This window comes from Pseudomonas fluorescens (genome assembly GCF_003732425.1).
GTDB lineage: Bacteria > Pseudomonadota > Gammaproteobacteria > Pseudomonadales > Pseudomonadaceae > Aquipseudomonas > Aquipseudomonas fluorescens_BE.
Window position 1 is genome coordinate 1 of record NZ_MOBX01000004.1, and the last position, 170153, is coordinate 170153.

A 170153-nucleotide genomic window follows, 5' to 3' on the forward strand; every position below is an offset into this window, starting at 1 on the left:
TTTCGTCTCAACCGAGGCGCGCATTCTACAGCAGCCTCATTTGCTGTCAAGTGGTTATTTTCAGAAGTTTTCGAAGATTTCTTCAACAACTTCAACCACTTGCGCTTCCGATCTCTCGTCAGCGGGAGGCGAATAATACAGCATTAAAGTACCTGGTCAACCCCCCTCAAGAAATTCTTTTCCCTGACCGAAATGCCGGGCTGCGACTGCGGCCATCTGATCCCGTGTAAAGACGTAGAAGCCGATTGAAGTCCGCACCTCTAGGGTGAATTCGCGAACGACGGGTTAGACAGCAGAGCGGATTTTGCGTGGGAGCCTGTTTTTCGCAGCCACTTTCAGTGCCGCATCTATCTTAGAATGTTTTCCCGCTGCCTCGGGTCGATGGCTGCCTATAACGGCAGGGCGAACTCCGACAGACCTGATTGCCTTGCTGAACGATGACTCACCTTCGAAACCTCAAAAATAGCCCCTAGGACTTAAATCATGGAAACGTCACTGGAAACAGTCGCCCTTTTCTCCCTCAAACTCGCGTATGAGGAAGAAGGCCTGAGCCCGATCCTGCGGGACGACATGGTCATGGGCGATTACCAGAAAGACGTTTTCGAATTGCTGGTGCGGCGCGGGGATGTCGAGACCATTCAGTTAAAAATGAACGAATGCCTGGGCTTGGCGATGGGTGCCTTGGGCGGTGTCGAAAAACCGTTGGGGCGCGAGTTGCAAAAATTGTCCATCGATTTGAGCGAGGTGCGGTCGATGGAGCAGTTGAATCAACCGCTTCTCGCGCTCAAGGGTTATTTGAAAGACATCTTGTGATTGGACTGTGCCTTTATAGAAGATGCTTTGAGATGTACTTCGATATCTCCACCATCGAAGTCTTCCCCGTAAATTCGAACTTCACTTTCCCCAGCGACGAAAAGTAGATTTCCAGCTCTGAATCCAGATCGAACGTTCCCGACGTCTCCACCGAATACGCGACGATGTTCTTGTAGGGCAAGGACGTGAAGTCCTTCTTGCTGCCAGTGATGCCTTGAACGTTGACCGCGATAATGCGCTTGTTGGTAAACACCACACCATCACGCATGGCCTTGTAAGAGTCGATCACTTGTTCCCCGTCGAGCAACAAGGTGGTGACGCGCTCGGCGTACTCATCGTTCTGCTTGAGTTTGAAGAAGCCTTTGTTGTTGAAGTCGATCATCTGTCCATCCTCATCGTCCAGAAAACATCCCCGTATTTCTTTGCTTCAACGACGGGCTTTCAGCACCCGGATATCCGTTGGAAACCCATCCGCGCCGACAAGCTTTTTCCAGCCCAGATACTGAAACTCGCCCTTCTCATCAATGTAGTCCCCCTTCTCCACTGAGCGGCCGCCAAACACCGCCACGCGTTTAACTTCACCGCAACCGCCATCCGAAGGCCTGACGGTGTAGATCACATACGGCTTTATATACTGCGTGGCGCGGAAGTATTGGCCGCAGATTTCGTCGACGGTGATCAACATGGTTTTCAGGCGTGCTTCGCCGTCGGTGTCTTCGTGCAGTTTCAGGAAGGAGATGTCACCGACGTCGCTGTAGCCGAGGGCGCGAGCGCGTTGGTATTCGGGGGAGTTCTGGTGGGCGATGCGACCTTCCTCCGCAGCACCTTGCATTTTCGCGGCGAACTCGGCTTTGCCTTGGGCAATCATTGCTTCAGCCTGGCCCGCGACGTTTTCGCATTCGGTGAATTCTCGCGAGCCCAGGTGATTGGGCGTCAGGTTCGAGCGTTGTTCATTCATCGTCCGCAGGTTGCTTTCCAGCGCGAACATCACGTCATAAGCCGTGGTGCGACCGCTGTATACGTCGGCCATTTTTTCCAGCACCCGCTGGCAGTTGCCGACGTAATACTTCCAGCTGTTTTCCGGGTGTTCTTGCACGGCGGCGAATGCCGGGGTCATTGCAACGGCGAGTGTGATTACGCAGAACAGGCGTATAGCGTGGGTGCTGACAGGCATAGGTAGTCCGTTACTGAGATAGAGCGATGGCGCGAAGCTACTATTTTGCTATCTTGCCGTCCACTGCCAATAACGAGGACACCAACGCCTCGATGGAGATCAATTTTCAGGGGGAAAACACCATGATGGCTTTGCTGTACTTTTTCGTCTGGGCAGCCGTTTGGGCATGGGTGGTGCAAACCCGTGGAGCCTGGAATCTGATACTCGCCAACCTGGCGGGTGCCGCCAGCGGCTTCATCGTCGCAATGATTTTTTCGGTGATCTGTTCGGGCCTTTTCCCGGCGCACGTGCCTCCTTCACCCGAGAACCTGGCCAGTAGCGTGTTCCAGATGATCAGCACTTTCGGCGTGCTGGCGGGTGTCTGGATGTGGCTGGTCAGGCGTCCTCGGCCAGAGCATCCGTTGGCCCGCCAGCTTTTCGCCAGCGTCTGTGGGTTAGCGGCTGGTATGACAACACTGGCGTTTTTCGCGCTCAATTTTCACTGAGCGCCGCTATCGTCACTGGCAATACACGTCTGTTTTGTTATCTTGCCGCCCATCGTCAGCGTTCACCTTGGGCGTGCGTTGATTTCAGGTTTTGAAGGTTTAAGGAAAGGATCGAATGGAGTTTCTGCGTTTTCTGGCGATTGTTGCCGTCTGGGGTTTCATGTGGCGCTGGGTGGTCAAGAACCGTGGCAGCTGGAATATTTTCTACGGCAACATCGTTGGCGCAGCGGGTGGTTTCATTGTTGCGATGGTGGTGCTGTCGATCACGCTGTCGTTGTTTCCTTCGTCGCATGACTACGAAGCGCCGCAGGCTGAAAACACGCAGGTCGCCGAGTCGACCTCTCTATTGCCTGAAGCCGAGTCAATCACGCCCGCCGCCGAGCTGAAGGATGCGCCGGTTTTTGCTGCCATCGAACCGGACGACAAGCCTTCTCCTGCCGACTCTGCCTTGTTGCCGAACTACGCCAGCCGGGCGCCGAAATCAATCGGCTTACAGACCGTGCTGGATCAAAGCGACTATCAGGGTCGCATGGCCCTGGCAGCGTTGAACAAGAAGTTGCGCGGCGACGCACAGGCCGACAAGTCGATGATCGCGTATGTCATGTGCAGCCCGTTTGTGACCAGCACGCTGCGCTTTCCCGCCTCGGCGCGCTTTGCTGACAGCAAAGCGCTGGTCAGCCACCGCTTCAAGGACCAGGTCTACACCTTCAACAACACCGTCACCGCGCGCAACATGAACGGCGACGATGTCACCTACCGTTTCGATTGCTCCGTGCAAGAACAGCCGCGAACTGACGCACTACCTGCGCAATGGCGTTTGTTGGCGCTGAAAGTGCAAAAAGCCGACTCTTAAGGCTCATTTAAGGGTTCAAGGCGCCGCCTGCGCTATCATCGCCGGCCTGTGCGCCTTGAGCTTTGCCCTCGATGTCTTCGACACCCGCTGACCTGATCCCGCTGCCTCCTGTCCTGGCCGGCCCGCTGTTGCGACGGCTGGAGCCAACGCGCATGGTCATGTGGTTGGTCGGCACGCGGCCACTGGCGCTGACCTTGCGCCTGCAAGGTGTGGGAGACATTCCTCTCGACGCCGGGAAATGCACGGTCATTCCCGTAGGCCGCCAGGCGTTCGTTCATCTCATCGATGTTGCTCTGGACAGCGCCCTGCCCTGCGATACGCGGATCGACTATGACCTGTTGATCGACAGCACATCCGGCATCGCCGACTGGGCGGCGCATCTGCTATACGGCAATGCAGTCAGCCCGAACCTGGTCCTGCGCTCGCGGATCGATCAACTGCTGCACGGCTCTTGCCGTAAGCCGCATCACCCGGCGGCGGATGGTTTGCTTTGCGTCGATCAACTGCTGGCAACGGAAACCGATGCGCAACAACGGCCGGCGCTGCTGATGATGAGCGGTGATCAGGTCTACGCCGACGATGTAGCCGGCCCGATGTTGCGGGCGATTCATGCCTTGATCGAACGGCTCGGCCTGTTCGACGAACACCTCGAAGGCGCCGTGGTCAGCGACAGCGCCAAGCTCTACGAGCACCCGGCCAGTTACTACCACCGTGCGGATTTGTTACCGGCACTGGAGAGCAACGAGACGTTGCGCGAGCGATTTTTCGGCGGTGCGCGTAAGCCGATTTTCACCAGCAGCAGCGCTGACAATCACTTGGTGACGTTCGCCGAAGTCATGGCGATGTACTTACTGGTATGGTCGCCAACGGCCTGGTCGCTGATCGATCCGCGCGCGCCCGACCTGACGCCCGAACGCCTCAAGCGCTATACCCTCGAACAGACCCGCATCGATGCCTTCAAGGCTGGATTGGGCAAGGTCGCCCGCGCGCTGGCGCATCTGCCGAGCCTGATGATTTTCGACGATCACGACATCACAGATGACTGGAACCTGTCCGCGCAATGGGAGGAAACGGCCTACGGCCATCCGTTCTCCAAACGCATTATCGGCAATGCGCTGATCGCCTATATGTTGTGTCAGGGCTGGGGCAATAACCCCGATGCGTTCAAAGATGTGTTGGAGAAAACTGCGCGGTTGAGTGCCAGCGGTGATGATCAGTATCTCGACAGCCCGGTGCAGGACGATTTGATCGATGAGCTACTGCGCTTTCAGCAATGGCATTTCGTCCTGCCAACCAGCCCGGCGCTGGTGGTCATCGACACCCGCACCCGACGCTGGCGCAGTGAAATGACGCTCAAGCAACCCTCGGGCCTGCTCGATTGGGAGGCGCTGAGCGAACTGCAACAGGAGCTGCTCGATCATCCGTCAGCAATCATCGTGTCGCCGGCGCCGATTTTCGGTGTGAAGCTGATTGAAACGGTGCAGAAGGTCTTCAGTTGGTGCGGCTACCCGCTGCTGGTCGACGCGGAAAACTGGATGGCTCATCGCGGTGCGGCGCAGGTAATCCTGAACATTTTCCGCCACTCGCGCACACCCGGGAACTACGTGGTGCTGTCCGGCGACGTGCATTATTCCTTCGTCTACGAAGTGCTTATCCGCCACCGCAAGGCCGGTCCGCGGATCTGGCAGATCACCAGTAGCGGCATCAAGAATGAGTTTCCGAAAACCTTGCTGGAATGGTTCGACCGTCTCAACCGCTGGCTCTATTCGCCACGCTCACCGCTGAACTGGTTTACCAAACGCCGACGCATGCGCATCGTGCCGTACACGCCAGAACACGCTGAGGCGGGCGAACGCTTGTGGAATTCGGCGGGGATCGGTCAGGTGTTTTTCAATGAGCAGGGGCAGCCGCGCGAGATCATTCAGCACAACTCCAATGGCGCGGCGAAGACACGGATGCTGGCGCCGGATCTGGCGGATTATCCGGACTAAGGCCTACACCGAGAATGTGCGAGCGAGCCTGCTCGCGAAAGCGGTCGATCATCCAGCAGAGGTGTTGACTGATAGACCGCCTTCGCGAGCAGGCTCGCTACCACAGTACTGCCTGCAAGCCATCAATGCGCGATCAGTGCTCGCCCCACACCTCTGACAATCATCTCCACCTCCCGCTCATCAATCGTCAACGGTGGCAGCAGCCGAATCGTCTTGCCCCGCGTGACGTTGATCAACAGCCCGTGATCCCGCGCCGCGATCAGGGTCAGATCACGCACCGGTTGTTTCAGCTCGATGCCGATCATCAAACCCTGACCACGAATCGCCAGGACATTGGGATTGTCCGCCAACTCTGCACGCAGCCGCGTCAACAGACGATCACCCTGAGTCCGGGCGTTTTCCAACAGTGCCTGTTCTTCGATGATATCCAGCACCGTGCATCCGACCCGGCACGCCAGCGGGTTGCCACCGAAGGTGCTGCCATGGCTGCCGGGGGTGAACAGATCTGCTGCCCGGCCCCGCGCCAGGCAAGCACCGATCGGCACGCCATTGCCCAGTCCTTTGGCCAGAGTCATGACATCCGGGACGATGCCTTCATGTTGAAACGCAAACCAGCGCCCAGTACGGCCGATGCCGGTCTGGATCTCATCGAGCATCAGTAGCCACGCATGGCGATTGCACAGTTCGCGCAGGGCTTTCAGGTAACCGGGTGGTGCGAGTTGCACGCCGCTTTCGCCCTGAATCGGCTCGACCAGAATTGCCACGATGCGCTCGCCGTACTTGCGCTGAATTTTCTCCAGCGCTGCGAGTTCGCCGAACGGCACTTTGAGGAAATCCCCCGGCAATTCGTTGAAGCCCAGTCGCACCGCCGGGCCATCGCTGGCCGACAAGGTGCCGAGTGTGCGGCCATGGAACGCGTTGGCCATGACCACTACCAGCGGCTGTTCGATGCCTTTGCGCCAGCCGTACAAACGCGCCAGTTTCAGCGCCGTTTCATTGGCCTCGGCACCGGAATTATTGAAGAACGCGCGCTCCATGCCCGACAGCTCAGTCAGCCGCTTGGCCAGTTGTTGCTGCCAATCGATGCTGTACAGATTGGAGGTGTGCAGCAGCAATCCCGCCTGCTCGCTGATCGCTGAAACGATCCGCGGGTGTGAGTGGCCGACGTTGGTCACCGCCACACCGGCAACCGCATCCAGATATTCGCGACCGGCCTGATCCCACAGGCGGGTGCCGAGCCCCTTGGTGAAACTCAGGGCCAGCGGTTGATAGGTGTTCATCAGGGCGGCGGTCATGACTTCAAACTCCAGTGAAGGTCGGTGTGCTGGCAGTATGGTTAGCCACCGAAACTGGATAAACTCGGCAAAACTTCATTCATTTAAAAGCAGAGCTTGATAATGGACCTGTTCCAGTCGATGAGCGTGTACGTCAAAGTCGTCGAAGCCGGGAGCATGACGGCGGCCGCGTTGCAGTGCGACATGTCGACGACCATGGTTGGCAATCATCTGCGTGCGCTAGAACGACGGCTGGGCGTGCAACTGCTGCAACGCACCACTCGACGTCAGCGACTCACTGAATTCGGCAGTGTTTATTACCAGCGCTGTCTGGAAGTGTTGGGATTGGTCGCCGACTCCGAACGCCTCGCCGAGCAGACCCTCGATCAACCCCGGGGCATGCTGCGCCTCACCGCGCCGCTGACGTTCGGCGTCGAGCGGCTGGCGCCGGCGCTTAGCGAATTTTCCTTGCTGTACCCGCAGGTCAAACTCGATGTGGTGCTGACCAACAGCCGGCCCGATCTACTGGAAAGCGGCCTCGATGTGGCGTTTCGCCTGGGCAATTTCGACCAGTCCAACCTGATTGCCCGGCCCCTGATCGACTACACCCTGACCGTGTGCGCCTCACCGCAATACGTCGCCCGGCGCGGCATGCCGAAAACCCCGGAAGATCTGCAACAACACGATTGCCTGTCGTTCGCCTACCCCGCCGGCGACGATTGGCAATCGGTGGAAAAGCGCTGGCGCCTCAGCGGCCCCGACGGGGAAATCATGGTCGACGTCAGCGGACCTATGCTGATCAACAGCTCCGCCGGCTTGCATCAGGCGGCACGCACCGGCATGGGCATCGTCATGTTGCCGGATGCGCTGGTGGAACAAGACCTGCGCGACGGCCGACTGGTGAAGGTGATTGCCGATTTCCAGCCGCCCAGCAGACCGATGCATCTGCTCTACGCGCCGGATCGCTATCGCTTGCCGAAACTGCGCCGGTTCGTCGAGTTTGCAATGCAGACGTGGGGGAAATCCTGACGTTATCTGCGCGAACCTCCCATGAAGAATCGCAGACAAGGACCCGAACGGCAGATGAACAACACACTCAACGTACGTGATTTGCTGCCCGCCGAAACGGAATCGGTGCGGCAGTTTCTCGGGCAGCATGGCTGGGGCCATCGCACCGGCTCAGCTGAACACTTCGCCCGGTTGATCGCGCACTCTCAGCGCACCGCCGTCGCCGTCCAGGGTGAGCGCATCATCGGTTTCGCTCGCGGGATCACCGATGGCTTGTCCAACGGCTACCTGTCGATGGTGGTGGTCGACGATCAGCATCGGCGTGAAGGGATTGGCCGCGCACTGGTGGAGTACATCATGGGCGACAACCCGGATATCACCTGGGTGCTGCGTGCCGGGCGCGAAGGCGCTGAGGCTTTTTTCGCCAGCCTGGGTTTTGCGACCTCGGTGATTGCCATGGAACGGCCGCGCCTGAAATAGCGCACGCCGGGAAAAAACTCGACCGGCAGACCGTTGCTCCGTGACAACGCCGCCGCGCTCCCCTAAATTAGTCGGCCTGAAAAAGCCCTTGGGTTTTCTCATCTCCACTCAAGTTAAAAAGTAGTGAAATTTCAATGTCCGATTTCAACACCGCTGAATCCGTAGTCACCGAATCGTCCAAAGCGGAATACGAAAACTCCATCAATCTTTCACAACACCTGCCACAAGCCAAAATCATCAGCGAGATGGTCCTGGACGCGTTCCAGTCGACCCGCGAAAGCGACCAGATCCGCGAACTGCGCGCGGCGATCCGTCAGGCTCACGACAGCTTCGATGACGACAAGGCCTACGAACTGATGGGCCAGCTCAAAGCCCTGAAAGATGCCGAAGCCGCTGACCTCGCCGCCCTTGAAGACCTCAGCAGCAAGTTCTCGATCGGCCGTATCCTGTCCAGCTTCAAGGACGATCCGGCGTTCCAGGAAATTGTTTATGGCCTGGCCCTCAAAGTGTTGAACCAGACCCATCAGGCGATCAGCAACCCGAGCGGCGGCAAGGGCAAAGCTGCAAAGAAGAAAGAAGTCGAGATCTTCACCATCAGCAAGGACGGCATCAGCGTGACCCTGCCGCTGCGCACGCCTCGCTCGCGCCTGAATGTTGACCGCGCAGCGCTGGAGTTCCTCGGCTTCACCTTCGTTGGCGAAGGCGAAGAAGCAGAGCTGGAAAGCGAAACGTTCCTCGACAACGCCGGCACTGAACAAGCCGTCAACCGCAAGAACATCATCACCGCGCTGCAACAGCAGACCGCGTTCGATGGCTACAGTATCGCCGCGCAGTAATACCGCAGCCGCTGTACGAAAAAAGCCCCGCGCTGAGATTCAGGCGGGGCTTTTTGTTGTCCGGCTTTCGAGGGTTATGCGCCCGAATGCAGCGCGACGATCATATCGACCTCAATCGCCGCGTTCTTCGGCAACTGATACACACCGACCGTGCTGCGCGTGTGCCGGCCGGCATCGCCGAGCACATGACTGAACACGTCCGAGGCACCGTTGGCGACTTCGCTCAGGTCAACGAAGTCTGGCGTCGACTTCACGTACACGGTGACCCGCAACAGTGCCTTGATCTTGTCCAGCGAACCGACGGCATCGACGATCAGCGCCAGACAACGCATCGCGCTGATGCTCGCGGCGGCTTGCGCATCTTTGAGGGTCAGCTCCAGACCGACGCGACCCGGGTACTGAATCTTGCCGTTAGTGCGCGGCACCATGCCGCTGATGTACAACTCATCGTGATGACGGATCAGCGGCGCATAGTTGCCGCCGGCGGTGTTCTCGCCATAAATGTCATAGTTCAGCTCTTGGGCCAGGGCAATAAAACGCTCGTCGCAGGTCATCCTCTCAGTCATTTCGCCCAGCCTTTTGATCAGTGCATGAAGTACCGCAGGTTGAGACAGTTGAGCACCAGTAAATGGCATGGCGCTATCACTGTCATGGCTGGATCCAAATCTAGGAGGTTTACCGGAAGTCTGCAACCGGCAACCCAGCACATTCAGTGACGTTGCGATTCGCGAGCAGGCTCGCTCCCACATGTGATCTGCGTCGATCACATGTGGGAGCGAGCCTGCTCGCGAATGGCGGCACATCAAATCAGCATAATCCACCCAACAAAAAACCCCGCACATCTCTCAATGTGCGGGGTTTTTCTTTAGCCTTTGAGCCTTACGGCGCGTACGTCAGCAGCAACTCTGCAGGCACCTTGAAGTCCAGGGACATCATGACGCTCAACGCAGTGATGGTGAAGATCGAGAACACGAACAGCTTGCGTGCCCAGACCGTGTCATCCACTGCCTTGTAGCCGGTCCAGGCCATGTACAACCAGTACATGCCCATGGCCGCAGCCACCGCGAGATAGCTCATGCCAGCGTAACCGCTGAAGGTCAGCATCAAGGTCGCTACGAGGAACGCCAGGATGTAGAGCAGGATGTGCTTCTTGGCCACTTGAATCCCGCGCTTCACTGGCAACACCGGAATCGATGCGGCCAGGTAATCGTTGAAGCGGAAGATCGCGATGGCGTAGGAATGCGGCATCTGCCACAGGCTGAACATCACCAGCAGGGTCAGCGCGGCCATGTCGAAGCTGTTGGTTACGGCAACGTAACCGATCACTGGCGGCATGGCGCCCGACAGACTGCCCACCAGCGTGCCGTGAACCGACTTGCGCTTTAGGTACAGGCTGTAGAAGCCGACGTAGATGATGAAGCCGATGACCGCGAACAACGCGGCCAACGGGTTGGCCACCTTGTACAACAACGCAACGCCGAGAACACCAAGGATGGTCGCGTAGACCAGGGCCAGTTTCAGGGAGATCAAGCCCTGCACCAGCACCCGGTTTTTAGTGCGTTCCATCTTCAGGTCGATGTCGCGGTCGATGCAGTTGTTGAACACGCAACCGGAGGCTACAACCAGGGAGGTGCCGATCATGGCTGCCAGAAACACGGCCAAATCGACATGCCCTTTCGAGGCCAGGAAGAACCCGCCTGCCACAGAAAGCACGTTACCGAAAATGATCCCCGGTTTGGTGATTTGGATAAAGTGCTTGAGCGACATCGGGTCTTACCTCACTTCGCCATCATGAACGTGTGGATGCTGAACATGATCCACAACGACAGGCCAACCAGCAGCAGGATCACGATGGCCGTGAAGACGAACGCGATCACGTTGTTACGCTGAGCAATGGAACGGTCCAGGTGCAGGAAGTAATACAGGTGAACGATCACCTGGATCACGGCGAACAACAGAACGATTGCCAGCGTGGTGGCTTTCGGCAGGCTCGGGTACATCACCAGACCGAAAGGAATCACGGTCAGGATCACCGACAGGATGAAGCCGATGGCGTACGACTTTACGCTGCCGTGGCCAGCATCATGGCTGTCATGGGAGTGTGCATTAGCCATTACAGAGTCCCCATCAGGTAAACAACGGTGAATACGCAGATCCACACCACGTCCAGGAAGTGCCAGAACAGGCTCAGGCAGCTCAGACGGGTCTTGTTGGTCGCCGTCAGGCCGTGCTTGTTGACCTGGTACATCATGATGCCCATCCAGATCAGACCCGCCGACACGTGCAGACCGTGGGTACCGACCAGGGTGAAGAACGCGGACAGGAAGCCCGAACGGCTAGGACCGAAGCCCTCGGAGATCAGCAGGTGGAACTCGTTGATCTCCATGGCGATAAAGCCTGCGCCGAGCAGGAAGGTCATGAACAACCAACCCAGAACCTGCTGCTTCTTGCCTTTGTACAACGCCAGCATGGCGAAGCCGTAGGTGATCGAACTGAACAACAGCAGAGCGGTTTCGCCCAGCACGTATGGCAGTTCGAAGATGTCGTGGCCCGACGGGCCACCGGCAACGTTGTTTACCAGTACTGCGTACACCGCGAAGATCGACGCAAACAGAATGCAGTCGGTCATCAGGTAGAGCCAGAAACCGTATACGGTCATCTCGCCCGAGTCGTGGTGATGGTCATCGTGCCCATGGTCACCATGGGCGTGTCCAACATTGGTCACTAAGTTCGACATGGTTTAAGCCTGTTCCAACGAGGTTTCAACACGGGTGGCACCGGCCGGGATTTTCCCTGCCGCGACCAGACGCTTGTGCTGCTCGGCTTCGATGCGCTCGATCGTTTCAACCGGAACCATATAGCCCTGGTCGTCACGTGCAGCGTGGATCACGAAGTAGATGACGGTGCCGGCCAGGCTGGCGATCGCCAACCACCAGATGTGCCAGATCATCGCGAAACCGAAGACGGTCAACAGTGCGCCCATCACCACGCCAGTGGCAGTGTTGTTCGGCATGTGGATCGGCTCGTACTTGGCCGGACGCTGGTACGCAGTACCATTTTCCTTGGCTTCGGTGAACGGGTCGATGCAGTCAGCCTTAGGCAGCACGGCAAAGTTGTAGAACGGAGGTGGCGACGAGGTCGACCATTCCAGGGTGTGTGCATTCCACGGGTCACCGTGATCGCAAACGTTCTCTGGCTTGTTGCGGTCACGCACACTGACGTACAGCTGGATCAGTTGGCAGGCGATACCGACAGCGATCATCACCGCACCGAACATGGCAACGTACAGGTACGGTACCCACTCAGGGTTGGTGGTGGCGTTCAGACGACGGGTCATGCCCATGAAGCCCAGTGCATAGAGCGGCATGAACGCGACGAAGAAGCCCGAGATCCAGAACCAGAACGCTGCTTTACCCCAGCCTTCGTGCAGCTTGAAGCCGAACGCTTTCGGGAAGTAGAACGCGAAACCAGCGATGTAACCGAATACCGCACCGCCGATGATCACGTTGTGGAAGTGTGCGATCACGAACAGGCTGTTGTGCAGCACGAAGTCAGCACCCGGGATGGCCAGCAGTACGCCGGTCATGCCGCCGATGGCGAAGGTCACCATGAAGCCCAGGGTCCACAGAACCTGGCTGGTGAAGCGCAGACGGCCCTGGTAGATGGTGAACAACCAGTTGAACAGTTTCACACCCGTCGGGATGGAAATCAGCATCGTCGCCAGACCGAAGAAGGCGTTGACGCTGGCACCCGAACCCATGGTGAAGAAGTGGTGCAGCCAAACCATGAAGCCCAGTACCGAGATCGCGCCCGAGGCGTAGATCATCGAGTGGTGGCCGAACAGTTTCTTGCCGGTGAACGCCGAGATCACTTCCGAGAAGATGCCGAATGCCGGCAGGATCAGGATGTATACCTCAGGGTGGCCCCAGGCCCAGAACAGGTTGACGTACATCATTGGATTGCCACCAAGTTCATTGGTGAAAATGTGGAAATCCATGTAACGGTCAAGGGTCAGCAGTGCCAGGGTAGCGGTCAGGATCGGGAACGAAGCCACGATCAGAACGTTTGCCCAGGTGCAGGTCCAGGTGAAGATCGGCATGTCCATCAGTTTCATGCCAGGGGTACGCATTTTCAGTACGGTCGCGAGGAAGTTAACCCCCGTTAGCGTCGTACCTAACCCGGATAGCTGTAGCGCCCAGATGTAGTAGTCCATGCCCACGCCAGGGCTGTATTGCAGACCCGACAGCGGTGGATACGCAACCCAACCGGTCTTGGCGAATTCGCCGACGCCCAGGGACAGGTTGATCAGCACAACGCCGGATACCAGCAGCCAGAAGCTCAGGGAGTTCAGGAACGGGAACGCAACGTCACGCGCGCCGATCTGCAGCGGCACTGCAAGGTTCATCAGGCCGGTGAAGAATGGCATCGCCATGAAGATGATCATGATCACACCGTGAGCGGTGAAGATCTGGTCATAGTGTTCAGGTGGCAGGTAGCCAGGCGAACCCTCGGTGGCCATGGCCAACTGGGTACGCATCATGATGGCGTCGGCAAAACCGCGCAGCAGCATGACCATGGCAACGATGATGTACATCACGCCGATTTTCTTGTGGTCGACCGAAGTCAGCCACTCGGTCCACAAGTAGGTCCACTTCTTGAAGTAGGTGATTGCAGCGAACAGCGCCAGACCACCGAGGGCGATCATGGCGATGGTCACCATCACGATCGGCTCGTGGAATGGGACTGCTTCCCAACTTAATTTACCAAACATCGTTTACTCCTCTGCCCCGGCAGCTGAATGCGAACTCGAGTCAATTTCCGTGGCCGCCACTTCTTTCTCTTTCTTCTCGTGCTTCAGCGGCTTGCCCGGCTTCATACCTTCGTACTTGTCGACGATGATCTGGAACTGGTTCGGCGTGACCGAGGAGTAGAGCTCGACTGGGTTGTTCTGGCTCGGTTTGGCAAGGGCCGCGTATTCAGCTTGATCAAGCTGTTTAGGTGACTTCTTGACTTCACTTACCCAGGCGTCGAAATCTTCCTGAGTGGTGGAGATAGCTTTGAACTTCATGCCGGTGAAACCCGCGCCGCTGTAGTTGGCGGAGATACCGTCCATTTCAGCGTTACGGTCAGCGATCAGGTGCAGCTTGGTCTGCATGCCCGCCATCGCGTAGATCTGGCCGCCCAGACCCGGGATGAAGAACGAGTTCATCACAGCGTCAGAGGTGATCTTGAAGTTGATTGGCGTGTGCGCCGGGAACACGATCTTGTTGACCGTGGCGATGCCTTGTTCCGGGTAGATGAACAGCCACTTCCAGTCCAGCGCGACCACTTCGATGGTCACTGGCTTGACGTCGGACTGAATCGGACGATACGGGTCCAGTTCGTGGGTCGAAATGTAGGTGATGTAACCCAGGGCAATGATGATCAGGACCGGGATGGTCCAGACTGCCACTTCGATTTTGGTCGAGTGCGACCATTTCGGGGTGTAGACGGCGTTCTTGTTCGACGCGCGGTACTTCCAGGCGAACAGGAAGGTCATGACGATAACCGGCACGACGACCAACAGCATCAGCAGGGTCGCGGTGATGATCAGGTTTCGCTGTTCCAGGCCAACCTGGCCCGTTGGATTGAGCAAGGTCATGTTGCAGCCTCCCAGCAACAACGTGCCGAGCAGCGGCACTAAGCCTAGTAATCTGGGGTACCTGTTTTTACTCATCTCACGACCTCTAAAGCAGCTTGCGCAATGCAGTTGGGTTTTGATCGCCAACACTTCACCCTGCCAAGGGTTGGCATTTTCTTTGGATTGAATAAGGGCCGCCCGTCGCGCGTCAGTCGCTCGACAAAACCTGGGACAGCGGTCAGTTCTTATTCGAATTCGTGGTCAAAGGCCTTGTTACAGACCAATTCCATTTGGTGCGGAAAGTTGGAAGGCACCGACACCTGGGTGTCTTGAAAGCCTTTCGACTCACTCGACACCCGACTTCCTGCTCGCCTCCTTAATAAAGGCTGAACAGTGCCGGGAATTCAGTGCGGGCGATTGTAGATAGGTAGCGCCCTATACACCATGTCTTATCCCGAAATAATTTTTATCCGTTCGAGCAACAATCCATCGCCATTTTTGCAAAAGTTCCACATGTTATCGAAATAGATTCTCAACAAAAACACCAAAAAATGTAGGTGTACCCGCGTCAGTTCAGACAGCTCTGAAGGCTATTTCCGAACGCTGGAACAGCGCAAAGCCCGATAACCCAAGGCTTTTGGCCATATACCCGCGCTTGTTAAAAGTGCCTGCTCTGGCACTCGCGTGCTAAAGCCGAAAAACCGCGAAACTGACCAATCCTTTTTTGTAACAACGGCCGATTCCGGGTCATCGAAGCGGCCTGCGACACCACGTATGTGACAACATGTCGCACACCTGCCACACCCTCCCTTGCCGTCCGTCACGGTGTTTTCACCAACACTCTGAAATGCAAAACGCCCCGATTGGCTGATCCGCAAATCGAGGCGTTTTCTGTATCGGCCAGACAGCCGAATAGTTGACTCAGCGCAGTGCTTTTCGGTTACGCGAGGTCAGCAGCGGTACCAGAATCACCACCAGCACGAACGCCACCAGCGCCCATTGCGCCAACGACAAGCCAAGGATCGGCGGGTACGGCGTCGAGCAGAAACCGTCGACCTGGAAGCCCAGCGGGAAGATCTTCGCCAGCGGCAGATCATCGACAATCGGCTGCAGTACATCGATGCCACAGCTCACCGCCGGATAGAACTGGGTGTACACGTGATGCCCGGCCACACCGGCCCCGGCAATCGCACAAATCACCACCAGCACTTCGAACACGGTGATGCTGCGACGGCTGCGCATGAACGCGCCGATGAACGCGAACAGCGCGATCAGCAGCAACGCGTAGCGCTGCAAAATGCACAGTGGGCACGGCGCCTCGCCGAGCACGATCTGCATGTACAAAGCACCGCCGATCAGTGCCAGGCAGATGATGCCCAGCAGCACCAGAAAGCGCCGCTCACGTCCCAGTCGAATCGTTTCCTCGCTCATCGCGTTTCCCTTTTATGTCCATGGTTCAGCTGGCCGGCGGCTGCGCTTGCAGCTGCGCCATCAAGCTGATGTTGTCTTCGATATGCCAATTGGCCGCGATGCGACCGTTGTCGATCTGATAGATATCGGTTGCCCGGAAGTCTACACGCTGCCCCTGCCCTTTGAGAGCCTTGAACGTACCGCTGAAGTGCCCGCGAAAGTGCAGATGCACCACCACGCGATCACCGGCGATGATCATTTGCTCGATGTCGCAACTCAAGTCCGGGACGGCCGTGCGAAAGAACTTCGACGCCAGCAACGGCCCGGTCGGCCCCTGCACCCGGCCTTCGGGCGGCGCCTGGTCGACAAACTGCGGCGACAACGCCGCCGTAGCCAACGCCTCCTCACCGGAATTCCAGAAACTGCCATAACGCCGCGCGGCCAAGGCCATGGCTTTAACCTGCGCCTTGGGCAGGCTCTGATCGACGATCAGGGTCTGCGGTTCTATCAAGGCAGATTCGGCAGAAGCAAACGGACTGACCAGCAACGCGGCGGAAACACCGATGGCTGCAAAGCTGAAACGACGGGCGAAGGTGAAGTGCGACATGGGGGCGATCCTGATCATGTAAACGAACGAGCGCCTATCATCAGCATCGGGGAATAAACGATAAACCGGTTAAGAAACGATTAACCTTTAAACACTTTTTAATAATCAGCACCGCATAACGGCCTTCGCGAGCAGGCTCGCTCCCACATTGGACCTGCGTCGAACACAAATCCTGTGGGAGCGAGCCTGCTCGCGAATGAAGGCAACCCGGTTCTGGATTATTCCAAAGCCGCAGCCGGCCCGAAGAACTCATAACGGCTCTGCTTCTCCGGTACACCCAGCGCTTTCAAATGCCGTTTGATCGCCCCCATGAAACCCTTCGGCCCAAGGAAGTACGCATCGACATCACGCTTAGCCGGCAACCACTCGCCCAGCAGCGCCTGATCCAGCATCCCGACCTTGTCCGCCGCCGGGCTCACACCGTCATCTTCGGCGTAGCAGTAAAAACGCTTGAGTTGCGGATGACGCGTCGCCAGCTCATCAATCCAGTCGCGGAACGCATGCACGCTGCCATTGCGCGCGCAGTGGATAAAGTGCACCGGACGCTCGGTTTCCAGCGCTGCCTCAAGCATCGCCAGGGTCGGCGTGATGCCGACGCCACCACTGATTAGCACCAGCGGTTTGTCGCTGGCGGTCAAGGTGAACTCACCCGATGGCGGGAACAGTTGAATGCTCGCGCCGACCTGCAGTTGATCGTGTAAGTGGTTGGAGGCACGGCCACCCGGTTCGCGTTTGACGCTGATGCGGTATTGACCGTTGTTCGCCAAGGCTGACAGCGAGTAGTTGCGGCGGATCTCTTCGCCATCGAGGATCAGCTTCATGCCGATGTACTGACCCGGTTCGGCGGCGAGAATCGGGCCTTTGTCTGCCGGCTCGAAGTAGAACGAAACGATTTCCGCACTCTCCTCGACCCTGGCCGCGACGATGAACTCACGCGCCCCGCGCCAGCCGCCAACGGCGTGTTCTTTCTGGTCGTAGATCGCCGTTTCGGCGCCGATCAGAATGTCCGCCAGTTGGCCGTACGCCGCGCCCCAGGCGCTCATCACTTCTGGCGTGGCGATCTCTTCGCCAAGCACTTCGGAAATCGCCCGCAGCAGGCAGGCGCCGACAATCGGGTAGTGCTCCGGGAGAATCTGCAGGGCGACGTGCTTGTTGATGATCTTCACCACCAGATCGCCCAACTGGTCGAGCTGATCGATGTGCCGCGCATACATCAACACGCCGTTGGCCAAGGCGCGTGGCTGGTCACCGCTGGCCTGGTGGGCCTGGTTAAACAGCGGGCGGACTTCAGGGTATTCAGAGAGCATCATGCGGTAAAAATGAGTGATCAGCGCTTCACCGCCGCTTTCCAGCAGGGGCACGGTGGATTTGACGATGGCACGATCCTGAACGCTAAGCATAAGGTGACTCCTGAGCTTCTTGGAAAAGTTACCTAAGGGTTATCAGTATTCGTGCCAACTAATTTATTCATATAAATCAATAGCTTGAAATTTACGTAGTCATAAAGACTCAAAGCGCCTTATAGTCATCCCGACTACATCTTGTCTCTTTGACTACAAGACCATGACCGCCAAATCCCTGCTCACCGCCCTGCTGCCTTTAGTTTCCGATCTGTCTCGCGAATTGCCCGAGGGCGAGCGTTATCGACGTTTGCTCGAAGCCATGCGCGCCCTGCTGCCCTGCGATGCGGCGGCGTTGTTGCGTCTCGACGGTGAATCGCTGGTGCCGCTGGCGGTGGACGGTTTAAGCACCGACACCCTCGGTCGGCGCTTCAAAGTCAGCGAGCACCCGCGCTTCGAGATTCTGCTGAGTGGTGCCGGACCCACGCGCTTCGCCGCCGACAGCGACCTGCCCGACCCTTATGACGGCTTGGTCGACGGCCTCGACGAACACCTCGAGGTCCACGATTGCCTCGGCTGTCCTTTATTCGTCGATGAAAAACTCTGGGGCCTGATCACCCTCGACGCCCTCGATCCCGAGCGTTTCGAACCGATCGAACTCGACGCCCTGCAAGCCTTCGCCAGCCTCGCCTCAGCCACGGTCAACGCCGCCGAACGCATCCAGCGCTTGGCTAATCGTGCAGAAGACGAGCATCAGCGCGCCGAGGTTTATCGCCAAGCCAGCGGTCAGCAGCACCGCGAGATGATCGGCCAGAGCAAGGCGTTGAAAAAACTGGTGGAGGAAATCAATCTGGTCGGCGGCAGCGATCTGACCGTGTTGATTACCGGCGAAACCGGCGTCGGCAAAGAGTTGGTCGCCCAGGCGATCCACGCCGCTTCACCGCGCGCCGACCAACCGATCATCAGCCTCAACTGTGCCGCGCTTCCGGATACGCTTGTAGAAAGCGAACTGTTCGGCCACGTGCGCGGCGCCTTCACTGGCGCCACCAGCGACCGTCGCGGCAAGTTCGAACTGGCCAATGGCGGCACGCTGTTTCTCGATGAAGTCGGCGAACTGTCGCTGACCGTGCAGGCGAAACTGTTGCGCGTTTTGCAGAGCGGCCAGTTGCAGCGCTTGGGCTCGGACAAGGAGCATCAGGTCGATGTGCGCCTGATTGCCGCGACCAACCGTGACCTGGCCGAAGAAGTGCGCAGCGGTCGCTATCGCGCCGACTTTTACCATCGCCTGAGCGTGTACCCGCTACGCGTGCCAGCGCTGCGTGATCGCGGCCGCGATGTGTTGTTGCTCAGTGGCTTCTTTCTTGAGCAGAACCGTTCGCGCATGGGCCTGAACAGCCTGCGCCTGAGCAGCGACGCCCAGGAAGCGTTGCTCGCCTACACTTGGCCGGGCAATGTGCGTGAACTGGAACACTTGATCGGGCGCAGTGCGTTGAAGGCGCTGGGCAACTGCCAGGTGCGGCCGAAGATTCTCAGCCTCAGTGCGGCAGATCTGGATCTGCCGCGTGATGTTGTGGATAACTCGGTTGAGCCGGTTGCCGGTGTTGTGCCTGAGATGCCGCTGATCAGCGGGGATCTGCGCAGTGCGACCGAGCAGTATCAGCGGCGTTTGATCAGTGCAGCGCTGGAACGCAATCAGGATAACTGGGCGAGTGCGGCGCGGGAGTTGGGGCTGGATCGGGCGAATCTTGGGCGGATGGCCAAGCGGTTGGGGATGAAAGGCTAAAAGCACCCTCACCCTAGCCCTCTCCCAGAAGGAGAGGGGACTGATTGGGGGATATTGCAGAATTCTGCCGACGTGAAAGATCTTTACCGAATCCATAATCGACTCGGTCATTCAGGTCGATGTACAACGTCAGACGCCGCGGTCGGCCCCCTCTCCCTCTGGGAGAGGGCTGGGGTGAGGGGCTTTGGCTTTGCCTTTTGATCGAAACACAACCCGACAACTAACCTAAAGCCCACCCCTTTAACGCCGATAACCCGGCATCAATAGTTTCTGGCGATTTGCACCCTCGCCCACCACCTTTCCACAGAAGGTTCATATGTCCTCCACCAAAGCCCGCGCAGACTCACTTTCGCTTCTGCTGTTTACCTTGCGCAGCGGCAAGCTGATGGCGATCAACCTGCTGAAAGTCAGTGAAATCATCCCCTGCCCGCCGCTGACCAAACTGCCGGAGTCGCACCCGCACGTGAAAGGCATCGCCACCCTGCGCGGTGCTTCGCTGTCGGTGATCGACCTCAGCCGCGCCATCGGCGAACGCCCGCTGGAAGACCCGAACGGCGGCTGCCTGATCGTCACCGACGTCAGCCGCTCCAAGCAGGGTCTGCACGTGCAGGCGGTGAGCAAAATCGTCCACTGCCTGACCACCGACATCAAACCACCGCCGTTCGGCTCCGGCGGTTCGCGCGCCTATATCACCGGCGTGACCTCGGTGGACGGCACGCTGGTGCAGGTGCTGGACATCGAAAAGGTTATCCACAGCATCGCCCCGGCGCAGATCGATATGGCCCCGACCGACCTGACGATGGAAGACGCCGAAGTGCTCGGCAACGCGCGGATTCTGGTGGTCGATGACAGCCAGGTGGCGCTGCAGCAATCAGTACACACCCTGCGCAACCTTGGCCTGCAATGCCACACCGCACGCAGCGCCAAGGAAGCCATCGACTGCCTGCTCGACCTGCAAGGCACGGCCCAGCAGATCAACCTGATCGTCTCCGACATCGAAATGTCCGAAATGGACGGCTACGCTTTCACCCGCACTCTGCGCGAGACCCCGGACTTCGCCCATTTGTATGTGCTGCTGCACACCTCGCTCGACAGTGCGATGAACAGCGAAAAAGCGCGGCTGGCCGGGGCGAATGGCGTGCTGACCAAGTTCTCCTCGCCGGAACTGACCCACTGCCTGATCGAAGCGGCCAAACACGTCGCGGCCCACGGGCACTGAGTTTTGGCCGAGACGTATTGTTTTCTGATGCGGCGCGATCTGACCAAGGACGCGCCGCAGCCGCTCTTGCCCCAAGGCATTGAACTGTGCACGTACTCCGTCGAACTGGCGGCGGACGTGCATCATTTGATGCAACTCGGTTATCGCGAAGGTGGCGGTCGGGTGCCGGCACTGGAGGTCTGGCAGCGGCAGTTCGAAAGCGATCCTGAATACGATCCGAGCCTGTGTTTAATTGCCCACGATGCCGAAGGCGTGGTCGGTGTGGCGCAATGCTGGACCAGCGCCTATATCAAGAATCTGGTGGTGCATCCGCGCATGCAGGGGCGCGGACTGGGCCGGGCGTTGTTGCTCAATGCATTCAAGGTGTTTCAGCAACGGCGCGAAGGTTTTGTAGATCTGAAGGTGCTGGAAGACAACCGGCGGGCGCAGCGCTTGTATGAAAGTGCCGGGATGTATGTGGTCCGCCGCGAGCTGGTGCCGGACTGATTAAAGTCAAAAGATCACAGCCTTCGGCAGCTCCTACAGGGAATCGCATATCCGTGTAGGAGCTGCCGAAGGCTGCGATCTTTTAGCGGTGTCCCAGGCAACAAAACTCTTTAGGCAGACTCCAACCTTGGCCACCCACGACCAAGGACACCCACCATGAAAGCCCTCACCTTAAGCCTGCTCTGCCTCACCGCCCTCACCTCCCAGGCCCACGCCTCCAGCCCTGACGCCTGGGCCGCCTACGACAAAACCGTTCTCGCCAGTTGCACAAAGGCCAGCGGCCTGAAAAACGCCAAACCGGTCGGCACGCCCGCGCAATTCGACGACCGTGTCGGCTACACCGCTGTCCTGCTGCAAGGCCAATACCCGCAAAAACACATGAAAGGCCAGCAAGGCACCGAGCTGTGCCTTTACAACAAACAATCGAAAACCGCCTTCGTCACCGAGTGGGACTCGATCCGTCCGACCGCCAAAGCCCAGTGAGTGGCGCATAACTTGCTTCGATCCGCGCCTGTGCGGTGGTTTTCCGCCACCGTTTCACACCCTGATTGAAGACAGATCGCTCGATGAATACGACGTTTTCCTGCGTAGGCTGCGGCAAATGCTGCACCGACCACCATGTCCCGCTGACCCTGGCCGAAGCCCGCATGTGGGCGGCGGATGGCGGTCAAGTGATTGTGCTGGTGGAGGCTTTTCTCAGCAACGGCCTGGGTTTGCCGGCGCAGCAACGAGAACATGCCGAACGTCGCTCGGCGCTTGTTCGCAGCGGCGCGGCAGACGCCCATGTGGCAATCACCTTCGCCGCGTACAACATCGGCCCCTGTCGGAATCTTGACGAAGACAAGCTGTGCCGGATCTACGAGCGACGGCCGTTGGTGTGCCGCATTTATCCGGCGGAAATCAATCCGCATATCCCGCTCACCCCTGCTGCCAAGGATTGCCCGCCGGAGTCGTGGCAACAGGGACCGGTGCTGATGGCCGGGGGCGAGTTGGTCGATCAGGAGCTGGTTGAATTGATTCAACGTTCGCGCCAGGCCGATCGCGATGACATCGGCATCAAAGACGCGGTCTGCGCGATGCTGGGGATTCGTACCACAGCGCTAAAGGGCGACGGGTTTACTGCCTACTTGCCGAATATGGAGGCGTTTGCGGCGGTGATTGATCAGGTGACTGCCCAACCGTTGACGATGGCGCCGAGTGAGTGGGTGTTTCATCTGTCGGGCGATGATGTGGCCGGGCAGGTGTTGGCGGCCGGGGCACAGGTGGTGACGGAGCCGGCGCAGACGTATGCGTTTATCTCGCTGCGGGCGGCCTGATCGGGGTTTTGCAGCGATCGAACTGGCCTCATCGCTAGCAGGCTAGCTCCCACAGGTATCTCGGGCGTTCACATAATTTGTGTACGACACAGAACCCTGTGGGAGCTGGCTTGCCAGCGAAAGGTCCGGCACAGGCAGTATCAATCGCCGCGTTGAACGCAGGCGGGAATAAAACTCAGCGCTTGCCCATCGAACGACGGGTGCCCGGCGGCGCCATGCCCGGGGTCTTGGTGTGGCCGTTCTTGGCGCCGTTCTTGTACCACGGCTGGTTCGAGCCTTTGGCTGAGGCCAGCTCGCCCGGCTTAAACGGAAATTTGAACGCCGGGATATCGGCCTTGGTATCGCTGGTATCGGCCAGATCAGCCGAGACATCGCTCGCGGCGTCGTCAACCGGCGGCAGGGTCGGGGAAGTCATAAAAGCTCCGGAAAGCAAAAAGTCGGGCCCGAACAGTGAGCCGCGAAGGCGCGCAGTATACCTGCGCGCCACGGCTCGGCACCTGAAGATTTGCAGCGCACGCCGAACGGTTTACAGGTAGGTGATGGTGACGATGCCTTTGTCAGTCGAGGTCTTCAGCGCTTCGTAGCGCATGGAAATCGGCAGCGACTGATGACTGCAGGCGTTGCGCTCAGTGTCGACATCGACTTTCACGCCGGGCTTGATTTCGATCTGGCGAGACTCACGATCAACAAACGCCCCGACCGGCCCGACCTGACAGCCCGAATCAACGATTTGCCCGGTGAAGCGGATCTCACCGGATTGACTGGCCGGCGCGGCGAACGCGGTGAGTGGAAGCAAGAGGAGCACATACGGCACAGCGGTTTTCAGCTTCATTTCAAGACACTCCCGGAGTGAGACCCAGTGAAGGTCTGGGCTACACAATGTTTATCCGCGTGCAGAGACGGATCTTGAGAAGCGTAGTAGGCAAATAGTCCCTGATTGGGACTGATCGGTCCCTTTTGCGGACTGCTTAACAACAAATGGCCGTTAGAGATGTGGTGCCCAATCAGACGTCTTCGCGAGCAGGCTCGCTCCCACAGGTGGACTGCGTTTCAAACTGTGGGAGCGAGCCTGCTCGCGAAGAACGATGACGCGGTGTTCAGACGGATTATGTCTGCGGATCAACCCGATCCAGCGCCCGGTTTACCGCCAGCTCGGCGAGCATGACGATCTGCTGGATCGCCAGCGCCTTACTGCGCTGCGGGCGACTGAGCTGATCAGCCAGATCAGCGGCCATGACATTGGCTGAAGCCAGCGATTCGCAGGCGTGGGCGAGCAGGCTTTCGGTGTCGATGTTCGGGTGGATGAGGAACATCGTACTGGGCTGACGCGGTTTGACCGGTTCGGGGCAGAGGTAGAAATCGAGAGCGCGCTTGATGGCTTCGCGGGTTTTGATTTGATCGTCGGCGCGGAGGGCGTCTTCGAGTGGGGTTGTTTCGATGGGGGGATCGGGTACGGGCTTAGTCATGGAAATGTTCCTAGTCAAAAGCCAACACGTGCCGTTTCTCACGCGGCGGAGTGGTGGCAGCTATGTGCGGAGTGAGAAACCGGTAGGAACAAGCCCGGCCGAACCGAAGTTCGCCCGCACACAGCCGCCATAAAAATTGCAGGGCAGCAAATAGCCGGCGGCAATTATGGTGGTACTGGTGTTGGATTAACAGTTCCTACGGGCTCTCACACCCGATCGCCGAGTTTTCGGCGACAACCCAAGACTAGAGAGCGCACGTCCGACGGACAACCTGAAAACCTTGTGGGAAGGTTCTGGTTATTCGACACGTAATTAAACAATCTCAGTCGTCGGATGGATGGACTGGCCTCATCGCCAGCAGGCTAGCTCCCACAGTTGGATTGAGTGCTTTCAGTTAGAAAATGGTCACCTCTGAAGCCGCCATCGCGAGCAGGCTCACTCCTACAATGGGATTGCATGCTGCCTGCCAAACCTTGGTCGGCTGTCAGGCCGCCATCGCTGGCAAGCCAGCTCCCACAGAAAAGCCAAGCTATGACCCACCCGCTCTTCACCACTCAACAGGATGAGCGTTAGCTCGGCTGCCGCTCTTGATCTTGATCTTGATCTTGATCCACGGGCGACGTCGGAAGGCTGAGTGGAGGGATTGATCCGGGGGTGGGAGCGCAGCGACCGTTTGGCGCAGCCAAACACAGCGAGAGGAGGTGCAGCGAAGCAAACCGTAGGCGCTGCGCCCGGATCGATCCCGGAGCGAAGGAACCCCGAGCCCCAGCGAGCGGGCCGCACGTAGGAGCAAGCCTTTTTGGTTACTTTTTCGGCGTTTGGAAAAAGTGACCCGCCGTAAGGGCGGAACCCTAAGCCGCCGTTACCGCAGCAACGGATATGTACACAGCGAAACTGACAGCGCTGACAGCTAGCCGTCACCCTCCTGACCCCCAAACAAGTTTATAAAGACCCTAACCCTGCCCAAACTCCGTCCGGCGCCCACCCCGCATGCGAATCCAAAAGAACAAAGCCCTGCTAGCCCTAGTGATCGTCCTGGCCGCCGCAGGCACATGGTGGGCAATGAAACCCGCCCCGACCAAACTCGCCACCCCCACCGCTATCCCCGTGCGAGTCATCGCGGTCAGCGAACAAGACGTCCCCCGCTACACCAGCGGCATCGGCTCCGTCCTCTCCCTGCACAGCGTCGTAGTGCGCCCTCAGGTCGACGGCATCCTCACCAAAATCCTCGTCAAAGAAGGCCAACTCGTCAAAGCAGGCGACCTGCTGGCCACCATCGACGACCGCTCCATCCGCGCCAGCCTCGACCAGGCCCGCGCGCAATTGGGGGAAAGCCAGGCGCAACTGCAAGTCGCCTTGGTCAACCTCAAACGCTACAAACTGCTCAGCGTCGACGACGGCGTCTCCAAGCAGACCTACGACCAGCAACAAGCCCTGGTCAACCAATTGAAAGCCACCGCCCAAGGCAACCAGGCCTCGATCGACGCGGCGCAGGTACAACTTTCCTACACGCAGATTCGCTCCCCGGTCACCGGCCGCGTCGGTATTCGCACAGTCGACGAAGGCAACTTCCTGCGCATGACCGACACCGCCGGCCTGTTCACCGTCACCCAGATCGACCCGATCGCCGTCGAGTTCGCCCTGCCCCAGCAAATGCTGCCGACCCTGCAAGGCCTGATCAACGATCCGCAGCGTGCGCAGGTCAAGGCCTACATCGGCGCCGACACCGACGGCGAAACCGGCAACCTGCTCGGCGAAGGTCACCTGACCCTGATCGACAACCAGATCAACGCCAACACCGGCACCATCCGCGCCAAGGCCGAATTCGACAACGCCAGCCAGAAGCTCTGGCCTGGCCTGCTGGTCACGGTAAAAATTCAGACAGCCCTCGACAAAGATGCGCTGGTGGTCCCGCCCACCGTCGTACAACGTGGCCTCGATCAACACTTCGTTTACCGGGTCAACGGCGACAAAGTCGAAGCGGTGCAGGTGCAGATGGTTTATCAGGGCAGCGGCCAAGACATCATTAAAGGCGTGAAGGCCGGTGATGTGCTGGTCACCGATGGCCAGTCGCGGCTCAAACCCGGCTCGACCGTGCAAGTCATGACGGAGCCGGCGCAGGTGGTGCAAGCGGAGCCGAAACCATGAAGGCGCACAAAGGCGTCTCCACGTGGTGCATCGATCACCCGGTCGCGACGATTTTGTTGACCATCGCTTTGGTGCTGGTCGGTTTGATTGCCTTCCCGCGCTTGCCGATTGCCCCACTGCCGGAAGCGGAATTTCCGACGATTCAGGTTTCCGCGCAGTTGCCCGGCGCCAGCCCCGACACCATGGCGTCGTCCGTGGCCACGCCGCTGGAGGTGCAATTCAGCGCCATTCCCGGCATGACCCAGATGACCTCCAGCAGTGCCTTGGGCTCAAGCCTTTTGACCCTGCAATTCACCCTCGATAAAAGCATCGATACCGCCGCCCAGGAAGTACAAGCGGCGATCAACACCGCCGCCGGCAAACTGCCCAAGGACATGCCGACGCTGCCAACGTGGAAGAAGGTCAACCCGGCCGACAGCCCGGTGCTGATCCTCAGTGTCAGCTCGACGCAAATGCCCGGCACCGAACTCAGCGACCTGGTGGAAACCCTGCTCTCGCGTCAGATCAGTCAGATCGACGGCGTAGGCCAAATCAACATCACCGGTCAGCAACGTCCGGCGATCCGCGTACAAGCTTCGGCGGACAAACTCGCGGCGATCGGCCTGACCCTTGCCGATATTCGTCTGGCGATCCAGCAGACCAGTCTCAACCTGGCCAAAGGTGCGCTGTACGGCGAATCCAGTATTTCCACGCTGTCGACCAACGACCAGTTGTTCCACCCCGAGGACTACAGCCAACTCATCGTTTCCTACAAGGATGGCGCCCCGGTTCATTTGCGCGACGTCGCCAAAGTCGTCAACGGTTCGGAAGATGCCTACGTGCAAGCCTGGGCCGGTGATCAGCCGGGGGTGAATCTGGTGATCTCCCGTCAACCGGGCGCGAACATCGTGGAAACCGTGGACCGTATTCAAGCCGCCCTGCCCGGCCTCGAAGCCATGTTGCCGGCGTCGGTGCAGGTGAAAACCCTGATCGACCGCACCCAGACCATTCGCGCGTCCTTGCATGAAGTCGAGATCACGCTGTTGATCGCGATCCTGCTGGTGGTCGCGGTGATGGCGCTGTTCCTGCGCCAGTTGTCGGCGACGCTGATTGTCTCGGCAGTACTGGGTGTTTCGCTGATCGCCAGTTTCGCTTTGATGTACCTCCTCGGGTTCAGCCTGAACAACCTGACGCTGGTGGCGATCGTCGTCGCCGTCGGCTTCGTCGTCGACGATGCGATCGTGGTGGTGGAAAACATCCACCGGCATCTGGAGGCCGGCGACGACATGCGCGAGGCCGCGATCAAAGGCGCCGGCGAGATCGGCTTCACCGTGGTGTCGATCAGTTTCTCGCTGGTGGCGGCGTTTATTCCGCTGCTGTTCATGGGCGGCGTGGTCGGGCGACTGTTCAAGGAATTTGCCCTGACCGCGACCTCGACGATCATGATTTCCGTGGTGGTGTCGCTGACCCTGGCGCCGACGCTGGCCGCGTTGTTCATGCGCAAACCGGTGCATCACGCCCACGCCAAACCGGGCTTCAGCGAACGCCTGCTCGGCTGGTACGAAAAAGGTCTGCGCCGCGCCCTCGCCCATCAGAAATTGATGATCGGCGTGTTCGGCCTGTCGCTGGCGCTGGCCATCGGCGGATACATCTTTATCCCGAAAGGTTTCTTCCCGGTGCAGGACACCGGTTTCGTCCTCGGCACTACTGAAGCCGCTGCGGACATTTCCTACGGCGACATGGTGAAAAAACACTTGGCCATGGCCGAAATCGTCGCCGCCGACCCGGCGGTGCAGGCGTTTTCCCACTCGGTCGGCGTCTCCGGCAGCAACCAGACCATCGCCAACGGCCGCTTCTGGATCGCCCTGAAAAAACGCGGCGACCGTGACGTCAGCGCCAGCCAGTTCATCGACCGTATCCGTCCGCAATTGATGAAAGTTCCCGGCATCGTTCTCTATCTGCGCGCGGGTCAGGACATCAACCTCAGCTCCGGCCCAAGCCGCGCGCAGTACCAATACGTGCTGAAGAGCAACGACGGCGCGACTCTTGCGACGTGGACGCAACGTCTGACCGAAAAACTGCGCAGCAACCCGGCGTTCCGCGACATTTCCAACGACCTGCAACTGGGCGGCAGCATCACTCACATCAGCATTGATCGCAGCGCCGCCGCACGTTTCGGCCTGACCGCCAGCGATGTCGACGAGGCGCTGTACGATGCCTTTGGCCAGCGTCAGATCAATGAATTCCAGACTCAGGTCAATCAGTACAACGTGATTCTGGAGCTGGACACCAAACAGCGCGGCAAGGCCGAAAGTCTCAACTATTTCTACCTGCGCTCACCGCTGAGTGGCGAGATGGTGCCGCTGTCGGCGTTGGCCAGATTCGATGCGCCGACCATCGGCCCGTTGTCGATTGCCCATGACGGCATGTTCCCCGCCGCCAACCTGTCGTTCAACCTCGCGCCCGGCGTGGCGCTGGGTGATGCGGTGATTCTGCTCAATCAGGCCAAAGCCGAGATCGGCATGCCGACGGCGATCAGCGGCAATTTCCAGGGCGCGGCGCAGGCGTTCCAGAGTTCACTGGCCAGTCAGCCGTGGCTGATTCTGGCGGCGCTGGTGGCGGTGTACATCATTCTCGGTGTGCTTTATGAAAGCTTCGTGCACCCACTGACGATCATCTCGACGCTGCCAGCGGCAGGTTTGGGTGCGGTGATCATGCTGTGGATCTGCGGTCAGGACTTTTCGATCATGGCGTTGATCGGTCTGGTGTTGCTGATCGGTATCGTCAAGAAAAACGGCATCCTGATGATCGACTTTGCGTTGGAGGCTCAACGACAGCGAGGCCTGTCGCCGCAGGAGGCGATTTTCGAGGCGTGCATCACGCGGTTCCGGCCGATCATCATGACCACCCTCGCCGCGTTACTCGGCGCACTGCCGCTGATGCTCGGCTATGGCACCGGCGCCGAACTGCGGCAGCCACTGGGGATCGCGGTGGTGGGCGGCTTGCTGGTCAGCCAGATGCTGACGCTGTTTACCACGCCGGTCATATACTTGTGGCTTGAGCGGCTGTTTCACCGGCCCAAACCAGCGCCCGTGCCGGCACTGGCGACTACAGACTGAGGCGGTCATGCGCGTTCTGATTATCGAAGACGAGGAAAAAACCGCGGACTATCTGCACCGCGGTCTGACGGAACAGGGTTACACCGTGGATCTGGCCCGCGACGGCGTCGAGGGGCTGCATCTAGCGCTGGAAAGCGACTACGCGGTGATCGTCCTCGACGTCATGTTGCCGGGCCTCGATGGCTTTGGCGTACTGCGCGCGTTGCGTGCACGCAAGCAGACCCCGGTGATCATGCTCACCGCCCGCGAGCGCGTCGAAGACCGCATCAAAGGCCTGCGCGACGGCGCCGACGATTACCTCGGCAAACCGTTTTCCTTCCTCGAACTGGTCGCGCGCCTGCAAGCGTTGACCCGACGCAGCGGCGGCCATGAACCGGTGCAGGTGAGCATCGCCGACCTGTGGATCGATTTGATCAGCCGCAAGGCCACTCGCGCCGGCACCCGGCTGGATCTGACGGCGAAAGAGTTTTCCCTGCTCAGCGTGCTGGCCCGGCGTCAAGGCGAGATCCTTTCGAAAACTGCCATCGCTGAAATGGTCTGGGACATCAATTTCGACAGCGACGCGAATGTCGTCGAAGTCGCGATCAAACGCCTGCGCGCCAAGCTCGACGGACCATTCGACGAGAAACTGCTGCACACCATCCGTGGCATGGGTTATGTGCTGGAGAGCCGTGGTGTCCAGTAACTCGATTGCCCTGCGCCTGAGCGGGATGTTCACACTGGTGGCGCTGCTGGTGTTTCTGTTGATCGGCGGTGCACTGTATCAACAGGTGGACAAGGGCTTGGGCTTGTTGCCGGAAGCCGAACTGGATGCGCGTTATAGCGTGCTCGAATCGGCACTCAATCGCTTCGGCACACCCGAGCACTGGGTGAAAATCAACGCCAAGTTGAAGCTGCTCGGCGAAGAGGACAAACGCATACGTTTCTGGGTGGTGAGTGGTGATCCGGGTTACGAATATGGTCAGCCGGACGCTGCGATCCGTGCCTTCGCCAAAGGCCCGCTGGGCATGCATGACTTGCAGTTGCCCGACCAGCCTTATCCACTGAAAGTGCTGCTGACCGAGTTGCCGGCCAAGGACCAGCGACCGCCGCTGCGCTTTATGATCGGCATCGATACCGAGACCTTCCACGAGACTCAACACAATCTGCTGATCGCGCTGATCGGTCTGGCGATTGTCGGCGTGTTGATGGCCTCGGCGCTGGGCTATTGGGTCGCGCGGATCGGCCTCAAGCCGTTGATCAAGCTGTCCCACGAAGCCCAGCGTCTGGCGCCCCCCCTGCGGGCCGGGCGCTTGCGGTTATCGCCGCTGCCACCGGAGCTGGAGCAGTTTGTCGACTCGTTCAACTCGACGCTGGAGCGGGTTGAACAGGCTTACTCGCGACTGGAATCGTTCAACGCCGACGTCGCCCATGAACTGCGTTCGCCGCTGACCAATCTGATTGGCCAGACCCAGGTCGCGTTGACGCGCGGGCGCTCTGCCGAACATTACTTCGAAGTGCTGCAATCCAATCTCGAAGAGTTGGAGCGGCTGCGCTCGATCATCAACGACATGCTGTTTCTGGCCAGTGCCGACCAGGGCAACAAGGCGACCAAACTGACGTCGACGTCGTTGGCCGATGAAGTGGCGACCACCCTTGAGTATCTGGATTTCATTCTCGAAGACGCGCAGGTGCAAGTGCAGGTCAGCGGTGATGCGCTGGTGCAGATCGAGGTCGCGCATTTGCGCCGGGCGCTGATCAATCTGTTGAGCAACGCAGTGCAGCACACCGGGCCGGGACAGGTGATCGAGGTGCACATCGAGGTCGAGGAACATCAGGTGAGTATCGGCGTGGCCAACCCCGGTTCGCCGATTGCCAGCGAGCATTTGCCACGCTTGTTCGAGCGCTTTTATCGGGTGGATGCGTCACGCAGCAACAGCGGCAATAACCATGGTTTGGGGTTGGCGATCGTCAAGGCGATTGCGCTGATGCACGGCGGGGATGTGTTTGTACGCAGCGATCGAGGGATGAATACCTTCGGTATCCACCTGCCGGTCTAACTGGAAAGCACAACGCCTGTGGCGAGGGAGCTTGCTCCCGCCGGGCTGCGAAGCGGCCCCAAAATCAGCCAACTCAGTACATTCAGATCAACCGCGTCCACCCGTTTACGACTGCTGCGCAGCCGAGCGGGAGCAAGCTCCCTCGCCACAGGTTTGTGCTCAGGCAGGCAGTGCGCGATGAAATCCAGAGGGTTATCTTTGCTTGTGCTGTAACAGTCATTTATGAAAATCACGCTGTTTCCCAACGCCCGGCAACCTTATCTTTGCCCGCACCAAACAGCACTCGCCAAGCGAGAAGGTTTTCAAGATGTCCAACAGTATGGGTATTGCCAGCGCTTTCGTTTTGTCCTCATTGATCCTGTCGCCGATGGCGATGGCTGAAGAATCCCACGCTTTCGTTGCGCAAAACAGCGCACGAGCCCAGGCGTATGACCAGCACCAGGCAGAAATGATGGCGAAGGCCAAAGACGCGACGCAGGCGCCTCAGGCTGCCGCTGCCCAGGCTCAAGCGTCCGAAAAAGACAGCTGAGTCACCCCCGGGTCCTCTTTCCCTCGACGCGGTTGTTTGGCTCTTCCCGTTCAACCGTCGTCATTCCAGGCCGCTGATTTTCAGCGGCCTTTTTTCGTTGTGGTCTGAAAGCCGTTTGGTTCGTCTGTAACAACAAGAAACATCAAGCCCCTCAAGCCATTGACGGGCCAGTTGACCCGAGGAGCTCCATTGCACGTGCGTTACCCAGTTCGCTTCACCCCGCTGTTCATTGCAATTGCCGCAACGATTGCTCCCGCCGCCCACGCCGACGAACCCGCCAAAGAAGGCTTCGTCGAAGGCTCGAGCCTCAACCTCAACGCCCGCAACTACTACATGAATCGCAACCGCTTGCAGAAAGCGGACGACAACATCGAGTGGGGCCAGGGCTTTCTCGGGGTTTTCCAGTCGGGCTATACCGAAGGCACGGTCGGTTTCGGCCTCGATGCCCACGCCATGCTCGGGTTGAAGCTGGATGGCGGTGGCGGCACGGACGGCTCGAGCATCCTGCCGGTGCGAGAGAATGGCGGCAAAGCGCCGGGGTCGTTCTCCACGGCGGGCGGCACGTTGAAAATGCGCGCGTTCGATACCGAGTTGAAGGCCGGTGACCTGTTCCTTACCAACCCGGTCATCGCCGGCGGCGACACGCGCATGCTGCCGCAGACTTTCCGTGGTGTGAGCCTGACCAACCACAGCTTCGACGGCTGGTTGATCGAAGGCGGCCAGGCCAGTTTCACCAAGCCTTACAACCAGAGCGGTCACACGCGCATCGGCACGTCCTACGGCACCTTGGCCGACGGTGACGAAAGCCGACACCTGAACTGGGCCGGCGTGGCGTGGAGCGGCGTCGAAGGGCTGACCAGCAGCCTGTACGCCTCTGAGTTGAAAGACATCTGGAACCAGTACTACTACGAACTCGACTACACGTGGCAGTTGAACGATCTGATCAGCCTCAACCCGGGCCTGCACTTCTATCACACGCAAGACACCGGTGATGCGCTGCTCGGCGACATCGATAACAACACCTATAGCGTGCATTTCACTGTCGGTGTTGGCAGCCATAGCGTCACTGCCGCGTATCAGCGGGTCAACGGTAATACGCCGTTCGACTACATCAGCCAGGGCGACAGCGTTTATCTGGATAACTCGCAGCAGTATTCCGACTTCAACGGCCCGAACGAACGCTCGTGGAAGCTCAAGTACGCCTATGACTTCGCCGGTGTCGGCGTGCCGGGGCTGACCTCGGCCGTATCCTATTCGCGCGGCACGGTGGACCTGACCAAGGTCGATCCTGACAGCAAAGGCTATTCCAACTGGTACAGCGCCGACGGCCGCAACGCCAAGCATTGGGAACGTGATCTCGATTTGAAGTACGTGGTACAGAGCGGTCAGGCCAAGGATCTGGCGGTGCACCTGCAATGGGCGACCAACCGCGGCGGTAACGGTTACGGCGTGATCGATTCGGATACAGATGAATACCGCGTCATCATCGACTACCCGATCAACGTCTTCTAAGATCGGCGCCATAACACCGTCGTAAATTCAGTGATGCACCCTGTGGGAGCGAGCCTGCTCGCGAAAGCGGTCTACCATTCGACATCCAGGTTGAATGACACAGCGCTTTCGCGAGCAGGCTCGCTCCCACATTGGGAATGGTTTCTGGCTTCGGCAGCAGTGTTTGTGCAACTACGCTTATAAGACTCCCCCAACCGAAATCCCATCATGATCGCGAGCCGTACCCCACCCACTGCGGGCAAAACCGGACGCCCCGAGTTGCTGCTAATTTGCGGCAGTTCGCTGACCGTGATTGCGATTCTGTGCATCGTCACGTTCCTGCTGATCCGCGAGCATGCCAACGCTCAGGAAGCGGCGACCCGCAGTGCCACCACCATCGCGCAACTGATCGACGCCGATGTGCTGCGCACCGTCGAGTTGTATGACTTGACCCTGCAAGGCCTGATCGCCGCCGCCCAGCGCGATGACCTGCAGAATGTCTCACCGCAGATCCGTCATCTGGCGCTGTTCGACCGCTCGACCACCGCGCGTTTCAAGGGCGATATTCTGCTCCTCGACAAGCATGGGGATGTGACTGCCGACTCCTCGCGGATCGAGCCAAAACCGGGCAACTTTGCCGACCGCGATTATTTCCTCGCCCACGTATTGAATCGCGACATCGGCATGTTTATCAGCCGCCCGTTCAAGACCCGCTGCGACTGCGACGAGGCCAATCAGTGGCGGATCAGTTTCAGTCGAAGGATTTCCTCGGAAACCGGCGAGTTTGCCGGTGTAGCCGTGGCATCGATGAAACTCGATTACTTCGACCAATTGTTCAACAGCCTCGACATCGGCAAAGACAGCACGCTGAACATCATCAACAGTGACGGCGTCCTGCTCGCGCAGAAGCCTTATCTGCAAAGCGATTCCATCGGCAAGAGCTTCGGTAACCGACCGAATGTCGTGCGGATCCTCGGGGACAAGGATGGCAGTGGCAGTTTCACCAGCACCTCGAGCATGGATCAGCAACAGCGCCTCTATACCTATTCGCGGGTCGGCAATCTGCCGCTGACGGTGATGGTCGCGCTGTCCAGCGACGAAGTGTTCGGCACCTGGCGGCGCACCGCGATTCTGATCAGTGGTGCCACGGGCGTGCTGTGTATGGGTTTGTTATGGCTGACCTGGCTGCTGGCTCGCGAGTTGCGTTTGCGCCAACGGGCCGAGCAGGGGCTGGTGCAACTGGCCGCCACTGATGCGCTGACCGGTGTGGCCAATCGGCGGATGCTCGATCAATCATTACGCCACGAATGGTTCCGCGCACAGCGTTCGGGCAAGCCGATGTCGGTGATGATGATCGATGCCGATCACTTCAAGGCCTTTAATGACCGACACGGGCACCAGGCCGGGGATCAGGTGCTGAAGACGCTGGCCAGGGTCATCACGGAAAATGTGCGGCGACCGGCGGATCTGGTGGCGCGCTACGGTGGCGAAGAGTTTTCGGTGATTCTGGCTGAGACCCCGACTCATGGCGCGCAGCAGATTGCCGAGAAGATTCGTCAGGCGGTGGAGCAGTTGCCGTTGGTCGACGGGGCCGAGCGGCCAATGACAGTGAGCATTGGCATTGCGACGTGGACGGCGGCGAGTGAGATGCCCCTGGAGCAGTTGTTGTTTGCGGCGGACAAGGCGCTGTATCAGGCCAAGGACGGTGGGCGCAATCGGGTGGTGGTGGCTGCCTGAGCGTTCTGTGGCGATTGCACCGGCGCCTTCGCGAGCAGGCTCGCTCCCCCATTTGAAATGCATTCCCCTGTGGGAGCGAGCCTGCTCGCGAAGAGGCCAGATCAGGCACTAGAGAAATTGCAGGCATAAAAAAAGGCCATCCGAGGATGGCCTTCAAAAAACTAGAGAGGTTTTTTACTTACACTGCCGCAACCGGGCGCATGTAAGAGATTGGTGCGGTGCTGGCGTCTTCGAACGTCACCACTTCCCAAGCATCTGTTTGCTCAATCAACTTGCGCAACAGCTGGTTGTTCAGTGCATGACCGGACTTGAAGCCTTTGAACTCACCAATCAGGCTGTTGCCCAGCAGGTACAGGTCGCCAATCGCATCAAGGATCTTGTGCTTCACGAATTCGTCTTCATAGCGAAGGCCGTCTTCGTTCAACACGCCATCGGCATCGACCACGATTGCGTTTTCAACGCTGCCGCCGAGTGCGAGGTTGTGCTTGCGCAGGTACTCGATATCACTCATGAAACCAAAGGTACGGGCGCGGCTGACTTCTTTTACGAACGAAGTGCTGGAAAAATCCACGCTTGCACTTTGGGTGCGGTCCCGGAATACCGGGTGATCGAAATCGATCTCGAAGCTCACCTTGAACCCTTCGAAAGGGACGAAAGTGGCGCGCTTGTCGCCGTCTTCCACTGTCACTTCACGCAGGATGCGGATGAATTTCTTGGCGGCGTCCTGTTCTTCCAGGCCTGCCGATTGAATCAGGAATACGAAGGGTCCAGCGCTGCCATCCATGATCGGGACTTCGGACGCGGAGAGCTCGACGTAGGCGTTATCGATGCCCAGGCCAGCCATGGCCGAGAGCAAGTGCTCTACCGTGTCCACTTTGACGTCGCCGTTAATCAGCGTCGTCGACATAGTGGTTTCACCGACGTTTTCCGCGCGGGCAGGAATCTGCACCACAGGGTCGAGGTCAGCGCGACAAAACACAATGCCAGTGTCGACAGGCGCAGGCTTGAGGGTCAGATAGACCTTCTCACCGGAGTGCAGGCCTACACCTGTGGCACGGATAATATTTTTCAGTGTGCGTTGTTTAATCATGGCTTGGGCCGCTTCAGCGCAAATTGCGAACTGGTATCAACAAAGGCTGGCGATGATAGCAGACCATGCCTTTGCTGAACACCAATCACCTTCATAGCCCTGATACATTCCATCAATCAGCCTGACGACGCAGGAAAGCCGGGATGTCCAGGTAATCCAGATCGTCTTGCGGATTCATCTTCGCGGCAGCCGCAGCACCGGCCTGAGCCTGGTTGCGCATGACGGTCGGACGGTCCAGATCACGGTAGTTAACCGCTGGCGCTTCCTGACGGGCCGGAGCCGGTTGTTGCACCTGAGCGGAAGCCATGGAGGTGTGAACGGTGTTGTCGATAACCTTCACAGGCTTCTCGATTTTCGCGCCCAGACCGGTGGCAACCACGGTCACGTGCAGCTCGTCACGCATGTCCGGATCGATAACGGTACCGACCTTGACCATCGCGTGTTCGGAAGCGAAGGCTTCGATGATGCTACCCACGTCGGAGTACTCACCCAGGGACAGGTCAGGACCGGCGGTGATATTCACCAGGATGCCGCGTGCACCTTGCAGGTTCACGTCTTCCAGCAGCGGGTTGCGAATGGCCGCTTCGGTGGCTTCACGTGCACGGTTCGGACCGCTGGCGCAGCCAGTGCCCATCATCGCCATGCCCATTTCGCTCATCACGGTACGCACGTCGGCGAAGTCGACGTTGATCATGCCCGGACGCTTGATGATGTCGGAGATACCGCGAACGGCACCGGCCAGTACATCGTCAGCCTTGGCGAAAGCCGACAGCAGGCTTGCGTCTTTACCGAGGATGGTCAGCAGCTTCTCGTTGGGAATGGTGATCAACGAGTCGACGCTTTCGGAGAGCATGCGGATGCCTTCATCGGCGATCTGCATACGCTTGCGGCCTTCGAACGGGAACGGACGCGTCACGACAGCAACGGTCAGAATGCCCATTTCCTTGGCCACTTCGGCGATGATCGGCGCAGCACCGGTACCGGTACCGCCGCCCATGCCAGTGGTGATGAACACCATGTTGGTGCCCTGCAGGACTTCGGCAATGCGCTCACGGTCTTCGAGAGCGGCCTGACGACCTACTTCAGGGTTGGCGCCAGCGCCCAGACCTTTGGTCACGCCGGTGCCCAGTTGCAGAATGGTGCGCGCGCCGATGTTTTTCAGCGCTTGAGCATCAGTGTTGGCGCAGATGAATTCAACGCCTTCGATGTTGCTCTTGACCATGTGATTGACAGCGTTGCCGCCGCCACCGCCAACACCGATAACTTTGATTACCGGGCTTGCGGGGATGTTGTCTACGAGTTCGAACATTTTCCCTCTCCTTACATTCTCTAGTTTTTTCGCCTACTGCTGTTTGTTGCGGTGCATCTACTGCTTGCCGCTCGAAGCTTGACGCTTCGAGCTGCTTTTAAAAGTTGCCTTGAACCCACTTCTTCAATCGGTCCAGCAACGGCGCCTGTGGCTCCTCGTTGCTGTAGCTGTCGCGGCTGCCGATGCCGGAGAACGAAACCCCGTCGGACTGCTTTTGCAGGCCGTACATCAACAAGCCAACGCCAGTGGAATAAATCGGGTTACGCACCACGTCATCCAGGCCCTTCACGCCATGCGGCACGCCCAGACGAACTGGCATGTGGAAGATTTCTTCGGCCAGTTCAGTGGCGCCTTCCATCTTCGACGTACCACCGGTTAGCACGATGCCGGCCGGGATCAGGTCTTCGTAGCCGCTGCGACGCAGCTCGGCCTGGATCAGGGTGAACAGTTCGTCGTAACGTGGCTCGACCACTTCGGCCAGGGCCTGACGCGACAGTTCGCGCGGTGGACGGTCGCCGACGCTTGGCACCTTGATGGTTTCACCGGCACCGGCCAGTTTGGCCAGGGCGCAGGCGTAGCGGATCTTGATCTCTTCGGCGTACTGGGTCGGGGTGCGCAACGCCATGGCGATGTCGTTGGTCACCTGATCACCGGCAATCGGGATCACTGCGGTGTGACGGATCGCGCCTTCGGTGAAGATCGCGATGTCGGTGGTGCCGCCGCCGATGTCGACCAGGCACACGCCGAGTTCTTTCTCGTCGTCGGTCAGCACCGAGTAGGCCGAGGCCAGTTGCTCGAGAATGATGTCGTCGATTTCCAGACCGCAGCGACGCACGCATTTTTCAATGTTCTGTGCGGCGTTGACGGCGCAGGTGACCACGTGAACCTTGGCTTCCAGACGTACGCCGGACATGCCCAGTGGCTCGCGTACGCCTTCCTGGTTATCGATCACGTAATCCTGCGGCAGGGTGTGCAGCACGCGCTGGTCAGCCGGGATCGCCACGGCCTGAGCGGCGTCGAGCACGCGCTCAAGGTCGGCCGAGCTGACTTCACGATCGCGGATCGCGACGATGCCGTGGGAGTTCAGGCTGCGGATGTGATTGCCCGCCACACCGACGAACGCCGAGTGAATGCGGCAGCCCGCCATCAGTTGGGCTTCTTCGATCGCGCGCTGGATCGATTGCACGGTGGACTCGATGTTCACCACCACGCCCTTCTTCAGGCCACGGGACGGATGGGTACCGATCCCGACGATTTCCAGCGAGCCGTCGTCGGAAACCTCGCCGACCAGCGCCACCACCTTGGAGGTGCCGATATCGAGACCGACGATCATTTTGCCGCTTTGCACGTTTGCCATGGGTCCTGCCTCTTCTTAATTCTTCGCGACAGCGGGTTGGGCTGTCGTCGGCGCTACAGGTTCCCGCCAGCCAACAGCGAGGCCGTTGGCGTAGCGCAGATCGATGCGCGCAATGTTCGTAATCTGGTCTTTAAGCGTCTTGTCATAGATGGCGATAAAGCGGCGCATCTTTTCCACCAGGTTGCCGCGTCCCAGCAGCAACTCGATGCCGGGGCCGGAACTGCCGGCACCGGTGGTCAGGAACCAACTCCCGCGTTCACGCAGTTCCAGGCGTGCAATCGAGAAGCCCAACGGCCGCAGCATCTGGCTCAGCACCTGATACTGCTGCATGACTTGCTGCTGGGCCCGTTGAGGGCCGAACAGCTGTGGCAGGTGTTCGTAGTTCGCCAGTTCCTTGGGCGTAAACGCCTGGCCCTGGTTGTTGAGCAACGACTCATCGCCCCAACGCGCTACAGGCAGTTGCTCTTCGAGGCGGATCACCACTTGGTCCGGCCACACCCGACGGACTTCGGCGTGGGCGATCCAGGGCATCTGCTCAAGCTCGGTGCGCATACCGGCCAGGTCGATGGTGAAGAAGCTCGACGCCACGTACGGAGCAATTCGCTGCTGCACCGCTTGCTGGCTGATGTAGCTCAGGTCGCCCTGCACGGCGATCTTGGTGATCGGCCGGTCGGCGTACGGCAGCAAACGCGTCGCGCCTTCGTAAGTGCCAAAGCCCAGCACCACCAACAGCACCGGCCAGAACAGACTTTTCAGAAAGCTGAAATTGGCTTTCGGCAGGCGCGCGGACATCGGCTCTTTCGCCACCATTCGGCTGGCACCCCGCGGCACCGGCTTGCGGCCGGGTGCGGGAGGCTGATGTCTGAGCTGAGCGCCTTGCATCGTCTTAACCTCGAGCGTCTTCAACACTGGCGGCCAGAATGGCCAGAACCAGTTGCTGGAAATCCAGGCCGGCCGCACGGGCCGCCATCGGTACCAGACTGTGATCGGTCATGCCCGGAGCCGTGTTCACTTCCAGGAACCAGAACTGCCCGTCGGCGTCCTGCATCACGTCCGCCCTGCCCCAACCGGCAATACCCAGCGCCTCACAGGCCTTGGCCGTGAGATCCATGAGTTCCTGTTCCTTGGCGGCATCCAGCCCGCACGGAATGCGGTACTGGGTATCGTTGGCGATGTACTTGGCGTCGTAGTCGTAGAACGTGTGCGGTGTACCCAGGGCGATTGGAGGCAACACCTGGTCACGCAGGGTGGCGATGGTGAACTCCGGACCTTGAATCCATTGTTCAACCAAAACTTGCGAATCGTAGGTACTGGCCGCTTTCCATGCGTCGATCAACTCGGACGCAGAACTCACTTTGGCCATCCCGATACTTGAACCTTCATGCGCCGGTTTGACGATCAAAGGGAAGCCCAGTTCCGTCGCCGCCGAAATACAATCGGCTTCGCTGCACAGCACGGCGTGACGCGGCGTCGGAATCCCGAGGCTGTGCCAGACCTGCTTGGTGCGCAGTTTGTCCATCGCCAGCGCCGAGGCCAGAATGCCACTGCCGGTGTACGGAATGCCCGCCACTTCGAGCAGGCCCTGCATGGAGCCGTCTTCACCGCCACGGCCGTGAAGAATGATGAAGGCGCGGTCGATCTTTTCGCTGAGCAGACGTTGCAGAATGTCGTCGCCAACGTCGATGCCGAACGCGTCCACGCCAGCACTTTGCAGCGCGTCGAGCACGGCGTTACCGGATTTCAGCGACACCTCACGCTCGGCACTCAGGCCACCGAAGAGCACGGCGACGCGGCCGAAGTCTTTCGGCGCAATAGTGGAAAACAACTTGGCGTAGGCAGCAGTCATTTCAACTTCCCCTCGACCGACGCCGCCACGGCGCCAGCGAACAATTCACTTTTCAACAGCTTCGGCGCGAGACCGCCGATATCACCGGCGCCCTGGCACAGCAGGATGTCGCCGGCACGCAACAGCGGCTTGACCAGCGGCGCCAGGTCGACGCCACGCTCGATGTAGATCGGGTCGAGCTGACCGCGCTGGCGGATGCTGTTGCACAGTTTGCGGCTGTCGGCGCCCGGGATCGGCTCTTCGCCGGCCGGATAGACTTCCATCAGCAGCAGCACGTTGGCGTCGGCCAGTACATTGACGAAGTCGTCGTACAGGTCGCGGGTGCGGCTGTAACGGTGCGGCTGGTAAACCATCACCAGACGGCGCTCCGGCCAGCCACCGCGTACGGCTTTGATCACCGCGGCGACTTCGGTCGGGTGGTGACCGTAGTCGTCGACCAGCATCACGTTGCCGCCGTCCACCGGCAGTTCGCCGTAGACCTGGAAGCGCCGACCAACGCCCTGGAAACCCGACAGGCCCTGGACGATGGCTTCATCGCTGACGCCTTCGTCGGTGGCGATGCAAATGGTCGCCAGCGAGTTGAGCACGTTGTGGTTGCCGGGCATGTTCACGGACACGTCCAGTGGCTCACGATCCGGGCGCAGCACGGTGAAGAACGTCTGCATGCCTTGCTGGCGAATATTGATCGCGCGGACGTCAGCGTCTTCGCTGAAGCCGTAAGTCACGGTCGGACGTTTCACCAGCGGCAGAATTTCACGCACGACCGGGTCGTCCAGGCACATCACCGCCAAACCGTAGAACGGCAGGTTGTGCAGGAACTCGACGAAGGTTTTCTTCAGTTTGTTGAAGTCACCGTCGTAGGTCGCCATGTGGTCGGCGTCGATGTTGGTGACCACGGCCACCAACGGTTGCAGATGCAGGAAACTCGCATCGCTTTCGTCGGCTTCGGCGATCAGGTAGCGGCTGGTGCCGAGCTGGGCATTGGTGCCCGCGGCATTCAGACGGCCACCGATGACGAACGTCGGATCGAGCCCACCGGCCGCGAACACCGAAGCGATCAGGCTGGTCGTCGTGGTTTTGCCGTGGGTACCGGCGACAGCGATGCCGTGGCGGTAGCGCATCAGCTCAGCGAGCATTTCCGCGCGCGGCACCACCGGGATGCGACGCTCAAGCGCGTTCGCCACTTCCGGGTTCGAGGTATTTACCGCGCTCGACACCACCAGCACGTCGGCGGCAGCGGCGTTCTCGGCACGGTGGCCGATGAAGATGTGCGCGCCGAACGATTCCAGACGCTCGGTCACCGGCGACGCTTTCAGGTCGGAACCGGACACTTCATAGCCCAGGTTCAACAACACTTCGGCGATGCCGCACATGCCCACACCGCCGATGCCGACGAAGTGGATGCGACGGATGCGGCGCATCTCCGGTTGCGGCATGGCTTTCTGATTCTCAACCATGGGCCACCTCCAGACAGGTATCGACCACGCTACGGGTGGCATCGGGTTTCGCCAGACGGCGGGCCGCTTGGGCCATTTCTTCGAGTCGTTGCGGTTGCATCAAGACCTCTGTCAGGCGCGCGGCAAGGTCCGCGGCGCCAGTCGTTCTTTGCGGCATCAGGAAGGCAGCGCCTTCGCGGGCCAAATAATCGGCATTGCGGGTCTGGTGATCGTCGATCGCGTGGGGCAAAGGCACCAGCATCGAGGGCAGACCGGCGGCAGCCAGCTCACTGATGGTCAACGCGCCTGCGCGGCACACCACCAGGTCAGCCCAGCCATAGGCTTGAGCCATGTCTTTGATGAACGGCTGCACCTGCGCTTCCACGCCGGCGGCGCGGTAGCGCTCTGCAGTCACTTCATCGTGGTTTTTGCCAGCCTGATGAAACACTTCCGGGCGCAAATCGGCAGCGACTTGGGCCAGGGCTTCAGGCAGCAATTTGTTCAACGGTTCTGCGCCCAGGCTTCCGCCGAGGATCAGCAAACGCGCTTTGCGACCGGCCAGGGCAGGTCGCGATGTTTCGAGGAACAGCTCGCTGCGCACCGGGTTTCCGGTGGTACGGCGGGTGTCCGACAGGGTAAAGGTGTCGGGGAACGCTTCACACACCCGGGCGGCGAACGGCACCAGCAACCGATTGGCGGTGCCGGCCACAGCGTTCTGCTCGTGAACGATCACCGGCACACCGGCCAGTTTTGCAGCGAGGCCGCCGGGGCCAGTCACATAACCACCGAAGCCGACCACACACACCGGTTTCAAGCGACGAATGATTGCCCGCGCCTGCCACACCGATTTCAACAGCATGAACGGCGCCTTGAGCAGCGACAGCTTGCCCTTGCCGCGCAGGCCGGTGGCGTTGATCCGGTGCAGTTCCAGACCGGCCGCCGGCACCAGTTCGTTTTCGATCCCGCGTGGCGTACCGAGCCAGTGCACCGTGTAGCCGCGTGCCTGAAACTCGCGGGCACAGGCCAGCGCCGGGAATACGTGGCCGCCGGTTCCGCCGGCCATGATCAATACGTTAGCGCCCATGATTCGGCTCCTCGGCGAAGTCGCTCTCATGGAATTCCATCTCTTCACTGCCCAGGTGGGTTCGACTCTCCCACTCGATCCGCAGCAACAAGCCGAGACAGGCACAGCAGATCACCAACGAGCTGCCGCCGTAACTGAGGAACGGCAAGGTCAGACCTTTGGTGGGCAGCAGGCCGACGTTCACCCCGATGTTGATCAGGAACTGACCAATCCACAGGAACGACAGACCGTAGGCCACATAGGCGGCGAAGAACTGTTTGGCTTTTTCCGCCCACAGGCCGATGTACATGCCGCGAATACACACGAACACGAACAGTGCGACGGTGCACAGCGAACCCACGGCGCCCAGCTCTTCGGCCAATACCGAGAACACGAAGTCGGTGTGCGCTTCCGGCAGGTAGAACTGCTTCTGCACGCTGTTGCCCAGGCCCACGCCCAGCCACTCACCGCGACCGAACGCGATCAAGGCTTGCGACAATTGATAGCCGGCGCCGAACTGGTCAGCCCACGGGTCGGCGAAGTTGGTCAGACGCGCCATGCGATACGGCTGCATTTGAATCAGCAAGACCACGGCCCCGACCGCCAGCACCACCATCAGCGAGAAGCGGAACAGTCCGACCCCGCCGAGGAATAGCATGGCCGCCGCAGCGCCCATCATGACCACGGTGGCACCGAAGTCCGGTTCCATCAGCAACAGGCCGGCCATCGGCAGCAGCACGATGAAGGGCTTGAAGAAGCCCATCCAGCTCTCGCGCACTTCTTTCTGACGACGCACCAGATAACCGGCGAGGTAGATCACCACAAACACCTTGGCGATTTCCGACGGCTGCACGTTGAAGAAGCTGAAACCGATCCAGCGCATCGAACCGTTCACTTCGCGACCGATGCCCGGGATGATCACCATCACCAGCAAGCCGAACGCACCAATCAGCATCAACCAGCCGAGACGTTGCCAGGTGGCGATCGGAATCATCATGGTGACGATGCACGCACCCAGACCGAGCACCACATAAATAAGGTGACGGATCATGTAATAAAGCGGGCTGCCCGACTGCGCCGCCGCCACTTCGGTGGACGCCGAAGCGATCATGATCAAACCGAGACCGAGCAGCGCCAGGCAACCGGCAAGCATCGGGAAGTCGAGGTCGATGCCGCGCCCGGTGATGATCGGCGATGGATACGGTTTAATGATGTTGAGCAGGCTCATGCCAGTTCCTCCACGGCGCGGACGAACTGGTGACCACGGTCTTCGTAATTCTTGAACATGTCGAAACTGGCGCAGGCCGGCGACAGTAGCACCACGTCACCCGGTTGGGCGGCGGCGCGGCATTGCGCAACGGCGTCGACCAGCGAGGTCGCGCGAATCAGCGGCACGGCATCGCCGATGGCCGCCCCGATCTTGTCGGAGTCGCGGCCCATCAGGATCACGGCGCGGCAGTTGGCCGCCACCGGATCACGCAGATCGTTGAATTCAGCACCCTTGCCATCACCACCGGCGATCAGAATGACCTTGCCGTCGATGTCCGCGCCCAGGCCTTCGATGGCCGCCAGTGCGGCGCCAACGTTGGTCGCTTTGGAATCGTTGTAGTAAGCGACGCCGTCCAGATCACGCACCCACTGGCAGCGATGCTCGAGACCGGCGAACGTGCGCAGGGCCGACAGCATCGCATCAAACGGCAGGCCGACCGCATGGCCGAGCGCCAGTGCCGCGAGGGCATTGGACTGGTTGTGGGCGCCACGAATCTTCAATTCGCGCACCGGCATCAGGTTCTGGAATTCGAAGGCCAGATACTTCTCGCCCTCCTCTTCGCGGATACCGAACGCCTTGAAATCCGGTTTGGTCAGGCCGAAGGTCCAGCATGGCTGGCCCTCGCCCATCAGCGGACGGGTCAGCGCGTCCTGACGGTTGACCACGAACTGTTTCGCACCACGAAAGATCCGGTGCTTGGCCAGGTGGTAAGCCGGCAGACCGCTGTAGCGATCCATGTGGTCTTCGCTGATGTTCAGCACGGTGGCCACTTCAGCGTTGAGCTGGTCGGTGGTTTCCAGCTGGAAACTCGACAGTTCCATCACGTACAGCTCGACGTCATCACCGAGCAGGTCCAGCGCCGGGGTGCCGAGGTTACCGCCCACTGCAACACGCTTGCCGGCCGCAGCCGCCATCTCGCCGACCAGGGTGGTCACGGTGCTTTTCGCGTTGGAACCGCTGATGGCCACAATCGGCGCCTTCGCGTTACGCGCGAACAGCTCGATGTCGCCGGACAGTTTCACGCCACGGGCGGCGGCGGCTTGCAGGGCCGGGGTCGCCAGCGCCAGGCCGGGGCTCACGTAGAGCTCGTCGGCACGGCACAGGAATTCGACGTCCAGCTCGCCACAACGCACTTCCACGTGCGGATAGTCACGCTTGAGCGTGGCCAGTTCCGGTGGATTTTCCCGCGTGTCCGCCACGGCAAACGACGTGCCCCGGTTCGCCAGGAAGCGAACCAGGGACATGCCGCTCTTGCCGAGGCCGACAACGATGCGGAAGTGGTCAGAAGCGATCAGAGACACTCGTTCTACCTCAGCTTCAGGGTGGCAAGGCCGATCAGCACGAGAATCACGGTGATGATCCAGAAACGGACGATCACGCGCGGCTCGGGCCAGCCCTTGAGTTCAAAATGGTGGTGGATCGGCGCCATGCGGAACACACGGCGACCGGTCAGCTTAAAGGACGCAACCTGAATGACGACTGACAGGGTTTCCATCACGAACACGCCGCCCATGATGAACAGGACGATTTCCTGACGGACGATCACAGCGATGGTGCCCAGTGCCGCGCCGAGTGCCAGCGCACCGACGTCGCCCATGAACACTTGCGCCGGATAGGTGTTGAACCAGAGGAAGCCCAGACCGGCACCGATCAGCGCGCCGCAGAACACGATCAGCTCGCCCGCGCCCGGCACATAAGGAATCAGCAGGTATTCGGCGAATTTCACGTTACCCGACAGGTAGCAGAAAATCCCCAGACCGCCGCCGACCATCACGGTTGGCATGATCGCCAGACCGTCGAGGCCGTCAGTCAGGTTGACCGCGTTGCTCGAACCGACAATCACGAAGTAGGTCAGCACGATGAAACCTGCGCCCAGCGGAATGCTGTAATCCTTGAGCATTGGCAAAATCAGCGTGGTTTCCACCGGGGTGGAAGCCGTCATATAAAGGAAGATCGCCGCGCCGAGGCCGAACACCGATTGCCAGAAATACTTCCAGCGGCTTGGCAAGCCACGGGAGTTCTTCTCGATGACTTTACGGTAATCGTCGACCCAACCGATGGCGCCGAACAGCAGAGTCACCAGCAACACCACCCAGACGTACCGGTTACTCAGGTCAGCCCAGAGCAAAGTGCTGACGCCAATCGAAGACAGAATCAGTGCGCCACCCATGGTCGGTGTTCCCGACTTGGACAAGTGCGATTGCGGGCCGTCGTTACGAACGGACTGACCGATCTGACGGTTCTGCAGGGTGCGGATCATCCACGGGCCATAGCACAGCGACAAAACCAGCGCGGTCAGTACACCGAGAATCCCGCGCAGGGTCAGGTACTGAAAGACCGCGAAGCCTTTGTAGAACTGTTGCAGATACTCCGCTAGCAGCAGCAGCATTAATGTTTCTCCAGACTGGACCCGCACAGAGCCGCAACGATGTTTTCCATCGCTGCACTGCGCGAACCCTTGATCAAAATGGTGGTATTTGTGTCCTGCTCGGCGTCGAGGGCCTGAATCAGTTCGGCTTGGCTGCCGAAGTGATGCGCCTGTTCACCGAAAGCGTTTACGGCGTGAACCATGTTTGGCCCAACGGCATAAAGCGCGGAAACCTTGCCCCGGGCGTACTCGCCCACGTCGCGGTGCCCCTGCTCCGCCCAATCGCCCAACTCGCCGATATCTCCGAGCACCAGGACGGTGCGGCCGGAAAAGCCGGCGAGTATATCAACGGCCGCGCACATCGAGGTGGGGTTTGCGTTGTAAGTGTCATCGATCACGCGCATACCGTTTTTCGCCAGTTGCGCGACGGTGCGACCCTTGACCGGTTGTACCGCGCCAAGCCCGGTAGCGATGCCGAACAGCGATACGCCCAACGCATGTGCAGCCGCCGCGGCGGCCATGGCATTGGCAACGTTGTGGGTGCCGAGCAGGTTCAGTTGAACCCGTTCGACACCTTCAGGTGTGTGCAGATTGAAGGCCGGGCAACCACGGGCATCGGTGCTCAAGTCGCTGGCGTAGAAATCCGCCTGAGTGTTGCTCAGGGCGAAGGTCAGCACTTTGCGAGCACCCGCGCGGGTCTTCCAGATACCGAAGGCCTTGTCATCGAGATTGAGCACGGCAACGCCATCCACCGCCAGCCCGTCGATGATTTCACCCTTGGCTTCGACGATTTTTTCCGGCCCGCCGAACTCACCGACGTGCGCGGTGCCGGCGTTGTTCAGGATTGCCACGTGCGGCTTGGTCAGGCCAACGGTGTAAGCAATTTCGCCGAGGCGCGAGGCACCCAGTTCGATCACCGCCGAAGTGTGCTCCGGGGCCAGTTCGAGCAGGGTCAGCGGCGCACCGAGGTCGTTGTTCAGGTTTCCGCGGGTGGCGAGTACCGGACCGCGCGTGCGCAGAATGCTCGCGAGCATTTCCTTGACCGTGGTCTTGCCGCTGGAACCGGTGATCGCTGCGACTGGCTGAGTGAACGCGGCACGGTTCAGAGCGCCCAACTGACCGAGGGCCTGACGGGTGTCTTTGACCAGCAGTTGCGGCAAGGTGCTGTCGGCGACTTCACGCTCGACCAGCGCAGCCACCGCGCCTTTGGCGGCGACGTCGTTCAAGTAGTCATGACCGTCGAAACGCGGGCCGGTCAGGGCAATAAACAATTGGCCGGGCTGGATCGCGCGACTGTCGATGCTGACGCCGTCGAAACTGGCATCACCAGAGATCAAGCGTGCATCGAGCGCGTTGGTCAGTTCGCTGAGCTTCAGGGCCTTAAGCATGGGCCACCTCCCAAGCGGTCAGGGCGTGATCGGCCTCGACCAGATCAGAGAAGGCATGACGCTCGCCGTTGATTTCCTGATAGTCCTCGTGACCTTTACCGGCCAGGACAATCACGTCATCCGCCGAAGCGCCGGCAATCAGTTGTGCAATCGCCTGACCACGGCCGGCGACGAAGGTGACTTTATCCACAGCCGTGAAACCGGCGCGGATGTCGTCGAAAATCACTGCCGGGTCTTCGGTGCGCGGGTTGTCGTCGGTGACCAGCACCTGATCGGCCAGACGCTCGACCACTTCAGCCATCAACGGACGCTTGCCGCGATCACGGTCACCGCCGCAGCCGAACAGGCACAGCAATTGACCTTTGACGTGCGGGCGCAATGCGCTCAGCACTTTTTCCAGGGCATCCGGGGTGTGCGCGTAATCGACCACCACCAACGGCTGCGTGCCGCCCCCCAGACGCTGCATGCGACCGGCCGGGCCTTCGAGTTTCGGCAGCACTTTGAGAATTTCGTCGAGCGCGTAATCCAGACCGAGCAAGGCGCCCACTGCCGCCAATACGTTGCTCAGGTTGAAACGGCCAAGCAGCGTGCTGCGCAGATGATGTTCGCCCTGCGGCGTGACCAGCGTGGCGCGCACGCCGTGGTCGTCGAACTGCGCTTCGCGGCAGAACAGGTAAGCGCTGCTGTCGAGCAGGCTGTAGGTGATCAGGCGCGATTCACGTTTCTCAGCGGCCAGTTGCCGACCGAAATCGTCGTCGAGATTGACCACGCGGCACTTCAGGTCATTCCAGGCGAACAGCTTGGCCTTGGCCTCGGCGTACGCTTCCATGGTGCCGTGATAATCCAGGTGATCGCGAGACAGGTTGGTCATCACCGCGACGTCGAACGCCAGCGCCGTGACCCGGCCCTGATCCAGGCCGTGAGACGAGACTTCCATGGCCACGGCTTTGGCGCCGGCCTTTTTCAGGTCGCCCAACGTCGCTTGCACGGCGATCGGGTTTGGCGTGGTGTGCAGACCGCTTTGCAGTGCGCCATAGAAGCCCGAACCCAGGGTCCCGACGATGCCGCAATGCTGGCCGAGCAGATCCAGCGCCTGCGCAACCAATTGGGTCACGCTGGTCTTGCCGTTGGTGCCGGTCACGCCAATCAGGTTCAAGTGATGGCTTGGCTCACCGTAAAAACGCCCGGCGATGTCCGACAGCTGCGCTGCCAGGCCTTTGACCGGAATCAGCGGTACGTCAGTGATCGGCAGCACGGTCGCGCCTTCCACTTCATACGCCACCGCTGCCGCGCCACGTTGCAGAGCATCGGCAATGTGCGCACGGCCATCGAATTTGCCGCCCGGCACGGCGAGGAACAAATCGCCCGCGCGAACGTTGCGGCTGTCCAGCGCCAATTCACGGATCAACAGATCGTGGCCGGCGTGGGGGAATATCTTGTTCAGACTTAATGACATCAGCCGCGCCCTCCATTGGCTTTCAGCGGAATGACCGGGGTGGCGTTGGCTTGTTGCGTCGCCGGCAGGTTGTCCGGCGTCACGTTCATCAGGCGCAGGGTGCCGGACATCACGCGGCTGAACACCGGCGCGGAAACCAGACCACCGAAATAACCGGCCTTGGACGGCTCATCGATCACCACAACAATCGCGTAACGCGGATCGCTCATCGGGCCGAAACCGGCGAACAGCGAGCGATAAGAGTTTTCCGCATAGCCTTTGGTACCCACCGAGGTCTTACGCGCAGTACCCGATTTGCCCGCCACGTGATACGCCGGCACCTGTGCACGGAACACCCCGCGCGGCGCTTCGATCACTTGCTGCAGCATGCCTTGCATGGTTTTCGCGACGGCTTCCGGCAGCACTTGCGTGGTCTGCGGCATCTTGTCGGTTTTGATCAGGGTCAGCGGCGCCAGACGACCGTTGTTGGCCAGCGCCGAGAACGCGTGCACCAGCTGGATTGCGGTCACGGAAATACCGTAGCCGTAGGACAGCGTTGCGGTTTCAGCCTTGCGCCACTCGCGGTAGTTCGGCAGGTTGCCGACACGCTCGCCCGGGAAACCGAGGCCGGTGTCCTGGCCGAGGCCGACTTTCTGCGCGAGGCGGAAAATCGTTTCGCCGCCGATATCGAAGGCGACCTTACTCATGCCGACGTTACTGGAATTGATCAGAATGCCGGTCAGGTCGAGCACCGGACCTTCGGTCTTGGAAACGTCCTTGATCGTGTACTTGCCGATCTGCAGGGAACCCGGATACACCTCGACGGTGTCGCTCGGCTTCCAGCGGCCGGTTTCGATCGCAGCACTCATCGAAATGGCTTTCATGGTCGAACCCGGCTCGAACACGTCGATCATTGCGCGGTTACGCATCATCGCCGGTTGCAGGTTGCGGCGGTTATTCGGGTTGTAGGTCGGCTGGTTGACCATGGCGAGAATTTCACCGGTCTTGACGTCCATGATCACCAGGCTGCCAGCCTTGGCGCCGTTCTCGATGATCGCGTTACGCAGCTCGCGGTTGGCCAGATATTGCAGACGCAGGTCAATGGACAACGCCAAGGGCTTGCCGGCCTTGGCGTTTTTGGTGACCTGGACATCCTTGATCAGCCGTCCGCGCCGATCCTTGATGACCTGTCGTTTGCCCGGTACTCCGGCGAGCCACTCGTCATAAGCCAGCTCGACACCTTCACGACCGTGGTCATCGATGTCGGTAAAACCGACCATGTGCGCGGTGACTTCACCGGCCGGGTAGAACCGGCGGAATTCTTCAATGCCGTACACGCCCGGGACTTTCAGGTCGAGCACAGCCTGGCCTTGCTCGGGGGTCAACCCGCGCACCAGATAAATGAATTCTTTGTTGGCCTGGGCTTCGAGGCGTTCGGTCAGGGCTTTCGGATCCTGACCCAGAGCGGCGGCGAGTGCCGGCCACTTCTCTTTGGCCGTCTGCATTTCCTTGGCGTTGGCCCACAGCGTGGTCACCGGGGTACTCACGGCCAAAGGCTCGCCGTTACGGTCGGTGATAAGACCACGGTGAGCCGGAATCGGGATGTGACGCAGGCTACGCGCGTCGCCCTGACCTTTGAGGAAGTCACGGTCAACCACTTGCAGGTCGATGATGCGCCAGCAGATCGCCGCGACCATCACGCCGAGCAGCGCTACCATCAGACGGAAGCGCCATGGGAACAGTGCGCCTTCGAGTTTCATCATGGCGCCACCATCTTCACGTCAGCCGCGCCTGGAATGTGCATTTTCAGTTGTTCGGTGGCCAGCACTTCGATGCGGCTGTGCGCGGTCCAGGTGCTTTGTTCAAGAATCAGGCGCCCCCACTCGGCCTGCGCCTTGTCGCGCACGCTGAGTTCGTTATAAAGGGTGTTGAGCAACTGCCGGTTCCAGTGCGCGCTGTACGACACGGCAATGGCCGACACGAGCACGCCGATAAACAGCAGCAGCATCAGAAAGCTGCCGCCGGGCAGTGGCTTGGCGAAAAGCTTGCTCACCGCAACTTCTCCGCGACGCGCATGACGGCACTACGGGAACGTGGGTTGGCTTTGAGTTCGGCGTCGGAGGCCGTCTGCGCTTTGCCATGGACTTTGATTTTCGGTTCGAACGCCACGTGGCGCACCGGCAGGTTGCGCGGCAGGTTGTCGGCTTCGCCTTTCACCAGCTTGCGCATGAACAGTTTGACGATGCGGTCTTCCAGCGAGTGGAAGCTGATCACCACCAGACGGCCGCCAATTTCCAGTGCGTCCAGCGCGGCTTCAAGGCCGGCTTCCAGATCACCCAGTTCGTTGTTGACGTGAATGCGCAAACCCTGGAATGCACGGGTGGCCGGGTTTTTGCCCTTTTCCCATGCCGGGTTGGCGACTTTCAACACTTCGGCGAGATCGGCGGTGCGCTCGAACGGCTTGATATCGCGACGCTCGACGACCGCGCGGGCCATACGACCGGAGAAACGTTCTTCGCCGTATTCCTTGAACACCCGGGCGATTTCCTCAGCCGGCGCGGTGTTGACGAATTCGGCAGCGCTGATGCCACGGGACGGGTCCATGCGCATGTCGAGCGGGCCGTCGTTGAGGAAACTGAAACCGCGCTCAGCGTCGTCGAGCTGCGGCGAAGAGACGCCGAGGTCGAGCAGGATGCCGCTGACCTTGCCGGCCAGACCTTGCTCGGCAACCACCGAACCGAGCTCGGCAAAGCTGCGCTGCACAACGACAAAGCGGCCGTCTTCGGCCGCTAGCGTTTGCCCGGTGGCAATCGCTTGTGGATCTTTGTCGAACCCGATGAGCCGCCCGTCCGTGCCGAGCTGGCTGAGGATCAACCGACTGTGTCCGCCGCGCCCGAACGTGCCGTCCAGATAGCAGCCATCAGGACGTACGGCGAGAGCCTCGACGGCTTCGTCAAGCAGTACGGTGATGTGGTTAAAGCCGCTATCAATAGTCACAGGATCAAATCACGCAGTTCATCAGGCATCGCGCCCGGTTGTTGAATAGCAGCAAGGTCAGCGGCAGATACCGCGTTCCATGCATCCTCGTCCCACAATTGGAACTTGTTCAGTTGGCCTACCAGCATCGCGCGCTTATCCAATTTGGCGTACTCGCGCAGACGCGGTGGAACCAGAAAACGACCACTGCCATCGAGTTCAAGGTCGACGGCATTACCAATCAGCAAACGTTGCAAGCGACGGTTCTCTTCGCGAAGCGAAGGAAGCGCGCGCAACTTGGTTTCAATAATTTCCCACTCGTCGAGCGGATAGACACACAGACACGGATCAACGGCATCAATGGTCACGATCAATTGGCCGGAACTACGCGAATCGAGCTCGTCACGGTACCGGCTCGGCATGGCGAGACGGCCCTTTGCATCGAGACTGATAGCGTTAGCTCCGCGAAACACGGTTGCGTTTCTCCAATTTTTATCGTTTTGAGCTCAAAAAACCCACTTCATGCCACTTTCCGCCACTTGCGCACACTATAGGAATGCGCCCACCACACCGTCAAGGCGCGGATTAAAGGAAAACCCTTACAGAACGGAGATTTAGGAGCATAAAAGGAGGTGTAACGACAATCTGGCGCAGACTTTCGACCCATAACTTGATGCAGCACTGATAGCTGCGCTCGAAAGTTAAAGTGATTTGTTAAGAGTAAGATTTTTTCGGTATTACAAAAGCGCTTCTGCTGTTGATTGAAGCAAGGTGGGAAATGGCTATTACTGCGTTTGCCGCTGCCGAACTTTCAGAGCAGGCCTGCTGATATTACACAGCCCTGTTGCCAATGATTCAAGCAGGGAAAGAAAAAGGTGGAGAGTCGATCTGTAAGCCGGGTTCTGTCTTGAACAGTCATTCGTCTACGATGGCCATCACTGGACATCTTTAGCAACCTACCCGGTCCCAGCGCGGGCCACGCCTTGGGACCCTATTTGGTCTTGCTCCAAGTGGGGTTTACCTAGCCACGAACTGTTGCCAGACGTGCGGTGCGCTCTTACCGCACCTTTTCACCCTTACCGGCGCCGAAGCGCTTAGGCGGTTATTTTCTGTGGCACTTTCCGTAGGCTCACGCCTCCCAGGCATTACCTGGCACTTCGCCCTATGGAGCCCGGACTTTCCTCCCCCCCCTAATTTTCATAGAGGGCAGCGACTGTCCGATCGACTCTCCGCCGCGCAGGTTAACGGCAGAGCGCCTGAAGAACAAGCGCTAAAAGCCTCAAGACCGTTATGGGCGACGGCTTACACGCCTTTCTGTTTCTCCAGCGCGACCTGATACAGCACGTTTTTGCGCTCGCCGGTAATTTGCGCGGCCAACGCGGCGGCTCGCTTGAGCGGCATCTCCTCGAGCAGCAGATCAAGGATACGCATGGCTTCGCTGCTGACGGCGTCTTCGGAGTCCGGCGCGGTCCAGCCAGCCACCAGTACTACGCATTCGCCGCGCTGCTGATTACTGTCGGATTCGACGAACGCGCGCAACTCGGCCAGCGGCAGCCCCTTGAGCGTTTCAAAGGTTTTGGTGATTTCGCGGGCGAGCAATGCCTGACGCTCACCGCCAAACACAGCTTCCATATCCTGCAGACATTCAAGGATGCGGTGCGGGGCTTCATAGAAAATCAACGTACGCGGCTCTTCCTTAACCGCTTCCAGGCGCGCCTTGCGCCCGACCGATTTGGCCGGCAGAAAACCTTCGAAGATGAACCGGTCAGACGGCAGACCGGCCGCCGACAACGCGGCGATAAGCGCACAGGCACCCGGCACCGGCACCACATTGATTCCAGCCGCGCGAGCCTGGCGCACCAGGTGATAACCCGGATCGGAAATCAGCGGCGTACCGGCATCTGAAATCAGCGCGACGTTATCGCCGGCCAGCAAGCGGGTGATAAAGCGGCTACCTTCATCTCTTTCATTGTGTTCGTGACACGCGGCCAACGGCGTGCCAATGCCGAAGTGCTGCATCAGGCGCGCCGAATGACGGGTGTCTTCGGCAGCGATCAAGGCCACTTCGCGGAGGATCTTCAGGGCCCGGGCGCTGATGTCGTCCAGGTTGCCGATGGGCGTCGCCACCACATAAAGCGAGCCAGCAGCGGAATTCAGGGAACCTGGAGCAGTCAAAGCGCACACCTCGTGATCGGTAAAAGCCGCCATTGTAGCGCGACACGAGGCTTGCGACGCGCCTCGACCCACCATGGTTTTGCACGCAGTTGTGCGCCGCCGCAACATTTACTCCAGCTAAATTGTCCGTTTCACGCCACTAACATCGCGCCCCGGCCAGTGCTTGGGTACAATTCGACGCTAATTTGATCGAGTATCAGGAACACTTACATGATCGCTTGCCTGCGGCTGTTCACTGCCCTCTGCCTCGCTGCCCTGTTGGCGGCTTGCGCCAGCTCCCCTTCCTCCAGCCTTGGCGAACTTCCACGGACTCCGGATGCCAGCATCGAGCAACTGCTCGAACAGGCTAGCCAGGCGAAAACCCCGGAAAAAGCTGCCCTGTTGCGCCTGAGCGCTGCAGACCTGGCTTATCGCCAAGGCAATGCCGGACAGTCCGCGCAAATCCTGCAACAAGTGCCGATGGAGCAACTCAAGCCCGGCCAGCAGATTTTTGCCAGCACGCTGAATGCCGAACTGGCCATGACCCGCAATCAGCCGAAAGCTGCGCTGACGGCCCTGAGCCATCCAAGCCTGCAACACTTGGGCGAGATGCCTGAAGAGCAGCAAGTGCGCACCGGCACCGTCCACGCCCGCGCCCTTGAAGCCGATGGCCAGACACTGGCCGCCGCCCGCGAGCGCGTGTTCATTGCGCCGATGTTGCAAGGCGAAGCCGCGAGCAAGAACCACGAGGCGATCTGGACCCTGATCGGTTCGCTACCAACCGATCAACTGCAACCGAACAACACCGACGATCTCGGCGGCTGGATGGGCCTGGCCATGGCGGTGAAGTCCGCCGGCACCCTGGAACAGCAGCAAGCCGCGATCGACACCTGGCGCGCGCAGAATCCAAAACACCCGGCCGCAATCAACCTGCCGCTGCCGTTGACCAAACTCAAGGAACTGGCCAGCCAGCCCCTGAGCAAGATCGCCCTGCTGCTGCCACAGGACGGCCAACTGGCCGCCGTTGGCAAGGCACTGCGTGAAGGCTTCATGGCTGCGCACTACCAGGCTCAACAGGCCGGGCAGAAGCCACCAGCGATCGAGTTCTACGACAGTTCCAAGCTGACTTCGATGGACGAGTTCTACCGCAAGGCTCAGGCTGACGGCGTACAACTGGTCGTCGGCCCGCTGGAAAAACCGCTGGTCAAACAACTGAGCACCCGTCCGCAACTGCCGATCACCACTCTCGCGCTGAACTACAGCGAAGGCGATCAAGGTCCGGCGCAGCTGTTCCAGTTCGGTCTGGCTGCTGAAGACGAAGCCCGCGAAGTCTCGCGCCGTGCCCGCGCCGATGGCCTGCACCGCGCCGCGATCATGGTGCCGAAAGGCGAATGGGGCGACCGCGTACTGCGTGCGTTCAGCCAGGACTGGCAGGCGAACGGTGGCAGCATCGTCGCGACCGAACGCGTTGATCAGCCAGTGCAACTGGCCCAGCAGATCGCCGACATGTTCCAACTGCGTCAAAGCGAAGCCCGCGCCAAGAGCCTGCAGAATGCCGCCGGCACCAACGTCGCCGCGCAGCCTTCGCGTCGTCAGGACATCGAATTCATCTTCCTCGCCGCCACACCGCAACAGGCGCAGCAGATCAAGCCGACCCTGAACTTCCAGTACGCAGGCGACGTTCCGGTTTACGCGACCTCGCACGTTTACAGCGCCAGTGGCGACGTCAACCAGTACAACGACATGAACGGCATTCGCTTCTGCGAGACCCCGTGGTTGCTGGACACCAGCGACCCACTGCGTCAGCAAGTGGTTGCGCAGTGGCCGCAAGCTTCCGGCAGCCTCGGACGCCTGTACGCGATGGGCGTGGATGCCTATCGTCTGGCACCGCGCCTGGGTCAACTCAAGGCCTTGCCGGACAGCCGCATCGACGGTGAGTCGGGCAGCCTCGGCATGACCCAGACCCAACGCGTTGTGCGTCAGTTGCCTTGGGCGCAGTTCGTCAGCGGCCAGGTTCAACGCCTGCCGGACACCCCGCGCTAATGCCCGACAGGTCACGCTCGCAAAGCGGCAAGGATGCCGAGCGCCAGGCGCTCGAACATCTGCAACAACAAGGTCTGCGCCTGCTGGCGCAGAACTGGTTGTGTAAACGCGGTGAGCTTGATCTGGTCATGCTTGATGGCGATACAGTAGTATTCGTTGAAGTTCGCTACAGAAAAAACACTCAATGGGGTGGCGCGCTCGCTAGCATCGATGAGCGCAAGCAGCAGAAACTGATTTTCGCTGCGCAGTATTTTCTTCAGCGCGAGTCGCGCTGGGCCAATTCCCCCTGCCGCTTCGACGTGGTGGCCATCGACAGCCATCCGGATCAGCTGAACTGGTTGCAGAATGCTTTCGACAGTTGATCGTCGGGGTTGCGACCCGGACAATTCCACCGACAAATTTTGCTCTTTGCTTTGCGGGCTGCACATTCATGTGCCGGACAGCCGCGCTACTTAAGGTCACACAGATGGACATGCAATCCCGAATTCGCCAGCTTTTCCAGGCCAGTATCGACACCAAGCAACAGGCGATGGACGTACTTGCACCGCACATCGAGCAAGCCAGCCAGATCATGGTCAACGCCCTGCTCAACGAAGGCAAAATGCTTTCGTGCGGCAATGGCGGCTCGGCCGGCGATGCCCAGCACTTCTCCTCGGAGCTGCTCAACCGCTTCGAGCGCGAGCGCCCTAGCCTGCCGGCCATCGCCTTGACCACCGACACCTCGACGATCACCTCGATCGCCAACGATTACAGCTACAACGAAGTGTTCTCCAAGCAGATCCGTGCGCTCGGTCAGCCAGGCGATGTCCTGCTGGCGATTTCGACCAGCGGCAACTCGGCGAACATTATTCAAGCGATCCAGGCCGCACATGATCGCGAAATGATTGTCGTAGCTATGACCGGACGCGATGGCGGCGGCATGGCGTCGCTGCTGTTGCCCGAGGACGTCGAGATTCGCGTACCGGCCAATGTCACTGCACGTATTCAAGAAGTCCACTTGCTGGCGATCCATTGCCTTTGCGATCTGATCGACAGCCAACTGTTCGGGAGTGAAGAATGACCCCTAATCGCCTTGGCCTTCTGGCCTTGACCCTGTGCCTCGGCATCAGCGGCTGCACCTCGGTGGTGAACGCCAGCCGTGAAGCGCCGATCGACGACGACCGTGGCACGCGCACCTTCGGTAGCAAGATCGATGACTCGTTGATCGAAACCAAAGTCGGTGTGAACGTGGCCAAGGCCGACCCGGCTCTGGACAACGACTCGCACATCGTTGTGACCAGTTTCAATGGTGTTGTCTTGCTGGCCGGTCAAACGCCTCGCGCAGACTTGAAAGCCAAAGCTGAGCAAGCGGCAGCCGCCGTGCAACGGGTAAAAACCGTTCACAACGAACTGCAGGTCATACCGCCGTCCGGTTTCCTGGCTCGCCAGAATGACACCTGGCTGACGTCCAAGATCAAGACCCAGATGCTGACTGATGCCAGCATTCCTGGCTCGCGAATCAAGGTCGTGACCGAGAACGGTATCGTCTATCTGCTGGGCTTGCTGACCAAACAGGAAGCCACTCAGGCAACCAATCTGGTTCAGGGCGTTTCCGGCGTGCAGAAAATCGTCAAGCTGTTCGAGTACATCGACTGATACACGATCTCTGTAGGAGCTGCCGAAGGCTGCGATCCTTTGATCTTGCTTTTAAAAGATCAGGATCAAAAGATCGCAGCCTTCGGCAGCTCCTACAGTTTTGCAACGCACAGAAAAAAGGCGATCCATCCGGATCGCCTTTTTTATTACTTCACCACTTTCAGGCTTGGCCGGCCGCTAGGGCGCGGCGGCTCACTGTCCGGTGGCGGCAAGTCGTCATCCGACTCGATCTCTTCTTCGTCATCCATTGGCGACTCGAGATCGAACACCATGCCCTGACCGTTCTCCCGGGCGTAGATCCCCAGGATCGCGCTGATCGGCACGTACAGACTGTGCGGGACGCCACCGAAGCGACCTTCGAAGGTCACTACGTCGTTGTCCATGTGCAGATGACGCACCGCACTCGGCGAGATGTTCAGGACAATCTGCCCGTCACTGGCGAAACCCTGCGGCACCTGCACGGCCGGGTACTCGGAATTGACCAGCATGTGCGGGGTGCAATCGTTATCAACAATCCACTCGTAGAGCGCGCGGACCAGATAAGGTCGACTGGAGTTCATAGCGGCTCCTTAAGCCTTAGCGCATATCGCGTTCGACACCAGACAGACTCGCCTGGAAAGCCTCACGCGCAAACGAGCGCTCCATATAATCAAGCAGCGGCTTGGCTGGCCGCGGCAGTTCAATACCCAGAATCGGCAAACGCCAGAGTATTGGCAATAGGCAGCAATCCACCAGACTTTGTTCCTCACTGAGGAAAAACGGCTTGTCGGCAAACAACGGCGACACGCCCGTCAGGCTTTCGCGCAATTCCTTGCGCGCCACGACACGCGCGGCTTCCTTGGACTTGGGATCCAGAATCAGATCCACCAGACCACACCAGTCGCGCTGAATACGGTGAATCAGCAGGCGGCTGTTGGCACGCGCCACCGGATAAACCGGCATCAACGGCGGGTGCGGGTAACGCTCATCCAGATATTCCATCACCACGGTCGACTCCCACAACGCCAGGTCACGATCGACCAGCGTCGGCAGACTGCCGTAAGGGTTTACTTCAATCAGTTTAGGCGGCTGGCGACCAGCTTCCACATAAATGATCTCGGCGCTGACACCCTTCTCTGCAAGCACAATGCGCACTCGGTGGGAATAGTGGTCGGCGGGGTCGGAGTAACAGGCCAACCGATTGGTCACGCCCATGGCGATCCTCCTCGCTTGTTGAAATTATCGGAACCGGAAAAACGCGCGCGCCCAGAGGGCGCCTCCCGCAACCTCTGGCTGACCAGACGTTGCGTTATCGGAGGCGCCCTTGGGCGCGCGCGATTAACAGCAATGCTTGAAGCGTATCAGTGCACGTCTTTCCAGTATTCACGCTTGAGCAGGTAGGCGAACACAAAGAAGAACGCCAGGTACAGCAAGACGTAAGTACCGATGCGCTGATGTTGCAGCTTAACCGGGTTAGCCGAGTAAGCCAGGAAGGTTACCAGATTCTTGACCTTCTCATCGAACTGCTCTTCGTTCAGAGCACCGGATTTCGGCACGATGGTCAGTTGATCGCACGCTTCATGAGTCAGAGGCGTACCGGTCAGCGGATCATATTGCTTCTTGCCGTCTTCGACGATCTGCACCTGCTTGCAACCAACGACCTGGCGACCTTGCAGGCCGACCAGCACGTTAGGCATGCCGACGTTCGGGAAGACCTTGTTGTTCACACCCCATGGACGTGCAGGATCCTCGTAGAACGAGCGCAGATAACCGTAAAGCCAGTCGGTGCCGCGTACGCGAGCGACCAGCGTCAGATCCGGTGGTGCGGCGCCGAACCAGGTCTTGGCATCAGCAGGCTGCATGCCGATGTTCATGTGATCGCCGATCTTGGCGCCGGTGAACACCAGTTTCTCCAGCATCATTTCGTGAGGAATGCCCAAGTCATCGGCAACCCGCTCGTAACGCTGGAACTTGGCACTGTGGCAACCCATGCAATAGTTGGCGAAGGTACGTGCGCCATCTTGCAAAGCAGCCTTGTCAGACACGTCAATGTCGACTTTTTCCAGCTCCGGACCACCGTGTTCAGCGGCAAAAGACAGCACAGGCAGCGCAGCAAAAATCAGAGCAAAAAATAACTTTTTCATCAGCCAGTCACCCTTTCCGGAACCGGTTTGGTCTTCTCGAGCCTGGTGTAGAACGGCATCAGAATGAAGTAGGCGAAGTACAAGAAGGTGCAGATCTGCGACACCAGCGTGCGCTCGGGCGTCGGGGCCAGCACGCCCAGAATGCCAAGGATCACGAAGGAAATGCAGAACACCACCAGCCAGATTTTGCTCATCCAGCCTTTGTAGCGCATCGATTTGACCGGGCTGCGATCAAGCCACGGCAGCACGAATAACAAGGCAATCGAAGCGCCCATGGCGATCACACCCATGAGCTTGTCAGGGATTGCACGCAGGATGGCGTAGAACGGTGTGAAGTACCAAACCGGCGCAATATGCTCTGGCGTCTTGAACGGGTTAGCCTGCTCGAAGTTGGGTTTTTCGAGGAAGTAGCCGCCCATTTCCGGGAAGAAGAACACAATAAAACAGAAGATAAACAGGAACACCACGACACCGACAATGTCCTTCACGGTGTAGTACGGATGGAACGCAATGCCGTCCAGCGGGATGCCGTTTTCGTCTTTGTGCTTCTTGATGTCGACGCCGTCAGGGTTGTTCGAACCGACTTCGTGCAGCGCCAGAATGTGCAGCACTACCAGACCAAGGATCACGATCGGTAGCGCGACAACGTGCAAGGCGAAGAAGCGGTTCAGGGTGATCCCCGAGATCAGGTAGTCACCACGAATCCACTGGGTCAGGTCGTTGCCGATGACCGGAATCGCACCAAACAGCGAGATGATCACCTGGGCACCCCAGTAGGACATCTGACCCCAAGGCAGCAGATAACCCATGAACGCTTCGGCCATCAGCGCCAGGTAAATCAGCATGCCGAACACCCAGACCAGCTCGCGCGGCTTCTGATACGAACCGTAGAGCAGGCCACGGAACATGTGCAGATAGACCACGATGAAGAACGCCGAAGCGCCGGTCGAGTGCAGCAGACGCAGGATCGAGCCGTACTCGACGTCGCGCATGATGTATTCAACGGAAGCGAAGGCTTCTTCTGCCGACGGCGTGTAGCTCATCGTCAGCCAGACACCGGTGACGATCTGGTTGACCAGCACCAGCAGCGCCAGGGAGCCGAAGAAGTAGAAGAAGTTGAAGTTTTTTGGAGCGTAGTACTTGCTGAGATGGTCTTCCCACATCTTGGTCGCAGGAAAGCGCGCATCAACCCAATCCATGAACTTGCTCATCACGCTTTCTCCGTATCGACGCCAATGACAATCAGGTCATCGGTCTCATAGGAATGCGGGGGAACTGGCAGGTTCAAAGGCGCAGGTTGCGACTTGTAGACGCGGCCAGCCAGATCGTAGTGGGAGCCGTGGCAAGGGCAGAAATAGCCACCGACCCAGTCTTTACCCAGATCCGCAGGTGCCACTTCGGGACGGAAAGTCGGTGAGCAACCCAAGTGCGTGCAGATCCCGATCAGCAGCAGAATTTCCGGCTTGATCGAACGCACTTCAGGGTCGACATAGGTGGGTTGCGTGGAGTTTTTGGAGGTTGGATCGGAGAGCTGGCCCTCGATCTTCTTGAGATTCCCCAGGATTTCCGCAGTACGGCGGACAATGAACACCGGCTGACCGCGCCACTCAGCAATCATCTGCTGTCCTGGCTCGATTTTGCTGACATTCACTTTCACCGGTGCACCGGCGGCTTTCGCCTTGGCACTGGGAAACCATGACCCCACGAACGGGACCGCAGCCCCCACCGCTCCTGCAGCACCCACCACGGATGTGGCTGCTACCAAGAAGCGACGCCGGCCTGCATTCACGCCGTCATTGCTCATTCAGTCCTCTCCCATCAGCTTTTGTGGCCTGTTAAATCAGGCATCTACTAAATAAATCAATGTTACTTATAAAAATTTTGCCGAATGGTAATGAAAAGCCCCAATTCTGACAAGGGAATTACCCGGAGCTCTTACCCTCAAGCCTTGCAGTATAGGGGGTCTACGGAAGTGGCAAGTTGTCGCAGCGCAATTCTTTGATAAATCACAGGCATAAAAAAACGCCCGCTTCCGTGAGGAGGCGGGCGTTCTTTTTGAACGTGGAAGCGGAATTAACGCTTCGAGTACTGCGGACGCTTACGCGCTTTACGCAGACCAACTTTCTTACGTTCAACTTCACGGGCGTCGCGAGTAACGAAACCAGCTTTGCGCAGAGCGCCACGCAGGGTTTCGTCGTAGTCCATCAGAGCGCGAGTGATGCCGTGGCGGATTGCGCCAGCTTGACCACTTACACCACCGCCGATCACGGTGACGTAGATGTCGAACTTCTCGACAGTCTCGGTCAGCTCCAGCGGCTGACGAACTACCATGCGGGCAGTTTCGCGGCCGAAGAAGTTATCCAGCGAACGGTTGTTGATGGAGATGTTACCAGTACCCGGACGCAGGAAAACGCGTGCGGTTGCGGTCTTGCGACGGCCAGTGCCGTAATTTTGAGTCGCCGACATAATGTACTATTCCGTTAAAACTTCAGTTCTTGGGGCTGCTGAGCAGTATGTGGGTGTGCAGCGCCCGCATAGACTTTCAGCTTACGGTACATGTCGCGACCCAGTGGGTTTTTAGGCAGCATGCCTTTAACCGCGGTCTCGATCACGCGCTCAGGGGCTTTAGCGATCAGCTTTTCAAAGTTGATCGACTTGATGCCGCCCGGGAAACCGGAGTGGGAGTAGTACATTTTGTCAGTGGTTTTAGCACCGGTAACACGAATCTGCTCAGCATTGATTACGACGATGTAGTCGCCGGTGTCAACGTGAGGAGTGTACTCAGGCTTGTGCTTGCCACGCAGACGGCTCGCGATTTCGGTGGCCAGACGACCCAGGGTCTGACCAGCAGCGTCGACGACAAACCAGTCGCGCTTTACTGTTTCCGGTTTAGCAGTAAAAGTTTTCATTCTTTATAGCCTCAGGGGCCGCCCTGTAAATTAGACGGCGGATCTTACTGAATAGTGCGTACTTTGACAAGTCAAAGGCAGCCGGATACAGACGCTTTCGGGGGCTCGGGTCGGCGCGTCCGTTCAACGGCAAGATTCTTCGGCGGCGGCGCATCACTTCCACTGCAGAAAGAGGTCGGCAATTATGCAGATTGCGAAAAATATTTCAACCTGCTTTTATGATTGTTTTGCCCAAGGAGCACCCGATGGACTATCGCCAGCTAGGCCGTACCGACCTGAACGTGAGTGCAATCTGCCTCGGAACCATGACCTGGGGCGAGCAAAACACTGAAGCTGAAGCCTTCGCCCAGATCGAAAGGGCCAAGGAGGCCGGGATCAATTTCATCGACACCGCCGAGATGTACCCGGTGCCGCCGAAAGCCGAAACCTACGCCACCACCGAGCGCTATATCGGCAATTACTTCAAAAGTCGTGGCGACCGCGCCGACTGGATCCTTGCCAGCAAGATCGCCGGCCCGGGCAACACCATCGACTACATCCGCGACAAAAACCTGCGCCATAACCGCCAGCACATCACCGCAGCGGTCGATGCCAGCCTCGAGCGCCTGCAAACCGACTACATCGACCTGTACCAACTGCACTGGCCGGAGCGCAGCACCAACTTTTTCGGACAGCTGGGCTACAAACACAAGATCGAAGCCAATCTGACCCAGCTTGAAGACACCCTCGAAGCACTCGACGAGCAAGTGAAGGCCGGCAAGATCCGCCACATCGGTCTGTCCAACGAAACGCCGTGGGGCACCATGCGTTTTCTGGCGCTGGCCGAAGCCCGTGGCTGGCCGCGCGCGGTGTCGATCCAGAACCCGTACAACCTGCTCAACCGCAGCTTTGAAGTGGGCCTGGCAGAAATCGCCATCCGCGAACAATGTGGCCTGCTGGCCTATTCGCCGCTGGCGTTTGGTTTCCTCTCAGGCAAGTACGAAGGTGGCGCCCGTCCGCCGAAAGGCCGCCTGAGCCTCTACAGTCGCTTCAGCCGCTATTTCAATGCGCAGTCGGAAGCAGCCTGCAGCCGTTATGTTGCGCTGGCCCGTGAACATGGTCTGGATCCGGCGCAGATGGCGCTGGCGTTCGTCACGCAGCAACCGTTTGTCACCAGCAACATCATTGGTGCGACGACGCTCGAGCAACTGGACAGCAACATTGCCAGCTTCGATCTGAAGCTCTCGGATGAAGTGTTGGAGGGGATCGAGGCGATTCACAAGGATCATCCGAATCCTGCGCCGTGATCGACCGCTAAAAGCTTCGCGAGCAGGCTCGCTCCCACAGGTACAGCGTGATCCTTGTGGGAGCGAGCCTGCTCGCGAAAGGGCCTGTCAAAACACTGCTAAATTCAAAGCGACCGCGCAATAATCTCCTTCATGATTTCATTGGTGCCGGCATAAATCCGCTGCACCCGCGCATCCGCCCACGCCCGGGCCACCGGGTACTCCCACATGAAGCCGTAGCCACCATGCAACTGCACGCACTCGTCGAGCACTTTGCATTGCAGATCGGTGCCCCAGTATTTCGCCATCGCCGCCGTCGGCACGTCGAGCTTGCCTTGCAGGTGCAGCTCTAGACATTTATCGACGAACACTCGGCCGATCTGGATTTCAGTGGCCATTTCGGCCAGCTTGAAGCGGGTGTTCTGGAAGTCGGCTATCGCCTTGCCGAACGCCTTGCGATCACGGGTGTAATCGAGCGTCCATTGCAGCGCCGCTTCGGCTGAGGCCAAACCGCCGATCGCCACGGTCAGGCGCTCCTGCGGCAATTCTTGCATCAGATAGGCGAACCCTGCCCCCGCTTGCCCCAACAGGTTTTCTTTAGGCACGCGCACATCCTGAAAGAACAGCTCCGAGGTGTCCTGCGCCTTCATGCCGACCTTTTCCAGGCGCTTGCCCTTGTCGAAACCTGGCGTATTCGCTTCGACCAGAAACAGACTGGTGCCCTTGGCGCCGGCCTTCGGATCGGTCTTGGCGACCACAATCACCAGATCCGCGAGAAAGCCATTGGTGATAAAGGTTTTCGAACCGTTGATGACATATTCATCACCGTCCAACACAGCCGTGGTCTTCACGCCTTGCAGATCGGATCCCGCCCCCGGCTCGGTCATGGCGATGGCCGTGACCATCTCGCCCGAAACCAGTTTCGGCAGGTATTTATGCTTCAGCGCCTCACTGCCGTAATGCAGGATGTACGGGGCGACAATGTCCGAATGCAGCGAGAAACCGATGCCGGTCAGGCCCAGCCGCCCGACCTCTTCGATCACCACCGTGCTATAGAGAAAGTCCGCCCCCAGGCCGCCGTACTCTTCCGGCAGGTGCGAGCAGAGCATCCCCGCCTCCCCTGCCTTGTTCCAGAGTTTGCGGTCGATATAGCCTTGTTTCTCCCATTGCGCATGGAACGGCACGGCCTCTTTTTCGAGGAAGGTGCGGACGCTGTCGCGAAACAATTCGTGCTCGGAGCTGAACAAGGTTCTGGGGATCATGCGGCACCTTTCTTTGTGGTTGGAGGGAAATGACCTTCAGAGACTAAGCCTCCCTTCTGACACGGGACACTGGACACATCCGACAAAAAATAAGACGATCCAGCCGTCTGGTGACCACTTTCCCTTATAAAAACAAAACAAAAGTTGAATTATGTCCAAGCAAGTCTCCACGCCCTTGCGGCGCGTCAGCATCCTGGCAATCGACCGGGTTTTCGCCTCCACTCTCATGCAAGCCAAGGATTTCTTCCATCTGGCCAGCCTGCGTTATGGCAAACAACTGGGCCACGGCCTGACTCCGGCCTTCGAAACACGGCTGGTCAGCCCCGACGGTAAACCGGTGAACAGTTTCAGTGACGTCGTGATGCCGGTCGACGGCGGACTGGAAAATGCCGATGTCATTATCCTCCCGGCGTTCTGGGACGATTTCGACACGCTGTGCAGCCGTTATCCGCAAGTCCTGCCCTGGCTGCGCGAACAGCATGCCCGCGGCGCGGTGTTGTGCGGTGAAGCCACCGGGGTGTTCTGGCTGGCCGAGGCCGGCCTGCTCAACGGCAAGGAAGCGACCACCTACTGGCGCTTCTTCAATGCGTTCGCCGAGCGGTTTCCCAAGGTCTATCTCAATCAGGACAAGCACCTGACCGATGCCGACAACTTGTATTGCGCCGGCGGCACCACCTCAGCCTGCGACCTGTACATCTACTTGATCGAGCGTTTCTGCGGGGCCAACGTCGCGCAAGCCGTGGCCCGCGACATTCTCTATGAAGTGCAGCGCAGCTATGCGCCGGGACGCATCGGTTTCGGTGGGCAGAAGCTGCATCAGGACGTGATCATCCTGCAGATCCAGCACTGGCTCGAAGAGCACTTCGCCGACAAGTTCCGCTTCGAAGACGTCGCCCGCGAGCACGGCATGAGCATCCGCAACTTCATGCGGCGCTTTCAGACCGCTACCGGTGACAAGCCGCTGCACTACCTGCAACGCCTGCGCATCGAGACCGCCAAAGGCTTGCTGTCCGGCAGCCGCAAGAGCATCAAGACCATCAGTTATGAGGTCGGTTACGACGATGCGAGCTTCTTTGCGCGGCTGTTCCGTCAGCACACTGAACTGTCGCCGAACCAGTATCGGCAGCAGTTTCAGCAGGCTGCTTAAGCGCCAGGCACACCATCATGTGGGTGTCATCGCACCCACATGAAAACTCTGCCAACTTACTTTTCCCACGCAACAAACCGAATTTACAGCCCCTGCGCAACCCGATTGCCGACTGTTCGGTGCAGAACAAGCTGTTCAATATCTTTCCTGTCAAAACCATCAGGGAAGATCAGTCGTGACCATTGGATCAAGCTATAACTATCCGTCGCAAGTGAACGGCGACATCACACGCACCAAGCGCTCGAAGCACTCACCATGGGCTGGCCGTTTTCCCAACCCTCCTGACTTGTGTTTCGACTATCGAACACTGGTCGAACAGGCAAACGGCGTCGCACAAGCGACTGCACCGCGACACAAAATCTGCATCATCGGCGCCGGCATCACAGGCCTCACGGCGGCGAGGGAATTGCACCGCTGCGGTTTTACCGACATCACATTGATCGAACAATCCTCCCGCGTTGGCGGCAGACACCTGACCGTGCCAGGCAGCCCCCGCTCGTCGGCCAGCCATACGCCGTTTGAAATGGGCGCGATGCGCATGCCCTTTTTCAATCGAGCGGGCGAATCGCCAACAGAGGGACGCTCGCTGATGGCTTATTACACCAAAGTGTTTGATCTGGCCTTTTCGGACTTCGCCAATCCAGGTAGCCAATGGGTCACCTCTACTGGCATTTTCCTGCGTGAAGGCAGCATGAGCGACGAGCTGACGCCGCAAATGCTCATCTGGAAAAACGCAGACGGTGAAACAGCCCCACCCGGAGCAGACCTGCAAGCGGTTCATGCCAAATGGAAGGCATTCGCCGATCGCATGACACGCCACGTTGCGCAGGCTTACGCAAGCAATGAATGGGAAGCGATGTGGGCCGCCATTGTCGAAAAATACGAAAGCGTGTCCTTTCGAGATCTGGTCAGCATGTCGGTGCTGGATACCTGGGACAGAAATGCGCCAGGTGACTTTGGCGGTATGGGAATGAATGCGAAGGAATCAGCGCTGTTCTATGCCATCGGTATCGGTGATGGCAGTTGGGGGGCTTTTTATGACGTGTGTTCACTCTACCCGTTACGCACCGCCATTTTTGGTTTCAGCAGCCAGTTGCAACTGATCTATGGTCGCGTCAACGCGGCTGGCGACCCGTTAGCCGACTCTCCCCTTCTGCACAGTAATGCGATGTTTGACTCCACCGGACAAAGCTTCGAAAAACCCCGCTACATCGGGCTCGCAGCGCTCGCTGAATGCCTGCTATTCATGAAGCCCGATGAAGCTGCCGACTCTTTCTACGAGCATTGCCTGAAACGACCAGACGGTTTGCTCATGGATACCTCTGTTACCCGAATCGAGAAACTCGGCAACTTGAAGTCGCGGGTGTATTTCAACTCCAGGCACAGCATGCCCCAATATACCCAAGAGCATTTCGATGACTTTGACTCGGTCATCATCACACTGCCTTCCTGGCTACTTGAAACCCGGGTAAAACTCGAAAACTTCACGCCGCAAATGCTGCCCTTCGAGATCATCAACGCTTACAAGACGGCGCATTGGGAGACCAGCTGCAAGGTCTTCGCCCCCCTGAAAAAAACCTTCTTGTCAGGCAAGAACAAAATCCCCCAGGCCATCGTCACCGATAGTTTCATCCACGATGTTTACACCTATCGCTATAACGACAATTACAGCTACGACTGCATCCTCCTGAGTTACACCTGGGAGGATGACGCCACCAAGCTTGGCTTGTTCACAGACAAGGAGTTGGTTATCCGGTGTGCCAAGGAGCTGGACCGAATCCTGATGAAATCAACCAATATCCAGGAACGTATTTCTCCGTATATAGGGGTCGATCAAGCCGTGGTACATCGCTGGATCACCGACAAAAATGCACTGGGATGCGCAAAGCTTTATCGACCCGGTGGCTACTACGATGCTGTCAGCCTGATGAAATACAACCGCGATTTCGCCCACGCATCGGGACTCTATCTGTGTGGCGAATCGTTTTCGGTGGATGCCGGCTGGACAGAACCCTGCTTCAGAGGCGCTATCGACGCAGTCATTCACATCTGCGACAAAACCGCGGCGACCTTCAATGGCGGCTTTTCGATGAGCGATTACCCGCACTACAAAATCGCAACCTGACGACCCATTTCTGACCTCCAGCCCCTCGACTACGCGCTTGGTTGCATGCATGCCATGCGTATCCCCGTTCCCGAGCCAAGCAAGAGCGGGAAATGGACTACTGCTTAAACGGAAGTGGCTGACTTACTCGCATTAGCTTTTCATTTCTTATGACCACGCAACTCCACAACATGAATAACAATAAGAAAGGGTCATTTGAAATGAGCGAGTCATTCAGCCCAGTTCGTCTAGCAGTTATCCAGTTCGACCCTCAGGTCGGTATCGAAAACCAGCGCGAGAACCTTCGCCAGAGCTTGATTCTGGCGCAAGAAGCCGCCAATGGCGGCGCCAATCTAATCGTCCTGCCCGAGCTGTCGAGCACCGGGTATTACTTCAGCAATCGGCAGGATGCCTTCGATCACTCGGAGTTGATTCCCGATGGTCCCAGTGTTCAGGCGTGGATGAACTTCGCCCGCGAGCACAAAGTTTATCTGGCAGCGGGTTTGACCGAGCGAGATGGCATGCGACTGTTCAATACCGCCGTGCTGGTAGGGCCCGACGGCTTCATTGGCAAATATCGCAAGGCACACCTGTGGAATCTGGAAAAGCTGTGGTTCACGCCAGGCGACCTGGGTTTCCCGGTATTCGAAACCCCCATTGGCCGAATAGGCTTGTTGATCTGCTGGGATATCTGGTTCCCCGAGGTACCGAGAATTCTGACTCAGCAAGGCGCGGACATTATCTGCAGCTTGAACAATTGGGTCTGGACCCCTCCTCCTCTTTTTGACGAGGCCGGCAAATGCATGGCGTCGTATCTGACCATGACAGCCGCACACGTCAACAATGTGTTCATCGCCGCAGCCAGTCGCATCGGCGAGGAGCGCGGTGCACGCTATCTCGGCTGCTCATTGATTGCCGGCACCAATGGCTGGCCGATTGGCGCGGTGGCATCCGCAGATAAACAGGAAATCCTGTTTGCTGATATCGACCTGACCAGTTCACGCAGTGCGCCCATCTGGAACAGTTTGAACGACCTGCATCGAGATCGTCGCGGCGACCTCTACGACTCGATGCTGGGTTACCGCCAGCACCCTTGCCTTCCACGCTGACAAGGGGCCTGACCATGGGAAACACTACAGAAGCAAAACTGGCCATCCGCCCGCTCTCCAGAACGCCGATGGACACGTCGATCGTCCTGCTGATGCTTGGCACGACCCTGTCGATCATCTGGCTGTCATTCACTTACCGCACTTCCTGGGCCGCTTATTGGCCGGACTACAACCACATGGTGTCGAGCCTGCCTGACGCAAGCGCCTGGGTGCGCTGGGTGTTGGGAGACATAAGCGAGGTCGCATTCTACAAACATGAATTCGCCTCAATCGGACTGCTGGCCGGTGCTTATCTGGCTTACTGGGCGAATCGAACGGGCAAGGCGTGGCAAGGCTTCGCCATTTGTTACGGCAGCGGACTCTGGCCGTGGCTCGTCACCAGCTCTTTGCTTGGCTTGCTGTTGAGTAATCTGCTGTGGGGCTGGACGGTCACTTCCACAAGCTGGCAACCGACTTTCGCCGCCTTCGTCTCTCTGCCGGCGGCCATGGTGTTGATGTTCGGCGGTGGCTGGAAGGTCACGATCAATGGCGCAATCATGGGTGCCCTGCTGGTTACTCCGATGAGCCTGTTTTTCGTCAACTATGTGGTCAATCCGCTCGAATTGCCTGTTGTCATCGGTAACGTCTCAGGCATGGCGGTGGCCAGCGTCCTCGCATTCCTGCTCTGCCGGTATCTGCCAGGCCTGGTGAAGTCCGCTCAGACCGGCGAAGCAAAAAAATCCACATCCGCGCCGTTACCCGAAAAAAAACCTGACTACGGCGTCGTATGGAGCTTGCGTCGTGTACTTGCAGACTTTTCCGAGGCACCGTTCTATGGCAACGAATGGGCCAGCCTCGGCCTGATACTGGGCGCCTTGCTGGCATTCACCTTGAACCCGCTGAGTCCGGCTTACGGCTCCGCTGTTTTACCGCAATTGATCGCTGCACAAGCGCTGACTTCGGCGCTGGGCGTGGTGATCTGGCGGCGGCATTGGATACAGCGCGGCTGGTATCCCACTTACGTGCCACTGGTGTCGGTCGTTCCGGCGGCGGTCCTGACGTATGGCGGCAGCTGGTCGGTGATCGCACTCAGTGCGCTACTCGGCGCGTTGATTGCTCCACCGTTGGCCTGTGCGTTGGCCAAGCGGTTGCCGCCGGACATGCATGGTTTTATCGGCAATGTATTGTCGATGGCCGTGAGCACGGCCGTCATCATTCCGTTGATCGGATGGCTGATCGCTGACTGAAGCCTGCCATGTTCAGCTGTATCTGGCCTTGAGATCCAGATACAGCACTCACTCATCACAACCGTGCGAGGTATCAAATGGCGTTGCCAAAACTAGCAATCGCGGCGGTAGGTGGCACCGTAAGCATGCAAGCAAAGTCTGTCGGCGAGGGCGTCATCCCGACGGTTGACGCACACACCCTTCTGGCTTCAGTGCCGCAATTGCAGACGCAAGCACGCATCACCGTTGAAACCCTTGGGCTGCTGCCCAGCGCATCACTGGATTTCGACTTCCTGTTGAGTGTTCTTGCCTGGGCGAGCGACCAGGTCAGCCAAGGGGCGATTGGGGTGGTCATTACCCAGGGCACGGACACTCTGGAAGAAACCGCCACATTCCTCGATCATCTATGGGATCACGACGAACCGCTGGTCTTGACCGGCGCCATGCGTTCGGCTGCACATCCCGGCGCCGACGGCCCGGCCAACCTGCTGGACGCCTGCCGGGTGGCATTAGCGGCAAGCAGCCGTCAGCGTGGCGTTCAAGTGGTCATCCATGGGCAGATTCATTCAGCCAATGCCGTACGCAAAGCTGATTCTCTGGCGTTGCAGGCGTTCTCCTCCCCCATCGTCGGGCCCGCCGGATTGCTGATAGAAGACACGCTTCACTATCTACGTCCCCCCCACAAGCGCACAGTTCTACCGCAGCCTGGGCACACAGGCCAGAAAATTGCCTTGCTGGAGGCCTCGTTGTCCGCCGATAGTCTGTTTCTGGAAAATGTCATCAAGCTCGGTTATGACGGTCTGGTCATTGCTGCCTTTGGTGCAGGACATGTTTCCGAGCATTGGGCCGACGTCATCGAAAGCGTTGCCGGAAAAATCCCGGTGATCATTGCGACTCGCACAGGCTCCGGGTCCACGGCGAAATCTACCTATGGATTCAGGGGCAGTGAGATGGATTTGATCCGGCGCGGCGCGGTGATGGCCGGTTTTGTCTGTCCGCGTAAAGCGAGGATCCTGTTGTGGCTGCTGGTCGGTTGCCAGCAACAACACAACGTATCGAACTTTCTCGCTTGATTAATCCGAGCGCAAAAAAAGGGCCTGCAAGTGCAGGCCCTTTTTTGTTTTGCGAATCCACTTAAGGCTTGTGCGCCCGCGACAGAAACTCGTGGGACTGCATTTCCAACAGTCGGCTCAGCGTGCGCTGGAACTCGAAGTTCAGACGGCCGCCGGTGTACAGATCCTTTAGCTCGACCTCAGCCGAAATGATCAGCTTGACGTTACGGTCGTAGAACTCGTCGACCATGTTGATGAAGCGGCGAGCAATGTCGTCGGTGGTGACACTCATCTGCTCGACACCGCTGAGCAGCACGGCATGGAAGATCTTGCCCAGTTCGATGTAGTCGTTCTGGCTGCGCGGGCCGTCGCACAGTTCGCGGAAGTCGAACCAGGCCACGTCGTCGCAAGTACGCAGGGCGCGAATCTCGCGGTTTTCGATGATCAGCACATCGTTTTCGACCGCTGCGGTGCACTCCGGCGTCAGTGCCTTGAAGCTCTTGCGCAGGCTTTCGTGAGCAGCTTCGTCGAGCGGATAGTGGAACAACTCGGCTTGTTCGAGGTGACGCAGGCGGTAGTCGACGCCGCTATCGACGTTGACGATCTCGGTATTCTGCTTGATCAGCGCAATCGCCGGCAGGAAACGCGCGCGTTGCAGACCGTCCTTGTACAGGCCGTCCGGAACGATGTTCGAGGTCGCGACCAGGGTCACGCCGTTCTTGAACAGCTCTTCCATCAGCGTGCCGAGGATCATCGCGTCGGTGATGTCGGAGACGAAGAATTCATCGAAACAGATCACCCGCGACTCGGTCGCGAAGCGCTTGGCGATGATGGTCAGCGGGTTTTTCTCGCCGCCGAGGGTTTTCATCTCTTCGTGCACGCGCTTCATGAAGCGGTGGAAGTGGGTGCGGGTCTTTTCCTTGAACGGCAGCGCTTCGAAGAAGGTGTCGACCAGGTAAGTTTTGCCGCGACCTACGCCGCCCCAGAAATACAGGCCCTTGACCGGCGTCTGATCTTTTTTGCCGAACAGTTTGCTCAGCAGACCCGGCTTGTTCTGATCGGCGGCGATCAGATCCTCGTACAGACGCTGCAAATGACGCACAGCAGTTTCCTGCGCGGCGTCATGGAAGAAGTCCGGGCGTTTCAGATCAGCTTGGTATCGTTCTAGGGGCGTCATAATTCGTTAGCAAGGCAACAAAAACGGGCCGTCACTGTAGCGACGGCCCGTGGGAATGGCAATCGGCCCTTGGTCGGACCGTGCCGCCGATTAGTCCTGAACCGGGGTCAGCGCAACGCGCAGAGCCTCGATGGCCGCGTCCCGCGCCGCAGCGTCGGCGAACGCCGGGCTGTCACCGACGCACTCGCCTTCCAGCCACACGCTGAAGCTCAGGTCTTCACTGCGCACGTCCAGTGGCTGGCCGGATTGCAGTTGCTTGGTCACCTGCCCGGCAGTTTTACCGTCAGCGAAGTTACGCGACAGCAGCAGTTGCTCGCCATCAGCCGCCAGCAAACGGAAACGGAAGCTGCCGTCGTCTTCACGGAAGCTGACGAAACGCGCGGCTTTTGCAGCTTTCTTCTTGGTGGTCGCGGCCACTTGCACCTGATTGACGAAAGAACGCAGGCCGACGGCCTCACGCAGTTCGTTAAGGAACGGCGTTGCCACGGCACGGGCCTTTTTCGCACCGATCTGCAGGATGTCTTCCAGATCTGCCGGACGCTCGATCAACTGGTGATACTTGTCGCGCGCTTCGCCGAGTTGGTTGTCGAGCAGCTGGAACAGACGGTTCTTCGCCTCGCCCCAACCCAGACCGCCGAGCAGTTCGCTGCGGAATTCGTCAGCCTGCGCTGGCGAGGCGAACGCCTGGAACAGAGTGAACAGGTGCGAGTTGTCCGGATCCTTGGCTTCGCCTGGCGCTTTGGAGTCGGTGACGATCCGCGAGATCGCATCCTTCATCTCTTTGGCGCTGGAGAACAACGGGATGGTGTTGTCGTAGCTCTTCGACATCTTGCGACCGTCGAGGCCTGGCAACGTGGCCACGCTTTCTTCGATCAGCGCTTCAGGCATGGTGAAGAATTCTTTGCCCTGACCGAACAGATGGTTGAAGCGCTGGCCGATATCGCGGGCCATTTCCACGTGCTGGATCTGGTCACGACCGACCGGCACCTTGTGCGCGTTGAACATCAGAATGTCCGCCGCCATCAGCACCGGGTAGCTGTAGAGGCCCATGGTGATGCCGGCATCCGGGTCTTCGCCGGTCTCGACGTTCTTGTCCACCGAGGCCTTGTAGGCGTGCGCGCGGTTGAGCAGGCCCTTGGCCGCGACGCAGGTCAGTAGCCAGGTCAGTTCAGGAATTTCCGGGATGTCGGACTGGCGGTAGAAGGTCACGCGGTCGACATCGAGGCCGCCGGCCAGCCAGGTCGCGGCGATTTCCAGACGCGAGCGCTGGATGCGCAGCGGGTCATCGCATTTGATCAGGGCGTGGTAGTCGGCCAGAAAGTAGAACGAATCGGCATTGCTGTCGCGGCTGGCAAGGATCGCCGGGCGGATGGCGCCGGCGTAGTTGCCCAAGTGCGGCGTGCCGGTGGTGGTGATGCCGGTGAGGATACGGGTACGGTTCGTCATGGGTAATCGCTTGTCAGACTGCAATCAATTCGAGAGACGCGGCAGGATCAGATCCTTGAGATCGGTCAACTTGCCATGAAAAAAGTGTCCGCATTCTGCCACTTTCAGCAGCTCATGGGGGCGCTGGAGTTTTTCCGACCAGTCGTAGACCAGTTGCGGATCGATGACTTCGTCGGTTTCCGGCTGGATCACGGTCAGCTCGCCGTGCTGTGGCAGTTGATCCTGCTCGCCCAGACGCATCACCGCCGGCGCAACCATGAACAGATGTTTCAGCTGCACGCCTTGGGTTTCGAGACGACCGCCGAGACTTGCTGCAACAAATCCACCAAAGGAGAAACCGAACAGGGTCAACGGCAGATCCGGGTGTTTTTCCCGCAGCCATGCCGCCGCAGCCTGGGCATCGTCGACTTCACCGGTGCCCATGTCGTGCGAACCTTCGCTGGCGCCGACGCCGCGATAGTTGAAACGCAAGGTGATCCAACCTGCGTCGCGCGCGGTGCGCTGCAGGGTCGAGACGACCTTGTTGAGCATGGTGCCGCCCTGCACCGGGTTCGGATGACAGATCAGCGCGATGCCGATTGGCTGCTCGTTATCCAGGTACAAAGCTTCGATTTGGCCGACAGGGCCGGCAATCACTACAGGGGTTTCACGCATCAGCAAAGAAGGAACTCCGTGACCTCGAATCGGGTCGACTCGTCTAGCAAATTGTCTGTGCCAATCTATTGCGAGTGAATCGCGGTATACAGCGCAGGTTCGAGCCGTTAACGTAAAGCAAAGCCGTTTATAGAGGAAGGACTCGTGGAACACTCGCTCTTAGTTTGGTTGTTACCGACTCTTGCCCTGGTTGTGGGTGTCGCCATTGGATTCCTGATCGCGCGCGTTGCGCCGAACGCCGCGCCGAGCCGTACGCAGCGTCAACTGGATGATATCCAGGAGCGTTTCGACAGTTATCAAAATGAGGTGGTCACCCACTTCAACAGCACCGCGATGCTGGTCAAGAAGCTGACCCAGAGCTATCAGGAAGTGCAGGATCATCTCGCCGAGGGCGCCAATCGTCTGGCCCTGGACGAGCAGACCCGCCAGCGCCTGATCGCAGCCCTGCACGCTGACGCGGCAGTCGCGCCACGCGAACGCCTGACGCCACCGCGCGATCAGGAGCCGCCACGTGATTACGCGCCGAAAAGCCCGAACTCGCCGGGCATGCTCGATGAGCACTATGGTCTGAAGAAGTAATCCGTCTTCGCTGACAAACAAAAGCCCCCGGACAATTCGGTTGTCCGGGGGCTTTTTTGTGCCTGTAATCTTTCGGTGTCTGTAGCGGCGCCTTCGCGAGCAGGCTCGCTCCCACAGGGAACTGCATTTCAAATGTGGGAGCGAGCCTGCTCGCGAAGGGGCCAGCACAGTCCACATACAAAAATGCCCGATCACAGGGTCGGGCATTTCTTGATTCAGCCATTCAGTTACGGATACTGCTGAACCGTACCCGGCTGTTGCTGCTGACCACCATACTGCTGGCCCGGAATCGCCTTCAGGTTGACTTCAACCCGACGGTTCTGCGCCCGGCCATTCACATCACCGTTGCTGGCAATGGGGTTATCCGGACCGGCGCCACGGGCCGACAGGTTGGCACCGCTGACACCTTGCGAGGTCAAGTAGGTCGCCACGCTCTGCGCTCGACGCTGGGACAGGTCCATGTTGTGCTGGCGGCTGCCAGTGCTGTCGGTGTAGCCGACGATTTCGATCTGGTTCTGGTTGAATTCTTTCAACGAGTTGGCCAGGTTGTTCAGCGGCTGATAGAAACTGGACGCGATGTTCGCCGAATCGGTGGCGAAGGTGATGTTGCCCGGCATGATCAGCTTGATCTGATCGCCCTGACGCTGCACTTCAACACCGGTGTTGGCCATGCTCGCGCGTAGTTTGGCTTCTTGCTTGTCAGCGTAGTAACCATAACCGGCAGCGGATGCACCCACCACAGCCGCACCGATCAGTGCACCTTTGCCGCGGTTGTTGTGGTCGATCGCGGCACCGGCGAGCGCACCGGCCAGCGCACCGAGGCCGCCGTATTTGGCGGTTTTGCTCATGCCTTGCGAGCCACCGTCGGCCTGGCCCTGATTGTCATACGGGTTAGGCGAGGCGCAGCCGGACAGCAAGGCCACGGCAGTAGCGACAATAATCAAACGACGCGTGGTGAACATGGAGAGCTCCTGGTTTTTCGCATTCTGTGGTGCAGCGGCCACTGGGTTAATGGACCTGTGCGGGCGTTGGATCATGACAATGCACAAAAATTCCGCCGACCACTCGTGACAAAATATTTAGGCGCGTACAAACGGGTTTTCGCGCATTTCATCCCCCAGACGGGTATCCGGCCCATGCCCTGTTACCACGGTCGCGTCCTCGTCCAGCGTGTACAGCCGCTGCTTGATCGAACGCACGATGGTTGCCTGATCGCCACCCCATAAATCCGTGCGCCCTACGCCGCGACGAAACAACGTGTCACCGGCAATCAACAGCTTAGCCTCGGAAAACCAAAAGCTCATGGAACCGGGTGTATGTCCCGGCGTGTGCAGGGCCACGCCGCAACCACAAGCCAGTTCTTCATCGTCGCTCAACCAGCGATCGGGTGATGGCACCGGTGTATACGGCACACCGAACATCTGGCATTGCATTTCGAGGTTGTCCCACAGGAACTGGTCTTCCTTGTGCAAATGCAGGGTCGCACCGGTTTTTTCCTTCATCTGCCCGGAAGCGAGGAAGTGATCGAGATGCGCGTGGGTGTGGATGATGCTGACGACCTTCAGACCATGCGCATCGAGGCGCGCCATGATCAGGTCAGGATTGCCGCCCGGGTCGACGACGATGGCTTTTTTGGTGATCGGGTCGCCGATGATCGTGCAGTTGCACTGAAGCGGGCCGACGGGGAAGGTTTCGCGGATGAGCGCTGGCGTGGCGGCGTGCATGGGAACTCCTGCAAGGTATTGGATTGTTCGCAGGATACGTTTGCCGACCTCAGGATTCCATGCCGCCAGCCGATGCATCGGTTCTGGGCGCCACGCGTCGGCCAGTCAAAAAATAGTGTCAATATGATGTCACGTGTAACGTTTTTGTTGCAAAATCGCCCTCTGTAGCGGCCACATCCAGGATAGGCCGCAGCCCATCCAGGAAAATCAGCATGCCACGCCCGACTCAATCAACAGACAGTACTTCTTCATCGTTGACCAGCAACACATTCGTAAACAGTCTGATTTCCGGCACTCAATGGGAAAGCACCAAGTGGTATGACAAGAGTGCCCCCACCGAACTGACCTTCAGCTTTATCAACCCGGTTTCTTCGTATTTCGCGACCAACTACAGCGCGGATAACGAATACAACGCGGTTTTCGCTCTGACCGCCAACCAGCAGGTTGCCGTCGTCAGCGCTCTGGCTGCGTGGAGCGCCGTGGCGAACATCAAGTTCAGCCAGACCACCGACACCATCACCAATGTCGGCGACCTGCGCTTCGGCGGATATTCTCTGATGGAAAGCGGCACCCTGGCCTGGGCCTATCTGCCCGGCAGTACGCCCAAGTCCGGTGACGTCTGGATCGGCCCTGAGACCAACCAGGCCAACCCGGTTAAAGGCTCCTACGATTACCTGACCTTCGTTCACGAAATCGGTCATGCCATCGGCCTCAAGCATCCGTTCGCCACCAGCCAGACCAACAGCACCGTGCTGGATGCAACGCTTGACGACGTTCGTTACACGGTCATGAGTTACAACGACTCGTACTCCTATCAACCAACGACCCCGATGTTGCTGGATATCCTCGCCATCCAGAGTCTGTATGGCGCCAATACCTTATGGCAGGCCGGTAACAACACCTACTCCTGGGCGAGCAATCAATCGGTTTTTGAAACCATTTGGGATGCCGGCGGCGTTGACACCATCGACGCCACCAACCAGTTGAACGCCGTGCGCATCGACCTCAACGAGGGTGCCTTCAGTCAGATCGGCAAAGCCTTTCTCGATATCAAGACCATGACCGCCTTCAACGAAGGCCTGGCCATCGCCTACGGCGCGAAAATTGAAAATGCCGTCGGCAGTGACAACGATGACAGCCTGATCGGCAACGCTCTGGACAACATCCTCAACGGCCGGGGCGGCGCTGACACCATGATGGGTGGTACCGGTAACGACACCTATTTCGTCGACAGCATCGGCGACACCGTCATCGAGACAAGCACCCTGCCGAGCGAAATCGACACGGTGCTCAGCTATATCGATTACACCCTGACCGCGAACGTCGAAAACCTCACACTGATTGGCACCGGCAACCTCGCGGGTACCGGCAATGGCTTGAACAACGTCATCACCGGTAACTGGGGGCAGAACACGCTGGACGGTGGCGCCGGTGCCGATACCTTGATCGGTGGCGGTGGCAACGACACTTACATCGTCGACAATGCCGGCGACGTCGTCGTTGAAAACAACGAAGTGGGTGGCGGGATCGACACCGTCAAATCGTCGGTCAACTACAGCCTGAGTGCGAACGTCGAGAACATTGAGTTGACCGGCACGGCCAACCTGAATGCCAACGGTAACGCGCTGAACAACGTGATGAGCGGCAACAGCGGCAACAACGTGCTCAACGGCGGCGCAGGCGTGGACACCATGATCGGCGGTGGTGGTGATGACACCTACTACCTCGATCAGGCAGCGGAACTGGGACTGGTTCAGGAAAATGCCAGCGAGGGTAACGACACCCTGCGCATCTACTACAACGCCACGGCTTCGAACAACACCGTCAACCTCAATCTGGCCAACCTTGGCAACGTCGAAAACGTATGGCTGATGGGCACTGGCAACTACACCGTGCAAGGCAACTCTCAGGACAACTACCTGCTCGGCGGCGTTGGCAACGACAACCTGCAGGGTGGGGCTGGCAATGACCGGCTCGACGGCGCGGCCGGTGCCGACACCCTGGCCGGTGGCACCGGCGACGACACTTACGTGATCGACAACGCCGGGGACGTCGTCATCGAAGCCCTCGGCGAAGGCCGCGACCGCGTACTGAGCAACATCGGTTACACCCTGACCGCCAACGTCGAAGATGGCCAGTTGCTGGGCACCAGCGACCTGTTCCTGATCGGTAACGGTCTGGACAACGTGCTGACCGGCAACAGCGGCAACAACATCCTCAACGGTCAGGAAGGTGCTGACACCATGGACGGCGGTGCCGGCAACGACACCTATTTCGTCGATAACGTCGGTGACGTCATCATCGAAAACGGCACTTCGCTGACCGAGATCGACACCGTGCTGTCTTCCCTCGCCAACTACACCCTGGGCGCCAACCTGGAAAACCTGACCCTGCGCTTCGCCGACAACATCAACGGCACCGGCAACGCGCTGAACAACGTCATCACCGGTAATGCCGGCGATAACATTCTGGATGGTGGCGCGGGTGCCGACCGGATGATCGGCGGTCTGGGCAACGACACCTACGTGGTCGAAAACGTTGGTGACGTGGTGGTCGAAACCAGCACCCTGCCGACTGAGATCGATACCGTTCGCTCCTCGATCAACTACAGCTTGGGCGACAACATCGAGAACATTGTGCTCACCGGTTCTGCCAACCTCAATGCCAACGGCAACGCCCTGAACAACGTGATGACCGGCAACAGCGGCAACAACGTGCTCAACGGTGGCGCCGGGCTGGACACCATGATCGGTGGCGACGGTGACGACACCTACTACCTCGACCAAAGCAGCGAGCTGTCACTAATCCAGGAAAATGCCAATGAAGGCAGCGACACCCTGCGCATCTATTACAACGCCACCCCGATGACCAACGTCATCAACCTGAACCTGGGCAACCTGACCGACGTCGAGAACGTGTGGCTGATGGGGACCGGCGGCTATAACGTGCAAGGCAACAGCCTGAACAACTACCTGCTCGGCAGCGCCTCGGCGGACACTCTGCAGGGCGGTGCCGGCAACGACCGTCTCGACGGTGCGGCCGGTGCCGACACCTTGATCGGCGGCAGCGGTGACGACACCTACGTCATCGACAATGCAGGCGATGTGGTCATCGAGCTGGGCGGCGAAGGCCGTGACCTTGTCTTGAGCAACATCGGTTACACCCTGACCGCCAACGTCGAAGATGGCCAGTTGCTGGGCACCAGCGACCTGTTCCTGGTCGGTAACGGTCTGGACAACGTGCTGACCGGCAACAGCGGCAACAACATCCTCAACGGTCAGGAAGGTGCTGACACCATGGACGGCGGTGCCGGCAACGACACCTATTTCGTCGATAACGTCGGTGACGTCATCATCGAAAACGGCACTTCGCTGACCGAGATCGACACCGTGCTGTCTTCCCTCGCCAACTACACCCTGGGTGCCAACCTGGAAAACCTGACCCTGCGCTTCGCCGACAACATCAACGGCACCGGCAACGCGCTGAACAACGTCATCACCGGTAATGCCGGCGATAACATTCTGGATGGTGGCGCGGGTGCCGACCGGATGATCGGCGGTCTGGGCAACGACACCTACGTGGTCGATAACGTCGGTGACGTGGTGGTCGAAACCAGCACCCTACCGATTGAGATCGATACCGTTCGCTCCTCGATCAACTACAGCTTGGGCGCCAACATCGAGAACATCGTGCTCACCGGTTCTGCCAACCTCAATGCCAACGGCAACATCCTGAACAACGTGATGACCGGCAACAGCGGCAACAACGTGCTCAACGGCGGCGCAGGCGTGGACACCATGATCGGCGGTGGTGGTGATGACACCTACTACCTCGATCAGGCCGCGGAACTGGGACTGGTTCAGGAAAATGCCAGCGAGGGTAACGACACCCTGCGCATCTACTACAACGCTACGGCTTCGAACAACACCGTCAACCTCAATCTGGCCAACCTTGGCAACGTCGAAAACGTCTGGCTGATGGGCACTGGCAACTACACCGTGCAAGGCAACGCTCAGGACAACTACCTGCTCGGCGGCGTTGGCAACGACAACCTGCAGGGTGGGGCTGGCAATGACCGGCTCGACGGCGCGGCCGGTGCCGACACCCTGGCCGGTGGCACCGGCGACGACACTTACGTGATCGACAACGCCGGGGACGTCGTCATCGAAGCCCTCGGCGAAGGCCGCGACCGCGTACTGAGCAACATCGGTTACACCCTGACCGCCAACGTCGAAGATGGCCAGTTGCTGGGCACCAGCGACCTGTTCCTCGTCGGTAACGGTCTGGACAACGTGCTGACCGGCAACAGCGGCAACAACATCCTCAACGGTCAGGAAGGTGCTGACACCATGGACGGCGGTGCCGGCAACGACACCTATTTCGTCGATAACGTCGGTGACGTCATCATCGAAAACGGCACTTCGCTGACCGAGATCGACACCGTGCTGTCTTCCCTCGCCAACTACAGCCTGGGCGCCAACCTGGAAAACCTCACACTGCGTTTCGCTGACAACATCAACGGCACCGGCAACGCGCTGAACAACATCATCACGGGCAACGCCGGCAACAACATCCTTGACGGCGGTGCCGGTGCCGACACCCTGATCGGCGGTCTGGGCAACGACACTTATGTGGTCGATAACGCTGGAGACGTGGTGGTCGAGACCAGCACCCTGGTCAACGAAATCGACACCGTGCGCTCCTCGATCAACTACACCCTGGGCGCCAATGTGGAGAACCTGCAACTGACCGGAAGTGCCAACCTGCTGGGCTACGGCAACGCCCTGAACAACGTCCTGACCGGCAACGATGGCAACAACGTTCTCAATGGCGGCGCCGGCAACGACACCTTGAACGGTGGCCTGGGCACAGACATGCTCACCGGCGGCACCGGGGCCGACACGTTTGTGTTCAAAGACATCAGCGAAGTTGGTAAAAGCGCCCAGCGTGATGTCATCTATGACTTCAGCAGCCTGCAGGGTGACAAAATCGATCTGTCGGCCTTTGACGCCAATCTCGGCACTACCGGCCTTGATGCTTTCGCCTTTATCGGTTCGGGCGACTTCACCGGCGCCGGTCAACTGCGCTTTGTCGATCAAGTGCTCTCGGGCAACGTCTCCGGCAATGCCGGTGCGGACTTCGAGATTCATCTGGTCGGCGTGAACACGTTCTCCGCCCAGGACCTCGTGGCCTGAGTGCAGTGAACTGACCGTTCTGCGCAATACAGAACGGCGCACAAAAAAACGCCCCGAACTGTCGGGGCGTTTTCTTTTATGGCATGGCGACAACCGTTATGCCAACACACCCAGTTCTTTGGCCCGCGCCACCGCCTGGGTACGTCTCTCCACTCCCAACTTGCTGTTTATGTGGCTGGCATGGGTTTTCACCGTGTGCAGTGAAATGAACAATAGATCACTGATTTCCTGATTCGAACAGCCTTGGGCAATCAGTCGAAGGACTGCCAATTCCCGGCTACTGAGCTGTTCCGTCGCTGAAACCTCAGCGATTACCCGGGCCACTGGCTGCGAAAAATGCTCCAGTAATTGCTGGCATACAGGAGCCTGAGCGACCGCCATCAATTGCCCGCGCAACCAGTCCGGATGCTCTTTGACCAAGGCATCGAAAGGCTGCAATACCCCTCCGCTAGCCGCCTCCAGCGCCAGGGCCAGCGTTTTGCGCGCCTCTGCTTCCCGTGCGGCGCCCAACAGCAAGGCGACTTTCTGGGTCAGCGCCATCACACTGAGCAACTGGCGACCGGTTTGCTGACCGTTTTCATGCAGCACGTTCAAACGCCCTTCGGCGAGCATCGGCTGCCCCTGGATGACATCCAGCAGTGCCTGTTGCAGTTCGACGTGCAAGGGCAACTGAGGGTGAAACTCCGGCGGTGCGGCAGCGCGCTCACCGGTGTACGTCTGCCCGAGGCGCGCCAGCCACGCCTCGGCCAGATCGGTGCGCCCCTGCGCCAGCCACAGCTCACATTTGACCAGAGTAATCATGGCCAGGTAGTAGATCGGCGGCACATCCCAGATGTGCATCAGCCGTTCAGCTTCGGCAAGCTCTGCGAAAGCTTTGGCGAATTCGCCGCTGCCTCCGTCCAGTCGAGCGATCACACAATGGCCGATCAACACGCTGATATCGCGACAGGCCCGTGCCTCGCCGATGCCGGCCAACAACCGCATGCGCGCTGCCTGAGGCTGCAAGCGCATCGCCAACAGAAAACCTTCGTACAGCGTCAGCCGTGCACGCACCGCGTACAGGCGCTGTGGTGACAAGCCGCGCAAGCGCTCCAGCCCCTGATGGACTTCATCGAGAGCACGCAGGATTTCGCCGCGAGCCTGCAACACCCGCGCACGATCGTAGTGCGCCAGCGCTTCGAACAACGGATTGCCGACGCGCTGTGCCAGTTCCAGGGATTCGCGGTTAAGACCGCGTGCGCGCCACAGATCGCCATCGGCAATGGCCAGATTGGACAAGGTCGATAGACACATCAGCCGCTGGCCATAACGTTTGGCCGGCAAGCTTTCCAGGGCCTCGGTGCAGTATCTGAGCGTCAGCTCACGATGGCCGCGGCCCCGGGCAATGATTCCGCTCAGTGCCAGCCATTGCGCCAGCATCGACTTTTGCGCGGTAGCGGAAGGCGCCGGCAGGAAGCGGCTCAGGTGGCTAGACAACTCCTCGGCGGCATCGAGCTGGCAGGCCAGCCCCAGCGCCCAACTGTAGAGAACGATCAGCCGCGGCGTGCTGATCAGCAGGCTGTCGGGCAAATCCATTTTCCAGCGCAACAGCATGCCGACGTTCTGCTCGGCGAGCAGTTGCTCCTCGGAGAGGTTCTGCACCAGATTTGCTGCGACGTCGAGGTGACCGGCGCGCAACGCCTGCTCAACAGCTTCATCCAGCAGCCCTTGAGCGTTGAACCAGCGACAGGCTCGCAAATGCAAGGTCGCGGTCGGCACCATCGCTTGCGCAATCGGCCGACTGCGCAATAAATCAGAGAACAAATGGTGATAGCGATACCAGTGACCGTGCTCGTCCAGCGGCACCAGAAAGACCTGATGGGCCAACAGGAAACGCAGGATCTCGGCGCTGTCGTGGGCCTCGCGAACGGCATCGCACAACTCGCTGCAAAAGCGTTCCTGGGGGGCGGTGTCGTACAGAAAGGCTTGCACCTCGGCCGGCAGGCAATCGATGACCTCTTCCAGCAGATAGTCGCGGATCAGCCCTTCCCCGCCGTTCAACGCTTGCGGCAACGCCGCATCGCTCCCCGCCTCGGCCACCGCCAGCAGCCAGAAACGCAAACCGGCGACCCAGCCTTCGCTGCGCTGGATCAGATTTTCCAGCGCTTCACCGCGCAGCGAACTGCTGTGGCGATCAAGCAAGGTCAGGGCTTCGTCGTGGGTCAGGCGCAGATCCGTTTCATGTAACTCCAGCAACTGCCGCGACAGACGCAAGCGCGCCAGATGCCAGTCCGGGCGCTGGCGACTGGTGACCATGACCAGCAAGCCATCGGGCAAATGATTGAGGAAAAACTGCAGGCAACGGTCAAGCACCGGGCCTTGAGCAAGATGGTAATCGTCGAGCACCAGCAGCAGTGGCGCGGCGGGATCGAGGTGCAGGGTCAATTCATCGAGCAGGCCGTCGAGCCACTCTTCGAAGGCAAATGGCTGGTGGCGCTGGCGCATTTTCAACAGACCGAGAGCGCCAGCGCCCAGGGCCGGAAAGTAGTCCTGCAAACCTTCGAGCAAACGCTCAAGAAAACGTCCGGGATCGCTGTCACGAGGGCTCAGCCCCAACCAGAGGCTTTGCCAGTGCGCCGGCAGACTCTGACAGAACTCCACCGCCAGCGAACTCTTGCCGAACCCGGCGGGGGCGCTGACCAGCAACAGACGCCCAGCGAGTCCCGCCTGCAGGCGCTCGCAAAGGCGTGGTCGCAAGACGTAGCCATCGGGCAGCGGCGGGCGGAAAAAACGCCCGTCCAATGCCGCGACGGTGACGCTTGCAGGACCCGGTAGCGGGGACAGATCAGTCATGGCCGGCTCTTGTTTGAATGGCGGTTGGCGGCGTAGCGGATGTCCGCAGACTAGCGGTAAACGTAGAGGGTTTGAAGGTTATTGCTACAAATGGCTACAAAAAGACTACGAGCCAGCAGGCGCCCCCCTGTAGGAGCTGCCGCAGGCTGCGATCTTTCAGGATCAAAAGATCGCAGCCTGCGGCAGCTCCTACACAAATCGAAACGCAAAAAAAACGCCCCGAACCAGTCGGGGCGTTTTCACGAGGATGCGGCCTCGGTTTTATAGCGGGTTAGCGAACACCATCCTGACGCAGTGCGGCCGGGGTGAAGTCGCTGGTGGTGGCGGTGAAACCGAAGTCGTACGCGCTCTTCTCTTCGTTCTTCATGCCCAGTGCCAGATAACGGCCGGACTGCAGGTCGTAGAGGGTTTCCAGGGCATACCACGGCACTTGCTTGTCGTAGTAGTTCTCGGCGTGTGCTTCTGCGACGCGCCACAGTTGGCCACGACCGTCGTAGTGGTCGATCACGGCGGCTTGCCAGGTGTCTTCGTCGATGTAGAAGTCACGTTTGGCGTAGATGTGACGCTGACCTTCCTTCAGGGTGGCAACCACATGCCAGACGCGGCGCAGCTCGTAACGTGCCAGATCCTGGTTGATGTGGCCGGCCTTGATGATGTCGGCGTACTTCAGTTTCGGATCGTCGAGCTTGTAGCTGTCGGAGGCGATGTACATCTCTTTCTTGCCTTCGAGCTTCCAGTCGTAGCGATCCGGAGCACCGTTGAACATGTCGAGGTTGTCGGAGGTACGCAGACCGTCGGCGGCAGTACCCGGCCCGTCATAGGACACTTGTGGCGCACGGCGCACACGACGCTGACCGGCGTTATAGACCCACGCCGAACGTGGTTCCTTCACCTGGTCGAGGGTCTCGTGAACCAGCAGCACACCACCGGCCAGACGTGCCGGCGCAGTCACTTTCTGCTTGAAGTAGAACAGGATGTTGCCCGGGTTTTTCGGATCGTAGTCCTTCATCTTGTCGCGGAACACGAACTGATCCTGGAAATACACCAGACTGTACGAGCCGTTCGGCTGTGGCGTCGCCTGGGTCACCAGACGGGTCACGCTGCCGCCGCGGTAGCGGGTGATGTGGTTCCAGATGACTTCCACGCCGGTCTTCGGAATCGGGAACGGTACCGCAGTATCGAAGTTTTCCAGACCATTGCCGCCGGACACCAGGTTGGTGGTGGTGGCGTTTTTCTTGATCGCGGCGAACACGTCATCCGGCACGGTCGCACCGCGATGGGACGGGTAGACCGGCATCTTGAAGGTTTCAGGGTAACGCTTGAACATCGCGTACTGACCTGGCGCCAGCTTGTCCTTGTACTTGTCGACGTCTTTTGCAGTGATGGTGAACAGCGGTTGCTCACTGGCGTATGGATTGGACAGGAAACCCTTGCTGTCGACCGAGCCGGCATTCTTCGGCAGCGGCTTCCACGCCGGGATCGAACCGTCGGCGTTACCGGCCATTTCAGCGCCCATCGGCGTCAGGCTCTTGCCCAGTTTGTCGGCTTCGGCAGCAGGCACCGCGGCCATGACGCCGGTCGCCAGCAGCGACAGGCCCAGAACACCGGCGTGGAACAGACTCTTTGTTATTTTCATAAATTCGTTCGTCCTGAAATGCAGTGCTTAGAAGTTCACGCCGAAGCTGAGCGCAACGAAGTCGCGGTCATCCACAGTGGTGTACTTGCCGTCGAAGAAGTTGGTGTAGGCCAGGCTCGCGGTGTAGGTGTTCTGGTATTCGGCGTCGACGCCCAGGCTAACCGCCTTGCGACCTTCCTCGAAGTTGCCGCCAGGGCCTGGCGAGTAACCGCTGACGTCGTGGGACCAGGCCACGTTCGGCTTGAGGTTCACACCGGCGAAGACGTCGTTGTATTCCCAGATGGCGCGACCGCGATAGCCCCACGACATTGATGTGGTGAAACCGTCGTTGTCGCAATTGCGGCTGCGGTTGTTCTGCGGCGAACCCGGCCCTGCACCATTGATGGTGCTGGCGTTGAGAATGTTGGCGCAGGTATTTACACCGCCAGTGGCCGGCAACTCACCCGGGCCGTACACCGGATCGCGGCCATAACGCATGTCGGAACGGCTTTCCAGCCCGCCGACGTAGGTCGCGCCGACTTCGCCGACGAGGGTCAGACGGCTGGCGCCCATGACCTGATCGAAGAAGTGCGTGAACGTGGTCTGGATCTGGGTGATTTCCTTGCGCTCATAACCATGCAGATCCTGGCCAGGAACGCCAGTGAGCAGCGAAGCGTTGGTCAGTGCGCCGCCCAGCGGACGGACGCCGGCGAACAGAATGTCGGTGGAGTTCAGTTGCACCGGGGCGTTCGGGCGGTAGCTGATCTCACCGCTCCACGCCGTACCGGTAGGTAGGGTGGTGGAGAAGCTCAGGCCGTAGAGGCGAATGTCTTCAGGGTATTCGATGAAGTAATTCGAGTTGCCCGCTACCAGCAAGGGTGCGAGGGCAGCAAACGGCCCCGGCAAGCCCGCGGCAGTGTTGTAGACCGACTGTGGCGCACCGGTGGCGCTGAAGATCGGCGCACGGCTGTGGTAATTCATGAAGTAGGCGCCGAACTCGGTATCCAGCGGCTCGAACATGTACTTCAGGGACGCGCCCCACTGACCACTGTCGCGCGCATCGCGATCCGGGCCACGACGCACCAGCACACCTTCTTCGTTGACGTTGACGCCGTTGGCGGCCAATGGCCCCAGGGCAACGGCCGGAATTTGCGAACGTTTGTTCAGTACACGCAGGTTGTCGTTGCAACCGTCGGCAACGATGTCCGGCTGCGAGAAGAACGTGCCGCAGTTGTCGACGACGGTCTGGTCCCACTCAAGCTGATAGAACGCTTCGGCCGAGAGGTTTTCGGTCAGGCTCTGGGACACGTAGAACATGTTGACCGGGATCAGGCCTTCCTTGATCTCGGCGCCCGGACGACGGAAAGCAGACACGTCGATCGGGTTGATGGAGTTGATGCCGCCACCGATGAAGGTACTTTCACCCCAGCTCACTACTTGCTTGCCCAGACGCACAGAACCCGGCTGATCGGCGATGGAGTAGTTATGGTAGACGAAGGCGTCGAGGATTTGCGCGCCGGACGACTTGGCGCCCTCTTTGCGACCCGAATCGCTGATGTCCTTGAACTCGCGGCTTTCATCCTTGAGTTCGAAGTCGTACCAGTATTTGCCACGGACGAACACGCCGGTGTCGCCGTATTTCAATTCAAGGTCATGGATGCCCTTGAAGATCTTCGAAAAGGTTTCTCCGCTCTTGAAGTTGGCGTGACCGTCATCGGAAGTCTGCGACAGGCCGTGGCCGCCGTTGTTGACGCCGATGAGGTTCTTGTTCGGGCTCTGAGTAGACCAACTGGCACCGATCGACAGGGACGAGTCGAACTGGCCCTCGATTTCACCGACGTTGAAACTGACGCCGAATGCGGGCCCGGCGAGCGAAGAAGCAAGACTGACCGCCAGAGGCAGTTTCGCCCGGCGCCAGAACTGGTTTACTGAGGTCATCGACGCTACTCCATGTGCATTATTGTTATGGCAGTGAGTACTTTTAAAAACGCCTGAAGGACCGGGTGCCAGAGACAGCCCGAAATCACTCCAAAGATGCATCGCCCCGTTTTGTGCGTGTGCCCCGTTCTTAAAAATCCTTGAGCGGACTATAGCCAGCAGGTGGTACTGCTTGATCCCTCTAAAGTGTGATTTGCAGCCGCCAACCACTCTGGAACAGTCCTTTCGCCAGTCCGACACAAGTCGGCACGGCAAGGATGGCTGATTTTTTCGATTTCACAAGCCAAGCGCTTGCTTGGTGGGTCTGGCGCGCCGTTTTCGGCGCGCCAGCAGACACTCAAAGTGTCGAGAGGAAGGTGCTGTTGTTGGCCTGCCATTCGGTGATGTCGAGGCGGATGCGCTTCTTGTCGAGCTTGCCGACACTGGTCTTGGGAATTTCGGTAACAAGGGCGATCTGACTCGGGATCGCCCACTTGCTCAGGTGGCCCAATTCCACGAACGGCTTGAGATGTTCCTTGAGCTCGCGTGCCCCGATCACATGCCCTTCACGGATCACCAGCAAGGCAAACGGGCGCTCGCCCCACTGCGGATCGGCGATGCCCACCACTGCTACTTCGCGTACCGCCACATGGCGGCTGATCAGGTCTTCGAGGTCCAGCGAAGAGATCCACTCGCCGCCGGTCTTGATCACGTCCTTGATGCGGTCGCGAATGTCGATCACGCCCATGCTGTCGAGTGTGGCAACGTCGCCGGTGTGCAACCAGCCGCCGGCCCAGAGCTCGGCACCCTTCTGCGGTTCGTTGAAATAGCCTTCGGTGAGCCATGGCGCACGCAGCACCAGTTCGCCCTGGGTCTCGCCATCGGCCGGGAGAAAGTTACCCTCGGCGTCGACAATCGCCGCTTCCACCAGCGGCCCCGGCACACCGGCCTTGATCCGATAGGTGGTGCGCTCGTCTTCAGTGCCGGCCATCAACTCATCGTTGAGGTGTGCACAGGACACCAGCGGCCCGGTTTCCGACATGCCGTACGCGGCGGTGAGTTGAATGCCCCGCGCCTTGGCGGTTTCATACAGCGTGCGGTTGAGTGCGCTGCCGCCGATGACAATTTTCCAGCCACCGAAATCGGTGCCCTGCGCGCCTTTGGCGCTGAGCAGCATTTGCAGGATGGTCGGCACGCAGTGGGAGAACGTGACCTTCTCTTTGCGCCACAACTCGACGAGGAATTCCGGATCGTAGCGCCCCGGATAAACCTGTTTGAGGCCAAGCATGGTCGCCACGTACGGCAGGCCCCAGGCATGCACATGGAACATCGGGGTGATCGGCATGTACACATCGTTGGTGCCGAGCAGGCGCACGCTGTCGATCGCGCCCATGATCGTCGACACGCCCATGGTGTGCAGGACCAGTTGCCGATGGGTGAAATACACGCCTTTGGGATTACCCGTGGTGCCGGTGGTGTAGAACGTGGTGGCGACCGAGTTTTCGTCGAAATCCTGGAAGTCGTACTGCGGGCTCGCGGCGGCCAGCAGTTGCTCGTACTCGCCGACCAGATTCGGCAGGTCGGCGGTTTTTTCCGGCAAATCAGTCAGCAGCAGGGTTTTCTCGACCGTGGTCAGGTGCGGTGCGATTGCCTGGTACAGACCGACGAACTCGCTGTTGACCAGCACAAAGCGGTCCTCGGCGTGGTTCATGGTGTAGAGGATCTGCTCCGGCGACAGGCGCACGTTGATCGTGTGGATCACCGCGCCAATCATCGGAATCGCGAACATGCATTCCAGGTAACGATGGCTGTCCCAGTCCATCACCGCCACAGTGTCACCGGCCTTCACACCCGCCGCCGTCAGCACGTTGGCCAGCCGCGCCACACGCTCGATCAGCGTCGGGTAGCTGTAACGCAACTGGTCACGGTAGATGATCTCGCGGGTTTTCTCGTAACGGGCACCGGACATCAGCAACCGCTTGATCAGCAATGGATACTGGTAGGCCCCATCGGCCGGGGGAATGACGCGAGTCTGCAACATAAGAATCCCTTTTCTGACTGCACGGTGTTGGCGTAGTGATTGGTACTCTAGAACCCTTATACGCCAGCCAAATCAGCCAAAGGAATGATTTGCATAGCCGTACAAATGCTAGCTTTGCGCCAGCATTTGCCGGTTTTCGTCATCGGTCAGGCTGTTTGCCCTACAGCCTCTTCGGAAGGTGTGCGTGGGAAAACCACCGCGGCTAGAAAGGTCAAAGCGCCGAAACCCGCGAGAATCAAGTACAGGCCTACAAAACCATGGCGCGGTTCGACATAGGAAATCAGCGGAATCGCCGTCGCGCTGGCACCAAACGATAAACAGTAACGCAGGGCGAAGACGCGCGATTGCCACTGCGGGGCGACGAAGTTGGCGACCATCGCATCATTGACGGTGACCTGACCAAACACCACGAACATGAACGCTGCGCCGAGGGCGATCACGGCCCATCCGTCGACATAGGCCAGCGCAAGCAACAGCGGCGCCTGGCACATCGTCAGGACAATGAACGGCCATTTCAGGCTGAGCCGATGCAACACCCGACCAATGCTCAACTGCGCCACCGCGCCAAAGGCGTACGCCAGGCTGACCACCACACCCAGGGTTTGTGGCGAAGCGAACAGTTCATGCAAACGCTCCTGAAACAGTTTCGGATACGTCATGGTGGTGGCGTTAAACACGACGCCGCCAGTGGCCGTCGCCAGCGCCAGCACGCCGAACACCATGAGCATGGAAATACGCTGGCCAGCGGCCCCCTTGAGCGGCGTGTGCGCACGCTTCGGAATCGGCTCTTCACGCACCTGCAAGGCGAAGCCAGCCCCCAGCACAATCGCCACCGCGCCCGGTAACAGAAACGCCGAGCGCCAGCCGAATTGCGCCACCAGCAAGCCCGTGATCAGCGCCGAAAACGCCACACCCAGATTGCCCCACATACCGTTGATGCCGATTTCCCGGCCGCGGTTTTGTGCGTAAGCGACCAACATCGCCGTGCCGACCGGGTGATAAATCGCCGCAAAAATACCGATCAGGGTCAGACCGATCACCAGCATGGCAGGGCTGCTGCTCAGGCCAGTGAACATCGCTGAAGCGCCGATTCCGAAGAAGAACACCAGCATCATCTGCCGCCGACTCCAGTGATCGCCCAGCCAACCGGCGGGTAGCGAACAAGCGCCGAAGGCAATGAAGCCGCCCAGTGACAGGCCGATCAGCGTGGCGTAATCGAGGCCGAAGGCCTGCGTCATACCGAGCACGGCGGCGGGAAAGATCAGCATGAACATGTGATCGATCACATGGGCGGCGTTGATATAGCGAATGACATTTGTCGATTGATTCATGGCGGCACGCTTTACGTTGTTATGAGCGGCTTATGCTAAGTTGGCCGCAAAGCGCATTCCTGCCAGACAAGTCATCAAACCAGACATGTTGATCAGCCATTTCGAACACGGCCCGGTGAGTGCCTACCCCCGGGACTATCTGGACGGCGCCCACCAGCCGCTGCACCTGCATCGCGAGGCGCAGTTGTTGTATGCGGTCAGCGGGATCATGCGCGTGGTCACGGAATCGGGTGCGTGGGTGATTCCGCCAAGTCGCGCGGTGTGGATTCCGCCAGAAGTGGCGCACGAGATTTTCATGAGCGGCGACGTGCAGATGCGCTCGTTGTTCATCGCTCCCGAACTGTCTCCCGACAGCCTGCAGCAATGTTGCGTGCTGGCGGTGACGCCGTTGTTGCGAGAACTGATCCTGCGTGCCGTGCAAGGGCCGCCGCATGCCGACAACCCGCTGATTCAGCAGTTGATGCTGGAAGAACTCGCCGGTCTGGAAAACCTGCCGCTGCACATTCCGATGCCCACCGACCGGCGCCTGCAAAACATCTGTCTGGCACTGCTGCACACCCCCGATCATGCCAATACGCTGGAAGACTGGGCGCAGCACGTCGGCGCCAGCTCACGCACGCTGGCGCGGCTGTTTCAGCAACAGTTGAAGATGAGTTTCAACGCCTGGCGCCAGCAACTGCGGCTGATGGAAGCCCTGCCACGGCTGCTCGCCGGGGACAGCGTGCAGCGTGTGGCGCGGGATTTGGGTTACGGCAGCGCGCGGGCGTTCAGCGCGATGTTTCGCCGTTTGCTAGGGGAAAATCCCCGCGACTACCTCAACAACCTGAGCAAACTCAGCGAACTCGTGTAGGAGCTGTCGAGTGCAACGAGGCTGCGATCTTTTGACTTTGTTTTTTTAAGATCAAGCTCAAAAGATCGCAGCCTTCGGCAGCTCCTACACAGTCAGATCAGTGCATTTCGGTAAACGCGATTTTCACGCCGAGCGCGATCAGCACCGCGCCCATGGTGCGGTCGAACCAGTGGCCCATGCGGGCGAAACCGGCGCGTACGCGTTGCTGGCTGAACAGCATCGCAACGAGGCAGAACCAGATCGCAGTCGCGACTGCCAGGTAAATCCCGTAGCCGGCCTGCACCGCCAGTGGCGTGTGCGGGTTGATCACCACGGTGAACAGCGACAGGAAAAACAGCGTGGCTTTCGGGTTCAGGCCGTTGGTCACGAATCCCGACGTAAACGCGCCGCGCGCCGTGCGCACGCCCGCCTCTTTGTGCAGGTCATCGGTCACGGTTGTCGCCGGTTGCGCGCGCAGCGCCTTGAAGCCGATGTACAGCAGGTAAGCCGCCGCCGCCCATTTCAACGCGTTGAACAACACGATCGACTGCGACACGATCAGGCCGATGCCGAGTAGCGAATAACCCACGTGGAGGAAAATCGCCGTGCCCACGCCCAGTGCGGTCCAGGTGCCGGCGCGACGCCCGTGGGTCACGCTTTCGCGCACCACCACGGCAAAGTCCGGGCCGGGACTGGCGACGGCCAGCAGGTGGATCAGTGCAACGGTCAAGAACTCGGTCCAGTACATAGGGGCTCCTACAATTTCGGGATAAACATGGAATCTGCGGCCACCACCCATTTGTGGCAAGGGAGCTTGCTCCCGCTCGGCTGCGCAGCAGTCGTAAAACCGGATGTCGCGGAATATCTGAAAAACTCGAGCAGGCTGCTTGGGACGGCTTCGCCCTCCAGCGGGAGCAAGCTCCCTCGCCACAGGTAGCGCACTTACCTGCAAAATATTGGCTGAGTTCGACCAGCACGTAACGATTTGTTTCATCTGGTAGGCTCGGCAGATTACGCCTTCCGTTCACCGCACAAAAGGTACAGTTGATGAGCAATCCGCGCCGCGCCGTATTCCTCGATCACCCGTCTCTGGATCTCGGCGATCTCGACCTCAGCCCGTTGCGTGCCTGCTTCAGCGACCTGCAACTGTTCGCCCAGACCCGGCCAGAACACGTCGCCGAGCGCCTGCAAGGCGCCACCGTAGCGATCACCAACAAGATCCTGATCGACGCCGCCGCCATGGCCGCCAACCCCGACCTGAAGCTGATCCTGATCACCGCCACCGGCACCAACAACGTCGATCTGGCCGCCGCCCGCGCTCGCGGCATCACCGTGTGCAACTGCCAGGGTTACGGCACGCCGTCGGTGGCGCAGCACACGATCATGCTGCTGCTCAACCTTGCCACGCGTCTGGCCGATTACCAGAAAGCCGTTGGCGAAGGTCGCTGGCAGCAGGCAAAACAGTTCTGCCTGCTCGACTACCCGATCGTTGAGCTGGAAGGCAAAACCCTCGGTCTGCTCGGACACGGCGAACTCGGTGGCGCCGTGGCGCGACTGGCCGAAGCGTTCGGCATGCGCGTGCTGCTCGGGCAGATTCCCGGCCGCCCTGCCCGCCCGGATCGTCTGCCGTTGAACGAATTGTTGCCGCAGATCGACGCCCTGACCCTGCACTGCCCGCTCAACGAACACACCCGGCACTTCATCGGCGCCCGCGAACTGGCGTCGATGAAACCCGGTGCCTTTGTGGTCAACACCGCACGCGGCGGCCTGATCGACGAACAGGCACTGGCCGATGCTCTGCGCGCCGGGCATCTGGGCGGCGCGGCCACTGATGTGTTGAGCGTCGAGCCACCGACCCAGGGCAATCCGTTGCTCGCAGCGGACATTCCGCGCCTGATCGTCACCCCGCACAACGCCTGGGGCAGCCGCGAGGCACGCCAGCGCATCGTCGGCCAATTGACCGAAAACGCTCAGGCGTTCTTCAGCGGTAAGGCGCTGCGGGTCGTCAGTTGATAAACTGCGGCACTTTTTTTTGAGGAGCAGTTATGGATCCGCGCAGTGAAGTACTGCTTCGTCAGGCCGAGTTATTCCAGGGTTCGCTGTTGCTCGCCGGTTTGCCGGCCGACGATTTGCTCGGACGCCTGCCCAACGCATTCGGCTGGTGCTGGCATGCCGGCGACCAGGCCGCGCTGGACGCCCGTTTCGAAGGCCGCAGCCACTTTGGGGTGAACATCCCTGAGCGCGAATTCGACAGCGCCGTGGTGTTTCTGCCCAAGTCCAAGGACCTGACCGATTACATCCTCAACGCCGTGGCCTCGCGCCTGGCCGGTCTAGAAGTGTTTCTGGTCGGCGAGAAACGCAGCGGCATCGAAGGCGCGGCCAAGCAGCTCAACCCGTTCGGCAAGCCACGCAAGCTCGACAGCGCGCGGCACTGCCAGCTCTGGCAAGTGACCGTGGTCAATGCGCCTGAAGCGAAGTCGCTGGAAAGCCTGGCGCAGACCTATGAACTGCCGCTGGCCGAAGGCCCACTGAAAGTCATTAGTCTGCCGGGCGTGTTCAGCCACGGTCGACTGGATCGCGGCAGCGCCCTGCTGCTGGAGCATCTGGACAAACTGCCGAGCGGCCATCTGCTCGATTTCGGTTGCGGCGCGGGTGTGCTGGGGGCGGCGGTCAAACGTCGCTACCCGCACAATCAGGTGACCCTGCTTGACGTCGATGCCTTCGCCGCCGCCAGCAGTCGTCTGACATTGGCGGCCAACGGTCTGGAAGCTGAAGTGCTGACCGGTGACGGTATCGACGCTGCGCCGATGGGTCTGAACGCGATTCTGAGCAATCCACCGTTCCATGTCGGCGTGCACACCGATTATTTCGCCACCGAGAACTTGCTGCGAAAAGCGGCGAAACATCTGAAAAACGGTGGCGAACTGCGCCTGGTGGCGAACAGTTTCCTCAAGTACCAGCCGCTGATCGAAGAGCATCTGGGTGTGTGCGCAATCAAGGCCGAAGGCAATGGTTTCCGGATTTATCGGGCCAAGCGCGGCTGAAAATTTGTTCTTGCTCTATCGGTTTTGCGAAGGCAGAATCCGCTCCGTCCTAGGGGAGTAGTCTCCCACGAGCGCCAAGCTCGTCCGGCATACGTCAACATACTTGATCCTCAGATCATGGCGTATGCGACCCAAGCGTCCGCAGCAGACGGATCGCAGGGTTTGACAAGACCTATGACACGCACACCTTACCCGGGGCGGGAAGGCTGTACGTGTCATAGCCGTGTCGACCCGCCCCTTAGGAAATCCTGATGCTGGACTCGTTACTCGTTCCCACCGCAATCGTTGCCTTGGCCGAAATCGGCGACAAGACGCAACTGCTCGCGCTGATTCTCGCCGCTCGCTTCCGCAAACCCTGGCCGATCATTGCCGGTATTGTCGCCGCGACCTTGGCCAACCACGCAGCAGCCGGTGCGGTAGGCGCCTGGTTCGGCAGTTTCTTCTCAGACTCGGTGCTTCACTGGATCCTCGCCGCGAGCTTCACCGCCACGGCGCTGTGGACACTGGTCCCGGACAAAATGGATGACGATGAAACCAGCACCGCGCGCAAGTTCGGGCCTTTCCTGACCACGCTGATTGCGTTTTTCCTCGCTGAAATGGGCGACAAGACTCAGGTCGCCACGGTAATGCTGGCCGCGCAATATCCGGAACTGTGGCTGGTGATTATCGGTACAACGGCGGGCATGTTGATTGCCAACGTGCCGGTGGTTCTGGCGGGTAATTTTGCTGCAGAGAAACTGCCGCTGACCTTGATCCGTCGCCTGGCGGCGTCGGCATTCCTGATTCTGGCGATCGTTGCGGTGTACAAGGCGATGCAGAGCAGTGGCTGGGTTTAACCCCTTTTTCTGATCTGACACAGACCTGTGGCGAGGGAGCTTGCTCCCGCTGGGCTGCGGAGCGGCCCCAAACTCTGCAATCGCGGTTTAACCGTTTCACCGCATTTGCTGCATTTACGACTGCTCCGCAGCCGAGCGGGAGCAAGCTCCCTCGCCACAATGGCCCCGTCTATCTCAGGATTTCGGGGCTTTTTCGTACAGCGGCATGACCTTCGGAATCGCCGCCTGCAACGAAGCAATCCGGCTGGCCGAGGCCGGGTGAGTGCTCATGAACTCCGGCGGTGCACCTTCCGAGGCCTTGCTCATCTTGTTCCACAAGGTGATCGCGGCGTTCGGGTTGTAGCCGGCACGGGCGGCCAGTTCCAGACCGATCAGATCGGCTTCGTTTTCGTTGGCGCGGCTGTTCGGCAGGGTCATGCCGTAATTGGCTACGGTGTCGGCCAGCGCCAGACTGTCCTGACCCAGACCGAGCAATGCACCCGCGCCCTGCTTGGCCATCTCGATCCCATAAGCCTTGGACATCGCTTCACGACCGTGCTCGCGCAGGGCGTGGGCAATTTCATGGCCCATGACCGCGGCGATTTCATCGTCGGTCAGCTTCAGGCTGTCGATCAGCCCGGTATAGAAGATGATCTTGCCGCCAGGACCACAGTTGGCGTTGAGCTCATCGCTCTTGATCAGATTGACTTCCCACTGCCATTGCGCCGCATCCGGACGGAAGTTCGGCGCCTGGGCGATCAGGCGGTTGGCAATCGCCTGCACCCGCTTGGCCTCGGGACTGGTCTTGTCCAGCACACCTTTGCTGGACGCCTCGCCGACGGTCTTCTGATACGACTGCGCATACATCTGGTCGACCTCTTGCGAGGACAGCATGCTGAACATGTACTGCTTGCGCTCCACACCCACGGCGCCGCCGCTGGTGGTGTTGACCGACTGACAACCGGCCAGCAACAGCGCTGCGCTCAGTGCACTTACAACCAATGTCTTGTTCATTCAAAAGCTCCCTGAAAACCTGCCGCGTATCCTAGGCGGGTAATTGTATCCACGCCAGATACAACGGACGTGTTGCAGCGACTTTCAGATGTTTCCCACCAGCGCTGTCGTAAAAAATTCACAGCGACCGCCAAGCCCCGTGTAACTGCGTCGCGCACTGATCCATTTGCGACATCGGCTTTCAATGGCACCGGCTCGCACTCATGGCCCGATGCCGGCTGCCGATACAACAGCGCAGACGTCCTCTTGCGTGCGGAGCTCCCATGAAGTTCAAGTCGATCCAGTTTTCCGTCGCCGCCCTGGCCGGCGCCATCGTGCTCAGTGTGGTCGCCGCGCTGGTGCTGTATGCGCTGTTTTCCGGCGCGCGCACGCAAGAGATGGTGCAACAGCGCACTCAAGCGCAGTTCGAGCAAGTCATCGAACAGCGCCTGACCTCGCTGGCGCAAACCCAGGTCAGCCAGATCCAGCGCGAGCTCGAAGCGCCACTGTTGATTGCCGGCGGCCTGGTACGGGTCAACGCCCTGCTCGGCACACCAGGTGCTGATGGCCAGCCGCGCCTGACCGTCAGCCGCGAGCAACTGATCAGCCTGATCAAAGAGAACGTCGAAAAGAACCCGAAAATTCTCGGCACCTACATCGGCTGGGAGAAAAACGCCCTCGACCACAACGACGCGGCCTATGTCGGCACCAGCGTGGTCGGTATCGACGCGGCCAACGGGCGCTTTCTGCCGTGGTGGTTCCGCAACGATGACGGCACCCTCGGCCTCGACAAACTGGTCGACGTCGACGACCAGAAAACCTTGTCCACCGGCGTGCGCGCCAGCGAGTACTACCTGTGCTCGAAAGAAAGCAAAAAATCCTGCGTGATCGATCCGGCGCCGTACAAAGTCGGCGACAAGATCGTCATGCTCGCCTCTTTTATTGAACCGATCATGCTCAACGGCGCCTTCCAGGGCATCGTCGGCGCCGACCTGTCGGTGAACTTCATTCAGGAAATGCTCCTCGGCGCCAACCAGAAGCTGTACAGCGGCGCCGGGCAAATGGCCCTGATTGGCGGCAACGGCCGGATCGTTGCGTACACCCAAGACCCGAGCAAATTCGGTGAAAAAGTCAGCGACATCCTCGACGCCGAGCAGATAGCCAACCTGGCCAATCTCAAACGCGGCGAAGTGACTTACTCGGTCGACAAGGACAAGGGCCGCATCGAGTTGTACCTGCCGTTCGGCATCGGCCAGACCGACGCGCGCTGGACATTGATGCTGCAATTGCCGCTCAACGCGGTGATGGCCGACCTGCAAAAACTGCAGGGCGACCTGGAGGCCCAGCGCAAATCCGACACCTTCGGCATGGCCATGGTCGGTCTGCTCATCGCCGGCCTCGGCCTGCTGGTGATCTGGCTGGTCGGCCACGGTATCGCTCGACCGCTGAAGCAAATGGTCGCGATGCTTAATGACATTGCTCAGGGCGAAGGCGATCTGACCCGTCGTTTGAGCAGTGATCGCAGCGATGAATTGGGTTCGATCGCCAAGGGCTTCAACACCTTTTTGGCCAAGTTGCAGGCGATGATCACCCAAGTGGTGACGTCGGTGCAGAGCGTCAGCGATTCCTCGGAGCACACCGCCGATATCGCGATTCGCACCAACATCGGCATCCAGAAACAAATGGCCGAGATCGATCAGGTCGCCACGGCGGTGCAGGAAATGACCGCCACCGCGCAGGACGTCGCGCGTAACGCGACGCAGGCGGCACAAGCGGCCAGTCATGCCGATCAGGCCGCCAGCCAGGGCATGCAGATTGTCCGCGATACGTCCAATTCGATCGGCGTGTTGGCGCTGGAAATCGGCAAGGCTGTCGATGTGGTGCAGACCCTGGCCAAGGACAGCGAGAACATCAACGCCATCCTCACCGCCATTCGCGGCATCGCCGAGCAGACCAACCTGTTGGCCCTGAACGCGGCGATCGAAGCGGCGCGTGCCGGCGAGCAGGGTCGTGGTTTTGCCGTGGTGGCGGACGAAGTACGCAATCTGGCGCAGAAAACCCAGAAAGCCACCGAAGAAATCCAGACCATGATCCAGCAACTGCAACAAGGCACTCGCGATGTCGTGCGGGTCATGGAAGACAGCCAGAACCGTACCGACGAAAGCGTGCAGCACGCGGCGAAAGCAGCTGAGGCGCTGGAGACGATCACTCAGGCAGTGTCAGTGATCAACGACATGAACACGCAGATTGCCAGTGCGGCCGAAGAGCAGAGCGCGGTGGCCGATGACATCAACCGTAACGTGATCAATATCGGGCAAGTGGCGAATGAAGTGGCGGGTGGTGCGGATGAGTCGAGCTCGGCGAGTGCGGACCTGACCAAACTGGCGGAGCAGCAGCGGCGGTTGATCAATCAGTTCAAGGTGTAGTGATCTATTGGCGCAAGGTGACTTTCAGTCAGGCCAGACAACCGTCCTTGCGCTCATCAATCACCCGCCTACTTGATAAAAAGATCTGCACCGACAATCGGTGACGGGTTGCCCGCTTCATCCGTAGCAAAAGTGCAATAACGGACATTATGTGTTTTGGGTAGGGTCATCTCGTGAGTAAACAGAGAGTAATCACTTTGACTGTGGCAGTCGGTCGCATCGAGCACACCATACTTAAAATAGGATTTAATATTTTCGTTAAGCCGGACGGATGTCCCCACCTGCCACTCAGTCCCGATATCGAATGTCAAAATCTTCGGCACCTGAACCGGAGCCGTATTATCTATTTGGCGCAACTGAACCGTCGCATAATTCAGGGATGGCCAGTCTGGCTGGCCATACCGTTTACCAATAACGCAAATAGCCTGAACGCCTTCACTGTTATCGACAGCCAATCCTGTCAAGGGTTGATCGACCACCTTGACTGCCTCGCCATACCCTTCTGACTGTTCACACTGGATGGAACTGGCAGCACCCGTTTTGTAGCGAACAAATTCATAGCCGTCTTCAATCCTCAGATTCCACTTGGCTGGTCGCAGCTGACCGTCACTTTCCAGAACCTTGGAGCGCGTCGACCACGATCCTGTTCGCACCAGTCGGACTCCGGTACCCGGATCAAGTTTACTCAAGTCCAGGGTATTATCAGCTCGAAGCGCCGCCAGAATGACATCCACCGCATTGGTATAAACACCCTCAGGGCGACTGATCAATCCGGACCGGGTTATTTCACAGGGGCGGGCATACCCGCAACCGGAATACTCAGCAGCGGTTGCTGTCGACAGCACGCCGATTACACGGTCGCTACCCCTGGCAAAGACAGGTGAACCCGAAGAACCTCCAGAAACGCCAATGCAATCATTGGCGCGTGCCTTTGGCCAAAACCACGGTAGCTCAGGCCTGATCGGAAAGTCGCTTTCGAAAACAGCCACAGGCGGCCGTGACGAGCAAACTGAATGCCGTAGATAATGATCCGGAAAAAAAACCCTCAGGAATATGTACAAGGTCAATGCCAACATCGGAGGTTTCAAAGTTTTTTAAAACTGCAGGCTTAATGCCTCGCGAGCGAAGTTCGCCATAAGTAACGTCCAACTGCAACAACCCGATATCCGCACCTTTCATACTCGAATAAACAATACGATTTATAGAATATCTGTAGTGATCGCGAACATTGTCATAAAAATAAGCGGGGATAAAAAAATAATTCGGCGATACCGGACTGTCTATAACGACATCATTACTACCTATCATACTGGCGTCACGAGCACAGTGATCAGCAGTGATAATAAGAGCACGCTGATCAGATTTTGGCGTCTCGCTGCCTGCCACAAGTGTTGCCGTGCATTCCCACCCCTTGGAACCGGACGTACCTCTCATTTTACCGACCGCAAAGAATCGCTCTGATCCCGTCGCGGTAGCTGATAACAATGGAGGTAGCTCAGCCGAGGACAATACGTTACGGGCCGTACTGGATATAATCATGCTGTCCGCATAACTTGTATCAAAGCAAAGGCTCAAGTACACCGTTATAAATAGATAACTCCTGGACAGCCTGGAAAGTAGGCGGATAACACTCATTGAATCACTCCTTTTTATACTTACTGAAATCGTACGACTTCAAGTACCGTCGGAGGAATACGCGTGTTAACCCATAGTGTCTACTGTCAGAAATTACAGGTAGCTGCCTTTTTTTGGACAACGCAGCTACCGCTTGTCGAACATCAAACAGGCAATATCAAATTCGTTCAACCCGGGGTCAGACACTCCGGCCCATTAAGCTTGGGATCATTGATCAGATTCGCCAGCACCCGCTCGCGCAATGCCGCTGGTTCGCTGGCCAGCAAACCCTGCAACACATGTAGCGGCGCCTCGGGATCGAGCCACGCCGCCTGCCCGGCCTCATCGAGAATCAACGGCCGGCGCTGACTCGAGGCCGGCTGCGTAATCACTGCGGTGCTCAACCAGACCTGCTCCTGCACCGGATACGCCTCCCAGATCGCCGCGAAAAACAGTGAAGAACCCTCCCCCGGCGTCAGCCAGAACGGCCGCTTGCGTTGCGTCCCACGCCATTCGTAGAAACCGTTGGCCGGCAGCAGGCAGCGGCGCAGACGCAAGGCTTCGCGGAACATAGGTTGCTCGGCCACGGTTTCCGCCCGGGCATGTGCCGGTGTTTTCGACAGATCGGTCAGCCACGGCGGCGTTAATCCCCAACGGGCGCGGGCCAGGGTGCGCTGGCCATCTTCACCGGCACGCAGCATCAACACCGAATCATTGGGGGAAATGTTCCACTGCGCCTGCTGATCAGCGGGAAAACCTGGCAGGGTCGCGAAATCGCGGTTCCAGCGAAACAGGGCATAACGTCCACACATGGGGCAACACGACTCTGAAGTAAAACGAAGGCCAGCCTAACAGACCAGCGTCCCGGGGAAGCTCTCCGGTTCATCGCCGGGCAGCGGCAGCGCGGCATTGTACGCGGTGATCAGCTCGCGAGCGTATTCGGCCTGATCGTTATCCACCGACAGCCCCAACAAGCCAAAGATCGGCAGTTCCCCCGTACCACCGAGCAAATCGCGGCCGATCAGATGCGCCTCGATGCCTTCGCTGGCGAGCATGCCCTTGAGCATTTCACCTTCCATCAGGTTTTCCGGCTCGTAGATTCGCTGCATGAGCGCCCCTCACTCGTTTTCGCTGAAGACTTCCAGATGCCACTCATCTTCGTGAACCTGCAATACGAACGTGATTGGCCGACAACACACCTGACAGTCCTCAATGTAGGTCTGATCGCCGCCGGACAGGTCCAGCGTAGTCTCGACCTCCTCACCACAATACGGACATTCATACAGTGCGCTTTCCAGCATCGCGGTCTCCCAAGTGACTTGTGCGTATAATCGCCGGTCTATTTGCAGGGCTATTTTTGTCTGGCTACTTTTTCAGACCGTGCCCCGCGGTTTTTCGATCAAAACCTTTACTTACCCTAGCCGTTTCCAACAAGAGAGCATGATGGGCGAATTCGATGCCATCCGACCTTACGACGACAGCGAAGTACCTGTGGTACTGGCAAGACTGCTCGGCGACAAGGCGTTTCTAGATATCCTCACCCACTTCCGCTTCCCGCGTTTTGCCGGGGCCTTCGGCTGGATGCTCAAACCACTTATAGCCCATCGGCTGCGTCGTGAGTTCGCCGACGTGACGTCGGTGGCGACGTTGCAGGACAAGGTCGAGTCCTACGTCGACCACACCATCGAGCGCGCCACCGACGGCGTGACCTACACCGGTGTCGAGCAATTCAAGTCCGGCAGCGCCTACCTGTTCATCGCCAACCACCGCGATATCGTCATGGACCCGGCCTTCGTCAACTACGCCGTGTACCACGCCGGCCTGCCGACCCCACGCATTGCGATTGGCGACAACCTGCTGCAGAAGCCGTTTGTCAGCGACCTGATGCGCCTGAACAAGAGCTTCATCGTTCATCGTTCGATCACCGGGCGTCGCGAGAAAATGGCCGCGTATCAACTGTTGTCGGCGTACATCAACCACTCGATCCGCAACGATTGCGCCTCGATCTGGATCGCTCAGGCCGAAGGCCGGGCGAAGGACGGTGACGACCGTACCGAGTCGGCGATCCTCAAGATGTTCCACATGAGCCGCAAGGACGAGCCGTTCGGCGAGGTCATTCAGTCGCTGAACCTCACCCCGGTGTCGATCAGCTACGAATATGACCCGTGCGATCAGGCCAAGGCCCGCGAGCTGTACATCCGCGCCACCACTGGCACCTACGCGAAAGCGCCGGGTGAGGATGACGTGAGCATCGCCAAAGGTATCACTGGCTACAAGGGCCGGGTGCACGTGAACTTTGCGGCGCCGATCACCGAGCTGTTCGAAGACACCAAGCAATTGGCGGTCGAAATGGACAAGCAGATTCTCGGCGGTTACCGGTTGTTCCCGGTGCATTACCTGGCGTATGCGCAGTGGGCTGATGCCGATCCGCAGTTGAATGTGCCGAAGGCTGCCGAGGTGTTCCCGGCCGATGAACTGGCCAAGGCGCAGGAAGAATGGCAGAGCCGGCTGGACGCTTGCCCTGAGGAGCATCGTCCGTACATGGTGCTGCAATATGCGACGCCGGTGCGTAATCAGTACCGGGTCAAGGCTGGGTTGCCGCTGTAAAGCAACAGCAAGATCAAAAGATCGCAGTCTTCGGCAGCTCCTACAGGATGCACATCATTCCTGTGTAGGAGCTGCCGAAGACTGCGATCTTTTGCTTTTAAAAGCGGGTGCTGATCCAGGAAACGATCAGGGCCAGGCCGAGGCAGGCGAAGCCGAAGCGATAGAAAAACCGGTTCATGCGCAAGGTCGCCCAATCGAGGATCGGCTCGGCGTTCGGTTGCGCCTGACGCTGGGCGGCAATGCTGGCCATCGCACGCTGCTCACGGCGGCGAGTGGCGTGCAGCAGCCAACTGCCCGGAAACGCCAACAACAACGCCAGCAGATTGATCAACTTGGCGGGATGGGCGGTAAACAGCGTCATCAAATGCAGCGACATCACAGACCTCTATCTGAACCGGTACGGCAGTCGCCAGATCGACGACTGCGGCGCGGATTCTAACCAAACCTGCCCGTTCAACCCCAGTCTTTGCGACAAATAACCTGACAATCGACCGATGGCTGTCCTGTGTCACGGCATCGTCATGTGGATACACCAAGATGCGCGCCTCGAAACGCACATGGAACGCGACATGCTTCACGCTGAAAACCAGGACCGTCTGTACCTCATTACCCCTTACGACGAACAACAAAGCCTCGTCGGCAGCCTCGCCTTCAATGTTCAGGATCGCCATTGGCTGGTGTATTGCGCGCTCGGCGGGCATCAGCATGCGGATTTGCCCGAGACGGATTTGCTGACGGGTGTCAGCGTTCTCGACTTTTACTCACAGGCTGCCTGAACAACACCGCCGCCCTGTAGGAGCTGCCGCAGGCTGCGATCTTTTGACTTTGATTTTCAAAAACAAGATCAAAAGATCGCAGCCTGCGGCAGTTCCTACAGGGGATTAGCGTTGAATCCAGCAGGCATGAAAAAGCCCGGAGCCATCACTGGCGCCGGGCTTTTTCACATCTACCGAAAGCTTACTCGGCGAGCACCTGACCCACAGTCGGATCCTTGAACAGACGCGTCAGTGCATCGCTCAACACGTCGCTGACCAGCTTGGTGTTGGTTTCCTGGTTCGGCGCCATGCCGAAACGCTGGTCCAGCGAGGCACCGTAACGGCCACTGTAGCGACGGTTGGCGTTCTGCACGTCGGAGCGGAAGGTCGCGCCGATGGTCGCTTCGGTCACGTACATGCCTTCTTTCGGCGACTGGTATTTCAGCTCGGCCAGGGTCACGGTCAACTGCGGCGCGTTCGGCGCGTTGTTGGTCGGGGTGAAGCCGAGCAGACGCACGGCGGCTTCAGCCTGAGCCTGCAGTTTGGGCAGGATCTGCTCGCGCTGCACGGTGATGGCGCTGGTTTCCGGGTACAGGCCGCCACGGGTGCCCAAGGTTGGCGACGGACGACCGTCAACCACACGCACGACGACTGGCTGGCCACGGCCGATCGGTGCCAGCTGGGTGGTCAGCTTCGGCTCCGGGCTCAGTTGTTGCGGGCTGTGGGCGCAGCCGGCCAGGGTCAAACCGGCCACAGTGATCAAACCGAACAACAGGCGTTGCAACATGCTCTTCTCTCCAGAATCAGGCACAAACAGGCCGGCAGTATAGCGGTGGGCCACTGCGGGTAACCAGCGCCCGGCAGCGAATACTGAAATGTCTGACAAACCCATGGGAAAGCGGTTCCTGTCACAGATTATTCACCCGACATACACGCTCACGTCACGGCGCATTGGCAACCTTGCAATCAGTCCCCCCACAAGGTACTCAATCATGCGTTATCTGATCTCGTTGTTCGCCCCGCGCCCGTTGCACCGCAGCTTCGCCCTGCTCGACCGCAACGGTCATTGCCAGGCATTCAAGCAGTGCAGCCTGCAACCGATGGGCGACGGTTGGGTGGAAATCGAAGAAATCCGTCTCAACTGGTTGCACCAGCCACTGCCCGCCAGCGCCCGCGTCATAGCGTCGCAGCCCCGCGCACGGGTGCAAGCGATGTTGAGCATCTGACCGGATGCCTAATAAAAGTCATTAAACACGAGCAACTGCCCGCATTTCTTCGATACAATCTCCCCCCGATTATAAGGACGTCTCCTGATCGGGCCCCGCAACAGCGTCAATGCGCATGCATCGACACCCAAAATCGCCCACAGAGAGCCGCCCACACAGATCGAGTGAAGTTGGCGCGCTTGCCTGTTCTTCCGGCAAAAACCCCGCTTTTCGCGAATCTGCAGAGCTGTCATGACGCTCGGCCACCGCGTTGTTTTGCCCTTGCGGGCAGGGTGCCAGGCCTGGACAGCCCTTTTTTGAGGTTCACGTCTTCAAAAGAGCGTGAAAAAAACGGGTTTTCACAACTTCACAAGAGTGTGGCGAGCAAATGAAAAGTTTTGCGTCTGAACATGCACCATTAGCGTCTGAAACAGCCCAACGACACAGGACCGGGTATACCTCGAATATCGGAGCCTGAAGCCTGTCCGCTACGGATTTGGTTGCACAAAAACGGATGTCTCGACCATAAGTCGAATTGCCAGCTGCGTGCTGAAATGAGTTCATGGAGCTCTTGAAAGCCAAGCCGCATACATCCGTCGAAGTTGCGAAAAATTGCGAAGATTCGGACATGGCGAACCTGACCACGGATAGCTGGGGCACAACTGATCTGTCCCGGAACGCCTGGCAGCCATGCCGACAATTTGGTGCTGCAGATTTTGGAGACGCGTTAAATGGCGCATAACGAAGCAGTCGACGTAGTTCTGGTTGGGGCGGGCATCATGAGTGCCACCCTGGCCGTGCTGCTCAAAGAGCTCGACCCCGCGATCAAGCTGGAAGTCGTCGAGCTGATGGATTCCGGTGCTGCCGAGAGTTCCAACCCCTGGAACAACGCCGGTACCGGCCACGCGGGTCTGTGCGAGCTGAACTACACTCCGCAGGCGGCTGATGGCACCGTCGACATCAAGAAAGCCGTGCACATCAACACCCAGTTCGAGGTGTCGAAGCAGTTCTGGTCGTACCTGACCAAGAAAGGCACGTTCGGCTCGTGCAAATCCTTTATCAGCCCGGTGCCGCACCTGAGTTTCGTCCAGGGCGACAAAGGCGTTTCTTTCCTCAAGGAACGTTTCGAGGTCCTGCACAAGCATCACGCGTTCTCCGACATGGAGTACACCGAAGACAAGGCGAAGATGGCCGAGTGGATGCCGCTGATGATGCCGGGCCGCTCGCCGGACGAAGTCCTTGCCGCCACCCGCGTGATGAACGGCACCGACGTCAACTTCGGCGCCCTGACCAATCAGCTGCTCAAGCACCTGACCAGCGCACCCGACACTCAAGTCAAATACTGCAAGCGCGTCACCGGCCTCAAGCGTAACGGCGCGGGCTGGACCGTCAGCATCAAAGACGTCAACAGCGGCAGCAGCCGTGAAGTCGACGCCAAGTTCGTCTTCCTCGGTGCGGGTGGCGCGGCGTTGCCGTTGCTGCAGGCTTCGGGCATCGAAGAAAGCAAAGGCTTCGGCGGCTTCCCGATCAGCGGCCAGTGGCTGCGCTGCGACAACCCGGAAGTGGTCAAGCATCACCAGGCCAAGGTTTACAGCCAGGCTGCTGTGGGTTCGCCACCGATGTCGGTGCCGCACCTGGACACCCGCGTAGTCGACGGCAAGAAGTCCCTGCTGTTCGGGCCATACGCCGGTTTCACCACCAAGTTCCTCAAGCACGGTTCCTTCATGGACCTGCCGCTGTCGGTTCGCGCCGGCAACATCGGGCCGATGCTGGCCGTGGCGAAAAACAACATGGACCTGACCAAGTACCTGGTCAGCGAAGTGATGCAATCGATGGAGCAGCGTCTGGATTCCCTGCGCCGCTTCTACCCGGAGGCGAAAGCCGAAGACTGGCGCCTGGAAGTGGCCGGCCAACGGGTACAGATCATCAAGAAAGACCCGAAAAAGGGCGGCATCCTGCAGTTCGGTACCGAACTGGTTGCGGCCAAGGACGGCTCGCTCGCCGCCCTGCTCGGCGCTTCGCCGGGTGCGTCGGTGACCGTTTCGATCATGCTGGAACTGATCGAGAAATGCTTCCCGGCCAAGGCCAAGGGTGAGTGGGCCGGCAAACTGGCGGAAATCTTCCCGGCCCGTGAAAAGGTCCTGGAAACCGATGCTGCGCTGTATCGCAAGATCAACACGCAGAACAACATCGCGCTGGAACTGGTTGAAGAAAGCAGCGAGACCCCAAGCTACGCTTGATCTTGCCGCATAAAAAACGCCCCGTACTCAGTGAGTGCGGGGCGTTTTTTTTATGCCCGAAACTTGAAACACCGACCTCTGTGGCGAGGGAGCTTGCTCCCGCTGGGCTGCGCAGCGGCCCCAATTTCGAACGCTGCGCACTCAAGCGGGAGCAAGCTCCCTCGCCACAGGGATGGTGTTAGGCGCGGGCTTTTTCGATCAGTTCGATATAGTCCGGGGCGTTACGCTGATCGGCGATCAGGTCAACAAAGGTCTTGCCGTGCTCGTCCTTGCCATCCACGTCATAACCGGCCGCAACGAAGAACGTCAGAAAGCGCTCGAAATCATCGATACGCAAGCCACGATAAGCCTTGATCAGTTTGTGCAGCGACGGCGAAGTGGCATCGACCGGCTCAAAATCGAGGAACAGCTTGATCTGCTCATCGCCGATCTCGTCACCAATCACTTGTTTCTTATCTTTACGCATTGCCGACTCCAGCTCGCAGACATTACACGGGGCGGGCAGTTTACCCCTGCCCGGCCGCCCGGCTCAACGCGATCGCACCGCCCCGGTGTGCAAATCGGCCCAGATATGGCCGTTGGCGTAACTGAGGAACTGCACATACACGGTGTCGTTGCGCAGCAAGTCGATCACCACGCGGTACTGGGCCAAGGGGTAGAACAGCGTGAGGGTTTTGCTCTTGTCGTCGTAGACCGGTTTTTTCAGGCTTTTGCTTTCGCCGTCGAAATTGACCAGCACTTGGGTGATGGTCGCGCCCTTGTTCAGGGACTTGCCCTTGAGGCGGATCATCAGCGGTGATGTCACCGGAATCGGCTGCTGATTGGACTGGCGTTGCGCGCCGATGACCACGGAGTAGTCAGTGACCTGCATGAGTTGCTGCTGCTCGGGCTCGGCATCGCGCACGGTCAGATCGTCCGGCGGCAGGAATTGACTGTGCATCGGCGCGGCGGACAGCGGCAGGCTGAGGGTCAGCAACAGGGCGGCAAAGCTGCGGATCAAGAGGCTCATGACAGGCTCCGGGGGCGGGGCCGAGCACTCTAGCATGGGATTAAAAGCAAAAGATCGCAGCGATCCGCAGCTCCTACAGGGTGTACATCAATCCCCTGTAGGAGCTGCCGAAGGCTGCGATCTTTTGATCTTGCTTACATGCCTTTAACGGCAAAGATCCCGTTGGCGTTGCGCCAGTAACCTTTGTAGTCCATGCCATAACCGAAGATGTAACGGTCGATGCACGGCAGGCCGACGAAATCGGCTTTCAGGTCAGGACGCGCCTTGCGGTCGTGATCCTTGTCGATCAACACGGCGGTGTGCACTTTGCGCGCGCCGGCGTGTTTGCAGAAGTCGATGATCGCGCCGAGGGTGTGACCTTCATCGAGGATGTCGTCGATGATCAGCACGTCGCGGTCGATGAACGAAACTTCCGGCTTGGCTTTCCAGAACAGGTCGCCGCCGCTGGTTTCGTTGCGATAACGGGTCGCGTGCAGGTAGGACGCTTCCAGCGGGAACTGCAGATGCGTCAGCAGTTTGCCGGAGAAAATCAGCCCGCCGTTCATCACGCAGAACACCACCGGGTTGCTGTCGGCCAGTTGTTCGTTGATTTGTGCACCGACGCGGGCGATGGCGGCCTCGACTTCAGATTCGGTGTACAGGCAGTCAGCCTCTCGCATGATTTGACGGATATGCTCGAGATCAGCGGACATGGCGCTCTCCAGGGGGTGGCGGAATTGGAAAAGCGGGCAAAGGTACGCATCCATTGAGGCCGAATCAAGCCTTTATGGACTAACGTACAGAATGTCCTATAGGACATCACCCTCGGATAGATTAATCTAGGCCGGTTTTTTTGCCCGCCGCCGGAGTTTTTCCATGCCCATCCTCGAGATCCGCCATCCGCTGATCCGCCATAAACTCGGCCTGATGCGCCGCGCCGATATCAGCACCAAGAACTTCCGTGAGCTTGCTCAGGAAGTCGGCGCCCTGTTGACCTATGAAGCTACAAAAGATTTGCCGCTGGAGTCCTACGATATTGCAGGCTGGTGCGGCACCGTGTCGGTCGAGAAAATCGCCGGCAAGAAGATCACCGTCGTGCCGATCCTGCGCGCCGGTATCGGCATGCTCGAAGGCGTGCTGAGCCTGATTCCGGGTGCCAAAGTTTCCGCTGTGGGCGTGGCCCGCAACGAAGAAACCCTGCAAGCGCACACCTATCTGGAAAAACTGGTTCCGGAAATCGACGAACGGCTGGCGATGATCATCGACCCGATGCTCGCCACTGGCAGCTCCATGGTTGCGACCATCGACCTGCTGAAGAAAGCCGGCTGCAAGGACATCCGCGCGATGGTGCTGGTCGCCGCGCCGGAAGGCATTGCCGCCGTAGAAAAGGCTCACCCGGACGTGACCATCTACACCGCGTCCATCGATGAGCGCTTGAACGAGCACGGTTACATCATCCCAGGGCTTGGCGACGCCGGTGACAAGATCTTCGGCACCAAGCAGAAGGACGCGTAACCATGCAGCAAGAGTTCAACGATCCGCTCTGGCGCACGGTGCTGTCCGGCGCCCAGATGCTGTTCGTGGCTTTCGGCGCCCTGGTGCTGATGCCGCTGATCACGGGCCTTGACCCGAACGTGGCACTGTTTACCGCGGGTTTAGGGACGATCCTGTTCCAGATCGTCACCGGGCGTCAGGTGCCGGTGTTTCTGGCGTCGAGCTTCGCGTTCATCACCCCGATCATTCTCGCCAAGGGCCAGTTCGGCCTCGCCGCGACCATGGGCGGTGTCATGGCGGCCGGTTTCGTCTACACCTTCCTCGGCCTGGCCGTGAAGATCAAAGGCACCGGTTTCATCGACCGTCTGCTGCCGCCGGTGGTGATTGGTCCAGTGATCATTTCCATCGGCCTGGCCATGGCGCCGATTGCCGCGAACATGGCGATGGGCAAGGCTGGCGACGGTTCGGAACTGATCCACTACCAGACCGCGATGATGATCTCGATGCCGGCGCTGCTGACGACGTTGATCGTGGCCGTGTTCGGTAAAGGCATCTTCCGCCTGGTGCCGATCATTTCCGGGGTGCTGGTCGGTTTTGGTATGGCGTTCTATTTCGGTGTCGTTGATACCGCGAAGATTGCTGCAGCGCCATGGTTTGCGATCCCGCATTTCACCGCGCCGGAGTTCAACTGGCAGGCGATCCTGTTCATCGTTCCAGTGGCATTGGCCCCGGCCATTGAACACATCGGCGGCGTGATTGCCGTGGGTAGCGTGACCGGTCGCGATTACCTGAAGAAGCCGGGCCTGCATCGCACCCTGCTCGGTGACGGCATTGCCACCACTGCTGCCGGCCTGTTCGGTGGTCCGCCCAACACCACGTACGCCGAAGTCACTGGCGCGGTGATGCTGACCAAGAACTACAACCCGAAAATCATGACCTGGGCGGCGATTTTCGCCATCAGCCTGGCGTTCATCGGCAAGTTCGGCGCGCTGCTGCAAAGCATTCCGGTGCCGGTGATGGGCGGGATTCTGTGCTTGCTGTTCGGTTCGATCGCGGCGGTGGGCATGAACACCCTGATCCGTCACAAGATCGATCTGGGCGAGGCGCGCAATTTGGTGATCGTTTCGGTGACGCTGGTGTTCGGGATTGGCGGTGTGCTGGTCGGCACCGGCACCGGTCCGGACGACTTCGGCCTCAAAGGCATCGCGCTGTGCGCGGTGGTGGCGATTGCGCTGAACCTGATTCTGCCGGGCAATGATGGCTGGAAGAACAAGAAGGCGGATGAGCCGCTGATCTAAAATCTGGCTCATTACCTGTGGCGAGGGAGCTTGCTCCCGCTTGACTGCGAAGCAGTCATAAACTCGGCAGATGCGGTATTCCTTTGAACCGCGTCCGCAGGGTTTGGGGCTGCTTCGCAGCCCAGCGGGAGCAAGCTCCCTCGCCACAACAGTTATAACGCCAACGGCGCTCGTTCGCAGAGGGTGGCCAACGCCTTCGCCCATTGCAGGTCGTCATTCAGGCACGGCACCAGCACCAACTCTTCGCCCCCCGCTTCGCGGAATTGCTCCTTGCCGCGATCACCAATCTCTTCCAGCGTCTCGATGCAGTCGGCGACAAACGCCGGGCACATCACCAGTATTTTCTTCACGCCGCTTTTCGCCAGTTCATCCAGCCGCGCTTCGGTGTACGGCTCGATCCACTTAGCCCGGCCCAGACGTGACTGAAACGACACCGACCATTTACCTTCCGGCAAGCCCATGCGCTCAGCGAACAACGCCGCGGTACGCAGGCATTGCGCGCGATAACAGGTCGCCAATACCGCAGGCGAGGCGTTCTTGCAGCAGTCCTCATTCTTGAAGCAATGATTGCCGGTCGGATCGAGTTTGGTCAGGTGCCGCTCAGGCAAACCGTGGAAGCTCAGCAGCAAGTGATCGTAATCCTGCTGCAAATGCGGTTTGGCACTGGCAACCAAAGCGTCGAGGTATTCCGGCTGATCGTAGAACGGTTGCAGGATCGACAACTGCACATCGAGATTCTTCGCGCGAATGACACGTCTGGCCTCTTCAATCACCGTGGTCGTGGTGCTGTCGGCGAACTGTGGATACAGCGGTGCCAGCGTGATGCGCTTGTGCCCCGCCGCGACCAGTTTGAGCAGGCAGGTTTCAATCGACGGCTCACCGTAACGCATCGCCAGTTCCACCGGGCCGTGATTCCATTGTGCAGTCATCTGCTGTTGCAAGCGACGGCTGAGCACCACCAGCGGTGAACCCTCGTCCCACCAGATCGAGGCATAGGCGTGGGCCGACTGCTCCGGGCGCTTGATCAGGATCAGCGACACCAGCAAGCGCCGCACCGGCCATGGCAGGTCGATCACGTACGGGTCCATCAGGAATTGATTGAGGTAGCGGCGTACATCGGCCACCGAGGTGGAGGCCGGGGAACCCAGGTTGACCAGAAGCAAGGCGTGATCGGTCATGCAACGTCCTATTTCAGAGGCGGCTGGAGAGATCGTCCAGGGCCGCGCGTAAATCCGTGAACTGGAAAGTGAAACCCGCTTCCAGCAAGCGTGCCGGCAGGGCCTTCTGGCCGCCGAGTAACAACAAAGACATCTCACCGAGGCCGACCTTCAGCGCCAGCGTCGGCATCGGCATGAACGCCGGGCGGTGCAACACGCTGCCCAGCGTCTTGGCAAATTCGCGATTGCGCACAGGTTTCGGCGCGCACGCATTATAAGGACCACTGGCCTGATCACGATGCAGAAGAAAATCAATCAGGGCGATTTGATCGTTGATATGAATCCACGGCATCCACTGCCGGCCATTGCCCAAAGGCCCGCCCAGCCCAAGCTTGAACGGCAGCAACAGCCGCGACAAAAAGCCGCCCTCGGCCGACAGCACCAGACCGGTTCGCACCAGTACCACGCGGATACCCTGCGCTTCGGCGCGCAGTGCAGTTTCCTCCCAGGCAATGCACAACTGACTGGCGAAGTCGTCGATCACTGGCGGCGATTCTTCCGTCAGCTCGCGCTCACCGCCGTCGCCGTACCAGCCGATCGCCGAACCGGAGATCAGCAGCGCCGGTTTTTGTGATCGCGTTTCCAGCCAGGCCAGCAGGGTCTCGGTGAGCGTGATACGGCTGCTCCACAGCAACGCTTTGCGTCGATGGGTCCAAAGCCGATCGGCAATCGGCGCACCTGCCAGATTGATGATCGCGTCCACAGGCTCTTCGCCAAGGTCTTGCAGACGCGCAATGCCACGTACCTGCGCACCACAGATTTTCGCGACTTTCTCCGGTTGGCGGCTCCACACCGTCAAGCGATGGCCCTGCCCCGACCAGTATCGGCAGAGCTGACGTCCTATCAAACCAGTACCGCCGGTCAGCAATATGTGCATGACATCTTCCTCGCGTGGCGTTTAACCCGGATCACTAGTCTATTTTTAAAAGCAGGGATCTTTTCTATCGGGCAGGCTCTATTGTTTAACCATAGGCCAAGCTGTCGGATCGAGAACGCTAGAAGTTATACCAAAAAACAAAATTGTACAGGTTTCATCCACGGCGTAGTCTGTACAGAAAGGTAAACGAGGCCCCTATGACTGTACCTATCGCAATCATCGGCACCGGCATCGCCGGACTCTCCGCCGCCCAGGCTCTGACAGAGAGCGGGCACACCGTGCAACTGTTCGATAAAAGCCGCGGCAGCGGCGGGCGCATGTCGAGCAAACGCAGCGACGCTGGTTCGCTGGACATGGGCGCGCAATATTTCACCGCCCGCGATCGGCGCTTCGTCACCGAAGTGCAGCGTTGGCAAAGCCAGGGCTGGGTCGCCGAGTGGACACCACAGCTCTACACGTATCAGGGCGGGCAACTGAATCTGTCACCAGACGAGCAGACCCGCTGGGTCGGCACGCCGCGCATGAGCGCCATCACCCGTGGACTGCTCGATGGCCTGGAAGTGCACTTTGCCTGCCGCATCACCGAGGTCTATCGCGGGGAAGAACACTGGCATCTGCAGGACGCCGAAGGCTTCACGCACGGACCGTTCAGCCACGTCGTGATCGCCACGCCGGCACCGCAAGCCACTGCGTTGCTCGCAGCAGCGCCAAAACTTGCCGGGGCCGCCGCCGGGGTGAAAATGGACCCGACCTGGGCCGTCGCCCTCGCCTTCGACACACCGCTGGATACGCCCATCGAAGGTTGCTTCGTGCAGGACAGTCCACTCGACTGGCTGGCGCGCAACCGCAGCAAACCCGGACGCGACAACAGCCTCGACACCTGGGTGCTGCATGCCAGCAGCGCGTGGAGCCGGCAGCACATCGACCTGTCCAAGGAAGCGGTCATCGAGCAACTGCACGGTGCCTTTGCCGAGCTGCTGCACAGCGCCATGCCCGCGCCGACTTTCAGCCTCGCCCACCGCTGGCTCTACGCACGTCCGGCGACGGGTCACGAATGGGGCACGCTGGCCGATGCCGATCTGGGCCTGTACGCCTGCGGCGACTGGTGCCTGTCGGGGCGCGTCGAAGGCGCATGGCTGAGCGGTCAGGAAGCCGCACGCCGCTTGCACGAACACCTGCAATGAACCGCATCAATCCGCGCAAATTGCTGCTGTCGAAATGGACAGCAGCCCAGCCGCAGAATCGTGAAAAACACTTTCTGGTGACCGAGTTGTTCTGCGACGAGGAAGGCACGGTGCTGGAAGTCGAGTTGCAGGCGGTGTTGACCAAGCGTGCCGAACGACTCGATTGGCAAGTCCTGAGGAACAATGAGCACTGGCTATTGGGCTGGCAATAAATACCGTTGTCGGAGCTAGCCTGCTAGCGATTGCGGCCACACAGCCACCATCGATGGTGACTGACATTCCGTCATCGCAGGCTAGCTCCCACAGGTGATCGCATTCCAATTCAGAAAGTTATACAAATCATTTGACTTGTACACCCATGAATCTATGCTGAGCGAAGTTGTACAGAGATCTACCTCTGTACAGGTATGGATTCGAGGTGCCCATGTCTGATTCTTGCGCAGCCAAACCCAAAATCGCCATCAGTGCTTGCCTGCTGGGCGCCGAGGTGCGCTACAACGGTGGACATAAGGAATCACGCCTGTGCAGCCGCACCCTCACCGAGCATTTCGATTTCGTCCCGGTGTGTCCGGAAGTCGCGATCGGGCTGGGCATACCCCGCGAGCCGATCCGCCTTGTCGGCGAGGCCGAGCATCCGCAAGCGGTCGGCACGGTAAACCCGTCGATCAATGTCACTCAGCCATTGGCCGAATACGGCACGAAAATGGCCGCCGAGCTTGATGACATCTGCGGCTACATCTTCATGCAGCAGTCGCCGTCATGCGGCCTCGAACGGGTCAAGGTCTACCACGCCAACGGCGCTCCGGTGAACGGCGGCGGGCGCGGGATTTACGCCCAGGCGTTCTGCGCACAGCACCCGGATCTGCCCGTGGAAGAAGCCGGGCGCCTCAACGATCCGGTGCTGCGCGAAAACTTCATCACCCGTGTGTTCGCCTACAGCGAATGGCAACAAGTTCTCGCCGGGGGCCTGAGTCGTCGCGCCCTCACCGAATTCCACTCGCGCTACAAATACTTGTTGATGGCGCACAACCCGCTGCAGTACAAGGCGCTCGGCAAGTTGCTGGGCAACATGGCCGACACTGATCCCGCCGAACTCGGCCCCTATTACTTCAGCGAACTGATGGCTGCCCTGAAGAAATGCGCCACGCGCGGCACCCACAGCAATGTCCTGCTGCACATCAGCGGTTATCTGAAACAGGCGATCAGCGCCGAAGACAAACAGGAAATGCAACACGTCATCGGCCAGTACCGCCAAGGCATTGTGCCGCTGGTGGTGCCATTGACGTTGCTCAAGCATCACTTCCGCCTCCATCCGGATTCGTACATCGCGCAACAGGTTTACCTGCAACCGCACCCGGAAAACCTCAGTCTGCGAAACGCCATCTAATGAATGACAAACTCGATACCAGCGCCCAGGAAGACCTTGGCGCTGATTTTAAAAAAGCCCTCGACGAGGGCTGGCTGCCGATTCGCGAAGTCGCCCGGCAGACCGGCGTCAACGCGATCACCCTGCGCGCCTGGGAGCGCCGCTACGGGCTGGTCGTGCCGCAGCGCACGCCCAAGGGCCACCGGCTGTATTCGGCCGAACATGTGCAACAGATTCTGACCATCCTCACTTGGCTCAACCGTGGTGTTGCCGTCAGTCAGGTCAAACCGCTGCTCGACGCACCACAGGCGTTCAGCGAGTCGGTGGAGAACGACTGGCAGCGCTTGCGCCAAACCCTGCTTACAGCCGTCACGCAACTCAATGAACGCAGCCTCGACGACAGCGTCAATCAGGCCATGGCGCTCTACCCGCCACGTACCCTGTGCGAGCAATTGCTGATGCCGCTCCTGGCGGAACTGGAGCAGCGCTGGCAAGGCCAGTTCGGCGCGCAGATGGAACGGGTGTTCTTTTATTCGTGGTTGCGCAGCAAATTCGGCACACGCATCTACCATAACAATCGTCAGCTGCATGGCGCCCCGCTGTTGTTGATCAATCATTCCGACCTGCCACTGGAACCTCATCTGTGGCTATGCGCGTGGCTGATCAGCAGCGCCGACTGTCCGGTGCAAGTGTTTGACTGGCCGCTGCCGGCGGCCGAACTGGCGCTGGCGGTCGAACATCTGCAAGCCCGTGGCGTACTGCTGTATTCCAGCAAAGCCATGAACCTTGCGCAGTTACCCAAGCTACTGAACGGAGTCAGTTGCCCAAAAATGCTGGTCGGACCAACGGTATGCATCCACCACGCCGAGTTGTCCGTAAAAACCTCCGAGATGGCTGATGTGTTCCTGGCTGAAGACGCGCTTTTGGCGCATCAGGAACTCGTTCAGCGTGGGCTGATTTAATGGACGCCGTGAGTGCCGACATGCAATTGATCTGGCTGCGCAGCGACTTGCGCCAACATGACAACACCGCCCTCGCGGCCGCCGCAGCGCGCGGCCCGACGGTTGCGGTGTATCTGTTGAGCCCGCAGCAGTGGCTGGAACATGACGATGCGCCGTGCAAGGTCGACTTCTGGTTGCGCAACCTCGATGAGCTGAGCAAAAGCCTCGCCGCGCTGAACATTCCGTTACTGATCCGTCCTGCCGCGCATTGGGATCAAGCTCCAGCGGAACTGCTCAAGCTCTGTCGGCAACTGAAGATCGAAGCCGTACACGTCAACGAAGAATACGGCGTCCATGAAAGCCGTCGCGATGCGGCGGTGGCGGACACGCTGAAGGCCGAGGGCATCACGTTTCACAGCTACCTTGATCAGTTGCTGTTCAAACCCGGCAGCGTGCTGACCAAGACCGGCACTTATTTCCAGGTGTTCAGCCAATTCCGCAAAGTCTGTTACGAACGTCTGCACCGCTCGATGCCGGCCCTTATACAGACGCCCGGCAAACAGGCAAAACTTCAGATCGACAGCGATCCGGTGCCCACATCCGTCAACGGCTTCGCCACACCAAGTCAAACCCTGCGCGATCTGTGGCCGGCCGGTGAGCAGGAAGCCCGGCGCCGTCTCGACACCTTCACCGACGCGCAGATCGACTACTACCAAAGCGAACGCGACTTCCCGGCCAAACCCGGCACCAGTCAGCTCTCGGCGTATCTCGCCGCCGGGGTGATCTCGCCACGGCAATGCCTGCACGCCGCCCTGCAAAGCAATCAGGGCGAGTTCGAAAGCGGCAAGGTCGGTGCGGTCACCTGGATCAACGAACTGCTGTGGCGCGAGTTCTACAAACACATTCTGGTCGGCTATCCACGGGTCTCGCGGCACCGCGCGTTTCGCCAGGAAACCGAAGCGCTGGCCTGGCGTGATGCGCCGGACGATCTCGCCGCCTGGCAAGAAGCACGCACCGGTCTGCCGATCATCGACGCGGCCATGCGCCAATTGCTCGAAACCGGCTGGATGCACAATCGCCTGCGCATGATCGTGGCGATGTTCCTGACCAAAAACCTGCTGATCGACTGGCGCGAAGGCGAACGCTTTTTCATGCGCCACCTGATTGATGGCGATTTGGCGGCGAACAACGGTGGCTGGCAATGGAGCGCCTCGACCGGCACCGATTCAGCGCCGTACTTCCGCATCTTCAACCCGCTGAGCCAGTCGGAAAAATTCGACAGCGAAGGCCTGTTCATCAAGCACTGGCTACCGGAACTGGCGACCCTCAACAAGAAAGAAGTGCACAACCCGGCCGACGTCGGTGGTTTGTTCGGCGCGGCGGACTACCCGTCGCCGATCGTCAACCTCAGCACCTCGCGCCAGCGCGCATTGGCCGCCTTCAAGAATCTACCATCGCGTACGTCTACCGGAGGCGGTGATGAGTGAATTCCTGCGCCGCTTTGCCCGGCAATTTTCAGCGTTGAACAAAGACAACCTGCAAAGCCTGGGCGAGCTGTACAGCGATGACGTTCATTTCACCGACCCACTGCACGAGGTGAAGGGGCTGACAAAACTGCGCGACTATTTCGGCGAGCTGTACGCCAACGTCAGCGAACTGCGTTTCGACTTTCATGGTTTCGACCAGATTGGCGACGGTGAAGGCTATCTGCGTTGGGTCATGAGTTATCGCCACCCGCGCCTGGCGGGTGGCCGTGTAATTAGTGTCAGCGGCTGCTCGCATTTGCTGTGGCACGACAAGGTGTATCGCCATCGGGATTATTTCGATGCCGGGGCGCTGCTGTATGAACACTTGCCAGTATTGGGCCGGGTCATTGCCTGGCTGAAAAGGAGAATGGGATGAGTCTTACGCCTCCACGGCGTTATTGGTTGACCGGGGCCAGCAGTGGCATCGGCGCGGCGCTGGCTGAAGAGATCCTGAAAAGCGGTGCACACCTGGCGGTCAGTTCCCGTCAGATCGCCCCGCTCAAGGTCTTGTCGCAACGCTATCCGGGGCAGGTATTGGTGGTGCCGGGGGATCTGACCAACAGCCAGACAGTTCGCGAAATCGGCGAGCAGATCGCCGCGGACTGGGGTTCGCTGGATTCGGTGATCCTCAACGCCGGCACCTGCGAATACGTGGATGCCAAGCAATTCGACTCGTCGATCATCGAGCACGTGGTGCGCACCAACCTGCTCGCCAGCAGTTATTGCATCGAAGCCGCGCTGCCGCTGCTGCGCAAAGGCACTGCGCCGCATCTGATCGGTGTGGCCAGTTCGGTGACCTACCTGCCGCTGCCACGGGCCGAAGCCTACGGTGCATCGAAGGCCGGTTTGCGTTACCTGTTCGAGTCACTGCGCATCGATCTGGCCGACGAAGGCATTGAAGTCACCGTGGTCAGCCCCGGTTTTGTGGAAACCCCGCTGACCGCCAAAAACGACTTCCCCATGCCCTTGAGCTGGCCTGTGGATAAAGCCGCACGGCACATCTTCGCCAAGCTCAAAGATCGGCCATTGGAAATCGCCTTCCCGGCGCTGTTCATGGCCGCGCTGTGGCCACTGTCGAAACTGCCGGCGCGCGTGCAACTGGCCATCGGCAAGCGCATGGTGCGCAAGTCGCCTCCGCTGACTGATCCGACATGAAAATAGCCATCGTCGGCAGCGGCATCGCCGGGCTTACCTGCGCCTACCTGCTCAATCGCCGCCATGAAATCACGGTATTCGAGGCCGGCGACTGGGTCGGTGGCCATACGCACACCGTGGACGTTACCGTCGCAGGACGGCAGTACGCCGTGGACACCGGTTTCATCGTCTTCAACGACTGGACCTACCCGAACTTCATCCGCCTGCTCGACCAGCTCGGCGTGGCGTTCAAACCGACGGAAATGAGTTTCTCGGTGACCGACCCGGACACCGGTCTGGAATACAACGGCAATAACCTCAACAGCCTCTTCGCTCAGCGCAGCAATTTGTTGTCGCCGGGGTTCTGGGGCATGTTGCGCGATATCCTGCGGTTCAACAAAGAAGCCCAGCGCGACCTCGTCGAACTGCGCATCGCCGCCGACACCACGCTCGACGAATACCTCAAGGCCGGCGGTTACGGCGAACGTTTCATCCTGCATTACATCGTGCCGATGGGCTCGGCGATCTGGTCGATGCCAATGGCGGAAATGCTTAACTTCCCGCTGCAGTTTTTTGTGCGGTTCTTCAAGAACCACGGGCTGCTGTCAGTCAGTGATCGACCGCAATGGCAAGTCATCGAAGGCGGTTCCAGCGCTTACATCGCGCCGCTGACGGCCGCGTTCAAGGACAGGATTCGGCTCAATTGCCCGGTCACCCGGGTCGATCGAGATGTGCATGGCGTAGTTATCCACAGCCCGGCAGGCCTTGAGCACTTCGACCGGGTGGTGTTCGCCTGTCACAGCGACCAGGCGCTGAAACTGCTGGCGGTTCCCAGCGATGCCGAACGCGCGATCCTCGGTGCCCTGCCCTACGCCGACAACGAAGTGGTGCTGCACACCGACACGCGTTTGCTGCCGACGCGCAAACTGGCCTGGGCCAGCTGGAACTATCGGCTCAGCGGCGCCGGCCACACTCACGCCGCCGTCACCTATGACATGAACATTCTGCAGGGCATTCAGAGCGACACCACGTTCTGCGTCAGCCTCAATCAGAGTGCCGGCATCAGCCCCGACAAAGTGCTCGCCCGCTACACCTACGCCCACCCGCAGTTCAGCCTCGCGGCAGTGGCGGCGCAGCAGCGCTGGGGCGAACTGGATGGCGCGCAACACACGCATTATTGCGGAGCTTACTGGGCCAACGGTTTTCATGAGGACGGTGTGGTCAGCGCCTTGCGCGTGGCCGCCGCGTTCGGGGAAAGCTTATGAACAGCGCCCTGTATAGCGGCTGGATCGGCCATCGGCGTTTTTCGCCACGCCGTCATGAATTCCGTTACCGGATCGGCTTGCTCTACCTTGATCTCAGCGAACAGGACGCGGTGCTTGCGCTGTCGCCACTGGCCGGGCGCAGTCGCTTCGCGCCATTTTCATTTCGCGAGACTGACTATCTCAAGACTTTTACCAGCCGTGGCATGCGCCTGATCGATGCCGTGCGCCAGCAGGTCGGCCTTGCCATCGGTCATGAACCGCAAGGCTCGATCTGCCTGCTGACCCAGGCGCGCAGTTGGGGGCTGTCGTTCAACCCGGTGAGTTTCTTTTACTGCCATGAGGCGGACGGGCAACTGGCGGCGATCGTCTGCGAAGTGACCAACACGCCGTGGGGCGAGCGCTACCACTATGTGTTGCCGGCGCGCCCGCCAGTCAATCTGCAGGATTTCCATCAGCATTTCGCCGTGGCCAAGGCCTTTCACGTTTCGCCGTTCCTGCCGCGCGATCTTGAATACCGCATGAGCTTCAGCCCTGCCGCGCAAAAACTCGGCGTACACATGGCCGACTGGCAGGGCGAGCACAAACTGTTCGACGCGACGCTCAATCTGCAACGCGAAAGCCTCGACCGTCGCAGCCTGCATCGTTACTTGCGGCGCTTTCCGTGGATGACCGCGAAAACCGCGTTGGCCATTTACTGGCAGGCACTGCGGCTGCTGCTCAAACGCGCACCGATTTTTGCTCACCAGACTGCCGATGGCAGTTTTCAAACCGCCACTGTGCCTCCCAAGGAGCACCGCCATGAAATCCTCTAGTCTGTCGGTCAGTCGGCTCAGCACCAACGGTTTGACCGGGTCGCTGCTGCGCCGTGGCGTGCTGCGCCAATTGGCTCAGCTGAAAAACGGCCAACTGCTGGTGGTCGAGGACGGCGAACGCCTGATGTTCGGTACGCCGGGCAGTGCTTTGCTCGGGGAAATCCATGTGCTCGACCCGGCCGTCTGGGGCCTGGTCGCCGGGAACGGTTCGATTGGCGCCGGCGAAGCCTTTATCCATGGCTATTGGAGTTCGCCGGATCTGACGGCCGTGGTCCGCGTGTTCGTCAGCAATCTGGACGTGCTCGATGCCATGGAGGGCGGTCTGGCCCGCCTCAGCCGCCCGCTGGTGCAAGGCCTGCACTGGCTGAACCGCAACACCCGCAAGGGTTCGCAGAAGAACATCGCCGCGCACTACGATCTGGGCAACGATCTGTTCGAGCAGTTTCTCGACCCGACCATGATGTATTCGGCGGCGCAATTCCTTACGCCGGAAGACAGCCTCGAACAGGCACAACTGAACAAACTGGAGCGCATCTGTCAGAAGCTCGCGCTCAAGGACAGCGACCATTTGCTGGAGATCGGCACCGGTTGGGGCAGCATGGCACTCTATGCCGCGCAACATTACGGCTGCCGCGTTACCACCACCACACTGTCGAAAGAGCAATACGCGTTTACTGCGCAACGCATCGAACAACTGGGCTTGCAGGATCGCGTTACGCTGTTGCTCAAGGACTACCGCGACCTGACCGGCGAATACGACAAACTGGTGTCGATCGAGATGATCGAAGCCGTCGGGCACCGCTTCCTGCCAACCTACTTCAAACAGTGCGCGCAGTTGCTCAAGAGCAACGGCCTGATGCTGATCCAGGCGATCACCATCCGCGAGCAGCGTTACGAACAAGCCAAGCGCGGCGTCGATTTCATCCAGCGTTACATCTTCCCCGGCGGCGCCCTGCCCTGCGTGCAGAAAATGCTCGAAGTGGTCGGCCGCGACACCGACATGAACCTGCTGCACATGGAAGATTTCGGCTTGCACTACGCCCGCACCCTGCGCCTGTGGCACGAGAACTTCCGCCGCGCCCACGGCCGCTTGAGCGAACTGGGCTATGACGATTATTTCCTGCGGCTGTGGGAGTTTTACCTGTGTTACTGCGAGGGCGGTTTCCTCGAGCGCACTATCGGCACCGCACAATTGCTGCTGGCCAAACCGGCGGCGATGACCGCGCCGCTGCTCGGACGCTTCGATGCTTGAGCGTGTCGCCAATGCCGTGCTGTTCCAGATCGGCTGGCTGACCTGCGTGCTCGGCGGCAACAGCCCGTGGTTGCTGATCGCGCTGGCGGTGCTGGTGATCCATTTGCGCTGGATCAGCAGTTGGGCGGCTGAGGGCCGTTTGATCCTCAGCGTGGTGATTGTCGGCACCGCTGTCGACAGTGTGTTGCGCGGTGCCGGGGTATTCGCGTTTCAGGATCAGTCGCCGTTGATTCCGTTGTGGCTGATGCTGCTCTGGGCGCTGCTGGCGACCACCTTGCGTCATTGTCTGGCGTGGAGCGCGCGGCCCTGGTGGCTGGCGAGCTTACTCGGCGCTGTCGGCGGCGCGCTGTCGTATTACGCTGGCGGGCGCTTGGCCGGGGTGCAATTTCCCTATGGCGAACTGCCGACGCTGATCGGCATCGGCCTGCTCTGGGCACTGCTGTTTCCATTGCTGCATACGATGGCTCGGCGACTGGCTCACTGAGCGTCCGTCAGACCTTTCACACGTGTATCGTCCGCTGCCTTACACTGCCGACCATGAAGACCATTCCTCACCAACAAATCACTGAACCGGCGGTCACCTGCTCGACCTGCGCGGCGTGCTGTTGCCAGCTCGAAGTGATGCTGATCACCGACACCGGCGTGCCTGATCGCTTTATCGATACCGATGAGTGGGGCGGTGAAGTGATGTTGCGTCTGGACGACGGCTGGTGCGCGGCGCTGGATCGCGACAGCATGATGTGCACGATCTATGAAAAACGGCCGCTGATCTGTCGCGAATTCGAGATGGGCGCGCCGGAGTGCATTGAAGAGCGCAAAGGCATCACGACTGCCTACCGCTGATTCCGATAACCCCCAAAACCAAATGTGGGAGCGAGCCTGCTCGCGAAAGCGGGCTTTCATTCAACATCTTCGTTGAATATGAAATAGCTTTCGCGAGCAGGCTCGCTCCCACAGGGGTCAAGCGTTTAGCAGTTACAGCGGCATCGTGTAATGCAGCGAGTAACTTTCTACACCGTCGTTATCGCTGGCCAGACCGGCGTTGGAATAGTGCGTCGCACGAATCCCGACTTCATGCCCGCCATTGAAACGCAGACCAAAACCGAAACGGTCTTCGAACTGGAAAGAGCCGCCGAGATTGTTGGATTCGTACTTGGTATTAGAGAAAGCCGCGACGCCAATCCCCGCTTCCACATACGGTTTAACCGATTCACCGGCGAACTCGTAAACAAATACCGGCGAGAACGACAGGCTGTTGTTGCTGGAGGTCTTGTCACCTTCCCAGTAGGTGTAAGCCCCGCTCCAGTAGCCGGTCAGGCGACCGACGTCACTTTGCAGCCAGCTCTTGTCCCAGTCGAAATTCATGCCCAGGCGGTACGTCATTGTCGAATCGCTGGTGGCCCCCACCGCGAACTCAACACCTGCCGCTTGTGCAGTAAGACTTTGCCCCATCAGTGCGGCCGCAATCGCGGCCAAGCAGAATAGTCGCTTCACGTTGAAACTTCCTTTTCCGGAACGATCGTTTGGTTTTCTAGATAACTCATCGCTATAGAAGCTGACGCCCGCTCAGAAGTTCAGCTGGTTTTTTAGTTATTTCACAATTTTTTTACAAGTCGAAGTTTTGCACTTCGCCAGCACTTTGTCCGAGCAATGGCAGGATGTTTTTGAAGTACGCAGCATCGGCGCTGGTCCAGAATCTGACCGGCTGGTTCGGCCCGGCAGCGAGCAAATCGCGTTCAGCCAAAAGCCGTTGAAGTTGCCGCGCCACAGCAGCGCCGGTATCGATCAGGCTGATGTCCTCGGGGATCATCGACTTGAGCATCGGCTTGAGAAAGGGATAGTGGGTGCAGCCCAAAATGATCGTGTCGCAACCGCTGGCCAACAGTGGCTCGACATAACCTTGCAGCAACTGACGCAACCCGGCGCTGTGCAGATCGCCGCTTTCAATCAACTCGACAAGACCGGGGCACGGCTGGGTGATCACGCGTACGTCAGTGGCGAAGCGATCGAGCAGCGCAGCGAACTTGGCGCTCTGCAACGTGCCGGTGGTGGCGAGCACGCCGACCACACCGCTGCGGGTCGCGGCGGCAGCAGGTTTGACCGCAGGCTCCATGCCGACAATCGGCCAGTCGGGAAAATCACGCCGCAAATCGGCGACCCCGGCAACGGTGGCCGTATTGCAGGCCAGCACCAAGGCCTTGGCGCCCTGCTCGCGGAAAAAACCGGCCATCACGCTGCAGCGCTGGCGGATGAACTCCGGGGTTTTCTCACCGTAGGGAATGTGCCCGCAATCGGCGACATAGAGCAGCGATTCATTGGGCAGCAAACACTGGATTTCCGCCAGCACAGACAAGCCGCCGACGCCGGAGTCGAACACGCCGATCGGCGCTTCACGCATGGCGCGAGCCACAGACGCTGCAACCCGGATCACGCTTGACGCGCAACTCACGGAAACGCGAGCCCAAGGCATCGATCAACAGCAAACGGCCCACCAGTGGTTCGCCAAAACCGACCAGCACCTTCAAGGCTTCCAGTGCTTGCAGGCTGCCAACCAGACCGACCAGCGGCCCGACCACTCCGGCCTCACTGCACGTCAGTTCGGCTTCGCTGCCGTGCCCGTATAAACAGTGATAGCAAGGGCTCTCGGCGCGACGCGGGTCGAACACCGACAACTGACCTTCCAGACGAATCGCCGCGCCGCTGACCAGTGGCTTTTGCGCCGCCACACACGCGGCGTTGACCGCTTCGCGGGTGGAAAAATTATCGGAACAGTCGAGCACCAGATCCACCGCCGCCACGGCAGCAGCGAGAGAATCCTCGTCCAGCGCCTGACGATGAGCGATCAGTTGAATCTCGGGATTGATCGCGCCCAGACGCTTGAGCGCCGAGTCGACCTTGCTCATCCCGACGCTGTCGGTGTCATGAATAATCTGCCGTTGCAGATTGGTCAGGTCGACCGTATCGAAATCCGCCAGATGCAATTCACCGACACCCGCCGCTGCCAGATACAGCGCCACCGGCGCGCCGAGGCCGCCGAGGCCGACGATCAGCACGCGACTGTCCTTGAGCTTCAGTTGCCCGTCGATGTCGATGTGTTGCAGCAGAATCTGCCGGCTGTAGCGCAGCAATTCCTGATCATTCAGCACGGCAGGCGCCCCAGACTGATGCGTTGATGGCCGCCCAGATCGGTGCGGCTGTGAACCTCTTCAAAACCGCGAGTGAGCAACAGATCGCGCACCGCTTCGGCTTGATCATAGCCGTGCTCAAGCATCAGCCAGCCGGCGGCCTCCAGATAATCCGGGGCCTGGGTGACGATCAGACGCAGATCGTCGAGCCCGTCTTCACCGGCAACCAGCGCACTGGCCGGTTCGAAGCGCACATCGCCTTCGACCAGATGCGGGTCGGCAGCCGCAATGTACGGCGGGTTGCTGATGATCAACTGAAAACGCTGACCTTCCAGCGCACTGAACCAATGGCTGCTCAGCACGGTGGCGTTGTTCAAGTGCAGACGCTGACGATTGCGTTCGGCAAGTGCCACAGCTTCCAGCACGCGATCCACGGCAGTCACTTTCCACGCCGGACGCTCGCTGGCCAAGGCCAGGGCGATCGCGCCGCTGCCGGTGCCAAGGTCGAGCACTTTGGCCGGGGTCGCGGGCAGCAATTCCAGCGCAGCTTCCACCAGCAGTTCGGTGTCCGGGCGCGGGATCAGCGTGTGCGGCGCGACTTCCAGATCGAGTTTCCAGAAACCCTGCTGACCGAGAATGTAAGCCACCGGCTCACCGCCACGACGACGCTGCAGATATTCAGCAAAGGTCAGCGCCGCTTCAGTCGGCACGATGCGCTCGGGCCAGGTGTGCAAAAAGCTGCGTGATTTGCCCAGCGCAGCGGCAAGAAGCAATTCGGCATCCAGGCGCGCGGTGGGCGAGTCTGGCAATTCGGCGGCACGCAACAGGCTGGCAATGATGGTCATTTACTCACCTATCGCTGCGAGTTGATCAGCCTGGTATTCAGCCAGCAACGGCTCGATAACCGCTTCAACGCCACCGGCGAGAATTTCATCGAGGGAGTACAGGGTCAGGTTGACGCGATGGTCAGTGACCCGGCCCTGAGCAAAGTTATAGGTGCGAATCCGCTCGGAACGGTCGCCCGAGCCCACCAGCAATTTACGCTCGCTGGCGATCGCATTGGCCGCCGCGGCGGTTTGCTGATCGTTGAGCTTGGCCGACAACCAGGCCATCGCCCGCGCACGGTTCTTGTGCTGGGAACGTTCTTCCTGACACTCGACGACGGTGCCGGTCGGTATGTGGGTGATGCGGATCGCCGAATCGGTGGTGTTGACGTGCTGACCACCCGCCCCGGAGGAGCGATAGGTATCGACGCGCAAATCCGCCGGGTTGATCTCGATGGCTTCGCGCTCGTCCGGCTCGGGCAATACCGCCACAGTGCACGCCGAAGTGTGAATACGGCCCTGGGATTCGGTGGCGGGTACACGCTGTACGCGGTGCGCGCCGGATTCGAATTTCAGCTTGCCGTAGACGTTGTCGCCTTCGATGCGGGCGATGACTTCTTTATAGCCACCGTGTTCGCCTTCGTTTTCCGAAAGGATCTCCACACGCCAGCCACGTCGTTCGGCGTAACGCGAGTACATGCGGAACAGGTCGCCGGAGAAAATCGCCGCCTCGTCGCCACCGGTGCCGGCGCGAATTTCGAGGAAAACGTTGCGGCCGTCATTCGGATCCTTCGGCAACAACATGCGCTGCAGATCGCCTTCCAGCGTGACCAGCAATTCTTTGGCTTCGCGGACTTCTTCCACGGCCATTTCACGCATGTCCGGGTCGCTGTCCTTGAGCAGCGCCTGCGCGCCTTCAAGATCGCTTTGTACGCCGAGCAGCTTTTTATAGGCGTGTACGACCGGCTCGAGTTCGGCGTATTCCTTGGAATAGGCGCGAAACCTGGTCTGATCGGCAATGACTTCGCCGTCGCCAAGCAGCGCGGTCAGTTCCTCGAAACGGTCCTGGAGGACATCCAGCTTATTGAGCAGTGACGCTTTCATTGCGGTTTTTTATCCGAAAAGCTATCCGGTGAGCCCTCGAGGGCAAAGAGTTCCTGAGCCATGGCCAGCGCATCGAGGCGGCCTTCGGCAGAAAGCTTTTTCAGTTGCACGCTCGGGGCATGCAACAGTTTATTGGTCAGGCCACGGGCCAGTTGCCCGAGCACGTCTTCGGCGTTGCCGCCGTTGGCCAGCAGACGCAGAGCTTTTTGCAGCTCCTCGTCGCGCAGGCGTTCGCTCTGTTGACGATAGGCCTTGAGCACATCGACTGCCGCCAGTTCGCGCAGGCGCACCATGAAATCGTCAGCGCCGACCGAGACCATCTCTTCGGCGGCTTGTGCTGCGCCTTGGCGGCTCTTGAGGTTTTCGGCGACCACTTCGTGGAGATCGTCAACGCTGTAGAGGTAAACGTCGTCCAACTCGCCGACTTCCGGCTCGATATCCCGGGGAACGGCGATGTCGACCATAAAGATCGGTTTGTGCTTGCGCAGTTTCAATGCGCTTTCCACCGCGCCCTTGCCAAGGATCGGCAACTGACTGGCGGTCGAACTGATGACGATGTCGCTGCGCACCAGTTCGGCCGGGATGTCCGAGAGCAGCACCGCGTGGGCGCCGAACTGTTCGGCCAGCAGACTGGCGCGTTCCAGGGTGCGATTGGCAACGACGATGCGCTTGACCCCCAGCTCGTGCAAATGGCGGGCGACCAGGGTGATGGTCTCGCCGGCGCCGATCAGCAAGGCCTGGCTGCGTTGCAAATCGCTGAAAATCTGTTTGGCCAGGCTGACCGCGGCAAACGCCACGGACACCGGGTTTTCACCAATTGCGGTGTCGGTGCGCACCTGTTTGGCAGCATTGAACGTTGCCTGAAACAGCCGCCCGAGCAGCGGCCCGATGGTGCCGGCCTCACGGGCCACGGCGTAGGCCGACTTCATCTGCCCGAGAATCTGCGGTTCGCCCAGCACCAGCGAGTCGAGCCCGGAGGCGACACGCATCATGTGACGAACTGCCGCATCATCTTCATGCACATAAGCACTCGCGCGCAGCTCATCGAGGCTTAAATGGTGATAATCGGCCAGCCAGCGCAGCACGATATCGGCAGAAAGCTGATCCTGTTCTATATAAAGCTCACTGCGATTGCAGGTGGAGAGGATCGCAGCTTCGCGGCTGTCGGTGAGTCGGCAGAGCTGCTGCAAGGCCTCCACCAGCTGTTCAGGAGTAAAAGCCACGCGCTCGCGGACGTCTACTGAAGCAGTCTTGTGGTTGATACCGAGTGCAAGGAAGGCCATTCAAGGTCGCTGATGGTGACGTGAAGCCGGCAATTGTCCTACTTCGAAAGATTCAGAACAACTACCGCTGACTATTGTCCCAATCGTCAGCCCCTATAATGGGCACAATTGAGTCTCGGTTATGTTTGGTCGAAGGCTTGTGTCATGATGATCCGACCGCAGGTTAGTCGTCCTCTTCCTATATGAATAGATCTTCCGCGTTGCTCCTCGCTTTTGTCTTCCTCAGCGGCTGCCAGGCCTTGGCCCCCGTTTCGCCGGACGGTACGCCGTCGGTTGAAGACACCACGCCCGCGCCTGAAAAGCCCAAGGTTTACAGCTCGTTCAGCGAGGAAACCGTTTTCAGCCTGTTGAGCGCCGAACTCGCCGGCCAGCGCAATCGTTTCGACATTGCCCTGGACAACTATGTGACCCAGGCCATCAACACTCAGGATCCGGGTGTCTCCGAGCGTGCATTCCGCATCGCCGAATATCTGGGTGCCGATCAACCGGCCCTCGATACCGCGCTGATCTGGGCAAAAAACGCCCCGGATGACCTCGAAGCGCAACGCGCCGCCGCCGTGCAACTGGCGCGCGCCGGGCGTTATGACGACTCGATGGTCTATATGGAGAAAGTCCTGCAGGGCAAGGGCGATACCCATTTCGATTTCCTCGCGCTGTCGGCAGCGGATACCGATCAGGAAACCCGCAACGGCCTGATGAAAAGTTTCGACCGCTTGTTGCAGCGTCATCCGAACAACAGCCAGTTGATTTTCGGCAAGGCCCTGTTGTTGCAACAGGACGGCGACAACAGAGCCGCACTGGCATTGCTCGAAGACCATCCGCCGGAAGAAGGCGAGATCGCGCCGATTCTGCTGCGCGCACGTCTGCTGCAATTGCTGAACCGTGGCGACGAAGCCCTGCCCCTGCTGCAAAAAAGCATCAAGAAGTACCCGGACGACAAACGCTTGCGCCTGACTTATGCGCGCATGCTGGTTGAGCAAGACCGCATGGACGACGCCAAGGCCGAGTTCTCCAGCCTGGTTCAGCAATACCCGGAAGACGACGAACTGCGTTACTCGCTGGCCTTGGTTTGCCTGGAAGCCAAAGCGTGGGATGAGGCCAAGGGGTATCTGGAAGACTTGATCGCCCGCGAAAGCCACGTCGATTCGGCGCACTTGAATCTCGGTCGCATCGCTGAAGAACGCAACGACCCGCAAGGCGCCCTCATCGAGTACGCCCAGGTCGGCCCGGGCAACGATTATCTGCCGGCGCAATTGCGTCAGGCCGATATTCTGATGAACAACGGCAAGACCGCTGAAGCGCAAAGCAAACTCGCCGCCCAGCGCGACGAGCAACCGGATTACGCGATCCAGTTGTACCTGATCGAATCGGAAACCCTGTCGGCGAACAAACAGGACGACAAGGCCTGGAAAGTCTTGCAGCAAGCCTTGCAGCAATACCCGGACGATCTGAACCTGCTCTACACCCGAGCGATGCTCGCGGAAAAACGCAATGACCTGGCGCAAATGGAAAAAGACCTGCGCCTGATCATCAAGCGTGATCCGGACAACGCCATGGCGCTCAACGCGCTGGGCTACACCCTGTCCGACCGCACCACCCGCTACGCTGAAGCCAAAGCGCTGATCGAGCAGGCACACCAGATCAATCCGGAAGACCCGGCGGTACTCGACAGCCTCGGCTGGGTGAATTACCGCTTGGGCAATCTGGACGACGCCGAGAAATATCTGCGTCAGGCGCTGGAGCGTTTCCCCGATCACGAAGTCGCCGCGCACCTGGGCGAAGTCTTGTGGACCAAGGGCAACCAGCGTGAAGCCAAACAAATCTGGGGCAAGTTCCTCAAGGATCAGCCCGACAGCACCATTCTGCGCAGCACCATCAAGCGCCTGACCGGATCCGAGACTCTTTAACTCATGTTTTTGCGCCACGTTATTGTTTTCAGCTTCATCGCCCTGCTCGCCGGTTGCGCGGGCTTCGGCGCTCGCGAATCGGTCGAGGGCCACGGCAGTCCGGCTCAATGGGCCGCGAACAAACAGCAGCTGACTGGCCTCGATGGCTGGCAGATCGACGGCAAGATTGGCATCCGCGCACCGAAAGATTCCGGTAGCGGCACATTGTTCTGGCTGCAGCGTCAGGACTATTACGACATTCGCCTGTCCGGCCCGCTGGGTCGTGGCGCGGCACGCCTGACCGGGCGTCCGGGCAAGGTCTCGCTGGAAGTCGCCAACCAGGGTCGCTATGACTCCGGGTCGCCGGAAGCGCTGCTCGAAGAACAGCTCGGCTGGAAGCTGCCGGTGTCGAATCTGGCCTGGTGGGTGCGCGGCCTGCCCGCTCCGAACAGCAAAAGTCGCCTGAATCTCGACGCCGACAGCCGTCTGGCCAACCTTGAACAGGATGGCTGGAAAGTCGAATACACCGCTTACACCGAACAAAACGGTTACTGGTTGCCCGAGCGCATCAAACTGCACGGCACCGACCTCGACGTAACGCTGGTGATCAAGACCTGGCAACCGCGCAAGTTGGGGCAATAACCCATGACCGCTGCACGCCTGACCCTGCCCTCGCCGGCCAAACTCAATCTGATGCTGCACATTCTCGGTCGCCGTGAAGACGGTTATCACGAATTGCAGACGTTGTTTCAGTTTGTCGATTACGGCGATGAAATCACTTTTGCCGTGCGTGATGACGGCGTGATTCAGTTGCACACCGAATTCGCAGGCGTGCCGCATGACAGCAACCTGATCGTGCGCGCGGCGAAAATGCTTCAGCAACAGTCCGGCTGTCCGCTCGGCATCGATATCTGGATTGATAAGGTGCTGCCCATGGGCGGCGGTATCGGTGGCGGCAGCTCGAATGCGGCAACGACTTTGCTCGGTCTGAATCATCTGTGGCAGCTGGGTTGGGATGAAGATCGCCTGGCCGCACTGGGTTTGTCGCTGGGTGCTGATGTACCGGTTTTCGTCCGTGGCCACGCGGCGTTTGCCGAGGGCGTAGGCGAGAAACTCACCCCGGTCGATCCCGAAGAACCGTGGTATCTGGTGCTCGTGCCGCAAGTCTCTGTTAGTACGGCAGAAATTTTTTCCGATCCTTTGTTGACACGTAACACGCCGCCCATTAAAGTGCGCCCCGTTCCCGAGGGAAACAGTCGAAATGACTGCTTGCCGGTGGTTGCAAGGCGTTATCCGGAAGTACGTAACGCATTGGATTTGTTAGGTAAATTTACCGAAGCAAAGCTCACCGGAACTGGAAGTTGTGTGTTTGGGGGCTTCCCAAGCAAAGCTGAAGCTGATAAAGTCTCGGCCCTTCTGACAGAGACCCTTACAGGGTTTGTAGCGAAAGGCAGCAACGTTTCGATGTTGCACCGAAAGCTGCAAAGTCTGCTCTAAAGGAACCAGGTGCTCGGCACTTGATGCAACAGATACAGGGGCGTCGCCAAGCGGTAAGGCAGCAGGTTTTGATCCTGCCATGCGTTGGTTCGAATCCAGCCGCCCCTGCCATTTTCTATACTCATCCAGGTTACCCTCAGCCTCTAGGTACTGCGCGTGTCCAAGATGATGGTCTTTACGGGGAATGCTAACCCCGATCTGGCTCGGCGTGTCGTACGTCAGCTGCATATCCCTCTCGGTGACATCTCTGTCGGTAAGTTCTCCGACGGCGAAATTACTGCAGAGATCAATGAAAACGTTCGCGGTAAAGACGTTTTCATTATTCAGCCGACTTGCGCTCCGACCAACGATAACCTGATGGAACTGGTAGTGATGGCTGATGCCTTCCGCCGCTCCTCGGCTACTCGTATCACTGCTGTTATTCCTTATTTTGGTTATGCCCGTCAGGATCGCCGTCCGCGTTCCGCACGTGTGGCTATCAGCGCGAAAGTCGTTGCTGACATGCTTACCGTAGTCGGCATCGACCGTGTTCTCACGGTTGATCTGCATGCTGACCAGATTCAGGGTTTCTTCGATATTCCGGTAGATAACATCTACGGCTCCCCGGTTCTGGTGGATGACATTGAAGATCAGCGCTTCGAAAACCTGATGATCGTGTCCCCGGACATTGGTGGCGTCGTGCGTGCACGTGCCGTTGCCAAATCCCTGGGCGTGGATCTCGGGATCATCGACAAACGCCGTGAGAAAGCCAATCACTCTGAAGTGATGCATATCATCGGTGATGTCGAAGGGCGTACCTGCATTCTGGTTGATGACATGGTCGATACCGCCGGCACTCTGTGCCACGCGGCCAAGGCCCTGAAAGAGCATGGCGCAGCCAAGGTCTTTGCCTACTGCACACACCCTGTGCTGTCGGGTCGGGCCATCGAGAATATCGAAAATTCCGTGCTGGACGAGCTGGTGGTCACTAACACCATCCCGCTGTCCGCTGCAGCACAAGCCTGTGCACGTATCCGTCAACTGGATATCGCACCGGTTGTTGCCGAAGCGGTTCGCCGCATCAGCAATGAAGAATCGATCAGCGCGATGTTCCGTTAAGGGCCCTGCCCTTCTCGAAATATCTCGTTGACGAAAAGCGCCCCGCCCCGGCATTCCTGCCGGGGCGGGGCTTTTTTGCCCATACCGTGTTCGGCGCTGGTCGCAAACGCCACTCGGTCATGGCTATTTTGGAGATACAAAATGAACGATTTTACTCTGAATGCTGAAGTGCGTTCCGACCTGGGGAAAGGTGCGAGCCGCCGCCTGCGTCGTATCGCTAGCCTGGTTCCAGCTGTAGTTTACGGTGGCGAAAAAGCCCCTGAATCCATCAGCATGCTGGCCAAAGAAGTTGCCAAACTGCTCGAAAACGAAGCGGCTTACAGCCACATCATCGAGCTGAACGTTGGTGGCACCAAGCAAAACGTAATCATCAAAGCTCTGCAGCGTCACCCGGCCAAAGGCCACGTGATGCACGCTGACTTCGTACGCGTTGTCGCTGGCCAGAAACTGACCGCTATCGTTCCTGTGCACTTCATCAACGAAGCTGCTCCAGTGAAGAAAGGCGGCGAGATTTCGCACGTTGTTGCTGAAATCGAAGTGACCTGCCTGCCGAAAGATCTGCCTGAGTTCATCGAAGTCGACCTGGCTGACGCTGAAATCGGTTCGATCATTCACCTGTCGGACCTCAAAGCTCCTAAAGGCGTTGAGTTCGTTGCTCTGGCACACGGCGATGACAAGGCTGTTGCCAACGTCCACGCTCCACGTGTTGCTCCAGAAGCTACCGAAGAAGGCGCAGCAGAGTAATTCACTCTGTCATGCCTGAGTGAGCAAGTAACATCGCGGACTGGAACGTAGCGAGAAAGCGGGCGAGAACGCGGAGTTTACATCCATGGTAAATGAGCATTTTTCGTCCACTTTCGCCGCTTTCCCTGATCGCGGCGATGTTATCCACCACTCAAAGGAAGGGCCCCTATCGTGACTGCCATCAAACTGATCGTTGGCCTGGGAAATCCAGGCGCTGAATACGACCAGACCCGGCATAACGCAGGGGCCCTTTTTGTTGAGCGCATCGCTGACGCACAGGGTGTCAACCTTGTCGCCGATCGCAAATATTTCGGCCTGACCGGGCGCTATTCGCATCAGGGTCAGGATGTTCGTCTGCTGATTCCCACCACGTACATGAACCGCAGCGGCCAGGCCGTGGCGGCACTCGCCGGTTTCTTCCGCATCAAGCCTGAAGAAATCCTCGTGGCGCACGACGAACTCGATCTGCCTCCGGGCGTTGCCAAGCTCAAACAGGGCGGCGGCCATGGCGGTCACAACGGGTTGCGCGACATCATTGCGCAACTGGGCAATCAGAATACGTTCTATCGCCTGCGGCTTGGCATTGGCCACCCGGGCGTCGCCAGTATGGTTTCAAATTTCGTCCTGGGTCGTGCGCCACGCGCCGAACAGGAAAAACTCGATGCCAGCATCGACTTTGCCCTCGGCGTGCTGCCGGATATCCTCGCCGGTGAATGGAACCGCGCGATGAAAAACCTGCACAGCCAGAAGGCCTGACTCTTATCCGAGGGGAAACACCATGGGATTCAATTGCGGCATCGTCGGCCTGCCTAACGTCGGCAAGTCCACCCTGTTCAACGCCCTGACCAAATCCGGTATCGCGGCCGAGAACTTCCCCTTCTGCACCATCGAGCCGAACAGCGGCATCGTGCCGATGCCGGATCCGCGTCTGGAGGCCTTGGCGGCCATCGTCAATCCGAAGCGCATCCTGCCGACCACCATGGAATTCGTCGACATCGCTGGCCTAGTGGCCGGCGCCTCGAAAGGTGAAGGTCTGGGCAACAAGTTTCTGGCCAACATCCGCGAAACCGATGCGATCGCTCACGTTGTGCGCTGCTTCGAAGACGACAACGTGATCCACGTTTCCAACAGCGTCGACCCGAAGCGCGACATCGAAATCATCGACCTGGAACTGATCTTCGCCGACCTCGACAGCTGCGAGAAGCAACTGCAGAAAGTCGCGCGCAACGCCAAGGGTGGTGACAAGGACGCGGTGGTTCAGAAGGCTCTGCTGGAGCAACTGATCGCACACTTCACCGAAGCCAAGCCGGCGCGCAGCCTGATGAAGAACATGAGCGCTGACGAAAAGGCCGTGATCAAGGGCTTCCACCTGCTGACCACCAAACCGGTTATGTACATCGCCAACGTCGCTGAAGACGGTTTCGAGAACAACCCGCACCTGGACGTGGTCAAGGCCATTGCCGAAGAAGAAGGCGCCATGGTTGTTCCGGTCTGCAACAAGATCGAAGCGGAAATCGCCGAGCTCGATGACGGTGAAGAGAAAGACATGTTCCTCGAGGCCCTGGGCCTGGAAGAGCCTGGCCTGAACCGCGTGATCCGCGCCGGCTACGAAATGCTGCACCTGCAGACCTACTTCACCGCCGGTGTCGAAGAAGTTCGCGCCTGGACCGTCAAAGTCGGTGCCACCGCACCTCAGGCTGCCGGCGTGATCCACACCGACTTCGAGAAAGGCTTCATCCGCGCCGAAGTCATCGCCTACAACGACTTCATTCAGTACAAGGGCGAAGCCGGCACCAAAGAAGCCGGTAAATGGCGTCTGGAAGGCAAGGACTACATCGTTAAAGACGGCGACGTGATGCACTTCCGCTTCAACGTCTAAGCAACACCGTTCAAGAAAAAGCCGCGTTTGATACGCGGCTTTTTTGTGCCTGAAATTTATGGCCCAACACATTCCCCCTGTAGGAGCGAGCCTGCTCGCGATAGCGGTATGTCAGTTAGCACATCTGTAGCTGATAGAACGCTATCGCGAGCAGGCTCACTCCTACAATGGGTCATGTGTGAATCAGGCCTTTTTGGTACGCGGCAGGAAAATCGCCAGTACGCCAAATAGTGGCAGGAACGAGCACAGGAAATACACGTACTCAATCCCGTGAATATCCGCCAGATGCCCCAGCAACGCCGCGCCAATCCCGCCGAAACCGAACATCAAACCAAAGAACACCCCGGCAATCATCCCGACATTGCCCGGTACCAGTTCCTGCGCGTACACCACAATCGCCGAGAACGCCGAAGCGAGAATGAAGCCGATCACCACACTGAGGACCGTGGTCCAGAACAGATCGACGTGAGGCATGAGTAACGTAAACGGCGCCACACCAAGGATCGAGAACCAGATCACCGCCTTACGCCCGATCTTGTCGCCGATCGGCCCGCCGAAGAACGTCCCCGCCGCCACCGCGCCGAGAAACAGGAACAGGTGCAACTGCGAGCTGGCCACCGACAGGTCGAACTTCTCGATCAGGTAGAACGTGAAGTAACTGGTCAGACTGGCCATGTAGAAATACTTCGAAAACACCAACAGCCCCAGCACTACCAACGCACTGGTCACCCTGCCCTTCGACAGCCCATGAGTCGCCGCCTGGCCGGCCTTGAGTTTGAACAGGTTCAAGTGATGGGCGTACCAGCGACTGATGCGGTACAGCACGAACAGCGCAAACACCGCGAACAGGCCGAACCACGCCACATTGCCTTGGCCGAACGGAATAATGATCGCCGCCGCCAGCAACGGGCCGAATGCCGAACCGGCGTTACCGCCGACCTGGAATGTCGACTGCGCCAGCCCAAAGCGTCCACCCGAGGCCAACCGCGCAATCCGCGAGGCCTCGGGGTGAAACGTCGACGAGCCGATACCGATCAGCGCCGCCGCCAGCAGAATCAAAGGAAAACTGCCGACCATCGACATCATCACGATGCCAATCAGTGTGCAGATGGAGCCCGCCGGCAACAGCCACGGTTTTGGATGGCGGTCGGTGTGATAACCGACCCACGGTTGCAGCAATGATGCCGTCAGTTGAAAGGTCAGGGTGATCAGGCCGACCTGAGTGAATGTCAGGCCGTAATTGGCCTTGAGCATCGGGTAGATCGACGGCAGCACTGACTGGATCAGGTCGTTGATCAAATGCGCCAGCGCCACTGCGCCGATGATACGCATCACCAATGGGCTGCTTTGCGGAGCAGCGGGCGCCGAGGCAGCGGCGGTCTGAACGTTGCTGATAGCCATGAAAGTTTCCGGACAGCAGATGAGTGCACGCAGGCAGGTGCGTCAATGTGCCATTTTTCGGTGCGCCAGCGCCATCCCCTTAGCCAGCTAACTAACTGACTGGTCGTCGACTGCAAAGTGATAGCGCAACGCCATGGTCTGAATCTTGCCTTGTTTCATCCCTTGAACGCGGGCGCCTTACAAAGGCGACCGACAATGGGAAGTTTCGCTACAGAGCCGGCCTACAGAGCAGGCGAGAGTGAACTTTCGAGGCCTTTTAGAGGGCACAGGTCGCGATCGAAACGAGCGCGATGCACGCCGATGGTGCGTGGTGTCCAGAGGAGTCATGAGGCATGCAGGCTTTCCTTTCACCGGGGATCAAATTGCTGGGGCGGTTTGGCTTCGCAGGTAAATTCCAGTTGTTGTTTCTGCTGTTCATTCTGCCGTTGGCCGGCAGCCTGTTGATGATCGGACAGGACTATCGCGACAAGCTCACTCTGATTTCCGGCGAACGCGCCGGCGTACGGCAGTTGCTCGCGCTGGATGCGCTGGACAACCTGCTCGCCGCCCAACGCGACCGCGCCGCCCGTTGGCGCGCCACGGAAACCAATCGCCAACCGACGCCGGCCACGCTCGCTGCCATGGGCGCGTTCGACGCGGTACAACCGGCGGTTCTGCAAGCCACCACGGATTTGGGCACCGCATTGAAAAATGAAGGCGCCGAGGGGGAAACACTCACCCGCTATCAAGCGCTGCAAACCGCACTGGGTGGCCTCGACTCGAAAAGCCTCAGCGGTGTCGGTTGGTGGCCAGACGGCTACGACCGTTTCACCAATGCACTCAGCGCCCTGCAAGCGTTGCGCGAGCAGATTGTCATGGATAACCGCCTGACCCTCGCGCCGTGGCTGGAAACCTACCTGCTGACGCAGATTTCCACGCAGCACGCCCCGGACCTGATCGAACGCGTTGGACGCCTTGCCGCCGTCGGCCAGGCCTCGGTCGTCTCCGGTCAATTCACCCTGCAAAGCCGTTTGCAGTTGCGCGACCTGCGCAGCCGCATCGGCGATGCCCGCGAGCAACTGGTCAAAACCGCCACGCTGCTTGAAGCACGCCTGCCAAAAGATCAGCAGAGCTGGGCCAGCCAATACCACGACAGCCTCAAACATCTCGACAGCGGCTTGAAGGTCCTTGATGACGGCGTGTTCGGCGGCAGCATCAATCTCAAGCCAGACGACTTCGAACGCAGCCTCGATGCGCTGCTGACTGATCTCGCCGCCCTGCGCCAGCAATCGCTGGTGTCGCTGGATCAGCGGCTCGACGCCTACCACAGCTCAGCGATCCGTCAGTTCATCATGGTCGCAGCGATCTTCGGCTGCCTGCTACTCGCGGCGTTGTACCTGTTTGTCTGCCTGCAAGCCTCGATCCGCCGCAGCGCCAGTGGCATCACTCTGCTCGCCGAAGCCCTGCGCGATGGCAACCTGAGTCTGCAAGTGCCGGTGGTGGGCCGTGATGAGTTGGCGGCGATCAGCACCGCGCTCAACGTTGCCGTGGTGCAATTGCGCAGCAGCATGCTCGGCGTCGATCACGAGACCTCGCAGTTGAGCAACGCGGTGCGCAGCCTCAACGAACATTCCAGCGGCGCCCTCAGCGAAGTCGAGGCGCAGCAGTTGCAGATCAGCCAGATCGCCGCCGCCGCGACGCAATTGGCCGCGACGTCGCAAGGCGTGGCGCAAAGTTGCGAACAGGCCTCCGGCAGCGCTCAGCACACCCGGCGCATTGCCGCTGACAGCAGCCGTGACAGCCAGCGCACCACGGCGAGTATTCAGCAGCTCAATCAACGCTTGAACGAAACCGCAGCGGCGCTCGGCCGGGTCAGCGAGCAAGGCCAGCAGATTCAATTGGTGGTCGACACCATTCGCGGCGTCGCCGAGCAGACCAACCTGCTCGCGCTCAACGCCGCCATCGAGGCTGCTCGTGCGGGTGAACAGGGACGCGGTTTCGCCGTGGTCGCCGATGAAGTGCGCAGCCTGTCGCAACGCACGCAGTCGTCCACCGCGCAGATCGCTGGCACGGTCGACAGCTTGCGCGCCACGGTCAATGAAGCCGTGAGTTTGATGGAAGCCGCCTGCGGCCAGGCGCAAGCCGATGCCGAGTCGGTCACCGGTCTCGGTGAGCGCTTGGGCGAAATTGCCAGCGCCGTGCAGAGCGTCACCGATACCTTGGCGCAGATCGCCACGGCGGTTGAGGAACAGGCGAGCACTGCCGATGAAGTCAGCGGCAATATCCAGCAGGTCGATCAAGCGGCCGTACGTTTGCTTGAAGGCGCACGCGCAGTAAACCTTGCAGCGGACACTCTGAGCCAGGGCAGCCATGCCTTGAGCGCCAATACTGCAAGATTTCAGCTGCGTTGATGCCCCGCCCGGCCCGGATTTTCCGGGCTGGAGGATAAGCGGTTGAAAATAAGAAGAAATATTTTAAATTTACGCTTGACGCTTTTCCATTTCAGGGGAATAATGCGCGCCACTTGGCTACATAGCTCAGTTGGTTAGAGCATAGCATTCATAATGCTGGGGTCCGGGGTTCAAGTCCCTGTGTAGCCACCAAGTACTAAAAACGGCTTACCGAAAGGTAGGCCGTTTTTTTATGCCTCGAGAAAAGTCTCGGTGATCTGTTATTCCGCGGTAATCACCAGACACCCTTTCATCACGCGCACTTTGACGTTCTCGTTTACCTCGAATCCTGCCTGCCGTAACCACAGGCCGCGTAGCCTGATCCAGGGTACGGGCTTACTGGGGCTGTAGGTTTTGTCCTTTGTGTTGACCGGGTAAAAGTCTGCGGCGATTTTCAACCGGCGTTCAGTGATGGGGGTTGATGTCGTATGATTGGTTTTAGCCATGATTAGCTCCTTCTTACATGATTAGCTCCTTTTAAGCTGCTTTGTGGTTAGCGGGGCCAGGGTGTTCGCGCACCTTGGTTCCGCGTTCTTTGGGTTACTTCAAATTTCTTTTTCTTCGTCGCTCGTTTTGGTCGCTGCTTGTGCGATCAGGGCGTCGAGCATCTGCGCAATAACCTTCTGTTGAACCTTCGAAAGCTCATTGATGGACTGCAGCCGTCGATACCACGTCGAGGTCAAACTGCGTCTGGGCTTCTCCGTGTACGAGGGAACCCCGAGCAGGTCTTCAACAGGCACGCGCAGCGCAAATGCCATCTTCACCAGCGTCGTGACCGGCATGCTGCGCGTGCCCTCCTCGTAGCCCTGAAAGGTCTGCCGGGAAAGACCTAAAGCCCGTGCAAACCGCGTCTGTGTGATCTCGTGCACTGTGCGTAAGTGAGCAATGCGACTGCCCATCGCCACGAGAAAGTCGCGGTCCTCATTGGAAATACTCATGACAATGGCCGACTGCAAATAGAGTTGAATGGCAACGAACTCATCCTTTTCATCTGAAATCCATCCTGGAAAAAACGATAGAAACCATCCTCAGGCAGCGGTGCGTAAGTTGTCGACCTGAAAAATCTGTAGGAAAAATTCAGACGCGCCCTCCATGCAAAGCGAAAGACTACAAGCACGAAACACCGCTGGTTCATCTGAATCAATCGCCAATCAACAGTCCGAGAGAGCGCTGTAGGAAATGGGTCCGATTAAGGTACGAATTGGATTTTTCGTAAAATCTCGCGCCTGAAAGTCACCCCATCGGTTTGCCCGAATTCTCCATTGACCGACAAGCTTCCCTGGCTCGATTCAAAGCCATACAGGGAGTTGGCATGGCTCTATTCAAATCTCTCCTCGATGAAGATTGGCCTTGGGAACGTCCGAGATGGAACGGCTCGTGGGCCGCTTGGAATCCGCCTCCCCCTCCGGAGCCGGTGTACGTCGAAAAGGATGAATGGCCAACGCCCAAGCCCCGCGAAGATCAGGTATTCGCCAAGTCCTGCACTGTGGATAACTGGTGCCGAACGGACGCCGGTACGGCACCCGAGCCCGCCAGCAACTTCGGCAAGGTCATGGTCGCCGGCGCCATGCTCTTGCCCTCTGCCAGCACTGCTGTCGCGACAGCGGTAGGCGCCGATCTGGCCTTGGGGCGTTTGGCGGGCGGCGGGATTCTGCAACAACGCCTCAACTGGGCAATTCGCGGCGCTGCTGGGCCAGCCAGCGTGTTCATCCTCGGAATGCTGCCGACCCGCATGGGCGACGGCACGCTGCATACCGATGAACAGCTGCGCCGCATGAGCCGCGCGCCCACTCGAGTGCGCTTCCAATTTCGGCGTGATGCCGAAGGGGTCATGCAGGTTTACGGCATCCACTCCGGCGCTTCGGGCGATGACTCGCTGCGTACTGTCAAAGTCGAGTGGAACAGCGACAAGACCGCGATGGAGGCCAAGCTCAACGGCATCACGATTTTGTGGACGCCGCAACGCGGCCCACTCGGTTCAATGCCACCGCTGGTCTATCCCGAACGCAGCGAGCAACTGAACACGATCCTTGTTCATCCAATCACGGAGAACACCGACAGCCAGATAGAAGGCCTGCCCGGCGAGGACATTACTGCCGAGGATTGTATTCTGGTGTTCCCGGCGGACACTGGTTTGAAGTCGCTGTATGTAGTGTTTTCGAGGCCGGCCAGACTGACGCCGGGTACGGTGACGGGGATTGGTGAGGATGTTCCGGGGATATGGCTTGCTGGGGCGGGAACGGGGATCGGTGCGCCGATTCCGACACGGATTGCAGACAGGCTGAGGGGGCGGGAGTTTTCAAGCTTTGATGCCTTCAGAAAGGCGTTTTGGACTGAGGTTGTGAATGATCCAGAACTGGCTGAGCAATTTAAACCGCAGAATATTGCGCTTATGCGCAGTGGCAGCGCGCCTCATGCCCGGTATCAAGATGCTGCGGGTAAAAGAAAAACTTACGAACTGCATCACGTTGTATGGGTATCGGAAGGTGGTGCTATGTATGACATCGAAAACTTAAGGGTCAGCACGCCAAAAAACCATATAGATATTCACCGGAAATAACCTCATGGCAAATAAAATTACTGATTACACCGAAGTGCAATTCATTAGCTTATTGCAGGAAATATTCACTTCTAATGGGGATGGCACGCCAGAGATGGTGTTGGCGGATCTATTGGATAAATTCTGTGAGCTCGCCGAGCATCCCGCGGGTACTGACCTGATTTATTGGCCGGAGGATGACGCTGATTGCACCCCTGAAGGCATCACCGAGACCGTAAAAAAATGGCGCGCCTCCAAGGGGCTGCCTGGGTTCAAGCAATAAGTCCCAATCAATTCAAAAAGCAGCGAGTACGCCTTGGTAAAAATATCCGGCTACACAGAAACCGAATTTACCCGCTTCGTCGAAAAAATACGGGCGACAAACAAAAGTGGCTCAGATGCGAAGCTTGGTGAACTGCTGGCACACTTCAGGATGCTTACTGACCACCCGGATGGAACCGACCTGATTTTTTATCCCGAGCAAGGAGCAGACAACTCTGCCGAGGGCGTTACTAAGACTGTAAAGGCATGGCGTGCCGCGAATGGACTGCCCGGTTTTAAGCGATAAGCGCTTTTATACCTTGAGACAGCACCGAACCTGTGGCGAGGGGATTTATCCCCGATGGGGTGCGAAGCGCCCCCCACCTCTTCATTAAATGAATGGGACTGCTGCGCAGTCCATCGGGGATAAATCCCCTCGCCACAGGACTCTTCCTGACCTATTCGGGGTTCTCTGTCGACAGGGCTGCCAACCCTTTCCCCCAAATCTGCCGAGTCCGCAGCCCCACCATCGCCCGCCAGTCCGGATCCGCCGGATAAAACTGTTCCAGCAGATTCAACTTGATCGCCCTCCCCGTCGCATTCAGCGGATCGCCATGCAAGTGCAGCCACTGGTCGTCGCGCAAATAACGATGCACTTCCGGCCCCGGATAGGTTCCGCATTCGATCACGAACGGCATCAGTTGCACGTCCGGCAATGCATTGAGCAACGCCTGCGAGGTGTACCCGGTAGCCGTCGCTGCCACACCGGTTTCGCTCAAGGTATCGGCGCCCGTGTGTAGCGTGTAAAGCCATGGGCCATAGATCGACTGGGCTTGCGCCAGTGCCGGGTAAGGCGCCTGGGTGATGGTCAGCAACATCGGATGGCCGTATTCGCCAGCGCCAGTGTGCAGGTCAAAACACATCACGGTTTCAGCGCCAGCCAGATGCGCGTCGATGATTTGATGCAGCGTGCGGTTCGACCAGCTCGGTGCGCGGCCACCGTAAAACAATCCGTCGGGATGACTGTGCTGACCGCCCTCGACAATCGACATCACTGCCGGCCAGCCGTGTTCGTTGATTTGCGCATCGAGCAAGGCATCGGCGCGCCGCCGCTCGGGGCCGTGCAGATCGGTGCACGCGTAGATTTCATGCAACGCGGCGTATGCGCGGTTATCCGGCAGCAACCCGGTGAAATCGAGGTGATTGCGATTGAGGTCGATGTTGTCTTCGTTGACCCGCCGCAACCACGCCGTGCCCCAGGGATTGATCAGGTGAACCATCACCACGACAACATCCTTGGGCAGCGAACCCGGTACGAATGCCTTTAGCCAATCGTTCTGACAATCCGAGCCGTAATAGCCCTCGACACCGTGCGTCCCGCTGAGCGCTACGAGCCGACGTTTGGCCTGCGGATCGCCGAGCACGGCGACGTCGGTGCTCAGTGGTTCGCCGAATGGCCCGCAGCGTGGATGTGCATAAGAGGTCAGGGTTGCGCCGGCAGCGGTCGCGGCGGCAAGAAACTGTTCGCGCTGATGGCGGTAACTCGACTCGGTGGGAAACTCGCTGTGCATGCTGGCCTCTTGTTGATCTTGTATTTGTGAGAGCGAGCCTGCTCCGGGCGGCGTTCCGACGAAGGCGATTCGTGCATCCAACACTTTGGTTGCCTGATACGCCGCATTCGCGAGCAGGCTCGCTCCCACAGGGGCTCATTTCAATTCGATGAATTTGACGCTGACCCTAGCGAACATCCGCTCTGAAATGAAAGACAAAAATGCCCACCGGTTTGCGTCGCGACCAAGCGGTCGATAAAGTCCCACAGACTTTTTCCCCACGGACGGAGAGCCCGCGTGTTTTCAGCCTTGCCCTTGAGCCGCTTTCGCCTGCCAGCCCTGACGCTGATCATCAGCGCCCTGACCCTCACCGCGTGCAACGCCCCACCCTCCTCGACCCTGCCGCTGGCCCCGGAAGCCGCCTCCGGTTATCGCACCGACCTGCAAACCCGTCACGCCAGCAAACACATGGCCGCCGCTGCGAATCCGCTGGCTGCTGAAGCCGGGCGCGAGATGCTGCGTCAGGGCGGTTCGGCGATTGATGCGGCGATTGCCATGCAAGCCGTGCTGACACTGGTTGAACCGCAATCTTCCGGGATTGGCGGCGGCGCAATGATCGTGTTGTGGGACGGTAAACAGGTACGCACCTATGACGGTCGCGAAACCGCACCGGCCGGCGCCACCGAGAAGCTGTTCCTGCAAGCGGACGGTAAACCGATGGCGTTCCCGCAAGCGCAGATTGGCGGTCGTTCGGTGGGTACGCCGGGCGTGTTGCGCGCGCTGGAGATGGCGCATAAACAGCACGGGCGTCTGCCCTGGGCGAAGCTGTTTGAACCGGCGATCAAACTGGCCGAGCAAGGCTTTGCGATTTCCCCGCGCCTGCATTCGTTGCTGGAATCCGATCCGGCGATCCGCCAATCGCCGGACATGGCGGCGTACTTCCTCAACCACGACGGCAGCGTCAAAACCGTCGGCACGCGCCTGCAAAACCCGGCGCTGGCTGCGGTGCTCAAACGCATTGCCAACGAAGGTGCGGACGCGTTGTACAAAGGCCCGATCGCCGAAGAAATCGTCGCCAAGGTTCAGGGCCACGCCAACCCCGGCAGCCTGTCGTTGAACGATCTGCAACGCTATCAGGCCAAAGAGCGCGCGCCGCTGTGCACCGACTACAAGCGCTGGCAGGTCTGCGGCATGCCGCCACCGTCGTCGGGCGGGATTGCCGTGGCGCAGATTCTCGGCACCTTGCAGGCGCTGGAAACCCGCGACCCGCGCCTTTCGCTGACCCCGTTGAAACCACACAAGACTGACAAACCGGCCGGCATCGAACCGTCACCGCAAGCCGTGCACCTGATCGCCGAAGCCGAACGCCTGGCCTACGCCGACCGCGCGCAATACGTCGCCGACACCGACTTCGTGCCCGTACCGGTCAAAGGTCTGGTCGATCCGGGCTACCTCGCCAGCCGCGCCAGCCTGATCGGCGAACGCAGCATGGGCAGCGCCAAACCGGGCACACCGCCGGGCGTGCAGGTGGCCTACGCGCCGGATCGCTCGCCGCTGCGCATCTCCACCTCGCAAGTGGTGGCGGTGGATGACCTCGGCGGCGCCGTGTCGATGACCACCACCATCGAAGCCGCATTCGGCTCACACCTGATGGTTCAGGGCTTTTTGCTCAACAACCAGATGACCGACTTCTCGTTCATCCCCGAAGAGAACGGGCAGAAAGTCGCCAACCGCGTCGAGCCCTTAAAACGCCCACGTTCGTCGATGGCGCCGACGCTGATCTTCGATCGCCACAGCGGCGAATTCCTCGCCAGCGTTGGCTCACCGGGCGGCTCGCAAATCATCGAGTACGTGGCGAAAACCACCGTCGGCCTGCTCGACTGGAACCTCGACCCGCAAAGCGCCATCAGCCTGCCCAACTTCGGCAGCCGCAACGGCCCCACCGAACTGGAACAAGGCCAGTTCAGCCCGGCGCTGATTCAGGCGCTGAAGGACAAGGGCCACACGGTGAATGAAATCGACATGACCAGCGGCACCCAGGCCATCGTGCGGGTCAAGGATGCGCAGGGGAAAGCGTCGTTGGCGGGTGGCGCGGATCCACGGCGTGAAGGGGAAGCGCTGGGCGATTGAGGCTACGCCGCAACGAGAAAAGGCTTACCGGGAGGTAGGCCTTTTTTGTTGGGCGAACAACGAGTAAGGGGCGTTGTTTATCCGGCGAGCAAGGTTTCAATGTTTAAAAATGCCGGAAAAATACAGAACCGTCTCACAAGGTTTTCAGGTTGTCCGTCGGACGTCCGCTCTCTAGGCTGTGCTCGTCGCTGCCAATTCAGTGACCGGGATTGGAAACCCCGAGTAGAACCGAGCGCACAAGCTCCTTTCATAACGTATCCTTGCGCACCTTCATGGTGTGCACTCCGTTATGGCGGCTGTGCATGGAAGACCTTCGGGTCAACCGGGTTCTCCGTTCCCCGGGTTTCCAACCTGCGCACAGCTGCCACCCCTTCGTTCGGAAACCGAATGGGTCAGCTCCGATCCTGATCGGAGAACGGCTCGGTCACCGAAATGCTCAACAACTTCGCTGCCATGCTTGAGACCTCACACCGCAAGACTGCCCTGGGCATCGCGCAAATCGTCATGCTGACTGAGCTGGCGGTGAATCAGGCGCTGGATAACGTTCAGCCGACGGCGTAATTACTGCCGCGCATAAAAAAATCCGATGCCCGTACAGGCATCGGATTTGTGTTGATTGGGCCAAAGCTCAAACATGAACGTAAAGCTATTATTCAAACCGCTAGCGTCTTGCCATCCACCGCATCACCAATCGTCAGAAAATGCCCGCCCGCCACGTGGTGCAGCGTGCGCAAACCATCATGCCCCTCGAAATGCCAGCGCCCCTCACTGAACACACGTTCATCGGCGTGGGCGGCGATGACTTCGGCGAGGAACAGGTCGTATTGCTCGTGATTGCGCGGCTCGGGCAACAAGCGGCATTCGAGCCAAGCGACGCATCCTTCGAGCAGTGGCGCTTCGACCTGTTCACCGCTAAAAGTCTGCAAGCCGTAAGCCTGAAACTTGTCCTGCCCCTGGTTTTGAGTGATTTCCAGACCTGACGTGTTGCCGACGGTTTGCACGATGTCGGCCTGATTGACGCACGGCACGTTGAGGACGAAGGTGCCTGAGGCCTCAAGCAATTGCCGAGTCCAAGTGGATTTGTCGAGCACGACGGCAACTTTCGGCGGTTCGAAATCCAGCGGCATCGCCCACGCGGCGGCCATGATGTTGCGCTGGCCATCATGGGCAGCGCTGACCAGTACGGTCGGCCCGTGATTGAGCAGGCGGTAGGCTTTGTTCAGGGGCACCGGGCGGCGGTGGGAGTCGCTCATGGGGATCTGCTCCGGGGAAAAGGAGCCGATTGTAGCGCTGCCACTGAAGAAACACAGAACCTGTGGGAGCGACGGTTCGACGATTCGACCTGCTCGCGAAAGCGGTGTGTCAGTCAACATCAATGCTGAGTGTGCTGACGCCTTCGCGAGCAGGCTCGCTCCCACAGGGGATCAGTGGCGATTAGTTAGAAAGTTGATTGGCGAACTGCCCGACCGCATCCACGACTTTCTGCGCGCCGTCCTGAATCTCGACAATCACGGTGCCCGCCTCCGCCGCCAGCGCCAGCCCTTGTTCAGCCTGGAGCTTGCCGTCGGTCATCAGGGCTACGGCATTGCGTGCCATTTCCTGGTTCTGCCGCACCACGGTGACAATCTCTTCGGTCGCCTGACTGGTGCGCGACGCCAGTTGTCGCACTTCATCGGCCACCACGGCAAACCCACGCCCCTGCTCCCCGGCACGGGCCGCTTCGATGGCGGCGTTGAGCGCCAGCAGGTTGGTCTGTTCGGCAATGCCGCTGATGGTTTTGACGATGCTGCCGATCACCTGCGACTGATCATTCAGCGCTTCGATGCCTTCGCCGGCGGTTTGCATGTGCCGCGACAGATCGCGCATCACATTGACCGCTTCGGTCACCACCGTAGTGCCACGCTGTGCGGTGCTGTCGGTTTGCTGTGAGGTGCTGTAGGCAATGTTGGCGGCCTCGGCGACGGCTTGTTCGCGATTGATCTGATCGGTGATCACCGTGGCGAACTTCACCACTTTGTACAGTTTGTTGTTGGCATCGGTCACCGGGTTGTAGGACGCCTCCAGCCAGACTGTACGACCATGGCTGTCGACACGCTTGAAGCGTTCGGCAACGAACTCGCCGTTGTTCAAGCGGCGCCAGAAGTTCTGGTACTCGGCGCTGTTGTACTCCTCTGGGGTGCAGAAGGTGCGGTGATGTTTGCCTTTGATCTGCGCCAGGCTGTAACCCATGCTGCTGAGGAAGCGATCGTTGGCGCTCAATACGTTACCGTTAAGATCAAACTCGATCACTGCCGTGGAGCGCATCAGCGCACCGATCAGGTTTTCATGCTCGCGGGACGCTTCGATGGTGCGGGTCAGGTCGCTGGAGTAGATCGAAATATTTTTGATACGCCCATCGTAAGCACGCACAGGCTGAGCAACCGAGCGCAGCCACGCCTCTTCGCCATTGCCACGCAACAGGCGCACCGCCCCGGCGAAGTGCTCGCCTCGGGTCATGGCATTCTTGAAGCGGAGGTGGAATTCGTCAGATTTGACGTGAGCCGGCACGATGTCTTCAATCGCTCGGCCAATAAGGTCGTGGCTTTTGTAGAGCATCTCGTCGAGGAAGTTCTGGTTGACCGATTGAATCCGTCCGTCCGGCTCAAGGGTCAGCACCAGCATCTCGCTTTCCAGGCTTTCCTTCACTTGCAGATGGCTGGAGAGTTCTTCACGAAGAGCGGCCAGCTCTTGCTTCAAGCGTTTGTTAAACATGGGAAAGCACCGATAGCAGGGTAGTAAGCGGGATACAGCCTAACCATCGGCTCTGGAAAACTTTTCTGAAGAGCTTTTGCGACCCATCAGTCAAAAATAGTTCTGGAAAATGGCGTCAGGCAGCGCCGGCCACCTGACACTGGCCGGTGCGCGGCATTCGCGAGCCGAAATACGCCGCACTGAGGATCCCCACCACGCCCATCACCGCGCAGAACATCACGCAGATCCACGGGCTCCACGGCATCAGGCCGATCAACAAAAGCGGTGTGATACTCGCCCACGCGGCGTAGGCAATGTTGTAGGTGAAGGAGATACCCGATACGCGAATGCGCGCGGGGAACAAACCGACCATCACCGACGGCACCGCGCCGACAACGCCGCACGCCAGACCGGCCACGGCATAAGCCAGACCAACCCAATTGCCGCCCGTGATCAAACAGCCGTAAAGCACGCCGATGCCCAGCGGCAGCAGCAGGCTATAGAGCATGACCGTGCGCCAGGCCCCCAGGCGATCAACCAGCAGACCGGCAATCACGCAGCCGATATTGAGAAACACGATGCCCAATGCACTGAGGGCAAACGTGTGGCTGGCGGTCATGCCGAAGGTTTTCTGCATCATGGTCGGGGTGATGACGACGAATACCACCACCGCCGACGTCAGCACGCAGGTCAGCAACATCGCCGGCAGCATCGCCAGCCGGTGCTCACGCAGCACCGTACGCAGCGGCAGTTCGACCCGCACTTCGCGCTGCGCTTCCATGGCCATGAACACCGGGGTTTCGCTCAACCAGCGGCGCAGATAGACACCGATCACGCCGAACACGCCACCGAGCAGGAACGGATAGCGCCAGGCGTAATCGAGGATCTCCGCCGGGGTGAAGACTTGTGCCAGGAACGTCGCGGTCAGCGCGCCGATCAGATAGCCGAAGGTCAGCCCGGCCTGCAAAAAGCCCAGCGCATAACCACGATGGCCGGTCGGCGCGTGCTCGGCGACGAACACCCACGCGCTCGGCACCTCACCACCGACCGCCGCACCTTGCAGAATGCGCAGCGCCAGCAACAACAGCGGCGCGAAGTAACCGATCTGGGCATAGGTCGGCATGATCCCGATCAGCAGGCACGGCAGCGCCATCATCAGGATGCTCAGGCTGAAGACTTTCTTGCGCCCGAGTTTGTCGGCGAAATGCGCCATGAGGATCCCGCCCAGCGGCCGCGCCAGGTAGCCGGTGACGAAGATCCCGAAGCTTTGCAGCAGACGCAGCCACTCGGGCATTTCCGGCGGGAAGAACAACTGGCTGAGGGTCAGCGCGAAGAACACGAAGATGATGAAATCGTAGATCTCCAGCGCCCCGCCAAGGGCCGCAAGGCCGAGGGTCTTGTAGTCGGAGCGGCTGAACGGCACGGGTTTGGCCGTGGATTGGGCAGTCATGGCAAAGAACTCTGGCAGGCAAAAAACCAAGGCGCCCATGGTCTACGCAAATGGGCGGATGGACAACCCGTTAGACCATAGTCACGGTTTGGCAAAAGCGGCTCACAAAACCACGGCGGTTGATTTACTGTTTATGCCTGTCCTGAGGGTATGCAAAGCTCTGACAGTCACATCCACTCTGTGGCGAGGGAGCTTGCTCCCGCTGGGTCGCGAAGCGGCCCCCTCTCTGCAAAAAGGAAGGGGCCTGCTGCGCAGTCCAGCGGGAGCAAGCTCCCTCGCCACAGGGGTTAGCTGGTTTGACTGATAGGGATGGCAGCCCAAGGGACCAAAAATAACCATAAAAATCCGAGGTACTCCCTGTGGCCGTTGATATCGAAGATAGCCGCTCTGCGCGCTTTGCCCTGCGCTGTTCAAGTTTTGCCGAACGCTGGTTTCCCGACTCCTGGGTATTCGCCGCACTCGCGGTGATCATCGTCGCTTTGGCCACGCTGGCCATGGGCGCCAAACCCACCGATGCGGCGATGGCCTTCGGTGACGGGTTCTGGAGCCTGATTCCGTTCACCATGCAGATGGCCTTCGTAGTGATCGGCGGCTACGTGGTCGCCAGTTCGCCGCCTGCCGTGAAACTGATTGATCGCCTGGCACGCATCCCGAAGAACGGTCGTTCCGCTGTGGCCTGGGTCGCGTTGATCTCGATGGTCGCCTCGCTGCTCAACTGGGGCCTGTCGCTGGTGTTCGGCGGTTTGCTGGTGCGTGCCCTCGCTCGTCGCAGCGATCTGAAAATGGATTACCGCGCCGCCGGTGCTGCGGCTTATCTGGGCCTTGGCGCGGTGTGGGCCTTGGGCTTGTCATCGTCGGCTGCGCAGTTGCAGGCCAACCCCGCTAGCCTGCCGCCGTCGATCCTGTCGATCACCGGGGTGATTCCGTTCACCGAAACGATTTTCCTCTGGCAGTCCGGCGTCATGCTGCTGGCGCTGATCGTGATCTCGATCATCATCGCCTACGCCACCGCCCCCGGGCCGAACTCGGCGCGCGACGCCAAGGCCTGCGGTGTCGACCCGGCCTTCAACCTGCCACCGCTGCAACCGCGCACCCGTCCGGGTGAATGGCTGGAGCACAGTCCGTTGCTGATCATCGTCCTGGTGCTGTTGGCGGCGGGGTGGCTGTTCCATGAGTTCTCGAGCAAACCGGCAATCACCGCGATCTCCGGACTGAACACCTACAATTTCCTGTTCATCATGCTCGGCGCGCTGCTGCACTGGCGCCCGCGCAGCTTCCTCGATGCCGTGGCCCGCGCCGTACCGACCACCACCGGCGTGTTGATCCAGTTCCCGCTGTACGGCTCGATTGCCGCGCTGATGACCACGGTCAAAGGCGCCGACGCGCAAACCCTGGCGCACCACATCTCGACGTTCTTCGTCAGCATTGCCTCCCACGACACCTATGCGCTGCTGATGGGCGTGTATTCGGCGATTCTCGGTTTCTTCATTCCGTCCGGCGGCGGCAAGTGGATCATCGAGGCGCCGTATGTGATGCAAGTCGCCAATGACCTGCAATACCACCTCGGCTGGGCAGTGCAGATCTACAACGCGGCGGAAGCGTTGCCGAATTTGATCAACCCGTTCTACATGCTGCCGCTGCTGGGCGTGCTGGGCTTGAAAGCGCGGGACCTGATCGGCTTCTCTTTCGTGCAGTTGCTGGTGCACACGCCGCTGGTGCTGGTGTTGCTGTGGGCACTGGGGACGACATTGGCGTATACGCCGCCGGTGATGCCGTAAACCGGATCTACCAGGCTAAGTCATTCCCCTGTGGGAGCCAGCCTGCTGGCTCCCACCATTGTTTTACTCAACGTTAAGCTGTCACCCAACCGTCACATCTCCTTGTTAGCGTCCGCCCGAAACATACTGAAACATTTACGCAAAACGGGCTGAGAGATGATCGACGATACAGACGGCACTGACGCACCCTCCGCAGACTCCGATAACCCCACTGACACCAGCCGCCGCCGCTTTCTCGGAGGCGTCGCGGTATTGGGTGTCGGTGCAACACTGGCCGGGTGCGGCAATACCACCGAGCAACCGGGCAAACCGGTCGAGCGCCCACTCACGCCTGCCGAACTGGACAAGGCCCTGCGCGATCAAGTGAAAACCGTGGTGGTGATCTACGCCGAGAACCGCAGTTTCAACAACCTCTTCGGTGATTTCCCCGGCGTCGAAAAGCCGCTGGCCGCGCTCAAGCCCGCCGACTATCAACAACGCGATCGCGACGGCTCGCTGCTGCAAACCCTGCCGCCCGTTTGGGGCGGTGTGCTGCAGATCGGCCCGCAAACCGTCGATGGCGTGACCTACCCCAGCGCCACGCAGTTTCAGGAAAACCTGCCCAACGCACCGTTCGCCCTCAAAGGCCCGAATGGCGAGGACTTGCCGTTCGGTCTGGTCACCCGCGACTTGTGGCACGTGTTCTATCAGAACCAGATGCAGATCAATGGCGGCAAGAACGACGGTTTTGTCGCTTGGGCCGACTCCGGCGGCTTGACCATGGGCCACTACGCACAGAGCCGCTATTCCCTGCGCCTGTGGGACGTCGCTCGGGAGTTCGTGCTGTGCGACAACTTCTTTCAGGGCGCCTTCGGTGGCTCGTTCCTAAATCACCAATACCTGATCAGCGCCACTGCGCCGTATTACCCGGACGCTGCCAACTCGGTGGCCAAGTCGCAGATCGCCGCGCTGCAAAGCGATGATCCGAGCGACCCGCGCCTCAAGCCGCTGGAGCAATCGCCGGCCAGCGCCATGAGCGGCCCGCCGCAGTTCGGCCCGAGTGCGTTGACCCCGGACGGCTTCGGCGTCAACACCCTCGCCCCGCCCTACTGGCCGACGTGGATTCGCGACCCTGAGCGCCCGGCGTATTCGAAAGCGGATCTGCCCAACGTGATGGTGCCGCAGACCCACGAACACATCGGCGACAAGCTGTCGAAAAAGCACATTGATTGGGCATGGTATGCCGGCGCGTGGCAGACGACGCTGGAGCAGTACAAGGATTCCGCGGGCATTCCGAAAATCCCCAACTTCCAGTATCACCATCAGCCGCTCAACTACTTCAAGCAGCAAGGCCCGGAGAATCCGGACGAGCGCAATAAACGCCTGCGCGATGCCGGCCTGGGGGATGAGTCGAGCACCAACAAGTTCTTCGCCGATGCCGAAGCGGGCAAGTTGCCGGCGGTGAGTTTCTACAAACCCCAGGGCAACCTGAACATGCACGCCGGTTACGCCGATGTGGCCTCCGGTGACCGGCACATCGTGCGTGCGCTGAAGGTGTTGCGCGAAAGTCCGCAGTGGCAAAACATGGTGGTGATCGTCACGGTCGACGAGAACGGCGGCTGGTGGGATCACGTCGCACCGCCCAAGGGCGATCGTTGGGGGCCAGGCTCACGAGTGCCGGCGCTGGTGGTATCGCCGTTTGCGCGCAAGGGCACGGTTGATCACACGGTCTACGACACGGCATCGATTCTGCGGTTGATCACCCGTGTCTTCCAGCTGGAAACCCTCGACGGTCTCAAGCAACGTGACGAGGCGATGGTTGCCCGGGGTCAGAAACCCATGGGCGATTTGACCAATGCCCTGCATTTTCCGGCCTGAAAACCAGCCCTGCGAGTTTGCGCAAAAATCTGCCAATGACGGCTTCTCTGTCAAACGCGACTGATCCACTATGAGGCGCCCCCGACACGCGGGGAACCCACGCTGAAAAGGATCTGAGCATGTTCAAACTCGCAGGACTCACTCTCGCCGCGCTCACACTGAGCGCCGCCGCCCACGCCGATGTCGATCTGAAACTGGGCAGCACCGAACGCGTCACGCGCCTCTTCGCCTACCCCAACAACTGCAGCGTGATCTGCTTCCGCAACTGGACGCTGGAACAGACCGTCGCCCATTACCTGAACCAAAGCGTGCAACGCGATGGTTATGCCGATGCCAAAGTGCTGGTCAAGACCGACAACGGCCAGCTCTACGCCGAGATCACTGGCGTGCCGAAGGATTACGACAAACCGCTGTCGGCGCTGCTGGACGCGGGAGATCTGGCCTACACCGGCGCCAGCAAGCTCAATGCCGATGGCAAATGGGCCTACAGCTGGTACCTGTTCCTGCCGCTGGGCATGGCCCTGGAAAACCGTAAAAGTGTCGAGTTGCTGCACTTCCCGCCGGATTACTCGCTGACCCAGGCGCAGGATTATCTGCGTTCGAACACCACCGATCGCTGGGCGACGCTGCTGACCGACAACGGCATTCCTGCTGACCAGACGCCAGCGTTCCAGACCATTATCGACATCGCCCCCATCGCTGCGCCGTCCAACGCCGGCAGTGATCTGGAAGGCGTGTATGACTACTTCAAGGACTACCAGACCACCCTGGTCAAACAGTTCAGCCAGACCGCCAGCGGCACGACACTGCCGATGGTCGCGTTTGGCGCGCCGGTGCGTAACTGGATCAAGCAGCAATACGGGCCCACCGTGAATGTCTTGGGCCTGGCGACGATCAGCCCGAGCGCAGGTGTGAGCGTGCCGGTGCTGGGTTCCAACCACCCGAGCTACATCTGGTACGCCGCTGACCCGGAAAGCTACACCGGCGACGACGCACAGGCCAAGGCTGATGCTGCGGGCCTGAAAGTCATGGGCCAGGATTTGAGCGCGGCCTGCTGGCAGGCGGGCATGGGCAGCAAACCGGGCAGCGATGCACAGGCCACTCTCAACAGTTGCACGCAGACGTGGCAAGTGACGCAGAAAGTCAAAACTTGCGAGTTGTTCTACACCTCGATCCGCAACCTGACCCCGGAACAGGCCGTCGCCAAGTGCGCAACCACCCCGATCAAGGCCCAACTGAAACTACTGCAAGCTCCCCAGCCCGCCACCGCCGTTCCCGCCCCGCATCTGTAATCGCCTGAAGCGATCCCGTGTCAGCGAAGGCTGACGCGGGAACGTGTCTAAATCGCCTGTCAGATCTGACAGTAGACCGGCTATACCTAATACGACAGGATTGGATCCAGATAGCCATGCAGTACTGACAGGACGTCAACCCAAGGAAGTCGCAAAACCTTTGCGACAAGGACTGATATGAATATCCACGCTATGGCGCAATCGGCGCCACGCGATACTGAAGGTATTTACCCCTTCGCCGGTTTGCCCGTGCGACTGGGGTTTCCCGCCAGGGCCGATTTCGAAATCATCCACGATGCGCACGCCAGCCCTATGGGGGTCGCGGCGCGGCGTGAGTTTCAGCAAAGCCATCGGATGTGCCGGGTGTCCGGGCAACTACTGCCCTATCGCTGCCGACAGACCCGACAAATGCTGACGGGCATCCACATTTACGATCCGCGCTTTTGCGGTTTGATCGAACACGCGTGCGACCCCAATGTATTTCTCGACATGAGCGAGCTGTGGCTATGGACGTTGAAAGATATCCACAGGGGGGAACGGCTGACCATGGACTACGCCACCACCGAGGACAAACTGCTGCATCAGTTTGCCTGCGGCTGCGGAGCCAAACACTGCCGAGGGTGGATCACCGGTTACGACGAACCACCCAGCATCGAGGGCCACCACTTTCTACAGCGCTGGCGGCACTCGGGTTTGCGCTGAGAGCGTTCGTTACAGCGCGCCAACCGGACGCAAACGGTATTGCGGCGGCAATTGCTCGAAACCACTGATGGTGGTGTTCAGGCTTTTCCAGCGGCCGTCCTTGATGCCGTAGATGCAACCGTGGATCGACAGGCTCTGCCCGCGATGCCAGGCGTTCTGGATGATGCTGGTGTGGGCGACGTTGGCCACTTGCTGGACCACGTTGAGTTCGCAGAGACGATCGACCTGCTCTTCTTCAGTCGGCAACTTCGCCAGTTCTTCACGTTTTTCGTAGTACAGATCGCGGATCGAACGCAGCCAGCCGTCGATCAGACCGAACTGGCGATCCTGCATCGAGGCGCGTACACCGCCGCAGCCGTAGTGGCCGGTGACGAGAATGTGTTTGACCTTGAGCACGTCGACCGCGTACTGGATCACCGACAGGCAGTTGAGGTCGGTGTGCAGCACCACGTTGGCGACGTTGCGGTGCACAAACAGATCGCCCGGCAGCATGCCGACGATCTCGTTGGCCGGCACACGTGCGTCGGAACAGCCGATCCACAGATATTCCGGCGTTTGCTGGCGCGCCAGCTTGGCGAAGAAATCCGGATCTTCCTTGGTGATCGCGTCAGCCCAACGCTCGTTGTTATCAATCAGGTCTTGTAAGTCGTGCATGCTGTAAGGCCTCAAGAAAGATGCGCTGCTTTGACAGACGACCGCCCGTCGAGGTCACGCCAGAATCGCAAAGTGATTTCGTGGGAATTCTCGTGTGCCCGGTGAGTCCACCTTAGTAAGGCCCACAGTATGAGGATTTGCCATGACTGATTCACGACGCCCTTTTGACGCGGTGCAACCGGAACCTATCGATGATAACGAAGACCGGATGGGTTCGGTGCATGAGCTGGATTTCGATGAAGACCAACCCAGCGCGAAAATCGGTGATGAGATCCCGGAGCGTGAACGCGAGCAGTTGATGCCGAACGAACGGGTGCGTGAGGCCGGGTTAACCGGCGCATCGACCGCTGACCATGAACCCACAGACGATGACATGAGCCCGGAAACGCTGATTCATGAAGATGGCGCGCGGGATGCCGAAGAGGCCGGGGAAGGCAATCAGGCCGATTGGGATCTGAGCATTGTCGATGAAGATGACATTGGCGGTGGCAATGGGCTGGATGAGGCGGAACTGGCGCGGCGTGATCCGCTGGATGGCAATCGCTGATCACATGAACTGAAACACGCTCCCTGTAGGAGCTGCCGAAGGCTGCGATCTTTTGATCTTGTTTCGTAAGATCAAAAGATCGCAGCCTTCGGCAGCTCCTACAGGTAATCAGTCAACCAAAGTGCAGGCCATGACCACGGCGTCTTCACGCCCCCCCACCGCCGGATAATAATCCCGACGCCGGCCAATCTCGTTGAAGCCATAGCGCTCGTACAATTTGAACGCCGCCGTATTGCTGTCGCGCACTTCCAGAAAACATTCCCGAGCGTCAGCCTTGTAGGCAATCGACATCAGATGCTCCAGCAACGTCAGCCCCAGCCCACGCCCCTGATTTTCCGGTTTGACGGTAATGTTGAGCAGATGCGCCTCATCCAGAATGATCTGCACCACTCCGTGCCCGACCTGCTGCTGGCCTTCGAACATCAGCCAGATCTGGTATTTGCCCAGGCCGTCGAGAAAAATCCCCCGGGTCCACGGGTGGCTGTAAGCGGCGTACTCGATTTTCAGCACGGTTTCCAGATCCGCCTCGGTCATCGGGCGGAACGATACAGCGTCACTCATTCGATTCTTTCCAGCGCGCCATCAGCCGACGCATGGCTTGCCACACAGCGGCCTTGCGCTGTGGCTCTTCCATTAACAATTCCAGACCGGGAATGGCCCAGGCCGAACCCAGACCCTCGATCTGCAATTCACGATTGAATGCTTCGGCGTCCGCTTCACCGGCAAAACGCACCGCCGGCAGGCCGATCAGCCACAGGCAGGCGCACGGCGCGGCTTCCATTTGCACGGAAAGGAAACCCTGGACGAAATCACGCGCCGCTTCCGGGCCTTGATCCATCGTGCCGCGATTGAGCCACGGCCAGCGCACTGGCTCGCCGACGATTTGCGGCGCATCCGGCAGACCGGCGGCACGCAGCATGTCTTTGAGCAACAGATAGGCCGGATCGCGGCTCTGGAAGGCTTCGCCTGTGGGTAACTCGACCAGCAGCAGGCAACGCCCGGCGCGCAGCAGTTGCAGGGCGAAACGCGGCGGCGGCACCGGTGCCGGTTTGGCGACCACCGGCGTGTCATCGACCACTTCCACCGGTTTGGCACCGTTGCGGGTGCTCGCCAGCGAAGGCCGCGGCACTTCGATTTTCGGCCGTTCGACCGGACGAGCGGTAGCCGTTTGCACCGGCGCTTCGGCCTGCGGCGCAAGCACGACCGGCGCTTCTACCTCGGGCTCGGGCATGTCCAGCAGCTCGGGCCGCGACGGTGCGGCGAAGGGCAATTCGGTGCGCGGCAGCCAATTGACCACCTGCATGGCGTTCAAATAGGCGCGGCGGCGGGACTCGATAAGCAAGGGTCGGCCACTTGTGGATAACTGAAGTGCGCTGATTCTACCGCCCTTCGCTCAAGATCGCCCGTTGTTGATCGATAGACTTGACCAATACCCTTTGCCGCCACGCATTACCCATAGAAAGCAACAGTCCGTCCCAAGAGTGAATCGCATCCTTCGTGATGCAGTACAATCGCCGCTTTTCATTGCCAACCAGCCGGGCATTCCGATGATCGAACCCAAGCGCGTCTTGCGCGCCCTCGCTGAACACTGGGCACTGCTTGAGCCACTGTGTGAGCACTTCGACCAAGGCACATTGAGCCTCAACGAACTGCGCTCGCAACTGGCCGCCCAACAACTGGACAGCACGCCGCAGGACATCACCAGCCTGCTCGACGTGTGGATTCGCCTCGATATCCTGATTCCGGTGGCGAAAAGCCCGAACCGTTTCGAGCTGAACGCACAGATCCACGATTTTCTCGCTTACCTGCGTCGCGAGCACCGACTGGGCCTGTGCCTGGAGATCGAAGCCTATCTGCGTCACCTCGAACGTCTGGCCGGTTACATCCAGGACGCGTTCGAAGTCCGCGATGGCCACGACCTCGCCCGCCAGTTGCGCCTGCTCGACATGCGCGTGCGCGACGTGCTGAAGAAGCTCGATAACGACGAACAGGCCCTGGTCGCCGTCGCCGAGCGCGCGAAGACCAGCGATCGGCAGATTCCATTGCGTCAGCGTTACGCCGAGGTACTGGCGACGTGGGACGAATACGTCGAGCCGATGATCGATCTGGTGAACGCCGACGGCGCCTTCGAACAAGGCGTGCGCAAGGTCGAAACGGTGTTGCTGAAGATGCTCAGCGAACAGCAGCGCCTCGGCCATCTGGTCGATGACGACATGCTGTTGCGCACCCACGCGCGCATCCTCGAAATGCAGACCAGCGCCCAACTGACCTTGCGTCATGCTCGCGAACTGCTGCTGCCATTGCGAGAAGAAGCGCGCCGGCACAACGCCGTGACCCGTGGCGCCGCGTTGGCCCTGGCCGCCATTCGGCGTAAAGGCATCGACGCCGTGCCGCAAGCCGCGATGCCGCTGTTCACCCGGCCGCAAAGTACCTTCCTCGGCAGCGCCAGTCAGGTCGAAGCCTACGTCTATGCGTTGGCGCGTTTCGAGCCGAAACCGGCGCGGTTCCCCAAGGCGCACAAAACGCAGAAAGGCGAAGCCCCACGCGCACCACGCACCGTGCGCGAGATGGTCGACCGTTGCGAAGAAGCCTTGCCGATGCCGGATCTGATGACCTGGCTGCTGGAGCAGGAGCCGGACGGCGCCACCGACGAATTGCTCTACTGGTTCTCGCGTCTGTCGCGGGAAAAACGCTTCAAGCGCGAGCGTCTGGAACGCCGCGAATACCACACTCACGAGCATCAGGTCAGCCTGCGCTCCTTCGCCCTGCTCTCGGCCAGCGACACCGCCGCCGAGGATTCTGCGAGCATCCCCAATGCATCTTGATCTTTCCGAACTGTCGCAACTCGCGCCGATCTTCCGCGAGCTGTTCAAGGGTTACCACGTCAGCCGCCGCGACCCGGAGCTGTACGCGCAACTGTCGAACTTCCAGGATCAGTATCGCACGCTGTTCAAGGCGCTGGGCTTTGAACTGGTCTGCGATACCCGTGGTTTCTACTACTTTGTGCCGGACATGGCCGCTGCGGCGGTGAACAAGACCGCCCAGCGTCTGGCGCTGTTCACCTTCATCCTCGTCGAGCACCTGGCCGATCAGGGCCGCGACCCGATTGCCGTGCTTGATGGCGGCAGCCTCGGCCGCGAAGAGTTGCCATCGCTGCTGGAGAAATACCGCGACCTGTTCATTCAGGCCGAAGTGCAGACCGTTGAAGAACTCGAAGAAAAGATCATGCGCCGCATGACTCAACTCGGTTTTGCCAGCGAAGAAAACGGCGTGTACCGCTTCCTGCCGCCGATGCACCGCTTCCTCGACGTGTGCCTGTCGGTGCAGCAGGACCGCGATCTGGCGGCCAGCGTGCACAGCGTCTTGCCACTGCCGGCACCGGTGTTGATCGACGAAGCGGCGGAAGCCAAATTCCTCGAAACCGACGATCCGCTCGATCTTTCCGAATTTGAAGAGGAAAGCGAAGAAGACGCACTGGCCCGCGCCATTGCCGAAGAACAGGAGTCCGACGCATGAGCCAGGAACGCTACGGCATCCGCCGCTTTGCCCTTTTGAACACCGCCGGTTACAGCCTCGGCCTGTTCCCGCTGGAAGAACCGTTGTCGGTTTACGGCGCGAACAACCTCGGGAAATCGGCGTCGATCAACGCCTTGCAGTTCCCGATTCTGGCGCGCATGTCGGACATGAGTTTCGGCAAGTACAGCCTGGAACAATCGCGGCGTTTCTACTTCGCTTCCGACACCAGCTACATCCTCGTCGAAGTGAACCTGCCCCACGGCCCGCACGTGATCGGCGTGGTCGGTCGCGGCCCGGGCGGTGGTTTCGGTCACCAGTTCTTTGCTTACGCCGGTAAACTCGACCTGGCGCACTACCAGAAGAACGACACCTGCCTGCGTCAGAAAGAGCTGTTCAGCAACCTTGAGAAAGAAGGCCTGAAAGCCTACGAACTCAAGCCGGACGAACTGCGTCGCTTGCTGGTCGGCGGCCACACGTCGATCCCGCTCGACCTGACGCTGATCCCGCTGCGCTCCACCAGCGAGCAGAGCCTGAAGACCTTCCGCGCGCTGTTCATCAACCTGCTGCACATGCGCGAAATCACCGCGGCCAAGTTGAAGCAGTTGTTCCTCGACGCCTTCGAGCACAGCCTGCGTTCCGGCAGCGTCGATTACATCGCCGCGTGCGAAGAAGCTTTCCGCGACGTGCGCCGGATGGAACAGGACTATAACTCGCTGGTCGCTGCCGGCCCGTTGGTTGAGGCCTTGGCCAACGGCGTGAAACAGCGCGACGTGCTGCGCGGCAAATTGCATCGCCTGTCGCCGCTGCTCGATTCGTTGCTCGGCACCTGGTCGGACTACGCCAGTGCGCGCAAAGAAGAACTGACGATTCAGGCCGACCATTACCGTGGCGAGCAGGACAGTCTGCAAAACGATCAGCGCGGCGGCACGCAGGAGTTGATGCGTCTGGAGCGGGAGATTTCCGGCATCCAGCGCTGGCTCGGCGAGTTGTCGGTGCTGAAGAACCGCTTTGCTTTGGTCGATGACGTCAAAGTGCTGGAGCAACAACTGCTCGCCGCCAAAGACGCTCACGACGAACTGGCCGGTGCTTTGGCGCAATCGCGCCAGTTCAGCGCTGAAGATCTGGAAGAGCGCGTGCGCGATCTGGAAAAACGCCTGAAGTCGGTGAAGCAGCAACTCGATCACGCCGACAACAACAGCTACGCCCGCCTGCGCGAAGAGTTCTCGCAACAGGACGTCGAGCGTTTGATGCGCCTGTTCAACAGCGCGCTGTTCAGCCTGCCGCTGGGCGAGCACGGCATCACCCTCGACGACGATGGCGAGTGGGTCAAATCGGTTGAACTGATTCTCGATGGCTTCAAAGGCGAGCGCTTCGAAGTGCCGGGTCTGTCCATCGACATCTCGCACATCGAGCCGCCGGCCCTGCAAGCACTGGCTGACCGCGCTGCACTGCGCGATCAGAAAGAGCGTCTGGAAAAAGAGCTCAAGCAGCTGAAAACCCAACAAGCCGTGGCCGCTGACCGCGCCGCGAGCAAGACCCAGACCGAAGCGCTGTACCAGCAGGTTCTGGACGCACAGAAGGCGCTGGAAGACTTCCGCCGCACCCAGACCCTGAGCGCCGAAGAAGGCGACAAGCTCGAACAACTGGCGCAGATGGAAGCCGCGCAGGACGAACTCAAGCGCTCCAGCGATGCCTTCACCGAGCGCGTCCAGCAACTGTCGGCCAAGCTGCAACTGGTCGGCCGCCAGATCGCCGACATGGAAGCCAAGCAACGCACCCTCGACGACGCGTTACGCCGTCGCCAGTTGCTGCCGGCAGACCTGCCGTTCGGTACGCCGTTCATGGATCCGGTCGACGATTCCATGGACAACCTGCTGCCGCTGCTCAACGACTATCAGGACAGCTGGCAGGGCCTGCTGCGCGCCGACGGCCAGATCGAAGCGCTGTACGCGCAGGTGCGTCTGAAAGGCGTGGCCAAGTTCGACAGCGAAGACGATATGGAACGCCGCCTGTCGTTGCTGATCAACGCTTACGCGCACCGTACCGATGAAGCGCTGACGCTGGGCAAGGCGCGTCGTGCGGCGGTCACCGACATCGCCCGGACCCTGCGAAACATTCGCAGCGACTACGACAGCCTCGAGCATCAACTGGCGCTGTTCAACCGCGAGATCAACAAGCGTCAGGTGTCCAACCTGCAGAGCTTCCGCATCGTTCTTGCGCCGAACAAGGAAGCCCTCAAGCACATCGACCAGATCATCCACAGCGCCGGTCAGTACGAAGAAGGCGAAACCCTGTCGGTGTTCGACCTGAGCCAGAGCGCCGAGCAGGACAACAAGAACGAAGAGGCCAAGGAATACCTGGCGCGGCTGGTGGCGGCAAACCACAACCAGCTCGGTCTCAAGGACTTGTTTGAGCTGGCGTTCGAGATCACCAAGGTCAACGGCCAACCGGTGATTCACACCGACATCGACGGCGCGGCGTCCAACGGTACGACCATGACCATCAAGGCGCTGACCAACATGTATTTGTTGCTGCACTTGATGGATCGCGATCTGGCCGGTCGCGTACGTCTGCCGTATTACCTCGATGAGGCGGCGGATATCGATGAGAAGAACCAGGCCGCGTTGCTGGAAACCAGTCTGCAACTGGGCTTCGTGCCGATTCTGGCGAGTGTGAAGCCGCAGGTCTGCGCCAGTGTCGCGATCGACCTGGAAGGCGGCAGCGGCCCGGCGGGGATCTACATTGATGAGGCGGACTGGAAGTACATCCGCCGCCATGATGTGGTGAAGGCGACGCTGAACGTTGAAGCGGATGAGCCGGAGCTGGATGCGGTTTGATCGGTATTAACTGACGGCAATAAAAAGGGCCGCGATCTGCTGGGATCGCGGCCCTTTTTTATGGCTTGGGATTTGTGCTGATTTTGCGGGCCCTATCGCGAGCAGGCTCACTCCTACAGTTGGAATGCGTTCCCCTGTAGGAGTGAGCCTGCTCGCGAAGGCGTCTTGATAGACGCCACACAAACCTCAGATTACTTACCGAGTGAAATCTTCGGCGCCCACGTCAGCCACTCATCCTCAAACTTGTCGAACAGCGGGAACGTCTGCTCCGCACGTGCCGGATTACCCATGCGCTCGCCATCCGGCGTAGCGAAAGCAATCCCGCCCTGAATCGCTGTCTCCAGCGACTCGGTGCGCACCGTCAGCCCGTTGAACAAACCGATATCAAACCCGACACCACTGGTGTTCCAGAACCGGCTGCCGCTGCGCACCAACGGCGCATACTTCGGCTCGATCAGAATGTGCACCAACACTCGATCAGCGGTCTGCCCCAGTTCATACCCGGTGACTTTACCCACGGTAATTTCGCGGTAAGTCACCGGCACACCAGGTTTTAGCGAACCACGACGGGCCGCGCTCAAGACCAGACTCAAACCCGCTTCTTGCTTGGTCACTTCCGGCGCATTGGCCAAGGCAACAAAGTTCTTCTGTGGGCCGAGGTTCTTCGCCGCCGGTTGCACTTCGATGTATTTTCCGGTCACCAGGGTTTCCAGATTCTCTGTCTTGATCAGGCCCAACTCTGGTTTGACCACCCAGAACTGACTGCCGACCCGGGCGATCTTCTCCGGCACTTCGGTGATGCGTGCCGTGAGGATCACCGACTGCAGATCATCGGTCAGGTCGACACTTTCGATCTTGCCGACATCCAGCCCTTTGAAGCGAACCGGTGTGCCGCTGCGCAGGCCGTCGGCGCGATCAACTTTGATCGTGACCACAGCGCCCTTCTGATTGGCGTCATCGTGGCTGGCGAACAGACGGAACCGCGGAATGCGTTTCTGCAGCGGTGCCTTGGCTTGCGGTGTTTCGAAAGCGATACCGCCGGCCATCAGGGTTTGCAGGGACTCACTCTTCACTTGAATCCCGCCGGTCAAACCGCCGGTCAGCGTGACACCACTGACGTTCCAGAAGCGCGTCGAGGCGTTGACCAGGTTTTCGTATTCCTTCTCGATGTGAACGCCGATCACCAATTGCTTGCGGGTCTTGGAGAACTGATAGCTCTGCACCGAACCGACCTTGACCTGTTTGTACAGAATCGGACTGCCGACATCGATCGAACCGAGCGTGTCGGTGAACAACACCAGGTGCAAGCCCGGCGAACGCAGATCCAGCGGCGGCGCTTTCGGCCGTGCCTCGAACTCGCGTTTCGGCGCAGCGCCCTTGTCACCCGGACGCACGGCGATGTAGTTACCTTTTACCAAGGCTTCCAGACCGGTAATGCCCGCTAGGGAAATCGATGGCTTGACCACCCAGAACTGCGTGCCATCGACCAGGTAGTCTTCCGCCAATGGATCAAGGGTCAGCTCGGCGGTGGCGCTGTTCAGATCCGGATCGACCTTCAGCGCTTTCAGGTTGCCGACCTGAATGCCTTTGTACATCACCGGTGTGCGGCCAGCCTGCAGGCCTTCAAAGTCGCTGAGTTTGACCTTCACGCGAATCCCGGCCGCAGCAGCATCGAAGTCTTCGTAGAGACGGAACGGCAGACTTGGATCAGTCGGCGGGCTGTCCTTGCGGTTCTCCGGCGTGGCGAAGGCAATACCGCCCGCGACAATGCTGGCCAGCGATTCGCTGCGTACTTTCACGCCGGACAGGTTGGCGTCGATGCTGATGCCGCTGGCATTCCAGAAACGCGTGTGTTTACGCACCAGTTTGGCGTAGGTCGGCTCAATGAAGACTTTGAGCTCAACGGTGCTTTGATCTTCCGACAGCACGTAGCTTTTGATCTGGCCAACCTTTATCTGTTTGTAGAACACCGGGCTGCCACGGTTCAGCGAACCTAGACGATCCGCCTTGATGGTCAGGTGCAGACCAGGTTTGGCGTCCGACAGCGGCGGCTCTTCGGCCAACGCCTTGAACTTGCGTGTCGGTTCGCCTTCGCCGGGGCTGATAGCGACGTAGTTACCCGAAACCAGGGTTTCCAGACCGGTGATGCCGGCCAGGGTCACACTCGGTTTGACCAGCCAGAAACGCGTGCTGGTCTTGAGGTATTGCTCGACGTCTTTGTTCATCTCGACAGTGGCGATCACGCCTTTGGAGTTGCCTTCGTCGTCGAGCTTGAGCGCCTTGACCTTACCGACCGGCATGCCTTTGTACATGACCTCGGTCTTGTTGGCCTGGATGCCTTCGCCACTCTCGAAGCGAACCTGGATTTCGATACCGGTTTCGGAGTAGGCACGCCAGCCGAGCCAGCCACCGATGATCAGCGCGATCAGAGGCAGTACCCAAATGGCAGACCAGTTCGAGGCCGGTCGGGTTTTCGCTACGGGCAAATCAGTCATGGTCGTCGTCCGACTCCGTGTTATCCCAAATCAGTCGGGGATCGAAAGTTACTGCGGCGAGCATCGTCAGAATCACCACACTGGCGAAGGCGATGGCGCCAAGATTGGCTTCGACACTGGCAAGCCGGCCGAAGTTGACGACCGCCACGAGAATGGCGATCACAAAAATATCGAGCATCGACCAGCGGCCAATGAACTCGATAAAACGGTACATCCAGATGCGTTGACGGGCGGATAACGGCTGACGTCGTTGCACCGAAAACAGCAGCAGCGCGATGCCCACCAGTTTGAAGGTAGGCACCAGAATACTGGCGATAAACACCACGGCCGCAATCGGGATCATGCCGTGCTGCACCAACTGGATCACGCCGGACATGATCGTACTCGGATCACCTTGACCCAAAGAACTGACAGTCATGATCGGCAAGACATTGGCCGGGATATAGATAATCGCCGCGGTGATCAGCAGTGCCCAAGTGCGAGTGAGGCTGTTCGGCCTGCGAGCGTGGACCACTGCACCGCAGCGGGTGCAGGTTTGCTCGTCGGTGTCCGCTTCCTGCCTGTTCAGTTCGTGGCATTCGGTACAGATCAGAATGCCTGCATCAATCGCCCGCATGAGCGTCTTCTCCTGATAACGCCTGCCAGATCTGATGTGGCGACATCACCACTTCCAGCCAGACCTGGACCAACAACAAACCAATGAAACATGCCAGGCCAAGGCCAACGGTGATGGCCGCCATGTCCGCCAGTTTGACGATCGCCACCAGTACGCCCATGAGGTAGACCTCAAGCATTCCCCAATCTTTGAGGTGGTGATAAATGCGATAGAGCAACAAACCGTAACTGCGGCCGATATCGAAACGGATCGTCATCAACACGAATAACTGGCACAGCAACTTGAGCAGCGGTATGGCCATGCTGCACAGGAATACAACGACCGAAACGCCCTGCATGTCGGTGTTGAACAAACCGAGCACGCCACTCCAGACCGTATCCTGCGAAGACTGCCCGAGGATATTGAGTTGGATGATGGGTAAAAAGTTTGCCGGGATATACAGTAATAATGCTGCGATCACCAAGGCGAGGCTGCGCTGCACCACGTTATGGCGGTGGGCGTACAACTCGTAACCGCAGCGTGGGCAGAGGGCTTTCTCGCCATGGGCAAGTTGTGGCTTGCGCATTAGCAGGTCGCACTCATGACAGGCCACCAAGTCTTCCAGCGGTAAATCTGACAGCCTGGGGGCGTCAACCGACTCTGACATAAAGGCTCTGGCTCCGAATAAGATGAGGCTATTCTAGTGTTCTGATTCGAAAATAACTGTGCAAATTTGTTCGCTGTCGTGAGCAAAAAACTTTCCTGCGGACAAAACAAAACCCCAACTGCTTTCGCAATTGGGGTTTCG

The 170153-nt window shown here is 59.4% G+C and carries 157 protein-coding genes, 2 tRNA genes, 1 other RNA gene, 2 pseudogenes and 1 riboswitch; of the genes and pseudogenes, 77 read left to right on the plus strand and 85 right to left on the minus strand.

What is annotated here, in order from left to right:
• Positions 1 to 483 precede the first annotated feature (483 nt).
• On the plus strand, positions 484 to 813 hold the full coding sequence (locus BK670_RS07050; RefSeq protein WP_123449202.1) for a hypothetical protein: 330 nt from the start codon (positions 484 to 486) through the stop codon (positions 811 to 813).
• 13 nt (positions 814 to 826) lie between these two features.
• Here the strand turns inward: BK670_RS07050 and BK670_RS07055 are convergent, their stop codons facing one another.
• Together BK670_RS07055 and BK670_RS07060 are read right to left on the minus strand one after the other, a co-directional pair.
• Complete coding sequence (locus BK670_RS07055) at positions 827 to 1195, minus strand: PH domain-containing protein (protein ID WP_123449203.1); 369 nt, start codon at positions 1193 to 1195, stop codon at positions 827 to 829.
• 45 nt (positions 1196 to 1240) lie between these two features.
• A complete protein-coding gene (locus BK670_RS07060) occupies positions 1241 to 1987 on the minus strand; it encodes a hypothetical protein (protein ID WP_123449204.1) in 747 nt (248 codons plus the stop codon).
• 26 nt (positions 1988 to 2013) lie between these two features.
• Between BK670_RS07060 and BK670_RS07065 the strand changes: the two genes are divergently transcribed.
• The 3 genes from BK670_RS07065 to BK670_RS07075 all read left to right on the plus strand — a co-directional run bounded on the left by BK670_RS07065 (position 2014) and on the right by BK670_RS07075 (position 5316).
• Positions 2014 to 2472: a hypothetical protein gene (locus tag BK670_RS07065; RefSeq protein ID WP_259697537.1), complete on the plus strand. Its 459-nt coding sequence runs from the start codon at positions 2014 to 2016 to the stop codon at positions 2470 to 2472.
• A gap of 115 nt (positions 2473 to 2587) precedes the next feature.
• Positions 2588 to 3325: a hypothetical protein gene (locus BK670_RS07070; RefSeq protein ID WP_123449205.1), complete on the plus strand. Its 738-nt coding sequence runs from the start codon at positions 2588 to 2590 to the stop codon at positions 3323 to 3325.
• A 71-nt stretch (positions 3326 to 3396) separates the two neighbouring features.
• Positions 3397 to 5316 carry an alkaline phosphatase D family protein gene (locus BK670_RS07075; protein WP_123449206.1) on the plus strand — a complete coding sequence of 640 codons (1920 nt, stop codon included), beginning with the start codon at positions 3397 to 3399 and terminating at the stop codon, positions 5314 to 5316.
• A 122-nt stretch (positions 5317 to 5438) separates the two neighbouring features.
• On the opposite strand, the gene BK670_RS07080 is transcribed toward BK670_RS07075, so the two are convergent.
• Positions 5439 to 6611, minus strand: coding sequence for an aspartate aminotransferase family protein (locus BK670_RS07080; protein ID WP_123449207.1), 1173 nt, complete (start codon positions 6609 to 6611; stop codon positions 5439 to 5441).
• A gap of 102 nt (positions 6612 to 6713) precedes the next feature.
• On the opposite strand from BK670_RS07080, the gene BK670_RS07085 reads away from it, so the two are divergent.
• From BK670_RS07085 to BK670_RS07095, 3 genes are all read left to right on the plus strand, one after another.
• Positions 6714 to 7619 carry a LysR family transcriptional regulator gene (locus BK670_RS07085; RefSeq protein ID WP_123449208.1) on the plus strand — a complete coding sequence of 302 codons (906 nt, stop codon included), beginning with the start codon at positions 6714 to 6716 and terminating at the stop codon, positions 7617 to 7619.
• Between the two features lie 54 nt (positions 7620 to 7673).
• Complete coding sequence (locus tag BK670_RS07090; RefSeq protein ID WP_123449209.1) at positions 7674 to 8078, plus strand: GNAT family N-acetyltransferase; 405 nt, start codon at positions 7674 to 7676, stop codon at positions 8076 to 8078.
• Positions 8079 to 8212: 134 nt separating this feature from the next.
• Positions 8213 to 8914 (plus strand): hypothetical protein, encoded by a 702-nt coding sequence (locus tag BK670_RS07095; RefSeq protein ID WP_123449210.1) that lies wholly within the window; start codon positions 8213 to 8215, stop codon positions 8912 to 8914.
• Between the two features lie 74 nt (positions 8915 to 8988).
• Here the strand turns inward: BK670_RS07095 and BK670_RS07100 are convergent, their stop codons facing one another.
• From BK670_RS07100 to hmpA, 9 genes are all read right to left on the minus strand, one after another.
• Positions 8989 to 9480 carry a RidA family protein gene (locus BK670_RS07100; protein WP_123449211.1) on the minus strand — a complete coding sequence of 164 codons (492 nt, stop codon included), beginning with the start codon at positions 9478 to 9480 and terminating at the stop codon, positions 8989 to 8991.
• A gap of 313 nt (positions 9481 to 9793) precedes the next feature.
• Positions 9794 to 10681 (minus strand): heme o synthase, encoded by an 888-nt coding sequence (cyoE, locus tag BK670_RS07105; protein WP_007916939.1) that lies wholly within the window; start codon positions 10679 to 10681, stop codon positions 9794 to 9796.
• Between the two features lie 11 nt (positions 10682 to 10692).
• Positions 10693 to 11028: a cytochrome o ubiquinol oxidase subunit IV gene (cyoD, locus tag BK670_RS07110; protein WP_123449212.1), complete on the minus strand. Its 336-nt coding sequence runs from the start codon at positions 11026 to 11028 to the stop codon at positions 10693 to 10695.
• Positions 11028 to 11651, minus strand: a complete 624-nt coding sequence (gene cyoC, locus BK670_RS07115; protein WP_003227982.1) for a cytochrome o ubiquinol oxidase subunit III — start codon at positions 11649 to 11651, stop codon at positions 11028 to 11030. The genes cyoD and cyoC overlap by 1 nt, the downstream gene beginning before the upstream one ends.
• Positions 11652 to 11654: 3 nt before the next feature.
• Positions 11655 to 13685 (minus strand): cytochrome o ubiquinol oxidase subunit I, encoded by a 2031-nt coding sequence (gene cyoB / locus BK670_RS07120; protein ID WP_007916945.1) that lies wholly within the window; start codon positions 13683 to 13685, stop codon positions 11655 to 11657.
• Between the two features lie 3 nt (positions 13686 to 13688).
• Entirely contained in the window at positions 13689 to 14630 is a 942-nt protein-coding gene (gene cyoA, locus BK670_RS07125; RefSeq protein WP_007916947.1) for a ubiquinol oxidase subunit II, read from the minus strand.
• Positions 14631 to 15455: 825 nt separating this feature from the next.
• The gene (locus BK670_RS07135; RefSeq protein ID WP_123449213.1) at positions 15456 to 15965 is read right to left on the minus strand and encodes a disulfide bond formation protein B; all 510 of its coding nucleotides are present in this window, start codon (positions 15963 to 15965) and stop codon (positions 15456 to 15458) included.
• Positions 15966 to 15990: 25 nt separating this feature from the next.
• Complete coding sequence (locus tag BK670_RS07140) at positions 15991 to 16551, minus strand: ester cyclase (protein ID WP_123449214.1); 561 nt, start codon at positions 16549 to 16551, stop codon at positions 15991 to 15993.
• Between the two features lie 218 nt (positions 16552 to 16769).
• Positions 16770 to 17951, minus strand: a complete 1182-nt coding sequence (gene hmpA, locus BK670_RS07145) for an NO-inducible flavohemoprotein (RefSeq protein ID WP_123449215.1) — start codon at positions 17949 to 17951, stop codon at positions 16770 to 16772.
• Positions 17952 to 18114: 163 nt separating this feature from the next.
• Between hmpA and norR the strand changes: the two genes are divergently transcribed.
• The 5 genes from norR (at position 18115) to BK670_RS07170 (ending at position 22695) form a co-directional block, all read left to right on the plus strand.
• Positions 18115 to 19674 carry a nitric oxide reductase transcriptional regulator NorR gene (gene norR, locus BK670_RS07150; protein WP_123449216.1) on the plus strand — a complete coding sequence of 520 codons (1560 nt, stop codon included), beginning with the start codon at positions 18115 to 18117 and terminating at the stop codon, positions 19672 to 19674.
• A gap of 316 nt (positions 19675 to 19990) precedes the next feature.
• Complete coding sequence (locus BK670_RS07155) at positions 19991 to 20893, plus strand: chemotaxis protein CheV (protein ID WP_123449217.1); 903 nt, start codon at positions 19991 to 19993, stop codon at positions 20891 to 20893.
• Between the two features lie 27 nt (positions 20894 to 20920).
• Entirely contained in the window at positions 20921 to 21379 is a 459-nt protein-coding gene (locus tag BK670_RS07160; RefSeq protein ID WP_123449218.1) for a GNAT family N-acetyltransferase, read from the plus strand.
• A gap of 156 nt (positions 21380 to 21535) precedes the next feature.
• Positions 21536 to 21862: a hypothetical protein gene (locus BK670_RS07165; RefSeq protein ID WP_123449219.1), complete on the plus strand. Its 327-nt coding sequence runs from the start codon at positions 21536 to 21538 to the stop codon at positions 21860 to 21862.
• Positions 21863 to 21945: 83 nt separating this feature from the next.
• Positions 21946 to 22695, plus strand: coding sequence for a YkgJ family cysteine cluster protein (locus tag BK670_RS07170; protein ID WP_123449220.1), 750 nt, complete (start codon positions 21946 to 21948; stop codon positions 22693 to 22695).
• Between the two features lie 175 nt (positions 22696 to 22870).
• Here the strand turns inward: BK670_RS07170 and BK670_RS07175 are convergent, their stop codons facing one another.
• From BK670_RS07175 to BK670_RS07185, 3 genes are all read right to left on the minus strand, one after another.
• A complete protein-coding gene (locus tag BK670_RS07175) occupies positions 22871 to 23110 on the minus strand; it encodes a hypothetical protein (protein WP_123449221.1) in 240 nt (79 codons plus the stop codon).
• 111 nt (positions 23111 to 23221) lie between these two features.
• Positions 23222 to 23527, minus strand: a complete 306-nt coding sequence (locus tag BK670_RS07180; protein WP_123449222.1) for a type 1 fimbrial protein — start codon at positions 23525 to 23527, stop codon at positions 23222 to 23224.
• Between the two features lie 274 nt (positions 23528 to 23801).
• Complete coding sequence (locus BK670_RS07185; protein ID WP_123449223.1) at positions 23802 to 24161, minus strand: DUF6124 family protein; 360 nt, start codon at positions 24159 to 24161, stop codon at positions 23802 to 23804.
• Between the two features lie 990 nt (positions 24162 to 25151).
• Here BK670_RS07185 and BK670_RS07190 point away from each other — a divergent pair.
• The 7 genes from BK670_RS07190 to BK670_RS07220 all read left to right on the plus strand — a co-directional run bounded on the left by BK670_RS07190 (position 25152) and on the right by BK670_RS07220 (position 35203).
• Entirely contained in the window at positions 25152 to 26309 is a 1158-nt protein-coding gene (locus BK670_RS07190) for an efflux RND transporter periplasmic adaptor subunit (RefSeq protein ID WP_123449224.1), read from the plus strand.
• Entirely contained in the window at positions 26306 to 29407 is a 3102-nt protein-coding gene (locus BK670_RS07195; protein ID WP_123449225.1) for a multidrug efflux RND transporter permease subunit, read from the plus strand. Before BK670_RS07190 ends, BK670_RS07195 begins: the two co-directional genes overlap by 4 nt.
• 7 nt (positions 29408 to 29414) lie before the next feature.
• Positions 29415 to 30092: a heavy metal response regulator transcription factor gene (locus BK670_RS07200; RefSeq protein ID WP_007916978.1), complete on the plus strand. Its 678-nt coding sequence runs from the start codon at positions 29415 to 29417 to the stop codon at positions 30090 to 30092.
• Complete coding sequence (locus BK670_RS07205; RefSeq protein ID WP_123449226.1) at positions 30082 to 31446, plus strand: heavy metal sensor histidine kinase; 1365 nt, start codon at positions 30082 to 30084, stop codon at positions 31444 to 31446. Before BK670_RS07200 ends, BK670_RS07205 begins: the two co-directional genes overlap by 11 nt.
• Before the next feature lie 307 nt (positions 31447 to 31753).
• Positions 31754 to 31975 (plus strand): hypothetical protein, encoded by a 222-nt coding sequence (locus BK670_RS07210; RefSeq protein ID WP_123449227.1) that lies wholly within the window; start codon positions 31754 to 31756, stop codon positions 31973 to 31975.
• A gap of 195 nt (positions 31976 to 32170) precedes the next feature.
• Positions 32171 to 33487, plus strand: a complete 1317-nt coding sequence (locus BK670_RS07215) for an OprD family porin (protein ID WP_123449315.1) — start codon at positions 32171 to 32173, stop codon at positions 33485 to 33487.
• Between the two features lie 207 nt (positions 33488 to 33694).
• Entirely contained in the window at positions 33695 to 35203 is a 1509-nt protein-coding gene (locus BK670_RS07220) for a sensor domain-containing diguanylate cyclase (protein WP_123449228.1), read from the plus strand.
• A gap of 178 nt (positions 35204 to 35381) precedes the next feature.
• Here the strand turns inward: BK670_RS07220 and lpxC are convergent, their stop codons facing one another.
• The 18 genes from lpxC to rsmI all read right to left on the minus strand — a co-directional run bounded on the left by lpxC (position 35382) and on the right by rsmI (position 54949).
• Positions 35382 to 36293: a UDP-3-O-acyl-N-acetylglucosamine deacetylase gene (lpxC, locus tag BK670_RS07225; protein WP_007916984.1), complete on the minus strand. Its 912-nt coding sequence runs from the start codon at positions 36291 to 36293 to the stop codon at positions 35382 to 35384.
• Positions 36294 to 36405: 112 nt separating this feature from the next.
• Positions 36406 to 37602, minus strand: a complete 1197-nt coding sequence (ftsZ, locus tag BK670_RS07230) for a cell division protein FtsZ (RefSeq protein WP_016986475.1) — start codon at positions 37600 to 37602, stop codon at positions 36406 to 36408.
• Positions 37603 to 37699: 97 nt separating this feature from the next.
• Positions 37700 to 38959 (minus strand): cell division protein FtsA, encoded by a 1260-nt coding sequence (gene ftsA / locus BK670_RS07235; protein WP_007916987.1) that lies wholly within the window; start codon positions 38957 to 38959, stop codon positions 37700 to 37702.
• 15 nt (positions 38960 to 38974) lie between these two features.
• Positions 38975 to 39841, minus strand: a complete 867-nt coding sequence (locus BK670_RS07240) for a cell division protein FtsQ/DivIB (RefSeq protein WP_007916989.1) — start codon at positions 39839 to 39841, stop codon at positions 38975 to 38977.
• Positions 39842 to 39845: 4 nt separating this feature from the next.
• The gene (locus BK670_RS07245) at positions 39846 to 40805 is read right to left on the minus strand and encodes a D-alanine--D-alanine ligase (protein WP_034156471.1); all 960 of its coding nucleotides are present in this window, start codon (positions 40803 to 40805) and stop codon (positions 39846 to 39848) included.
• The gene (murC, locus tag BK670_RS07250) at positions 40802 to 42262 is read right to left on the minus strand and encodes a UDP-N-acetylmuramate--L-alanine ligase (RefSeq protein ID WP_016987574.1); all 1461 of its coding nucleotides are present in this window, start codon (positions 42260 to 42262) and stop codon (positions 40802 to 40804) included. Before murC ends, BK670_RS07245 begins: the two co-directional genes overlap by 4 nt.
• A complete protein-coding gene (murG, locus tag BK670_RS07255; protein ID WP_123449229.1) occupies positions 42255 to 43325 on the minus strand; it encodes an undecaprenyldiphospho-muramoylpentapeptide beta-N-acetylglucosaminyltransferase in 1071 nt (356 codons plus the stop codon). The genes murC and murG overlap by 8 nt, the downstream gene beginning before the upstream one ends.
• Positions 43315 to 44532 (minus strand): putative lipid II flippase FtsW, encoded by a 1218-nt coding sequence (gene ftsW, locus BK670_RS07260; protein ID WP_123449230.1) that lies wholly within the window; start codon positions 44530 to 44532, stop codon positions 43315 to 43317. Before ftsW ends, murG begins: the two co-directional genes overlap by 11 nt.
• The gene (gene murD, locus BK670_RS07265; RefSeq protein WP_123449231.1) at positions 44529 to 45875 is read right to left on the minus strand and encodes a UDP-N-acetylmuramoyl-L-alanine--D-glutamate ligase; all 1347 of its coding nucleotides are present in this window, start codon (positions 45873 to 45875) and stop codon (positions 44529 to 44531) included. The genes ftsW and murD overlap by 4 nt, the downstream gene beginning before the upstream one ends.
• A 5-nt stretch (positions 45876 to 45880) precedes the next feature.
• Positions 45881 to 46963, minus strand: coding sequence for a phospho-N-acetylmuramoyl-pentapeptide-transferase (mraY, locus tag BK670_RS07270; protein WP_007956769.1), 1083 nt, complete (start codon positions 46961 to 46963; stop codon positions 45881 to 45883).
• A complete protein-coding gene (locus BK670_RS07275; protein ID WP_123449232.1) occupies positions 46963 to 48330 on the minus strand; it encodes a UDP-N-acetylmuramoyl-tripeptide--D-alanyl-D-alanine ligase in 1368 nt (455 codons plus the stop codon). The genes mraY and BK670_RS07275 overlap by 1 nt, the downstream gene beginning before the upstream one ends.
• Entirely contained in the window at positions 48323 to 49786 is a 1464-nt protein-coding gene (locus BK670_RS07280; protein WP_123449233.1) for a UDP-N-acetylmuramoyl-L-alanyl-D-glutamate--2,6-diaminopimelate ligase, read from the minus strand. Before BK670_RS07280 ends, BK670_RS07275 begins: the two co-directional genes overlap by 8 nt.
• A complete protein-coding gene (locus tag BK670_RS07285; protein WP_185036745.1) occupies positions 49786 to 51525 on the minus strand; it encodes a peptidoglycan D,D-transpeptidase FtsI family protein in 1740 nt (579 codons plus the stop codon). The genes BK670_RS07280 and BK670_RS07285 overlap by 1 nt, the downstream gene beginning before the upstream one ends.
• On the minus strand, positions 51525 to 51818 hold the full coding sequence (gene ftsL / locus BK670_RS07290; protein ID WP_007917008.1) for a cell division protein FtsL: 294 nt from the start codon (positions 51816 to 51818) through the stop codon (positions 51525 to 51527). Before ftsL ends, BK670_RS07285 begins: the two co-directional genes overlap by 1 nt.
• Positions 51815 to 52762, minus strand: coding sequence for a 16S rRNA (cytosine(1402)-N(4))-methyltransferase RsmH (gene rsmH, locus BK670_RS07295; protein ID WP_404942471.1), 948 nt, complete (start codon positions 52760 to 52762; stop codon positions 51815 to 51817). Before rsmH ends, ftsL begins: the two co-directional genes overlap by 4 nt.
• Positions 52759 to 53214, minus strand: a complete 456-nt coding sequence (mraZ, locus tag BK670_RS07300; protein ID WP_007917012.1) for a division/cell wall cluster transcriptional repressor MraZ — start codon at positions 53212 to 53214, stop codon at positions 52759 to 52761. Before mraZ ends, rsmH begins: the two co-directional genes overlap by 4 nt.
• Before the next feature lie 402 nt (positions 53215 to 53616).
• Positions 53617 to 53970: RNase P RNA component class A (gene rnpB, locus BK670_RS07305), an RNA gene on the minus strand.
• A 73-nt stretch (positions 53971 to 54043) separates the two neighbouring features.
• Positions 54044 to 54949 carry a 16S rRNA (cytidine(1402)-2'-O)-methyltransferase gene (gene rsmI / locus BK670_RS07310; protein WP_123449235.1) on the minus strand — a complete coding sequence of 302 codons (906 nt, stop codon included), beginning with the start codon at positions 54947 to 54949 and terminating at the stop codon, positions 54044 to 54046.
• 177 nt (positions 54950 to 55126) lie between these two features.
• Between rsmI and BK670_RS07315 the strand changes: the two genes are divergently transcribed.
• From BK670_RS07315 to BK670_RS07330, 4 genes are all read left to right on the plus strand, one after another.
• Positions 55127 to 56938 carry a penicillin-binding protein activator gene (locus BK670_RS07315; RefSeq protein WP_123449236.1) on the plus strand — a complete coding sequence of 604 codons (1812 nt, stop codon included), beginning with the start codon at positions 55127 to 55129 and terminating at the stop codon, positions 56936 to 56938.
• The gene (locus BK670_RS07320) at positions 56938 to 57300 is read left to right on the plus strand and encodes a YraN family protein (RefSeq protein ID WP_123449237.1); all 363 of its coding nucleotides are present in this window, start codon (positions 56938 to 56940) and stop codon (positions 57298 to 57300) included. The genes BK670_RS07315 and BK670_RS07320 overlap by 1 nt, the downstream gene beginning before the upstream one ends.
• A gap of 104 nt (positions 57301 to 57404) precedes the next feature.
• Positions 57405 to 57998, plus strand: a complete 594-nt coding sequence (locus BK670_RS07325; RefSeq protein WP_007917022.1) for a phosphoheptose isomerase — start codon at positions 57405 to 57407, stop codon at positions 57996 to 57998.
• Positions 57995 to 58573: a BON domain-containing protein gene (locus tag BK670_RS07330; RefSeq protein ID WP_007917023.1), complete on the plus strand. Its 579-nt coding sequence runs from the start codon at positions 57995 to 57997 to the stop codon at positions 58571 to 58573. The genes BK670_RS07325 and BK670_RS07330 overlap by 4 nt, the downstream gene beginning before the upstream one ends.
• A 146-nt stretch (positions 58574 to 58719) precedes the next feature.
• Here BK670_RS07330 and BK670_RS07335 read toward each other — a convergent pair whose 3' ends face one another.
• From BK670_RS07335 to rplM, 7 genes are all read right to left on the minus strand, one after another.
• Positions 58720 to 59133, minus strand: coding sequence for a ClpXP protease specificity-enhancing factor (locus BK670_RS07335; RefSeq protein ID WP_007917024.1), 414 nt, complete (start codon positions 59131 to 59133; stop codon positions 58720 to 58722).
• Between the two features lie 16 nt (positions 59134 to 59149).
• Positions 59150 to 59767, minus strand: coding sequence for a glutathione S-transferase N-terminal domain-containing protein (locus tag BK670_RS07340; RefSeq protein WP_007917025.1), 618 nt, complete (start codon positions 59765 to 59767; stop codon positions 59150 to 59152).
• A 146-nt stretch (positions 59768 to 59913) separates the two neighbouring features.
• On the minus strand, positions 59914 to 60696 hold the full coding sequence (locus BK670_RS07345) for a cytochrome c1 (RefSeq protein WP_007917027.1): 783 nt from the start codon (positions 60694 to 60696) through the stop codon (positions 59914 to 59916).
• Entirely contained in the window at positions 60696 to 61907 is a 1212-nt protein-coding gene (locus BK670_RS07350; protein ID WP_122590050.1) for a cytochrome b, read from the minus strand. Before BK670_RS07350 ends, BK670_RS07345 begins: the two co-directional genes overlap by 1 nt.
• A complete protein-coding gene (gene petA / locus BK670_RS07355; protein ID WP_003228055.1) occupies positions 61907 to 62500 on the minus strand; it encodes a ubiquinol-cytochrome c reductase iron-sulfur subunit in 594 nt (197 codons plus the stop codon). The genes BK670_RS07350 and petA overlap by 1 nt, the downstream gene beginning before the upstream one ends.
• Before the next feature lie 269 nt (positions 62501 to 62769).
• Positions 62770 to 63162, minus strand: a complete 393-nt coding sequence (rpsI, locus tag BK670_RS07360; RefSeq protein WP_003205364.1) for a 30S ribosomal protein S9 — start codon at positions 63160 to 63162, stop codon at positions 62770 to 62772.
• A gap of 14 nt (positions 63163 to 63176) precedes the next feature.
• A complete protein-coding gene (gene rplM, locus BK670_RS07365) occupies positions 63177 to 63605 on the minus strand; it encodes a 50S ribosomal protein L13 (RefSeq protein WP_007917032.1) in 429 nt (142 codons plus the stop codon).
• Between the two features lie 245 nt (positions 63606 to 63850).
• Between rplM and BK670_RS07370 the strand changes: the two genes are divergently transcribed.
• Positions 63851 to 64891 carry an NADP(H)-dependent aldo-keto reductase gene (locus BK670_RS07370; protein WP_123449238.1) on the plus strand — a complete coding sequence of 347 codons (1041 nt, stop codon included), beginning with the start codon at positions 63851 to 63853 and terminating at the stop codon, positions 64889 to 64891.
• A gap of 104 nt (positions 64892 to 64995) precedes the next feature.
• Here the strand turns inward: BK670_RS07370 and BK670_RS07375 are convergent, their stop codons facing one another.
• Positions 64996 to 66132 (minus strand): acyl-CoA dehydrogenase family protein, encoded by a 1137-nt coding sequence (locus tag BK670_RS07375; protein WP_123449239.1) that lies wholly within the window; start codon positions 66130 to 66132, stop codon positions 64996 to 64998.
• A gap of 250 nt (positions 66133 to 66382) precedes the next feature.
• Between BK670_RS07375 and BK670_RS07380 the strand changes: the two genes are divergently transcribed.
• The 5 genes from BK670_RS07380 (at position 66383) to BK670_RS07400 (ending at position 72770) form a co-directional block, all read left to right on the plus strand.
• Positions 66383 to 67279 carry a GlxA family transcriptional regulator gene (locus BK670_RS07380; RefSeq protein ID WP_176091778.1) on the plus strand — a complete coding sequence of 299 codons (897 nt, stop codon included), beginning with the start codon at positions 66383 to 66385 and terminating at the stop codon, positions 67277 to 67279.
• Positions 67280 to 67454: 175 nt separating this feature from the next.
• Complete coding sequence (locus BK670_RS07385) at positions 67455 to 69404, plus strand: flavin monoamine oxidase family protein (protein WP_123449240.1); 1950 nt, start codon at positions 67455 to 67457, stop codon at positions 69402 to 69404.
• Between the two features lie 200 nt (positions 69405 to 69604).
• Positions 69605 to 70492, plus strand: coding sequence for a nitrilase family protein (locus BK670_RS07390; protein ID WP_123449241.1), 888 nt, complete (start codon positions 69605 to 69607; stop codon positions 70490 to 70492).
• 14 nt (positions 70493 to 70506) lie between these two features.
• Positions 70507 to 71718 carry a threonine/serine exporter family protein gene (locus BK670_RS07395; RefSeq protein ID WP_123449242.1) on the plus strand — a complete coding sequence of 404 codons (1212 nt, stop codon included), beginning with the start codon at positions 70507 to 70509 and terminating at the stop codon, positions 71716 to 71718.
• A 77-nt stretch (positions 71719 to 71795) separates the two neighbouring features.
• The gene (locus BK670_RS07400; RefSeq protein ID WP_123449243.1) at positions 71796 to 72770 is read left to right on the plus strand and encodes an asparaginase; all 975 of its coding nucleotides are present in this window, start codon (positions 71796 to 71798) and stop codon (positions 72768 to 72770) included.
• Between the two features lie 61 nt (positions 72771 to 72831).
• Here the strand turns inward: BK670_RS07400 and zapE are convergent, their stop codons facing one another.
• The 3 genes from zapE to BK670_RS07415 form a co-directional block, all read right to left on the minus strand.
• Positions 72832 to 73926 (minus strand): cell division protein ZapE, encoded by a 1095-nt coding sequence (gene zapE, locus BK670_RS07405; RefSeq protein ID WP_038361044.1) that lies wholly within the window; start codon positions 73924 to 73926, stop codon positions 72832 to 72834.
• Between the two features lie 90 nt (positions 73927 to 74016).
• On the minus strand, positions 74017 to 75372 hold the full coding sequence (locus BK670_RS07410; RefSeq protein ID WP_123449244.1) for a tryptophan--tRNA ligase: 1356 nt from the start codon (positions 75370 to 75372) through the stop codon (positions 74017 to 74019).
• A gap of 24 nt (positions 75373 to 75396) precedes the next feature.
• The gene (locus tag BK670_RS07415; protein WP_123449317.1) at positions 75397 to 76026 is read right to left on the minus strand and encodes an alpha/beta hydrolase; all 630 of its coding nucleotides are present in this window, start codon (positions 76024 to 76026) and stop codon (positions 75397 to 75399) included.
• A gap of 144 nt (positions 76027 to 76170) precedes the next feature.
• Between BK670_RS07415 and BK670_RS07420 the strand changes: the two genes are divergently transcribed.
• Positions 76171 to 76605: a Z-ring associated ZapG family protein gene (locus BK670_RS07420; protein WP_123449245.1), complete on the plus strand. Its 435-nt coding sequence runs from the start codon at positions 76171 to 76173 to the stop codon at positions 76603 to 76605.
• Positions 76606 to 76832: 227 nt separating this feature from the next.
• Here the strand turns inward: BK670_RS07420 and BK670_RS07425 are convergent, their stop codons facing one another.
• Together BK670_RS07425 and BK670_RS07430 are read right to left on the minus strand one after the other, a co-directional pair.
• A complete protein-coding gene (locus BK670_RS07425) occupies positions 76833 to 77567 on the minus strand; it encodes a YiaD family glycine zipper/OmpA-like lipoprotein (protein ID WP_123449246.1) in 735 nt (244 codons plus the stop codon).
• Positions 77568 to 77684: 117 nt separating this feature from the next.
• Positions 77685 to 78329, minus strand: a complete 645-nt coding sequence (locus BK670_RS07430; protein WP_123449247.1) for an MBL fold metallo-hydrolase — start codon at positions 78327 to 78329, stop codon at positions 77685 to 77687.
• 212 nt (positions 78330 to 78541) lie between these two features.
• Between BK670_RS07430 and BK670_RS07435 the strand changes: the two genes are divergently transcribed.
• On the plus strand, positions 78542 to 83524 hold the full coding sequence (locus BK670_RS07435; protein ID WP_123449248.1) for a M10 family metallopeptidase C-terminal domain-containing protein: 4983 nt from the start codon (positions 78542 to 78544) through the stop codon (positions 83522 to 83524).
• A 96-nt stretch (positions 83525 to 83620) separates the two neighbouring features.
• On the opposite strand, the gene BK670_RS07440 is transcribed toward BK670_RS07435, so the two are convergent.
• The 5 genes from BK670_RS07440 to BK670_RS07460 form a co-directional block, all read right to left on the minus strand.
• Positions 83621 to 86356, minus strand: a complete 2736-nt coding sequence (locus tag BK670_RS07440) for a winged helix-turn-helix domain-containing protein (protein WP_123449249.1) — start codon at positions 86354 to 86356, stop codon at positions 83621 to 83623.
• Positions 86357 to 86627: 271 nt separating this feature from the next.
• Positions 86628 to 87992 (minus strand): DUF1329 domain-containing protein, encoded by a 1365-nt coding sequence (locus BK670_RS07445; protein WP_123449250.1) that lies wholly within the window; start codon positions 87990 to 87992, stop codon positions 86628 to 86630.
• 27 nt (positions 87993 to 88019) lie between these two features.
• Positions 88020 to 89909 carry a DUF1302 domain-containing protein gene (locus BK670_RS07450; RefSeq protein ID WP_123449251.1) on the minus strand — a complete coding sequence of 630 codons (1890 nt, stop codon included), beginning with the start codon at positions 89907 to 89909 and terminating at the stop codon, positions 88020 to 88022.
• Between the two features lie 337 nt (positions 89910 to 90246).
• Positions 90247 to 91929, minus strand: coding sequence for a fatty acid--CoA ligase (locus tag BK670_RS07455; protein ID WP_123449252.1), 1683 nt, complete (start codon positions 91927 to 91929; stop codon positions 90247 to 90249).
• Positions 91930 to 92075: 146 nt separating this feature from the next.
• Positions 92076 to 93260 carry an MFS transporter gene (locus BK670_RS07460; RefSeq protein ID WP_123449253.1) on the minus strand — a complete coding sequence of 395 codons (1185 nt, stop codon included), beginning with the start codon at positions 93258 to 93260 and terminating at the stop codon, positions 92076 to 92078.
• 85 nt (positions 93261 to 93345) lie between these two features.
• Here BK670_RS07460 and BK670_RS07465 point away from each other — a divergent pair, with 85 nt between their 5' ends.
• Positions 93346 to 94110: an AraC family transcriptional regulator gene (locus BK670_RS07465; protein WP_123449254.1), complete on the plus strand. Its 765-nt coding sequence runs from the start codon at positions 93346 to 93348 to the stop codon at positions 94108 to 94110.
• A 97-nt stretch (positions 94111 to 94207) separates the two neighbouring features.
• On the opposite strand, the gene BK670_RS07470 is transcribed toward BK670_RS07465, so the two are convergent.
• The gene (locus BK670_RS07470; protein ID WP_123449255.1) at positions 94208 to 94837 is read right to left on the minus strand and encodes a LysE family translocator; all 630 of its coding nucleotides are present in this window, start codon (positions 94835 to 94837) and stop codon (positions 94208 to 94210) included.
• 299 nt (positions 94838 to 95136) lie between these two features.
• Here BK670_RS07470 and BK670_RS07475 point away from each other — a divergent pair, with 299 nt between their 5' ends.
• The 3 genes from BK670_RS07475 to BK670_RS07485 all read left to right on the plus strand — a co-directional run bounded on the left by BK670_RS07475 (position 95137) and on the right by BK670_RS07485 (position 97969).
• Entirely contained in the window at positions 95137 to 96102 is a 966-nt protein-coding gene (locus BK670_RS07475; protein ID WP_123449256.1) for a 2-hydroxyacid dehydrogenase, read from the plus strand.
• 32 nt (positions 96103 to 96134) lie between these two features.
• Positions 96135 to 97133 carry a class I SAM-dependent methyltransferase gene (locus tag BK670_RS07480; protein ID WP_123449257.1) on the plus strand — a complete coding sequence of 333 codons (999 nt, stop codon included), beginning with the start codon at positions 96135 to 96137 and terminating at the stop codon, positions 97131 to 97133.
• Positions 97134 to 97172: 39 nt separating this feature from the next.
• Positions 97173 to 97297: riboswitch (yybP-ykoY riboswitch) on the plus strand.
• A gap of 87 nt (positions 97298 to 97384) precedes the next feature.
• Entirely contained in the window at positions 97385 to 97969 is a 585-nt protein-coding gene (locus BK670_RS07485) for a TMEM165/GDT1 family protein (RefSeq protein WP_123449258.1), read from the plus strand.
• Positions 97970 to 98143: 174 nt separating this feature from the next.
• On the opposite strand, the gene BK670_RS07495 is transcribed toward BK670_RS07485, so the two are convergent.
• On the minus strand, positions 98144 to 98962 hold the full coding sequence (locus BK670_RS07495; protein ID WP_123449259.1) for a M48 family metallopeptidase: 819 nt from the start codon (positions 98960 to 98962) through the stop codon (positions 98144 to 98146).
• Positions 98963 to 99225: 263 nt separating this feature from the next.
• Here BK670_RS07495 and BK670_RS30395 point away from each other — a divergent pair, with 263 nt between their 5' ends.
• Complete coding sequence (locus BK670_RS30395; RefSeq protein WP_123449260.1) at positions 99226 to 101367, plus strand: methyl-accepting chemotaxis protein; 2142 nt, start codon at positions 99226 to 99228, stop codon at positions 101365 to 101367.
• Between the two features lie 68 nt (positions 101368 to 101435).
• On the opposite strand, the gene BK670_RS07505 is transcribed toward BK670_RS30395, so the two are convergent.
• The 5 genes from BK670_RS07505 to BK670_RS07520 form a co-directional block, all read right to left on the minus strand.
• A complete protein-coding gene (locus BK670_RS07505) occupies positions 101436 to 102356 on the minus strand; it encodes a hypothetical protein (RefSeq protein ID WP_185036740.1) in 921 nt (306 codons plus the stop codon).
• Positions 102319 to 103002, minus strand: coding sequence for a hypothetical protein (locus BK670_RS29475; RefSeq protein WP_148047007.1), 684 nt, complete (start codon positions 103000 to 103002; stop codon positions 102319 to 102321). The genes BK670_RS07505 and BK670_RS29475 overlap by 38 nt, the downstream gene beginning before the upstream one ends.
• A 167-nt stretch (positions 103003 to 103169) precedes the next feature.
• On the minus strand, positions 103170 to 103793 hold the full coding sequence (locus BK670_RS07510; RefSeq protein ID WP_123449262.1) for an SOS response-associated peptidase: 624 nt from the start codon (positions 103791 to 103793) through the stop codon (positions 103170 to 103172).
• A 36-nt stretch (positions 103794 to 103829) separates the two neighbouring features.
• Complete coding sequence (locus BK670_RS07515) at positions 103830 to 104090, minus strand: putative signal transducing protein (RefSeq protein ID WP_007912819.1); 261 nt, start codon at positions 104088 to 104090, stop codon at positions 103830 to 103832.
• 9 nt (positions 104091 to 104099) lie between these two features.
• On the minus strand, positions 104100 to 104282 hold the full coding sequence (locus BK670_RS07520) for a CPXCG motif-containing cysteine-rich protein (protein ID WP_123449263.1): 183 nt from the start codon (positions 104280 to 104282) through the stop codon (positions 104100 to 104102).
• Between the two features lie 142 nt (positions 104283 to 104424).
• Here BK670_RS07520 and BK670_RS07525 point away from each other — a divergent pair, with 142 nt between their 5' ends.
• Positions 104425 to 105588 (plus strand): 1-acyl-sn-glycerol-3-phosphate acyltransferase, encoded by a 1164-nt coding sequence (locus BK670_RS07525; RefSeq protein WP_185036741.1) that lies wholly within the window; start codon positions 104425 to 104427, stop codon positions 105586 to 105588.
• Positions 105589 to 105685: 97 nt separating this feature from the next.
• On the opposite strand, the gene BK670_RS07530 is transcribed toward BK670_RS07525, so the two are convergent.
• On the minus strand, positions 105686 to 105964 hold the full coding sequence (locus tag BK670_RS07530) for a hypothetical protein (protein WP_016985168.1): 279 nt from the start codon (positions 105962 to 105964) through the stop codon (positions 105686 to 105688).
• Between the two features lie 193 nt (positions 105965 to 106157).
• Here BK670_RS07530 and BK670_RS07535 point away from each other — a divergent pair, with 193 nt between their 5' ends.
• A complete protein-coding gene (locus BK670_RS07535) occupies positions 106158 to 106364 on the plus strand; it encodes a hypothetical protein (RefSeq protein WP_008083982.1) in 207 nt (68 codons plus the stop codon).
• Between the two features lie 181 nt (positions 106365 to 106545).
• On the opposite strand, the gene BK670_RS07540 is transcribed toward BK670_RS07535, so the two are convergent.
• Entirely contained in the window at positions 106546 to 107130 is a 585-nt protein-coding gene (locus BK670_RS07540) for a YajG family lipoprotein (protein ID WP_123449265.1), read from the minus strand.
• Positions 107131 to 107335: 205 nt separating this feature from the next.
• Between BK670_RS07540 and BK670_RS07545 the strand changes: the two genes are divergently transcribed.
• A complete protein-coding gene (locus BK670_RS07545; RefSeq protein ID WP_007912834.1) occupies positions 107336 to 107569 on the plus strand; it encodes a hypothetical protein in 234 nt (77 codons plus the stop codon).
• A 710-nt stretch (positions 107570 to 108279) separates the two neighbouring features.
• The gene (gene mqo / locus BK670_RS07550) at positions 108280 to 109788 is read left to right on the plus strand and encodes a malate dehydrogenase (quinone) (RefSeq protein WP_123449266.1); all 1509 of its coding nucleotides are present in this window, start codon (positions 108280 to 108282) and stop codon (positions 109786 to 109788) included.
• 178 nt (positions 109789 to 109966) lie between these two features.
• On the opposite strand, the gene BK670_RS07555 is transcribed toward mqo, so the two are convergent.
• From BK670_RS07555 to BK670_RS07565, 3 genes are all read right to left on the minus strand, one after another.
• Positions 109967 to 110254 (minus strand): PA4642 family protein, encoded by a 288-nt coding sequence (locus tag BK670_RS07555; protein WP_095136825.1) that lies wholly within the window; start codon positions 110252 to 110254, stop codon positions 109967 to 109969.
• 63 nt (positions 110255 to 110317) lie between these two features.
• Complete coding sequence (locus BK670_RS07560; RefSeq protein WP_123449267.1) at positions 110318 to 110797, minus strand: hypothetical protein; 480 nt, start codon at positions 110795 to 110797, stop codon at positions 110318 to 110320.
• 134 nt (positions 110798 to 110931) lie between these two features.
• Positions 110932 to 111489, minus strand: coding sequence for a hypoxanthine-guanine phosphoribosyltransferase (locus BK670_RS07565; RefSeq protein WP_016987197.1), 558 nt, complete (start codon positions 111487 to 111489; stop codon positions 110932 to 110934).
• A 163-nt stretch (positions 111490 to 111652) separates the two neighbouring features.
• Here BK670_RS07565 and upp point away from each other — a divergent pair, with 163 nt between their 5' ends.
• Together upp and BK670_RS07575 are read left to right on the plus strand one after the other, a co-directional pair.
• Entirely contained in the window at positions 111653 to 112291 is a 639-nt protein-coding gene (gene upp / locus BK670_RS07570) for a uracil phosphoribosyltransferase (protein ID WP_007912842.1), read from the plus strand.
• 2 nt (positions 112292 to 112293) lie between these two features.
• On the plus strand, positions 112294 to 113568 hold the full coding sequence (locus BK670_RS07575; protein WP_103306094.1) for a uracil-xanthine permease family protein: 1275 nt from the start codon (positions 112294 to 112296) through the stop codon (positions 113566 to 113568).
• 152 nt (positions 113569 to 113720) lie between these two features.
• Here the strand turns inward: BK670_RS07575 and hemH are convergent, their stop codons facing one another.
• Together hemH and BK670_RS07585 are read right to left on the minus strand one after the other, a co-directional pair.
• A complete protein-coding gene (hemH, locus tag BK670_RS07580) occupies positions 113721 to 114746 on the minus strand; it encodes a ferrochelatase (RefSeq protein WP_123449268.1) in 1026 nt (341 codons plus the stop codon).
• A gap of 13 nt (positions 114747 to 114759) precedes the next feature.
• On the minus strand, positions 114760 to 115662 hold the full coding sequence (locus BK670_RS07585; RefSeq protein WP_123449269.1) for a TIGR01777 family oxidoreductase: 903 nt from the start codon (positions 115660 to 115662) through the stop codon (positions 114760 to 114762).
• 197 nt (positions 115663 to 115859) lie between these two features.
• On the opposite strand from BK670_RS07585, the gene BK670_RS07590 reads away from it, so the two are divergent.
• The 12 genes from BK670_RS07590 (at position 115860) to BK670_RS07645 (ending at position 125985) form a co-directional block, all read left to right on the plus strand.
• The gene (locus BK670_RS07590) at positions 115860 to 116846 is read left to right on the plus strand and encodes an NAD(P)/FAD-dependent oxidoreductase (protein ID WP_123449270.1); all 987 of its coding nucleotides are present in this window, start codon (positions 115860 to 115862) and stop codon (positions 116844 to 116846) included.
• A complete protein-coding gene (locus tag BK670_RS07595; protein ID WP_123449271.1) occupies positions 116843 to 117058 on the plus strand; it encodes a TIGR02450 family Trp-rich protein in 216 nt (71 codons plus the stop codon). The genes BK670_RS07590 and BK670_RS07595 overlap by 4 nt, the downstream gene beginning before the upstream one ends.
• A 212-nt stretch (positions 117059 to 117270) precedes the next feature.
• On the plus strand, positions 117271 to 118233 hold the full coding sequence (locus BK670_RS07600; RefSeq protein ID WP_123449272.1) for a YbgA family protein: 963 nt from the start codon (positions 117271 to 117273) through the stop codon (positions 118231 to 118233).
• Positions 118233 to 119174: a MerR family transcriptional regulator gene (locus BK670_RS07605; RefSeq protein WP_123449273.1), complete on the plus strand. Its 942-nt coding sequence runs from the start codon at positions 118233 to 118235 to the stop codon at positions 119172 to 119174. Before BK670_RS07600 ends, BK670_RS07605 begins: the two co-directional genes overlap by 1 nt.
• 20 nt (positions 119175 to 119194) lie before the next feature.
• A complete protein-coding gene (phrB, locus tag BK670_RS07610; RefSeq protein WP_185036742.1) occupies positions 119195 to 120640 on the plus strand; it encodes a deoxyribodipyrimidine photo-lyase in 1446 nt (481 codons plus the stop codon).
• Positions 120633 to 121055: a nuclear transport factor 2 family protein gene (locus BK670_RS07615; protein WP_123449275.1), complete on the plus strand. Its 423-nt coding sequence runs from the start codon at positions 120633 to 120635 to the stop codon at positions 121053 to 121055. Before phrB ends, BK670_RS07615 begins: the two co-directional genes overlap by 8 nt.
• Positions 121052 to 121834, plus strand: coding sequence for an SDR family NAD(P)-dependent oxidoreductase (locus tag BK670_RS07620; protein WP_123449276.1), 783 nt, complete (start codon positions 121052 to 121054; stop codon positions 121832 to 121834). The genes BK670_RS07615 and BK670_RS07620 overlap by 4 nt, the downstream gene beginning before the upstream one ends.
• On the plus strand, positions 121831 to 123078 hold the full coding sequence (locus BK670_RS07625) for an NAD(P)/FAD-dependent oxidoreductase (protein WP_123449277.1): 1248 nt from the start codon (positions 121831 to 121833) through the stop codon (positions 123076 to 123078). The genes BK670_RS07620 and BK670_RS07625 overlap by 4 nt, the downstream gene beginning before the upstream one ends.
• The gene (locus tag BK670_RS07630; protein ID WP_123449278.1) at positions 123075 to 123890 is read left to right on the plus strand and encodes a DUF1365 domain-containing protein; all 816 of its coding nucleotides are present in this window, start codon (positions 123075 to 123077) and stop codon (positions 123888 to 123890) included. Before BK670_RS07625 ends, BK670_RS07630 begins: the two co-directional genes overlap by 4 nt.
• The gene (locus BK670_RS07635; protein ID WP_123449279.1) at positions 123877 to 125142 is read left to right on the plus strand and encodes an SAM-dependent methyltransferase; all 1266 of its coding nucleotides are present in this window, start codon (positions 123877 to 123879) and stop codon (positions 125140 to 125142) included. The genes BK670_RS07630 and BK670_RS07635 overlap by 14 nt, the downstream gene beginning before the upstream one ends.
• Positions 125135 to 125626, plus strand: a complete 492-nt coding sequence (locus BK670_RS07640; RefSeq protein ID WP_123449280.1) for a DUF2878 domain-containing protein — start codon at positions 125135 to 125137, stop codon at positions 125624 to 125626. Before BK670_RS07635 ends, BK670_RS07640 begins: the two co-directional genes overlap by 8 nt.
• Before the next feature lie 53 nt (positions 125627 to 125679).
• A complete protein-coding gene (locus BK670_RS07645; protein WP_007912865.1) occupies positions 125680 to 125985 on the plus strand; it encodes a YkgJ family cysteine cluster protein in 306 nt (101 codons plus the stop codon).
• 132 nt (positions 125986 to 126117) lie between these two features.
• On the opposite strand, the gene BK670_RS07650 is transcribed toward BK670_RS07645, so the two are convergent.
• From BK670_RS07650 to hemA, 6 genes are all read right to left on the minus strand, one after another.
• Complete coding sequence (locus tag BK670_RS07650; protein WP_123449281.1) at positions 126118 to 126636, minus strand: acyloxyacyl hydrolase; 519 nt, start codon at positions 126634 to 126636, stop codon at positions 126118 to 126120.
• A 112-nt stretch (positions 126637 to 126748) separates the two neighbouring features.
• On the minus strand, positions 126749 to 127540 hold the full coding sequence (gene murI, locus BK670_RS07655) for a glutamate racemase (protein WP_123449282.1): 792 nt from the start codon (positions 127538 to 127540) through the stop codon (positions 126749 to 126751).
• Positions 127533 to 128288, minus strand: coding sequence for a molybdopterin-synthase adenylyltransferase MoeB (locus BK670_RS07660; RefSeq protein ID WP_123449283.1), 756 nt, complete (start codon positions 128286 to 128288; stop codon positions 127533 to 127535). The genes murI and BK670_RS07660 overlap by 8 nt, the downstream gene beginning before the upstream one ends.
• On the minus strand, positions 128282 to 129112 hold the full coding sequence (prmC, locus tag BK670_RS07665; RefSeq protein ID WP_123449284.1) for a peptide chain release factor N(5)-glutamine methyltransferase: 831 nt from the start codon (positions 129110 to 129112) through the stop codon (positions 128282 to 128284). Before prmC ends, BK670_RS07660 begins: the two co-directional genes overlap by 7 nt.
• Positions 129113 to 130195, minus strand: coding sequence for a peptide chain release factor 1 (gene prfA / locus BK670_RS07670; protein WP_123449285.1), 1083 nt, complete (start codon positions 130193 to 130195; stop codon positions 129113 to 129115).
• Positions 130192 to 131478, minus strand: a complete 1287-nt coding sequence (gene hemA / locus BK670_RS07675; RefSeq protein WP_007951716.1) for a glutamyl-tRNA reductase — start codon at positions 131476 to 131478, stop codon at positions 130192 to 130194. Before hemA ends, prfA begins: the two co-directional genes overlap by 4 nt.
• A gap of 182 nt (positions 131479 to 131660) precedes the next feature.
• Here hemA and BK670_RS07680 point away from each other — a divergent pair, with 182 nt between their 5' ends.
• The 8 genes from BK670_RS07680 to ychF all read left to right on the plus strand — a co-directional run bounded on the left by BK670_RS07680 (position 131661) and on the right by ychF (position 138582).
• Positions 131661 to 133385, plus strand: a complete 1725-nt coding sequence (locus BK670_RS07680; RefSeq protein WP_123449286.1) for a tetratricopeptide repeat protein — start codon at positions 131661 to 131663, stop codon at positions 133383 to 133385.
• A 3-nt stretch (positions 133386 to 133388) separates the two neighbouring features.
• Complete coding sequence (gene lolB / locus BK670_RS07685) at positions 133389 to 134006, plus strand: lipoprotein insertase outer membrane protein LolB (RefSeq protein ID WP_123449287.1); 618 nt, start codon at positions 133389 to 133391, stop codon at positions 134004 to 134006.
• Positions 134007 to 134009: 3 nt separating this feature from the next.
• Complete coding sequence (ispE, locus tag BK670_RS07690) at positions 134010 to 134861, plus strand: 4-(cytidine 5'-diphospho)-2-C-methyl-D-erythritol kinase (RefSeq protein ID WP_123449288.1); 852 nt, start codon at positions 134010 to 134012, stop codon at positions 134859 to 134861.
• Between the two features lie 36 nt (positions 134862 to 134897).
• Positions 134898 to 134972, plus strand: a tRNA-Gln gene (locus BK670_RS07695).
• A gap of 45 nt (positions 134973 to 135017) precedes the next feature.
• Positions 135018 to 135959, plus strand: coding sequence for a ribose-phosphate pyrophosphokinase (locus BK670_RS07700; protein ID WP_003171603.1), 942 nt, complete (start codon positions 135018 to 135020; stop codon positions 135957 to 135959).
• A gap of 141 nt (positions 135960 to 136100) precedes the next feature.
• On the plus strand, positions 136101 to 136703 hold the full coding sequence (locus BK670_RS07705; RefSeq protein WP_123449289.1) for a 50S ribosomal protein L25/general stress protein Ctc: 603 nt from the start codon (positions 136101 to 136103) through the stop codon (positions 136701 to 136703).
• 171 nt (positions 136704 to 136874) lie between these two features.
• Complete coding sequence (gene pth, locus BK670_RS07710) at positions 136875 to 137459, plus strand: aminoacyl-tRNA hydrolase (protein ID WP_007912902.1); 585 nt, start codon at positions 136875 to 136877, stop codon at positions 137457 to 137459.
• Positions 137460 to 137481: 22 nt separating this feature from the next.
• A complete protein-coding gene (gene ychF, locus BK670_RS07715; RefSeq protein WP_103306068.1) occupies positions 137482 to 138582 on the plus strand; it encodes a redox-regulated ATPase YchF in 1101 nt (366 codons plus the stop codon).
• A gap of 183 nt (positions 138583 to 138765) precedes the next feature.
• Here the strand turns inward: ychF and BK670_RS07720 are convergent, their stop codons facing one another.
• Positions 138766 to 139983 (minus strand): MFS transporter, encoded by a 1218-nt coding sequence (locus BK670_RS07720; RefSeq protein WP_123449290.1) that lies wholly within the window; start codon positions 139981 to 139983, stop codon positions 138766 to 138768.
• Positions 139984 to 140315: 332 nt separating this feature from the next.
• Here BK670_RS07720 and BK670_RS07725 point away from each other — a divergent pair, with 332 nt between their 5' ends.
• Both BK670_RS07725 and BK670_RS07730 read left to right on the plus strand, forming a co-directional pair.
• Complete coding sequence (locus BK670_RS07725) at positions 140316 to 142373, plus strand: methyl-accepting chemotaxis protein (RefSeq protein ID WP_123449291.1); 2058 nt, start codon at positions 140316 to 140318, stop codon at positions 142371 to 142373.
• Between the two features lie 115 nt (positions 142374 to 142488).
• Positions 142489 to 142565 (plus strand) — tRNA-Met (locus tag BK670_RS07730).
• A 68-nt stretch (positions 142566 to 142633) separates the two neighbouring features.
• On the opposite strand, the gene BK670_RS07735 is transcribed toward BK670_RS07730, so the two are convergent.
• Together BK670_RS07735 and BK670_RS07740 are read right to left on the minus strand one after the other, a co-directional pair.
• Positions 142634 to 142858 carry a SymE family type I addiction module toxin gene (locus tag BK670_RS07735; protein WP_123449292.1) on the minus strand — a complete coding sequence of 75 codons (225 nt, stop codon included), beginning with the start codon at positions 142856 to 142858 and terminating at the stop codon, positions 142634 to 142636.
• A gap of 99 nt (positions 142859 to 142957) precedes the next feature.
• Positions 142958 to 143350, minus strand: coding sequence for a helix-turn-helix domain-containing protein (locus BK670_RS07740; RefSeq protein WP_259697538.1), 393 nt, complete (start codon positions 143348 to 143350; stop codon positions 142958 to 142960).
• A gap of 374 nt (positions 143351 to 143724) precedes the next feature.
• Between BK670_RS07740 and BK670_RS07745 the strand changes: the two genes are divergently transcribed.
• Genes BK670_RS07745 through BK670_RS07755 form a run of 3 tightly spaced genes read left to right on the plus strand, consistent with a single transcriptional unit; the run spans position 143725 to position 145519 of the window.
• On the plus strand, positions 143725 to 144972 hold the full coding sequence (locus BK670_RS07745) for an S-type pyocin domain-containing protein (RefSeq protein WP_123449294.1): 1248 nt from the start codon (positions 143725 to 143727) through the stop codon (positions 144970 to 144972).
• 4 nt (positions 144973 to 144976) lie between these two features.
• Complete coding sequence (locus tag BK670_RS07750; protein ID WP_123449295.1) at positions 144977 to 145234, plus strand: bacteriocin immunity protein; 258 nt, start codon at positions 144977 to 144979, stop codon at positions 145232 to 145234.
• A 33-nt stretch (positions 145235 to 145267) separates the two neighbouring features.
• Positions 145268 to 145519, plus strand: a complete 252-nt coding sequence (locus BK670_RS07755) for a bacteriocin immunity protein (protein ID WP_123449296.1) — start codon at positions 145268 to 145270, stop codon at positions 145517 to 145519.
• Between the two features lie 151 nt (positions 145520 to 145670).
• Here the strand turns inward: BK670_RS07755 and BK670_RS07760 are convergent, their stop codons facing one another.
• On the minus strand, positions 145671 to 146783 hold the full coding sequence (locus tag BK670_RS07760) for a DUF2817 domain-containing protein (RefSeq protein ID WP_123449297.1): 1113 nt from the start codon (positions 146781 to 146783) through the stop codon (positions 145671 to 145673).
• A 276-nt stretch (positions 146784 to 147059) separates the two neighbouring features.
• Here BK670_RS07760 and ggt point away from each other — a divergent pair, with 276 nt between their 5' ends.
• Both ggt and BK670_RS29835 read left to right on the plus strand, forming a co-directional pair.
• Entirely contained in the window at positions 147060 to 148892 is a 1833-nt protein-coding gene (ggt, locus tag BK670_RS07765) for a gamma-glutamyltransferase (protein WP_123449298.1), read from the plus strand.
• Positions 148893 to 149309: 417 nt separating this feature from the next.
• Positions 149310 to 149453 (plus strand): annotated as a pseudogene (locus BK670_RS29835) (DUF6124 family protein); the annotation flags it as partial.
• Positions 149454 to 149545: 92 nt separating this feature from the next.
• Here the strand turns inward: BK670_RS29835 and BK670_RS07770 are convergent.
• From BK670_RS07770 to BK670_RS07780, 4 genes and pseudogenes are all read right to left on the minus strand, one after another.
• Complete coding sequence (locus tag BK670_RS07770) at positions 149546 to 150145, minus strand: flavin reductase family protein (RefSeq protein ID WP_123449299.1); 600 nt, start codon at positions 150143 to 150145, stop codon at positions 149546 to 149548.
• Positions 150146 to 150326: 181 nt separating this feature from the next.
• On the minus strand, positions 150327 to 150935 hold the full coding sequence (locus tag BK670_RS30165; protein ID WP_259697539.1) for a methyl-accepting chemotaxis protein: 609 nt from the start codon (positions 150933 to 150935) through the stop codon (positions 150327 to 150329).
• A pseudogene (locus BK670_RS30170) lies at positions 150915 to 151643 on the minus strand (PAS domain-containing protein); the annotation flags it as partial. The pseudogene BK670_RS30170 and the gene BK670_RS30165, both read right to left, overlap by 21 nt.
• 115 nt (positions 151644 to 151758) lie before the next feature.
• Positions 151759 to 153072 (minus strand): MFS transporter, encoded by a 1314-nt coding sequence (locus tag BK670_RS07780; RefSeq protein ID WP_123449301.1) that lies wholly within the window; start codon positions 153070 to 153072, stop codon positions 151759 to 151761.
• Positions 153073 to 153431: 359 nt separating this feature from the next.
• Here BK670_RS07780 and BK670_RS07790 point away from each other — a divergent pair, with 359 nt between their 5' ends.
• From BK670_RS07790 to BK670_RS07805, 4 genes are all read left to right on the plus strand, one after another.
• The gene (locus BK670_RS07790) at positions 153432 to 154850 is read left to right on the plus strand and encodes a short-chain fatty acid transporter (RefSeq protein WP_123449303.1); all 1419 of its coding nucleotides are present in this window, start codon (positions 153432 to 153434) and stop codon (positions 154848 to 154850) included.
• 156 nt (positions 154851 to 155006) lie between these two features.
• Positions 155007 to 156707 (plus strand): acid phosphatase, encoded by a 1701-nt coding sequence (gene acpA / locus BK670_RS07795; RefSeq protein ID WP_123449304.1) that lies wholly within the window; start codon positions 155007 to 155009, stop codon positions 156705 to 156707.
• A gap of 119 nt (positions 156708 to 156826) precedes the next feature.
• Complete coding sequence (locus tag BK670_RS07800; protein WP_123449305.1) at positions 156827 to 157999, plus strand: hypothetical protein; 1173 nt, start codon at positions 156827 to 156829, stop codon at positions 157997 to 157999.
• 177 nt (positions 158000 to 158176) lie between these two features.
• Entirely contained in the window at positions 158177 to 158701 is a 525-nt protein-coding gene (locus BK670_RS07805) for an SET domain-containing protein-lysine N-methyltransferase (RefSeq protein WP_123449306.1), read from the plus strand.
• A gap of 9 nt (positions 158702 to 158710) precedes the next feature.
• Here the strand turns inward: BK670_RS07805 and can are convergent, their stop codons facing one another.
• Positions 158711 to 159355, minus strand: a complete 645-nt coding sequence (gene can, locus BK670_RS07810; RefSeq protein ID WP_003228196.1) for a carbonate dehydratase — start codon at positions 159353 to 159355, stop codon at positions 158711 to 158713.
• A gap of 142 nt (positions 159356 to 159497) precedes the next feature.
• On the opposite strand from can, the gene BK670_RS07815 reads away from it, so the two are divergent.
• Positions 159498 to 159902: a serine kinase/phosphatase gene (locus BK670_RS07815; RefSeq protein WP_123449307.1), complete on the plus strand. Its 405-nt coding sequence runs from the start codon at positions 159498 to 159500 to the stop codon at positions 159900 to 159902.
• A 108-nt stretch (positions 159903 to 160010) separates the two neighbouring features.
• Here BK670_RS07815 and rimI read toward each other — a convergent pair whose 3' ends face one another.
• Entirely contained in the window at positions 160011 to 160463 is a 453-nt protein-coding gene (gene rimI, locus BK670_RS07820; protein ID WP_007978046.1) for a ribosomal protein S18-alanine N-acetyltransferase, read from the minus strand.
• A complete protein-coding gene (locus BK670_RS07825; protein WP_123449308.1) occupies positions 160456 to 161205 on the minus strand; it encodes an energy transducer TonB in 750 nt (249 codons plus the stop codon). Before BK670_RS07825 ends, rimI begins: the two co-directional genes overlap by 8 nt.
• 244 nt (positions 161206 to 161449) lie before the next feature.
• Here BK670_RS07825 and mksB point away from each other — a divergent pair, with 244 nt between their 5' ends.
• The 3 genes from mksB to mksF are packed head-to-tail and all read left to right on the plus strand — an operon-like array spanning position 161450 to position 166255.
• Positions 161450 to 162727: an Mks condensin complex protein MksB gene (mksB, locus tag BK670_RS07830; RefSeq protein WP_185036743.1), complete on the plus strand. Its 1278-nt coding sequence runs from the start codon at positions 161450 to 161452 to the stop codon at positions 162725 to 162727.
• Positions 162717 to 163418, plus strand: a complete 702-nt coding sequence (gene mksE, locus BK670_RS07835; protein WP_007912968.1) for an Mks condensin complex protein MksE — start codon at positions 162717 to 162719, stop codon at positions 163416 to 163418. Before mksB ends, mksE begins: the two co-directional genes overlap by 11 nt.
• Complete coding sequence (gene mksF / locus BK670_RS07840) at positions 163415 to 166255, plus strand: Mks condensin complex protein MksF (RefSeq protein ID WP_123449310.1); 2841 nt, start codon at positions 163415 to 163417, stop codon at positions 166253 to 166255. The genes mksE and mksF overlap by 4 nt, the downstream gene beginning before the upstream one ends.
• Before the next feature lie 191 nt (positions 166256 to 166446).
• Here mksF and BK670_RS07845 read toward each other — a convergent pair whose 3' ends face one another.
• Genes BK670_RS07845 through BK670_RS07855 form a run of 3 tightly spaced genes read right to left on the minus strand, consistent with a single transcriptional unit; the run spans position 166447 to position 170012 of the window.
• A complete protein-coding gene (locus tag BK670_RS07845) occupies positions 166447 to 168750 on the minus strand; it encodes a PqiB family protein (RefSeq protein WP_123449311.1) in 2304 nt (767 codons plus the stop codon).
• A complete protein-coding gene (locus BK670_RS07850) occupies positions 168743 to 169366 on the minus strand; it encodes a paraquat-inducible protein A (RefSeq protein WP_123449312.1) in 624 nt (207 codons plus the stop codon). The genes BK670_RS07845 and BK670_RS07850 overlap by 8 nt, the downstream gene beginning before the upstream one ends.
• On the minus strand, positions 169353 to 170012 hold the full coding sequence (locus tag BK670_RS07855; protein WP_123449313.1) for a paraquat-inducible protein A: 660 nt from the start codon (positions 170010 to 170012) through the stop codon (positions 169353 to 169355). The genes BK670_RS07850 and BK670_RS07855 overlap by 14 nt, the downstream gene beginning before the upstream one ends.
• Between the last annotated feature and the right edge of the window lie 141 nt (positions 170013 to 170153).

Bases quoted from the DNA above. Each gene is read 5' to 3' on its own strand.
- BK670_RS07050 (WP_123449202.1), top strand. From the start codon at position 484: ATGGAAACGTCACTGGAAACAGTCGCCCTTTTCTCCCTCAAACTCGCG.
- BK670_RS07055 (WP_123449203.1), bottom strand. From the start codon at position 1,195: ATGATCGACTTCAACAACAAAGGCTTCTTCAAACTCAAGCAGAACGAT.
- BK670_RS07060 (WP_123449204.1), bottom strand. From the start codon at position 1,987: ATGCCTGTCAGCACCCACGCTATACGCCTGTTCTGCGTAATCACACTC.
- BK670_RS07065 (WP_259697537.1), top strand. From the start codon at position 2,014: ATGGCGCGAAGCTACTATTTTGCTATCTTGCCGTCCACTGCCAATAAC.
- BK670_RS07070 (WP_123449205.1), top strand. From the start codon at position 2,588: ATGGAGTTTCTGCGTTTTCTGGCGATTGTTGCCGTCTGGGGTTTCATG.
- BK670_RS07075 (WP_123449206.1), top strand. From the start codon at position 3,397: ATGTCTTCGACACCCGCTGACCTGATCCCGCTGCCTCCTGTCCTGGCC.
- BK670_RS07080 (WP_123449207.1), bottom strand. From the start codon at position 6,611: ATGACCGCCGCCCTGATGAACACCTATCAACCGCTGGCCCTGAGTTTC.
- BK670_RS07085 (WP_123449208.1), top strand. From the start codon at position 6,714: ATGGACCTGTTCCAGTCGATGAGCGTGTACGTCAAAGTCGTCGAAGCC.
- BK670_RS07090 (WP_123449209.1), top strand. From the start codon at position 7,674: ATGAACAACACACTCAACGTACGTGATTTGCTGCCCGCCGAAACGGAA.
- BK670_RS07095 (WP_123449210.1), top strand. From the start codon at position 8,213: ATGTCCGATTTCAACACCGCTGAATCCGTAGTCACCGAATCGTCCAAA.
- BK670_RS07100 (WP_123449211.1), bottom strand. From the start codon at position 9,480: ATGACTGAGAGGATGACCTGCGACGAGCGTTTTATTGCCCTGGCCCAA.
- cyoE (WP_007916939.1), bottom strand. From the start codon at position 10,681: ATGTCGCTCAAGCACTTTATCCAAATCACCAAACCGGGGATCATTTTC.
- cyoD (WP_123449212.1), bottom strand. From the start codon at position 11,028: ATGGCTAATGCACACTCCCATGACAGCCATGATGCTGGCCACGGCAGC.
- cyoC (WP_003227982.1), bottom strand. From the start codon at position 11,651: ATGTCGAACTTAGTGACCAATGTTGGACACGCCCATGGTGACCATGGG.
- cyoB (WP_007916945.1), bottom strand. From the start codon at position 13,685: ATGTTTGGTAAATTAAGTTGGGAAGCAGTCCCATTCCACGAGCCGATC.
- cyoA (WP_007916947.1), bottom strand. From the start codon at position 14,630: ATGAGTAAAAACAGGTACCCCAGATTACTAGGCTTAGTGCCGCTGCTC.
- BK670_RS07135 (WP_123449213.1), bottom strand. From the start codon at position 15,965: ATGAGCGAGGAAACGATTCGACTGGGACGTGAGCGGCGCTTTCTGGTG.
- BK670_RS07140 (WP_123449214.1), bottom strand. From the start codon at position 16,551: ATGTCGCACTTCACCTTCGCCCGTCGTTTCAGCTTTGCAGCCATCGGT.
- hmpA (WP_123449215.1), bottom strand. From the start codon at position 17,951: ATGCTTAGCGTTCAGGATCGTGCCATCGTCAAATCCACCGTGCCCCTG.
- norR (WP_123449216.1), top strand. From the start codon at position 18,115: ATGACCGCCAAATCCCTGCTCACCGCCCTGCTGCCTTTAGTTTCCGAT.
- BK670_RS07155 (WP_123449217.1), top strand. From the start codon at position 19,991: ATGTCCTCCACCAAAGCCCGCGCAGACTCACTTTCGCTTCTGCTGTTT.
- BK670_RS07160 (WP_123449218.1), top strand. From the start codon at position 20,921: ATGCGGCGCGATCTGACCAAGGACGCGCCGCAGCCGCTCTTGCCCCAA.
- BK670_RS07165 (WP_123449219.1), top strand. From the start codon at position 21,536: ATGAAAGCCCTCACCTTAAGCCTGCTCTGCCTCACCGCCCTCACCTCC.
- BK670_RS07170 (WP_123449220.1), top strand. From the start codon at position 21,946: ATGAATACGACGTTTTCCTGCGTAGGCTGCGGCAAATGCTGCACCGAC.
- BK670_RS07175 (WP_123449221.1), bottom strand. From the start codon at position 23,110: ATGACTTCCCCGACCCTGCCGCCGGTTGACGACGCCGCGAGCGATGTC.
- BK670_RS07180 (WP_123449222.1), bottom strand. From the start codon at position 23,527: ATGAAGCTGAAAACCGCTGTGCCGTATGTGCTCCTCTTGCTTCCACTC.
- BK670_RS07185 (WP_123449223.1), bottom strand. From the start codon at position 24,161: ATGACTAAGCCCGTACCCGATCCCCCCATCGAAACAACCCCACTCGAA.
- BK670_RS07190 (WP_123449224.1), top strand. From the start codon at position 25,152: ATGCGAATCCAAAAGAACAAAGCCCTGCTAGCCCTAGTGATCGTCCTG.
- BK670_RS07195 (WP_123449225.1), top strand. From the start codon at position 26,306: ATGAAGGCGCACAAAGGCGTCTCCACGTGGTGCATCGATCACCCGGTC.
- BK670_RS07200 (WP_007916978.1), top strand. From the start codon at position 29,415: ATGCGCGTTCTGATTATCGAAGACGAGGAAAAAACCGCGGACTATCTG.
- BK670_RS07210 (WP_123449227.1), top strand. From the start codon at position 31,754: ATGTCCAACAGTATGGGTATTGCCAGCGCTTTCGTTTTGTCCTCATTG.
- BK670_RS07220 (WP_123449228.1), top strand. From the start codon at position 33,695: ATGATCGCGAGCCGTACCCCACCCACTGCGGGCAAAACCGGACGCCCC.
- lpxC (WP_007916984.1), bottom strand. From the start codon at position 36,293: ATGATTAAACAACGCACACTGAAAAATATTATCCGTGCCACAGGTGTA.
- ftsZ (WP_016986475.1), bottom strand. From the start codon at position 37,602: ATGTTCGAACTCGTAGACAACATCCCCGCAAGCCCGGTAATCAAAGTT.
- ftsA (WP_007916987.1), bottom strand. From the start codon at position 38,959: ATGGCAAACGTGCAAAGCGGCAAAATGATCGTCGGTCTCGATATCGGC.
- BK670_RS07240 (WP_007916989.1), bottom strand. From the start codon at position 39,841: ATGCAAGGCGCTCAGCTCAGACATCAGCCTCCCGCACCCGGCCGCAAG.
- BK670_RS07245 (WP_034156471.1), bottom strand. From the start codon at position 40,805: ATGACTGCTGCCTACGCCAAGTTGTTTTCCACTATTGCGCCGAAAGAC.
- murC (WP_016987574.1), bottom strand. From the start codon at position 42,262: ATGGTTGAGAATCAGAAAGCCATGCCGCAACCGGAGATGCGCCGCATC.
- murG (WP_123449229.1), bottom strand. From the start codon at position 43,325: ATGGGCGCTAACGTATTGATCATGGCCGGCGGAACCGGCGGCCACGTA.
- ftsW (WP_123449230.1), bottom strand. From the start codon at position 44,532: ATGAGCCTGCTCAACATCATTAAACCGTATCCATCGCCGATCATCACC.
- mraY (WP_007956769.1), bottom strand. From the start codon at position 46,963: ATGCTGCTGCTGCTAGCGGAGTATCTGCAACAGTTCTACAAAGGCTTC.
- BK670_RS07275 (WP_123449232.1), bottom strand. From the start codon at position 48,330: ATGCTTAAGGCCCTGAAGCTCAGCGAACTGACCAACGCGCTCGATGCA.
- BK670_RS07280 (WP_123449233.1), bottom strand. From the start codon at position 49,786: ATGTCATTAAGTCTGAACAAGATATTCCCCCACGCCGGCCACGATCTG.
- BK670_RS07285 (WP_185036745.1), bottom strand. From the start codon at position 51,525: ATGAAACTCGAAGGCGCACTGTTCCCATGGCGCTTCCGTCTGATGGTA.
- rsmI (WP_123449235.1), bottom strand. From the start codon at position 54,949: ATGGCGGCTTTTACCGATCACGAGGTGTGCGCTTTGACTGCTCCAGGT.
- BK670_RS07315 (WP_123449236.1), top strand. From the start codon at position 55,127: ATGATCGCTTGCCTGCGGCTGTTCACTGCCCTCTGCCTCGCTGCCCTG.
- BK670_RS07320 (WP_123449237.1), top strand. From the start codon at position 56,938: ATGCCCGACAGGTCACGCTCGCAAAGCGGCAAGGATGCCGAGCGCCAG.
- BK670_RS07325 (WP_007917022.1), top strand. From the start codon at position 57,405: ATGGACATGCAATCCCGAATTCGCCAGCTTTTCCAGGCCAGTATCGAC.
- BK670_RS07330 (WP_007917023.1), top strand. From the start codon at position 57,995: ATGACCCCTAATCGCCTTGGCCTTCTGGCCTTGACCCTGTGCCTCGGC.
- BK670_RS07335 (WP_007917024.1), bottom strand. From the start codon at position 59,133: ATGAACTCCAGTCGACCTTATCTGGTCCGCGCGCTCTACGAGTGGATT.
- BK670_RS07340 (WP_007917025.1), bottom strand. From the start codon at position 59,767: ATGGGCGTGACCAATCGGTTGGCCTGTTACTCCGACCCCGCCGACCAC.
- BK670_RS07345 (WP_007917027.1), bottom strand. From the start codon at position 60,696: ATGAAAAAGTTATTTTTTGCTCTGATTTTTGCTGCGCTGCCTGTGCTG.
- BK670_RS07350 (WP_122590050.1), bottom strand. From the start codon at position 61,907: ATGAGCAAGTTCATGGATTGGGTTGATGCGCGCTTTCCTGCGACCAAG.
- petA (WP_003228055.1), bottom strand. From the start codon at position 62,500: ATGAGCAATGACGGCGTGAATGCAGGCCGGCGTCGCTTCTTGGTAGCA.
- rpsI (WP_003205364.1), bottom strand. From the start codon at position 63,162: ATGTCGGCGACTCAAAATTACGGCACTGGCCGTCGCAAGACCGCAACC.
- rplM (WP_007917032.1), bottom strand. From the start codon at position 63,605: ATGAAAACTTTTACTGCTAAACCGGAAACAGTAAAGCGCGACTGGTTT.
- BK670_RS07370 (WP_123449238.1), top strand. From the start codon at position 63,851: ATGGACTATCGCCAGCTAGGCCGTACCGACCTGAACGTGAGTGCAATC.
- BK670_RS07375 (WP_123449239.1), bottom strand. From the start codon at position 66,132: ATGATCCCCAGAACCTTGTTCAGCTCCGAGCACGAATTGTTTCGCGAC.
- BK670_RS07390 (WP_123449241.1), top strand. From the start codon at position 69,605: ATGAGCGAGTCATTCAGCCCAGTTCGTCTAGCAGTTATCCAGTTCGAC.
- BK670_RS07395 (WP_123449242.1), top strand. From the start codon at position 70,507: ATGGGAAACACTACAGAAGCAAAACTGGCCATCCGCCCGCTCTCCAGA.
- BK670_RS07400 (WP_123449243.1), top strand. From the start codon at position 71,796: ATGGCGTTGCCAAAACTAGCAATCGCGGCGGTAGGTGGCACCGTAAGC.
- zapE (WP_038361044.1), bottom strand. From the start codon at position 73,926: ATGACGCCCCTAGAACGATACCAAGCTGATCTGAAACGCCCGGACTTC.
- BK670_RS07410 (WP_123449244.1), bottom strand. From the start codon at position 75,372: ATGACGAACCGTACCCGTATCCTCACCGGCATCACCACCACCGGCACG.
- BK670_RS07415 (WP_123449317.1), bottom strand. From the start codon at position 76,026: ATGCGTGAAACCCCTGTAGTGATTGCCGGCCCTGTCGGCCAAATCGAA.
- BK670_RS07425 (WP_123449246.1), bottom strand. From the start codon at position 77,567: ATGTTCACCACGCGTCGTTTGATTATTGTCGCTACTGCCGTGGCCTTG.
- BK670_RS07430 (WP_123449247.1), bottom strand. From the start codon at position 78,329: ATGCACGCCGCCACGCCAGCGCTCATCCGCGAAACCTTCCCCGTCGGC.
- BK670_RS07435 (WP_123449248.1), top strand. From the start codon at position 78,542: ATGCCACGCCCGACTCAATCAACAGACAGTACTTCTTCATCGTTGACC.
- BK670_RS07440 (WP_123449249.1), bottom strand. From the start codon at position 86,356: ATGACTGATCTGTCCCCGCTACCGGGTCCTGCAAGCGTCACCGTCGCG.
- BK670_RS07445 (WP_123449250.1), bottom strand. From the start codon at position 87,992: ATGAAAATAACAAAGAGTCTGTTCCACGCCGGTGTTCTGGGCCTGTCG.
- BK670_RS07450 (WP_123449251.1), bottom strand. From the start codon at position 89,909: ATGACCTCAGTAAACCAGTTCTGGCGCCGGGCGAAACTGCCTCTGGCG.
- BK670_RS07455 (WP_123449252.1), bottom strand. From the start codon at position 91,929: ATGTTGCAGACTCGCGTCATTCCCCCGGCCGATGGGGCCTACCAGTAT.
- BK670_RS07460 (WP_123449253.1), bottom strand. From the start codon at position 93,260: ATGAATCAATCGACAAATGTCATTCGCTATATCAACGCCGCCCATGTG.
- BK670_RS07465 (WP_123449254.1), top strand. From the start codon at position 93,346: ATGTTGATCAGCCATTTCGAACACGGCCCGGTGAGTGCCTACCCCCGG.
- BK670_RS07470 (WP_123449255.1), bottom strand. From the start codon at position 94,837: ATGTACTGGACCGAGTTCTTGACCGTTGCACTGATCCACCTGCTGGCC.
- BK670_RS07475 (WP_123449256.1), top strand. From the start codon at position 95,137: ATGAGCAATCCGCGCCGCGCCGTATTCCTCGATCACCCGTCTCTGGAT.
- BK670_RS07480 (WP_123449257.1), top strand. From the start codon at position 96,135: ATGGATCCGCGCAGTGAAGTACTGCTTCGTCAGGCCGAGTTATTCCAG.
- BK670_RS07485 (WP_123449258.1), top strand. From the start codon at position 97,385: ATGCTGGACTCGTTACTCGTTCCCACCGCAATCGTTGCCTTGGCCGAA.
- BK670_RS07495 (WP_123449259.1), bottom strand. From the start codon at position 98,962: ATGAACAAGACATTGGTTGTAAGTGCACTGAGCGCAGCGCTGTTGCTG.
- BK670_RS30395 (WP_123449260.1), top strand. From the start codon at position 99,226: ATGAAGTTCAAGTCGATCCAGTTTTCCGTCGCCGCCCTGGCCGGCGCC.
- BK670_RS29475 (WP_148047007.1), bottom strand. From the start codon at position 103,002: ATGAGTGTTATCCGCCTACTTTCCAGGCTGTCCAGGAGTTATCTATTT.
- BK670_RS07510 (WP_123449262.1), bottom strand. From the start codon at position 103,793: ATGTGTGGACGTTATGCCCTGTTTCGCTGGAACCGCGATTTCGCGACC.
- BK670_RS07515 (WP_007912819.1), bottom strand. From the start codon at position 104,090: ATGCAGCGAATCTACGAGCCGGAAAACCTGATGGAAGGTGAAATGCTC.
- BK670_RS07520 (WP_123449263.1), bottom strand. From the start codon at position 104,282: ATGCTGGAAAGCGCACTGTATGAATGTCCGTATTGTGGTGAGGAGGTC.
- BK670_RS07525 (WP_185036741.1), top strand. From the start codon at position 104,425: ATGGGCGAATTCGATGCCATCCGACCTTACGACGACAGCGAAGTACCT.
- BK670_RS07530 (WP_016985168.1), bottom strand. From the start codon at position 105,964: ATGTCGCTGCATTTGATGACGCTGTTTACCGCCCATCCCGCCAAGTTG.
- BK670_RS07535 (WP_008083982.1), top strand. From the start codon at position 106,158: ATGCTTCACGCTGAAAACCAGGACCGTCTGTACCTCATTACCCCTTAC.
- BK670_RS07540 (WP_123449265.1), bottom strand. From the start codon at position 107,130: ATGTTGCAACGCCTGTTGTTCGGTTTGATCACTGTGGCCGGTTTGACC.
- BK670_RS07545 (WP_007912834.1), top strand. From the start codon at position 107,336: ATGCGTTATCTGATCTCGTTGTTCGCCCCGCGCCCGTTGCACCGCAGC.
- mqo (WP_123449266.1), top strand. From the start codon at position 108,280: ATGGCGCATAACGAAGCAGTCGACGTAGTTCTGGTTGGGGCGGGCATC.
- BK670_RS07555 (WP_095136825.1), bottom strand. From the start codon at position 110,254: ATGCGTAAAGATAAGAAACAAGTGATTGGTGACGAGATCGGCGATGAG.
- BK670_RS07560 (WP_123449267.1), bottom strand. From the start codon at position 110,797: ATGAGCCTCTTGATCCGCAGCTTTGCCGCCCTGTTGCTGACCCTCAGC.
- BK670_RS07565 (WP_016987197.1), bottom strand. From the start codon at position 111,489: ATGTCCGCTGATCTCGAGCATATCCGTCAAATCATGCGAGAGGCTGAC.
- upp (WP_007912842.1), top strand. From the start codon at position 111,653: ATGCCCATCCTCGAGATCCGCCATCCGCTGATCCGCCATAAACTCGGC.
- BK670_RS07575 (WP_103306094.1), top strand. From the start codon at position 112,294: ATGCAGCAAGAGTTCAACGATCCGCTCTGGCGCACGGTGCTGTCCGGC.
- hemH (WP_123449268.1), bottom strand. From the start codon at position 114,746: ATGACCGATCACGCCTTGCTTCTGGTCAACCTGGGTTCCCCGGCCTCC.
- BK670_RS07585 (WP_123449269.1), bottom strand. From the start codon at position 115,662: ATGCACATATTGCTGACCGGCGGTACTGGTTTGATAGGACGTCAGCTC.
- BK670_RS07590 (WP_123449270.1), top strand. From the start codon at position 115,860: ATGACTGTACCTATCGCAATCATCGGCACCGGCATCGCCGGACTCTCC.
- BK670_RS07595 (WP_123449271.1), top strand. From the start codon at position 116,843: ATGAACCGCATCAATCCGCGCAAATTGCTGCTGTCGAAATGGACAGCA.
- BK670_RS07600 (WP_123449272.1), top strand. From the start codon at position 117,271: ATGTCTGATTCTTGCGCAGCCAAACCCAAAATCGCCATCAGTGCTTGC.
- BK670_RS07605 (WP_123449273.1), top strand. From the start codon at position 118,233: ATGAATGACAAACTCGATACCAGCGCCCAGGAAGACCTTGGCGCTGAT.
- phrB (WP_185036742.1), top strand. From the start codon at position 119,195: ATGCAATTGATCTGGCTGCGCAGCGACTTGCGCCAACATGACAACACC.
- BK670_RS07615 (WP_123449275.1), top strand. From the start codon at position 120,633: ATGAGTGAATTCCTGCGCCGCTTTGCCCGGCAATTTTCAGCGTTGAAC.
- BK670_RS07620 (WP_123449276.1), top strand. From the start codon at position 121,052: ATGAGTCTTACGCCTCCACGGCGTTATTGGTTGACCGGGGCCAGCAGT.
- BK670_RS07625 (WP_123449277.1), top strand. From the start codon at position 121,831: ATGAAAATAGCCATCGTCGGCAGCGGCATCGCCGGGCTTACCTGCGCC.
- BK670_RS07630 (WP_123449278.1), top strand. From the start codon at position 123,075: ATGAACAGCGCCCTGTATAGCGGCTGGATCGGCCATCGGCGTTTTTCG.
- BK670_RS07635 (WP_123449279.1), top strand. From the start codon at position 123,877: ATGAAATCCTCTAGTCTGTCGGTCAGTCGGCTCAGCACCAACGGTTTG.
- BK670_RS07640 (WP_123449280.1), top strand. From the start codon at position 125,135: ATGCTTGAGCGTGTCGCCAATGCCGTGCTGTTCCAGATCGGCTGGCTG.
- BK670_RS07645 (WP_007912865.1), top strand. From the start codon at position 125,680: ATGAAGACCATTCCTCACCAACAAATCACTGAACCGGCGGTCACCTGC.
- murI (WP_123449282.1), bottom strand. From the start codon at position 127,540: ATGCGTGAAGCGCCGATCGGCGTGTTCGACTCCGGCGTCGGCGGCTTG.
- prmC (WP_123449284.1), bottom strand. From the start codon at position 129,112: ATGACCATCATTGCCAGCCTGTTGCGTGCCGCCGAATTGCCAGACTCG.
- prfA (WP_123449285.1), bottom strand. From the start codon at position 130,195: ATGAAAGCGTCACTGCTCAATAAGCTGGATGTCCTCCAGGACCGTTTC.
- hemA (WP_007951716.1), bottom strand. From the start codon at position 131,478: ATGGCCTTCCTTGCACTCGGTATCAACCACAAGACTGCTTCAGTAGAC.
- BK670_RS07680 (WP_123449286.1), top strand. From the start codon at position 131,661: ATGAATAGATCTTCCGCGTTGCTCCTCGCTTTTGTCTTCCTCAGCGGC.
- lolB (WP_123449287.1), top strand. From the start codon at position 133,389: ATGTTTTTGCGCCACGTTATTGTTTTCAGCTTCATCGCCCTGCTCGCC.
- ispE (WP_123449288.1), top strand. From the start codon at position 134,010: ATGACCGCTGCACGCCTGACCCTGCCCTCGCCGGCCAAACTCAATCTG.
- BK670_RS07705 (WP_123449289.1), top strand. From the start codon at position 136,101: ATGAACGATTTTACTCTGAATGCTGAAGTGCGTTCCGACCTGGGGAAA.
- ychF (WP_103306068.1), top strand. From the start codon at position 137,482: ATGGGATTCAATTGCGGCATCGTCGGCCTGCCTAACGTCGGCAAGTCC.
- BK670_RS07720 (WP_123449290.1), bottom strand. From the start codon at position 139,983: ATGGCTATCAGCAACGTTCAGACCGCCGCTGCCTCGGCGCCCGCTGCT.
- BK670_RS07725 (WP_123449291.1), top strand. From the start codon at position 140,316: ATGCAGGCTTTCCTTTCACCGGGGATCAAATTGCTGGGGCGGTTTGGC.
- BK670_RS07735 (WP_123449292.1), bottom strand. From the start codon at position 142,858: ATGGCTAAAACCAATCATACGACATCAACCCCCATCACTGAACGCCGG.
- BK670_RS07740 (WP_259697538.1), bottom strand. From the start codon at position 143,350: ATGAGTATTTCCAATGAGGACCGCGACTTTCTCGTGGCGATGGGCAGT.
- BK670_RS07745 (WP_123449294.1), top strand. From the start codon at position 143,725: ATGGCTCTATTCAAATCTCTCCTCGATGAAGATTGGCCTTGGGAACGT.
- BK670_RS07750 (WP_123449295.1), top strand. From the start codon at position 144,977: ATGGCAAATAAAATTACTGATTACACCGAAGTGCAATTCATTAGCTTA.
- BK670_RS07760 (WP_123449297.1), bottom strand. From the start codon at position 146,783: ATGCACAGCGAGTTTCCCACCGAGTCGAGTTACCGCCATCAGCGCGAA.
- BK670_RS07770 (WP_123449299.1), bottom strand. From the start codon at position 150,145: ATGAGCGACTCCCACCGCCGCCCGGTGCCCCTGAACAAAGCCTACCGC.
- BK670_RS07780 (WP_123449301.1), bottom strand. From the start codon at position 153,072: ATGACTGCCCAATCCACGGCCAAACCCGTGCCGTTCAGCCGCTCCGAC.
- acpA (WP_123449304.1), top strand. From the start codon at position 155,007: ATGATCGACGATACAGACGGCACTGACGCACCCTCCGCAGACTCCGAT.
- BK670_RS07800 (WP_123449305.1), top strand. From the start codon at position 156,827: ATGTTCAAACTCGCAGGACTCACTCTCGCCGCGCTCACACTGAGCGCC.
- BK670_RS07805 (WP_123449306.1), top strand. From the start codon at position 158,177: ATGAATATCCACGCTATGGCGCAATCGGCGCCACGCGATACTGAAGGT.
- can (WP_003228196.1), bottom strand. From the start codon at position 159,355: ATGCACGACTTACAAGACCTGATTGATAACAACGAGCGTTGGGCTGAC.
- BK670_RS07815 (WP_123449307.1), top strand. From the start codon at position 159,498: ATGACTGATTCACGACGCCCTTTTGACGCGGTGCAACCGGAACCTATC.
- rimI (WP_007978046.1), bottom strand. From the start codon at position 160,463: ATGAGTGACGCTGTATCGTTCCGCCCGATGACCGAGGCGGATCTGGAA.
- BK670_RS07825 (WP_123449308.1), bottom strand. From the start codon at position 161,205: ATGCAGGTGGTCAATTGGCTGCCGCGCACCGAATTGCCCTTCGCCGCA.
- mksB (WP_185036743.1), top strand. From the start codon at position 161,450: ATGATCGAACCCAAGCGCGTCTTGCGCGCCCTCGCTGAACACTGGGCA.
- mksE (WP_007912968.1), top strand. From the start codon at position 162,717: ATGCATCTTGATCTTTCCGAACTGTCGCAACTCGCGCCGATCTTCCGC.
- mksF (WP_123449310.1), top strand. From the start codon at position 163,415: ATGAGCCAGGAACGCTACGGCATCCGCCGCTTTGCCCTTTTGAACACC.
- BK670_RS07845 (WP_123449311.1), bottom strand. From the start codon at position 168,750: ATGACTGATTTGCCCGTAGCGAAAACCCGACCGGCCTCGAACTGGTCT.
- BK670_RS07850 (WP_123449312.1), bottom strand. From the start codon at position 169,366: ATGCGGGCGATTGATGCAGGCATTCTGATCTGTACCGAATGCCACGAA.
- BK670_RS07855 (WP_123449313.1), bottom strand. From the start codon at position 170,012: ATGTCAGAGTCGGTTGACGCCCCCAGGCTGTCAGATTTACCGCTGGAA.